The organism is Variovorax sp. 679, from assembly GCF_003952185.1.
GTDB lineage: Bacteria > Pseudomonadota > Gammaproteobacteria > Burkholderiales > Burkholderiaceae_C > Variovorax.
In genome coordinates this window covers 1-227,401 of sequence record NZ_RXFS01000003.1, presented here as the reverse complement: position 1 = coordinate 227,401, position 227,401 = coordinate 1, and the positions used below count along the sequence as shown (strand labels likewise).

Sequence of the window (227,401 nt, the reverse complement as noted above, 5' to 3'; positions counted from 1 at the left end):
ACGCGGATCGCGCAGTCGACGCCCTCGGCGATGAAGTCGGGCGTCTGGTCGTGTGGGCTGTCGTGCAGCAGCCATTCGACCGTCACCTGCGGATGGCGCTGCAGGTAGGTGGCCAGCGGCCCGACCAGCAGCTGCTGGCCGAAGGCATGCGGCGCCACCACGCGCAGCCGGCCCTCGGGCTGGTCGCTCACGCCGCGCAGCTCGGCCTCGAAGGCGCCCCAGTTCTGGATCAACTCCTTGGCGCGGTCGAAGCAGCGCTCGCCGTCTTCCGTGAGCTTCATCGCATGGGTGGAGCGCTGCAGCAGCCGCACGCCCAGCGAGCGTTCGAGCGCCTGCAGGCGACGGCTCACGGTGGGCTGGGTGGTGCCCATCTGGGCGGCTGCGGCCGACAGGCTGCCGGCTTCGACGATGCGCACGAAGGTCTGCATCAGCTCGATGCGGTCGGCCGGAGGCGGTGGCGGGAGGAGCTTGGCCATGCGTCGAGCGTATATCAATTGTTCGACCCGCAGGACTACCTTCAGAGGGGAGAGGCTCGCAAACTCCGGTCTTTGCTTCTCGAATCCAAGGGTTTACACCATGTCTTACATTCAAAATGCGCATGAAAAGCTGCCAGGGTCGCTGATCCTGTTGCTCGCCGCCAGCGCCGGCTTCGGCGTGGCCGCGCTGTACTACAGCCAGCCCATGCTGGGCGTGCTCGGCCCCGACATCGGCGCCTCGGCCCGCTCCGTGGGCTTCGTGCCCACGCTCACGCAACTGGGCTACGCGCTCGGCATCCTGCTGCTCGCGCCGCTGGGCGACCGCTTCGACCGGCGCCGCATCATCCTCGCCAAGGCTTCGGTGCTGGTTCTCGCGCTGCTGGGCGCAGCGTTCTCGCCCTCGGTCGCGCCGCTGTTGGCAGCGAGCCTCGTCATCGGCCTCGCGGCCACGATGGCGCAGGACGTGGTGCCGGCCGCCGCCACGCTCGCGCCCGAGGCGCATCGCGGCCGGATCGTCGGCACGGTGATGACCGGGCTGCTGCTGGGCATCCTGCTGTCGCGCGTGCTTGCGGGCTTCGTGGCCGAGCACTTCGGCTGGCGCGCGATGTTCGTCGTCGCGGCGGCGAGCATCGCGCTCATTGGCGTGGCGGTCGCGCGCGGGTTGCCGCATCTGCGTGCCACCACGCACCTGGGCTACGGCGCGTTGCTGGGCTCGCTGGCCAAGTTGTGGAAGAAGCATGGCGCGCTGCGCCGCGCGACCTTCGCTCAGGCCCTGCTGTCGGTGGGCTTCAGCGCCTTCTGGTCGACGCTGGCCGTGATGCTGCATGGCGCGCCGTTCCACCTGGGCAGCGCCGCCGCCGGCGCCTTCGGCCTGGCCGGCGCGGCGGGTGCGCTGGCCGCGCCCATCGCCGGGCGCCTTGCGGACCGTCGCGGCCCCGAACTGGTGATCCGCATGGGTGCCGCGCTGGTCGCCGTCTCGTTCGCGGCGATGCTGTTCGCGCCGCTGCTTGCGGCTCCGGCCGCGCGGCTGGGGCTGATCGTGGTCAGCGCCATCGGCTTCGACTTCGGCCTGCAGGCCGCGCTGATCGCGCACCAGACAGTGGTCTACGGCATCGACCCCGGTGCGCGCAGCCGGCTCAACGCGGTGTTCTTCACGGGCGTGTTCGTCGGCATGGCCACGGGCTCCGCGCTGGGTGCACTGGTGCTGGCGCAGTGGGGATGGTCGGGCGTGGCGGCGATGGCCTCGGTGTCGGCGCTCGGCGCACTGGCCGTGCGCATGTGGCCGGCGGCGGCGAAGGAGCCCGCCGCAGCCTGCAGTTCAGCGGCCTGAGTGGCGGCGAATCACCACTCGCCTGCTTCCATGCGGATCGCCACTTCGCAGTCGTCGAAGATCTCGAGCTTGGCGATCTTCACGCGCACGCCCAGCACGCCGGGCAGTTGCAGCAGGCGCTGCACCAGCTTGCCGATCAGGCTCTCGAGCAGGTTGACGTGCTCGGCGGTGCACTCGTCGATGATGATGAGGCGCACCTTGCCGTAGTCCAGCACGTGAAAGATGTCGTCGTCCTGCGGCAGCAGCGGCTGCTCGCCGAGGTTGAGTTCCGCGTCCACCTGGATCGGCTGCGGCGCGACCTTCTCGTGGTCGAGGATCCCGAGGTTCGCGTCGAAGCGAAGGCCCATCAGGGTGAGGGTCTGGCGGCCGTGGGTGTGCTTGGAAGACATGGTGGTGGTGCTCACATGAGCGAGAAATCGCGCTCGAATTTCATCAGGTGCTGGCCGCCGTCCACCAGCAGCGTGGTGCCGGTGATCGAACGGTTCTCCAGCGCGAACTTGACCGTGGCGGCCACGTCCTCCGGGGTGGAGGAACGGCCCAGCGGCGACAGCTTGTGCAGTTGCGCGAACTTGTCGTCGTTGAGCATGTGGCTCGCCAGCGTGAGGCCGGGCGCCACGCCCACCACGCGCACGCGTGGCGCAAGGGCCAGCGCCAGCATCGGCGTGGCGGCCTCGAGCGCGGCCTTCGACAGCGTGTAGCTCAAAAAGTCGGGGTTCGGGTTCCAGAGCTTCTGGTCGAGCAGGTGGACGACCGCGCCTTGCGCGTCGCGCGCAGAAAGGTGCTCGTGCAGCGCCTGCGCCAGCAGGATGGCCGCGCCGGTGTTGCTGCGCGCGTGGCGTTCCATGAGCGCGTAGCCGAAGGTGGCGGCCTCGTCGTGCTCGAAGAGGGCTGCGCTGTGGACCACGGCGTCGATGCCGCGGAAGCGCGCGACCACGCGGGGAAGCAGGGCGCGGGTGGCTTGTTCATCGTCGAGGTCGGCCGAGAACAGCGCCGAATCGCCCGAGAGCGCGGCGCAGTCGGCCACCGTCTGCTCGGCCTCGGCGCGCGAGTTCCGGTAGTGCACCGCCACCTGCCAGCCGCCCGCGGCAAGCGCCAGTGCGATCTCGCGGCCAAGCCGGCGGCCTGCGCCCGTGACGAGGACCGTGCGGGGGGAGGCGGAGGCTGGGGAGGCGGGGCTCATGCGGGGAGAGGGGGGAGAATGGCGCTGTGACGACAAAGACGACCCCCAGCAGTTTACCCACCGCCCTCGACCACCTCATCGCGCGTTCCGTCGAGCGCGCGGGCGGGTGGATAGGCTTCGACCGCTTCATGGCGCTTGCACTCTATGCGCCCGGCCTGGGCTATTACGCCAACACGCTGGCCAAGTTCGGCCACATGCCGTCTTCGGGCAGCGACTTCGTGACGGCGCCCGAACTCACGCCGATGTTCGGCCAGACACTGGCCGTGCAATTGGCCGAGGCGCTGGAGAAGACGGGGACCGACACGGTCTGGGAATTCGGCGCCGGTTCCGGTGCACTGGCGGTGCAACTGCTGCATGCATTCGACGAAATGGGGCGCACCGATGTGCGCTACCGGATCGTGGATCTGTCGGGCACCTTGCGGGAGCGGCAGCAGCAGGCGCTTGTCCGGTATGCCGGCCGCGTCGAATGGCTCAACGAGCTGCCCGAGGCCATGCAAGGTGTGGTGGTCGGCAACGAGGTGCTCGATGCGATGCCTGTGCAACTGCTGGCGCGTGTGGGTGGGCAGTGGTTCGAGCGTGGCGTGGTGCACAACGCGGCCGACGATGGATGGGGCTGGGCCGATCGCGCGACCGAGTTGCGTCCGCCGGTGGAGGTGGCTGGTGAGCACGACTACCTCACCGAGATTCATCCGCAGGCGAAGGCCTTCATTGCGACGCTTGCCGATCGGTTGAAGAAAGGCGCGGCATTCTTCATCGACTACGGCTTTCCGGAGGCCGAGTACTACCACCCGCAACGGCATATGGGCACGGTGATGTGCCATCGGGGGCATCAGGCCGATGGGGATCCGCTGTCTGATGTGGGGCTCAAGGACATCACTGCGCATGTCGACTTCACGGGGATTGCGCTGGCGGGGCAGGACGCGGGGCTTGCCGTGCTTGGGTATACGAGCCAGGCGCGGTTTCTGCTGAACTGCGGGGTGCTGGCTCGGATGGAGCAGGGCTCCGTGGCTGAGCGGGGCATGGCTGCCCGGCTTGTTCATGAGCATGAGATGGGGGAGTTGTTCAAGGTTGTGGGGTTTGCTGTGGGGGAGGCTTGGGATGCGATTGGGTTTGTTGAAGGGGATCGCAGTCATACGCTTTGATCTGTGATGGGCGTTTGCTTTCCGGGGCCGGGACTCGCCCCGGCGGGCGACCTACTTTCTTTTGCTTCGCCAAAAGAAAGTAGGCAAAGAAAAGGCGACCCCACTGTCTGCGTCCCTCCGCTTCGCTACGGGCAACCTGCGGTGCTCGCGTTTCGCGGGGTCTCGCAGAACTCGCTTCGCTCAGACAGCTGCGAGCCCTGATCCGCGAAACGCTGCGCTCCTCGGCGCAGCCAGAGGGGAGGGGGAACACCCGGGCCATCGCGTTGCTCGGCCACCAAGGCACAGCAGGCGCTTCGCGCCTGCTGTGCTTGGAACGGGCACTGGGAGCTGTTGAAGTCGGGCTGATTCCTGGCCGAGCGAAGCGAAGGCCAGTGCAGGCTGTTCAGAGGCCGAGCGCAGCGATGGCCTGTTCGGTTTCCAACTCCCTTCTGGCTGTGCCGAGGAGCGCAGACGTAGGAGGGATAAGGGCCGCAGCTGTTTGAGCGAAGCGAGTTCTGCGGACCCCCTCCTACGTCGAGCACCGCAGGTTGCCCGCAGCGAAGCGGAGGGACACAGACAGTAGGGTCGCCTTTCTTTTGCCTACGTTTCTTTGGCGAAGCAAAGAAAAGTAGGTCGCCTGCCGGGGCGAGACCCGGCTCCGGAAAGCAAACCGATCACCACCAAAATTACAAAGTCATAAGCTAGCAACGAAGAGTTCGTTGTCGAACGACACCCCGCCCCCTACATTCCCGGGCATGACTGCCCCCCCTTCCAGCAGCGATGCCAACGCCCCCGCACAGCACTTCGAAGTGCGCCCTTTCGCCGCCCCGGTAGGTGCCGAAGTCATAGGCCTCGACATCTCGAAGCCAATCAGCACCGAAGACTTCGCCCGAATCCACAAGGCCCACCTCGACCACCACGTCCTGGTCTTCCGCTGCCAGCAGATCACCCCGCAAGAGCACATCGACTTCAGCCGCCGCTTCGGTCCGCTCGAAATCCACGTCCTGCACCAGTTCCAGCTCAAGGACCACCCCGAGATTCTCATCGTCTCCAACATCAAGGAGAACGGCGAGCCCATCGGCCTCGGCGACGCGGGCGTCTACTGGCACTCCGACATCTCGTACAAGCCCAAGCCCAGCCTCGGCTCCCTGCTGCACGCCCAGGAGTTGCCGAGCGAAGGCGGCGACACGCTCTTCGCCGACCAGCATCTCGCATGGGAGTCGCTGAGCCCCGAACTGCAGCAGCGCATCCTTCCGCTGAAGGCCGAGCACAGCTACCTCGCCAAGTACGAAGAGCTGCGCGCGAAGAACCCGTGGCGCCCCAAGCTCTCGCAGGCGCAGATCGACCAGGTCGCACCCGCCGTACAGCCGGTGGTGCGCACGCACCCCGAGACGGGCCGCAAGGCGCTGTTCGTCAGCGAGCATTTCACGACGCGCATCGTCGGCCTGCCGCAGGACGAGAGCGACGCGCTGCTTGCCCAACTGTTCGCGCACAGCGTGAAGCCGGAGTTCGTGTATCGCCACACATGGGCGCCGCACGACCTCGTGTTCTGGGACAACCGCTCGCTGATGCACCTCGCAGCCGGCACGCCCGATCACCTGCGCCGCCGCCTCAACCGCACCACCATCGTCGGCGACACGCCCTTCTGATTTTTCTTCCGGACCTTCAATGAACCGCTTCACCCGCAAAGCCGCGGCGCTCGTCGCCGGCCTCGGCCTCCTGGCCGGCAGCCTTTCCGCGCATGCCGAAGGCCAGATCCGCATCGCCGAGCAGTTCGGCATCGTCTACCTGCTGCTCAACGTGGCGCAGGAGCAGAAGCTCATCGAGAAGCACGCGAAGGCAGCGGGCGTCGATGCCAAGGTCGAATGGGTCAAGCTCTCGGGCGGCTCGGCGGTGAATGACGCGCTGCTGTCGGGCAACATCGAGATCGCGGGCGCCGGCGTGGGCCCGCTGCTCACGCTGTGGGACCGCACCAAGGGCAAGCAGAACGTGAAGGGCGTGGCCTCGCTGGGCAACTTTCCGTACTACCTAGTGACCAACAACCCGAACGTGAAATCGATCGCCGACTTCACCGACAAGGACCGCATCGCGCTGCCCGCCGTGGGCGTGTCGGTGCAGTCGCGCGTGCTGCAGTTCGCCTCGGCAAAACTGTGGGGCGACAAGGAGTTCAACAGGCTCGACAAGATCAGCGTGGCAGTGCCGCACCCCGATGCTGCGGCGGCCATCATCAAGGGCGGCACGGAGATCACGGGGCATTTCGGCAATCCGCCGTTCCAGGAGCAGGAGCTCGCGGGCAACCCGAACGCGCGCATCGTGCTCAACTCGTATCAGGTGCTGGGCGGGCCGTCGTCGGCGACGGTGCTCTACGCCACCGAGAAATTCCGCAGCGAGAACCCGAAGACGTACAAGGCCTTCGTCGATGCGCTCGACGAGGCGGCGAAGTTCGTCACGGCCAATCCCGAGAAGGCGGCCGACATCTACCTGAAGGTGAGCGGCGCGAAGCTCGACCGCGAGCTGCTGCTGAAGATCATCAAGAACCCGGAAGTGCAGTTCAAGACCACGCCGCAGAACACGTACCCGCTGGCGGAGTTCATGCACCGCGTGGGCGCGATCAGGAACAAGCCGGCTTCGGTGAAGGACTACTTCTTCGACGATGCGCAGAATTCGTCGGGGAACTGATCGATGAGTGCTGCAGCGGTCCTGGAATCGCGGGGTGATGACTCCCTCTCCCATCGGGAGATGGCGCAGCCCCTGGTTTCGCCTCCGGCTCCCACTCCGTCTCTTTCTCGCGAGCGGCAGGGGGAACATGAGGGCGCACCGCTGCTGCAGGTGGACGACGTCAGCCTCGAATACCGCACCCCCGAGCGCGTCGTGCGCGCCACGCACCGCGTGAGCTTCGACGTCCACGCCGCCGATCGCTTCGTGCTGCTCGGTCCCTCGGGTTGCGGCAAGTCCACGTTGCTGAAGGCCGTGGCCGGCTTCATTCCGCCGGTCGAGGGCGAGATCCGCCTCGAAGGCCGCCGCGTGACGCAGCCCGGCCCCGACCGCATCGTCGTGTTCCAGGAGTTCGACCAGCTGCCGCCGTGGAAGACGGTGAAGCAGAACGTGATGTTCCCGCTGCTGGCTTCGCGCTCGCTCGGCAGGAAGGAAGCGGCCGAACGCGCGCTGCACTACCTCGACAAGGTCGGCCTCTCGAAGTTCGCCGACGTGCACCCGCACCAGCTCTCCGGCGGCATGAAGCAGCGCGTGGCGATCGCACGCGCGCTCGCGATGCAGCCGCGCGTGCTGCTGATGGACGAGCCTTTCGCCGCGCTCGATGCGCTCACGCGGCGCAGGATGCAGCAGGAGCTGCTCGAGCTGTGGGACGAGGTGCGCTTCACGCTGCTGTTCGTCACCCACTCCATCGAGGAGGCGCTGGTGGTGGGCAACCGCATCGCACTGCTGTCGCCGCATCCGGGGCGCATGCGCGCCGAGATCAACAGCCATGCCTTCACGCTCGACAGCCTCGGCGGCGCCGAATTCCAGGGCACGGCGCAGCGCATCCACGACATGTTGTTCGAAGAGGAAGAAGAAGCCGGGGAGGCCACGGCATGAGCGCCGCGCCGGGCCGCCCCAAGCAAGCTCGCACCGCGGTGCGAAGCACGAAGGTATTCGAATGAGCGCCATCGTCCCGCTGATCCGCCCCGAGTACGAGCGCACGCTCGAGCCCTTCACCGAGCTGCCGGTCGAGCGCACGCTGCCCCTGGGCGCGCGCATCTGGTCGCAGGCTTGGCTGCGCAAGGGCCTGATCCTCGCCGTCATCGCGGTGCTGTGGGAGCTGGCCGCCCGTTGGCAGAACAACGACCTGCTGCTGCCCACCTTCAGCGCCACGGCGGCGGCGCTGGTGGAGGGCCTCGCGAGCGGCGAGCTGATCGAGAAGGTGCGCATCTCGCTGGCCGTGCTGCTGCAGGGCTATCTCGCCGGCGTGCTGCTGGCCTTCGCGCTCACCACGCTCGCGGTGTCGACGCAGATCGGCCGCGACCTGCTGGACACGCTCACGTCCATGTTCAACCCGCTGCCCGCCATCGCGCTTCTGCCGCTGGCGCTGCTGTGGTTCGGGCTGGGGCGCGGCAGCCTGGTGTTCGTGCTGATCCACTCGGTGCTGTGGCCGCTGGCGCTCAACACCTACGCGGGCTTCCAGGGCGTGCCCGACACGCTGCGCATGGCGGGGCGCAACTACGGGCTCAAGGGCCTGCGCTACGTGCTGCAGATCCTGGTGCCGGCGGCGCTGCCGTCGATCCTGTCGGGGCTGAAGATCGGCTGGGCCTTTGCCTGGCGCACGCTGATCGCGGCCGAACTGGTGTTCGGCGCCTCGTCGGGCAAGGGCGGGCTGGGCTGGTACATCTTCCAGAACCGCAACGAGCTGTATACCGACCGTGTGTTCGCGGGGCTCGCGATGGTGGTGCTGATCGGCCTGCTGGTCGAGAGCCTGGGCTTCAGGACGCTGGAGCGGCTGACGGTGCGGCGTTGGGGGCAGCAGCGCTAGCTAGCCGCTGCCGGTTTTCTTCGTGGCCTGCCGCAGCGCGCGCAGTTCGCTGTTGAGGAACTCGTTGGCGTCGCGCACCGCGCCGTCGGTCAGCTTGACCTTGTAGGCCTGGCCGGTCATCTCCGAGCGCGAGGCGCAGCGCTCGATGAAGTCCTCGGCCGTGACCAGTTCCTTTTTGAAATAGTCGTACTTCGCCTGCATGTGCTTCGCCGCGTCGGCGGCGTTGTATTCGCTGCCGTTGCGCATGAAGATCATCGAGCTCATTTTCGAGACGCGCTGGATCAGCGTGTCGATGAGTTTTTCCTCGGCCGCGGAAGGGGTGGCGTGGGCCAGCAGGGCCGTGGCGCCGAGCACAAGGGCCAGCAGCGCCGTACGCAGGTGGGTGAAAGAAGCCATTTGTCGTAGTTCGTGGCAATTTCCGGGCCATGCTAGGGCTGGCGGGGCCGCTGTGTCAAACCCGGTCCGGCTCGGGTCTAATTGCAGGTTTTGGCACGCGTTTTCCTCTCTTCCATGAGCTCTTCCATTACCGACCTCTCGCCGATCGCCGAAGCGCTGGCCGATGCCGCCGCCGCCAAGTCGATGCACTACTTCCGCACGCCGCTGGACATCATCACCAAGGCCGACGAAAGCCCCGTCACGCTGGCCGACCGCGCCGCCGAGACGGCCATGCGCGAGATCCTCGGCGCGCGCGTGCCGGCCGACGGCATCTACGGCGAGGAGCACGGTCCCGAGCGGCTCGACGCGGATCGCGTCTGGGTGCTCGACCCCATCGACGGCACGCGCAGCTTCATCACCGGCTCGCCGCTGTGGGGCACGCTGATCGGCGTGCTGCAGGGCGGCCGCGTGGCGTTGGGCATGATCGACATGCCGGTGCTCAAGGAGCGCTGGATCGGCGTGGCAGGCCAGGGCGCCACGCGCGACGGCCAGCCCGTGCGTGCCAGCAATTGCACCGAAGTGGCCAAGGCTCGCATCGTGACCACCTCGCCCGACATCTTCGCGCCGGCCGACTGGACCGCCTTCGACAGGCTCAGCCGCCAGTGCGCCATGCGCCGCTTCGGCGGCGATTGCTACGGCTATGCCCAGCTGGCCGGCGGCACCATCGACCTCGTGGTCGAGACCGGTCTGCAACCGTACGACTACCTCGGCCCGGCCGGGCTGATCGAGGCGGCCGGCGGCGTCATCACCGACTGGCAGGGCCAGCCGCTGGGCTTGAAGTCGGACGGCCGGGTGATCGCGGCGGCAACGCCCGAACTCCATCGGCAAGCCATGGCCATCCTCTCGGCCTAGACTGTCACCCATATGTTCCGCTGGCTGATCGTCGTCGTCCTCGCGCTGGTGCTCATGAGCGGCCTGACTGCCTGGCTGCGCCGCTTCGGCTTCGGACGCCTGCCCGGCGATTTCGAGTTCCGCGCCTTCGGCCGCGAGTGGCAGCTGCCGATTGCCAGCACGGTGGTGCTCAGCATGATCGCGGCGCTGGTCGCGCGTCTTCTGTAGAGAAGAGAAACAAGGAAAAGACACACAGCGATGAGAGCCTGCGTAGACATCGGCGGCACCAAGGTGGCCGTGAGCCTTTCCGCTTCGAGCGACGCGCCGCTGATCGGCCGCCGCAGCGAACCCACGGCCAAGACCGGCGACAACGACGCGGTGGCGGTGCAGATCATGCGGATGATCGACGAGGTCTGCGCGGAGCAGGGGGTCGACCCTGCAACCATCGACCGCGTGGGTGTGTCGTCGGCCGGGCCCTTCGAGCTGCACGACGGCAAGGTCGAACTGGCCACGCCCAACATCTGCGGCGGCATCGCCGGCCCGGCGCGGGGCCTGCCCAACAACTGGATGACCGCGCTGGTCGAGGCACCGCTGGCCAAGCGCTTCGCCCGCGTGCGGGTCGAGAACGACGCCGTGGCGGCGCTGGAGGCCGAGCGCCACTGGGGGGCGCTCAAGGGCATGGACGACTGCGCCTACGTCACCTGGAGCACCGGCGTGGGCGTCGGCCTGTGCGTGGACGGCCGCGCGCTGCGCGGCAAGAACGGCAATGCCGGCCACGCGGGCCACAGCTTCGTGGTGGACGACGCCAGCGGTGCCCTGTGCGGCTGCGGCAACGTGGGCGACGTGGAAGGGCTGATCGCCGGCAACTCGATCGCGCGGCGCTTCGGCCAGCCCGCGGCCGACCTGTTCAGCTCGGCCGTGGCCGGCGAGCGGCATTCGCTGGAAATCGTCGACGCGCTGTGCCGCGTGATGGGGCGCATGCTCTACAACCTGATCGCCACGCTCGACCTGCAGCGCATCAGCCTGGGTGGCAGCGTGTTCTGGCACCACCGCGACTTCCTGCTGCCGAGGCTGCAGGCGCATGTCGACGGCAAGCTGCCGCCACTCACGCAGGGTGTGCGCCTGGTGCCTGCCGGCCTGGGCGACAAGGTCGGCGACTACGCGGCGCTCGCGTTGCTCGACTGACCGGCGGGACGCGACACCAGAGCCATAGGCGAAACCATGACCCCGCTGCCTCGCCGTCGCTCCTTTGCCTGGCTGCTGTGGCTGGTCGGCGGCTTCATCGGGGCGCATCGCTTCTATCTGGGAAGCTACCTGGGCGGCGCGGCGCAACTGGGGCTGCTGCTCTACGGGCTCGCGGGCCTGCCGGGCTCGCGCTTCTGCCTGATGGTGCTGCTGCCGTGGCTGCTGTTCGACCTCTGGTGGGTTCACCGGCGGCTGAAGAAGCAGGGTGACGCCGGGACGACGGATGGCGACAGTGACGAAGCAGCCGCCGCGCGCCAGCTCACCCGTCGCCCCGCGCCGAGGGATGCCACAAAGGACTTCGATCTCACCGCCCTCGCCGAAGCCAACAAGCTGCAGGAGCGCTTTGTGGCCGCCGCCGAGGCCGGCGACTGGACGCGGGCCGTCGCCATCGGCGAGCAGATCGTCGCGGCCATGCGCCGCGTGTTCAAGGGGCCGCACCAGAACCTCGCGATGACCCTGTGCATGCTCGGCCAGGCCTGCTACCAGATCGACGCCTTCGACAAGGCGCGGGCCAGCTTCGAGGAAAGCCTTTCCATCGGCCGCAAGATCGGCATGCCTGCCGAGGACATGGACGTCGCCCGCAAGGCGCTGGACCTGACGCTGGTCGGTATCGAGCAGCGCAAGGCGCGCGGTGCGACCTCCGACGAACAGGGCGCGCTGCTGAACCTGCTCGACGATCGCGAGGCACGCTACCGCGATGCGCTCGCCCAGGGCGACCTGCAAAGCGCCGAAAAACTCTGCGCCGAGGCTGTTACCGCCAGCCGCCGGCTGCACGGCGGCCCCGACAAGACCGTGGTGTTGCACCTGTCCAGCCATGCCGAGCTGTGCCGGCGGCTGCGCTGGAATGAAAAGGCCCAGGCATCGGCGGACGAAGCCCTGGCCATGGTCGGGCAGCTGGGCCTCGACGACAGCTGGCGGCGCGGGCCGACCAACACGCTCGCGCTGCTGCACGCAGCGGCAGGGCGCGCCGACGAGGCCGAGGCGCTCTACAAGAAGACCATCGCCATGGCGGTGTCCGAAGCCGGTGGTGGTTCCAGCGACGGCGTGGTGCGCGCCTTCAACAACCTGGCGTTCCTCTACGCCGAGTCGGGGCAGGAGGCGAAGGCCGAGCTCTGCTATGCCCGCGCCCTCGTGCATCTCGACAAGCTGCCGCAGGGCGAGGGCGATACCGAATTGCACTCCGACATGCTCAACAACTTCGCCGGCCTGTTCATGGCGCGCCGCGACTTCATCCGGGCGCGGGAGCTGTTCGAGCGCTCGCTCGACATCCAGCAGCGCAGCTGTCGCGGCATTTCCGCCGCTGCCGCCAACGCCCACAACGACCTGGGCCTGATCGCGCAGGAAGAAGGCGAGCTGCGCCAGGCGCTCGTGCACTTCAAGCGCACGCTGCTGCTCAACCAGATCTGCACGCCCGACCATTTCAGGAACATCGACAACGCGCAGCGCAACATCGACAGCGTGAGCATCGCGCTCGCAGCGGTGGCGCGCGCCGCCCGCATGGAACCCAGTACATGAGCATCGGCGCCGCCTTCTACGCCCTGGACCGCTACCGGCTGCGCGCGCTGGTGATCGATCCGTCCACCGTCTCGGGCTTTCTGCATTCGCCCGCCGCGCAGGGCGGCCCGCACGACAGCCAGACGGTGGAGCAGGCCTGGGACGTGGTTCGCACGCTGATGCCCGAGGCGGTCGATGGCGAGGAGCTCGACGGCACCGACGGGCTGGGCTGCATCTACCTCACGGCCGCCCACGTGGAGCGCGCGGCCGCCCGGCTCGCACAGCACGACGTGGCGGAGCTCGTGGGCCGCTTCACGGGCGAGCCGGCGAAGTTCGACGAGCTGTACTGGGCCAAGGTCTGGCGGGACGGCGCACAGGACCTCGCGGAATTCATGGAAGGCGTGAAGCGCTTCTTCGCCGGCGCGGCGTCGAGGCGCGACGCCGTGGTGTTCTACATCGTCTGAACAGGGCCCTGGCCGCGTGGCCGAGCGGCCGACACGATCTCGCCCAGCCGCCGCAGCCCGGCATCCACCGCCTTCGAATACGGCCAGCCGCAGTTGATGCGCAGGTAGTTGTCGAAGCGCCCCGAATTCGAGAACTGCGCCCCCGGCGCCACCAGCATGTGCTCGCGCAGCGCGGCGTCGAACACGTCCACCGACGAGCGCTGCCCCGGCAGTTCGACCCACAGCTGCAGCCCCCCGCGCGGCAGATTCAGCCGCGTGCCGGCGGGAAAGTACCTGGCGATGGCATCCGCCGTCTGGTCGCGCTGCTCGTGCAGCCGCTCGCGCAGCCGGCGCAGGTGGCGGTCGTAGCCACCTCCCGCGATGAACTCGCCCGCGGCGATCTGCGCCAGCGCCTCGTTGTTGCGGGTCTGCGCGTACTTGAGCATCTCCACCTGCGCGTGCCAGCGCCCGGCGGTGATCCAGCCCAGCCGCAGCCCCGGCGCCAGCACCTTGTGCAGCGAGGCGCAATAGATCACGTTGCCCGTGCGGTCCCACGACTTCAGGGCGCGCAGCGGCGCGTCGGCTTCCACGAGGTCGCTGTAGGTGTCGTCCTCGACGACTGCGATGCCGTGGCTCTCGCACAGGTGCGCCAGCCGCTGCTTGTGGCTGTCGGGCATCACGCTGCCGATGGGGTTCTGCAGGTGCGGCACCACCACCACGGCCTTGATGTCGTCGTAGGTGTGGATGGCGAGGTCGAGCGCTTCCAGCGAGATGCCGGTCTGCGGGCTGGTCGGGATCTCCAGCGCGCGCAGGCCCAGGCTTTCGAGCACCTGCAGCAGGCCGTAGAAGGTGGGCGATTCCACGGCCACGGTGTCGCCAGGCTTGGCGATGGCGCGCAGCGCGAGGTTCAGCGCCTCGATGCAGCCGTTGGTGACGAGCACCTCGTCGGGCGGCACCGTCATGCCGATGCGCAGGCTGCGCTGCGCCACGGCCTCGCGGAACTGCTCGTGGCCCTTCTGCGACGAGGAGGTGGTCAGCAGCTCGGGCCGCTGGCGCAGCGCGCGCGTCATCGAGTTGCGCAGGGCCTCGGCGGGATACAGCTCGGGCGCCGCGCGGGCGATGGCGAAGTTGAGCTTCACCCCGGTGTGCCGGCCACGCGCCATGAAGTTGGCCATGCGCGTGCGCATGCTGACGAACTGCGCGGGGTCGGGCGGCACGTCGGCCACCGGCTCTTCCATCGGCGCGATGGCCAGCCGCTGGGGCCGGCGCACGAAGTACCCCGAGCGGTCGCGCGCCTCGACCCAGCCGTCGCTCTCCATGGCGCGGCAGACCTGCAGCGCGGTCGACAGGCTGATGTCGTGCAGCCGCATCAGGCTGCGCAGCGATGGCAGCTTGTCGCCCTGCTTGAGCGAGCCGGTGTGGATCGCGTCCACGTAGTGCGCGGAGAGCTGGCGGTAGAGCGGTAGCGAGTCCATGGGGTTGATGTTCCCCGCATCGGGCATCCGAAAACAGATGCAGTTGAATGGGAAAACGACCATAACAGATGCCTTTTCGGCTCGGCTGTTACGGTCGCAATAGCCATGGCGTGTGCCTGTTTTTCGGGCGGCCGGATTCCTACGATGTACCCACGTTCATCCGAGGTTCGCCATGATCACCACCCTCTCCCAAGCGCCCGATTCCATCGTTCTCGAACCCGGCCAGTCCCTGCGCATTTCGGTCGATGCCGGAACATGGCTCCAGCTGGCCGAGGGCCGCGCCCGCGTGGTCTCGCCGCCCGGCTGGCTCGGCGAGACCGTGTTCATGACCGAGACGCCGCTCGAGGAAGGCGACGTGCACCGGCTGCCGCACGGCGGCTGGATAGAGGTGTCGGCGCTGACGCCGGTGCATCTCCGGGTGCACGGGCCGCAGGCCGTGCAGCGGGCTTCCAGGGCCGCTGCCGCGGAGGCACGGCCCGTGATGCGGTTCGTGCGGCTGCTGACCGGCTGGTAGCTGGCGAGGGGCTCAGCGCTCGCTGGCCGCCTCGCGCAGCGCTTCCAGGAAGCTGCGCCGCCACCAGTGGATGTCCTGCTCGCGGATGCGCGACAGCAGCTTCTGGTGCCGCTCGCGCCGCTCCTCCAGCGGCATCTGCAGCGCCTGCTGCACCGTCTCCGCCGTGCCGTGCGTGTCGTAGGGATTCACCAGCAGCGCTTCCTTCAGCTGCTCGGCCGCCCCCGCGAAGCGCGACAGCACCAGCACGCCCGGATCGGCCGGGTCCTGCGCCGCGATGTACTCCTTGGCGACGAGGTTCATGCCGTCGCGCAGCGGAGTCACCAGCCCCACGGCCGCCGCGCGGCACAGCCCCGGCACGCGCTTGCGCGCCACCATGCGGTGGATGTAGCGCACGGGCATCCAGTCGAGCTCGCCGTAGTCGCCGTTGATGGCGCCGCACAGCGATTCGAGCTCGCGCCGGATGTCGGCATATGCATCGACCGTCTCGCGCGTGGGCGAGGCGATCTGGATCAGCGTGGCGCTGCGCCGGTTCTCGGGGTAGTTGGCCAGCAGCTCGCGGAACGAGCGCACGCGCTGCGGAATGCCCTTCGAATAGTCGAGCCGGTCGATGCCCAGCAGCAGCCGGCGCTGCGAATACTCGCGCTTCATCGTCTCGTACATGTCGCGCGATTCCTTCGCATGCGTGAGCGCCGCGAATTCGTCGACATCGATGCCGATGGGAAAGGCCGCGCTTCGCACCGTCTGCCCGTAGGCGCGGTACATGTCGTTGCCCAGGTACTCGCCGTGCGCCTCGTTGCGCACGTAGTGCTCGAAGTGCTGCACGTCCTGCTGCGCCTGGAAGCCGATCAGGTCGTACGAGAACAGCGAGCGCATCAGCCATTCATGCTGCGGAATGGCCGCGGTGATGATCTGCGGCGGCAGCGGAATGTGCAGGAAGAAGCCGATGCGCTGCCTGCAGCCCATGGCGCGCAGTTCGGCCGCCAGCGGGATCAGGTGGTAGTCGTGCACCCAGATGATGTCGTCGTCCTTCAGCAGCGGCAGCAGCTTGCGCGCGAACAGCTGGTTCACGCGCCGGTAGCCGCCCACGAAGCCGGCGTCGAAGTGCGCCAGGTCGAGCCGGTTGTGGAACACCGGCCAGAGCACGTCGTTGCTGTAGCCCAGGTAGTAGCTGTCGTGGTCCTCGCGGCTCAGGTCGATGGTGGCGAGCGTGACCTTGCCGGCCTGCTGCCTGTGCAGCTCGCCCTCGCCGGTCGGGCCGCCCTCGATGATCTGCCCGCTCCAGCCGAACCACAGGCCGCCGCTTTGCTGCAGGCTCTCGCCGAGCGCAACGGCCAGGCCGCCGGCGGCCGGCTTGCGCGGATCGGCCACGCGGTTCGAAATGACGACGAGACGGCTCATATGGCGGAATCCCAGGGGGCGGACAGTCGCACGGCCGCGTTGATGATGCCGACCATCGAATAGGTCTGCGGAAAGTTGCCCCACATCTCGCCCGTGACCGGGTGCGTGTCTTCGGACAGCAGGCCAAGCGGGTTGCGCGCCGCGAGCATGGTCTCGAAGATCTGTCGCGCCTCGGCCTTGCGGCCGATCTTGGCCAGCGCGTCGATGCGCCAGAAGGTGCAGATGTTGAAGGCGGTCTCGGGCTTGCCGAAGTCGTCGGCCGCCTCGTAGCGGCGCATGTAGGGGCCGTCGCACAGCGACTTCTCCATCGCGTCGACGGTGGAGATGAAGCGCGGGTCGCGCGCGTCGATCAGGCCCACTTCCACCATCAGCAGGATGCTCGCGTCGAGCTCGTGTCCGCCGAAGCTCTCGGCGAAGGCCTGGCGCTCCTCGCACCACGACTTGGCGAGGATCTCCTCCTTCATGCGGGCGGCGTGGCCGTGCCAGTAGGCGGAACGCTCTGGCAGCCCCAGCGCGCGGGCGATCTTGCAGAGCCGGTCGCAGGCGGCCCAGCTCATCAGCGCCGAGCTGGTGTGCACGCGGGCGCGGGTGCGCAGCTCCCACATGCCGGCGTCGGGCGTGCCGTAGACGCTCACCGCGCGCTCGCCCACCGCCTCGAGGTGCGGAAACTCCGCCAGCCCCGCGCGGCTGAGCAGCCGGTGGTCGTGGAAGGCCTGTGCCGCGCCGAGCACGATGTTGCCGTACACGTCGTGCTGGAAGTGCTCCTGCGCCTGGTTGCCCACGCGCACCGGGCCCATGCCCCGGTAGCCCGGCAGGCCGTCGACGAAGGACTCCGGCAGCTCGCGCTCCAGCCCGATGCCGTAGAGCGGCTGGATGTGCTCGCCGTGCGAGCCGATCACCACATTGCCCAGCCAGCGCAGGTAGTCCTCCATGGTGCCCACCTCGCTGAGCGAGTTGAGCGCGCGCACCACGAAGAAGGCGTCGCGCAGCCAGCAGTAGCGGTAGTCCCAGTTGCGCTGGCTGCCCGGCGCCTCGGGGATGCTGGTGGTCATGGCCGCGACGATGGCGCCCGTGTCTTCATACAGCGAGAGCTTCAGCGTGATGGCCGCGCGGATCACCGCGTCCTGGTACTCGAAGGGAATCGCCAGGCGCTTGCTCCAGGTGCGCCAGTAGGAGATGGTCTCCTGCTCGAAGCGGCGCGCGGTGTCGGCGATGCCGTCCATCAGCGTCTCGTCCACGCCGAACATGAAGTTGTATTCGCGCGAGAGCACGAAGGGTTGGCGCGAAAGAATGTGCGAGATCGACGCATCGGTGTTCAGCCGCAGTGTCACGTCGGGCCCCACGTAGCGGATGTGGTTGCTGCCGCGCGTGACCTCCACCGGCTCCGAGGCGCCCCACTGGAAGCGCGGGTCGAGCGAGACGCGGATGCGCGGCGCGCCGGCGATCGGCCGCACGCGGCGCACGATCATCAGCGGGCGGAAGTAGCGCGAGCGGCTGTAGAAGCGCGGCGCGAAATCGGTTATCTCGATGCCCTGGCCCGCGCTGTCGAAGAGCTGCGTGCGCAGCACGGCGGTGTTCGGCTCGTACCACTGCTTGGCCTCGGCGAAGTCCTCGATGTCGATGCTCCACGCGCCCGCATCCTCGCCGGGGTGCAGCAGGGCGTTGAAGACCGGGTCGCCGTCGAAGCGCGGCAGGCAGCACCACACGGCGCGGCCGCGCGAGTCGATGAGCGCGCTGTAGGCGCAGTTGCCGATCACGCCGACGTTGAGCGAAGGCTCGGCGTGCGGCGCGAAGCCGCGCGTACCGGGGGCGGCGCCGCCTTCGGGCGCCACCGGCAGTTGTTGTTCGCTCATCGGGGGCTCCTCGGTGATTCCTGGGTGGTTCCTGTGGCGCGTTTCGCCGCGAGCGCGTCGCGCGACTGCACCAGCCATTCGTAGACGGCGCGCGGCGACTCGAGCCTGTGCAGCGCCAGGCTCGGCCCGGAGCCGACCTTGACCGCGATGCCGCCGCGCGGCTGCACCACGGCAAAGCCGCTTTCGTCGGTGGTGTCGTCGCCGAGAAAGACCGGCATGCGGCCGGCGAACGGCGCCTCGGCCATGAAGGCGTCGATGGCAATGCCCTTGTTGATGCCCGCGGGCTTCACCTCGAACACGAACTTGCCGTGCATCAGTTCGAGCTGCGGATGGTTTTCGATGGCGCGCGACATCGCGTCGCGGCACACCGCCTCGAGCTGCGGCGCGAGCCGGTAGTGCAGGGCGATGGCGGCATGCTTGCGCTCGACCAGAAGGCCTTCGTGCACGCGCGCGAGCTCGTTGGCGATGTCGAGGATGGGCGCGAGCTCGGGCGCGCGCTGTTCCTGCATGTGGCCGGCGGCGTCGCGGCGCTGCACGCCGTGCTCGCCGGCCGCGGGCAGCCGCAGGGGGGCGAGAAAGCGGTCGATGGAGTCGATCTGGCGGCCCGACACCACGGCGAGCGCGCCGCCGAGCTGGTCGCGCAGGTCGGCCAGCAGGGGCACGAGGGCAGGCGGGATCTCGATGGCTTCGGGCGTGGGCGCGAGCCCGACCAGCGTACCGTCGAAGTCGAGGAAGAGGGCTGCGTCCCGGCCCAACGGAGGAGGCAACTGCGAGTTGCTGGAGGACTTTGGCATCGGGGAAAACCTTAACACGCACCGCGCGCGGCGCTTGTCGGCGAAAGCCCAATCTGCCGGGGGCCTCCCCGGGGCCGGCTCAGTGGGCGGGCGATGTCTCCGGCGCCAGCTCCGCGAGCGCGCCCAGCAGGGCCGCCGCGCTCACCGGCTTGAACAGCACCGGCACGCCCGAGGCGCGCACGCGCTGCAGGCGCTCGGGCGAGGTCTCGCCGGTTACCAGCAGCAGCGGCGCCTGCAGGTCGAAGCGGCGCTGCAGCCGCTGGCCCACGTCGAGGCCGTTGTCGCCGTTGGCGAGGCGGTAGTCGCACACCAGCAGCGTGAAGGGATGCTCCCGTGCCTCGGGCCGGGCGAGCAGCTCGGCGGCCTCGGCTTCGCCGGCCGCCGTGTCCACGGTGAGGCCATGGGCCCGGAAGAAGCCGGTCATGGCCTCGCGGACTTCCGCCTCGTCGTCGATCAGCAGGATGCGCCCGCGTGCCGCATGAGGCGCGTGGATGGTGCGAGCCGGATCGGGCATTGCCCCGGTGACGAAAGGGCTGGCCAGGCCGGTGGCGGGAGGCATCGTCTCGACTCCGGCTTCGGCCTGCGTCGCGGCGGGCAGCCGCAGGCGGAAGCGGCTGCCGCGGCCCGGGCGCGACTTCAGCTGCACCGGATGCCACAGCAGCTGGGACAGCCGCTGCACGATAGAGAGGCCGATGCCCAGGCCCTGCGTGCGATCGCGGCCCGGGTTGTGCACCTGGTAGTACTCCTCGAACACGCGCTCCTGCTGCTCGGGCGCGATGCCGATGCCGGTGTCGACCACCTCGATCCACACCATGTCGCCGCGCGTGCGTGCCCGCACCGAGACGCCGCCGCGTACCGTGTACTTCAATGCGTTGTCGACGAGGTTCGAGAGCATGCGGTACAGCAATTGCGCGTCGCTGCGCACCCACAGGCCGCTGGCGTGCACCCGCAGCTGAAGCTGCCGTTGCTCGGCCCGCGCCGCGAACATGTGGTTGAGCGAGCGGAACAGCGCATCGAGCGGCACGGGGCCGATGGCGGGCGTGACCACCCCTGCGTCGAGGCGCGACACGTCGAGCATGGTGTCGAGCGAGTTGCCCAGCGCGTTCACCGCGCGCATCAGCTGCCGGGCGTTGCGTCCCCCGTGGTGTTCGCGCAGCTCGTTTTCCAGCGCGGCGCCGAAGAGCGCGATGGCATGCAGCGGCTGGCGCAGGTCGTGGCTCGCGGTGGCGAGGAAGCGCGTCTTCTCCGCGCTGGCGCGCTCCGCGGCGGCGATCTGCCTGCCGAGCTGCCCGGCCAGCGCCTCGTTCTCGAAGCGCAGCACCAGCGAGTCGGTCAGCAGCCTGTGCTGCTGGTTGCCCACGCGCAGCGTGAACAGCAGGTAGCCGAGGCTGAACAGCGCGAGGAAGAAGTGCATGGCGTCGCCCTGCCAGGCGAGCACGGTGATCAGGCTCAGCATCATCGGCAGGGTGTAGCCGTACAGCGCGGGCTTGAGCGGCCACAGCAGCTGCATGGCGCGCGCGCAGCTGCCGATGACGACCACCGTCACCACCGAGGTCACGGGCAGATCGTCGGACGAGATGAAGAGCATCGGCGCACTGGCCATGGCCGCGCCCACGGCCGTGACGGTGCGCGAGTGCCGGCGCGCCCAGCGCGTGGTGTCGGCGAGCGGCACCCCCGAATGCCAGCGCGGCATGAGAAACAGGAACAGGCCGAGCGAGAGATGCACAGCCATCCAGACCAGGATCCACGTGCGCGGCTCGTGCACGTACATGGCCGTGCCGAGCGCGGCGCCCAGGCCGAAGTGCACGAACACCGAGGCGTTGTAGGCCGCGTACACAGAGGCCACGTGCTCGCGCAGCACGCGCAGGGCCAGTTCGTCCGGCCCCGTCGGGAGAGGGAAGTCGGTGGATTCGCGTGACGGCTTCGGCGCGGTGGCATTCACCCGGTCGATGCTAGCGACGGGGTCTGCCCGGGGAAGTGCCAGAAGTCATGCCCCGGCGGGCAGTCTTCAGGCTCGGGCGGCTCAGGCCAGCGATGCCGCGACGGCTTCGACGCGCGCGTGGTGGATGGCCTCGCCGATCTTCGGACCGGTTGCGCCAGATTGCAGGGCGGCTTTCGCCACCTCGTCGGTGGCCACGGCCGCTGCCGTCGCCAACGCCGCGAGCAGGCGCTGGCGCTGTGGATAGGGATCGTCGTTGCCGGGGTTGCTGCGCGCTTCGCACTCGCGGGCCAGCAGGGCGTCGGCGAAGCGCGCGGGCTTGCGGAAGGCGTCGCAGCGCTCCAGCAGCCGGACCAGCCCGGCGGCGTCGAGCGTGCCGCTGCCGTCGATGTGCGTGTGTTCGCGCGCGACCACCTCGGCCAGTTCGCGGATCTCCACCGGCACGCGCCAGCGTTCGCACAGCGCGTGCAGTGCAGCGAGGCCCGGCCTGGTGCTCTTGCCGAGGCCGCCGGTCAGGCAGGCGAAGCGCACGGCAAGCGATGCCTTCAGCCGCGCGCTCGTGTCGACCACCTGCATCAGCCGCCCGCCGGCATCGATCTCGGGCAGCAGCACCGACAGCGCACCGCATTCGCGCAGCACCTCGAACATGCGCGAGGGGCGTGTTTCCATCAGGCCGCGCGACAGCTCCTGCCACACGCGCTCCGGCACAAGCGCATCGACTTCGCCGGCCGCGACCATCTCGCGCATCAGCGCCTTGGTTTCGGGGGCGACGTCGAAGTCGTCGAAGCGGGCGGAGAAGCGCGCCACGCGCAGGATGCGCACCGGGTCTTCGCGGAAGGCGTCGGTCACATGGCGCAGCACCTTGTCGCGCAGGTCGCGCTGGCCGTGGAAGGGATCGGCCAGCGTCTCGGGCGTGGGGTTGAAGCGACCGTCGGGGCTCACCAGTTCGGCCGGCAGCGCGATGGCGTTGACGGTCAGGTCGCGGCGCGCCAGGTCTTGTTCGAGCGTGACGTCGGGGGCGGCGTGCACGGTGAAGCCGAGATAGCCCGGTGCGCTCTTGCGCTCGGTGCGGGCGAGCGCGTATTCCTCGCGTGTCTGCGGATGCAGGAACACCGGAAAGTCGCGCCCCACCGGCAGGTAGCCGCGCGCCACCATTTCCTCGGGGGTGGCACCGACCACCAGCCAGTCGTGGTCGGACACCGGACGGTCCAGCAGGCGGTCGCGCAAGGCACCGCCGACGAGAAAAATTTTCATGGCCTCAGTGTAGGGATACTCCGTGGCTTGAAAATAGAACGGTCGTTCGATAATCTGCGGATCGGACCGGGCAATCGTCTGTCGTACGGAAGATTTACAGCGGCGATCACAGCCGACGCCCGCCTCCGTAGAGGGATATTTCATTCAAAGGAGCAATTCAGATCATGAAGAAAACAACGATTGCGCTTGCAGCCTTGGGCGCCCTGGCGTCCGGCAGCGCCATGGCGCAACAGGCCGGCGACTGGGTCGTCGGCGCAGGGTGGTTCCATCTGTCACCGCAGGATTCGAGCAAGCCGCTGACCGTGACCTCGCCCATTCCGAGCGTGCTGCCCGGTTCCGGCGCCAGCGTGAGCAATTCCGACACCCTGGGCCTCAGCGCCACCTACTTCCTCGACAGCCACTGGGCGGTGGAAGGCGTGTTCGGCGTGCCCCCGAAGTTCAAGCTCAACGGCACCGGCACTCTCGGCCGCGTGGGCCAGCTCGGCGAGGCTCGCCAGTGGAGCCCGACGGTCCTGGGCAAGTATTTCTTCAACGAAGGCAACGACGCCTTCCGGCCGTTCGTGGGCCTGGGCGCCACCTATGTCTGGTACAGCAACGTCAAGCTGACCTCGAGCCTGCAGGGCGCGCTGGCCAGCCAGTTCCACCAGTCGCCGTTCGCCGTGAACACCACTGCCAAGCTCGACAGCTCGTTCGCGCCGGTGATCAACGTGGGCGCGGCCTACCAGTTCGACAAGCACTGGGGTATCTCGTTCTCGGTGTCGTACATCCCGCTGAAGACCAAGGCCAAGCTGACCACGACCTCGGTCTACGGCCTGCCCGTGGCCAACAGCGAGGCCAGCCTGAAGCTGAACCCGATCGTGACCTACGTGTCGGCAACATACAGGTTCTGAACCTGGCTTGCCCCCAGGCTGCGCGCACTTCGTGTCGCTTCGCCAACCCCCTGCCGGGGGCGACACCTGCGGCCCGGCAAAGCCGGTTCCGCGGTGTCCCGCGATTCCCCTCGCAAGGGCACGCCACTCTTGTTCGAAGAGCCCTATCGCCCGGTGCGGTAGGGCTCTTCGAATTGGAGGAAGTCCTTTTCCGCGAGTCCAGCGTCGATCCAGGCCTTGACGCCCGGCAACGCCTGCACGCGCTCGATGTAGGCCGTGATGTGCGCAGGCACCGGCAGGCCGTAGGTCCTGATGCGCGTGCCGATCGGCGCGAAGTAGGCGTCGGCGATGCCGAATTCGCGGCCGAACAGCATCGGGCCGCCGTGCGCGTCGAGCAGGCCGCTCCACATCTGCACGATGCGCGCGAGGTCGCTGCCGACTTCGGGCACTTCCTTCATCAGCCGCGCGCCCACCTCGGGCAGCGAGGCTTCGAGGTTCATGCCGCAATGGCCGCGCAGGCCGCCGAAGCCCGAGTGCATCTCGGCGCAGACGCTTCGGGCGCGCGCGCGGTCGGCCACCGAACGGGGCCAGAGCTGCTTATCGGGGAAGGTCTCGGCGAGGTACTCGGCGATGGCCAGCGTGTCCCAGATGACGAGATCGCCGTCGACCAGCACCGGCACCTTCGCCACCGGGTTCAGCGCGCCGATGGTGTGCTTGAACTGCGAGTCGGCCTCGAAGGAATCGAAGCGCACCGCGACTTCCTCGAAGTCGATGCCGGCCTGCTTCATCAGCACCCAGGGCCGCATGGACCATGACGAGTAGTTCTTGTTGCCGACGTAGAGCTTGCGCATGAGGGGTTCTCCGGTCCGTTGCGGTGGTTCTGAAACAAAGCTCCCGATGCTAGCCGCGCGCCGGACGGCAATTGATGCCGAACGCCGCGTGAATTGATGCGGGAGGGCGGTCAGCGCTGGCGGGTGTCGTCGCCGGCGCTGCCGCTGCTCTTCTTCGGTCCGGCCACCCGCTCGATCAGGCTCACGAGCCGCGGCACCAGTGCCAGAACGGCGAGCGCGAGCAGCGCGCTGGTCACGGCCGTCACCTCGCGGCCGAGTCCGCAGGCCATGCCGATGGCCGCCGTCATCCACAGGCCCGCCGCCGTGGTCAGGCCCTGCACATGGCTTTCGTCCTTGCCCTGCTTGAGGATGGTGCCGGCGCAGAGGAAGCCCACGCCGGCCACCAGCCCCTGGATGACGCGGCTCATGTCGGCCGGCACGATGCCGGTCTGCTGCGGGATCAGAACGAACATCGCCGAGCCGATCGCCACCAGCATGTGGGTGCGCACGCCGGCCGCCTTGCCCTGCTGCTCGCGCTCGAAGCCGAGCACGAAGCCCAGCGCGCCCGCGAGCGTGAGGCGCAGCACGATGCGCGTGAGCTGCGCGACGTCACCCACATCCGAGAACTCGGACGCGATGGTGTCGAGGACCTCGTCGCGCCAGCTCATTTCAGGCGGCGGACTTCAGGGGAGGTCCTTGTTCGGCTCGGGCTCGGAGGCGTCGCGCGGGCCCACGCGGCCCAGGCGCTCCTTAAGCGACTGCGGCCGGCCGCTGATGATGGCGGCGTAGTTGGTGGTGTTGGCCAGCACCTTCTTCACGTAGTCGCGCGTCTCGTTGAACGGCACGTTCTCGGCCCAGATGGCCGCGTCGATCACCGGGCCGTTGCGCCAGTTGCGCGGGCGGCCCGGGCCGGCGTTGTAGGCGGCGGCGGCCAGCGCCATGGAGCCGTCGAAGTCGTCGAGCGCCAGCTTCAGGTAGTTGGTGCCGATGGTGATGTTGGTCTCGCGGTCGTTGATCTGGCCGGGCGAGAAGTCGGTCATGCCGATCTTGCGGGCCGTCCAGCGCGCGGTGGCGGGCATGACCTGCATCAGGCCCGAGGCGCCGACGCCGGAGCGCGCGTCCATGATGAAGCGGCTTTCCTGGCGGATCAGGCCGTAGACGTAGGCCGGGTCGAGGCCGATGTCCTGGCTCTTGCGCAGCACCGTGTCGTGGAAGGGCATCGGGAAGCGCTGCTCGACGTCGACCACGCCCTTGGTGCGTTCGCTGGTGTTGATGCAGCGGTCCCACACCTCGCGCTGGCAGGCGAAGTCGGCCGCGGCCAGCAGCGCGCGGTCGTCCATGCCGCCCTTGTCGTGCAGGTTGGTGGCGTAGTTCCACTCGCGCGTGCCCTCGGGGCGCAGGCCGATGGCGATGGCGTAGAGGCCGCGGGCGAGCGACGGGTTGTTGCGCGCGGCCGCCTTCTCTTCGGGCGTGAGCGGGGCGGGGCGCGTGGCGGCCACGGTGCGCTGGCCGAGTTCCTCTAGCGCCAGCATCTCGTAGAAGCCGCGCGAGCCGGCGATGCTCTGGTAGAGCTCGCGGGCCTGGGCGCGGCGTTCGTCGCCGCCGGCATTGGACAGGGCACGGGCCTTCCAGTAGACCCAGGTCGGGTCGAGCTGGGCGGCCTCGCTCATGGCGTTGATGGCGGGCGCCACCTCCTTCCACTGGCCGGCGCGCAGGGCGGCGCGCACGCGCCAGCCGAGCATGTCGTCGGACAGGTCGCTGTTCTTGGTGACGTTGGCGTAATAGGTGCCGGCCTGCGGCCACAGCTTGATGGCGCCGGCGCGGCCGATGGTGCCCCAGAGCCAGTTGCGCTCCTCGGCAGAGAGCATCGGGCCCCACTTGCTGTCGAGCTGCGAGGCTGCCAGCTCGGGGTCGGCGATGGCGACCTTGATGAGCGCGAGCACCACCAGCTCCTTGCGCGACTTGGCGGCCACGAAGGCGCGGCCGGTCAGGAACTTGGCAGAGCTGGCATTGAGCTCCTCGAACAGCGGCAGCGCGTCGGGCGCGGCGATGGTGACGGCGGCGCGCGCGGCCTGCGGGCGGTTGGCTTCCATCGCCAGGCGCGCTTTCTTCCAGGCGTCGTTGGTCGACATCAGGCGTGCGGCGACCATGCGGTCGGCGGCGGTGGCGCAGCCGTCGTCGGAGTCTTTCTGGGCGAACCAGTTGCGGCGCACCTCGTCGGCCTGCGCCTGCGTGGCGGTGCCGCTGCGCAGCGAGTCGACCAGGATCGCGTAGCAGCGCACCTGCGCGTCGTCGCCCATGCGGAAGCCGTCGACCGAGGCGGAGAAGTTGTCCCAGTCGCGGCGCTGGCCGGTGAGCAGCAGCCAGTCGTTGCGCAGGCGGTCTTCCTGGTAGGTGCCGGGGTAGCGCGCGAAGAAGTCCTGCACTTCGTTGGGGGCGGCTTCCTGCAGGCGTGCCTTGAGTTCCCAGTAGGCGGCCCAGGGTTCGAGCGCGTGGCCGCGGGCTTGCGGCAGCAGGGCCGTCAGGCGGGCCTTGTCGCCGCGCTGGAAGGCCTGCTTCATCTGGACCAGAACGTCGTCGTTGGTGTTGCTCTGGGCTGCGGCGGGTTGCTGTGACAGCAACGCGGCGAGGGCAAGGACCGCGGAAAAAACCAGTGCGGGTGCCGCGTTGCGCGGGCGATGGCGCTTGGATGCCAAAATGCTTGGGAACTGCATCGGGGGATTATGGACAAGTCAAAGGGTGCCGACACTTCGGCAACGGCGAGTTTTCTTAAGGAACAGTTGAGAAAAGCACTCATCGAGCAACGCCTCGCGATGCCCGACCGGCTGACACGCGCGGACCTGTTGCAGCGCGTGATGCGGATCTGGCTGGTCGGACGGCCCGACACCGTGATCGGCGCCTACTGGCCCATCAAGGGCGAGTTCGATCCGCTGCCCGCCCTGCACCGCTGGAAGGAAGACGGCGAACTCATGGAAGAGCCCCAGCGCCGCCGCATCGGACTGCCGGTGATCGACAAAGTTCACAAGACCCTGACCTTCCACGCCTGGTACCCGGGCTGCCAGATGGAAGAAGACGCCTACGGCATCCCCAAGCCCAAGGACACCGAGTTGATCGTGCCGACCCTGCTGTTCGTGCCCTGCGTGGGCTACAGCGCGGGCGGCTACCGGCTGGGCTACGGTGGCGGCTTCTACGACCGCACGCTGGCGGCGCTGGAGCCTCGGCCGTTCACGGTGGGGCTGGGTTTCACCAACGGCTTCCTCGAGGACTTCGAGCCCGAGGCGCACGACCTGCCGTTGGACGCCATCCTGAACGACAACGGCGTCGTCTGGCCAACGAGCTGAGGCGGCCCTCGCGCCTCAGTCGATGTTGTCGACGGTGTCCGGGTCGGGCACCTCGCCGATGGTCTCGCGCGTGGTCACGGCCTGGAGCTGCAGCCAGTCGCAGAACGCCCTGATTTCCGGCCGCTGCACGCTGCGCGGCCCCGCGATCAGCCAGTAGGACATCGGCGAATCCATGCGGTGCTGCGGCAGCACCTCGACCAGGTCGCCGTTGGCCAGGCTCTCGGCAATCAACGAACTGCGCGCCAGCGTCACGCCCTGGCCGGTGAGCGCGGCCTGCACCATCTGGTAGGCGTAGTTGAAATAGAGCCAGCGCTTGGGCTGCGCGCGTTCCAGTCCGTTCACCTCGAACCAGCGGCGCCAGGTCAGCCATTCCAGGTGCGTGCGGTGCGCGTCGCCGGCCTCGATGAGCGTGAACTGCGTCATGTCGGCCGGCGTCTTGATGGGCGGGCTGCTCTTCAGCAGCCAGGGGCTGGCCACCGGCGTCAGCGTTTCGCCGAACAGGCGCACGGCGCCGGCCGGCATCGCCTCGCGCGGGCCGTAGCGCAGGGCGATGTCCACGTCGGCCACGTCGAGGTCGACCGCCACGTCGCTGGCGTCGATGCGGATGTCGATCTCGGGGTTGTCGCGCTGGAAGGCCTCCAGCCTCGGGATCAGCCACATCGAGGCGAACGAGGCGAAGGTGGTCAGCGACACGCTCTGTCGCCCCGCGCTCTGGCGGATCTGGCGCACGGCCGTGTCGATGCGCGGCAGCGACTGCTGCACCGCCAGCAGCAGCAGGGCGCCCGCGCTGGTGAGCTCCACCGCGCGCGTGTGGCGCAGGAACAGGGCGACGCCCACTTCTTCTTCGAGTGACTGGATCTGGCGGCTCACGGCCGACTGGGTCAGTGCCATTTCTTCCGCCGCGGCACGGAAGTTCAGGTGCCGGGCGACGGCCTCGAAGGCGCGCAGGTGCCCGGCGGAGATCGGGCGGGAACGCAGATGGGTCTGGGAATGTTGCATGGGTATGAATCCGGGGCGGTTTGCGGCCAATCGATTGATGCGAAACCAGCATCAGTAGGCTACCTCGTTTTCATTGGACCGCCAACGCCATAGAAACGATCATTCATTCCCGAACTGCGCTATTGCCACTTTCTGTCAAGCGCACCGGCAAAGCCAAGGAGTTTCATCATGTCCACCGCCGTCTGCACCACCGAATCGCTCTCGTCCCTGTCCGTCCCGGCTCGCGCCGCCACCGTTCCGCCGGCTGTCCGCCGCGGTGCGTGGCAGATCGCTCCCGGCGAGGCGATGAGCCTGAAGGCGCGGGCGGCCAGCATCCTGCGCGTGAAGCAGGGTCGCGTGTGGATCACGCCCGACGCCACGCTCGCCAACCCCAGCGAAGACCTGGTGCTCGCACCCGGCGAATCGCTGATGGTGGCTGCGGGCCAGCGCATCGTGATGGAGGCCTGGGACGGCTACGGCGCGACCTACAGCTGGGACAACGCCTGAGCGATTGTTCGTCCTCCATGAGCTGAAAAGGCGGCCTCGGCCGCCTTTTTCTTTTTGAAGCGCCTTTTCGGGGGATGGCGCAGTCCCGTCCCGTCTTCAGCCGTTGATGTCGAAGCTGGGAACCAGTGACAGGAAGTGCCGCAGCGCCGCTTCCCCGTCTAGCGCATGCACGCCGGCCATCTGGTCGGGCCCCTCGCACTCGGCCAGCCCCATGCCGAAGCCGCTGTAGCGGCGAATTTCCAACGGAGCCTCGTAGACCACCCTGACACCGACATGGCGCGGGTCTGCCGCGATCAGCCGCATCAGCGCGTCGACGGCTTCGCGCGGGCCTTCCAGGTGCTGGCAGAAACGCAGGCCGTCGAACACCAGCAGGCCCGTGATGTCGTGCTGCGCGTTGCGGATGCGCGCCCGCGAGGCGATCGTGCCCACGGTGCCCGGAGCCAGGTCCTGGGCCAGCGTGCTGCAATAAAGGACTTCGTAGAGTGGTGGCGTGGCTTCTTCTGTCATGCGTCTTGGGTTGGAAGGCGGTGCGGAGTTTAGGTGCCCGCCGGACGCCGCGAAATGTCAAAAGACACAGGCCCTGCGCCTATAGTGAAGCGTGAAATTCGAGGACTACCCCGCCGCCATGGCGCCTCCCAGGGGCGTGAATCCGTGCGCCCAGTGCGCATTGCGCCGGCTCGACGCCTTCCTGCCTCCCTCCGGCGAGGAACTGGAGACCATCGAGTCCTTCCGCGTCGGCGCCCGGCGCGTGGAGGCCGGCAGCCCGATCATCGACGAGCACCGGCCGAGCCCGCAGCTCTTCACCCTCTATTCGGGCTGGGCCTTCCGCTACAAGACGCTGAGCGACGGCCGGCGGCAGATATTGAGCTTCCTGCTGCCCGGCGATTTCCTCGGCCTGCAGGACGAGTTCGCCGACGGCCAGACCCACGGCGTCGAGGCGGTGACCGACGTCACGCTGTGTGCCTTCTCGCGCGAGAGGCTCTGGGGCCTGTTCCACGCCCAGCCCAAGCTGGGCTACGACATCACCTGGCTGGCGGCCCGCGAGGAGAAGATGGTCGACGACAACCTCGTCACCGCCGGTCGGCGCAATGCCGGCGAGCGGGTGGCCATGCTGCTGATGCACCTGTACCGCCGCGCCCAGCGCGTGGGCATGGAGCGTGACGGCTGGGTCGAGTTTCCGTTCAGCCAGCAGCACATCGCCGACGCGCTGGGGCTGTCGCTGGTGCACACCAACAAGACGCTGCGGCGGCTGCAGCGCCTGGGGCTCTACAGGATCGACGCCGGCTGGCTGCGCATCCTGGAGCCGCATGCGCTGGAAAGGCTGGGCGATTACTTCGAGCGGCCGATGCGGCCGACGCCGCTGATTTAGTTCAGCGCGCCGCCACCAGCTGCCGCAGGTCGTCCTGGTAGGCCTGCAGCCGGCGCACCGCCTGCGCGCGCTGGCTCGCGCTCGTGCCGTTGTGCATGGCCGCGGTGTTGCGACAGCCCTCCTGCAGCAGCGCCTGCTGCTGGTCGCGCCAGGGACCGGGCGGCGGATCGGCGATGCGCTGGATGTAGCCATGCAGCGCGGCGCGGGCCTCGGCCGGCGAAGGCTTGCTGGCGACGAAGCCGCGCAGTAGCGCCAGCGCCTCCTGCTGGCGCTTTCGGCGCTCGGCGTCCGCCAGCTTCGGGTCGAACACCGACTGGGCGACCTGCTGCTTCAGCAGATCGCGCTGCTCGCCGGTGAGCCGGCCGTAGAAATCCTCGGTGCGGTCGAGGAACTGGTCGTAGCGCTTCTCCTGCACCTGCGCCGGCGTGCGGTCGAGCCAGTCCTTGCGGTACTCGGCATTGTTCTTGGCGTACTTGCGCTCCAGCTGCTGCAACTGGGCGTCGCTCAGGCTCAGGGCCAGGTCGGTGCCGGCGGCCTCGGCGCGCTCGGTCACCGCCAGCAGGCGCTCGCGGATGCGGTCGGCCATGGCGCAGACCTGTTCCGGCGTCACCTCGCCCGGGGTCATCGCCTCTGCCTCCTTCAGCAGCGACGCGAGGCGCGGCAGTTCGTTCTGCCGGTGCCATGCCAGCAACTGGGCCAGCTCGTCGCGCACCTTCGGGGTTTGGGCGCCGTCGAAATCCAGGTAGCCGTCGAGCCACCAGTAGCTCACCGTCGGTAGGTTGTTGTAGGCCAGCTGGATCGCGCTGCAGGCGCCCAGCGCGGCCGCCACCAGCAGCGCGCCGATAATCCGCGCCACTGCAGCGCAACGAATCCGGGAAGAAAAACGCATGAATCAGACTCCGCAACAAGACAGCAACCACGGGCCGGTCGACGTCGTCATCATGGCCGCCGGCAAGGGCACGCGCATGAAGAGCAGACTGCCCAAAGTGTTGCATCGATTGGGTGGCCGCGCACTCCTGGCGCATGTGGCCGGCACCGCGGGGCGCATCGGCGCGCGCGGCGTGGTGGTCGTCACCGGCCACGGCGCGGCCGAGGTCGAGGCCTCCATGGCCGGCGGCATCGAAGGCGCCACGCTGCGCTTCGCGCGCCAGGAGCCGCAGCTCGGCACCGGCCACGCGGTGCAGCAGGCCGCGCCGCTGCTGGCGGACGACGGCACGGTGGTCGTGCTTTCGGGCGACGTGCCGCTGATCGGCGAAGACACGCTGCGCGCACTCGTCGCGGCCAGCGCGGGCGGCAAGCTGGCGCTGCTGACCATCGAATTCGACGACCCAACGGGCTACGGCCGGGTCATCCGCTCGGGCGGCACGGGCGACGTCCAGGCCGTTGTCGAGCACAAGGACGCCACCGAGGCCCAGCGCGCGGTGCGCGAGATCTACAGCGGCGTGATGGCCGTGCCGGCGCGCCTGCTCAAGGGTTGGCTTGCGCGGCTGGACAACAACAACGCCCAGGGCGAGTACTACCTGACCGACGTGGTGAAGCTCGCGGCCGCCGACGGCGTGCCCGTGGTCGCGCACATCACCACCGATGCGCTGCGGGTGGCCGGCATCAACAGCCCGGCCCAGCTCGCGGCGCTGGAGCGTGCCTGGCAGCTGCGCCAGGCGAGCGCGCTGATGGAGCAGGGCGTGCGCCTGGCCGACCCGGCGCGCTTCGACCTGCGCGGCACGCTCGAATGCGCGGCCGACGTGGAGATCGACGTCAACTGCGTCTTCGAGGGTGCCGTGTCGCTGGGCGAGGGCGTGCGCATCGGCGCGAACTGCGTCATTGCCAATGCGCGCATCGAGGCCGGCGCGGTGATCCATCCGTTCACCCACATCGAGGGCGAGAAGGCCGGCGTGAGCGTCGGCGCGGGCTCGCTGATCGGCCCCTTCGCCCGCTTGCGGCCGGGCGCGCAGCTGGGTACCGAGGTGCACATCGGCAACTTCGTCGAAGTGAAGAACTCGACGCTGGCTGCCGGCGCGAAGGCCAACCACCTCGCCTACCTGGGCGACGCCACCGTGGGCGAACGCGTGAACTACGGCGCGGGCAGCATCACCGCCAACTACGACGGCGCCAACAAGCACCGCACCGTGATCGGCGACGACGTGCACGTGGGCAGCAACTGCGTGCTGGTGGCGCCGATCACCATCGGCGCGGGCGGCACCATCGGCGGCGGCTCGACCATCAACAAGTCGACCGAGCCGGGGGCGCTGACTGTGGCGCGCAGCAAGCCGGTGAGCTTCCCGAACTGGAAGCGTCCGCAAAAGAAGCCGAAGGCCTGAGGGGCTTCTTCAGGTCCGGGGCCCCAGCGGCAGCCGGGGCTCGAACTTCGCGCGCTTCAGGCTGAAGAAGGCCTTGACGTTGCGCACGTTCGCATCGGCTGTGAACAGGCGCTGCGTGAGTTCGGCGTAGCCGGGCATGTCGCGCGCCGCCACCACCAGCACGAAGTCCGGGCCGGGCGACACGCGCCAGCATTGCTGGACCGCGTCGTCGGCGATCACGCGCGCCTCGAAGGCGTCGAGCGAGGCGGCGTCCTGCCGGTCCAGCGAGATCTCGATCACCGCCTGCAGGCCGTGACCCAGCACCGTGGCGAGCCGGTCGGGCGACAGCAGCGCGACCTGGCGCTCGATCAGCCCGAGCTCGCGCAGCCGCTGCACGCGGCGCAGGCAGGTGGGCGGGGAGATGCCCATGTCCGCGGCGAGTCGCTGGTTGGTCTGTGAGGCATCGCGCTGCAGGGCCTCGAGCAGCCGCAAGTCTGTTGAATCGAGCGAGATTGATTCCATATTCAGAGAAATTATGGAATAAAAGTCCAAATAGGAAAAATGAAGAAATAAAAGTCCGAAATCAATGAAATTTCGAATGCATATTTCTTTCATGCCTTCCTACCATCGAGCCTCTTCTTCATTCAAAGGCAGCTCACCATGTGCGGCATCGTCGGGGCAGCGTCCCATCGCAACATCGTTCCGGTCCTCGTGCAGGGCCTCCAGCGGCTCGAGTACCGCGGCTATGACTCGTGCGGCGTGGCAGTGCAGGCCGGCGGCCTGACACGGGCGCGCACCACCTCGCGCGTGGCCGACCTCGTGGCGCAGGTGCGCGACGACAAGGTCGAAGGCCTCACCGGCATCGCCCACACGCGCTGGGCCACGCACGGCGCGCCGGCGGTGCACAACGCGCATCCGCATTTCAGCCACGGTCCCGGCGCCGATGCGCAGGCCGCGCGGCCTGGCCGCGTCGCGCTCGTGCACAACGGCATCATCGAGAACCACGAAACGCTGCGCGCCGCGCTCGAAGCCAAGGGCTACGCCTTCGAGAGCCAGACCGACACCGAGGTCATCGCCCACCTCGTCGACAGCCTCTACGACGGCGACCTGTTCGAGGCCGTCAAGGCCGCCGTGCTGCAGCTGCACGGCGCCTACGCCATTGCCGTGATCTGCCGCGACGAGCCGCAGCGCGTGGTCGGTGCGCGCGCGGGCTCGCCGCTGATCCTGGGCGCTGGCAAGGACGGTGCCGAGAACTTCCTCGCCAGCGACGCGATGGCCCTGGCCGGCGTGACCGACCAGATCATCTACCTGGAAGAGGGCGACGTGGTCGACCTGCAGCCCGGCAAGTACTGGATCGTCGACAAGAACCACAAACCGGTCACCCGCCAGGTGCGCACCGTGCTGGCCCACAGCGGTGCGGCCGAGCTCGGCCCCTACCGCCACTACATGCAGAAGGAAATCTTCGAGCAGCCGCGCGCCATCGGCGACACGCTCGAAGGCGTGGAAGGCATCGTGCCCGAGCTGTTCGACGGCATCGGCCAGGACGGCGCCACGGGAGCGAGCGCGCATCGCGTGTTCCAGGACATCGACAAGATCCTCATCCTCGCCTGCGGCACCAGCTACTACAGCGGCTGCACCGCCAAGTACTGGCTCGAAGGCATCGCGAAGATCTCCACCCAGGTCGAGATCGCCAGCGAGTACCGTTATCGCGAGTCCGTGCCCGATCCGAAGACGCTGGTCGTCACCATCAGCCAGTCGGGCGAAACCGCCGACACGCTGGCCGCGCTGAAGCACGCTCGCTCGCTGGGCATGGAGCAGACGCTGACCATCTGCAACGTCGCCACCAGCGCGATGGTGCGCGAGTGCAAGCTGGCGTACATCACGCGCGCCGGCGTGGAAATCGGCGTGGCGTCGACCAAGGCCTTCACCACGCAGCTGGCGGGGCTCTTTTTGCTCACGCTCGCCATAGCGCAGGCCAAGGGCCGGCTGAGCGACGCCGACGAGGCGCGCTACCTGAAGGAGATGCGCCACCTGCCCGTCGCGCTGCAGTCGGTCTTGGCGCTGGAGCCGCAGATCATCGGCTGGGCCGAGGACTTCGCGCGCAAGGACAACGCGCTCTTCCTCGGGCGTGGGTTGCACTACCCGATCGCGCTCGAAGGCGCGCTCAAGCTCAAGGAAGTGACCTACATCCACGCCGAGGCGTATGCCGCCGGCGAACTCAAGCACGGCCCGCTCGCGCTGGTGACCAGCGAGATGCCCGTGGTGGCCGTGGCCCCCAACGACGCGCTGCTCGAGAAGCTCAAGAGCAACCTGCAGGAAGTGCGCGCGCGCGGCGGCGTGCTCTACGTGCTGGCCGACGGCGACACGAAGATCAAGAGCAGCGAGGGGCTGCACGTGATCCGCATGCCCGAGCACTACGGCGCGCTCTCGCCGATCCTGCACGTGGTGCCGCTGCAGCTGCTGGCGTATCACACGGCGTGTGCGCGCGGGACTGATGTGGACAAGCCGCGCAATCTCGCGAAGAGCGTGACGGTGGAGTGAGCCTGAAGGCTTCAGGGTGGTGATGGCCTTGATTTCCAGATATTGGGGAGAATGTTGGCGCGGACACGTGAGAGCGCTCGGGGGCGCTTCAAACCCACTTCAGAAGGCGATCGAACCGTGAACGCGTCGACCTCTCGTCGGCAGCACGTGCATGGCGGGCTCGGGATCGCGAGTTGTTCAGACCTTCCCTAGATCTCCGATAGAGAGATAGTGTGTTCGATGTTGCTCCTTGCCATCGAGCACCGGAAAACCCAGCATGCTCAACCGCACTGGCACGTCGGATGGACCGGATAGTTGCGCCAGCCTTCGGGCGCGTTGGGTATCCGCTTTTCTCCTTTGATCTGCCAGGGCAACGGATGGCACTGCTTCCTGCATGCCTCCTCGGCCGTCTGCCTCGGCTGCTTGCCCCGCTCCCAGCCGTACCAGCCGGCCGCGGCGGACAACACGACGAGAGCCGTCAAGAAAAGTACCTTCGAGCGTTTCAGTTTCATCTCATCGAATGGCCTCGATCACCGGGCCGCAGACTGTTCTGCAACCGGCGTCGGCCGAGCATTGACCCGCCTTGTTGGGCACGCAGATCGTCCTGCAGCTCGGTCCCGTCGGCAATGGCACCGTCGGAACGAACGGCCCGGAGCGTTGCGGATTGATCAGCCCTTCCAATGCGTTGGGAACGCTCGGGTGACGGAACTGCTCGCCCGCCCCGGTGAGCGATCCGGCGCCATCGGCGTAGTTTCCCTGCCTTTCGAGACGATCCAGGTAGCCCTGCGCCGAGGAAGACTCCGTACCACGAGGCTGTAGCGGCTGCGGTCCGGGCGGACGCGTTGGCATGTACGGCAGTTGCGGCTGACGGTACATGGACGTCGGGAAGTTGACGCTTCCACCACCAGCTGCGCCACCCCTCAATCCCAGCGGATCGGAGAATTCCAGCGGATTCGCATCCACATACCCAAACCGATTCCACCCACCATCCAGCCCGATCGGATCCGGCTGGCTGTACCGCCCGGTCCTCGCGTCGTAGCTGCGGAAGTAGTTGTAGAAGAGGCCCGATTCCTCGTCCGCGTACTGGCCCGGATACCGCAGGTTGAACTTCACTTCCGAGATGCCGGTCGTGCCCGGGTTCGGCGTCACGTCGAGATTCGCGAAGCGATTCTTCGCCAGCGCCGGCTTGTCATCGCCGAATGCGCTGTAGCCCCATTGCCAGACGGCCTGTCCGTCGGCATTGCTGAGCCTTCTGGGTGTGTTCAGATGATCGCTGTGCACGGCGTACGTGGTGCCGTTGACCACCGCCGCGACCGGCATCGACCCGTTGGCCGTCGGCAGGTAGATGTAGCGTGCTTCGCCCGCGCTGTGTGTGCCGCCGCTGCCGAGCTCGGCGATCAGGCTGCCTCGCTCGTCGTAGACATAGGCGTAGCCGAGCTGTTCGGCCGGTGTCGTCGCCGGGCTCCACAACTTGGTGAAGAAGGCCACGAGGCTGTTCCAGAAGCCCGGGTCGTTCTCATCGCCTTGGCTGGGCGGGTACAGCGGCTCGGTCTTGAATACGCGCTGGCCCAAAGCGTTGTGTGCATAGCGTGTCGTCGGACTGACGTCCGTTGCACCCGTGGTGGCGGTGGCCAGGCGACCTTCCGCGTCGTAGCCATAGCTCCTGAGACCGTCGCTCGTCAGGTCGCCGTTGACGTTATAGCCGTAGGTGACACTGGTGTTGCTGGCACCGTTGATGGTCTGGCTGAAACCGGCCAGACGGTTGGTACCGGGCTGCAGGGTGTAGCCGCGGCTCGTCGTCTGGCCCGCCAACACGCGTGTGCTCGCCGTACGGTTGCCGTTGGCGTCGTAGCTGAAGCTGGCGCTGTCGCCTGCGCCCGCTGTCGAGGCAAAGCTGATGATGCGGCCTGTCGGGCTGTAGCCCACGTTCCAGGTCGTGTCGGCAGCGACGATGGTGCTGTTGACGGGGTTGTTGTCGGCGGGGCCCCAGAGGTTCTGGGTGAGGCTGCCGATGCGGCCGGCAGCATCGTAGGTGTAGCTGCTGAATTCGGTCTGCGCCAGACGCGAGGCACTGTCGTAAGTGCGACTGGCTGCCAGCGCCGGGCTGGTGGTGGTGAACGTCCAGTTCCAGCCCGTGGGCTGGCCCAGGGCATTCCAGGTGATGGCGGAAACCAGCGGGGTGCCGTTCCAGTTCAGGTTCGTGAGTCGGCCCGTGGCGTCGTAGGCGTGGCTGAGCGTGCCGCTGCCGGGATAGCCGATGCTCGCGAGCGTGCCGTTGAGGTTGTAGACATAGCTGACCTGCTGGATGCTTCCATTGGTCAAGGTCTGCTTCTTGAGCGTGACCCTTCCGAATTCATCCCGGGTGTACTCGGTGATGCCGGCGCGGTCGATGATCTCGCTGAGGTAGCCCTTGCTGTTGGCGCTCAGGTCGTAGCGCAGGGTCGTGGTCTTGCCGTCGGCGAAGACGATACCCGTCGGTCGTCCCAACGCATCGCGGGTGATGCTGGTGGCCTGGCCGAGTGCGTCGGTGACCTGGCTGGGCAGGCCCAGCGCGTCGAACTGGCCACTGCGAGAGCCGCTGTCGGCGCTGGCTTCAGCCGTTGCATTGCCCAGGGCATCGCGGCTGTAGCTGGTGGCGATTGTGTTGAAGTCACTGGCCTGAGTGACGGCGTCGAGCGCGTTGTAGCCGAGGCCCGCGCTGGCATTGGCGGCATCCGTGATCGTCTTGACGCGGGCCAGCGCGTCGAGGCTCCAGCTCATGGTCTGGTTCAACCCATTGGTCTGGGCGATGCGGTCACCGCCCGCGTCGTAGCTGAAACTCTCGCTCTGGTTCGTACCCTGCGTCTGCGTGGCAATGCGGTTGAGCTTGTTGATGGTGCGCGCGGTTGCCCACGCGATCGAACCGGAACTGTTGAGCGTCTGCTCCGTCAGGCGATTGCCCGCGGCGTCGAGGGTGTAGGTGCCGCTCTCGCCACGGTTGTTGCTCCAGCCGGTCAGGCGTTGTGCTGCGTCGTAGGTGTAGCTGGTGACCAGCCCGGTGGGCAGGGATGTCGTTGCGATCGTGCCAGTGGGGTGGTAGGTCAGAGTCGTGGTCTGCCCGGGCCCCGTGCCGACGGTGCGCGTGAGCAGCCGGTCGTACGCATCCCACGTGAAGGTGGCGACCAGTCCATTCGGATCGGTCTGGCTCGTGAGGCGATTGGCGGTGTCGTAGGTGTAAGTCGTGACATGGCCCAGCGCATTGGCCGCGCTCAGCACATTGCCGCGGGTGTCGTAGGTGTAGGTGGTGACGGCACCGTTGGGCTCGGTGGACGTATGAACGAGGCCTTCGGTCGTGTAGGTCCGCTGGCTCGTGCGTGCTGTACCTGCTGTACCTCCGGTGTCTGTGATCGTCGCGGTGAGCTGACGGCCGGCCGTGTCATAGGTGTAGGCGGTGTCCCGGCCCGTCTGGCTGACCAGTGTGGGCACCGGCAGCGTCGTATCCCAGGTCGTGGCGATGGTCCTCTGCTCGGGGGCTCCGAGCGCCTCCGTGCGCGAGGCCTCCAGGCCGCGGGTGTTGTAGGTGAAGCTGGTGACGCTGCCGGTCGCATTGGTCTGGCTCGCCAGCAGTCCTCGCGCGTCGTAGGTGAACGAAGAGTTGCTGGCCGGGCAGCCGGGCGCTGGTTCTCCCTGGATCTGCGAGATGCGCTTGACGCCGTTGACCACCGTGTAGTGGTAGGTCGTGGCGCGTCCCACCGCATCGGTCACGGTCGTCGTGCTATTGGCGTTGTAGGCCACCTGCGTGAGGCCGGCATTGCCCGCGTGCGTGGTGCTCGTGGCGCGTCCCAGCGAGTCGTAGGTGTAGGTGGCGAAGCGCACGCCCAGTTCATCGGTGATGCCTGTCAGGAAGCGTGGGTTCGATGTGTTCTCGTAGTGGTACGTGCGGCTCGTCACACTCGCGCCGGCCGTCCTGGTGACAGAAGTGAGCCGGTTCGCGGTGTCGTAGTTGTAGGCGATGCTGAAATTGGGCGTGGTCAGCGTGCGCGGCTGGAAGTGGGCGTCCTCGGTGTAGCCGATGCTGTTGCCGAACCCGTCGGTCACTGTCACCGCGCCATTGGTGCCGTAGGAGAGGCTGTGATACCAACCCTCAGGATGCGTCTGCTTGGTCAGGCGCCCGGTCGTGTTGAACTCGTAGCGGGTGTTGTCGACGTCGACATAGAGCCAGCCGGTGCCGGTCTGTGTGAGCGTGCCGAGTTCGTCCGCGTCGCGGGTGATGGTGGAACCGCTGCGCGCAAACGGCGACTCGCGACCGTTCGCATGCAGCAGCACCACTTCGGCGGTGCTGATCCTCAGACGGGTGGCGTACGAATAACGCCAATAGCCGTCGGCGCTATTGAAGATGCGCGAGAACTTCAGTGGATAGTGCGCCGAGGCACTGCGGAAGTCTTCCTCCTCCTGCACCTTGTTGCCCATCGCGAAGTTGATGGGGTTCCCAGTGCACGATTGCGGGCCATCGCGCTCGGTGCCGTCACCCTTGTTCTTGCGGGGAATGACATCGGACGTGTCGTAGTAGACCGTCATGTAGTCCGACGCGCTGCATCCACCAACGCTGCCCGAGACTGCCAGGTAGTTGGGACCGGGGCGCAGCGTGACGGGAACGCCGCGCCCCTCGAGGAACGAGACAACTGCGGTGAACGATCCCGAGTAGCTGAAGAACGGCGATCCATTGAGCGTGGCGGTCACGGTGCCGGCATCGCCCGTGGTGGCATCGCCGCCGCCGGTGCCGTACACCGTGATGCTGGGCGAGGTGACCTTCGCGCCCTTGCTCGGTGAGGTGAAGTTCAGCGAGCAGGCGGCTTGGACTCCAGCGGAGATGCCCAGCAGCGTGAATGCTGCGGCGCCTTGCAGGGCGAGTCGCTTCATCAGGCGATGGCTTGAGCAGCCATGCCCGGCGGTCGCGTCGTAATGCATGTGTGACCCTCGTTCGTTCTTTTGAATTCGGATGCATTGCGCTGTGCGGCAATGACTGGAACGAGCGTAACGACATGTTCAAGGAAGCAACCCGATGGCCTTTTCCGGTTTCTGTGATTGCTCATCGAAAGGATTACTTTGATGGCACGAGAGTCCTGGCGAGGACCTCAAGGTCGCATCCCGTGGGAGGGTTGGTAGCCGTTGGCCGGCAATGCCGCATCGACTAAGCCGCCCCCTCGCGGCATGAACCGGTAGCTGCAGATGTCATTTTGCTGATCTCCTGCGATATGCGTGAACCCGACTCTTCCAGCAGGCTGCGCCACAAACCCGCGCCGTTGTAGAGCAGCAAGCGTGTCGGCAGTGACCCCAGTGTTTCATCTTGGTAGGGTCGTGGCACATACGGAATTCTGAGCATTCAACTTCTCGATCTCATTTTTTGTGTAGCTGGAAAGAGCGGTCGACCAGACGCGGAGTCCGGACAGTTCCATCACCCGCCAAACCTGAATGCCGGTTCCGCTTCTCACGAGCTCTGCGATTGCGGTATCGACCCGGCGGTTTCCGCAGCCGCCTCTCACCTACCCGGTCGTCACGCGGTCGCTCGGCGTGGTGTGGCGGCTGCTGCGTCACCAGGACTTGTTCGCCTTGCTCCCGTTCTCGGTCGTCCGGCCGAGCCTCGGGGCGGGTGAACTGGCGGAGGTCCGCATCGACGCGCAGTTCGGCCTGGAGCCGGTCGGCATTCTCAAGCCTCGTGACATGGGAGCGCTGAAGCCATGTTGGGCGAGTTTCTTCGCGCTTTCGAGGCGCGCTCCAATCCCGCGGCATCGGGCAATATAATTGAGAATTATTCTTATTGAAGCCTGAGCGCGGCCCCCGGCTGCGGGGAGATTCCATGCCGGCCGGCGAGTTCGCTCTACAGCACGAGGTGCAAGCGCTCTACAGCAACCACCACGGTTGGCTGCACGCATGGCTGCGCAAGAAGCTGGGCTGCACGCACAACGCCGCCGACCTGGCGCACGACACCTTCGTGCGCGTTCTGAGCAAGACGGAGCCCGTCGCTGCCGCGGAGCCGCGCGCGTACCTGGCCACCATCGCGCACGGGCTGGTCGTGGACTTCCATCGCCGCCGCGCGCTCGAACGCGCCTACCTCGACACGCTCGCCGCGCTGCCCGAGCCGCAGTTGCCCTCGCTGGAGGCGCGGGCCATCGTGCTCGAGGCGCTGGTCGCCATCGACACCATGCTGGACGGTATGAAGCCGCCGGTGCGGCAGGCCTTCATCCTCTCTCAGCTCGACGGCCTGACCTACGCTGAAATCGCCTCGCGCCTCGGCGTGACGGTGCGCACGGTCAACAACTACATGTTCAAGGCGCTCGAACATTGCTACCTGCTCGCGCCGTGACGATGGACTACGCGCGCAACGAAGCCGAGGTTCGCAAGGAAGCCGTCGCCTGGTACGCCCGGCTGTGTTCGGGCTGCGCGACCGATGCCGACCGCGAGGAATGGCGCAGCTGGCATGGCGCCCACCCCGACCATCAGCGCGCATGGCGGCGCTTCGAATCCATGCAGGCGACGCTGCAGCGCGTGCCGGGGCACGTCGCGGCGTCCACGCTGCGGGCCGCGCAATCCGACCGGCGCCGGGTGCTGCGCGGCATCGCGGTGCTGGCGGGCGGTGGGTCGCTCGCCTGGCTGTCGTGGCGGGTGGCTGGGCCCGACGGCGGCCTGGGCGCATGGCTGGCCGACTACCGGACTGGCACCGGCGAGCAGCGCACCGTCAGGCTCGCGGACGGATCGCAGCTGATGCTGAACACCCGCACTTCCGTGGATGTGTCCATCGACGCGAGCCGCAGGCTCCTCACGCTGCGCGAGGGCGAGATCCTCGTGCAGACCGCGAAGCACCACGACGTGCCGGGCGTTGCGCGAAGGGACAGCCGCCCCTTCATGGTGGAGACGCCGCACGGCCGCATCCTCGCGCTGGGCACGCGCTTCACCGTGCGCAGCGACGACGCAAGTACGGTGGTGAGCGTGCTCGAAGACGCCGTCGAAGTCCGCGCATCGCAGGCTCCCGGCGAGGTCGTGCGGCTGGATGCCGGCCGGCAGGCGCGCTTCACCGCCGGGCGCGTCGACGCGCCGCAGCCGGCCGACCCGGCGCTTGCCGATTGGGAGCACGGCAGCCTGGTCGTCAACGACTGGCGGCTGGAGGACGTGGTCGGCGAACTCGCGCGCTATCGCCGCGGTCGCCTGGTCTGCGACCCTGCCGTTGCCGGCATCCGGGTGTCGGGCGCCTTCCCCATCACCGACACCGACAAGGCGCTCGCGGTCATCGCCCGCGCATTCCCTGTGCGCGTGAGCAGCCTGACGCGCTACTGGGTGTCGCTCGTGCCCGCCTGAGCCGGCAGGGCAGGGCGCGGCGGAGAAACTTTTTCCTCCGCGCCTTTCATCTTTTCCGTTTTCGTTCGGCCTACCCATTGAGAGCCATGAATCGCAGTCAATGAATGCCGAAGGAATCCCGAATGCACGCGCACCCCTCATCACTTCCACCTCATCCCGTTCGCAAGGCGCTGCTGTGCCTGGTTGCGGCCATGATGGCCTTGCCCCTCGCTGCCACGGGCGCCGAGTCCGCCGCGGGCGCCGGTGCACAGAGCCAGCCTGCCAGAAGCTTCCGCATCGATGCCGGCCCGCTGGCTTCCGTGCTCGGCCGTTTTGCCGCGGCGGCGGGCGTTGCGCTGTCCTTCGACCCCGCGAGCACCAGGGAGCTGAAGTCCGCAGGGCTGCAAGGCAACTACACCGTGCGCGCCGGCTTTGCCGCGCTGCTGTCGGGCACCGGGCTCGAAGCGGTGGAAGGCGGTGCGGGTGAATTCACGCTGCGCAAGATCGCCGCGAATCCGTCGTCGGCCGATGCGGCGGAAGCAGGCGGCATGCTGCCGGCCGTGCGCGTGGTGGCCCGCGCGGCACCGGTGCCGGCCGACGCCGACGACCGCTACCAGCCCACCCCCGACGCGTCCACCCTGCGCACGACTGCGCCCGTGCTCGAGATTCCGCAGGTGGTGAACGTGGTGCCCGCGCAGGTGATCCGCGACCAGCGCCCGCGCAACATCGACGACGCGCTCGCCAACGTCAGCGGCATCAACCAGGGCAACACGCTGGCCAGCACGCAGGACACCATCATGAAGCGCGGCTTCGGCGGCAACCGCGACGGCTCGATCATGCATAACGGCATGCCGCTGGTGCAGGGCCGGGGCATGAACGCGGCGGCCGAGAGCATCGAGGTGCTCAAGGGCCCGTCGTCGCTGCTCTACGGCCTGATGGACCCGGGCGGCGTGATCAATGTCGTCAGCAAGAAGCCGCAATTGCGGCAGCGCACCTCGCTGTCGCTGCTGGGCTCGGGCTATGCGAAAGGGCGCGATGGCGGCGGCGCCACGCTCGACACCACCGGCCCCATCGGCGAGGACGGGTTGGCCTACCGGCTGATCGTCGACCACGTGGACGAGGACTACTGGCGCAACTTCGGCAAGCATCGCGAGACGCTGGTGGCGCCGTCGCTGGCCTGGTACGGCGACGACACGCAGGCCGTGCTCTGGTACGAGTACCGCAAGTACGTCACGCCCTTCGATCGCGGCACCGCGCTCGACCCGCGCACCCAGCGCCCGCTCGCGTTGCCCAAGACGCAGCGCCTGGACGAGCCGTTCAACGAGATGAGCGGCGAGACCCACCTGGCGCAGTTCTCGGTCGATCACCAGTTCGGCGGCGGCTGGGCCGGCCACCTGAACCTCAGCTACAACCGCGAGACCTACGACGCCAACCAGCTGCGCGTGAACGGCATCAACACCACGCGCGGCACGCTCTCGCGCAGCAACGACGCCACGCGCGGCGCGCTCAGCACCGACAGCTACGCCACCGCGTACGTCGACGGCACCGTCGAACTCGGCGGCATGCGCCACGACCTGCAGTTCGGCTGGGACGCCGAGTACCGCAAGATCTACCGCGCCGACCTGCTGCGCCAGGCCACCACGCGCACCTTCAGCTACCTGAACCCGGTGTACGGCCTCGAGGCGCCGTCGAGCACCGTGTCGGCGAGCGACAGCGACCAGACCGACAAGCTGCACAACCAGTCGTTGTTCTTCCAGGACTCGATCCACCTGAACGACCGCTGGATCGCCGTGGCGGCGCTGCGCTACCAGGCCTGGTCGCAGATGGCCGGACGCGGGCGTCCCTTCAAGGTCAACACCGACACCGACGGCTCCAAGCTGCTGCCGCGCCTGGGCCTCATCTACAAGCTGAGCGACACCGTGTCGCTGTACGGCAGCTACACCCAGTCGCTCAAGCCCGCATCGACCATCGCGCCGCTTTCCAGCGGCTACGTGCTCGACTCGTCGGTGAAGCCCGAGGAAGCCAAGTCGTGGGAACTCGGCGCCAAGTTCGACATGCCCGGCGGCGTGACCGGCACCGTGGCGCTGTTCGACATCCACAAGAAGAACGTGCTGGTCTCGCAGTTCAACGACGTCACCAAGCTGACCGACTGGCGCACCTCGGGCGCGGCCCGTTCGCGCGGCCTCGAAGTGGACGCGGCGGGCCAGCTGGGCAAGAACTGGAGCGCCATCGCAAGCTTCGCCTACATCGACGCCAAGACCACCGAGGACCCGCTGTACGCCGGCAACCGGCTGTGGAACGTGGCACGCCAGACCGCCTCGCTCTCGGCGGTGTACGACTTCGGCCAGGTCTTCGGCGGGGAGGGCCGGCTGCGCATGGGCGCTGGAGCGCGCTACGTCGGCAAGCGCGCCGGCGACTCGGCCAACAGCTTCGAGCTGCCGGCCTACACCACGGTCGATGCCTTCGCCACCTACGACACGCGCATCGGCGGCAAGAAGGTCAAGTTCCAGCTCAACGTGAAGAACCTGACCGACAAGACCTATTACCCGTCGGCCGCGAACACCTACTTCATCTCGATGGGCGACGCGCGGCAGGTTTCGTTCCTCACTACCTTCGAGTTCTGAAATGAAGCAAGGCATTCACTCCATCACCCGGCGCATGGCGACGGTACTGCTGCTTGCATGCGGTCTCCATGCCGGCGCCCAGGCTGCCGAACCGGTGGGCCAGGGCCGCAAGGTCGTGCTGCTGGTGCAGCGCGACGGCCCCAGCATGCCGGTCGACGAGAAGGTCAGGGCGCATCTCGAATCGCGCGGCTTCGCCGTCACGCTGCAGGACCAGTCGGCCGCGCCGTCGGTCGCTGCCGGCGCTGATCTCGTCGTGATCTCGTCCACCGTCTCCGCCAAGGACGTGAGCGGCGCATGGCGCCAGCTGCCGGTGCCGCTGTTGACCTGGGAGAACGACCTGCTCGACGACCTTGCCATGACCGGCAAGCGGCACGACACCGACTTCGGCGAAGCCGCGAAGGAGCGCTACGTGTGGCTCGTCAACGCGCCGCATCCGATGGCGGCGGGCCTGCCTGCCGGCGTCGCCAACGTCTACGTGAAGCAGGCCGGCATGAGCTGGGGCAGGCCCGGCCTGGGCGCCACCACCATCGCCACGCTGTACGGCCAGCCCGAGAAGGCCGCGATCTTCGGCTACGAGAAAGGCGCCACCATGGACTACGAGTCGCTCGCGCCGGCGCGCCGCGTGATGTTCTTCCTCGGCAACGAGACCTTCACCAATCTCTCGCCCGCGGGCCGGCTGCTGTTCGATGCGGCGGTCGATTGGGCTACAGGCATCCGCTGAGATGAGTTCCTAAGTTTTCCCGAGTTCTCTGGTTGGGCGAAATTCATAGTTCTTCGCTATGAATTCAATTCGCTCAATTGGGTTGATGCAGCGGAAATCCAAACCTAGACTGGGTCTGGACCCCCGCGTGATCAACTACCAAAGGAGAACCCCTTGTCCGATGAAACCAAGTGCCCCTTCCCGGGCCATGCGCGCAAGAACAGCTTTGCCGGCGCTCCCGCGAACACAGACTGGTGGCCCAGCCAGCTGAACCTGAAGCTCCTGCACCAGCACTCCGCCGAGTCCAATCCCATGGGCGAAGCGTTCGACTACGCCGAGGAATTCAAGACCCTCGACCTCGATGCCGTCATCAAGGACCTCCATGCCCTGATGACCGATTCGCAGGACTGGTGGCCCGCAGACTACGGCCACTACGGACCTCTCTTCATCCGCATGGCCTGGCACTCCGCCGGCACCTACCGCATCGCGGACGGCCGCGGCGGCGGCGGCCACGGCGCGCAGCGATTCGCGCCCCTGAACAGCTGGCCCGACAACGGCAACCTCGACAAGGCCCGCCGCCTGCTGTGGCCGATCAAGCAGAAATACGGCCGCAAGCTCTCGTGGGCCGACCTGATGATCCTGACCGGCAACGTGGCACTGGAGTCCATGGGCTTCAAGACCTTCGGCTTCGCCGGCGGCCGCCCCGACATCTGGGAGCCTGAAGACGACATCTACTGGGGCCCCGAAGGCAAGTGGCTGGCCGACGAGCGCTACAGCGGCGACCGCGACCTCGCCAACCCGCTGGCTGCCGTGCAGATGGGCCTGATCTACGTGAACCCCGAAGGCCCGAACGGCAACCCCGATCCGCTCGGCTCGGCCCGCGACATCCGCGAGACCTTCGCGCGCATGGCCATGAACGACGAGGAAACCGTGGCGCTCACCGCTGGCGGCCACACCTTCGGCAAGACCCACGGCGCGGGCGCCCCGAGCCACGTCGGCGTGGAACCCGAGGGCGCCGGCATCGAGGAACAGGGCCTCGGCTGGAAGAACAGCTTCGGCAGCGGCGTGGGCGGCAGCGCGATCACCAGCGGCCTCGAAGGCGCATGGACCCCCACGCCCACGAAGTGGGACAACAGCTACTTCGAGACCCTGTTCGGCTACGAATGGGAGCTCACCAAGAGCCCGGCCGGCGCGCACCAGTGGAAGCCCAAGGGCAACACCGGCGCGGGCACCGTGCCCGATGCGCACGACCCGGCCAAGCGCCATGCGCCGATGATGTCCACGGCCGACATGGCCATGCGCATGGACCCGGCCTACGAGAAGATCTCGCGCCGCTACATGGCGAATCCGCAGGAGTTCGCCGACGCCTTCGCCCGCGCCTGGTTCAAGCTGACGCACCGCGACATGGGTCCGCGCGCACGCTACCTCGGCGCGCTGGTGCCGAAGGAAGAGCTGATCTGGCAGGACCCGATTCCCGCCGTGAACCACCCGCTGGTCGACGACAAGGACGTTGCCGCCCTGAAGGCCAAGGTGCTTGCCTCGGGCCTGGGCATCGCGCAGCTCGTCGGCGCCGCATGGGCCTCGGCCTCGACCTTCCGTGGCGGCGACAAGCGCGGCGGCGCCAACGGCGCGCGCGTTCGCCTCGCTCCGCAGAAGGACTGGGAAGTCAACCAGCCGGCCCAGCTGGCGAAGGTGCTCTCCACGCTCGAAGGCATCCAGAAGGAGTTCAACGGCGCGCAGTCCGGCGGCAAGAAGATCTCGCTGGCCGACCTGATCGTGCTGGCCGGCAACGCGGCGGTCGAGGCTGCCGCCAAGAAGGCCGGCCAGGACGTGACCGTGCCCTTCTCGCCCGGACGCACCGATGCTTCGCAGGAGCAGACCGACGTCGAATCCTTCGCGCCGCTGGAGCCGAGGGCCGACGGCTTCCGCAACTACCTGCGCAAGGGGCTCGAGGGCGTGGCCGCGGAACTGCTGCTCGACAAGGCGCAGCTGCTGACCCTGAGCGCACCCGAGATGACGGTGCTGGTCGGCGGCCTGCGTGTCCTGAACGCGAACGCCGGGCAGTCGCAGAACGGCGTGTTCACCAAGCGCCCGGAGACGCTGAGCAACGACTTCTTCGCGAACCTGCTCGACATGAACACCAAGTGGCAGAAGGGTTCGACCGAAGGCGTGCTGGAAGGACGCGACCGCAAGTCGGGCGAGCTCAAGTGGACGGGCACCGTCGCCGACCTCGTGTTCGGCTCCAACTCGCAGCTGCGCGCGCTCGCGGAGGTCTACGGGTCGAGCGACTCGCAGCAGGTCTTCGTGCGCGACTTCGTGGCCGCCTGGGCCAAGGTGATGGACCTCGACCGCTTCGACCTCAAGAAGAAGTGACCGGTCGGTGATCGTCGGTGGCCGGTTCCGGCCGCCGGCGAGTGAATGAATGAGTGAATCAGTGAATCAGTGAGAGCAGTACAGCCCCGGCCTGGCTTCGGATGATTCCGGGCCAGGCCGGGGCACATAAGAAATGACGGCAGGAGACAACCATGCTGGTCGTGAAGAAGACGCCTGCGGCACCGATGGAATTCTTTCAGCCCGAGCAGTGGATGCATCTGCTCGAGCAGCTCGACATCATCCTGGCCACGGTGCAAGGCGATGATTCGAACCCCATACTCCGGCGCTTCGGCCCGCGTCGCCGTTCGGCCGTATTCCGGCGCCTGATGCAGGAGCGACGGCGCCTCGTGAAGGAAATCGAGGCGTTCGGCCATGAAGGGCTCCTCGCCTTCGCGAAGAACCAGACGCCCGATGCGACACCGGCGCACCGCCATCTCGACGCCGAGTTCCGGCTGCTCGGAGATGCATTCGACCAATGCTCCAGGGACCTGTCGCCCGACACGCAGGCCGCGCTGAAGAGCTGGCTGGTCGCGCGCTCGCACATGCACCGGGAGCACGCGAGGTTTCTCGAGACCTATTGAGGGGGCATCGACAGGCCCGGCTCGGAGGCTGGTACCGTTGCCGGCAACCTCAGGAGCCATTCATGAAGCCTCAACCCATCGAATATGCCGACGCCTCCGGCGAAGTCCGGGCCGTCTTCGACGACATCAAGGCCACGCGCAACGTGCCCGACGTCAACAACTTCTGGAAGTACCTCGCCAACGACCCCGCCACGCTCAGGCGCACCTGGAGCAGCCTGAAGGAGGTGATGGCACCGGGCGCGCTCGACCCGGTCGTGAAGGAGATGGTCTACCTCGCAGTGAGCGTCACCAACGGCTGCGGCTACTGCACCGCGAGCCACCACGCCGGCGCCGAGAAGGCCGGCATGACGCCCGCGATGTTCGCCGAGCTGATGGCCGTGGTCGGCATGGCCAACGAGACGAACCGGCTCGTGAACGGGTATCGCGTGCCGATCGATCCGGCGTTCGACAAATAGACGGACAGCGCAGGCGGCAGCGCTAATTGCCAGCTCAGCCGGGTTCGCTGGCGGCGGGCAGAGAATCCGCGTTCCATCCCGGGAGTCTCGCGAACATGCACAGCCACAGATGGTTCTTCCCCGCCGCATGCCTCCTGGCGCCATGGTTCGCGCAGGCGGCGACAGGGGCGACAGGGGCGACAGACTGCACGGCCTCGGCCGCCCCTGACTGCTACCGCAGCTTCACACCGGCCGGAGCCTCAGGCGCGCTGCATTACTACTCCTCGCTCGATCCCGACGCGCCCGCCGCCGCAACCGCCGGGCCGACAAAGGCGCTCATCGCCATGCACGGCCATTCGCGCGATGCCAACAAGACCTTCGAGGCGACGCTGCGCACCGTCCGCAATGCCGGCACTCTTAGCGACACGCTGGTGATCGCGCCGCTCTTCCAGGTGCCCGCCGACAAGGCCGCCGGCCGGTGCAACTCGCCGGGCCTGCCCGCGCCGCAGCCCGGCGACCTGCTGTGGACCTGCGGCTCCTGGCTCGAAGGCGGCCGCTCGGCCTCGGGCAGCCGCACCGGCTCGTTCGCGGTGACGGACGCACTCGTGGCCGAGCTGGTGCAGCGCTGGCCGGGCCTGCGCACCATCACCATCGCCGGCTTCTCGGCCGGCGGACAGTTCGTGCAGCGCTATGCCGCCTTCGCGCAGAACGACGGCGTGGCGGGCAAGGTGGCCATGCGCTATGTGGTCGCCGATCCGAGCACGTGGCTCTACTTCGATCCGGTGCGGCCGCAGTTCTCGGCCGACGGTGCATCGGTCTCGGGCTTCGCGGTGCCCGATGCCCCCGCATGTCCGGAAATGAACCGCTGGAAGTACGGCTCCGACGACCTGCCCGCGCACCTCGGGCGCAGCGCCGCGCAGGCGCGTCGCCAGTACGCGCAGGCCGACATCAGCTACCTCGAAGGCGCGCTGGACAGCAACGACGCCAAGGGCACCGCGTTTCGCGTGCTCGACAGGTCCTGCGCGGCTCTTGCGCAGGGCCCGTTCCGCCTGCAGCGCGGCCTGGCCTATGCGCAGTACGACCGCACGCTGCTCGCGCCGGACAAGCGCCGCGAAGTCGTGGTGGTGCCGGGCTGTGCGCACGACGTGGCCTGCGTCTTTCCATCGGAGGCCGCGCGCGCCGCGTTGATCGGCCCTTCGCGATGAGGGCGACCTGCCGCAGGAAGGCTTGACGCTGTTTCCTTTATGATGGATATTTCATCCAGCATGAAGGAAATCGAAGAAGCCCCCTCCAGCCTGAACGACCGCATCGCGCAGCGGGTGCGCGACCTGCGCGCGGCGCGGGGCCTGTCGCTCGACGCGCTGGCCACGCACTGCGGCGTCAGCCGCTCGATGATCTCGCTCATCGAGCGCGGCGAAAGCAGCCCCACCGCCGTGCTGCTGGAAAAGCTCGCGACCGGCCTGGGCGTGTCGCTGGCCTCGCTGTTCGAGGCGCCCGCGCCCGTCGCCGATCCGGTGTCGCGGCTGGCCGGCCAGCTGCAGTGGCGCGACCCGCATTCCGGCTATGTGCGGCGGAACGTGTCGCCCAGCGGCTTCGCCTCGCCCATCCAGATCGTCGAGGTGCTGTTCCCGCCCAAGGCCCGAGTGGCCTACGAAACCTCGGCGCGCGAGCCGCTCATCCACCAGCAGGTGTGGGTGCTCGACGGCACCATCGAACTCACGCTGGGCGACGAAAGCCATCGGCTCGACACCGGCGACTGCCTGGCGATGGTGCTCGACCGCCCCATGAGCTACTACAACCCCTCGCGCAAGAACACCCGCTACGTCGTCGTGATCGCGACCGTACCTTCTTCCTGGAGACCATGAACATGACCACGACCACTGCCGCCCACACCCCGCGCGTCCGCCTGCTGGACACCGTTTCCGAAGCGCAGCTGCGCGACCTTGCCTCGGTGCTGGCCGATTGCGTCGAGGGCGGTGCGTCGGTGAGCTTCATGCTGCCGCTGACCGAAGAGCGCGCGCATGCCTTCTGGCGCAAGGTGGCCGACAGCGCGGCGAGCGGCGAGCGGGCGCTGCTGGTGGCCGAGGACGAAGAAGGCATCGTCGGCACCGTGCAGGTGGTGCTGGGGCTGCCCGAGAACCAGCCGCACCGCGGCGAAGTCGCCAAGCTGCTGGTGCACCGCCGTGCACGCCGAAAGGGCATCGGCGCGCTGCTGATGCAGGCGGCCGAGCAACTGGCGCGCGAGCGCGGCAAGACACTGCTGGTGCTCGACACATCGGGCGCCGAGGCCGAGCGGCTCTACGAGCGCATGGGCTGGACGCGCCTGGGCAGCATCCCCGGTTTCGCGCTGCTGCCGCAGGGCGGGCTGTGCGCCACTACCTTCTTCTATCGGGAAGTGGCGGCCTGAACGCCGGGCGCGATGAGCGAATTCGAAAGACTGCTGCGCGAGGCGGACGCACGGCCGCTGGTGGGCTGGGAGCTGTCGTGCGACGGCCGCATCGCGACGACCGCCACGTCGTGGAACTTCGAGCAAACCGTCGACCGGTACGCGCGCAAGTCGCCCGACATGCTCGACATGGGCACGGGCGGCGGCGAATGGCTCAGCCGCCTGCCGTTCCGTCCGCCGCGCACCGTGGCCACCGAGGGCTGGGCGCCCAACGTCGACGTCGCGCGCGAACGGCTTGCGCCGCTGGGTGTCGAGGTGGTCGAGGTCGAGGGAGCCGACGACAACGCGCTGCAGCTGGATGACGCGGAACAGGCGCGGCTGCCGTTCGCAGACGCATCGTTCCATCTGGTCGTCAACCGGCATGAGTCCTTCGTTGCGAGCGATGTTCACCGCATCCTCGCGGCGGGCGGACGCTTCGTCACGCAGCAGGTCGCGTCCGACTTCAATGCCGACTGCTACGAGTTGCTGCGCATGCCGATGCCCGAGCTGCCGCGCTGGAAGCTCGACACCGCCACGGCACAACTGGAGCGCGCCGGCCTTGTCGTGGAAGAGGGTGGAGAAGGCGCCGAACTGCTCGCCTTCGCCGACATCGGCGCGTTCGCGTGGTACCTGAAGCACGTGCCCTATGTCTGCCCGGAATTCAGCATCGACGGATGCCGCGCCGCGCTGGAGCGGCTGCATCAACGCATCGAGCAGGGCGAGGCGCTGGCGATGCGGCAGAAGCTGTTCTGGCTGGAGGCGGTGCGCCGCTGAGGGCTATCCCGGCCTTTCAGCGCGCGCCGAACATCGCGTTCTCGAACAGATCCTTGAACTCGCGCGGCTGCGAGCGCCAGTACTGGTGCGGCGCCTTCACCTGCGCGCCGAGTTCGGCGGCGGCGTGCCATGGCCAGCGCGGGTCGTAGAGGATTGCGCGCGCCAGCGACACCGCATCGGCCTGCCCGTTGGCGATGATTTCCTCCGCCTGCCGTGGTTCGGTGATGAGGCCCACGGCAATGACCGGCATGCCGACTTCCGATTTCACCCGTTCGGCGAATGGCACCTGGTAGCCGGCTCCGAGCGCGATGGCCTGCTTCGGCGACACGCCGCCGCTCGACACGTGGATGGCCGCGCAGCCGCGCGCTTCGAGCGCCCTGGCGAAGGCGACGGTGCCTTCGAGGTCCCAGCCGCCCGGCACCCAGTCGATGGCCGAGACGCGCACCCACACCGGCCGGTCCGCAGGAAACACCTCGCGCACCGCGTCGAACACTTCGAGCGGAAAGCGCATGCGGTTCTCGAGGCTGCCTCCGTATTCGTCCTCCCGATGATTGGCCAGCGGCGAGAGGAACTGGTGCAGCAGGTAGCCGTGCGCCGCATGGATCTCGATGCCGTCGAGGCCCAGTCGGGCAGCGCGTCGTGCGGTATCGACGAAAGCCCTGCGCACGCGCGCGAGGCCGGCGGCGTCGAGTGCGATGGGCGGGTCTTCCGTGGGCGAATGCGGTACGGCCGAGGGCGCATACGCCTTCCAGCCGCTGGGCTCGTCCGGCCGGATCTGCCTGCCGCCTTCCCACGGCGCGCGGCTCGATGCCTTGCGTCCCGCGTGGCCCAGCTGCATTGCGATCTTGATGGGCGAATGGGCCCGCATCGCCGAGAGCACGCGCGCCAGGCCTTCCTCGTTGGCATCGGAATACAGCCCGAGGTCGCCGGGCGAGATGCGCCCTTCGGCCTCCACCGCTGTCGCCTCCAGGATCAGCAGCCCCGCGCCGGAGAGCGCGAGATGCCCCAGGTGGATCAGGTGCCAGTCGCCCGGCGTGCCCTCGGTGGCGGAGTACTGGCACATCGGCGCGATGACGATGCGGTTGTCGATCTGCAGGGGGCCGAGCCGCAGGGGCTCGAAGAGGCGGGGCTTCCCGGTATTGCTGTCGCTCATGACGATGCGGTTCCGCAGGTGCTGTAGTTGCGCGCATTCTGCGGGGGCTGGGCGATCCGCGCCGGAGCCGGCGCTGAAGCCTTGCGGCTCAGTGCGGTATGGATCAGCAGCGCGCCGATCACCATCGCCATGCCCGCCGCCTCGCTCACCGTGGGCAGCCTGCCGAGCGCGGCACTCATCAGCAAGGCGGACACCGGCACGAAGTTGATGAAGGCCGTGCCGGTGACTGCGCCCAGCGTGCGCGCACCGTAGTTGAAAGCCAGCACCGAGATGGCCGAAGACACCAGTCCGACGTAGAGCAACGCCTGCCACGACAGGCGCAGGCCTTCCGCGCTCGGCACGTGCGACCAGCCCAGCAGCGTGCTGCCCAGCGCCATGGCCAGCAGCAGCGGCCACGAGGCAAGCACCGTGAGCGCCGTGTACTCGATCACGTCGAGTTCCGGAAAGCGCACCGCGCCGCGTGCGTACCAGACCCAGCCCAGCGTTCCGACGAAGGCCACGGCGTCGCCGAAGAGCGTCGATTCGCCCGACGAAGCCGTGCCGAAGAGCAGCCCCGAGACGATGGCCACGCCCAGCAGCGAAAGCGCCGTGGTCACCAGCGTGGAGCGGCTCGGCCGCACGCCGTCGAGCGCCCAGCGCAGCAGCTGGGTGGTCATGGGCGTGGTCGCCATGATCACCGCGCCGTGCGAGGGCACCGAGTGCGCCAGGCCCGCCAGCAGCATCACGCTGAAGATGCCGAAGCCCGCGAATCCGCGCAGTGCCAGCGGCCCGGCGTGCTGGCGCAGCTTGCGCCATGGCGCCGCGCCGCGCGGAAGAATCAGCAGCACGAACAGCAGCGCGGAGATGCTGTAGCGGATGAGCGTGAACCACGCCGGCTCGACGTGGTGCAGCACGCCCTTGCCGACCAGGAACATGCCGCCCCACCCGGAGGTGGCGAGCAGCAGCGCGGCGATGCCGAGCAGGCGTTGGCGATGGGACATGGGAGAAGCCTTTTCTTGCGATGAATGAATCGATGTCCCGAGGATGGGCGCCGGGCGCTGCAAATGCCATTCGCTTCTTTGGACAGGGGGCTCCAAAAAAGCGAACGGACCGATCCGGGCTTGAAGCTCACAATCCGCAGCCATGGAGCTCTACCAACTGAAGACCTTCGTCGCCATCGCCCGCGAGGGCAGCCTGACCCGCGCCGCCGAGCGCGTGTTCACCAGCGCGCCGGCAGTGAGCGCGCAGCTCAAGGCGCTGGAAGACGAGCTTGGCGTGAAGCTGTTCGAACGCACGCCGCGCGGCATGTCGCTCACCGAGGCCGGCACCGGCCTGCTCGAAGAGGCTGAGCGCACGCTGGCTTCTGCGATGCGCATGCGTTCGGCGGCCGACCAGCTGCGTGGCGCGGCGCAGGGCGTGGTCCGCTTCGGCACCGTGGTCGATCCGGTGGCGCTGCGGCTGGGCGAGGTGCTGGTGAAGCTGGCGGAACGGCATCCGCAGGTCACGCTGCAGCTGAAGCAGGGCCTCTCGTACGAAACGCTTTCCGCCGTGCAGCGAGGTGACCTCGACTGCGCCTATGTGCTCAGCGACGGCGAGCGCATCGAGGGGCTGGAGCTGAACCGGCTCGGCATCGTCGATCTCGTGGTGGCGCTGCCGCCCGCGGTGGCCGAGGCGAAGCCCGATCTCTCGCTCGACGAACTCACGAACCTGCCGTGGGTCGGCACGCCGCCCTCATGCATCCTGCGCGTGCATCTCGAAAAGCTCTTCGCCGGCGCGGGTCGCGAGTACCGCCAGGGCCGCACGGCCGATGGCGAGAGCGCCATCCGCAGCATGGTCGCGAGCGGAATGGGCGCGGGGCTGATGCGGCTCGACCAGGCGGAGCAGGGCGAGCGCAACGGCGAACTCGCGATCTGGAAAGGGTGGCGCTCGCATACCTGGTTGTGCTGGGTTGCGCCGACGGAGGGCAAGCGGCTTGTCGCGGTCGACGCGGTGCGCAGTGCGGTGATGGAGGCGTGGGCCTGATTTCGGAATCCGCAGCTGTTCGCACCGTTTGGCGCTCGTTCTTAGAAGCTTCTTCTTAACAGGCATATCGAACGGCGTATTGCCCGCCTACCGAGCCACCGATACCTTCGATGCGCGCCTCATCCGAGGCGCTATTCGCTTGGAAAAACGGACAACCACATGGCTCAATCAACCCTCGCAATCCGGCTTGCTCCAGGCCGGCGCTTGCAACAACTCCTGGCTGGCGCCGCGCTGCTCATGGCCGCCACCTTCGCATCGGCCGCCGAACCCGCGAAAGACCACCCGCTGGTCGGCCGCTACGAAGGCTCCGTGATGGATGCCTTCCAGAGCAAGAACTACGACGAGGCCGGACTCATCCGCGAGCCCATCCAGACCTGGGGCGACCCGAAGCCCACGCCCAACCGGCTGCAGGTTGCGGGCAAGGTCTCGCTCTACTACTACCACCTGCCCGAAGGCCGCTCGCTGCTCGAGGTGCAGCGCAACTACGAAGCCAGCCTCAAGGCCAAGGGCTTCCAGATGGTGTTCTCCTGCGCCAGCAACGACGGCAGCTGCTACAGGAAGGACCCCGACCGCAGCAGCCCCAACACCGACGTCTCCGAGCTTGCCGATGCCGTCGACACGCCCGAGTGGCCCATGATCGGCCTCGGCCGCAACTACGTGAGCACCTATTTCGGCACCGGCGGGCGCTACCTGCTCGCCCAGTACGACAACCCGAACGGCGGCAAGGTGTACGCCAGCATCGCGCTGGCCGAAGGCAACTTCCGCGGCAACTTCGCCTTCGTGAAGGTGGTCGAGACCAAGGCCATGGAAACCGACAAGATCGTCTTCGTCGATGCCACCGCCATGCAGAAGAGCCTTGCGGAGAACGGCCGCATCAGCCTCTACGGCATTCACTTCGATCTCGACAAGGACAGCATCAAGCCCGACTCGCAGCCCACGCTCGACGAGATCGCCAAGCTCATGCGCAGCAACCCGCAGCTGCGCGTGCAGGTGGTGGGCCACACCGACGCCCAGGGCGAGGAAGGGCACAACGCCGACCTGTCGCGCCGGCGCAGCGTGTCGGTCATCGCGGCGCTGGCGAAGACGGGGCTCGACGCGCGGCGCTTCACCTCGCGCGGCGCGGGCTCGAAGGAGCCGGTGGCGCCCAACACCAACGAGGAAGGCCGCGCGAAGAACCGTCGCGTCGAGCTGCTGCGGCTGTAGCAGGTCAGCCAGTCGTCAGGCTGCGAACAAATCCCATGGATTGACGGGATGGCGGGCCACGCCGTGGCCTGTCATCATTCGCGGCTGCATGAATCACGACCAGAAGAATCCTCTTGCAGATCTGTTGAACCGCGCCAGGCAGGCCCTGGCGGATCCGGCGGGCGTTCTGCCCGCCGCGGCGCCTGCCACCGGCGATGCGGGTTGCGTGGTCTTCTTCGCCATCGGTGAGAACGGCAGCCGGGCCCGCGTGGCGTCGGGCCGCGGCGCCGGCATCGAAGCCGCATGGCGCGCCGCGGTGGATGCGATCACGACCCAGGCCAGGCGCGGCGCGCAGCCGCCGCAACGCCTGCGCGCCGAAGTGGTCGACAAGGTCGTGCCCATGAGCTGGGGCGAGCTGAAGGCAAGGCTGGCGCAGACCAAGCGCAACTACTTCAACGAAGGCATCGCCTTCGACGCGCGCTTCGAGTTCGCGCTGCTCGCGCAGGAAATGCACGGCAGCGCGATCCTCTACAACGGCGACGTGGACCATGCCGAGCCCAACACCGGCAACCTGCGCCTGCACACCAAGCGGCGCTTCGGCCGCGAGCTCGACTTTCCGGCGGACGATGCCGCGCCCGTCTGGTGCTTCACGACGCGGGCCGTGTACGTCGATGCGAAGGGCGCGTGGCCCGTCACCGCCGAAGGGCAGGCGGCGGGCTTCCGCGAACTGCGCGAATGGAACGCGCAGCAGGTGCATGCGCTGATCGACGACGCGGGCAACTACCTTGCCGAACAGGTCAAGCCCACGGGCGAGTTCCACTACGGCTGGTTTCCCTGCTTCGACCGCACCATCCCCACCTACAACACGCTGCGCCACGCGAGCTCCACCTACGCGATGCTGGAGGCGTGGGAGCTCACCCGCAACGACACGCTGAAGGCGGCCATCGACCGCTCGCTGGCCTTCCTCGCCGGCACGCTGATCCGCCCGGCCAACCTGCCCGACGGCACGCGTGCCGCCTACCTGCTGGACATCGGCAGCGAGATCAAGCTCGGCGGCAATGCCGTGTGCCTGCTCGCGCTGGTCAAGTACACAGAGCTCACGGGCGACAGGCAATACCTGCCGCTGCTGGAGCAGCTCGCGCTCGGCATCCGCCACATGCAGGACCCGGAGACCGGCAGCTTCGTGCACGTGCTCAATGCGCCGTCGCTGGAAGTGAAGGACAGGTTCCGCGTCATCTACTACGACGGCGAGGCGGCCTTCGGGCTGATGCGCCTGTACGGCCTCACGCGTGACGAGCGCTGGCTCGCGGTCGTCGAGAAGGCCTTCGAGCATTTCATCGCCGCCGAGCACTGGCGCGCGCACGACCACTGGCTGAGCTACTGCGTCAACGAGCTCACGCGCTACCGGCCCGAAGTGCGCTACTACCGCTTCGGCTTGCAGAACGTTTCGGGGTACCTCGACTTCGTGCTGGAGCGCATCACCACCTTTCCCACGCTGCTCGAGCTGATGATGGCCGCGCGCGACATGGTGCTGCGGCTGGAGGCCGACCCCGCGCTGCGCCCTTTGCTGGCCGGGCTCGATCGCGACAGGTTCGACCGTGCGCTGGAATACCGCGCGCGCTACCTCGCCAACGGCCATTTCTGGCCCGAGCTGGCGATGTTCTTCCGCAACCCCGCGCGCATCGCCGGTTCGTTCTTCATCAAGCACCACAGCTTCCGCGTGCGCATCGACGACGTGGAGCACTACCTCTCGGGCTACGTGGCCTACCACCGCATGCTGAAGGAGAGCGAGGGGCGCTCGGTGGGCACAGGCACCGTCGCATGGGGCGGCGACGTGAACCTCTCGCGCCGCCAGCACTACCGGCTGCGCGAACTCGGCGGTGCGCGCAGGATGCTCGGCGACATCGCCGCGCTGCGCGAGGCCGACCTGCGCATCGTGAACCTCGAATGCGTGGTCGCCACCGTCGGCGAGCAGGGCGTGGACAAGGGCGAGAAGGCGCCGTACTACTACCGCGCCCGCCCCGAGATGCTCGCGGTGCTGACCGAGGCCGGCATCGGCATGGTCGCCACCGCCAACAACCACAGCGGCGACTACGGCCCCGAGGCGCTGATGGAGCAGCAGGCCCTGCTGCAGGTCGCGGGCATCGCGCATGCCGGCACCGGCCGCACGCTGGAGGCCGCGCTGCGCCCGGCGTTCCGGCGTGCCGGCGGCGTGCGCGTGGCGCTGTTCTCGCTCGACGCCACGCAGCCGAGCTTCGCCGTCACCGCCGAGCGCGCGGGCGCCGCCTGGCTCTCGCTCGACGACCCCGCCGCATGGACCGCCACGCTCGCGCCGCGCATCGAAGCCGCGCGCCGCGAGGCCGACGTGGTGCTGGTGGCGGTGCACTGGGGCGCCAACCTCGAGACCGAGCCCACGCAGGCCGAGATCGCCGTCGGCCATGCCATCGTCGATGCGGGCGCTGACGCGGTGCTCGGCACCTCGGCGCACGTGCTGCAGGGCATCGAGATCTACAACGGCCGGCCGATCCTGCACGACGCGGGCGACCTGCTGTTCGACTCGGTGCGCAACGACTTCGGCGACTCCGGCGTCTTCACGCTGGCGCTGAGCCCGCGCGGCGTCGAGGAGGTGACGTTCACGCCCATCGGTGTCGGCTTCGGCTTCTCGCGGCAGCTCGAGGGCGACGAGGCGCAGGCGCTCGGCGAGCGCTTCGCCGCGCAATGCCGCGCGCTCGGTACCGAGATGGCTCCGCTGCCCGGCGGCCGTTGCGTCGCGAGGCTGTCGCCGCCGGACCGGCAGGCGTTCCAGGCCGGCACCGCCAGCACTGTCGACGGCGCCCCGCCGGCACCGCAGCCAGCGCCGGTCATCGGCCCGCTGTCCGTGCCAAGGCCCGAATGGCTGGTCGATGCCGTGCCCGGCGACGCGCGCGTCCCGCCGCTGCAGATCGGCCCGCTGCGCCTCGTCGGCCTGCGTTGCACGCCTCGGCAGATCGTGGGGCGGCGCCTGCTGTGGGTCGAATCGTTCTGGACCGTCGACGCGCCCGTCGCCGCCGACCTGCGCGTGGGCTTTCGCGCGGTGCCGATGCGCAGCAGCCGCATGCCGCCATGGGGCGAGGGCATGGACCACGACCCCTGCGACTGGATGTGGCCCACCAGCCGCTGGGAGCCCGGCCGCATCTACCGCGACCGCTACGGCCTGCGCTCGCCGCGCGCGGGGCTGCTGGAGAGCGACGTGCTGCAGCTCGAAGTGAGCGTGCGCGGCGATCTTCCCGATTTGCCGCCCGCGCGCCGCCTCCAGCTTTGGTACGGCCTGCGCGTGCCTGCGTTGCCCACGCCCTTGCCGGAGCGTCCCGCGCCCGTGCTCTCGGCCGACCGTCCCGGCGCCGGCCCGGAACCCGCGCCCGTCTGGACCGCGGAGCAGCTGCAGCGTGCCACGGGCGGCCGCTGGCTGGTGGGGCCACCGCCGGGCTGGTCCGTCAACTCGGCGGTGCGCGGGCCGGTCCACATGGGGCTGCTGCCGAAGCCTTCGCTCTTCATCGCTTCCGACTACCGCACGCTGGCCGTGCACGAGAGCTACAGCAAGCCGCGCAGCGACAACTGGGACCGCCACCTGGAGCTGCCCCGCCTGCAGTCCGGGCTGGCCGGCGCCATGGTCGCGCGCGCGGTGGAGGGGCTCGATCCGGCCTTTCCGCTGCTGCAGGTGGAGGACCCCATCGCGGCCATGATCGCGATGGGTGTCGCGGCGCGCGAGCGCTACAAGGGCATGGTGGTGGGCGTGACCGGCACGGTCGGCAAGTCGTCCACCATCGCGATGCTGCGCGACCTGCTGCCCGCGAGGGCGCGCGTGCACACCACCATCGACAACTACAACTCGCGCGTCGGCGTGCCGGCCATGCTGGCGAACCTCGGGCCCGACGTGGACGTGTGCATCCTCGAGATGGCGCAAAGCGGCCTGTGGATGGACCGTGGGCCGATCTCGCTGCTGGCCCGGCCGCACGTGGCCATCATCACCGAGATCGGTCTCTCGCAGACGCGGCAGGCCTCGACGGTGGAGCTCACGGCCACGTACAAGTCGCGCATCTTCCTCGGGCTGGAGCCCGGCGGCGTGGCGATCGTGCCCGACCACATTCCCTGCCTGCGCCAGGTGGTGGAAGCCGCCGCGCACACGGCCGGCGCGATCTGGGTGGTGGGCAGCGGGCCCGACGCCAACGTTCGCATGCTCGACACCCGGCCCGAGCCCGGCGGCGGCTGCCGGGTGCGCGTCGCCATTCCGGGGCGCACGCTCGAATACCTGTTCCCGGTCGAGAGCGCGGGGCTGGTGCGCAATTCGCTGCTCGCCTTCGCGGCGCTGCTGGCCATGGGCTTCGACGGCGAGGCGGCCTGCGCGCGCATGCCGCACGTGCGCCTGCCGGCGTCGGTGATGCAGGTGCGCGCGCTGCGCACATTGGGCGGCGTGCAGGCCACGCTGATCGACGACAGCTGGAACGCCGAGGTCATGTCGATGCGCAACGCCATGGAGTTCGTGCGCACCTGGCAGCGCGGCGACGCCGGCCCGGTGCTGCGCAAGATCGGCGTGCTGGGGCGCATCGTCAACCTCGACAAGGAGGCCGAGGCCATGCACCGCAGCCTGGCAGCGCCGCTGCTGGCCTCGGGCATCGAGCACCTCGTGACGCACGGCGAGGAGATGCGCTGGCTGCGCGAGGAAGTGCCCGCCGAACTGCTCGGCCCGCACTTCGACGATGCCGTGCAGCTCGCCAATTACCTCGGCGCCTTCCTGCGCGATGGCGACCTCGTGCTGGTGAAGGGCGACCGCGACCGGTCCGACTTCGGCAGCATCCCCGGGCTGCTGCAGCGGCTATGAGGGCGCAGGGCTTCTTCCGCCGGTGCGCGCGCGGCGCGCTCGTCCTGCTTGCGCTGGCACAGGCGGCCTGCGCGCAGCGCACGGGGCCCGACGTGCCTCGCCTCCTCGCCGCCGGCAGCGACGACGTGCTGTACTGGAACCAGCCCGCCGACCGCGCACGCTGCCCCGACCGCAACGGCTTCCTGTGGGTGCAGCCAGCCGAGGGGCCGGCGTGCATCCGCTACTTCGCGAGCGACGACATAGACGGCGCGCGCATGGCCATCGTGCAGTTCTCGGGCGACCGCGACGGCGTGATGGACCAGGCGCCCACGCGCATCCCCGAGAACACCGACGAACTGCGAACGCTCGATGCGCAGCGCAGCCGCGACCGCGCGGGCGTGCCGTGGATCTTCGTGGCGCGGCCCGGCACCTACGGATCGTCGGGCGACCACCGCAAGCGCCGCCAGCTGGTGGAGTTCCACGCGCTCGATGCCGCACTCGACGCGCTCATGCAGCGCCACCGGCTGCAGCGCATCGTCATCGTCGGCCACAGCGGCGGCGCCACTGCCGGCGCCGCGCTGCTCACGCTGGGGCGCACGCGCGTGGCCTGCGCTGTGCTGACCTCGGGCGCCTACGGGCTGCTGGAGCGCGCGCGCATGCTGGGCCGTTCGAAGGACGGCCGCACCGACACCACCGGCAGCACGCAGTTCTACGACCCGCTCGACCACGTGGGCGGCATCGTGCGCGACCCGGCGCGGCGCATCGTGCTGATCGGCAACCGCGAGGACAGGAACACGCCCTTCGCGCTGCAGGAGCGTTTTGCCGACGCGGTGACCAAGGCCGGCCATCGCATCGAGCTGCGCACCTACGCGGCCGAACCGCCCGACTTTCACGACCTCAAGGACCGCATCGCGCTGCGCACCGCCTCGCAGTGCGCGCGCGAGGCGATGTTTCCCTGAATGGCAGGAGACACAGGAGGCGCATGAGCAGCAGCATCACCTCGCGCGAATACGGCCGCATGCCCGACGGCCGCGCGGTCACCGAATACACGCTCGACAACGGCCGGGGCCTGAGCCTGAGCGCCATCAACCTCGGTGGCATCGTTACCGCACTGCGCGTGCCCGACCGGCATGGGCGCAGCGAAAACATCGTGCTGGGGCTGCCCACGCTCGCCGACTACCTGGGGCCGCATCCGCACCTGGGCACCATCGTCGGCCGATACGCGAACCGCATCTCGGGCGGGCGCTTCACGCTCGACGGCAAGGCGCACCAGCTCGGCCTGAACAACGGCCCGAACTCGCTGCACGGCGGAGCGACCGGCTTCGGCAAGCGCTACTGGGAGATCGCGCCGCTGTCGGCGCAGGAGACCGGCGACGACGCCATCGCCATCGAACTGGGCTACACCAGCGCCGACGGCGAGGAGGGCTACCCGGGTGAAGTGCGGCTGGTGGTGCGCTACACGCTGAGCCTGGGCGCCAATACATGGCGCATCGACTACAGCGCGACCACCGACAGGCCCACGGTGCTGAACCTGAGCCATCACGACTACTTCAACCTCGCGGGCAGCGGCTCGGTGATGGACCACCGGCTGACCCTCGCCGCGAGCCGCTATTGCCCGGTGGACGCGACGCTGATCCCGCAGGGCATCGCCGAGGTGGCGGGCACCCCGTTCGACTTCCGGGCCGCGACCCGCATCGGCGAGCGCATCCGCGAAGGCCACGAGCAGCTGCTGCTCGCGCACGGCTACGACCACAACTGGGTGCTCGACCGCACCCAGGCCGACCATGGCCTCGCGCTCGCGGCACGGCTCGAACACGAAGCCACGGGCCGCGTGATGGAAGTGCACACCAGCGAGCCCGGCGTGCAGTTCTATTCGGGCAACTTCCTCGACGGCAGCCTGCTGGGCAGCGCGGGCGCGAGCCTGCGGCAGGGCGACGGGCTGTGCCTGGAAACCCAGCACTTTCCCGATTCGCCGAACCGTCCGGACTTTCCTTCAACAGTGCTGCGGCCGTCCGAGGTGTTCCGCAGCGCGACCGAGCACCGCTTCGGCATCGCCGGCTGAATCGTCCGGCAGCGTGCCGAGGTCCGTCGCCGCGAATTCGGGCGACACATGCACGGCTTCGCCGTCGCGCCGCAGCAGGCCGCGGCTTTCCATGTCGCGCATGGTCTTGTTGACCATCTCGCGCGACAGGCCCGAATACGAGGCGATCAGCGACTGGGAGATCCGCTTGTCGTAGCCGCCCGCGGGGGCCGGCGCCAGCTCGGTGAGCTGGTACAGCACGCGGTGCACTAGGTCCTCGGAGGGCAGCGTCGTCACGCGCCGCATCTGGCCGCGCAGCATGCTCATGCGCTTCATCGCCAGGCCCAGCAGCGCCATCGCGACGGCCGGGTGCCGCACGCACAGTTCGCGCATGACCCGGATGGGCACGAGGTACACCGACGACGGCAGCGCCGCCACCAGCGCCTGTGTCGAGGTGTAGCGGTCTTCCCGGATCGACAGGTCGAAGAAGAAATCGTCCCGGCGGATGAACTCGCTGGTGAACTCCGCATTGGGGTCGCGCCCGGGCGTGGTCACGCGCAGCAGCCCGCTCGCCACGCAGTAGAACCTGTCGGTGGATTCGTCGATGCGCAGCACGGTCTGGTTGCGCTTGAAGTGGCGAAGCTGGCTGTGGCGGGCGAGCGCCTCCCGCTCCGCCGCCGGCAGGCCGGCTGTCAGGGGATGCAGATACATGCCGCGCATGATTCGCGAAGGCCCGGTCCGCGTCTTCTCAATGCGCGCAAGCGCCTGTTTTTATTGGTACTTCCGTTTTCGAAATCGCGGCGCCGCGGGCGTCACTCGCCCTGTGCCGCCGCCCGCGCGTCGCGGGGCGTCATGGCGTAGGCCGCGCGGAATACCCGGTAGAAGGTGGCGATGCTGTCGAAGCCGCAAAGGTAGGCGATGTCGGTAACCGAGCGCTCCGGCGCCTCGGACAGCATCCGCGAGGCTTCCCCGAGCCGCATGGACGTCAGCGTGCGCGCGAAGGACTGCCCCGTCGGCTCGAACAGCACGTGCACCTGCCGCAGCGAGATGCCCAGTTCGCGGGCGATCGTTGCCGGCGAGAGTTCCGGCTGGCGCAGGTCGCGCGCAAGGATCCCGCGTGCCGCATGCAGGAAGCCCGAGCGCAGCGCGGCGCGGCTCTCGGGCAGGCCGGGCGGCAGGCGCCCGCGTGCCAGCAGCGCCAGCCGGGCGGCGTGGGTGACCTCGGCCCCGGCGTCCGGAGCGTCCGACGGGCGCAGCGTGAGCGCATGGAAGGTCGCCATCAGCGGCCGCAGGAAGGGCGTTGCGGGGGCCAGGGGCTCCGCGAAGAGGTCGTCGGCCCGCGCGCCGAGCAGCAGGTCGGGCGTCAGGGGAATCCGCAGCATGCGGAAGTCGAAGCCGTCGGTGCGCATCGGCATGCCGGCGTAGGGCAGGTCGGAGTGATTGACGACGAGGTCGCCCTCGCGGATCTGCAGGCCGGAAGCCCGGCTGGTGCTTATCAACCCCGGCCCGCGCACCTGCAGGCCGATGCACAGGCTCTGGCTGGCGACCCGCGCGATGTCGGCGCTGGTGCGGCTGATCTGGTAGGAGGAGGCGCGCATGTTCGAGACGGTCGCGTCGCCGATCGAAACGGCCTGGAAACGGCCCTCGAACGCCGGACGGCGCTCGCGCGGCAGCTCGATCGTGACGCCGAACATGTGGCGCCCGCGGGCTTCGCACCAATGGTCGAAGCGGTCCTGCGGGCGTAGGTCGTCGGTCGAGAAGTTCAGCGTGGCCATCGGTGTCGGAAGGTCCGAATGTCCGATAACTGCGCGCATCCTGCGAGCTTGCGCTTGCTACGCCCCTCGAAAGCGGCGGGATTTAGGGCCTGTTCACCCTATTCAAGGGGTCGCGAAGCCCGCCACAGCCCGCCCCTGAAGGCGCGCGACGCAGTGCGTGTGTCCACACGCTCAAGGAGCGCAACGCGCAGGGGCGGGCTGTGGCGGGCTTCCCTTCGGGTTGCTGCGCAAAGGGGCTGCCTGCGGCGTTGCCCGCGCTTGCAAGGCATCAGCCTTGCTGCGCGCGGGCGCCTTGCATCCAGCCCCTTTGCGCAGCAACGCGACCCCTTGAATAGGGTGAACAGGCCCTAACCCGCGAACAGCGCAGCCGGCATGCCGGGGCTGTCAATGCGCACCCTGAAGAGCCCACCGGCCAGCGGCTCGGCGGCCTCCTGTTCGGGCGTGAGGCTGTTGCGCGCGGTCGTGATGTAGAGCGTGCGCAGGTCGGCGTCGCCGAAGGCGCAGTCGGTGACGTGGCTCGCGGGTATGGCGATGCGGCACAACTCGGCCGCGCTCACCGGGTCGTGGCAGGTGACGCAGGAGCCGCCCCAGTGCGCGATCCAGAGCCGGCCGGCGGCGTCGGTGGTCATGCCGTCGGGCAGGCCGTCCGGCTTGGGGAAGCGGTGCCACACGCGGCGGTTCGACACGGTGCCGGCCTGCATGTCGAAGTCGTAGGCGTAGAGGTTGTTCAGCACCGTGTTGTTGAAGTACATGGTGCGGCCGTCGGCGGACCAGGTCGGGCCGTTGGTCACCTCGAAGTTGTCGTCATGCTTCGTGCAGCGGCCATCGGCGTCGTAGCGGTAGAGCGCGCCGGTGGGGGCCTTGCAGTCGAAGTCCATGCTGCCGGCCCAGAAGCGGCCGCGGGCGTCGCACTTGCCGTCGTTGAAGCGGTTGCCGGTGCGCTCGGGTTCGGGCTTGTGCTGGTACTGCGGTTTGGCGTCGTCGCCGGGGGCGGTGGTGTCGAAGAGCGCGAAGCCGCGGCGCAGGGTGATGAAGAGGCCCGGCGCCGATGCGCGCTCGGCGATGGCGGTGATCTCCTCGTCGAAGTTCCAGGTGCGCTGCGCGCCGGTGGCGGGGTCGTAGCGGAAGAGGCGCGGCGTGAGGATGTCGAGCCAGTACAGCGCCTGCTCGCGCTGCGACCACATCGTGCCTTCGCCGAGGTTGGCGCCGGCGGGCCAGATGCATTCGGGCTCGCCTGCAACGGAAGGTGCGGGCAGTGGGGAAAGGGGGTTCGCTGTCTCGCTCATCTGTTTTTCCTTGGTCAATGTTTTCTTGACGCGGCGGATCGTATCAAGGCATATTGATAACGGAAATTAAAAATCCATGCATTGATTGATATGCATATTGCAATGTCAAATGCAGGGCCCTCCGGAGACTCTTCTTGAATTCCCCCCAGCTTTCCATCCATCCCAGCCTCAAGGGTCGCACGGTGTTCGTCACCGGCGGCGGCAGCGGCATCGGCGCGGCCATCGTGTCCGCGTTCGCGGCGCAGGGCGCGCGCGTGGCCTTCGTCGACATTGCCGAGACTGCCAGCGCGGAACTCGCGCAGCAGATCGAAAAGTCAGGCCACGCCGCGCCCTGGTGGCGCGCCTGCGACGTGCGCGACATCGCCGCGCTGCAGAAGGCGATTGCCGATGCCGCCACCGAACTCGGCGACTTCGCGGTGCTGGTCAACAACGTGGCGAGCGACGACCGCCACACGCTCGAATCGGTCACGCCCGACTACTACGACAACCGCATGGCCATCAACGAACGGCCTGCGCTGTTCGCCATTCAATCGGTGGTGCCGGGCATGAAGCGGCTGGGCTTCGGTTCGGTGGTCAACCTGGGCTCGACGGGCTGGCAGACCAAGGGTTCGGGCTACCCCTGCTACGCGATCGCCAAGTCGTCGGTGAACGGCCTCACGCGTGGGCTCGCGGTGGATCTGGGCAAGGACCGCATCCGTATCAACACCGTGTCGCCCGGCTGGGTGATGACCGAGCGGCAGGTGAAGCTGTGGCTCGACGAGGAGGGCGAGCAGGCGCTCAAGCGCAACCAGTGCCTGCCCGACAAGCTGATGCCGGAAGACATCGCGCGCATGGTGCTGTTCCTCGCATCGGACGACGCGAAGATGTGCACGGCGCAGGAGTTCACGGTAGACGCCGGCTGGACCTGAAGTCGCGACGGCCCGGCCGTCAGTCGATCTCGAGCTTGCGTCCGTAGACGCTCATGCTCGCAGTCTTCAGCGCCTTCATCATCACCTTCGCCGCCGGCGAGGGCAGCCTGTCGGTGCGGGTGATGATGCCGAAGGCGTCCATGTGGCAGGGCATGTCCAGCGGCAGCAGCGACACGATGCCGTGCGACGCGTAGTAGCGCGCCACGTCGGTCGCCAGCACCGCGACCATGTCGCTCTGCTGCAGCATTCGCGTGATGAAGAGCAGGGCCGAGCTCTCGATGGTGTTGGTCGGCGGCGCGAGGCCTTCTTCCTGGAACATCAGCTCGAAGCGGTGCCGCAGCACGCTGCCCGCGGGTGGCACGATCCAGCCGGCGCCCACCACGTCGCGCAGCGTGAGCCCGCTCACGCCCAGCAGCGGGTGGCCGGGGCGCACCAGCGCACACACGGGTTCCTCGCTCAGGGCCTCGTAGCGCAGCTGCGCCTTGTCGTGCTCGGCGAACAGCCGCGCCACCAGGATGTCGAGCTTGCCCTGCTCCAGCCGCTCGAGCAGCACGGGGCTGGTTTCTATCTCCAGCGACACGCGCAGGTCGGGCTGCTCGCGCTTCACCATCGCCACGGCCGGCGGCATCAGCGTGAGGCCCGGCGCGGTGATGGCGCCCACGCTCACCTGGCCGAAGCGGCCGGCCTTGAGCGCGGTGAGTTCGTCGTGCGCCTGGTTCAGGCTCGCGAGCGCGACGCGGGCGTGGCGGATCATGGTCTCGCCGTACCAGGTCGGGCGCATGCCGCGCGGCAGGCGGTCGAACAGCGGCACCTCCAGCACGTCTTCCAGGTCCTTCAGCAGCTTGGAGGCGGCTGGCTGGGTCATGTTGAGCACCTGTGCCGCGCGGTGGATGTTGCCCTCCTCGGCCAGTGCCACGAGCAGCAGCAGCTGGCGGGTCTTGAGGCGGGCGCGGATGAACCAGTGGTTGTAGTTGGTCATGTCTCTGGGCTTGAAACAAAGGACTGATCGGGTTTTCCAGAATCCGGCGATCGATATCCATTTTGCTTAAAAAACGATTGGATTGATATCAAATCAATTCATAGACTCCGGGCACTCCAAGAACAACAGAGACAAGGTCCACGCCCCGGTGATCCACGGCGAGATTCATCAGAACGTGCGGCAGTACATCAATGGCCGCTGGGAAACCAGCGCGACCACCGGTGTGAGCGCCAATCCCTCGGACACCAGCGAAGTGGTGGCCGAGTACGCGCGTGCCGATCGCCGCCAGGCCGAGGCCGCCATCCGCGCCGCGACCGAGGCTTTCCCGCACTGGAGCCACAGCACGCCGCAGCGGCGCGCCGACGTGCTCGACCGCATCGGCACCGAACTGCTCGCACGCAAGGACGACCTGGGCCTGCTGCTGGCGCGCGAGGAAGGCAAGACGCTGGCCGAGGCGGTGGCCGAAGTGGTCCGCTCGGGGCAGATCTTCAAGTTCTTCGCGGGCGAGGCGCTGCGCGGCGGCGGTGGCGAGAACGTGGCCTCGGTGCGCGCCGGCGTGCAGGTCGACGTCACGCGCGAACCGGTCGGCGTGGTGGGGCTCATCACGCCGTGGAACTCGCCCTTCGTCGTTCCCGCATGGAAGATCGCGCCTGCGCTGGCCCATGGCAACAGCGTGGTGTTCAAGCCGGCCGAACTGGTGTCGGCCTGCGGCTGGGCGCTGGCCGAGATCATCAGCCGCGCCGCGCTGCCGGCCGGTGCCTTCAACCTCGTGATGGGCAGCGGCCGCGAGGTGGGGCAGGCGCTGGTCGACAGCCCGCTCGTCGACGCGCTGAGCTTCACCGGCTCGATGGCGAACGGCGAGCGCATCCTGCAGGCGGCCGCCGCGAGGCGCGCCAAGGTGCAGCTGGAGACGGGCGGCAAGAACGCGCTGGTGGTGCTGGCCGATGCCGACCTCGACCGCGCCGTCGACTGCGCGGTGCAGGGCGCCTACTTTTCCGCGGGCCAGCGCTGCACCGCGTCGAGCCGGCTCATCGTGGAGTCGGCGGTGCACGACGCCTTCGTGGCAAAGCTGCGCCAGCGCCTGAAGACGCTGAAGATCGGCCACGCATTGGAGCGTGGCGTCGACATAGGCCCGGTGGCGGACGAAGAGCGCCTCTCGCAGGACCTCGCCTGGGTCGACGTGGCGCGCGAGGAAGGCGCCGAACATGTGTGGGGCGGCGAGGCGCTGGAGCGTGCCACCTCCGGCCACTACATGAGCCCCGCGCTGTTTCTCGCGAAGCCCGCGCACCGCATCGCGCGCGAAGAAGTCTTCGGGCCGCTGGCCTGCGTGCTGCGCGCCGACGACTACGACGACGCGCTGGCGCTGTGCAACGACACGCCCTTCGGCCTGTGCGCGGGCATCTGCACCAATTCGCTGAAGCACGCGATGCATTTCAGGCGCCATGCCGTGGTGGGCATGACGATGGTCAATCTGCCGACCGCGGGGGTGGACTTCCACGTGCCCTTCGGCGGCCGCAAGGGGTCGGGCTACGGGCCGCGCGAACAAGGGCGCCACGCCGCGGAGTTCTACACGACGGTGAAGACCGGCTACATGCTGGCCTGACCGGACGGGGTTTCATCACGCCAACCAGCAAGTCCTCGAATCTTCAAGAAGGAGACATCCCATGACCATGAATCGCCGCACCCTCAACGCCGCCCTGGCCGCAGCCGCGCTCGGCGGACTGCTGCCCGCCTCCGTGCTCGCGCAGAAGAAACTCGTGCTCGGCTTCGCGCAGGTGGGCGCCGAGAGCGAATGGCGCACCGCCAATACCGAGTCGATCAAGTCTTCCGCGAAGGACGCGGGCATCGAGCTCAAGTTCTCCGATGCGCAGCAGAAGCAGGAAAACCAGATCAAGGCCATCCGCTCGTACATCGCGCAGAAGGTCGACGTGATCGCCTTCTCGCCGGTGGTCGAGTCGGGCTGGGAGACCGTGCTGCGCGAAGCAAAGGCCGCCAAGATCCCGGTGGTGCTGACTGACCGCTCCGTCAACACCAAGGACGACTCGCTCTACGTGACCTTCATGGGCTCCGACTTCACCGAGGAAGGCCGCAAGGCCGGCCGCTGGCTGGTGGAGAAGATGAAGGACCAGAAGGGCGAGGTGAACATCGTCGAGCTGCAGGGCACCGTGGGCTCGGCGCCGGCCATCGACCGCAAGAAGGGCTTCGAGGAAATCATCAAGGCCGACCCGAAGTTCAAGATCATCCGATCGCAGACCGGCGACTTCACGCGCGCCAAGGGCAAGGAGGTGATGGAAGCCTTCCTGAAGGCCGAAGGCAAGAAGATCAATGTGCTCTACGCGCACAACGACGACATGGCCATCGGCGCGATCCAGGCCATCGAGGAAGCCGGCCTGAAGCCCGCGAAGGACATCGTGATCATCTCCATCGACGGCGTGAAGGGTGCCTTCGAAGCAATGATCGCCGGCAAGCTCAACGTGTCGGTCGAGTGCAGCCCGCTGCTCGGGCCTCAGCTCATGCAGGCCGTGAAGGACATCAAGGACGGCAAGACGCTGCCCAAGCGCATCGTGACGGTCGAGAGCATCTTCCCCATGGAAGTCGCAGCCAAAGAGTTTCCCAACCGCAAGTACTGAGAGCCCACACCCATGAAACGCAAATTCCTCAAGGCCTCCCTCGCGGGCATCGCATTGGCCGTCGTCGGCTTCACGCCGCTGGCCAATGCGCAGGACAAGGGCCTGATCGCCATCTCGATGCCCACCAAGTCATCGGCCCGCTGGATCGCCGACGGCGCCAACATGGCGAAGTACTTCAAGGACAAGGGCTACAAGACCGACCTGCAGTACGCCGACGACGACATCCCGAACCAGCTCGCGCAGATCGAGAACATGGTGACCAAGGGCTCGAAGGTGCTGGTCATCGCGGCCATCGACGGCACCACGCTGTCCGACGTGCTGCAGAAGGCCGCCGACAAGGGTGTGAAGGTCATCGCGTACGACCGGCTCATCAAGGGCTCGAAGAACGTCGACTACTACGCCACCTTCGACAACTTCCAGGTCGGCGTGCTGCAGGCGCAATCGATCGAGTCGGCGCTGGGGCTGAAGAGCGGAAAGGGCCCGTTCAACATCGAACTCTTCGGCGGCTCGCCCGACGACAACAACGCCTTCTTCTTCTACAACGGCGCGATGTCGGTGCTCGACCCGTACATCAAGAGCGGCAAGCTGGTGGTGCGCAGCAAGCAGATGGGCATGGACAAGGTCGGCACGCTGCGCTGGGACGGTGCGGTGGCGCAGGCGCGCATGGACAACCTGCTGTCGGCCTTCTACACCAAGGATCGCGTCGACGCGGTGCTGTCGCCGTATGACGGCCTTTCCATCGGCATCCTGTCCTCGCTCAAGGGCGTGGGCTACGGCTCGGGCTCGCAGCCGATGCCTGTGGTGTCAGGGCAGGACGCCGAGATTCCCTCGGTGAAGTCGATCCTGCGCAAGGAGCAGAGCTCGACCGTGTTCAAGGACACGCGCGAGCTGGCCAAGGTGACGGTGGCCATGGTGGACGCGATGCTCTCGGGCAAGACGCCCGAGGTGAACGACACCAAGACCTACAACAACGGCATCAAGGTCGTGCCCTCGTACCTGCTCAAGCCGGTGAGCGTGGACGGCTCCAACTGGAAGCAGGTGCTGGTCGACAGCGGCTACTACAAGGAAAGCCAGATCAAGTGAGCGTTGCCAGTCGCACTGCCGATGCCGCCATCCTCGAGATGCGCGGCATCACCAAGACGTTTCCCGGCGTGAAGGCGCTGAGCAACGTCAACCTCAGCGTGCGCGCGGGGGAGATCCACGCGGTGGTGGGCGAGAACGGCGCGGGCAAGTCGACGCTCATGAAAGTGCTGAGCGGCGTCTACCCGTGCGACTCGTACACCGGCGAGATCTTCTTCGAGGGCGAGGAGCGGCGCTTCAGGGGCATCGCCGACAGCGAGAAGCTCGGCATCATCATCATCCACCAGGAGCTGGCGCTGGTGCCTCTGCTGTCCATCGCGGAGAACATCTTCCTGGGCAACGAGATCGCCAGCGGCGGCGTGATCGACTGGTTCGCCGCCTATGCGAAGACGCGCGAGCTGCTCGCCAAGGTGGGCCTGAAGGAGCCGCCGACCACGCTGGTGACCGACCTCGGCGTGGGCAAGCAGCAGCTCGTGGAGATCGCGAAGGCGCTGGCCAAGGAGGTGAAGCTGCTGATCCTCGACGAGCCCACCGCCAGCCTCAACGAGAACGACAGCGACGCTCTGCTGATGCTGCTGCTGGAGCTCAAGCGCCAGGGCATCGCGTCGATCCTGATCTCGCACAAGCTCAACGAGATCGCCAAGGTGGCCGACTCCATCACCGTGCTGCGCGACGGCGCGACGGTGGAGACCATGGACTGCCGCGGCCAGCCCATCAGCGAGGATCGCATCATCCGCGGCATGGTCGGGCGCGACATGGCGCACCGCTATCCGCAGCGCGACCCGAAGATCGGCGAGACGGTGTTCGAGGTGCGCGACTGGCGCGTGCACCATGCGCTGCACGCCGACCGCGAGCAGATCAAGGGCGTGAGCCTGAACGTGCGCCAGGGAGAGATCGTCGGCATCGCCGGCCTCATGGGCGCGGGCCGCACCGAGCTGGCCATGAGCGTCTTCGGCCGCTCCTACGGCCAGCGCATCAGCGGCTCGGTGTTCATGCACGGCAAGCCGGTGGACGTGAGCACGGTGCGCAAGGCCATCGACCATGGCATCGCCTATGTCACGGAAGACCGCAAGGGCCTCGGGCTGGTGCTCGAGGAAGACATCCGCAAGAACATCAGCCTCGCGAACCTGGATGCGATCGCCGACAGGTCGGTGATCGACAACGGGCGCGAGTTCAACGTGGCCAACGAGTACCGCAAGGCACTCAACATCCGCTGCTCGGGCATCGAGCAACTGGTGGTCAACCTTTCAGGCGGCAACCAGCAGAAGGTGGTGCTGAGCAAGTGGCTCTTCACCAAGCCCGAACTGCTGATCCTCGACGAGCCCACGCGCGGCATCGACGTGGGTGCCAAGTACGAGATCTACACCATCATCGACAGGCTCGCGAGCGAGGGCAAGGGCATTCTCATGATTTCTTCCGAACTGCCGGAGTTGCTTGGCATGTGCGACCGCATCTACGTGATGAACGAGGGGCGCTTCGTCGCCGAGTTTCCGGCTGCCGAAGCCTCGCAGGAGCGCATCATGCATGCCATCGTGAGTTCAGGGAGTTCCGTCCATGTCCCAGCCTGAAGTCAACGCGGTGAAAGCCGCCGTTCCAGCGGCGGAGGGCGCATCGGCGAAGCTGCATGCCGGCTTCCTGAAGAACAACCTGCGCGAGTACGGCATGCTGATCTCGCTGGTCGCGATCATGGTGCTGTTCCAGGTGCTGACCGACGGCACGCTGCTGCGGCCGCTGAACCTCACCAACCTGCTGCTGCAGAACAGCTACGTGGTCATCATGGCGCTGGGCATGCTGCTGGTGATCGTGGCGGGGCACATCGACCTGTCGGTGGGCTCGGTGTGCGGCTTCATCGGCGCGCTGGCGGCTGTGCTGATGGTGGAGTACGAGTGGCACTTCGTGCCCACGGCCATCGTGAGCATCCTCGCGGGCGCGGTCATCGGCGCGGCGCAGGGCTGGTTCGTGGCGTTTCGCAAGATCCCGTCGTTCATCGTCACGCTCGCCGGCATGCTGGTGTTCAAGGGGCTCACGCTGGCGCTGCTGGCGGGGCAGTCGGTGGGGCCTTTCCCGGTGGAGTTCCAGCGGCTGAGCTCGGGCTTCATTCCCGATCCGCTGGGCGGCGACACGCTGCGCACCACCTCGCTGATCGTCGGCGCGCTGGCTGCCGCGGCGCTGGTGTTCTTCAAGCTGCGCGGGCGCGCCAGGCTCGCGGCGCACGGCATGGAGCAGGAGCCTTACGCCTTCTTCCTGGTGAAGAACCTGTTCTTCGCGGCCATCATCCTGTTCTTCAGCTACCTGCTGTCGACCTACAAGGGCCTGCCCAACGTGCTGATCGTGATGGCGGTGCTGATCGTGGTGTACGACTTCGTCACCAACCGCACCACCGTCGGCCGGCGCATCTATGCGCTGGGCGGCAACGAGAAGGCGGCGCGGCTTTCGGGCGTGAAGACGCAGCGGCTGGCGTTCCTCACCTTCGTGAACATGGGCGCGCTGGCGGCGCTGGCGGGGTTGGTGTTCGCGGCGCGGCTCAACACGGCCACGCCGAAGGCCGGCCTGGGCTTCGAGCTGGACGTGATCGCGGCCTGCTTCATCGGCGGCGCATCGGCCTCGGGCGGCGTGGGCCGGGTGATGGGCGCGGTGATCGGCGCCTTCATCATGGGCGTGATGAACAACGGCATGTCGATCCTGGGCATCGGCATCGACTACCAGCAGGTCATCAAGGGGCTGGTGCTGCTGGCGGCGGTGTTCATCGACGTCTACAACAAGAACAAGTGACGGCTGCTCATGCCTGACGACACGCCTTCGCCCGTGCTGGAGCTCAAGGGCATCCACAAGCAGTTCGGTGGCATCCCGGTGCTGCGCGACGTGCGGCTGAACCTGTACCCGGGAGAGATCCATGCGCTGATGGGGCAGAACGGCGCGGGCAAGTCGACGCTGATCAAGGTGCTGACGGGCGTGCTGCCGTCGAGCGGGGGCGAGATGCTGCTCGAGGGCCGGCCGATCCGGCCGCACTCGCCGCTGGAGGCGCAGAAGCTGGGCATCAGCACGGTCTACCAGGAGGTGAACCTGTGCCCGAACCTCTCGGTGGCGGAGAACGTGTTCGCGGGGCGATATCCGCGCTGCGGTGCGTTGCAGGGTTTTCGCATCGACTGGGCCGCGGTGAACCGGCGTGCCGAAGAACTGCTCGGGCGCATCGGGCTCGACATCGATGTGACGCGGCTGCTGTCGAGCTACTCGGTGGCGGTGCAGCAGATGGTGGCGATCGCGCGTGCGCTGGGCGTTTCGTCGAAAGTGCTGATCCTCGACGAGCCGACTTCCAGCCTGGACGACGACGAGGTCGAGAAGCTGTTCGAGGTGCTGCGCAGGCTGCGCGGCGAAGGGCTGGCGATAGTCTTCGTCACGCACTTCCTCAACCAGATGTATGCGGTGTCGGACCGCATCACCGTGTTGCGCAACGGCGGCTGGATCGGCGAATGGCGCGCGACGGAACTGGGGCCGCAGGCGCTGATTGCCGCGATGCTCGGGCGCGAGCTGGCGGCGCAGTCGGCGCGGCCGGCAGCCTTGCCTGCGTTCGACGAGGCTGCGCCCGCGCTGCTGCAGATCGAAGGGCTGGGACAGGCGGGGCAGCTGCAGGCGACCGACCTGCGCGTGCGCGCGGGCGAGGTCGTCGGCATCGCGGGGCTGCTCGGCGCGGGCCGTACGGAACTCGCGCGGCTGCTGTTCGGTCTGGAGACGCCGGATCGCGGCGTGCTCAACGTCGACGGCCGCAGCGTCTCTTTCTCGAACCCGGCCGATGCGATCCGCGAAGGCCTGGCACTGTGTCCAGAGGAGCGCAAGACGGATGGCATCGTCGCCGAGCTGTCGGTGCGGGAGAACATCGCGCTGGCGTTGCAGGCACGGCTGGGCACGAGGCGCTTTCTTTCGTATGCCGAGCAGACGGCGATGGCGGAGAAGTTCGTCGCGTCGCTCGGCATCAAGACCGCGAGCGTCGAGACACCCATCGGCCTGCTCTCCGGCGGCAACCAGCAGAAGGCCATGATCGCGCGCTGGCTCGCGACCGAGCCGCGCCTGCTGATCCTCGACGAGCCCACGCGCGGCATCGACGTGGCGGCCAAGCAGGAGATCATGGAAGAGATCCTGCGGCTCGCGAAGGCGGGCATGGCGGTGATCTTCATCTCGTCGGAGATGAGCGAGGTGGTGCGCGTGGCGCATCGCATCGTGGTGCTGCGCGACAGGAAGAAGGTGGGCGAACTGCCTGGCGGCTCGACCGAGGACGAGGTGTACGAAATGATCGCCGCGGCATGACGAACCCCCGTAACCCTCTCTCGGTGGCGATGCGTCATCGCCTCGCGTGGCCCGTCGTCACGCTGGTGCTGCTGCTCGCGGTGAACACCGCGTTCAACTCGAGCTTCCTGCATCTCGAATGGCGCGAAGGCCATCTGTACGGCAGCCTGATCGACATCCTGAACCGCGCGGCGCCGCTGGTGCTCGTGTCGCTCGGCATGACGCTGGTGATCGCGACGCGCGGCATCGACATCTCGGTGGGAGCTGTGGTGGCCATCGCGGCGGCGCTCGCGGCGTGGATGATCGGCGGCTCGGTGGCCAACGACGTGAGCAGGTTCCCGATGCCGCTAGCGATCCTCGCGGCCATCGGCATCGCGCTGCTGTGCGGGCTGTGGAACGGCCTGCTGGTGGCGAAGGTGGGCATGCAGCCGATCATCGCGACGCTGATCCTCATGGTGGCGGGGCGCGGCATCGCGCAGCTGATTGCCGACGGGCAGATCATCACGATCTACTACAAGCCCTTCTTCTTCCTCGGCAGCGGCTACCTGCTGGGGCTGCCGTTCTCGCTGTTCATCGTGGGTGCGGTGTTCGTGCTGCTCTACCTGGCCATCACGCGCACGGCGCTCGGCCTTTTCATCCAGGCGGTGGGCATCAACCCGACGGCGGCGCGCGTGGCGGGCGTGCAGGCGCGAAGGCTGATCGTGGGTGCATACGCGTTCTGCGGTGCGTGCGCGGGCGTGGCGGGGCTGCTGATCAGCTCCAACGTGAAGAGCGCGGACGGCAACAACGCGGGCCAGCTCATCGAACTCGACGCGATCCTGGCCGTGACGCTGGGCGGAACCGCGCTGACGGGCGGGCGCTTCAGCCTCGTGGGCAGCGTGATCGGGGCGCTGATCATCCAGACGCTGACCTATGCGATCTACTCGCTGGGCGTGCCGCCGGAGATCAACCTCGTCGTGAAGGCCGGCGTGGTGTTCGCGGTGATGCTGCTGCAGTCGCCGGAGTTCAGGTCGCAGGTGCGCGCGCTGGTGCAGCGGCCGGCGCATGAGGGGGCGCGGCCATGAGCGCGGTGATCGACAACACGACCTCGCCCAGACCCGCGTCCATGAATTCGAATGGCAGGGGAAGCGGAAAGCTCAACCCGAAGTACCTGCCGCTGGCGGCGACCGTCTCGCTCTTCGTGCTGGTGGCCACGCTAGGCTCCATCTTCTACGACGGTTTCTTCTCGGCGCAGGTGTTCCTCAACCTGCTGATCGACAACGCCTTCCTCATCGTCGTCGCCGTGGGCATGACCTTCGTGATCCTTTCGGGCGGCATCGACCTGTCAGTGGGCTCGGTGATCGCGCTCACCACGATGGTGTCGGCCTCGCTGGTCGAGAAGCACGGCTGGAGCCCCGGCATCGTGATTCCGCTGGTGCTGGCGATGGGTACGGCCTTCGGTGCGTTCATGGGCTTGCTCATCGAGCGCTTCAGGCTGCAGCCCTTCATCGTCACGCTGGCGGGCATGTTCCTGGCGCGCGGGCTTTGCTATCTCATCAGCATCGACTCGATCAGCATCACCAACGAGTTCTACTCGGAGGTCTCGCAGATCCGCATTCCGGTGTGGGGCGAGGCCTCGGTGTCGATCAGTGCGGTGATCGCCGTCGTGGTGCTGCTGGCTGCGATCTTCATCGCGCATTGCACTTCGTTCGGCCGCGCGGTGTACGCCATCGGCGGCAGCGAGCAGTCGGCGATCCTGATGGGCCTGCCGGTGCGCCGCACGCTCATCGGCGTGTACACGCTCTCGGGCTTCTGCTCGGCGCTGGCGGGCGTGATCTTCACCTTCTACATGCTCTCGGGCTACGGGCTGCATGCGATGGGGCTGGAGCTCGATGCCATCGCGGCGGTGGTGATCGGCGGCACGCTGCTCACCGGCGGCGTGGGCTATGTGGCGGGCACGCTGTTCGGCGTGCTGATGCTCGGGATCATCCAGACCCTCATTTCATTCGACGGAACACTGAGCTCGTGGTGGACGCGCATCGTCGTCGGCGCGCTGCTGTTCGTGTTCTGCCTGCTGCAACGCTTCTTCACCTCGCGCGCTCCACGGCGCTGACTTTCAATCTCTCTCCCTCAGGACAACCCGCATGCCGGACACCCCTCCGAAGAAACTGCGCTCGACCGAATGGTTCGGATCGGCCGACAAGAACGGCTTCATGTACCGAAGCTGGATGAAGAACCAAGGCATTCCGGACCACGAATTCGACGGGCGGCCGATCATCGGCATCTGCAACACCTGGTCGGAACTCACGCCGTGCAACGCGCACTTCCGCAAGATCGCCGAGCACGTGAAGCGCGGCATCTCGGAGGCGGGCGGCTTTCCGGTGGAGTTTCCGGTGTTCTCCAACGGCGAGTCGAACCTGCGGCCCACTGCGATGCTCACACGCAACCTCGCGAGCATGGACGTGGAGGAAGCGATTCGTGGCAATCCGGTCGATGCGGTGGTGCTGCTGACGGGCTGCGACAAGACCACGCCCGCGCTGCTGATGGGCGCGGCGAGCAGCGACATACCGGCCATCGTGGTCACCGGCGGGCCGATGCTCAACGGCAAGCTCGAAGGCAAGAACATCGGCTCGGGCACGGCCGTGTGGCAGCTGCACGAATCGCTGAAGGCGGGCGAGATCAACCTGCACCAGTTCCTCTCGGCCGAAGGCGGCATGTCGCGCTCTGCGGGCACCTGCAACACCATGGGCACGGCCTCGACCATGGCCTGCATGGCCGAGGCGCTGGGCACCTCGCTGCCGCACAACGCGGCGATTCCGGCGGTCGATGCACGGCGCTATGTGCTTGCGCAGATGTCGGGCGTGCGCGTGGTGGAAATGGCGAAGGAAGGGCTCACGCTGTCGAAGATCCTCACGCGCGAGGCTTTCGAAAACGCGATCCGCGTGAACGCGGCCATCGGCGGATCGACCAACGCGGTGATCCACCTGAAGGCGATCGCGGGGCGCATCGGCGTCGAGCTGGAGCTGGAAGACTGGACACGCATCGGCAGCCACACGCCGACCATCGTCGACCTGATGCCCTCCGGGCGCTTCCTGATGGAGGAGTTCTATTACGCCGGCGGCCTGCCCGCCGTGCTGCGCCGGCTCGGCGAAAACGGGTTGCTGCCGCATCCCGGTGCGCTGACCGTCAACGGCCAGTCGATCTGGGACAACGTGCGCGACGCGCCGAGCCTCGACGACGAGGTCATCCGCCCGATCGACAAGCCGCTGATCGCCGATGGCGGCATCCGCATCCTGCGCGGCAACCTGTCGCCGCGCGGCGCGGTGCTCAAGCCTTCGGCCGCGTCACCCGAGCTGCTGAAGCATCGCGGCAGGGCCGTGGTGTTCGAGAACCTGGAGCACTACAAGGAGCGCATCGTCGACGAAGACCTGGACGTCGATGCGAACTCGGTGATGGTGCTGAAGAACTGCGGCCCCAAGGGCTACCCGGGCATGGCCGAGGTCGGCAACATGGGGCTGCCACCGAAGCTGCTGCGGCAGGGCGTGAAGGACATGGTGCGCATCTCGGATGCGCGCATGAGCGGCACGGCCTACGGCACGGTGGTGCTGCACGTCGCGCCCGAGGCGGCGGACGGCGGGCCGCTGGCGGCGGTGCGCGACGGCGACTGGATCGAGCTCGATTGCGATGCGGGGCGCCTGCACCTGGACATCAGCGACGAGGAACTGGCCTCGCGACTGGCTTCGCTGTCGGCCTCCGATGCACAGCCGATGAGCACGCGCGGCGGCGGCTACCAGAAGCTCTACGTCAACCACGTGCTGCAGGCCGACGAAGGCTGCGACTTCGACTTTCTCGTCGGCTGCCGAGGCGCCGCCGTTCCCCGCCATTCACACTGATCGATCACCATGACTCCCAGATACCGCGGCATCTTCCCGGTGGTGCCCACCACCTTCATCGAACAGGGTGCGCTCGACCTCGAGAGCCAGAAGCGTTGCGTCGACTTCATGATCGACGCGGGCTCGGACGGCCTGTGCATATTGGCGAACTTCTCGGAGCAGTTCGTGCTGTCCGACGAGGAGCGCGAGGTGCTCACGCGCACCATCCTCGAACACGTGAAAGGCCGTGTGCCGGTCATCGTGACCACCACGCACTACAGCACCAGGGTGTGCGCCGAACGCAGCCGCCGCGCACAAGACATGGGCGCCGCGATGCTGATGGTGATGCCGCCGTACCACGGCGCGACCTTCCGCGTGCCGGAGCCGCAGATCTTCGAGTTCTATGCACGGCTGTCGGACGCGGTGGGCATTCCGATCATGATCCAGGACGCGCCGGCCAGCGGCACGGTGCTGTCGGCGCCGTTTCTCGCGCGGATGGCGAAGGAGATCGAGCAGGTGGCGTACTTCAAGATCGAGACGGCCGGTGCGGCCTCGAAGCTGCGCGAGCTGATCCGGCTCGGCGGCGACGCCATCGAAGGGCCGTGGGACGGCGAAGAGGCCATCACGCTGATGCCTGACCTTGATGCAGGCGCGACCGGCTCGATGACCGGTGGCGGCTACCCGGACGGCATCCGCCCGATCATCGAGGCGCACCGTTCAGGCGACCGCGACAAGGCTTTCGCGCTGTACCAGCAGTGGCTGCCGTTGATCAACTACGAAAACCGGCAGGCAGGCCTGCTGGCCTGCAAGTCGCTGATGAAGGAAGGCGGCGTGATCGCCTGCGAGGCGCCTCGCCACCCCTTGCCTCCGATGCACCCCGACACGCGCGCCGGCCTGATCGAAACCGCGAAGCGGCTCGATCCGATGGTGCTGCGCTGGGGGAGGTAGGGGGAGAAGGGGAGAAAAAGGAAGCCGTTCAGGCTTCGGAAGCGGGGGCGCTCTTTTCGAGTTCGCTGACCTGCAGCGACAGATCGAAGAGCTTGGACTTGCTGGCGTAGTAGCGGTCGAGACGCCACTCCTTCAGGATGTCCATGGCGAGCTGGAAGCTCTTGTAGTCGAGTTCGTAGAGGGTGATCAGTTCGAAGCTGCGTTCGGACTCGAGAGCCAACACGAGCTGGGCCAGGATCTTGGCCGATTCGTTGGCCGGGTCCGTTTCGATGAATCGGCGAGCGACCTTGATGGCATTCATGAGAAAGGGTTCCTCGGTGGGCAGAGAGCGGGAACTATAGCTAGCATGCCTTGGCCTTTTGTGACAGAAATATGACAGTAGGGGCATCGCCATCCCCGTGGAAATGGCAATGGCCCTGTTGAAGAAATGCTGTCAGGTCAGCGCATGGGAGCCGGCATCGGCCGTTGCATGGGCCTCGGCATCGGTTGCGGTTCCATGGGCGGAGGTGCCACCGGCACCATGGTGGTGGTGACCGATTCGCGGATCAACCCACCGCCCATCACGCTGCCGTCCACGTTGGTCCTGGTGTCGCCCATGCTGCCGAGTACGCGGGCCTCGCATGCGGGGCGGTCGGCCGGTTGCTGCAGGCCGCAGCGCGCGAGCGCGTTGGCGCGGTAGTCGGGGGCGCTGGTCAGGCCGCCTCGCGCAGCCGCCTGGCGAGCGGCGCCGGCTTCGCGGATGCAGGCGGCGCGGTCTTGCTGGTTGTGGCCGCAGACGGCCAGTTCCTGCTGATAGGTTCCGGGATCTTCTCCGCGCCGGGGCGAAGCAGCGGACGCTGCGGTGGTGACTGCCAGCGCGCCGACGGCGAGCACGGTGAAGAGCATCGAACGTGTGTTGCTTTTCATGGATGACTCCTTGAGGTGAGCAAAAAACCAGGGAAACGTTGGACCACTCGGCACAGGCCGGGTTCATTCAACGCGCGGGTGCCGTCTGTGGCGGCAGGGGCGTCACGGTTTCGCGGATCACGCCGCCGCCCATCACGCTGCCTTCGGTTGTGGTGCGGGCGCCGCCCTTGATGCGGGCTTCGCAGTCGGGCTGTTCGGCGGTCGGCAATTCGCTGCAGCGGGCGAGGGCATTGACCTGCTCGCGCGCCGGACTGGGGCTGGTGAGGCCGCCGCGGCCGGCTTCCTGGCGCGCTGCCCCGGCTTCGCGAAGGCAAGCGGCGCGGTCCTGCTGCACGCCGTCGCAGGTGGCGCGTTCCTTCTGCATGCGGGCGTCGGAGCCCGGTGCCTGCGCACTGGCTGTCTGCGCGCCGAAGACGATGAAGCCACTGGCGGCGAAGAGTGCCGTGGCGGAAAGAAGGGAACGAAAGCTTGTTCTCATGCGGGCTCCTGGTAAGGGCACGCTACCTCCGGGAGGTGCGTGACCGGAGCCCCAGTGTGCTGTCGGCGGGGGCCGGCAGTCTGTGGGACAGCCGCACGCCGATGACCGGGCCGGACTCGCCCCCGCGTGTGGGACGTGTCCGGCAGCGCGCGGACTTTCAGGCTGGGCGCCGCGGAACCGGCTTTGCCGGGCCGCAGGCGCCGCCCCCGGTAGGGGGTTGGCGAAGCGACACGGAGTGCGCGCAGCCTGGGGGCGAGCTTTTTATCCCGCCGCGATGCGCTGTGCGAGGTGAGCGAGCGCTTCCTCGACCTGGTCCACCAGGATCAGCGACAGGTCGCCGGGCTGCAGGCGCGCCAGTGCCGTGTCGATGGCGACGAACTCGCCGCGGATCTCGTCGATGTAGCGCGTGCGGGCCGCGCCTTGCAGGCCCTGGCGCAGCAGCGCCATGACTTCGCCGTCGGCGCGCCCGCGCTGGGCCGCGTCCTGATAGAGGATCACGTCGTCGAAGGCTTCGCCGAGGATGGCCGTCTGGTCGCGGATGTCCGAGTCGCGCCGGTCGCCTGCGCCGCTGATCACCACCGAGCGCTTCTTCGCCGGCATGGTGTCCACGGCCGACACCAGTGCGCGCATCGCGTCGGTGTTGTGGCCGTAGTCGGCGATCACGGTGGCGCCGCGGTAATCCATGACATTGAAGCGCCCGGGCACGCCGGCCGCGTCGTTCAGGAAGCTCGCGAGGCCGCTGCGGATGGTGTCCCAGTCGAGGCCCACGGCCCAGGCCGCGGCCACCGAGGCCATCACGTTGTCGACCTGGAAGCCGATGGTGCCGCCGCGCGTGATGGGCACGTCGCGCAGCGCGATGCGCTCGCGCCACGAGCCTTCGGCGGCCACCAGCGTGTCCTGGTCGACGTACACGGTGCGCTTGCCCTGTGCGCGGTGCGTGGCCATCACCGGGTGCATGCGGTCGGCGGTGAAGAAGATCACGTTGCCCGGGCAGCCGGCCGCCATGGCGGCGACGTTGACGTCGGCCGCGTTGAGCACGGCGTAGCCGTCGGGCGAGACGTTGCGCACGATCACGCGCTTGAGCACCGCCAGGTCTTCGACGGTGGTGATGTAGTTCAGGCCCAGGTGGTCGCCGCTGCCGATGTTGGTGACCACTGCCACCTGGCAGCGGTCGAAGCCGAGGCCTTCGCGCAGGATGCCGCCACGGGCCACCTCGAACACGGCTGCATCCACGTCGGGGTGCATCAGCACGTTGCGAGCGCTCTTCGGGCCGCTGCAGTCGCCGCTGTCGGTCTGGCGGCCGTCGACGTACACGCCGTCGGTGTTGGTCATGCCGGTGCGCAGGCCGCTCGATGCGAGCAGGTGATTGATGAGGCGCGCGGTGGTGGTCTTGCCGTTGGTGCCGGTGACGGCCACTACGGGGACGCGGCCGTCGTCGCCGTGGGCGAAGAGGGTGTCCATCACCGCCTCGCCGACCGCGCGGCCGCGGCCGAACGAGGGCGAGATGTGCATGCGAAGGCCGGGCGCGGCATTCACCTCGACCACGCCGCCGTGCTGCTCTTCGAGCGGACGCAGCACGTTCTCGCAGACCATGTCGACGCCGCAGATGTGCAGGCCGACCATCTGCGCCGCGTCGACGGCACGCGCCGCGACTTCGGGGTGCACGGTGTCGGTCACGTCGGTGGCGGTGCCGCCGGTGGAGAGGTTCGCGTTGTTGCGCAGCACCACGCGCTGGCCGCGCGCGGGCACGCTGTCGGGCGTGAGGCCCTGCGATTCGAGCCGGCCGATGGCGATGTCGTCCAGGCGGATCTTGGTGAGCGAGGTGGCGTGGCCCTCGCCGCGGCGCGGGTCGAGGTTCACGGTGTCGACCAGCTGGCGCACCGTGGAGCTGCCGTCGCCGATCACCTGCGGCGGATCGCGGCGCGCGGCGGCCACGAGGCGGTCGCCCACCACCAGCAGGCGGAAGTCGAAGCCGGGGAGAAACTTCTCGACCATCACCTCGCCGTAGACGGCAGCCGAGTCGTAGGCTGCGAACAGCTCATCGCGCGAGTTGATGTTGACGGTGACGCCCTTGCCCTGGTTGCCGTCCTGCGGCTTCACCACGACCGGCAGGCCGATCTCGTTGGCCGCGGCCCAGCCGTCTTCGGCGCTGGTCACGGGGCGGCCCAGCGGCACGGGCACGCCGGCGGCGTTGAGCAGCTGCTTGGTCAGCTCCTTATCTTGCGCGATCGATTCGGCCACGCCGCTGGTGCTGTCGACCTCGGCGGCCTGGATGCGGCGTTGCTTGGAGCCCCAGCCGAACTGCACGAGGCTGCCGCGCGTGAGCCGGCGGAACGGAATGCCGCGCGCCACGGCGGCATCGACGATGGAGCCGGTGCTCGGGCCCAGGCGCTCGGATTCATCGAGGTCGCGCAGTTCGGCAATGGCGGCGTCGGCGTCGAAGGGGGTGTCGGCCTGCGCGGCGGCGATGAGTTGCTCGGCCAGCTCGACAGCGCGACGGCCCACGGCCTCCTCGCTGTACTGGAACACGACCTGGTAGACACCTTCTTCCACGGTGGGCGAGGTGTGGCCGAAGTTGACCGCGCAGCCGGCCTGCGCCTGCAGCGCGACGGCGGCGTTCTCCAGCACGTGGGCCAGCGCCAGCGGCTGGCCCAGCACCATCGGATGCAGCTCGCCGATGGTGGGGAAGCGTGCGCGCAGGCGGTCTTCGAAACCGTTCAGCTTGCTGATGGCGTTCTCGTCGCCCTGGCAGGCCACGACTGCCTCGATGGCGGTGTGGCGGCTCCAGAGGTTGGGCCCGCGAAGGGCTCGGGTGCGGGTGACTTTCATGGGGCTGCGGCTCTGTTCGCGGATTCTGTGAGGCGAGTGATGCGGCCGCCTCGGCAGAGGCGGCCGTGCACGTCAGGCAAGTTGGGGTTGGGGGTGTTGCGACGAAAGAGGCTGCGTTTGCGAGAGCTGCAGCGAGGCCAATGCGGCCTGCAGGTCGGCCTCGAAGGCTTCCACACCGGCGCCGATCAGGTTCAGCGGAATGCCCATCGCCCAGGCCGCGGCCACGGCGGCCAGCAGGCTTTCGAGGCTCACGCCGGCATGGGTGGCGCGCCACACGGTCAGCCGGCCGAGGCCCGGCAGGAAGGATTCGCTGCTGCCATTGGCCAGCACCACGCGGTCTTGCCGCACGAGCACGGCCTTGCCGCCGGCGGTCTGGTGCGCGGCGAGCTCGGGCGCCTGCGCGTCGGCCGAATAGAGGATGACGGCACCGTCGCACAGCGGCGCAAGGCCGGCCACGCGCGGATCGGCGGCATTCAGCACGGCCGTGCCCTCGGGCAGCACCACGTCGACCTGCGTGCGCAGCACCTTGACCATCTGGTCGCTCTCGGTGATGTCGTAGTCGGCCAGCGCTTCGCAGCCGTCGAGGTCGGTGACGATGCCGACCTCGCAGCGGTCATAGGAAAGGCCATCGCGCAGGATGGTCTCGGCGCCGTTCTCGATCACCACGGCCTGCACGGCGCGGTTCACGAGCAGGCGGTGGCCGGCTTCCCAGTTGGCGCTGTCGCGCGCGTCGACGCGGCGGCGCTCCAGGAACAGGCCGTCGCGGCAGGCCAGTCCGGTGTGGCGGCCGCCCAGGTTGATGAGCCAGGCCACCAGGCGTGCCAGCACGGCGGTGTCGCGCGAGCCGGCCACGCCGACCACGGGAATGCGCCCGGGCGCGTCGTTGGGGAACAGGTGGTCGCAGATCGCGCGGCCCACCGGGCGCGGCGAGCCGACGGCCGGCTTCAGGTGCATCAGCAGGCCCGGGCCGGCGTTGACTTCGACGATGGCGCCGCGCTGCGGGCCGAGAGGCTTGGAAATGTCCTGCGCCACGAGGTCGATGCCGGCGATGTCGAGGCCCACCACGCGGGCGGCCAGCACGGCGGCGTGCGCGACTTCGGGATGGACCTGGTCGGTGCAGTCGTTGGCCATGTTGCCGTTGCGCTGGATCGTGACCACGCGGCCGGCGGTCGGCACGGCGTCGGCGTCCAGGTCCTGGCGCTTGAGCTCGAGCTGCAGCTTGGCGTCGGTGTCGATCACGATCACGTCGAGCGGGAATTCTTCCTCGGCGCCGCGGCGCGGGTCGCTGTTGAGCTGCTTGTCGATGAGCTCGCGCACGCTGGCCTTGCCGTCGCCGGTCACGGTGATGATCTCGCCGCGCGCGGCAGCCACCACCTCGCCGCCCACCACCAGCAAGCGATGCTCGTGGCCGCGGATGAAGCGCTCGACCATCACGTCGCTGCCCTCGGGCTCGGCCACCGCGAAGGCGGCGATGACTTCCTCGCGGGTCGTCAGCTCGAGCGAGACGCCGCGGCCGTGGTTGGCGTCAGAGGGCTTCACGACCACCGGCAGGCCGATGTCCTCGGCGGCTTCCCAGGCTTCCTCGGCATCGGCCACCACCTGGCCTTCGGGTACGGGCACGCCGCAGCTCGCGAGCAGGGACTTGGTCAGCTCCTTGTCGCTGGCGATCGATTCGCCGATGGCGCTGGTGTAGTCGGTCTCGGCAGTCCAGATGCGCTGCTGGTTGGCGCCGTAGCCCAGCTGCACCAGGTTGCCGCTGTTCAGGCGCATGTGGGGAATGCCGCGGTCGGTGGCGGCGGCCACGATGGCAGCGGTGCTCGGGCCGAGGTAGCAGTCTTCGACCTTGGCCTTGACGGCGTCGACGGCTTTCTGCACGTCGGCGGCCGTGAAAGGGTCGTTGTTGATGGCCGCCATCAGCAGGCGATGGCCCTCGGCCAGCGCCACGCGGGCAACCTGCTCGTCACGGGCGCGGAACACCATGCGGTAGACGCCATGCTCCGAGGTGCTGCGGGTTTGCCCGAAGCCGGTCGGCATGCCGGCCAGGTTCAGCAGTTCGATGACGACGTGCTCGAGCACATGGCCCGACCAGGTGCCTTCGGTCAGGCGCTGGATGAAGCCGCCGCGCTCGCCCACGCCGCAGTGGTGCTCGATGAGCGCCGGGAGCAGGGCGGTCAGGCGGTCTGTGAAGCCGTCGATCTTGTTGGAGGGGAAGTCTTCCAGTTGGCCCAGATCGAGCCAGACTTCAAGGACCGGACGGTAGGTCCAGAGGTTGGGACCGCGCAAATAATTGATGCGCAGCAGTTGGATGTCGTCGAAACGGGTCATGCAAACGTTCGATGTGCTTTGGCCGAGCACCACGGCGCCTTCAAGCGCGCCCATGGCTATCGGTCAGAATCGGCGCCCGACTTGAGGCGCCATGACGCGGTCCATGAGGCCCGCGACGGGCAAGAGTCAAAGAAACACAATGCAACATCACGATCCAGTCGGCACCCGGGAGGGCGAAACAGAAGCGGCTTCAGAAGCACTGAAAAACCGCCTCGCAGTCGCGGAAAACGTTCTGGTAACACTGACGGTTGACCTCGACGACCAACTTCGCTTCGCCACCGGCTTAGTCGCCTTGACTGACCGGAGGCTGATCGCGCTCGATCCGGCCGGCCCATCTGGCGGGCAGTGGCGTGAGTGGCCGCTAACCGACACGACCCTGGAACTGCGCCTTTCCGACCATTCGGGCGTCGGAACCCTCGACCTGACGGGGCCTGCGGGCCGTCTGGGCCGCTGGCGCTACACCCTGGCCAACCAGATCGCGGCCCTGCGCCTGCTCAAGCTTTTCGGCCAGCGCATGGCTGGTGTCGCCAAGGAGACACCCGAGGTCGTCGAGACCGCCGATGGCGACGAACCGGCCGACACCGAGCTCCAGACCCCGCCCTCGACCTGGGTGCTACTGCGCCTGGGCCGCTTCGCCAAGCCCTACCGCAAGCAGCTGATCGCAGGGTTCCTGCTGACCCTGATCTCCACCGCCGCTACCCTGGTGCCGCCGTACCTGACCATCCCGCTGATGGACGACATCCTGATCCCGTTCCAGAACGGGCAGAAGATCGACACCATGCGCGTGGGCCTGTACCTCGGCGGCCTGCTGATTGCCGCGCTGGTCGGCTGGGGGCTGGGCTGGGCCCGTACCTATTTGCTGGCGCTGGTGTCCGAACGCATCGGCGCCGACCTGCGCACCACCACCTACGAACACCTGCTGACCCTGCCGCTGGACTATTTCGGCGGCAAGCGCACCGGCGACCTGATGGCGCGCATCGGTTCCGAAACCGACCGCATCAACGTTTTCCTGTCTTTGCACGCGCTCGATTTCGCCAACGACGTGCTGATGATCGTGATGACCGCGGTCATCCTGATCTCCATCAACCCGCTGCTGGCGGTGGTCACGCTGGTGCCGCTGCCCTTCATCGCCTGGATGATCCACGTCGTGCGCGACCGCCTGCGCACCGGCTTCGAGAAGATCGACCGCGTCTGGTCCGAAGTGACCAACGTGCTGGCCGACACCATTCCCGGCATCCGCGTGGTCAAGGCCTTCGCGCAGGAACGCCGCGAGGCCGAGCGCTTCCGCGTGGCCAACGCCTACAACCTGCAGGTCAACGACAAGCTCAACCGCACCTGGTCGCTGTTCACGCCGACCGTGTCGCTGCTCACCGAAATCGGCCTGCTCGTGGTCTGGGCCTTCGGCATCTGGCAGGTGGCGCGCGGCAGCATCACGGTGGGTGTGCTCACCGCCTTCATCGCTTACATCGGCCGCTTCTACACCCGGCTCGACTCGATGAGCCGCATCGTCTCGGTCACTCAGAAGGCCGCGGCGGGCGCCAAGCGCATCTTCGACATCCTCGACCACGTGAGCAACGTGCCCGAGCCGGCCAATCCGGTGAAGGTGGAGCGGGTGCAGGGCCGCATCGAGATGAGCGGGCTGGGTTTCCGTTATGGCTCGCGCGCCGTCATCCACGACCTGGATCTGCGCATCGAGCCTGGCGAGATGATCGGTCTCGTGGGCCACAGCGGCTCGGGCAAGAGCACGCTGGTCAACCTGATCTGCCGCTTCTACGACGTGACCGACGGCGCCATCAAGGTCGATGGCACCGACATCCGCCGCTTCGCCGTGGCCGACTACCGCCGCCATGTGGGGCTGGTGCTGCAGGAGCCTTTCCTCTTCTTCGGCACCATCGCCCAGAACATCGCCTACGGCAAGCCCGACGCCACGCGCGAAGAAATCGTGGCCGCCGCGCGCGCGGCGCATGCGCACGACTTCATCCTGCGGCTGCCGCACGGCTACGACTCGCTGGTGGGCGAGCGCGGGCAGGGCCTGTCGGGCGGGGAGCGCCAGCGCATCAGCATTGCGCGCGCACTATTGATCGACCCGCGCATCCTGATCCTTGACGAGGCGACGTCGGCGGTGGACACAGAGACCGAGAAGGAAATCCAGAAGGCGCTCGACAACCTCGTGCAGGGCCGCACCACCATCGCCATCGCTCACCGCCTGTCTACGCTGCGCAAGGCCGACCGGCTCGTGGTCATGGACCGCGGCGAGGTCGTCGAGGTCGGGCCGCACGATGCCTTGATGGCAAAGCAGGGCGCCTACTGGCGGCTCTATCAGGCGCAGCTGCGCCAGGGCGACGACGACGCGAGCGAAGGTGCCGCCGACGAGCGCGCCAACGCACAGGCCCCGGTGGCCATCGCCCACGCAGCCCATCCCGCGGGGGACGCATGACCAGCAGCAACACCAATACCAACAACGACTTTCAGCTCGAGCGCGACGCCTTCGGCCGCCTCGTTCTGACCGATGCACAGGGCGAACGCCACGCTGGCGTCGTGCCGGTGCGGGCTTTTCCGCTGAGTGCGCCCGGCCACGGGATTTCGCTGGTTGGAGGCGAAGGGCGCGAACTGGTCTGGATCGACAGCGTCGATCAGTTGCCGATGCAAGCCAGGACGTTGCTCGAGGAAGACCTGGCGGTGCGCGACTTCGCGCCCACACTGCTGAAGCTGCACGGCGTGTCGAGCTTCGGCGTGCCCAGCACCTGGACCATCAGCACCGATCGCGGCGAAACCAGCTTCGTGCTCAAGGCCGAGGAAGACATCCGCCGGCTCGAGGGCGGTGCGCTGCTGATTGCGAGCGCGCACGGCGTGCAGTTCCGCATTCCGGATGTGAAGACGCTGGATCGTGCATCGCGCAAGCTGCTGGAGCGATTCCTTTGATCGCCAGCTAACCGCCAAAAAAAAGAGCCCGAAGGCCCTTTCGTGAAACACCGCGGAACCGGCTTTGCCGGGCCTCAGGTGTTGCCCCGGAAGGGGGGGCGTAGCGACACGAAGTGCGCGAGGCCTGGGGGTGAGCTTGTTGTTCAGTCCAGCAGATCGGAGTAATCGCCGCGCTCGTAGGCTTCGACGGTCTTCCACGGCAGCGTCTTCGGCGCGGGAATGACCGAAGCGGTCATCACGTTGATCGAAGTGCCGCGCGCATTGCGCTGCTCGATCTTGCGCGCATACCGGCCGACCGTGTCCCACTCGATGCGCAGCGTGCCTTGGCTCTGCTGGAGTTCGTAGCGTTGTACGCCCTTGCCGGCCGCGCCGAGATCCTTCATGCGCGTCAGGCTGGCCGGATCGACCAGCCAGTACGAATTGGCCCACGAACCGCTGTAGCCGACGTTGCCGTAGTTGGCGGCATCGATCTCGATCAGCTTGCGCTGCTGGCGCAGCACCATGCCCACCTGAACCTTGCCGGCATCGTCGCGGCGCACCCACAACGGAGCCGCCGTGTTGTCCGCGTGCGCGTGGCCGATGTGCACCTTGCCCTCGCGGGCTTCGTGATCGTGGTCCTCGCGCAGCGAGGGCGGCAGCTCGCGCTCGACCCAGAGCGCGCCGGCGCGGCGGTACATCAGGTCGGAATAGCGGCTGTCGCGCTGCACGCCGTCCTTGCCGATCGTCATCACGTGGTGCGTGATGCGCAGGTTCTGGTCCGGCGCGGCGGAGTCGCCCGCAGCGCTGGCGACCAGAGGCAAGGCCACCAGGGCCGTTGCCGCCAGCAGCGTTTTTAGTGTCGTGAAAACCGTCACAGGCCAGCCGCTTCCTTGACCTTGTTGAACACCTTGGTGTTTTCCATGGTGCCCTTGAAGATCTTCGAGCCTGCGCCGCCAGCGAACAGCATCACGTCACCGCCGCCGTGCGTTTCCGCGCCAGGCGAACCCAGGTTGATGCCGACTTCCTGCAGGAAGTTGTCGTCGGTGGTGTCCATCGTCGTCTGATCGTCGCGGTCGGTGCCGCGTACGGGAGCGATCCACTTCTTGTTGCTGTCTTCCGCGTTGACATCGCTGCCAACCTTTGCGTTGGGCCGTCCGCCATTGCCGAACACCAGCGTGGTGTACGGCTTGCCGTCCGCTGCCTTCGTGGGCTTGCCGTCGGCATAGCCGTTGACCAGGCCCAGGATCGGGTTGCCGATCTTCGGGTAGCCGTTGAAGGCGATTGCGTGGTCGTGGTCGGCGGTGACCACCACCAGCGTGTTCTTCAGGCCCGGGTCCTTCTTGTTCATGTAGTCGAGCGCGGTCTGGATGGCGGCGTCGAAGGCCAGCGTGTCTTCCAGTGCGCGCTTGGCATTGGTGCCGTGCAGTGCGTGGTCAATGCGGCCACCTTCCACCATCAGGAAGAAACCCTTGTCGTTCTTGCTGAGCACGCCAAGCGCTTTCTCCGTCATATCCGACAGGCTGGGCTGGTCGAGGTTCTGCTTGACGCGGTCCAGTTCGTAGGCCATTTCGCTCGCGGAGAAAAGTCCCAGCAGCTTGCCCGTGGCAGCCGTGTCGATGGCCTTGAGCTTGGTGCCGGTGTCGACGTAGGTGTAGCCCTTGGCCGTCATCGCAGCCACCAGATCGACGCCGTCGGTGCGCTTGGTACTCCCCGTCGGCAGGTAATTCTGTTGACCGCCACCCATCAGCACGTCTACGCCATCGAGCAGCTTGGGGTTGTAGTTCGCATGGCCCGGCACACTTTGCTCTGCAATGTTGTTGTAGCCGTTGCGGTTGCAGATGTGCGCATAGGTAGTGGCCGGCGTCGCATGGCCGACGCGCGTGGTCGATACGGCACCCACCGCACGGCCCTTGGCCTTGGCGAGTTCGAGCAAGGTATCGGCGGCCTTGCCGTTGGTCGGCGGGCAAGTGGTGTTGTCGCCGTTGTAGTACTGCTTGCCGGTGCTGTCGTAGGCCATGGTGTCGCTAGACATCGAGATCACCTCGTTGCGCATCTTGACGCCGGTCATGTAGGCGGCCATCGAGGGGGCGCTGTCGGTAGTCTGACCGTCGAGCGAATAGGTCTTCACGCGGGCCGCATACGGCAGCGATTGCATGACGAGATTGGCGCGCTCGGCGCTCACCAGCGAGCCGGGCTTGGCGGCCAGCTGCTTCTCGCCCTTGTAGATGCGGGCAGCGGTTACGGTGACAGGGCCCATGCCGTCGCCGAGGAAGAAGATGACGTTCTTGGCTTCGCCGGCGGCGTGTGCGGCGCCGGCCAGGGTGCCGGCGGCGGCGCAGACGAGCGCGGCGGCGAGGCGGGTTTTGCGGGTGATGCGGTTCATGGTCGTGTTCATGGTTGTGTTCGTCGGTGAGTGCTGGTTGCCTCTCACAGGCCGACCGCCTTCTTGATCAGGCCGAACACGTCGGTGTTGGTGATGACGCCGGAGAAGTTGTCGGCGCCCAGGCCTTGCGCGCCGAGGAACACGTCGGCGCCACCGTGGGTTTCGGAATCGCTGGCCGCGTCCATGGGTACCACGGCTTCCTGCTTGTAGTCCGGGCTTTCCACGTCGGCATCGTCGATCGGGCCGCGTGTGAGGAGGCGGCGCGGGCCGTTGCCGAAGCCGATGATGGTGTATGGATTGCCGTTCACGTCCGTGCTGTTCTTGCTGGTATCCGCGTAGTTCTTCACCAGCCCAAGCACGCCCGGCTTGCCCGCCTCGGTCTTGCCGGTGCGAGCGGCGTAGCCGTTGAGCTGCAGCGTGTGGTCATGGTCGGCCGTGACCACCACCAGCGTGTTCTTCAGGCCCGGGTCGATGGCCTGCATCTTGTCGAGCGCGAGCTTGATGGCGTCGTCGAAGGCGCCGGTGTCCTGCAGGGCGCGGCGCGCGTTGGTGGCGTGCAGCGCATGGTCGATGCGCCCGCCTTCCACCATCAGGAAGAAGCCCTTCTTGCGCGCGGCCAGGGCGTCGATGGCCTTGCCGGTCATTTCGGCCAGGCTCGGTTCCTTGGTGGCGTCGCGGTCCAGGTCATAGGCCATGTGGCTCTTGGTGAACAGGCCGGCGATCTTGGTGGCGCCGTCGGCCGGCAGCTTGTCGAACTCGGACTTGTTCGCGGCGAAGCTGTACTTTGCGGTCTTCAGCTCGGCGATCAGGTTGCGCTTGTCGGTGCGCTTGCCGCCGTCCTCCTTGGCCGTGAAGTAGTCGGTGCCGCCGCCGAAGAAGACGTCGACGCCATCGCCCAGCTTGCCGTTGTAGCCGGCGCCGCCAGGCACCAGTGCCGCGGCGATGGTGTTCTCGGCGTCGCGGTGGCACACGTGCGAATACGTGGCGGCGGGCGTGGCGTGCGTGATGCGGGTGGTGGTGACCACGCCGGTCGCGTAGCCCTTGGCCTTGCTCTGCTCGAGCAGCGTTTCCACTGCCTGGCCGTTGCCCGAGGGGCAGGTGCTGTCGAAATTGGTGTGATAGGCCTTGCCCGAGGCGTCCGTGGCCTTGGTCTCGGCGCTCATCGAGATGACTTCGTTGTTCATCTTCACGCCGGTCATGTAGGCCGACATGGAGGGGGCGCTGTCGGTCACCTGGGCGTCGTTCGAGTAGGTGTGGACGAAGGCCGTCTCGGGCAGCGTGTCCATCGTGAGGTCGCCGTCTTCGCCGACCTTGTAGATGCGCGCGGCGGTCATGGTGGTGATGCCCATGCCGTCGCCCAGGAAGAACAGAACGTTCTTCTGGGGCTGCGCGGCCGGCGCTGGCGTGGTGGTTTGCGGCGGATTGAACGGCAGCACGATGCCGTTGTTGTTGCTGCCGCCGCAGGCGGACAGCAGCAGTGAGGCGCCCAGCAGCGCTGGGGCGATGTAGCGTTGGGTCATGCAATTCCCTCGGGTGGTTATTCGAGTAGTGCACCGGGCGTGCACCATTTCTGGGGATGCAATCTAAAGACGTCAAATGACCCGCGCGTGACGAGACGAAAGCGAAATGAAAGTTCAGCGCTTTTCTTGAAATAAATACGCGAACTGTCTTCGGCGTGTCATGAACGCCGGTGAATCGAGGTGATTCAGCGTGACGCGAACCAGCGCAGTACCACCGCGCCCGCCGCCGCGGCTGCACCGCTCACCACCGTGCCCCAGACGACGTCGATGAACGACAGCGCCACCGGCCAGTCGCGGACCACTGCCAGGTTGGTGAGGTCATAGGTGCCGTAGCAGAAGAGGCCGAACAGTCCGCCCAGCAGCGCCGCCCGCATCACGCCCTGCGCCCGCAGGCCGGGCACGATCGCGAACACCAGCAAGCCGACGGGGTAGGCCAGGTAGAACATCGCCGCGAACCCCAGCCGCGGGTTCGGCGACATCAGCTCGCCCATGTCCCGCTGGTACATGTCCTTGGCGACGACGCCGAGCCAAGCCATGTCGAGCGCCAGCAGCACGGCCAGCGTGACGACCCATGCAACCATGTGTTTGGCACTCATCCGCGGGATCGTATCCCCGGCCCCGCGCGGCCTGCGAAAATTGCGCCTTTGGACTACAGCGGCCCCGCCGCTGACGGATATGCCCCTGCACACCACCGCCCTCGTTCTGTTTTCCGGCGGCCAGGACTCGACCACCTGCCTCGCCGATGCGCTCTCGAAGTACCAGCGCGTCGAAACCCTGGGCTTCGACTACGGGCAGCGCCACCGCGTCGAGCTCGACGTGCGCGGCACCATCCTCGCGAAGATGCGCGAGCGTTTCCCCGCCTGGGCGCCCCGCCTGGGCGAGGACCACGTGCTCACGCTCGCCGCATTGGCGCAGCTGGGCGGTTCCTCGCTGACGGAGGAGGTCGCCTTCGCGATGCAGGCCGACGGCCTGCCCAACACCTTCGTGCCAGGGCGCAACCTGCTGTTTCTCACGCTCGCGGGCGCGCTGGCCTACCGGCGCGGGCTGCAGGTGATCGTGACCGGCGTCTGCGAGACCGACTTCTCCGGCTATCCCGACTGCCGCGACGACACCATGAAGGCAATGCAGCTCGCGTTGTCGCTCGGCCTGGAGCGCCGCCTCGTCATCGAGACGCCGCTCATGTGGATCGACAAGGCCGAGACCTGGAGCCTGGCCCATCGCCTGGGCGGCGAGCCGCTGGTCGACCTGATCGTGGAGGAAACCCACACCTGCTACCTCGGCGATCGCGTGCATCGCCAGGCGTGGGGCTACGGTTGTGGCGAATGCCCTGCCTGCGACCTGCGCAAGAAGGGCTGGGAGCGCTACGCCGCCGCGCTGCCGGCTGGCGTTGGCACGACTTCAACGCGATAGCGCGCGGCCGCACCGTCGGCCTCGGGTACGAGCGTCCAGCGCTGGCTGTGGAACTCGCCCACGGCGGCTCGATGGGCCACCGAGACCATCGCCCCGCCGCCGGCGCGCACCATTTCCGAAAGCCGCTGATACAGCGTGCGCTCGGCCGGCGCATCCAGCGCGCTGCTGATCTCGTCGGCAAAGACCCAGCGGGGCTTCTTCAGCAGCACCCGTGCGATGGCAAGCCGCTGCTGTTCGCCGCCTGACAACTTTTGGCTCCAAGCATCGCTGTCGTCCAGCCGGGCGGTGAACTCGGGCAGCAATGCGTCCTTCAAGGCCTGGCGCAGCTGTTCATCGTCGTATTTCGCCGCGTCTTCCGGATAGGCCAGTGCAACGCGCAATGGGCCGTCGGGCATGTAGGGGCGCTGCGGCACGAACATCGCGTCGGCCGGAACCTGCACCCGCCCCCGCGCGAACGGCCAGATGCCCGCGAAGGCGCGGAACAGGGTCGACTTGCCGCTGCCTGAGGGGCCCTGAACCAGAACACTGTCGCCGGCCTTTGCCGTGAGCGCCGCGTTTGCGAGAAGCGGCGTGCCGTTCGGCAGGTTCAGCGAGAGGCCGTCGGTATGAAGCGCAGGCGCATCGGTGCGCTCGAGTGCGTTCTCCTGTTCGGCATGCTGGCGGATTGCATCGTCGAAGCTGGTGAGACGGTCGGTCGTGGCGCGCCATACGGCCACGCTGTCGTAGTTGTCGACGAACCAGCTCAGCGAGTCCTGCACTTTGCCGAAGGCCGACGAGATCTGCATCAGCTGACCGAGCTGGATCGCGCCGCTGAAAAAGCGCGGGGCCGCGACCACGAACGGAAAGATCACCGCAGCCTGCCCGAAGAACGCGGTGAAGGTCACGAGGTTCTTCTGCTGCTTGATGAGCTGCAGATAGTTGCGCAGCACGGAGCCGAAGCGCAGGTCGAGCTGACCATGCTCCACCTTCTCGCCGCGATCGAGCGCGATGGCCTCGCTGTATTCGCGCACGCGCACGAGGTGGTGGCGGAAATCGGCCTCGAAGCGCTGCTGGCGGAAGTTCAGCCCGATCAGCGGCCGTCCGATGTAGTGGGTGATGATCGTGCCGACCACGCAGTAGGCCACCGCCAGCCAGACCATCGCGCCTGCGACCTGATAGGTGGCGCCGCTCAGCGAGAACTCCGTCGTTCCCGAAAGGCCCCACAGGATGCCGACGAAGCTCACGAGCGTGACCACGGCGTTCAGCAGGCCCATCGACAGCGTCATGGTCGCGCTGGTGAACAGCTGCATGTCTTCCTGAATACGCTGGTCGGGGTTGTCCGGGGTCGTTCCGTCCTTGTCGGCATAGCGGGCCAGCTCCATCTCGTAGAAGGTGCGGTCCGCCATCCAGCGGCCGAGATAGTTGCGCGTGATCCATGCGCGCCAGCGCAACTGCAGCAGCTGCGTCACATAGAACTTGAGCACCTGCAATGCGATGTTGAAGAAAGCCAGCACGATGAACACGCGAATCTCGCGCCAGAACACCGTCACGTCTTTGTTCTGCAGCCCGTCGTAGAAGCGTCCGTACCACTGGTTGAAGAGCACCAGCGCGTAAACGTACGCCAGATTGAGCGCAACGATGGCGGCGAACATGGTTCGCGCGCGCCATTTCTCCTCGGAACGGAAATAAGGCGCCGCGAGCCTGAAGACGCGGCGCAGCACCTGGACGAACGAGCCCGCGCGAGCTGTGATGGATGGGGACATGCTGGTTTCCTCGAACGCGCCCGGGCGGCGCTGGTCATCGTGAGGAGACCATCGTAGACAAATGTTTCTTAAACCGGCCTGAAACGGGCGCGAAACTCGCCCTGCACTCGGAAAAGAGACCGTCAGCGCAGCATGACCCTGGCTGCCGTCGCCAGGAAGTGCGCCAGAGGAGGCGTTTGCAGCCCTTCGGTCTTCGCCTCTTCGTCCCACAGCCGCAGCCGCACCGCGTCGCCGGCCCACTGGTGCGAGGCGAAGCGTCCGGCCGCCTCGGCGTCCATCACGCCGCCCTGCAGGGCGAGGCTGCGCACCGAATCGGGCGAAAGCCTGGAGAAATAGTCGGGCCGCGTCGCGCAGAGATAGCGCTTGGCATCCACGTGCAGCCGGATCGGCTCGCGCACTTCGACGTCGAACACGCCGCGCAGCAGGGGCAGGGCGATGTACTGGTGCCGGTCGTCGATGCCCAGCTCTGTAGGAGAGTGCGAAAGCGTCTGGTGCTCGGCGATCAGCAGGTGCCCCAGGTCATGCAGCAGCGCCGCGGTGACCAGCGAGTCGCTCGCACCGGCCTGCTCGGCGAGCCAGGCGCATTGCAGCGCATGTTCCAGCTGCGACACCGGCTCGCCCGCGTATGCGACTCCGCCGCGCTCGGCGAACAGGCGTGCGATCTCGGCGAGGTCGAGTGTCATGAAAGTGAAACGGAGCGTGTGGGGTGAAAGCACAGGCAATAAGTCGGTGAGTCTGCTGCGCCACGGTGACATGTGGATGACGCAGCCGTGGCAGAACAGCCGGCAAGTTGCCGGCTTGTGGCGCAATTTTGGGTATTTGAGTTTTTTTGAGGCATTTTGACAAATCTCTGTCATATGCCGCTGCCAACATCGCCCCATTCGTCGCCGTGCGAAATCTGCGTACTTTCGATTTCGCGTTCGTGCAACCCGCATCGCGTCCCCTTTTTCTCTCCACTTTCTCCCAAGGAAACCGTCCATGCTGCATCGTTCCATCCGCTGGGCCGCCCTGCCGGCCGCTCTGCTCTCGCTGGCTTTCGCCGCATCGGCCCAGGGCCGCACCGAGCTGCTGGTCTACACCGCGCTCGAGGCCGACCAGGTGCAGGCCTACAAGGCCGCCTTCGAAAAGGAGAACCCGAGCATCGAACTGAAGTTCGTGCGCGACTCCACTGGCATCGTCACCGCCAAGCTGCTCGCCGAAAAGGCCAACCCGCAGGCCGACGTGGTGTGGGGCCTGGCCGCCACCTCGCTGATGCTGCTCGACAAGGAAGGCATGCTCCAGCCCTACGCCCCCAAGGGCCTGGACGCCATCAAGGCCAACATGCGCGATCCGGCCAATCCGCCCAAGTGGGTCGGCATGGACGTGTGGTCCTCGGCCATCTGCTTCAACACCGCCGAAGCCACGAAGAAGAACCTGCCCAAGCCCACCAGCTGGGCCGACCTGACCAACCCGGTCTACAAGGGCCAGATCACCATGCCCAACCCCGCCGCGTCGGGCACGGGCTACCTGATGGTGTCGGGCTGGATCCAGATGATGGGTGAAGAGAAGGCGTGGAAGTACATGGACGCGCTGCACCAGAACATCGGCATCTACAGCCAGTCGGGCAGCAAGCCCTGCCGCCAGGCCGGCGCCGGCGAGTTCGCACTCGGCATGTCCTTCGAATACCGCGCCAACAAGACCAAGCGCGATGGCGCTCCCATCGACATCGTGCTGCCCAAGGAAGGCCTGGGCTGGGACATGGAAGCCACCGGCATCATCAAGACCAGCAAGAAGCAGGAAGCCGCCAAGGCGCTGGCCGACTGGGCCGTGACGAAGCAGGCCAACGAGCTGTACGCCAAGAACTTCGCAGTGCTTGCGCTGCCCGGCGTCCAGGAAAAGCTCGAGTTCGTGCCGGGCGACGTCGAGAAGCTGCTCGCCAAGAACGACTTCAACTGGGCCGCTGCCAATCGCGAGCGCATCCTGACGGAATGGTCGAAGCGCTACGAGTCGAAGTCGGAAAAGAAACCTCTCTGATCCTGGCATCGAAGCAAGACGGTATCCGGCCATGACGAGCAGCAGCTTTCTTTCCCTCCGCGGCATCGGCAAGTCCTTTGGCGCCACACGCGTGCTCGACGGCATCGATCTCGACATCGAGCCCGGCGAGTTCGTGTGCCTGCTCGGCCCCTCGGGCTGCGGCAAGACCACGCTGCTGCGCATCGTCTGCGGCATCGAGCGCGCCGACAGCGGCCGGATCCTGCTCGGCGGCCAGGACATCGCGGGCCTGCCGCCCGCGGCGCGCGGCTTCGGCGTGGTGTTCCAGTCGTATGCGCTGTTCCCCAACCTCACGGCAGCGCAGAACATCGCCTACGGCCTGCATCCCACGGGTGCGCTGGCCCGCGAGATGGCCAAGCGTTCGCGCGAGATGCTCGACCTGGTCGGGCTTGCTGCGCATGCCGACAAGTACCCCGTGCAGCTCTCGGGCGGCCAGCAGCAGCGCATCGCGCTGGCGCGCGCGCTCGCACCCAACCCGCGCCTGCTGCTGCTCGATGAGCCGCTGTCCGCGCTCGACGCGCAGGTGCGCGCCACGCTGCGCAGCGAGATCCGCTCGCTGCAGAAGCGCCTGGGCATCGTCACCATCATGGTCACGCACGACCAGGAAGAAGCCCTCTCGATGGCCGACCGCGTGGTGCTGATGCACAACGGCCGCATCGAGCAGGCCGGCACGCCCGACGAGCTGTACCACCAGCCGCGCACCCGCTTCGTGGCCGGCTTCGTGGGCCGCATGAACATGCTGCCGGCCACGGTGCTGGCTGACGGCAAGGTGCGCGTGCGCGACAGCGAGCTGCTTTGCGCGCCCGGCAACCTCAGCGTCGGTGCGCAGGCGACCGTGGGCATCCGCCCCGAGCACGTCGTCGTGAAGCGCTTCGGCACCGAGCTCGGCGCCAACAGCTTCGCCGCGCGCCTGCTCGACACCGAGTTCTTCGGCAACCGCACCTCCGCCCGGCTCGCCTGCGAGCCGCTGGGCATCGAGATCGAGGCCGAGCTGCCCGCCGATGCGCGCAGCGGCGGCGACGAGCCGCTGGTGCCCAGCAGCATGGTGCACATCCAGCTGCCACTGAACGCGCTGTCGGTGCTGGCGCATTGAGCATGAGCAGTTCCCCTGACGTCATCGCCGCCGCGCCGGTGATGGCGATGCGCCGCAGCGCATTCGACCGCGAGCGCTGGCTGACGGGCGCGGCCGTGCTGCTGGTCGTGCTGCTGCTGGTGGTGATCGTTGCGCTGCCGGTCGGCGCACTGGTCGGCCAGAGCTTCTTCGACCACGCAGGCGCCTTCGTGGGCCTTGCCAACTTCGCCCGCTACCTCGACAACCCGGCGCTGGTGCAGTCGGCCTTCAACAGCCTGGGGCTTGCGGCCATCAGCGCCGTGATCTGCACGGGCATCGCCTATGTGTATGCCTACGGACTCACGCTGTCGTGCATGCCGGCCAAGGGCGTGCTCCGCGCGGTGGCACTGATACCGCTGCTGGCGCCCTCGCTGCTGCCCGCGATCAGCCTCGTCTACCTGTTCGGCAACCAGGGCCTGTTCAAGGGGCTGCTTGGCGGGGCGTCGATCTACGGCCCGCTGGGCATCGTGCTCGGCTCGGTGTTCTGGACGCTGCCGCATGCGTTGCTGATCCTAACCACCGCCATGGCCACCTCCGATGGCCGCCTGTACGAAGCCGCGCAGACGCTGGGGGCCTCGCGCTGGCGCATCTTCCGCACGGTGACGCTGCCCTCGTCGCGCTACGGCCTCATCGTGGCCGCGATGGTGGTGTTCGTGCTGGTCATCACCGACTTCGGCGTGCCCAAGGTGGTGGGCGGCCAGACTGGCGTGCTTGCGACAGACATCTACAAGCAGGTGGTGGGCCAGCAGAACTTCCAGATGGGCGCGGTGGTCGGCCTCGTGCTGCTGATTCCGGCGGTGCTGTCGTTCCTCGTGGAGCGCCACGTGCGCGGCAAGCAGGCCGCGGCGCTCTCGGCGCGCGCCACGCCCTACCAGCCAGAGCCCGTGCCGGTGCGCGACCGTGCGCTGCTGGCGTTCTGCGTGCTCACGGCCGGCGCCATCCTCGTGATGATCGGCATGGCGGTGTTCGCCTCGCTGGCCACCTACTGGCCCTACAACCTCGTGCCGTCGTTCAAGAACTACGACTTCAGCAACATGGACGGCGGTGGCTGGGACAGCTACTTCAACTCGCTGCGCATGGCCGTGTGCGCAGCCGTGGCGGGTGCGCTCATCACCTTCATATCGGCCTACCTGGTCGAGAAGCCGCGCCACTTCGGCCTGCTGCGCGAGTTGCTCAATCTGCTGGCCAACCTGCCGCTCGCGGTGCCGGGGCTTGTGCTTGGTGTCGGCTACATCTTCTTCTTCATCTCGCCCTCGAACCCGCTGCGCGCCATCTACGGCAGCATGACCATCCTCGTCATCTGCACCGTGGCGCACTTCTTCTCGGTAGCGCATCTCACCTCGCTCACCGCGCTGCGCCAGCTCGACCGCGAGTACGAGCTGGTGTCCGAGTCGATGGGCGTGCCCTTCTGGTACACGCTGTGGCGCGTGCACCTGCCGGTGGCGCTGCCCACCGTGCTCAACGTGGGTGGCTATTTCTTCGTCAATGCGATGACGACCGTGTCGGCCGTCGTGTTCCTCTACTCGCCGCAGACCACGCTCGCCGCCATCGCCGTGCTGAACATGGACGATGCCGGCGACGTCGCGCCCGCCGCCGCCATGGCCTCGCTCATCATGCTCACGGCCGCTGTCGGCCGGGGCCTGTTCGCACTGGCGGGGCATTGGGCGCTCGAGCGCACCCAAGCCTGGAGACACCGGTAATGCCCGGCAACCCTGAATCTCGCAACCAAGACAGCTTCGATCTCATCGTGGTCGGCGCCGGCATCGTCGGCCTGGCCCATGCCTACACCGCCGTGCAGCGTGGCCTGAAGGTCTGCGTCATCGAGCGCGACGCGGCGGCCATCGGTGCGTCGATCCGCAACTTCGGCTTCATCACCATCACCGGCCAGGCGCCGGGCGACATGTGGCGCCGCGCGATGCACGCCCGCGGCGTGTGGAACGAGGTGGCACCGCAGGCGGGTATCGAGGTCGTGCACCGCAACCTGTGGCTCGCCGCCTACCGGCCTGAGGCGCACGACGTGCTCGAAGCCTTCATGCGCACGCCGATGAGCAAGGGCTGCGAGCTGCTCGATGCGGCGGATGCGCAGGCCAGGGCGCCGGCGCTGAGCCTTGCCGACGCACGCTCGGTGCTCTTCAGCCCGCACGAGCTGCGCGTCGAATCGCGCACCGCCATCGGCCTGCTGACGAAGTGGCTGGCCGAGGCGCACGGCGTGACTTTTCGTTTTGGCGAGGCGGTGCATGAGGTGGAAACGCCTCGCGTGCGCACCTCGCGCGGCACGCTGCACGCAGAGCGCGTGGTGGTCTGCACCAACACCGACTTGCACGGCCTCTTCGCCGAACGCATCGCCGCGCACGAACTCACGCTGTGCCGCCTGCAGATGCTGCGCGTGAAGCCCGAAGCGGGTTTCCGCCTGCCGGGCTCGGTGATGATGGACCTGAGCCTCGCGCGCTACGAGGGCTACAGCACGCTGCCCGAAGCCGCCGCGTTGCGCGCGCGCCTGCAGCAGGAAGAGGCCGCCTCGCTCGCGCACGGCATTCACCTGATCGTGGTGCAAAGCGCCGACGGCTCGCTGGTGGTCGGCGATTCGCACCACTACGCCGATGCGCCCGAGCCCTTCGCGATGGAGGAGGTCGACCAGCTCATCCTGCGCCACCTGCGCAGCACGCTGAACCTCGAGTCCGCGCAGGTCACCGAGCGCTGGACCGGCGTCTACCCCTCGTCGAAGACCACGCCCTGCGTGATCGACGCGCCCGACGACGCCACGCGCCTCGTGCTGGTTACCAGCGGCAGCGGCGCGAGCACCGGCTTCGGCATTGCGCACGACGTCTTCAACGCCTGGTGACTCCCGCACCGCCGTTGCCTCTTCTTCCAGATATTCATACCCCGTCGCCATGAACGCCCACAACCACTCCCAGCTCCAGGCCGTCGTCTTCGACTGGGCCGGCACCATCCTCGATTTCGGTTCGTGCGCGCCCATGGGCGCCTTCGTGAAGCTGTTCGAGCAGTTCGGCATCGACATCACCATCGCCGAGGCCCGCGGCCCGATGGGCATGGCCAAGTGGGACCACATCAAGGCGCTGGGCACGCTGCCGCGCATCGCCGCGCAGTGGGAAGCGAAGCACGGCCACGCGTTCCGCGACGCCGACGCCGACAGGCTGTACGAAGTCTTCACGCCGATGAACGCAGCCAGCGTGCGCGACCACGCCGACTTCATTCCCGGCGCGCTCGAAGCGGTGAAGGCGGCGCGCGAGCGCGGCCTGAAGATCGGCTCCACCACCGGCTACAACCGCCCGATCATGGAAGTGGTCGTGCCCATCGCCGCGGCCGGCGGCTACTCGCCCGACAACCTCGTGTGCGCCGGCGACCTCGCCGAAGGCCGCCCGTCGCCGCTCATGATGTACCGCTGCTTCGCCGACCTCGGCGTGTGGCCGCCGCACACCGTGGTGAAGGTCGACGACACCGGCGTCGGCTTGCTGGAGGGCCTGAACGCCGGCACCTGGGCCGTTGGCCTCGCCGTCAGCGGCAACGCCAACGGTCTCACGCTGGCCGAATGGCAGGCGCTCGACGAAACGCAGCAGCAGGAGCGCCGTGCAAGCGCCACCGCCGCGCTCGAAGCGGCCGGCGCGCACTACGTGATCGACAGCGTCGCCGACCTGCCGCAGGTGCTGGAAGACATCGAGCGCCGGCTGCAGGCCGGTGAACGACCCGTCGCCGCTGCCGCCTGACCGACGGGAAGAAAGCGGCAGCGTCCGACTTGACGCGTTGCCGCGCGGGCCTAGCATGGTCCGCATCATGCGAAGCACCGCCCTTGTCCTTCTCTTCTGCCTCGGCCTGCTGACGGCCGCGTGCGACGAAAAGCCGACGAAGCCCGGCGTGCCGATGCCCAAGGCGATTGCGACCGCACCGCAACGCTGACCGCCGACACCCGGCTCCAGCTGGCTACTCCAGCGTCATGTGCGACGCAGTGACGATCTGCGCCATGCGCGTGCGTTCTTCCACAAGAAACTTCTCGAACTCCGAGCGCGCCAGCAGCATCGGCTGCGCACCCCCGCGCTCGGTCTGCGCGATCAGGTCGGCGTCTTCCCTGTAGGCACGCACCGTCACTTCGGCGATGCGGTCGAGGATCGCGGCCGGCGTGCCTTTGGGCGCGAAGATGCCGCCCCAGTGCTGCATGAGGATGGTCGGAAAGCCTTGCTCCACCGTGGTCGGCACCTGTTTCATCGGCCCCGTGCGCTCGCGCGCCGCGAGCGCCAGCGCACGCAGCTTGCCCGACTGCACGAAGCCCGCGACGCCGATGGGCGCCTCCGAAGCCAGGTCGACCTCGCCGCCGACGATGGCGTTCACCGTCTGCGAGCCGCTCTTGTAGTGCACCAGCGTCACCGGCACGCCGAGTGCCGACTCCACCATCTCCGCCACGAAATGCCCCGTGCTGCCGCTGCCGGCGGTGCCGAAGTTCAAGCGGCCCCTGGTGCGTGCCCAGGCTTGCAGTTCCTTCAGGTTCTTCGCCGGCACGCTTGCGTTGGTGACCAGCACCGAGGGCGCGGTGCTCGTGCCCACCACGGGCACCAAGTCGGTCTCGGCATAGGGCATTTTCGGCCGCAGCAGCGCGTTGGCGATGGCGCCGTTGCCGGCAGACAGCCATGTGTAGCCGTCGGGCGCGCTCTTGGCGACGTACTCGCTGCCGATGATGCCGCCTGCGCCCGGCCGGTTGTCCACGATGATGGTCTGGTTCAGCCGCTTGCCCTGCGCCTGAGCCATGGCGCGCACGTTGGTGTCGCCGGGGCCGCCTGCGGAAAAGGGCAGCACGAGGCGGATCGGCTTGGCGGCGGGCCACGGGTCCTGCGCGTGGGCGGGCAGGGCGGCGGTGCCCGCGAGCGCCAGCAGGCCCAGCGAGAACGCGCGGCGGTCGAGGTGTGCGGATGCGTGCGTCATGGTGTCTTGTCTCCGTCGTTCTTCGGGAAGGCCGTGTCAGTCGAAAGCCGCGGCCACGGGCGGCGCCAGCAGCGCGAGCAGCTCGCGCACGTCGGGCAGGTCCTCGATCGAGCGGACCATGTCCTCGATGGCCTTCTGCCGCGCGCCATCGATCAGCCCATCGGTCAGCGTGCGGTACTTGGCCGCGACCTCGTCGCTGCTCTGCGGCGATTCGATGGCGCGCGAGGAATTGCGCTCCACCTGGATGCGCTGGCCGTCGGTGAAGGTCACCGCCAGCCGCACGCGGCCGCGCTTCAGCGGACCGCCCGCGTCGAACTCGGGCTGGTGCCGCACCTCGATGCGCGGGATCAGCGCCCACACGTCGTCCGCGTCGATGCGTGCCGGCGCGAACTGCTTCACCATCGCTTCGCCGTCGAGCACCGCCACGGCGAGCGCGTAGCCGATGTTCATCTGCGCGCCGATGGGCGTCAGCGGCCGCTCGGGCACCCACCAGCCGTGGTGGTAGACCGCGTGGCTCACCTCGACCTCGATGCGCGCGATCTCTTCCGGCACGAGCTTGCGCTGCGCACCGGCGTCGAACAGCGCGTCGAGCGGCGAGTGGATGCCGCCCATCGCGGCATACGGCTTGATGACGATGCGCTCCACCTCCCAGCGCTCGCCCAGCGCCTCGGTGATCTTCGATGCGTCGGGGTCGTGGCCCTCGCCGAAGGTCGAGAGAAAGCCGCCGTACTCGCGCTCGAACACGCGCTTGATGCCGGTGTAGCCGCCTTCGGCCAGCACCGCCGCATAGAGCCCGTTGCGCGCCGAGAAGCCGTGGTGCATGCGCTTGCACATCGCCTCGTACTGCGCGGCCATGAGGCCGGCCGACTGCGTGCCGGCGAGGCCCAGCGCGTCCTCGATGCGTGCCGCGTCGAGCCCGAGCAGCTTGCCGACCGCCGATGCGGCGGCATGCGTGCCGAACACCGAGCCCGAGTGCCAGCCGCGCGACAGCATCTGCGCGCCGTGCAGCGCCATGCCCACGCGCGGGCCGACCTCGTAGCCGGCCAGCGCGGCCTCGAGGAACTGCCGGCCGCTCACCTTTGCATCGCCCTCGGAGGCGGCCCACAGCGCGGGCAGCACGATCGATGCACTGTGCAGCGGCCCCAGCGGGTGGTAGTCGTCGAGCTCGAAGCCCTGGATGAAGGTGCCGTTGAGCAGCGCCGCGCCCGGTGCGCTGGTGCGGGCGCCCCAGCCGACGATGGTGCGGTCGCCGCGGCCTTCGAACTTCTGCACGATCTGCGCGGCGGTGCGCGACCACGGAAGCTGCGCGCCGACGATCGCGCACGCGATACCGTCGAGCGTGAGCGCCTTGGCGCGTTCGCGCGCGGAGGTGGGCGCGTCGTCGAGCCGGAAGCCGGCGAGCCAGTGGGCGAGGCGGCCGGTGGGGCCCGTGGGGTCGGTGGCGTCGCGCGCTTGTGACGGCGCGGGGATGGATGTGGTCATGGAGAGTGTTCGTCGGGGTTGGTTCAGTCGAGCGGGTAGAGCTTCACGAGCGCGTCGATGCGCTCGCTTTCCTCGCGCACCTGCGCCGCGAAGGCAGCCGGCGCGTTGACCACCGGTTCGGCGCCGGCGGAGGCGATGGTCTTCTGCACGTCGGCGTCCTTCACCGCCTCGCGCAGCGCGGCGACGATGCCCTGCGTCACGGCCGGCGGCGTGCCCTTGGGCGCGAACAGGCCGAACCAGGTGACCGAGCGGAACTGCGGATAGCCGGCCTCGGCGGTGGTCGGCACCTCGGGCAGCGCGGCCGCACGCTTCTGGCCCTGCGTGGCGAGGATCTTCAGCGTGCCCGCCTTGTAGTGCGGCAGCGCGGCCGTGATGCCGGTGAACGCCATGTTCACGTTGTTGGCGATCATGTCGGTCACGATCGCGCCCGTGCCGCGGTAGTTGACGACGATCAGGTTCGGCAGCCCCGCCTCGGCGGCAAGCTGCTTCGCCGAGATGCGCGCCGTCGATTCGCCGGTGCCGAGCGAACAGGGCTGCGCGGCGGTCTTGCAGTACCGGACGAACTCGCCGAAGGTCTTGACCGGCAGCTTCGCGCTGACGACCACCGCGGCGGGCGATTGCGACACCGCCGTCACCGGCTCCAGCCGCGCGAGCGGGTCGATGCCCTTGAGGCCCGGCGTGTACTTCGTGACCACGATGGACGGCACCTGCAGCAGCAGGGTGTAGCCGTCGGGTTTCGCCTCCATCACGCGGCGCGTGCCGATCAGGCCGTCCGCGCCGGGCATGTTCTCGACCACCACGGGCTGCTTCCAGATCACGCCGAGCTGCTTGGATACGGCGCGGGCGGTGGCGTCGGTGCCGCCGCCGGCCGTGTAGGGAACGATGAGCGTCACGGGGCGATCCGGGTGCCAGTCGTTGTGGCCGTTCGCCTGGGCGAATGCCGCCGGCGCGAGCGCGAGCGACAGCAGTGCCGGGAGCAGGGGGCGCATCGGCGGAGGCTTTCCTGGCCTGAAGGGGGTATCGAACATCTTGTCTCCGTTTTTTGAATGAATGAATGAATCGATGGATGCGCGGCGCGGTGCCTTGCCTCAGGGCGGCGACGCAACGACCGTCCGTCCGCGCCAGTCCCGCTGGTAGAGGCCGTCCAGCCGGCCGCGCGCCAGCGCGTGGGCATGCAGCCAGGGCAGCAGGCCGTCTTCGCGCGAAAGATCGGGCGGCGGCACGGCGTCGAGTGCATAGAGCTGGAACACGTAGCGGTGCGGGCCATGGCCGGGCAGGGGGCGCGGGCCGTCGTAGCCAAGGCGCCCGAGGCCGTTCATCGCCAGCGTCACGCCCGCCGGGGCATGGCCGCCGTTCAAGGCGCCTTCGGGCAGCGCATTCACCGACGACGGACCCCATGCGAGCGCATGCGTGATGGCGCGCGGAAGCGGCACGTCGGGGTCTTCGCACAGCAGCAGCCAATGCGTGGCCTGCGGTGGAAGTTCCGTCCAGGCCAATGCGGGCGAGCGATTGCCGCCGACGCCTTCGCCCGCCTGCCGCTGTGCCATGGCTGCGCCGTGCGCGAAATCCGCGCTGCGCAGCTCGATGGTGGCGGGCAGCCGGGCGAGCGCAGCATCGCTGCAGGCCAGGCTCGCGTCGCCGGCATGGCGGCCGCGCATGAGCAGGCCGGCCCAGCGCAGCACCCACGGATGGCGGCGCAGCGGGCTCGATGCGGCGGTCGTGCTCAAGCGACTGCTCCCTGAGCGGCGGGCCAGGCCCAGGGCCGGCGTGCGCGGTCGGCCTGCTGCCATTCGCGGATCAGCGCGTCGTCCTTCAGCGTGAGACCGATGTCGTCGAGGCCGTGCAGCAGCGCCTCGCGGCGCAGCGGATCGATCTCGAAGGGCGAGACGCTTCCGTCCGGCGCGGTGATCGTCTGCGCCTGCAGGTCGACCTTCATCGCCGCCCCGCCTGCGCACTGCGCCGCCAGTGCCTCCACCTGCGCGATGGGCAGGCGCAGCGGCAGCACGCCGTTCTGGAAGCAGTTGTTGAAGAAGATGTCGCCGAAGCTGGGCGCGATCACGCAGCGCACGCCCAGGCCCATCAGCGCCCACACCGCGCCTTCGCGGGAAGAGCCGCAGCCGAAGTTCTCGGCCGCCAGGAGCACGGGCGCCTGGCGGAAGACGGGCTGGTTCAGCACGCAGGCCGGGTCTTCGCTGCCGTCGGCGCGCAGGCGCAGCGCCTCGAAGGCGTAGGGGCCGAGCTGGTCGCGCTGGAACGAGGTGAGGCGCTCGATGCGGATGATGACGTCGGTGTCGACGTTGGCGCGCATCAGGGGCACGGCGGCGCCGGTGACTGAGGTGAAGGGCGTCATGGTCATGCGAGCGTCCTCACGTCGGTGATGCGCCCGGTGACCGCGGCGGCCGCGGCCATCGCGGGGCTCGCGAGATGCGTGCGCGCGCCGGGGCCCTGGCGTCCGACGAAGTTGCGGTTGGATGTAGACACGCAGCGCGCCTGCGGCGGCACCTGCTCGCCGTTGGCGGCCACGCACATGCTGCAGCCGGGCTCGCGCCACTGGAAGCCCGCGGCCTCGAACACTTCGCGCAGCCCTTCGGCCTCGGCGGCGCGCTTGACGTTCTCGGAGCCGGGCACCACCCACGCGGTGACGCCTGCGGCCACGCGACGCCCGCGCGCCACTTCGGCGGCGGCGCGCAGGTCGGGCAGGCGCGAGTTGGCGCAGGAGCCGATGAAGACCCAGTCGACCGGCGTGCCGGCGATGGCCGTGCGCGGCGCGAGGCCCATGTAGTCGAGCGCGGCCTCGATGGCGCCGCGCGAGGCGTCGTCCGAGGCGGTGGCCGGATCGGGCACGGTGCCGTCGATGGCGATGGCGTCCTCGGGGCTGGTGCCCCAGGTGATGGTCGGCGCGATGGCGGTGGCGTCGATCGCTTCCTCGCGGTCGAACACGGCATCGGCGTCCGATGCCAGCGAGAGCCAATGCGCGGCGGCTTCGTCGAAGGCCGCGCCTGCGGGAGCGAAATTGCGTCCGCGCACCCATTCGACCGTGCGCGCGTCGGGCGCGATCAGGCCGAAGCGCGCGCCCAGCTCCACCGTGAGGTTGCACAGCGTGAGCCGCGACTCGACGTCAAGCGCGCGCACCGCTTCGCCCGCGAACTCGATCGCGTAGCCCACGCCAGCCGCCGCGCCGAGCTTGCCGATGATGTGCAGCGCCAGGTCTTTCGCCGTGACGCCGGCGCCCAGCATGCCGTCGCAGCGGATGCGCATGCGCTTCGGCTTCTGCTGGCGCAGCGTCTGCGTGGCCAGCGCGTGCGTGCTCTCGGAGGAGCCCACGCCGAAGGCCAGCGCGCCGAGGCCGCCGTTGGTGCAGGTATGGCTGTCGCCGCAGATCACGGTGAGCCCCGGCAGCACGATGCCCAGCTCGGGCCCCATCACGTGGACGATGCCCTGGCCCGGCTGTCCGAGGTCGTAGAAGCGCACGCCGGCGTCGGCGCTGAGCTTGGCCAGCGCGCCGTGCAGCCTGCCGCCGAGCGGGAAGGTGCCGGGCAGGCGGCCGGGCTGGCTCGATGCGGCATGGTCGGGCGTGGCGAAGACCAGCGCCGGGTCGTGCAGCGGCAGGCCGCGCGCGGCCACCTCGGCCAGTGCGGGCGGGCCGGAGAGGTCGTGCAGCAGGTGGCGGTCGATGTGCAGCAGGGCCCAGCCGTCGCCGAGCTCGCGCACGACGTGCGCGTCCCAGAGCTTGTCGAACAGGGTGCGGGGCATGTCAGCGGCTTTCCATGGTGGCGCCTGCGTTGAAGCGTGTCCGCAGGGCATCCCATTCGTCGGCGCCGAAGCGGCGGAAGGTCTGGGCCACGGTGGCGTTCACCGTCGGGGCCCTGAAGGTCGCCTTGAGCTCGGCCAGCGCGGCGTCGCCGGCTTCGATGGCGGCCTTGAGCATCAGCCCCGGCAGGATCGCGAGCTTGTAGCCCATGGCTTCGGCCTCGCGCAGGTCGAACAACGGCGTGCGGCCCCCGGGAACCACGTTCAGCAGGCAGGGGCCGTGCACCTGCTTCGGCACGGCGGCCACTTCCTCGGGCGTCTGCGTGGCTTCGACGAAGGCCATGTCGGCGCCGGCCTGCAGCGCGGCATTGGCGCGGGCGACGGCTTCTTCCAGGCCCAGCATGGCGCGCGCGTCGGTGCGGGCGATGACGATGAAGTCCTTCGTGCGGCGCGCTTCCACCGCGGCGCGGATCTTCGAGACGAACTCCTCGCGCGACACCACTTCCTTGCCGTCGAGATGGCCGCAGCGCTTGGGCGAGACCTGGTCCTCGATGTGGATGGCGGCCACGCCGCGCGCCTCGTACTCGAGCACGGTGCGCGTCACGTTCAGCTCGTTGCCGTAGCCGGTGTCGGCATCGGCGATGAGCGGAATGGCGACCGAGCGCGCCATCACCGCCGCGTTGTCGACCATCTCGCTCATCGTGAGCAGGCCGAAGTCGGGGAAGCCGCGCGCGGCCGAAGTGCCTGCGCCTGTCATGTAGGCGGCGGCGAAGCCGGCCTGTTCGATCAGGCGGGCGCCGATGGCGTCGTAGGCGCCGGGGGCGATCACCATGCCGGGCGCGTCGAGCAGCTGGCGAAGCGTGGATGGCTTGGAGGTGGAGTTCATGGCGGGCCTTTGTCCATCGGCGTTTGAGTTTATGTGTTTATATTCTAAATACAACTAGCCGGATTCCGCAAGCCGCCCGCCGGGCGCGGAATCCGGGCGTCTTGCTATGCTCGACCTTCGCTTTCTCTTCTGTCATGGCACGTCCCCCTGCATCCGCTCCCTCGCTCGAACGCGGCCCCGGCACTTCGCTGCACCGTCAGTTGTTCGTCGTCCTGCGCGACGAGATCACGCGCGGCGTCTATTCCACCGGCGCGTTGCCGAAGGAAGAGGCGCTGTGCGAGCGCTTCGGCGTCTCGCGCATCACGGTGCGTCGCGCGCTCGCCGACCTCGCCTCGCTGGGCCTCGTCGAGCGCCGCCACGGGCTCGGCACTTTCGTGCGCGCCGACCTGCCGCAGGTGCGCGCGCGGCCCAGCCTCGGGCTGGTCGACGGCCTGCGCAAGGCAGCGCTCGAAACCGATGTCGAGGTGCTGGAGGTCGCGCAGTCGGTGGCGCCGCCCGACGTGGCCGCACTGCTGCAGCTGGAGCCCGACGAGAAGGCGGTGCACGCGCTGCGCCTGCGCAGCATCGACGGCGTGCCGGTCATGCTCACCGAGGCCTGGGTGCCGGCGCGCCTGGGCAAGCGCGTGTCGGCCAGCGCGCTGCGCAAGCACGCGCTCTACGAGATACTGATGGCGCAGGGCGTGAAGTTCGGCCGCGTGGTACAGGAGATCACGGCCGAGGTGGCCGATCCGGCGCGCGCGCGGCTGCTGCAGGTCGAGACCGGCGCGCCGCTGCTGAAGATGGTGCGCCTGCTGCACGACCTCGACGCCCAGCCCGTGCAGCATCTCACCGTGTCGCTGACGGCCGAGCGCAGCCGCATCCTGATGGACATCGTGGGCGAGACGATCAATACGCTCACGGCGGGGCAGGTGGTGCACGATGTGCATCCACAGCCCTCGCCACCGAAGCGGCGCACCTGACGCCGTCGCACAGAAAGCAAAGAAGACAACAATGAACCACGCGGAGACAACGCCCCCCAACCCATCCATCCACCAGCCCGACTCCCGCTACGCCATGGTGCGCCTCGGCCTCACGCTGCTGATCATGACGGTCGGCAGCAGCGGCATGTACGTGGTGTCGGTGATGCTGCCGGCGGTGCAGGCCGAGTTCGGCATCGCGCGCGCCGACGCCTCTTTGCCTTACACGCTGCTGATGCTGGGCTTCGGATTCGGCGGCGTGCTGATGGGCAGGCTGGCCGACCGTGTCGGCGTGATGTGGCCGCTGCTGATGGGCTCGGTGTTCCTGGGCGTGGGATACATCGCGACGGGTCTCTCGGGCGGCATCGTGTCCTTCACCATCGCGCAGGCCTTGCTGGTCGGCCTGCTCGGCAGCTCGGTGGCTTTCGCGCCGCTGGTGGCCGACACCTCGCTGTGGTTCGTCAAGCGGCGCGGCATCGCGGTGGCGGTGTGCGCGAGCGGCAACTATCTTGCGGGCGCGGTGTGGCCGCCGATCGCGCAGCACTTCGTCGAGACGGTGGGCTGGCGCCAGACCTACATCGGCATGGGCATCTTCTGCGGCGTGTCGATGGCACTGCTGGCCATGTTCTTCCGCGCAAGGCCGCCTGCGCTGGTCGTGCCGGCATCGGTCAACGCGGCAACGGGCACGGCGATCGTCCGCGACATGACGCGCCCCTTCGGCCTGAGCATGGGCACGGCGCAGGGCCTGCTGTGCGTGGCCGGCGTGGCCTGCTGCGTCGCGATGGCGATGCCGCAGGTGCACATCGTGGCCTACTGCGGCGACCTGGGCTACGGCCCGGCGCAGGGCGCGATGATGCTGTCGCTGATGCTGGGCTTCGGCATCGTGAGCCGGCTGGTGTCGGGCGCCATCTGCGACCGCATCGGCGGACTGCGCACGCTGCTGCTGGGCGGCGTGCTGCAGTGCGTGGCGCTGCTGCTGTTCCTGCCCTTCGACGGCCTGGTGCCGCTCTACGTGATCTCGGCGCTGTTCGGGCTGTTCCAGGGCGGCATCGTGCCTTCCTACGCGATCATCGTACGCGAGCACTTTCCACCGCAGGAAGCGGGCGCGCGCGTGGGCACGGTGCTGATGTTCACGCTCTTCGGCATGGCGCTGGGCGGCTGGATGTCGGGCAAGGTGTTCGACCTCACGGGCAGCTACCACGCGGCCTTCATCAACGGCATCGGCTGGAACCTGGTGAACGTGAGCATCGCTTCCTTCCTGCTGTTCAGGACGCTTCGGCGATCAGGCGGCCGAGTGTTTGCATTGCCTGCTCGCTGAGCGCGTCCCATGGGTGGCCGTAGTTCAGCCTGAGGCAATTGCCGAAGGCGCGCGTGGCCGAGAAGATCGGGCCCGGCGCGACGCTGATGCCGCGTTCCAGTGCCTTGCGATGGATCTCCAGCGCGTTCGCTCTCTCCGGCAGCTCGACCCACAGGAAGTACCCGCCCAAAGGCCGTGTCGCACGCGTGCCCGGCGGAAAGTAATGCCCCACGGCCTGCGCGAAGGTGGCCTGCTGCATCGCCAGCGTCTGCCGAAGCTTGCGCAGGTGCTTGTCGAGGCCGCCCTTCTCGAGATAGCCCGCGAGCGCCAGCTGCGCGGGGGCCGAGGTGCTCAGCGTGGTCGTGAGCTTCTGCCGCGCGACCTTGCGTGCGAAGCCTCCGGCCGAGGTCCAGCCGATGCGATAGCCCGGCGCCAGGCATTTCGAGAACGACGAGCAGTGCAGCACCAGCCCCTGCGTGTCGAAGGCCTTGGCCGGTGGGGGGCGTCGCTCGCCGAAGTAGAGCTCGGCGTACACGTCGTCCTCGATCAGCGGCAGGCCGTGGCGTGCGAGCAGTTCCACCAGCGCCTTCTTCTTCGCATCGGGCATCAGGCTGCCCAGCGGGTTCTGGAAGGTGGTCATGAGCCAGCAGGCGGCAGGCTTGTGCGCCGAGATGGCCAGCTCCAGCGCCTCCAGGTCGATGCCTTCGCCGGGATGCGTCGGCACCTCGACGGCGCGCAGGCCCATGCGTTCCAGAGCCTGCAGCGCCGCGTAGAAAGTGGGCGACTCGACGATCACCGCGTCGCCCGGCCGCGTCACTGCCGAGAGGCACAAGTTCAGCGCCTCGAGCGCGCCGTTGGTCACGACGATCTCATCGGCCGGCACCGTCATGCCGTCGGCCAGGTAGCGCAGCGCGATCTGCCGGCGCAGCGCCGCGCTGCCGGGCGTGAGGTCGTCCACCGTGCTCCACGGGTCTAGCGACCTGGCGCTGGCCGCCATGAACTGCCCGAGCCGTGCCAGCGGAAAGAGCAGCGGGCTCGGAAAGGCCGAGCCGAAGGGAACGACCTTGCGCGACATGCTGGCTTCGAGGATGTCGAACACCTTGTCGCTCACCTCGAGCGAGCGCGGCCCGTCGGCGGGGCGCGAGGTGAGGGTCGATTCGGGCGGTGCATCGCGCAGGCCGCCGCCGGTGACGTAGTAGCCCGAGCGGTCGCGTGCGCGCACCAGGCCGCGCGCTTCGAGCAGGTAGTAGGCCTCGAAGACGGTCGATGCGCTGACCCCGCGGGTCTGGCCGGTGTGGCGCACCGAGGGCAGGCGGTCGCCGGTCTTCAGGGTGCCGTTGCGGATCGAGGCCTCGATGTCGGCGGCCAGGGCTTCGTATCTCTTCATCGCTGGGGGGTGTTCGTTCGGAGGCACTTTATCTGCACCGGTCGATCTGCACCGGTCAATTGGAGCGAATCTGCATCTGTTTTTTCCGGCCCGCCTGGGCCACACTCGACCCCATGTCGAATCTCTTGCGCGCGGTGCGCGCCGTTCTCTGGAGTTTCATCGGGCTGGGCGGCCGCCGGGCCGATGCCGAGAGGCGGACGGCGCAGGTCGGCATCCTGCCGCTGATCGGCGTGGCGCTGGTGATGGTGCTGCTGCTGATTGCGGGTCTGATCACGCTGGTGCACTACGTTGCCGGCACATGAAGAGCATGTTCCGGCTCCTCGCGCTCGGTCTGCTGCTCGTGCAGGGCATGGTGAATGCCGCAACGCCCGCCACCGTGCCCGACACCATCGAGCAGCGCGTGGCCGCCTGCATCGCCTGCCACGGCCGCGAGGGCGCGACCACCAACGCCGGCTACTTTCCGCGCCTGGCGGGCAAGCCGGCCGGCTACCTGTACAACCAGCTCGTGAGCTTTCGCGATGGCCGGCGCTTCAACACCGACATGGCGTACATGGTCCAGCACCTGTCGGACGCCTACCTGCGCGAGATGGCCGATTACTTTGCCGGGCTGCAACTGCCGTATCCGCCCATTTCCCCGAACAGCGACGCCACGCCTGAGCAGCTCCAGCGCGGCCGACAGCTGGTGCGCGAAGGCGACGCGGCGCGCGGCATACCCGCCTGCGTGCAGTGCCACGGCGCGGCGCTCACGGGGGTGCAGCCGGCGATTCCGGGGCTGCTGGGGTTGCCGCGGCTGTACGTGTCGTCGCAGCTCGGCGCCTGGCTCACGAAAGAGCGGCATGCGCCGGCGCCCGATTGCATGGCCGACATCGGCCGGCGCATGAGCACCGCCGACATCAACGCCGTCGCGAGCTGGCTCGCCGTGCAGCCGATGCCGGCCGACACGAAGCCCGTGGCCTCGCTCCCAGCTCCGCTGCCCGTGACCTGCGGCGGCATGCCGAAGTGACGGAGCCGCGCCCATCATGAAACTGCGACACCTGGCCTGGACACTGCTCGCGCTTATCGTGCTCGGCGCCGCGGCCGCCGGCGGCATCGTGGCGATGAACCTGCGCGGCGAAGACCCGCTGCCCGCGCAGGCGGAAGACTTCCAGTCCACGCCGCAGCTCATCGAGCGCGGGCGCTACCTCGCGCTGGCCGGCAACTGCGCGGGCTGCCACACCACGCGCGGCGGCCAGCCCTACGCGGGCGGCCTGCCGATCGACACACCCTTCGGCACCGTCTATTCGAGCAACCTCACGCCCGACGACAAGGCCGGCATCGGCAGCTGGAGCAGCGCGCACTTCTGGCGCGCGATGCACAACGGCCGCAGCAAGGACGGGCGGCTGCTGTACCCGGCGTTTCCGTACCCCAACTTCACGCAGGTGACGCGCGAGGACTCGGACGCGATCTACGCCTTCCTGCGCAGCGTGCAGCCCGCTCCCGAGCCGAACAGGGCGCACCGGCTGAGCTTCCCCTACGACACGCAGGCGGCGCTGGCCGTATGGCGCGCGCTCTCGTTCAAGCCCGAGCCTTTCGTGGCCAATGCAGGCAAGCCGGCCGAGTGGAACCGTGGCGCCTACCTGGTCAACGGCCTGGGCCACTGCATCGCCTGCCACGGCAGCCGCAATTCGCTGGGCGCGACCGAGACGAAGCTGGGGCTATCGGGCGGCCTCATCGCCGTCGAGAACTGGTATGCGCCATCGCTCACCGATCCGCACGAGGCCGGCGTGGCCGACTGGCCCGCCGCCGACGTGGTGGCGCTGCTCAAGAACGGCACCGCGCCGCGCGGATCGGTCATGGGGCCGATGGCCGACGTGGTGTTCCGCAGCACGCAGTACCTGAGCGAGGCCGACCTCACGGCCATGGCGGGCTACCTGAAGGACCTGCCCGATGCGCCGAAGCCCGAGGCGACGGCCACTGCCGCGAAGGCCCCCATCCGCCGCGATGCCGGCACCATGGCGCGCGGCGCGAAGATCTACGACCAGCGCTGCGCCTACTGCCACGGCGACCAGGGGCAGGGCGCGGCGGGCGCCTATCCGCCGCTGGCGGGCAACCGCGCCGTCAACATGGCCCGGCCCACCAACCTGATCCAGGTGATCTCGCACGGCGGCTTCCTTCCCTCGACCTCCGGCAATCCGCGCCCCTACGGCATGCCGCCGTTCGGCCAGACGCTGGATGCCGCCGAGGTCGCGGCCGTGCTCACCTACGTGCGCGGCTCGTGGGGCAACGACAGCGCGCCCGTCACCCAGCTCGACACCATGCGGCGCTGAATCAGATGTTCGTGCTGGACGGAATCCGGCTCGGCAGCAGATGTTCGTAGGGCCGCGCACGCGTGGCGTTGCGCTGGCTGATGGTGGTCTCGATGCCGGCGAGCGCATTGCGGAAGCGCTCCAGCGGCCCGCCTTGCCCCGCGATGGCAGGGTCGAGCAGCACCGGCAGGTGCGGGAACACGTTGTCCTTGTATTCGCCCAGCGGCCGGTAGTACACGCCGCCGAGGATGTGGAACAGCAGGATCTGCTCCTGCGCCGCCAGCCGTGACGGCAGCATCTGCGACCAGTTCGCTTCGCTCTGCCCCGCGCTGCTTGTCGGCGCTGGCGTGCCTTCCGTGCCCGCGCTGAAGGGCGCATAGGTCATCACCGAATACTGCGGGAAGTTCACGGCCGCGTGCTGCGCGCTGGCATTGAAGATGATGGCGGTGAGCACGTCGATCAGCTGTGCGCGCGTGGCGATCGCGCGGAATCCGTGCACCTTGCCGCTGGTGGCCAGTTCGGTGGCCCAGGCCTTGAGTTCGTAGTCGCCGGTCACGTCGGCGTCGCTCAGGTAGTAGGTGGCCACGTAGTCGCCCACCCACTGCGCGATCGCGTTCCACACCAGCAGCGCGTCGTCGCGATAGGGATAGTCGGGCAGCGCCGTCGTGTCGTCCACGCCGCGCGTGCGCAGGTCGTTGGGCAGCATCATGCGGTCGTAGAAGTCATAGGCCAGCCGGTCGCGACCGCACTGCTGCTGCAGCGTCTCGATGGGCGCGGCGAGGATCACGTCGCCCGTGGTCAGCGGCGCCATGATGATCAGCGTCGCGGCCTCGTTGATGAACATCGCGCCTTCGAGGTGCGGCGACAGCAGCCGGCTCAGCGGGTGCGCGGTCGCCAGCTGGCGCTGCGTGGCCATCGCGAAGGCTTCCGACATCAGGTGCGTGCGACCCAGGTGCACGAACATCTCGTGGTAGTTGAAGTCGGCCACCTGCACCACGGTCTTGGCCGACTGCCAGGCCCAGTACGCCTCGGCGTTGGCCGTGTCGTCCACGCGCAGGAAGAGCGCGTTCGCGGCCGGGTCCTGCCCGCACTGGATGGCGACCGGCACCAGCGAGCGGCCGGTCTTCGGCCGCGCGAACAGCGCGATGGGCGCATGGATGTAGCCCGTGCCCGTGAGCGGCTTGACCTGCGGTCCGGCCGGCGCCATGTCGCCCAGGCCTTCGTAGTCGAGGATGTAGAGCCGGCCTGAGGCGGCCGCGTCGGCGAGGCTGTCGCCGGCGCCCATCACCTGCCGGTATTGCGCGTCGTTCAACGGAAACTTGGCCGGCAGCGTGGTCGCGCGCTGGATCAGCATCGGGTTGGGCCCGGACACGCGCATCGCAGCGAACAGGTCGTTGTCGTGCAGCAGCTGCGAGATGGCGGGCTTCTCGATGGTGACGAAGAGCGCGTCGTACTGCGCCACCGTCTTCGGCCCGTTCAGCGCGCCCAGCGGGCCTTGCGACAGCAGGTCGTGGTGGATCTGCTTGAGCTGCGTCGCGATGTCGCCCGCCGTGCCGGTGAGCGTGCCCAACAGCGCCAGCACCGCGGCCGGCAGCGTCGCCAGCCCGCCGTTGGCGGCCAGCAGCTGGTCGAAGCTGGCCTGCAGGCCGGCCAGCCGCGTGCGCAGGTTGTCGAGCGACTGCAGGCTGCCCGAGGCCAGCGCGCTGGTGGCGAACGAGGCCGCGAAATTGGTGACGGCTTCCAGCGCCTTTGCGATGGTCTTGAGCTGGTGCTCCAGCGCCGGCAGTTCGGTGGCGGGCACCACCGCGCCCATCGGCACCCCGGCCAGGTTGATGTGCGATTCGGTCCAGAGATAGGTCGCCTGCCGCCCCACCAGTTCGAGCCGCCGCAGCGTGGCGCTGATCGGGTCGATCTTCTGCGGCAGCGTGGGCTTGAGCACCGGCAGTGCCGCCGAGGCGGTGGAGGTCTTGCCGGCCAGCAGGGCCAGGCCGCCCGCCGAGGCGGACCATTTGAGGATGTCTCTGCGCTTCATCGGGGAGTTCCCTGTCGTTGTGAATCTTGGGAAGGCCGACGGGGTGGTCAGCCACAAAATCGAACGCTCGTTCTATTTGTGGCCGGATTCTGCGGAGGGGCTCCGGCGTTGGCAATCAGGGTTGCTGCCTACCTCGAAGGTGCACAGCCGGAGCTGCCGAAAACTTGGAAGCAAGTCAGGCCGGGGTCAGGCAGTGTGCGGGTGCCGCGCGGCTTCGTACAGCGTGCGCGCCAGGTCGCGGTGCCTTGCCAGCAGCGGCGGCAGCTCGAGCCCGGTGAATTCGCCATCGCGGATGCGGACCGTGCCGCCGATCACGCTCAGCGACACCGAGGCCGGCGTGCAGAACACCAGCGCCGCCACCGGGTCGTGCCCAGCGCCCGCGTGGGCGACGCCGCGCATGTCGAAGGCCACGATGTCGGCCGACATGCCGGGGGCGATGGCGCCGATGTCGTCGCGGCCCAGCACGCGTGCGCCGCCCAGCGTGGCGATCTCCAGCGCCTCGCGCGCCGTCATCGCGGCCGGGCCGTAACCCACGCGCTGCAGCAGCATGGCCTGCCGCGCCTCGCCCAGCATGTGCGCGCCGTCGTTCGACGCGCTGCCGTCCACGCCCAGCCCCACCGGCACGCCCGCGCGGCGCATCGCGCCGATGGGTGCGATGCCCGAAGCCAGTCGCATGTTGGAACAGGGGCAGTGCGCAACGCCGGTGCCGGTGCGGCCGAAGAGCGCGATGCCGGCCTCGTCGAGCTTCACGCAGTGCGCGTGCCACACGTCGCGGCCGACCCAGCCGAGGTCTTCGGCGTACTCGGCCGGCGTCATGCCGAACTTCTCGCGCGAATAGGCCACGTCGTTGTCGTTCTCGGCCAGGTGCGTGTGCAGCGACACGCCGCGCTCGCGCGCGAGTTCGGCCGACAGGCGCATCAGGTCGCGCGACACCGAGAAGGGCGAGCATGGCGCGAGCACGATGCGGCGCATGGAATGGCGCGAGGCGTCGTGCCAGCGGTCGATGAGCCGTTCGCTGTCGCGCAGGATCGCTTCCTCGGTCTCCACCACCTTGTCGGGCGGCAGGCCGCCGGCGCTACGGCCCACGCTCATGCTGCCGCGCGCTGCGTGGAAGCGCATGCCCATGGCGTCAGCCGCCTCGATCGAATCGTCGAGCCGCGAGCCGTTGGGAAACAGGTAGAGATGGTCGCTGGTGGTGGTGCAGCCCGAGAGCATCAGCTCGGCCATCGCGGTCTGCGTGGACACGCGGATCATCTCGGGCGTGAGCCGCGCCCACAGCAGGTAGAGGTTGGTGAGCCAGCCGAAGAGTTCGGCGTCCTGCGCCTCGGGCACCGCGCGCGTGAGGCTCTGGTACATGTGGTGGTGCGTGTTGACCAGGCCGGGCATCACCACGTGGCCGTGCATGTCGATGGCTTCGGCGCGGCCTTCGCGCAGGGCTTCGAGGTACACCGCCGGCAACTGCGCGGTCTCGCCGACCCAGGCGATTGCTGGCCCCTCCATCACCACCGCGCCATCCGGGATCTCGCGCCGCACGGCGTCCATGGTGACCAGCACGTCGGCATGCCGGACGATGCGCAGCGGATGCGGTGACGAGGAGGAGGCGATGGTGGATGTGTTCATGATGTCATTCGGTCCCATGCGAGGTGCGCGCCGCCAGTGTGAAGGATCGCTCCCTCGACAGCACGCCGTTGTAGAAAAGATTGAGCAGCACCGCTGCGCAGGTGCCCAGCACGATGCCGCTGTGCGTCAGCGGATGCGTCCATGCCGGAAAGTGCTGGAAGAAGTTCGGCGACAGCGTGGGGATCAGCCCCAGGCCGATGGAGATCGCGATCACGTACAGCGCGTGGCGGTTCTGCGAATGGTCGATCTCGCCGAGGATGCGCACGCCCGTGGCCGCCACCATGCCGAACATCACGATGCCCGCACCGCCCAGCACGAACTGCGGCACCGAGGCCACGACGTGCGCGATCTTCGGGAAGAGCGCGAGCGCGATGAGCAGCACGCCGCCACCGGCCGCCACGTAGCGCGAGCGCACGCCGGTCACCGTCACCAGCCCCACGTTCTGCGAGAACGAGGTGTACGGAAAGGTGTTGAACACGCCGCCGATCACCGTGCCCAGGCCGTCGGCGCGCAGGCCGCGCGTGAGCGCGTCGGTGCCGACCTTGCGGCCGGTGATTTCGCCTAGCGCGAGGAACATGCCGGTGGATTCGACCAGCGTGATCAGCATCACGATGCACATCGAGGCAATGGCCGTGAGCTCGAAGCGCGGCATGCCGAAGTGGAAGGGCGTGGTCACGGCGACCCAGCTGGCCTCGGCCAGCCCGTCGAAGTGCATGCGCCCGAGCGCCAGCGACAGGCCGACGCCGAAGACGATGCCCAGCAGCACTGCGATGTTGGCGACGAGGCCCTTGCCGAAGCGCGTGATCGCGATGATCACCAGCAGCACCGCCGCCGCGATCGCCAGGTTCACCGGCTCGCCGTAGGCGGGGTTGGCCACCGCGTGCGCCACGCCGTCGATCATGCGGGTCGCGGTGGGCTGTCCGCCCGCGGCCCAGTTGATGGCCACGCCCATGAGCGACACGCCGATCAGCGTGATGACCGTGCCCGTCACCAGGGGAGGAAAAACGCCCAGCACGCGCCCCATCAGCGGCGCTACCAGCATGCCGAACACGCCCGCCACGATGGTGGCGCCGTAGATCGCGGGCAGGCCCAGCGAGGGATCGATGCCGATGGCGATCATCGGGCCGACCGCCGCAAAGGTCACGCCCATCATCACTGGCATGCGGATGCCGAAGCGCCAGAAGCCGATGGCCTGCACCAGCGTGGCGATGCCGGCCGCCAGCAGGTCGGCGTTGATGAGGAAGGCGATGTCGGCCTTGGAGAGGCCGAGCGCGCCGCCCACGATGAGCGGCACCGCCACCGTGCCCGCGTACATCACGAGCACGTGCTGCAGGCTCAGCGCGCCGCAGCGGCCGAGGGGAAGCTTCTGGTCGACCCCTTCGCCGTCTCCTGCGGGGGTCTTTTTATCGTTCGAAAGCATGTGGACCTTTCCTGCCGATGAACCGGCGCGGCAGTCTAGGAGCGATGCGTTCGCACGCGCAAAGTCAATAAATGACCTGCCCTGTGCACAAAAAGTGGACGGGTAGAGAAGGCGAAATCAGGGCGCCAGCAGCTCGTCGAGGCTGGCCGCCACGTGGTTCGCGAACAGCTCGGCCGCGGGGCTCGGCGGCTGTGCGGCGCGGGTTTCGAGCGTGAGCGTCTGGGCGCGCAGCGCGGCGTCGCGCAACGGAACGAAGACCAGCGAGCCTTCCTGCCGCTCCTCGTCGACGTCGAGCCGGTTGAGCAGCGTGATGCCGCCGCCCTGGCGCACCAGCCGGCGCATGAGCGCGGTGGAGGTGGTCTCGATCACCGGCGAGGCGCTGATCCCAGAGAGCCCGAAGGCCGCATCGAGGATGGGCCGGATCGACAGCGAAGGCGCCGGCAGGATCAGCGGATAGCCGACGCACTCGGCCAGTACCGTCGTCGCATGCGCGGTCAGCGGGTGGCCGGGCGGCACCACCGCGCCGATCGGCCACTCGCTGGCGAACAGCGTGCGAAAGCCCGCGGTGCCGGGCACGTCGTAGGCCAGCGCCAGGTCGGCATCGCCCTCGCTCACGCTGCGCAGCACCGCCGCGATCGGCAGGCCGAGCAGCTTGAGCTGGATGCCGGGGTGCGCCTCGCGAAAGCGCTGCACCACGGCCGGCAGGAAGGCGTCGGCCAGGCCGGCGGTGGTGGCGAGCGTGACCTCGCCCTGGCGCAGTCCGCGCACGGCCTCGATGCGCTGGCGCACCAGGTCGAACTCGTGCAGCGTGCCGCGCGCGTGGGCCAGCACGATCTCGCCCACGGGCGTGAGCTTCAGCGTGTTGTGGATGCGCTCGAAGAGCGGGGCGCCCAGCTCTTCCTCGAGGTTGAGGATCTGCCGGTTGACCGCCGTGGGCACCACATGCAGCTGCTCGGCCGCCTTGCGGATCGAGCCCGCGCGAACCACCTCGACGAAATAGCGAATGACCTTGGCGTGCATGTTTCCCCTCGCGCCGCCGGGGCGCGGGGCGAATCATGCATGCCGCATCAGAGGTCGGGCAAGCCCATGGCCGGGTCGCTGGCCGTCGTGCCCGCCGGTTGCCATGCGATGCACGACGCGCGTTGCCTTCGTCAGGTCACCGTGAAGTCCACGGGCCCGGCCAGAAAGCCATAGCCGTCCTTGGCCAGGAACCATGCCTTGTAGGTACCGGCGTTGAGCTTGTCCGTCCCCATCGTTATTTGGCCCTTGGCGTTGGGTGCGTATTGCCAGGCCAGGGAGGGTGATACAGGTGCCGCAAGGGATGACGAGAAGACACCGATCCAGTTCTTCGCGTCGACGTCCTTGTCCGGCACGCTGTAGCTGAAATCGAGGGTGCTTCCCTTGGTGATGCTGGCTTTCAGGGCCTTCAGCGTCGCGCGCTGCGGCGCTGGAATCACCGCAGGCGGCTCCAGTCCCAGCTTGGGGTCGGACTTGCTCGGCTTGCCGTTCTCGACATGCCCTGCGAAGCGCCGGAGAAAGCTGTCGTCGATGTCGGCGGTGACGGACAGGTCGTACCAACCGTCGCTCGCGCTCAGGTCCCAATAGTCGTCGATGCTGGCACCGGCACCCAGGGTGAAGTTGCGGGAGGCTGCGCTGCCGTAGCTGTTGGCCACCGTCATGCGGCACGACGCATTGCCCGAATTCCTTAGCGTCAACCGGATGTTGCGATTGGTGATGTCGTAGCAGGCCGCCACTTCGGGATTGGCGTAGGCCACGCCGGCCGTGGTCGACATGTCGCCGACGAACCGGCGCAGGAAGCCGTTGGCGCCGTAGACGCTAAGGTCGTAGATGCCTTTCGTGACGTCTTTCGTGGCGACGGTGCTCCAGTAGTCGGAGAGCTTTTTCCCCGTTCCGACGGTGTACACCCATGGGCCGTCCGTGCCGTTTCCGGTGTAGACATGGAACGCCGCGGTCGCGCCGCCGGTGTTTCCGAAGTCGAGCCAGAACTTGCTGGCAGAAACGTCGCTGCGGCCGTGCACGAACAATTCGTAGGGGACCGGGCGCGCGGGGCGCTGGCCGGGTTCCTGTCGCGGCAGCTTCTGCTCGTCGGGGACTTGCGCCGTGTAGTAGCTGCGGTTCGTCGTGGGCGGCTCGTAGCCGATGGTGGCCGGGAACGTCGCAGCCATCGAATCCGGGGCGGCGAAATCGAACGCCGAAGTCAGATCGCCGCAGACGGCACGACGCCAGGGCGAGATGTTGTCTTCACGGACGCCGAACCGGGCTTCGATGAAGCGAACGAGCGAGGTGTGGTCGAACACTTGGGAATTGACCCAGCCACCCTTGGACCAGGGCGAAATCACCAGCATCGGAACCCGCACACCGAGGCCGAATGGAAGCCCGTCGGTGTGGTACTCGTTGGCGATGCTGACCGTAGACAGGCCCTGGTTGTTCGAGAAAGGCGCGAAGGGCGTCGGTGTGTGGTCGAACCACCCGCCGTCCTCGTCGTAGGTGACGAACAGCGCGGTCTTGCTCCACACCTCCGGATTGGAGGTCAGCGCCTGCAGGACATGGTCGATGTACCAGGCACCGCCGTTTGCCGGCCAGTTGGGATGCTCCGTGTAGGCTTCGGGCGCTGCGATCCACGACACCTGCGGCAGCGTGTTGTTGGCGACGTCGGCCTTGAGTTGGTCGAAGAGGGTTCCGCTCCTGGCGATTTCGGTTCCGGTGCGCGCCTTGTCGTACAGCGCATCCCCCGGCTTGGCAGCACGGTATTGCTTGAAATAGAGCAACGAGTTGTCGCCGTAGTTGCCGATGTAGGGCTTGCTGCCATTCCAGCCCCAACCCCCGCCTGCATCGAGCCCGCCCCCGATATCCTGGTAGACCTTCCAGGAGATCCTTGCCGCCTCGAGTCGCTCGGGGTAGGTTGTCCAGCTGTAGTTGCCCGTCTCGCCGTTCGAGATGTCGGGGCCGCCTGTGGCGCCGCCGGTGCCGTCGTTGCCGCAACAGCCGCTGAACATGTAGTATCGATTGGGATCGGTGGGGCCCAGCAGGGAGCAGTGGTAGCCGTCGCAGATCGTGAAGGCATCCGCCAGCGCGTAGTGGAAGGGGATGTCCTCGCGCGTCATGTGAACCATGGTCTGGATGCCTTTGGCCGGGATCCACGCGTCGTGGCGCCCCTTGTTCCATGCCTGGTGTCCACCGTTCCAGTTGTGATTCAGGTCGTCGATGAACTTGAACCCCAGATCGCCGACGCCCGGGTGATAGGGCAGGACATAGCTGCCGGACTCGTCGGGCTGATACCAGATGGGCCTGCCGTTGGGCAGCGCGATCGGTCGGGGGTCACCGAAGCCGCGCACGCCTTTGAGGGTGCCGAAGTAGTGGTCGAACGAACGGTTCTCCTGCATGAGGATCACGATGTGCTCGATGTCCTGGATGGTGCCGGTCTTGTTGTTGGCGGGAATGGCGAGCGCGCGGCGAATGCTCGGCGGGAGGACGTTGATCGCGGTGGCGGCAAGGCCGGTGGTGGCGGCACCCGTGAGGAATTTGCGACGGGAAGTCATGGTGGGGTGGGGGGTCCTGGCGATGTGGCGGTGGCGTCAGCGGCGTCGGGCGACGCTCACGGCGCGCAGCGCATCTCGGACTTGACACTCGTGTCGGGCGGGGTGGTTGCCGTGGGGGGCGGTGTGGTCGCTGGCGTGCCACCGAAGAAGCCGCCACCACCACCACCACCACCACCGCAGGCCGAGAGCGCGCATGCCAGGAGCAGCACGGGCGCAAGCCCCGTGTGCGGGAAAGGAACTCGCATGGGTTGGTCCTCTGTGATGTCGTTCTGGAGGGCGTGCGACAGGTGTGCATGCCCGAGCCACAAGACTAGGGAGAACCCGTGACCGACTTGTTAACTTGCGGTGACGCTATGAAGTCGGCCGCGTGACAATGCGGCGCCATGCGATGGCACAAGAAACCATGGAAGATGGGCGCGGTGCGGCCTGATGCCAGGTTCAGCCGCCGCGTTCAGGACTCGTTGCTGATCCCGCTGCTCACATGCCCCGCCGGCACATGCCGCGAAGCCGCATCGACGTGCCCGGTCTGGTCGTCGAAAAAGAAATCAGGCTCGAACTCGCGCAGGAACTCGCCCTTGGGCAGGCCGCCGAGGAACATGGCCTCGTCGACGCGGATGTTCCACTTCATCAGCGTGCGGATCGCGCGCTCGTGCGCCGGGGCGCTGCGCGCGGTGACCAGCGCTGTGCGGATGCGCATCTGCGCGTTGCCGGCCATCTGCAGGCGGTGCAATGCCATCAGCAGCGGCTTGAACGGGCCTTCGGGCAGGGGCAGGTCGGCCTTGCTGGTTTCATGCGCCTGGAAAGCGTCGAGGCCCTCGGCCTGGAACACGCGCTCGGCCTCGTCGGAGAACAGCACCGCGTCGCCGTCGAAGGCAATGCGCACTTCGTTCGGCCATGCATCGCTGGCCTTCACCGATTCGACCAGCACGCGCGCGGCCGGGAAGCCGGCGTTGAGCGCCTCGCGCACGTCCTGAGCGTTGACCGAAAGGAACAGGTGCGCGCGCAGCGGGCGCAGGTAGCCGAAAGGCGGGCGGCCCTGCGTGAACACGCCGCGCTGCAGCCGGATGTCGGCCGCCGCGCTCGACTTGAAGATGCGCATGCCCGAGACCGGGTCGTTGCGCGACAGGATCACCACCTCGACGCGCTGCACGCCGTCTTCGTTGAAGCGCAGCAGCTTGCGGATCAGCGAGTAGGCGATGCCCGGCGCGGCCGGCACGTCGATGCGGTCGAGCTGCAGCTTCATGTAGCCCTCGTTGTCCCCGGCCTCGAAGACCTTGTTTTCTTCTTCGAGGTTGAACAGGGCGCGCGAGGAGATCGCGACCACGAGCTTGTCTTCGAGGGTTACGGGCATGGTGCGTACGTCCTGCTTGGCGGCAGCCGTCACTTGACGAACTGGTTGAGCTGGATGATAGGCAGCATCACGGCCAGCACGATCAGCATCACTACGCCGCCCATTGCCACGATGAGCAAGGGCTCGAGGATGGTGGCGAGATGCATCGCGCGGCGCTGCACTTCGGCGCCGAGCTGGTTGGCGGCGCGCTGCAGCATCAGCGGCAGCGTGCCGGTCTGCTCGCCGAGGCGCGCGAACATCGACACCAGGCCGGGAAAGCGTTTCTTCTGTGCCAGCGCCGAGGCCAGCGGCGCACCTTCGCGCACCAGCACCAGCGCGTCGAGCGCGTCGGCGCGCATCGCGCGGTTGCCCAGCGTCTCGGAGGCCGCCTGCAGCGCGCGCAGGATCGGCACGCCGGCCGTGGCCAGCATGGCGAGCGTGCTCGCGAAGCGAGCCGCGTTGTAGCCGCGCGCGAGTTTGCCCACCAGCGGCAGCTTCAGCCACATCGCGTCGAACTTCAGGCGCAGGGCTTCCTGCGCCAGCGCCAGCCGTGCACCGATACCGGCGAGGATCACGGCGGCCAGCATCCACCAGCCGTAGTTGCGCACGCCGGCACTCAGCGAAAGCATCACGGTGGTGAGAAATGGCAGCGAGCGCTTGGTGCCCGCGAACACCTGAGCCACCTGCGGCACCACATAACTCACGAGGAAGATCACGATCACGATCGCCACCAGCGTGACGATGGCCGGGTACAGCGCTGCGCCGATCAGCTTCTGCTGCAGCGCCTGGCGTTCCTCGAGGTCGTCGGCGAGGCGGTCGAGCACGAGGCCCAGGTTGCCGCTCTGCTCTCCGGCGCCGATCACGGCCGTGTAGATGGGCGAGAACTCGCGCGGATGCGCCGATAGCGCGCGCGCGAACGGTGAGCCCGCGTTGACTTCGGCGCGCAGCGACGCGACGAGGTTGCGTTGCGGCTCCGATTCGGCTTCGTCGGTGAGCGCCGTGAGCGCGCGCTCCAGCGGCAGGCCCGAAGAGACGAGGCCCGCGAGCTGCCGCGTCCACACCGCAAGGCCGGTCGAATTGAAGACGCGCTTGCCGCCACCCAGCCAGCGGGAGAGCACGCTGCGCTGGCCGGTGCCGTTGACGTGATCGCTGCCGACCGGCTTGACCGACAGCGGAATGAGCGACTGCGCCCGCAGCAGGCTGCGCGCGCTGCGTGCGGTGTCGGCCTCGAGCACGCCTTCGCGCGACTGGCCGCTGGCATCGATGGCTTCGAAGGAATAGGCGGGCATGGGCGGGGCCGGGGTGCGTGGCCGGCTAGTCGCGGGTCACGCGCAGCAACTCGGCACGCGAGGTGATGCCGGCCTGCACCAGGCGTTCGCCGTCCTCGCGCATCAGGCGCAGGCCGCCGCGCGCGCCTGCCTGCAGCAGTTCGCTCTCGGCCGCCTTGCTGTGGATCAGGCCCTGCACGGTCTCGTCCGCCACCAGCAGCTCGAAGATGCCGGTGCGACCCTGGTAGCCGGTCTGGCCGCAGGCTTCGCAGCCCGCTCCACCGCACGAGGTGCACACCTTGCGCACGAGCCGCTGCGCGAGCACGCCCAGCAGCGAAGAGCTGAGAAGAAAGGGCTCCACGCCCATGTCGGTCAGGCGCGTGACGGCGCTGACGGAGTCGTTCGTGTGCAGCGTGGCGAGCACCAGGTGGCCGGTCAGCGAGGCCTGGATGGCGATCTGGGCGGTCTCGAAGTCGCGGATTTCGCCGATCATGATCACGTCCGGGTCTTGCCGCAGGATCGCGCGCAGGGCCTTGGCGAAGGTGAGTTCGATCTTGGCGTTGATCTGCGTCTGGCCCACGCCCGGCAACTCGTATTCGATGGGGTCTTCCACCGTCATGATGTTGCTGCGGCTCGCGTCGAGCCGGGCCAGCGCGGCATACAGCGTGGTGGTCTTGCCCGAGCCGGTCGGGCCGGTTACCAAGATGATGCCGTGCGGCTGCGCGATGAGTTTCTCGAAGCGGTTCAGCGTGTCGCCCTGCATGCCCACCGATTCGAGCGTGAGCTTCGATTCGCTCTTGTCCAGCAGGCGCAGCACCGCGCGCTCGCCGTGCGCGCTCGGCAGCGTCGACACCCGCACGTCGACCGCGCGCGTTCCGATGCGCAGCGAGATGCGCCCGTCCTGCGGCAGCCGCTTCTCGGAGATGTCGAGGTCGGCCATGATCTTCAGGCGCGAGATCAGTGCGGCGTGCAGCGCGCGGTTGGGCTGCACCACCTCGCGCAGCGTGCCGTCGATGCGAAAGCGCACGGACGAGGTGCGCTCGTAGGGCTCGATGTGGATGTCGCTGGCGCCATCGCGCGCGGCCTGCGTGAGCAGCGCGTTCAGCATCCGGATGATGGGCGCGTCGCCCGCGCTTTCCAGCAGGTCTTCGACAGCCGGCAGCTCCTGCATCATGCGCGAGAGGTCGGCGTCGCTCTGCACCTCGCTCACCACCGCTGCGGCGCTCGACTCGCCCTGCGCATAGGCCGCGCTGATGCGCTGCGCCAGCGGGCCGTCAGCCAGCACCTCGAAGACCCGCACGCCGTACTTGCGGGACACCTCGCCGACCGCGCTGCGCGCCGGGTGGCTCGACATCCACAGCGTGTAGCGGCCGTCGTCGGTCTCCTCGAGCAACAGCTGCTGGCTGCGTGCGAAGGCGTAGGGCAGGGGGTAGCGCATGGACATCAGGACAGTATCAAGGCAGTTCGCGCGAGGTCACCGGGTCTGCGGTGGGGGGCAGGGCGCCGCGCAGGGGGCTTGGCGCCAGCTTGCGGCTGTCCACGGCGGGCTGCGGCGGCGGGATGAGCTGGGTGCCTTCCATGCGGGTGCTGCCGCTGCGGCTGGGCGCGCGCGTCAGCGGTTGTTCGGGCAGCACGGGGGCGGCGTCCACATTGCGCAGCATGATGTTGTCGGTATTCGGCTGAACCCGCTGCTGCATGCCGCGGATCTCGTCGTAGCGGTCGACGGCGAAGGCCTCGGTCGCGGCACCGTCGCGCATCACCGCGGGGCGCAGGAACATCATGAGGTTGTTCTTCGCGCGCGTGCGGTTCTCGTTCTTGAACAGGTTGCCGATCACCGGAATGTCGCCGGCCAGCGGCACTTTCTCGATGTTGTTGTTGTAGGTGTCCGACAGCAGGCCGCCCAGCATGACGAGGCCACCGTCTTCCACCAGCACGCTCGATTCGATGGAGCGCTTGTTGGTGGTGGGGCCGTTGGCGTTGGCCAGGGTGGCCGGGTCGACGGTGGAGGTTTCCTGGAAGATCGTCATCCTCACGGTGCCGTTCTCGTTGATCGTCGGGCGCACGCGCAGGGTGAGGCCGACGTCCTTGCGCTCGACGGTGGTGAACGGATTGACGCCCACCGAGCCCGAGGTGCTGGCGTACGAGCCGGTCGGGAAGGGAACGTTCTGGCCGATGACGATCTTGGCTTCCTCGTTGTCCAGCGTCAGCAGGTTGGGCGTGGAGAGGATGTTGGCGTCGCCGTCGCTGCTGAAGAAGTTGGCGATGGCACCCAGGACGTACTGGCCGCCGATCTTGCCGGCAATGCCCAGGTTGAGGCCGGGCTGGATCGACCCCGCCAGGCCGGCGGCATTGCGCGTGGCCAGCGCCTGAGTCAGGGCCAGGATGTTCGTCTTGTTGAGGCTGGAGTTGGTGCCGATGACGGCGTTGTTGCCCAGCGCGCTTTGCCACTGCACGCCGAAGTTGGCCGCCTTGGTGGCGTTGACCTCGACGATCAGCGCTTCGATCATGACCTGCGCGCGGCGGCCGTCGAGCCTGTCGATCACCGCGCGCATCTGCCGGTATTGCGGCTCGGGCGCGGTGATGATCAGTGAATTGGTCGACGGGTCGGCCTGGATCTGGCCGCCGGTGGAGGGCTGGTTCGCGTTGTTGAGCGGCGCGTTGGCGGCAGCCGAGCCGCCGCCCTGGCTGCCGCTGTTCAGGTTGACTTGCATGGCCTGCGGAGCACTCTGCTGCGGTGTGCCACCGCCCGTGGCGCCCGGCGTGCCGGGTGTGATGCTCTGCTGGTTCGCCGCCATCGCGGCGCGCAGCGTGGCCGCGAGGCGCACCGCGTCGGCGTTCTTCAGGTAGACCACGTAGATGTTGCCGGCCGCGCCGTTGCTGCTCTCGGCGGCGGGCCGGTCGAGCTTCTCGACCAGCGTGCGAACCAGCGCCACGCGCGCCGGGTTGGCGGCGCGCAGGATCAGCGAGTTGCTGCGCGGATCGGCCATGAGCGTGGTGCGGAACGAGGCATCCGCCGCGCCCGGCGCCGCGGCGCCCGGGGCGCCGGCACTGCCGCCGTCGACCAGCCGCTGCACCAGCGGCACCATGTCGGTGGCGACCGAGTGCTTGAGCTGGATGACCTCGATGTCGGAAGCGTTCGGCACGTCGAGCGACGCGATGATGCGCGCCAGCCGGCGCATGTTGTCGGCGTAGTCGGTGATCACGAGCGAGTTGTTGCCCGGGTTCACGTTGATGGTGTTGTTCGGCGGGATCAGCGGGCGCAGCACCGGCAGCAGGTTGTTCGGCGACTCGTAGTTGAGCCGGAAGATCTGCGTGACGATCTGGTTGCTGCCGCTCGAAGCCGTGGCGCTGATGGATGTGTTGACGGTGCTGCTCTGCAGCTTGGCGTCGGCCTCGGGCACCACCTTGTAGAGGCCGTCGGCCTCCACCACCGCGAAGCCCTGCAGGCGCAGCGCCGAGGCGAACTGGTTGAAGGCGGCCGCCGGCTGGATCGCGCGGTCGGTGACCAGATTCATCGTGCCCTTCACGCGCGGGTCGACCACCACGTCGCGGCCGGTGACCACCGCCATGGTGCGGGCCACGGCCTCGATGTCGGCGTTGGAGAAGTTCAGCGTGATCGGCTCGCCGCGGCGCGGCGCGTCGCCGGTCTGCGCGAACGCGGCGGGCGCGCCCTGCAGGAACGTGGCGGCGATCAGCACGCGCACGGCGAGCGCGACGGTGCCGGTCGAAAACAGTGGCTTCATCATGAGGATCAACCCAGGGTGATGATCGAACGCGCGTTCTCGCGCCGTCCGATGATGTTCAACAAATTGGAAAGTGCGTCTTCGCGGCCGGGTGCGGCACTGGCTTCGCCGTTGAAGCGGAAGGAAGTGCCGTTCCAGCTGCCGCTGCCGTTCAGCTCGAGGCTGCCCTCGCGCGTGCTCAGGAGCAGCGTGGGGCGGCTGCCGCCTTCGAGCGTGAGCCGGTAGCTGCCCATCGGCCGCAGGGTCGACAGGCTGGAGGAAACGTCGGTGGCGTCGAGCGTGGCCTGCCCGGCGATGCGCAGCGCCGGGCCGTCCCACTGCATCGAGAAGGCCTTGGTCGTGAGGTCGAGCGCGCCTTCGAGCTTGAGCGTGTTCCATGGCGCGCCCAGGCCCGTGAGCAGGGTGGCAGGCCAGCGCGAGCGGCTGTCCTGCCAGGCGAGCTGCATGCCGCCAGCGCGCGGACTGGCCTTGAGTTCGAGCGGCTGCGCGGCGCAGCACGACAGGTCGAGGCTGGCGGAGATGCCGCTGAAGCCGGGGCGCATGCGCCAGTGCACCAGGCCGGGCAGCGACACGGCCTGCGTGCCGCCCGCGCCGCTGGCGAGGACCACGGCGGCCGTGCCGTTCCAGACGGTGCCGCGCGGGTTGGCCAGCACGAGGCGGCCCTGGCTCCAGCTCGACAGCGCTGCCGACAGCCAGCGCGCCGGCGCGAACAGCACCACTGCCAGCAGCACGCCGGCGGCGGCGCCGAGCAGCGCCCAGCGCCAGCCGCGGGGTGGTCGGGGTCCTGGAGTCGGTGGGCGGTTCAGCATGGGGGCTTGCTGTTCATCGCGCTGCCGGCAGCGCCATCACGACGGTGCCGTCCCAGCGGACCTGCGGCGTCTTCGGAGCGTCCTTCGCGCCGGGCGATGCCGGAGGCGGCGTCGAGGCCGGTGCGCGGGTCAGGTGGACTTCGCGGGGCACCGCGTGCGCATTGCCGCGGGCCTGGCCGAGCCATTGGGCGACGGTGGCTGCGGGCGCGGCGCGCAGCGACACGGTGGCAGCGCCGTCGCCGCCTGCCGCGATGAGCTGCGCGTTGCCGGTGCCCAGGCTTTCGCGCACGGAGGTCTCGAGCGCACGCAGCGCATCGTCGCGGTTCAGCCGCGGCTGCGACTGCAGTGCCTTTGCGCGGGCCTGCAAGGTGGCCATCTGCTGCAGTTGCGCATCGAGCCGCGCATGCTCGGCCTGCGCCGCTGACAGCGTGCGCAGCGCAGGTGCGAGCGCGATCCACCACAGCAGGGCCAGCGCCACGAGCGCGGCGGCGGCGTAGACCATGCGGCGCTCGCGCGCTTCCAGTGTGGCCCAGCGGGCCTTGAGCTCTTCGCTGAAATTCATCGGTTGGCCTCGGCCTGTACCAGCAGGAGGTCGCCTTCGGTGCGGACGTTGTAGCCACGCGGCGACATCGCGCCGGTGATCTGGGAAACCTCGGAGGGCTGCAGGCCGAGCCCGCGCAGGCGCAGCTGGCCGGCGCTGTAGTCGACGGCGCTCGGCACCTTGCCGGGCGGGAGGACGGCGGCGAGTGCGCCGACCATGGGTTCGAAGTCGCTGTTCGCCACGTCGCCCACGGCCTGCTGCAGCGAGGCGACTTCGCGCTGCATCTGCAGCGGCGCGTCGACGACGATCTTCACCGAGGGGAAGGTCTCGGTCAGCATCGTCTTGGCTGCCTGGCGCTTCGATTCGAGCGCGTTGCGTTCCTTCCAGGCCCAGGCGTTGAGGCCGATCAGTTGCGTGAGCAGCAGCGCGACCACGCCCCAGCGCGCGGCGCGCCACTCGGGCGCATAGCGCAGCGTTTGCACCACCGACGCGAATTTCTTGCCGGCGCGCGCGCGGCCGGTTGCCGCGAGATCGAACTGCGCGAGCTCCCATGGCGTGCGCGCCGCCTGCAGCCAGCGCTGCGGTGATTGCACGATGGGCACGCGGCGCTGGAGCAATTGCTCGGCCGCTTCGGCCACTGCCGGTTCGGTGGTGATGACGGCGGTGTCCAGCGGCAGGCTGCCCGACAGGGCCAGCCCCGCACCAGCCAGCGGCAGCGAGACCACGCCGTCGGCATCGCACACCGTGAGCTGCGGCGCCTCGGGTTCACCTGTGACCAGCAGCAGCGGTGGGCCGTCGGCCGGCTGAGGCGCGAATTCGGGAACGATGCGCACCACGCGCCGGCCGGTCGCCTCGAGCCCCTGAACGACGCTGCGAAGCCAGATGCGGTTGCAGGCCGCGACCCACACGGGTGCACCGGCCTTTGCATCGGGTTCGAGCGCGAAGTGCAGGGCTTCGGGATCGTCGAGCAGGTGTTCCTCGAGCAAGCCGTCGAGCACTGCGCGCAGCTTCGACGCGCTGCCCATGCTGCCCTTGGGCAGCGTGACGCGGTGCCACGAGAGCGCGGCCGAAGGAATGCCGAGCATGACCTCCGTGCTCGAGGGCAGCAGCGCCAGCAACGCCCGGCCCTGGTTGCGCAATGCAATGCCGTCGTCGCCTGCCTGGGCCCAGTCGTACTCACCCGCGGCATCGGCCGGAGGGAGGGGGGCAATGAGCAGCAGGGGAGTCATGTGGATCTTGGAAAAGCCGGTGATTGTAGGTGTGCGTCCGACAGGGCGGCGCTCTGTTTTCGATAGCGTGTAGCGCAGGGGTGACGCGCTTTGGAAGGCTTTTTGGCTACAAATGGTGCATCGAAATCAGGGTTTGACCGTAGTGTTCGTTGCGCCGGCGCCGCGCGTGCGCCAGATCGTCGTCACCGTGACACCGCTTCGCTGTAGAAGCGAGCGCTCTTCCACGTAGGTGCGATCGAGCCGCAGCCTGCCGTAGACCTCGAAGAACTGCGTGCCCACGCCGTGCTGGGCCGCATTGAAGGGCGCGGTGCCGCTGGGCAGCGCGGCATTGGCGGCGGCGATGTCCTTGAAGAAGGTGCGCGAGCGGCGGTCCACCAGCTGGCGCGCGCTGGCGATGTTGAGCGACTCCATGCTGGCGCTGATGGCTTCGGCACTTGCGGTGTTGAGGTTGAGCGTGGTCTTCACCGGCAGGATCGTCACGTACGGTTCGAGCGCCGCGGCCGTGGAAGGCGAAAGGCCGAGCCACACCAGCTGCGAGACCTGCTGCGGCATCAGCGGCGCGGCGCTCGGATCGCTGCCTCCGCCATCGTCGGTCGAGGCACCTGTGGCAAGGGCCGCCGCAAGGCCCGTGGTCATGCGGCTGAGTTCGGACACGGGCAGCCCCAGCAGGTTGAACAGCCGGGTGAAGGTGGCGACGCCCGCGGGCGACGGCTTGCCGTTGTCGACCAGCGCGAGCACGTTGAGCTTGGACTGTGCATCGACGATGCGGCCCGAGAGGAACGCATCGGGCAGCCCTTCGAGGTTGTCGCTCGACACGTTCTTTTCGGCAGAGAGAAAGCTCGTGAGCCGCGCTTCCTCCAGCGGCACCGCCCAGGGCTCGCCGAGATGGTCGGGACCGCCGGCGCGACCGTCTTCCCCGAGGATCAGGCGGGACCAGTCGAGCGCGCCGATCAGCACCCAGGCCGCCTGCACGCGCGCGCGCTCGGCGCCCTCAACCTCGGCCGAGCGCCATTGCTGCCACAGTGCCGCGGCGGCGAAGGTGGCCACGAGCATCACCGTCAGCATCGCGGCGAGCAGGGCGGCGCCCGACTGGTGCTTCTTCTTGTGCGGCGCGGTCATGACGATTTCGGCGCCCCCACGGTCGGCTTGACCCAGTCGCGCGTGAGCGTGCCCGAGAGGCCTTCGCCCGGCGGCAGCGTGATGACGAGGCGCACGCCGTCGGGCATGGCGACGACAGGGCCCGCGGGGTTGTTCGGGTTGGCCGGGGTGATTGGCAACTGGCTTGCCGGCACCCAGCTGTTGTCGCGGAAGAAAAAGATCTGCCAGCTGTTGGCCGGCACCAGCGCCACATCGCTGTAGCCGCCATTCGCGCCAGCGCCGCCGTCCTGCGCCCAGGCGGCTGCGAGGTTCCAGGCCTGCTGCCATTCGCCGCGCGTGGTGAACGGCAGCGATTGCCAACGCCGCCAGCGCACGCCGTCGGGGCCGGACTTCAGCGTCCAGGCCACTACCTGTACCGAAGGCGCCGTGTCGTCGCTGCCGCGTCGCGTGAGCCGCAGCACCCGGCCGTCCCAGTCGACAGGGCGCGTCTGCGCGAGCGTGGTCACAGCGTCGAGATCGGCGCCCCACTGCGCGAGCGTGGCCTGCAGCGTGAGCACGGCGTCGGCGCGCTGCTGGTTCTGCGTGGTGGCGCGCGACATGCTCTCGAGCCCGCGCCAGCTGATGAGCGAAAGCAGCGCCATTACCGCGATGGCGACGAGCAACTCGATCAGCGTGAAGCCGCGAGCGGCGCGGATGCCGGTGGGGTGCCGCATCGGCATCAGTACCTCCCCACCACGGTGGAGATGCGCAGGATGGGCGAGTCGGCCTCGTCGCGCACCTGCACGTCGACGCGCCGGAAGTTCGGGTTCAGCGTGGGGATGGTCGAAGTGGTCACGTTGAACGAGACGCCGGCCTGCAGGCAGATCGATCCCGAGTCGCCGATCGCGGGCATCTGCCGCGACAAGCGGGCCTTGGCGAGTTCGTTCTCGGCGCACAGGTCGGCCAGCACGAGGTCGGACTGGCGCTGCGCATTGCGCGTGAGCGACATGGTGGCCTGCGAACCCGCGGCCAGTGCGATGGCGACGATGCCGAGCGCGATCAGCACTTCGATCAGCGTGAAGCCACCGATGCGCGAGGGCGAAGCATGAGGGCGTCGTCGTGCGCTCATTTCACTGGACCGCCGAGACGGTGAAGGGGCGCACCCCGTCGGTCGAGATGCGCAGCGCGCGCGCTGGCGGGCCGGCGGAATACAGCATGACCTGCTGCGCCGCGATGATCGGATCGGGCCCGAGCTGCAGTGCGGGAACCAGCGTACCGTTGGCGAGCGAGGCCTGCGCGGTGATGCCTTCGGCGGCCCAGCCGTCGGGCAGCGAGCCGGGCGCGAGGCCGTCGAACCTGAAGCTGCCCTCGACCGGCCGCCAGCGCACCACGATGCCGCTGGCGCGCGACTGGGCGCGGGCCGACTCGAGCAGCGCCGCGAGGCGGTCGGCCTCGCGGTCGAGGTTGGCGGCACTGGTGTCGCGAATGGCGAAGCTCACGGCGGCGGTGGCGATCGCGATGATGGCGATCACCACGATCAGCTCCAGCAGCGTGAAGCCGCCGGCCTGTTGGTGGATGTGAGGGCGCAGTTGCGGATTGCGGGGCGGCGAGCCCGTGCCGCTGCTACTGCCAGCTGCCGATGTCGGCATTCTTGCCCTCGCCGCCGCTCTGGCCGTCGGCGCCGAACGAGAACACGTCGATCTCGCCCTTGATGCCAGGGTTCATGTACTGGTACGGATGGCCCCAGGGGTCGTTGGGCAGCTTTTCGACGTAGGCCTTCCAGTTGGGCGCGGCCGGACCGGTGGTCGGGCGCGTGAGCAGCGCCTGCAGCCCTTGCTCGGCCGTGGGGTAGCGCTGGTTGTCCAGGCGGTAGAGCTTGAGCGCCTGCATGAGGTTGTTGATGTCGGTCCGGGCCGCCGTCACGCGGGCGTCGTCGGCGCGCTCGATCACGTTCGGCACGATGAGTGCCGCCAGCACGCCGATGATGACCAGCACCACCATCAGTTCGATCAGCGTGAAGCCGCGTTGGACGGTACGGGAAGCGGCACGGAGGAATTTGTTCATAGCTTGGACAGACATGATTCGGAAGGCGCGCTGCATGATAATCCGCGGCCATGACAAGTCCTTACTCCGCCGCCCGCTGGCATGCCCCACTTGCAACGACGGGTCTTTGGGCGCTGGCGGCCGGTGCCGCGGTGTTCTGGGCGCTGCGCCTGGCCTCGCCCACCGACGTTGTCGCGGCAGCCGCGACGATGCCGCGGCCTTCGGTTTCGGCGGATTCGGACTCGGTCGCGCGGCTGCTGGGCGTGCTGCCCGCTTCACGCACGGTGGCAGCGGCCCCGGAGGCGGCCAGCCGCTTCGCGTTGTCGGGCGTGGTGGCGGACCCTTCGAAGCAAGGGGCGGCGCTGATCTCCGTCGACGGCAAGCCGCCGCGGCCGTTCCGTGTCGGCTCGGCGGTCGGCGAGAACTATGTGCTTCAGTCGGTGGGCTTGCGCTCGGCGACCATCGGCACGCAGGTCGACGGGCCGGCGGCGTTCACGCTGCAGCTGCCCGTGCGTGCGCCGATCAGCGTTTCCAGTCCGGCGGTGCCGATGACCGCTCCGGCCGGAGTCTTGCCGGCAACGATGCCGGCTGTGGCGGCTCCGCCGCAGATGCCTCAGCAACAACAGATCCAGCCACCGCCACCCGGTGGCACGCTGCTGCAGCAGTCGACGACGATGGAGCCGCCGCCGCAACAGGCCGCTGCGCAGTAGGCAGTCAGCAGTCTTCGATGAATGAGAGAAGCCGGCCTTGCGCCGGCTTCTGCGCTTTCAGGCCTGCAGGAAGAGCCTGTACGCCGGGTTGGCCGTTTCCTCGACGTAGGGATAGCCCAGCGTCTTGAGGAAGGCGTCGAATTCGGCGGACTCGGCGGCCGGTACCTGCAGGCCGACGAGGATGCGACCGTAGTCGGCGCCCTGGTTTCGGTAGTGGAAGAGGCTGATGTTCCAGCTCGGCTGCATCAGGCTCAGGAACTTGAGCAGCGCGCCCGGTCGTTCGGGGAACACGAAGCGCAGCAGGCGCTCGTCGTGCGCGAGGCCGGTGCGTCCGCCCACGAGATGCCGCAGATGCTCCTTCGCGAGTTCATCGTGCGTGAGGTCGAGCGCGTCGAATCCATGCGCGTTGAAAGTCCGCGCTATGACGGCCGACTCGCCGCGCGTCGAGGTCGTGAGGCCGACGAACACGTGCGCCTTTGCCGCGTCGCTTATGCGGTAGTTGAACTCGGTCACGTTGCGCAACGCGCCGCCGCCAGTGCCCGGAGCTTCCGCATCGCTCGCGGGCATTTCGCCGATCAGCTCGCAGAAGCGGCGGAAGCTGCCGCGCTCCTCGGGAATGGTGACGGCGAAGAGTGCCTCGCGCTCCTCGCCGACTTCGGCGCGTTCGGCGACGAAGCGCAGGCGGTCGAAATTCATGTTCGCGCCGCACAGGATCGCCGCATACGTCTCGCCATGGCGGCCGTGCTGGGCAACGTATTCCTTGATGGCAGCGACCGCCAGCGCACCCGCCGGCTCGACGATGCTGCGCGTGTCCACGAAGATGTCCTTGATGGCAGCGCACACGGCGTCGGTATCGACGGCGATGTAGTCGTCGACCAGGTCGCTGGCGATGCGGAAGGTTTCCTCGCCGACGAGCTTGACTGCCGTGCCGTCGGAGAACAGGCCGACATCCGGAAGATTCACGCGCTGATGCGCCGCGACCGATTGCATCATTGCGTCGGAGTCGTTCATCTGAACGCCGATCACCTTGACCTCGGGACGCACGGCCTTGATGTAGTTGGCTACGCCGGATATCAGGCCGCCTCCGCCGATCGCGACGAACACGGCATCGAGCGGCCCCTGATGCTGCCGCAGGATTTCCATGGCGATGGTGCCTTGGCCTGCGATGACATCCGGGTCGTCGAATGGATGCACGAAGGTCAGGTTCTGCTGCGTCTGCAATTCGAGTGCATGCAGATAGGCGTCGGAATAGCTGTCGCCGTGCAACACGATTTCTCCGCCGAAACCACGCACCGCGTCGATTTTGAGTTTGGGCGTGGTCACCGGCATCACGATCACGGCGCGAGTGCCCAGTTTCCGCGCGCCCAATGCAACACCTTGCGCGTGATTGCCTGCAGATGCGCAAATCACGCCGCTCGCCAATTGCGCGGGACTCAAATGCGCCATCTTGTTATAGGCACCACGCAACTTGAAGCTGAAGACCGGTTGCTGGTCTTCGCGCTTCAACAGCACGGTATTGCCAAGTCGATCGCTGAGCGCACGCGCCTTCTCGAGTGCGGACTCGACAGCAACGTCGTAGACCCGGGCGTTAAGTATTTTTCTGAGATAGTCGGCGGGCGTCAGCGCCGGTTTTAGAGGTGCATTTCGCACGATTTTTTCCAAGGGAGTTTTCATTTGCTAACTGTCGATGATAAGAGGCATCGGGATTGCATGCGAGATATGACATGGACACAAATGTCATAAACCTCTTCAACAAAGCCCCAGCTGCAAATGATTCGGGATTTTTTGGACGCACCTGTCCCGCGATTCATGCGACCGCCGATCAAATTACAAATGAGCAGAATCTGTTATCAATTTCTGTCAGTGACCTTTCGAGGAGGCTGATGCAAGCGGAGTCCGCGCGCGTTCAGCGAAAGGAAATTGGGCGTGCCACATGGCAAGTGATGGGCAACAGGTTGCGTGCGCACATCGTTCCGTTGCTGGGTGATGTGCCGGTGCAGTCGTTTGCAACCACCGATGCGCAACGCTTGATCGATCACCTCGGAGAGCAGGGCTTCACCAGCACGACGATTGCCCAGTACCTGGTGCTGTTGCGCAAGGTTGTGATGCATGGCGTGCACATCGGCGTGCTTCGCGATGCGCCCGCGTTCCCGAAGGTCAAGGTGCGCAGCCAACCGCGCGGCAGCTTCAGTGTTGCGGAGTACCGGGCGATCATCAGGACCGCGCGCGGCTTGCGCGGGCATTCGCATCCGGTGCTCGATCAACTCGCGGCAGGCGAGCGTTTCTGGATTGCGCGTGAGTTGCTCGTGATGCCGGACGAGTTGCCCTGGCTGGTCCGCTGGATGGTGAACACCTTCGTGCGTCCGAGCGACATCAAGTTCATGAAGAACAAGCACATCGAGGTCGTGCGCGGCAAACACGTCTATCTGCGGATGAACCTGCCGGAGACCAAGCGGCACAGCCAGCCCATCGTGAGCTTGTGTCCAGCTGTGCGGGTATATGAATGCTTGCTCGCCTATCGTGGGGAGCATGGTTACGGTGGAGCGGAAGACTATGTCTTCATGCCGCAGCTGAAGAACCGCGAGCACGCGTTGGCGGTACTCAACTTCTTCTTCCACTGGGTGCTCGAAAAGGCGGGGCTCGAAAAAGGACCGCTGGGCCAGTCGAGGACCCTGTACTGCCTGCGTCATACCGCGATCACGTTGCGGCTGCTGTATGGGCAAGGGATCGACATGCTGACCTTGGCGCGCAATGCGCGCACGAGCGTCAACATGGTCGAGCGTTTCTACGCATCGGTGCTGAGCGGAGAAATGAATGTGGGGTTGCTGCAGAGTCGGCGTAGCCGTGCGAGCTAAAGGGGAGAAAAAGCAAAAAGCCGCCCGGCGTGGGCCGGGCGACTTGAGGCTTTGTTGCCGCTTCGAACTGGCGGGAGCCAGCATCGGAGTCAAACAAAAAGATCGAACGGCGCGACGATCAGAAGGCGTGGCGGATGCCGAAGTCGTAACCCGTCGAGGTCTTCGGCGTGAATACGCCTTCCGATGCCTTGTAGAAGCCCGGACCGCCAACGGTCAGCGCTGCGCCGTTCTTGTTGCTGACGCGAGCGATCGTCGCGTACAGAGCCGTGCGCTTCGACAGGTTGTGCACGTAGCCCAGGGCCAGCTTGTTGGCTCTCGGATCTGCTGCTCGCGGCGTGAAGAGGATGGCAGGTTGGTTGTAGTCGTACTTGACGGCAGAGTAGGACGCGCGGATCAGACCTGCGCCAACGGGTACGGTCACGCCGAGCAGATAGCCGTTCAGGTCCACGTCGGGGCGAGCGCCAGAGATCGGTGTGATCTCGTAGTCACGCGAATTCTTGGCGCGCGACAGTTCGCCGAACAGCTTCACGGGGCCGAAGTCGTATGAAGCGCCTACGTTGAAGGTCTTCACATAGTCGGTGGTGCCGGCGTAGTACTGATCGCCGACCGTGCTGTTGCCGTATGCCACGGCCACATCCAGAGGACCGCTTGCGTAGCCGAAGCGACCGCCGATGTAGCGGCCCGCACGGCTTTTCGAAGTGGCGCTGTCCCGCGGCGTGAAGCCGCCGTTGCTGTACTTGTCGTTCTCATGGAACGCGTACATCACCTGGCCATAGAAGCCACCGAGGTTCGATGGCAGGAAATAGCCGATCGAGTTGCTGGCGCGCGAGTAGTTCTGGTTGCCCCCGAAGCCGCCGGTGTCCTTGGCACCGTAGGTGGTGGCGTTGAAGCCGTTGGCGGTGTTGATCAGGTTGGCGCCGACGCCGTTGGCGCCGAACGGGTCGAACACGGTGTCGTTCCAGAACGTCGGGGTGTAGTCGCGGCCGAGGCGGACTTCACCGAAACCGCCCGACAGGCTCACGGTCGAACGGCGTACGAAGCTTGCAACGCCAGTGGCACCATCGTCATTGGTGATGGGGGCTTCGAGCCAGAAGCTGGCCGCCAGGCCGCCACCCAGGTCTTCCGTACCACGGAAGCCCAGACGGCTGGTGTTGTAGCCCGAGTTGGCCAGTGCCGTGCGGCTGACCTTCACGCTACCTTGGTTCGTATAGGTGGGGGCGCCGAAGTTGTTGCGCAGAACGGTGGGTTTCAGATCGCGCGAACTGGACGAGTAACCGCTGATCGATGCGTCGACCACACCAAACAGCGTGACGGACGACTGAGCCGAGGCAACACCGGCAACAGCCAGGGCAGCCAGAGCAACTGCCCTTCCGGTGCGAAAACTAGAGTGGTTTCCGGTCCGATCGGGGTGGTCTGGAAAGAAAAAAGCCCCGAGCTTTGCAGCTCGGGGCTAAATCCACCAATTGGAAGGGTGGAGGAGACAACTGGGTGCGCATACGTTTGCGCAATGAAATAAAGTATATCGACTGTTTGTTGCGTTGCAACAAGCGAGTGATGCTTTTCCCACACATAAATGGATGTTGGCGTGCATTTTGCCCGGCATCCCAGACCCGGAAACCCGAAAACCATGGAATGCACAGTAAGTTGGACCGGAGACGCAGGCACACGATCGGCCATGGGCTTCGTCGCCGAGACGGGCAGCGGCCACGTCCTGATGATGGATGGCGCCCCCGATGCTGCGAAACCCGAGAACGGTGGACAGAACCTTGCGGCACGGCCGATGGAGACCGTTCTGGCCGGCACCGGAGGGTGTACCGCCTATGACGTGGTGCTCATCCTCAAGCGCGGGCGGCATCGCGTCGAGCGCTGCAGCGTCAAGCTGACCAGCGAGCGGGCCGAAAAGGATCCCAAGGTCTTTACGAAAATCCACATGCATTTCACCGTGGCGGGCAAGGGCATCCCGGCTTCCGCAGTGGAACGCGCGATTGCGCTGAGCCACGAGACCTATTGCTCTGCCAGCATCATGCTGGCGAAGACGGCCGAAATCACCACCAGCTTCGACCTGATCGAAACCTGAGCCGGGCGGTCTGGATGCTAGATGCGGTGCGCCAGCGTGGTCATCACGCGGGACGCCACTCGCATCAGCGCCTTGGCCGGCGCCGGCAGTTCCGCCGCGCCGGCATCGACGGCCTGCGATGCGTGGCGGGCTTCGTCGAGCTTCATCTGCTCCACCACTGCCCTGGAGGCGCTGTCCCCGGGTGGGAGGCGATCGAGGTGGCTGTCCAGGTGGGCCTCCACCTGGCGCTCGGTTTCCGCGACGAACCCCAGACTCAACGGGTCCCCGAGACGGCCCGCGACGAGGCCGAGGCCGAAAGCGCCGGCGTACCAGAGTGGGTTCAGGATCGACGGACGCGCGCCCAACTCGTCCAGCCTTTGCCGGGTCCAGGCCAGATGATCGGTTTCCTCGTGTGCTGCTTCTAGGAAGTGCGCGCGCAGCGCAGGATCGCGCGCCACTGCTGCCTGGGCCGTGTAAAGCGCCTGGGCGCAGACTTCTCCGACGTGGTTCACTCGCATCAGTGCCCCGGCCTCTCGGCGCTCCGCTTCATTCAGTTCGCCCGGTGCCTGCGAGGGGGGCGGGGCCGCCCGTGTGGCATGGGGGCGGGCAAAAAGCGTGCGCAATGCTGAGTCTGCCGCGGTCAGAACAGGGTCGATCATGAGCGTCATGTGTCTATTTGAACGCACACGTGAAATGCCCCGTCTGGGCCCATGATTTTTCACATTGTGGTGCGCTGCGGGGTCTAAGTCCTTTGTTGCAAGCGTGCAACGAAACGCGCGGGCCATCCAAGATTTCGGGCGAATTCTTTTGCCCTGCCGCAGCGGCTCTGGTGCAATAGCATCAACTTCCCAAAAGGAGGTTGGCCCGGGGTCCGGTGGGAGCACAAAAGTGCCAGTCACGGTGAGCCCTTCGCACCGGAGCCCTATGTTTAACCTTGGAGAAACTTGCAATGAAAAAATCTCTAGTTGCTCTGGCTGCCCTGGCTGTTGCCGGTGTTGCCTCGGCTCAGTCGTCCGTCACGCTGTTTGGTGTGGTCGACGCGTCGATCAGCGGCTATTCGAGCACCTCGCGTGACCTGAACGGCGCCACGCTCCTGAACCCGTTCTACATCAACAAGGGCAGCGTCAAGGCCAGCCGCCGTGAACTGGCTAACTCGGCTTACAACTCCAGCCGTCTGGGCTTCCGTGGTACGGAAGACCTGGGTGGTGGCCTGGCAGCCAGCTTCTGGCTCGAAGCCCCGATCAAGAACGATGACGGTTCTGAAGGCGTTGCGACGTTCGCTCGTCGTTCGACCGTGAGCCTGTCGGGTGGTTTCGGTGAAGTCCGCCTCGGCCGCGACTACACCCCGACCTTCTGGAACGACACCGTGTTCGACCCGTTCGGCACCAATGGCGTCGGTACCAACCTGATCTCGACGGCTAACGGCTCGTTCGGCGCCTTCGGCTCCCCCGCCGCCAGCGTCGGTTCGATCACCAACGTCGGCACCAGCAACTACGTCCGCGCCAGCAACACCATCGGCTACTTCCTGCCGCCGAACCTGGGTGGTTTCTACGGCCAGTTCCAGTACGGCTTCAGCGAAAAGACCAAGTACAGCCCTGGTCTGGCTACGCCTAACGTTGCGAACAGCACGCGTCAAGGTCGTTACGTCGGTGGCCGCTTCGGCTACGCAAACGGTCCTCTGGACGTTGCGCTGGCTTACGGCAGCAGCACCGTTGGCGACGACTACTACGTCGGCACGACCACCAAGGTCAACACGCTGAACCTGGGCGCTTCGTATGACTTCGGTCCCGTGAAGCTGTTCGGTGAACTGTCGAAGGCCAAGAACAAGATCGACTACGAAGTGACGCCTCTCCTGGGCGGCCGTCCTGACATCGATCTGACCGGCTACCTGCTCGGCGTGACCGTTCCGGTCGGTGCTGGCCTGATCCGCGCTTCGTGGTCGCACGTCAAGCTGGACCAGAACCTGCCCACCAACCCGTTCGCTCTGAACCCGGGTGACCCGAAGGCCAACAAGCTGGCTCTGGGCTACGTGCACAACCTGTCGAAGCGCACGGCTCTGTACGCAACGATCGCTCGCGTGAGCAACAAGAACGGCGCAGCCTACACGGTTGGCGGTCCTTCGTTCGTGACGACCGGTGGCTTCACGCCCCGCAGCTCGACCGGCTACGACTTCGGTATCCGTCACGCTTTCTAATTTGATGCTGGCGTAAGCCAGCTTCGAATCAAAAGCTCGAAAGCCACTCGACGAAAGTCGAGTGGCTTTTTTTCGTCCGGATTCCGCCCGGACACCCCCGGGAAAGCACGAGGCGCACCCCCGGGGAACCACCGTGCGGGCACGCACCTTGCACTGCTAGCATGCCCGTTCACTTTGCTTGCTGAATGATCGCCTTTGTACTGCGCCGCCTGATCCAGGCCGTGATCGTGATGATCGCGGTCGCGTTCATCGCCTTCCTCCTTTTCCAATACGTCGGTGACCCCGTGGTGTTCCTTCTTGGCCAGGACGCCAAGCCCGAGCAGATCCGCGAACTGCGCGCCGCATTGGGGCTCGACCGACCCTTCTTCGTGCAGTTCTGGCACTTTCTAGTGAATGCTGCGCAGGGCGAGTTCGGCCTCAGCCTGCGCCAGGGCGCGAAGGTATCGCGCCTGATCGGCGAGCGCTTCCCGGCCACGCTCGAGCTCGCGCTCGTTGCCGCGGTGCTGGCTCTCTTCATCGGCATCCCGATGGGCGTGTACACCGCGCTGCGCCGCGGCACCTTCATGAGCCAGGTGTTCATGACCGTGTCACTGCTCGGCGTGTCGCTGCCCACCTTCCTGATCGGCATCCTGCTGATCCTCGTCTTCGCGGTCACGCTGGGCTGGTTCCCGAGCTTCGGCCGGGGCGACACCGTCAAGTTCGGCTGGTGGACCAGCGGCCTGTTCAGCGCCGACGGCTGGCAGCACATCGTGCTTCCGGCGGTGACGCTGGCGATCTTCCAGCTCACGCTGATCATGCGGCTGGTGCGTGCCGAGATGCTCGAGGTTCTGCGCACCGACTACATCAAGTTCGCGCGCGCACGCGGCCTCTCGAACCGCGCCATCCATTTCGGCCACGCGCTCAAGAACACGCTGGTGCCCGTGATGACCATCACCGGCCTGCAGCTCGGCGGCCTCATCGCCTTCGCGATCATCACCGAGTCGGTGTTCCAGTGGCCCGGCATGGGCCTGCTCTTCATCCAGGCCGTGACCTTTGCCGATATCCCGGTGATGGCCGCCTACCTCTGCCTCATCGCCCTGATCTTCGTGGTGATCAACCTCGTGGTCGACCTGCTGTATTTCGTGGTCGATCCGCGTCTGCGCGTCGGCAAGGCGGGGGGCCACTGACATGACGGCAGCGACAGCGGCGGCCCCGCGCCTGAAAGCTTCCGGCCGCGCGTTCGCGCACATCGCGAACTTCTATCCCGAGATCACCGCCTTCCGCCGCGACCTGCACGCGCACCCCGAGCTCGGCTTCGAGGAGGTCTACACCTCCGGCCGCGTGCGCGAGGCCCTGCGTGCCTGCGGCGTCGACGAGATCCACGAGTGCATCGGCAAGACCGGCGTGGTCGGCGTCATCCGCGGCCGCTCGACGGCCAGCGGCCGCATGATCGGCCTGCGCGCCGACATGGACGCGCTGCCCATGCGCGAGGACAACGACTTCGGCTGGCGCTCCGCCAGCGACGGCCTGATGCACGGCTGCGGCCACGACGGCCACACAGCCATGCTGGTCGGCGCCGCGCGCTACCTGGCCGAGACGCGCGACTTCGACGGCACCGCCGTGCTCATCTTCCAGCCTGGCGAGGAAGGCTTCGCCGGCGCGCGCGTGATGATCGAGGACGGCCTGTTCGACCGCTTCCCGGTCGACGCCGTCTACGCGATGCACAACTGGCCCGCCATGCCGGCCGGTACGGTCGGCATCAATCGCGGCGCCATGATGGCGGCGGCCGATCGCATCACCATCAGCATCAAGGGCAAGGGCGGCCACGGCGCGCATGCCTACCAGACCATCGACCCGGTGATCGTCGCGGCGCACATCATCACCGCGGCCCAGACCATCGTCTCGCGCAACGTGCGCCCGATCGACGCGGCCGTCATCAGCATCTGCGCGATGCAGGCCGGCGACCTCGGCGCGATGAGCGTGGTGCCCGGAGAGGCCACGCTGGTCGGCACCGTGCGCACCTTCAGTTCGCGCGTGCAGGCGCAGGTCGAGCAGCGTCTCAACGAGCTGTGCAGCGCCATCGCCTCGGGCTTCGGTGCCACCGCCAGCATCAGGTACGAGCGCATCTACCCGGCCACCATCAACACCGCGCCCGAAGCGATGTTCGCGGCCGACGTGGCCGAGTCGCTGGTCGGCGCGAGGAATGTCGAGCGCAGCATGGAACCCAGCATGGGCGCCGAAGACTTTTCCTTCATGCTGCAGAAGAAGGCCGGCGCCTACCTGCGCATCGGCCAGGACGTGCGCGAAGGCGCCCACCTGCACAACAGCCGCTACGACTTCAATGACGAGATCCTGCCGCTCGGCGCCGCGCTGCACGCCGGCCTGATCGAGCAGGGCATGCCGCTCGCCGCTACCCGCGGCGCGCAGCCAGGGAGAGCCGCCGCCACCGCGGCGACGTGATTTGTCCGATTCCAACCCGAGGAGTGTTCCCATGAGTTTCAAGAAGAATGTGGCCGCGGCCGCCGTTTTGTGCGCCTTGAGCGCCGTCAGCATGGTCGCCGGTGCGCAGACCATCCGCATCGCGAACCAGGGGGACGCGCTATCGCTGGACCCGCACTCGCTCAACGAGTCGCTGCAGCTGAGCGTCACGGCCAACGTCTATGAAACCCTCGTGGGACGCAACAAGGACCTGAGCCTCGCGCCGCTGCTCGCCACCAGCTGGAAGCAGACCTCGCCGAACGTCTGGCGCTTCGAGCTGCGCAAGGGCGTGACCTTCCATGACGGCACGCCGTTCACCGCCGACGACGTGGTGTTCAGCTTCGCCCGCGCCCAGGGCGACGGCTCCGACATGCGCGCCACGCTCAGCGACATCAAGGCCGTGCGCAAGGTCGGCGACCTCGCCGTCGAGATCGAGACCAACGGCCCGTTCCCCATCCTGCCCGACGTGATCTCGCTGACGATGATCATGAGCAAGAAGTGGTGCGAGGAAAACCAGGCCACCAAGCCGGTCGACCGCCGCAAGGGCATCGAGAACACCGCCTCGTTCAAGGCCAACGGCACCGGCCCGTTCCGCGTGCGCGAGCGCCAGCCGAACGTGCGCACCGTGTTCACGCGCAACGGCACCTACTGGGGCAAGATCGACGGCAACGCGCAGGAGATCGTCTTCACGCCCATCGCCAACCCCGCCACCCGCGTGGCCGCCCTGGTTTCCGGCGAAGTCGACGTGATGGAGCCCGTGCCGGTGCAGGACATCGCCCGCATCAACGCCGCGCCCAACGCCCGCGTCATCACCGGCCCCGAGATGCGCACCATCTTCCTGGGCATGGACCAGAAGCGCGACGAGCTGCAGTATTCGAACATCAAGGGCAAGAACCCGTTCAAGGACAAGCGCGTGCGCCAGGCCTTCTACCAGGCCATCGACATCGCCGGCATCCAGCGCACCGTGATGCGCGGCGCCTCGCGTCCCACCGGCCTGCTGGTCGGCCCCGGCATCAACGGCTGGAGCGCGGACCAGGACAAGCGCTTGCCCTTCGACGTCGATGCCGCCAAGAAGCTGCTGACCGAGGCCGGCTACCCCAACGGCTTCGAGGTGTCGCTGAACTGCCCGAACGACCGCTACGTGAACGACGGCCAGGTCTGCCAGAGCGTGGCCGCCAACCTCGCGAAGATCGGCGTGAAGATCAACCTCGTGGCCGAGACCAAGGGCACCTACTTCCCGAAGGTACTGCGCCGCGACACCAGCTTCTACATGCTGGGCTGGACCCCGACCACCTACGATTCGCACAACGCGCTGAGCTCGCTCACGTCCTGCCCGGACGACAAGGGCACCGGCCAGTTCAACCTGGGCGCGTACTGCAACCCCAAGCTCGACGAGCTGACCAAGAAAATCCAGTCGGAAACCGACAAGGCCAAGCGCAACGAGATGATCAAGGAGGCTTTCAAGATTCACTCCGACGACATCGGCCACCTGCCGCTGCACCAGCAGTCGCTGGCCTGGGGCGTGAGCAAGAAGGTCGAGCTGGTTCAGCTGGCCGACAACTTCATGTACTTCAAGTGGATGAGCATCAAGCCCTGATGCCACCGGCCGCTTGCTGATTGAATAAGGCGGCCTGACCATGGGCCCGCTTTTTGCGGGCCCATTCCTTTTGCTTCACGATGAAAAATAACCCCCACGCTCCCCTTGCTGCGCAAGGTCCGCTGCCCCCCGAGGGGGCAGCTTTTCATCTTGGGGCGGCCCGGCGATGAAAAAAACACTTGCCCGCTGGCTCGACAGCGATGTCGGCTACAGCTTTCGCACATCGCCCGTGGCCATGGCCGCGGCGGTGATCGCGGCGGTTTGCGTGTTCTGCGCGGTGTTCGCAGGATGGGTCTCGCCGCACAACCCCTTCGACCTCGCCACCCTCGAACTCGGCGATGCGCGGCTACCGCCCGCATGGAGCGCCGAAGGTTCCTCCAAGTACCTGCTCGGCACCGACGACCAGGGCCGCGACATCCTGTCGGCCGTCATCTACGGCGCGCGCATCTCGCTGATCGTCGGCCTGGTGTCGGTGGTCTTGTCGGTGGTGGTCGGCGTGGTGCTGGGGCTGCTGGCCGGCTTCTTCGGTGGCTGGCTCGATTCCTTCCTCATGCGCGTGTGCGACGTGATGCTGTCGTTTCCGCCGATCCTGGTGGCGCTGCTCATCGCGGGCGTGGGCCGTGCGCTCTTTCCCGCCGCGCACGAATCGCTCGCCTTCGGGGTGCTGATCATTTCCATCTCGCTGACCGGCTGGGTGCAGTACGCGCGCACGGTGCGCGGCTCCACGCTGGTGGAGCGCAACAAGGAATACGTGCAGGCCGCGCGCGTCACGGGCGTGGCGCCGCTGCGCATCATGCTGCGCCATGTGCTGCCCAACGTGCTGGGGCCGGTGACCGTGCTCGCCACGATCCAGGTGGCCACGGCCATCATCACCGAGGCCACGCTGTCGTTCCTAGGTGTCGGCGTGCCACCCACTTCGCCTTCGCTGGGCACGCTCATCAGCATCGGCAACCAGTACCTGTTCTCGGGCGAATGGTGGATCACGGTGTTTCCGGGCCTGATGCTGGTGCTCATTGCACTCAGCGTGAACCTGCTCGGCGACTGGCTGCGCGACGCGCTCAACCCTCGCTTGCGATGAGAAAGGTAGCGTCATGAGCTTGTTGCAAGTCAAAGACCTCGTCGTCGAATTCCCCAACCGCCGCGGCACGCTGCGCGCGCTCGACCGCATTTCCTTCGATATCGCGCCCGGCGAAATCCTCGGCGTGGTGGGCGAATCGGGCGCCGGCAAGTCCCTCACGGGCGCGGCCATCATCGGCCTGCTCGAACCGCCGGGCCGCGTGGCCGGCGGCGAGATCCTGCTGGAGGGCCAGCGCATCGACAACCTTGGCTTCGATGCGATGCGGCCCATCCGCGGGCGCAAGATCGGCGCGATCTTCCAGGATCCGCTGACTTCGCTGAACCCGCTCTACACCGTGGGCCGGCAGCTGGTGGAAACCATCCGCGCGCACCTGCCCGTGACCGAGAGCGAAGCGCGCAAGCGGGCCATCGGCCTGCTGCAGGACACCGGCATTCCAGCCGCCGAGCAGCGCATCGACCACTTCCCGCACCAGTTCTCCGGCGGCATGCGGCAGCGCGTGGTGATCGCGCTGGCGCTCGCGGCCGAGCCCAAGCTCATCGTGGCCGACGAGCCGACCACCGCGCTCGACGTGTCGATCCAGGCGCAGATCATCCAGCTGCTCAAGCAGGTCTGCAAGGAACGCGGTGCGGCGGTGATGCTGATCACGCACGACATGGGCGTGATCGCCGAAACCTGCGACCGCGTGGCCGTGATGTATGCCGGCCGCATCGCCGAGATCGGCCCGGTGCACGAAGTGATCCACCAGCCGGCGCACCCCTACACCTCGGGCCTGATGGCCTCGATTCCCGACATGACCTCCGATCGCGAGCGGCTCAACCAGATCGACGGCGCGATGCCGCGGCTCAATGCCATTCCTACGGGCTGTGCCTACAACCCGCGCTGCCCGCGCACCTTCGCGCGCTGCCTCGTCGAGCGGCCCGAGCTCATGCACGCGGGCGCTACGCGTGCTGCCTGCTGGCTGCACGACGCCGCCGATCCGCACGCGGGCCAGGCCGAGATCGCCGCCAAGCACCACGACGCGCTGGCGGCGGGCGAGCGCGCCACGCCGGAAGCGGCCGAGTCCATCGTGGAGGCGACGCGATGAGCACCGTGGCAAGCGAACCGCTCGTCGTCGCCCACGACCTCGCGCGCACCTTCGACGTCTCTCCACCCTGGCTCAACCGCGTGCTCGAACGCAAGCCGCGCGTGCTGCTGCACGCGGTGGACGGCGTGAGCTTTTCCATCGAGCGCGGCAAGACGCTGGCGCTGGTGGGCGAATCGGGCTGCGGCAAGAGCACCGTGGCGCGGCTGCTGGTGGGCCTTTATGCGCCCACGCGCGGCGGCCTGCAGTTCGACGGGCAGGACGCGCACGCCGCCTTCAAGACCCCCGAGGGCCGCAAGCTGCGCCGCCGCATCCAGATGATCTTCCAGGACCCCTACGCGAGCCTCAACCCGCGCTGGATCGTGGAAGACATCATCGGCGAGCCGCTGCGCGAGCACGGCATCATCAGCGACAAGGCCGCGCTGCGCGAGCGCGTGGGCGAACTGCTCAAGTCGGTCGGCCTCTCGCCGCTGGACATGAGCAAGTACCCGCACCAGTTCTCGGGCGGCCAGCGCCAGCGCATCTCCATCGCGCGGGCTCTCGCCACGCAGCCCGAGTTCCTGGTGTGCGACGAGCCCACCTCGGCGCTCGACGTGAGCGTGCAGGCGCAGGTGCTCAACATCATGAAGGACCTGCAGCGCCAGCAGGGCCTGACCTACCTCTTCATCTCGCACAACCTCGCCGTGGTGCGCCACGTGGCCGACCAGGTCGGCGTGATGTACCTGGGCCGGCTGGTCGAGGTGGCCGACAAGCAGAAGCTGTTCGAGGCGCCGCAGCACCCGTATACGCGCATGCTGCTCGACGCCATTCCGCAGATGAAGCACACGGGCCGTTCGCGCACGCCGGTACAGGGCGAGGTGCCGAATCCGCTGAATCCGCCCACGGGCTGCGCCTTTCACCCGCGCTGCCCGCATGCGAATGCGCGCTGCTCTTCCGAGCGGCCGAAGCTGCTGAGCCTCAAGGGCGTGCAGGTGGCCTGCCACGCGGTCGAGGAAGGGCGCATCTAGCGCGCGCTGATCCGTTGCCGATCTCCGGAAAAGTGTGCGTAAAGGCACTGCCTTGCGCCGGCAGCCGTTGCAGAGTTCCGCCATGCCATTGACGACGACTCTCGCAACGACCGAACTGGGCCGCCGCGGCTTCCTGATGGGAACAGCCGTGGGAGCGACCGCGGTGCTCGCTTCGCTGGCCTGCAGCGTGCAGGCCGCCGGTGCAGCCATTCGCCGCATGCCGGTGATCTTCATCGGCCATGGCTCGCCGATGAACGCCATCACCGACAACGCCTTCACGCGCCGGCTGGCGGCATGGGGCAAGGAGCTGCCCCGGCCGTCGGCCATTCTCAGCGTGTCGGCGCACTGGCTGAGCCGGGGCGCCACCGGCGTCGGCGTGCAGGAGCGGCCTAAGACGATCCACGATTTCGGCGGCTTTCCGCAGGCGCTGTTCGACGTCGAATACCCCGCGCCGGGCCACCCGGCGCTGGCCCGTGAGACCGTCGGGGTGGTGAAGCAGTCACCGGTGATCGCCACCGATCAATGGGGCCTCGACCACGGCACATGGACGGTGCTGAAGCACCTCTACCCCAAGGCCGATGTGCCGGTGTTCCAGCTCAGCATCGACTACGACAAGCCGGCCGCCTTCCACTACGCGGTGGGCCGCGATCTGGCCGCGCTGCGCGACAAGGGCGTGCTGGTGATGGGCAGCGGCAACGTGGTGCACAACCTGCGCGCCACCGACCGTGGAACGCCGGACGGCCCGAGCGCCAGCCGGCCGTGGGCGCAGTCCTTCGACGATGCGGTGAAGTCCGCGCTGGCGGGCCGCGACGACCGCGCGCTGGTCGGCTACGAGAAGCTGGAAGGCGCATCGACCGCCGTGGCGACGCCCGATCACTACTTCCCTTTACTCTACGCCCTCGGCGCCGCCGGCAGCAGCGAGCGCGCGAAGACGGTCTACGAGGGATTCCAGTCCGGCACGCTCAGCATGCGCTGCCTGCAGTTCGGCTGAGCGAGCGCGCCGGAGGCGAGAGCGGGCGTTACTGCTCCTCGCCCCAGGAGAACCCGTCGCGCGCGATCATCGCGCTCGATGCGCTCGGGCCCCAGGTGCCGGCCGCATAGGGGCGCGGGCCGCCGTCCGATTCCCAGTTGTCGATCAGCGGCTCGACCCAGCGCCATGCCTCTTCCTGCTCGTCGCTGCGCACGAACAGGTTGAGGCGGCCATCGATCACGTCGAGCAGCAGGCGCTCGTAGGCGCCCACGCGCTCGGAGCCGAAGCGCTTGTCGAAGTCGAGGTCGAGCTGCACCGGTGCCAGTTGCGCGGCCGCGCTCTGGTTGCCGTTGGTGCGCTGGCGGTTGTCCTGGGCCTGCGCGAGCATGTGCAGTTCCAGCCCGTCCTTGGGCTGCAGGTTGATCACCAGCTTGTTGACGTTGCCGGCCGGCGCGCGGTAGATGGCGTGCGGCGTGGGGCGGAAGTTGACCTCGATGCGCGCGTCGCGCGAAGCCAGCCGCTTGCCGGTGCGGATGTAGAAGGGCACGCCGGCCCATCGCCAGTTGGCGATCTCGGCGCGCAGGGCCACGAAGGTCTCGGTGCGGCTGTCGGGGTTCACGCCCGGCTCGTCGCGGTAGCCCGGCACCCGCTCGCCATAGGCCGTGCCGGCCGTGTACTGGCCACGCACCGCATGCAGGCCCAAGCTCTCCGGCGTCCAGGGCTTCAGCGCCCGCAGCACCTTGAGCTTCTCGTCGCGGATGGCGTCGGCGTGCGCGTTGATGGGCGGCTCCATGGCCACGGCGCACAGCAGCTGCAGCGCGTGGTTCTGCACCATGTCGCGCAGCGCGCCGGTCTGGTCGTAGAAGGCGCCGCGCTTTTCCACGCCAAGGTCTTCGGCGATGGTGATCTGGATGTTGGCGATGTGCTCGCGGCGCCAGATGGGTTCGAAGAGCGCATTGCCGAAGCGCATCGCGAACAGGTTCTGCACCGAGGGCTTGCCGAGGTAGTGGTCGATGCGGAAGACCTGCTTCTCCTCGAGCACCTTGCCCACGGCGGAATTGATGGCGCGGTTGGAGGCCAGGTCGTGGCCCAGAGGCTTCTCCAGCACGATGCGGGTGCGGGGGCCGTTGAGCCCGGCGGCCGCGATCTGCTCGACCACCTGGGTGAAGAGCGCGGGCGCCGTGGCCACGTACATCACCACCGTCTTGGCGTCGCGCTGGTTGAGCAGGCCGGCCAGCCGGGCGTAGTCGTCGGGCTTGGAAAGATCCATGCGCAGGTAGTGCAGCATGGAAGCGAACTTCGTGAACTCCTCGGGCGAGGGCCGCTTGGCCCCTTCCACCGCGCTGAAGCGCGACTGGATCAGCTCCCGGTACTGGTCGTCCGACAGGTCGTCCCGCGCCACGCCGACGATGCGGCCGTCGGGCGGCAGGCTGCCGTGCCGGAATGCCTGGAACAACGCGGGCATCAGCTTGCGCCACGCGAGATCGCCAGTACCGCCGAACAGAACGAGATCGAAGCTCATGAGAAAACTTTCCTTCCTTGTCTGAATGCCGAGCCGGGCCGCCTTGGTCGCGGATGCGACATGCCCCAGGCACGATGGTACTTGTACGGATTCGCCGGGCCTGTACTAAAGCTACGCTGCCCGATGGCCGCGAGGCCTTTTTTTATTGCCGCGAGCAGGACAGAGGAAGAGAGACCAGATGAAAAAAAGCAAGATTCTTACCGCAGCAGCGCTGCTGGGCCTGTCGGCCGCGGCCTCGGCCCAGACCGTCAACGTGATCTGCTCGGTGCAGGCCGAATGGTGCAACGTGATCGCCACCGTCTACGCCCGTACCACCGGCGTGCGCATCAACATGGCGCTCAAGGGCTCGGGCGAGGCCCTGGCCCAGCTGATCGCGGAGAAGGACAACCCCAAGACCGACGTCTGGTTCGGCGGCACCGGCGACCCGCACCTGCAGGCGGCCGAGCAGGGACTCACGCTCGAATACAAGTCGCCCACGCTGTCGCAGCTGCATCCGTGGGCACAGCAGCAGGCCAAACAGTCGGGCTACAAGACGGTGGGCATCTACTCGGGCCCGCTGGGCTTCGGCTACAACCCCGAGCTGCTGGCCAAGAAGAAGCTGCCCGTGCCCAAGACCTGGGCCGACCTGCTCAAGCCCGAGTACAAGGGCGACATCCAGGTGGCCAACCCGGCCTCCAGCGGCACGGCCTACACCATGATCGCCACGCTGGTGCAGCTCATGGGCGAGGACAAGGCCTTCGACTACCTCAAGGCGTTGCACAAGAACGTGGGCCAGTACACCCGCTCGGGCACCGGCCCGATCAAGGCGGTGGCGCGCGGCGAGACGGCCGTGTCGATCAGCTTCGTGCACGACGGCCCCGGCGAGAAGATGCAGGGCTTCCCGGTCGAGACCATCACGCCGAGCGACGGCACCGGCGCCGAGATCGGCTCCATGAGCATCGTCAAGGGCGCGCGCAACCTCGACGCCGCCAAGAAGTTCTACGAATGGGCGCTGACGCCCGGGGCGCAGGAGTTGGGCGCCGCCAACAAGCAGTTCCAGCTGCCGAGCAACGTGAACGCCAAGCTCGACCCGCGCATCCCGGACTTCAAGAAGATCAAGTTCATCAACTACGACTACGCCAAGTACGGCGCCAGCGCCGAGCGCCGCCGCCTGATCGCGCGCTGGGAAAAAGACGTCAATTCGCTGCCCCGATAAGTGGAAGCGCGTTCCATCGAAGGCGCGCCGGTCAATCCGGCGTCGCTGGCGGCGGCCCGGCGTTCGCAGCGCTGGATCTGGGCGTGGGTCGCGCTGGGGCTGGCGGCCTACCTGCTGCTGCCCTGGTATGCGATCCAGGACTCGACCTGGTACGAGGCCGTTCCGCAGGTATTCGGTCAGGCCGAAGGCGCCAACGGCCTGATGCAGGCCGCCACGCAGGGCCGCAGCTGGCTCTTCGTGGGGCTTGCCGGGCTGCTGCTTTGCGCGGTGGGGGCATGGCTTCCGCCCGGCAAGGCGCAGGGACGCTGGCTGATGGCCGGCGGCCTGATCGGCGCCCTCGGGCTTGCCGTCACCGGTTTCACCATCGGCGCGCGCGGCTGGAGCGTGGCCGCGCTCAACACGCAGTTCGGCGAGCTGGCCGTCAACCAGTTCGGCATCGGCGCGGGCGGCTTCGTGGCGCTCACGGCGCTGGTGATGCTCGCGGCCTTTGGTGTCGCGCGGCTGGGGCTCTTCAAGGGCGACCTGTTCGTGTCCGCCGCCGTTGTGGGCTGCGGCGTGCTGATGGCGCTGTTCATCGCCTATCCGGTGAGCAAGGCGCTGTCGGGCGCGTTCTTCAATGAAGACGGGCAGTGGTCGATCGCTGCCTTCGTCGCCCGCGTGTTCACCGAGCGCATCTGGGGCCTGGGCTGCCTGAGCGGCGGTGTGCGCTGCGGCGTGGCGTGGAACACGCTGGTGCTGGCGCTGCTCACGGCCGCCGGTACCACCTTCCTGGGCACGCTGATGGCGCTGATGGCCGAGCGCGGCAGCAAGCGCGGGCAGGGCGCGCTGCGGGTGCTGGCGCTGCTGCCGATCATCACGCCGCCCTTCGTGGTGGGGCTGGGGCTGATCCTGCTGTTCGGCCGCGCAGGCATCGTCAACCAGGTGCTGGAGAGCGTCTTCGGCATCGAGCCCACGCGCTGGTTCTACGGCATGCCGGGCGTGCTGGTGGCGCAGCTCTTCGCCTTCACGCCCATCGCCTTCATGATCATGCGCGGCGTGGTGCAGGGCATTGCGCCCAGCCTGGAGGAGGCCGCGCAGATGCTGCGCGCCGACCGCCGCAGGGCCTTCTTCACCATCACGCTGCCGCTGCTGAAGCCCGGGCTGGCCAACGCCTTCCTGGTGGGCTTCATCGAGAGCATCGCCGACTTCGGCAATCCGGTGGTGGTGGGCGGGCAGTTCTCGGTGCTGTCGACCGATATCTTCTTCGCCATCGTCGGCGCGCAGTACGACCAGGGCCGCGCGGCCTCGCTGGCCTGGGTGCTCACGCTCTTCGCGCTCGGCGTGTTCGCGCTGCAGCGCGGCCTGCTCGGCAGGCAGAACTACACGACCGTCAGCGGCAAGGGCGACGCCGGCATCCCGATGGCGCTGCCCGACGGCGTGCGTCGCACCATCTACTGCATCGCCATGCCGTGGATCGCGTTCACCGCCGTGGTCTACCTGTTCGCCTTCGCGGGCGGTTTCGTGCAGACCTGGGGGCGCGACTACAGCTTCACGCTGAACCACTTCAAGAGCGCCTTTGCGCTGGAGTGGGGGCAGTTCGGGCTGGTGTGGGCGGGCACGGCGTGGAACTCGCTGATCACCACGCTCAAGCTCGCGGGCATCTCGGCACCCATCACCGCGGCGCTGGGCCTGCTCATCGCCTGGCTGCTGGCGCGCAACGAGTTCAGGGGGCAGGGCCTCTTCGAGTTCGGCGCGCTGCTGGCCTTCGCCATTCCGGGCACGGTGCTGGGCGTGAGCTACATCCTGGCCTTCAACGTGCCGCCCTTCGAGCTCACGGGCACGGGGCTCATCATCGTGCTGTGCTTCATGTTCCGGAACCTGCCCGTGGGCGTGCGGGCCGGCACGGCTGCCTTCAAGCAGCTAGACCGCTCGCTCGACGAGGCCTCGCTGATGCTGCGCGCGTCGACCTCGCAGACGCTCTTCAAGGTGGTGCTGCCGCTCTTGAAGCCGGCGCTGGTGGCCGCGCTGGTCTACAGCTTCGTGCGCGCCATGACGACGGTGAGCGCGGTGATCTTCCTGGTCACGGCCGAGAACGAGCTCGCCACCACCTACATCATCGGCCGCGTCGGCAATGGCGACTACGGCATCGCGCTGGCTTACTGCACGGTGCTCATGATCCTGATGTCGCTGGCCATCGCGCTGGTGCAGTGGGTGGTGGGGGAGCGCAAGCTGGGGCGGCGAGGGGCTGCGCAACAACAACACCAAGGACATCACAAGATGGAGGGCCTCGCATGAACGGCATCGAATTCCGCAATGTCACCAAGCGCTACGGCGCGGACAAGAACGCACCGCTGGCCGTCAAGGGCATCAGCTTCGAGGTGCCGGTGGGCACGCTCACCACCATCCTCGGCCCTTCGGGCTGCGGCAAGACGACCACGCTGCGGATGATCGCGGGGCTCGAGTCGCCGACCTCAGGCTCGATCTTCATGGGCGGGCGCGACGTCACCACGCTCGGGCCGGCCGAGCGCAACGTGAGCATGATGTTCCAGAGCTATGCGCTGTTTCCGCACATGGACGTGATCGGCAACGTGGCCTACGGCCTGCGCATGAGCGGTGTGAAGAAGGACGAGGCCACCTCGCGGGCGCGCGAGGCGTTGCGCGGCGTGGGCCTGGTCGGCTTCGACGAGCGGCTGCCCAGCGAGCTCTCGGGCGGCCAGCAGCAGCGCGTGGCGCTGGCGCGCGCGCTGGTGCTCGAGCCGGCGGTGCTGCTTTTCGACGAGCCGCTGTCGAACCTCGACGCCCGGCTGCGCCGCGAGATGCGCGAGGAGATCCGCGCGCTGCAGCAGCGCCTTAAGCTCACGGTGGCCTACGTCACGCACGACCAGAGCGAGGCGCTGGCCGTGAGCGACCAGATCATCGTGATGGACCACGGCGTGATCGCCCAGCGCGGCACGCCCGAGCAGTTGTATGGCCGGCCCGAGAGCGAGTTCGTCGCCGGCTTCATGGGCGAGGCGATGGTGTTTCCGGCGGTCGCCGGGGCGGACGGCAGCGTGGCGCTCGGCCCGCTGCGCCTGCAGCCGCGCTACGCGGTCGCGCCTGGCACGGTGAAGGTGGCGGTGCGACCCGAAGCCTGGCAGATCGGGGCTGCCGACGGCCTTCCGGCCACGCTGCGCAAGGCCGCCTACCTCGGCAGCTTCTACGAATACGGCTTCGACACCACCCTGGGGCCGGTCTTCGTGGTGTCGAGCGACCTGTCGAGCCCGCTGGCGGCCGGCGCGCAGACCACCCTGTCCCTGGGAGCCCATGGCGTGAGCGTGGTGCCTGGCGCATGAAACAATGGCGCCATGAACGTGGTTTTCGACTTGGGCGCCGTGCTGTTCGCATGGGAGCCCACACGGCTGGTACAGGCCCATCTCGCCCCGCACGCCCCCACTGAAGCCGCCGCGGCGGCGCTGGGCAGGGCACTTTTCCATCACGACGACTGGACGAGCTTCGACTGCGGCACCCGCACGCTGGCAGATTCCATCGCCCGCATGTCGGCCCGGCTGGCGCTGCCGCCCGAGCCGCTGCAGGCCATGCTCGACGGGCTGGGCGAGCGGCTGGAGCCGATCGGCGTCACGGTCGAGATGCTCGAGCGGCTGATCGAGCACCGCGAGGCCGGCCAGCCGCTGCGGCTGTACTACCTGTCGAACATGCCCGCGCCGTACGCCCGTGCCATCGAGCGGCGGCACGCATTCATGCGCCGCTTCGACGGCGGCGTGTTCTCGGGGGACGTGAAGTTCCTCAAGCCCGAGCGCGAGATCTATGAGGTGCTGGCCATGCGCTATGCGCTCGATCCCGAGCAGACCGTCTTCATCGACGATTCGGCCGCCAACGTGGAAGCGGCGCGCGCCTTCGGCTGGCAGGCCATCCACTGCACCGCGCCGGCCGTGCTGCCGTCGCAGCTGCAGCGCTACCTGCCGGTGAGCACCACCTTGCCGGTGTCGAACCCCAGGCTGCGGGCGTAGTTCAGCTCCGCCTGCAGCACCGCGTCTTCCAGGCGCGGGGCGCGCGACAGCACCCAGAGGTACTCGCGGTCGGGCGTGCCGACCAGCGACACCTGGTAGTCGCGGTCGAGCTTCAGGATCCAGTAGTCGCCCCAGACCATCGGCAGCCAGCCGAGCCACGAGGGCGCGAAGCGCACCTTGAGGCGGCCCGCGCCAGGCTGGCCCGCCACGGGCACCACGCGGGCGGTTCCCACTGCTTCATCGAAATTCCCGTCCTCCCGCACGCAGCGATTGCACACCAGCACGGTGCCGTCGGGCTGCGGCGTGTATTCGGCGGTCACCGGGCCGGCGCATTGCTTCTGGAAGCGGTTCGGCAGCCGGGCCTGCTCGTGCCAGATGCCCGCATAGCGCTCCAGGTCGACCGGTGCCACCACCTGCAGCGGCGCGCGCATCAGCGGCGCACCGTCGGCCGGGCCGGCGGGCCTGCTCAAGCGGGCGCGCGCGGCGCTGCGCGCCGCACCCAGCGTGAACCAGGCGGCCACGCCGCCGACGACGAAGGCCGTGGCCATCGCGCCTATCGCATTGCCGGTGCGGCGGTCGTCGAAAGGCTGGACGGCGGAGGCGCCGGGGCGCGGGCGTTGGGTCATGGAAGCACTCCTGAGGATGAAGACATTCGGCGTATGCCTCAGGCTAGTCAGGGGATGCGGACGCGCCCGTCAGCGACGGACCACAGGCCATGTAGGGCGCGGAGGCGAAGAGGTCCGACAACCCCATCGGCGGCAGGCCGATGGAGCCGCGTGAAAACCCGTGCTACGGTGCGCATGAAAACATCGGTCGACGCGCAACTGCGTGCAGGACTTGTCACAACCCGCACAGGATAATGATTTCATGAACCAACTCGATGCCCTCCGCCAGTGGACCACCGTCGTCGCCGACACCGGTGACTTCAAGCAGCTCAGCGTTTCAAAGCCGCAGGACGCGACCACCAATCCGTCGCTGATCCTCAAGGCCGTGCAGAAGCCCGAATACCGGCCGCTGCTCGACGAGACCGTGAAGAAGCACGCGGGCAAGCCGCTCGACGAGGTCATCGACCGCCTGCTGGTGCGCTTCGGCGGCGAGATCCTCTCCATCATCCCGGGCCGCGTCTCGACCGAAGTCGACGCTCGCCTGTCCTTCGACACGGCCGCGACCATCGCGCGCGGCGAGCGCATCGTGGCGCTCTACAAGGCCGAAGGCATCGACACCGAGAAGCGCCTGCTCATCAAGGTGGCCTCCACCTGGGAAGGTATCGAGGCCGCGCGCGTGCTCGAGCAGAAGGGCATCCGCACCAACCTCACGCTGCTGTTCTCCTTCGCGCAGGCCGTGGCCTGCGGCGCGGCCGGCGTGCAGCTCATCTCGCCCTTCGTGGGCCGCATCTACGACTGGTACAAGAAGTCGGCGGGCGCCGGCTGGGACGAGGCCGCGAGCTCCGGTGCCAACGACCCGGGTGTGAAGTCGGTGCGCCAGATCTATGCGTACTACAAGCAGCACGGCATCAAGACCGAAGTGATGGGCGCGAGCTTCCGCAACGTGGGGCAGATCAAGGCGCTGGCCGGCTGCGACCTGCTGACCATCAGCCCCGAGCTGCTGGCCGAACTCGCCGCCAGCAACGAGCCGCTGGAGCACGCGCTCGACGCCAAGGCCGCAGCCAAGGGCGACACCGCCAAGGTGAGCTACGACGAGGCCGGCTTCCGCTTCGCGCTGAACGAAGACGCCATGGCCACCGAGAAGCTGGCCGAAGGCATCCGCGCCTTCGCGGCCGACGCCGTGAAGCTCGAAAAGCTCATGCTGGAAAGCGGCAAGTAAAGATGGCCATGACCCTTCGCTGCGATCGCGCGCCGGCCTGGGCGCAATTGCAGTCCGCCTTCGAGACCGCGGGCCGCCAGTTCGACGTGCGCCATGCCTTCGTGGACGACGCGGGCCGTTTCGGGCGCTTCAGCCAGGAGGCGCCTTACGTCTTCGCCGACCTGTCGAAGAACCTGATCGACGCGCGCACCGAAGAACTGCTCTTCAAGCTGGCCCGCGAGTGCGGCCTCGAGGCGCACCGCGACGCCATGTTCGCCGGCGAGCACATCAACAACACCGAGGACCGCGCCGTGCTGCACACGCTGCTGCGCGCGCCGGCCGATGCGCCCACGGGCCCGAAGACGGCGAACGAGCTGCGCGAGGTGCACGCCACGCTCGACGCGATGCTGGCCTATGCCGAGAAGGTGCGCGGCGACCACACGATCACCGACGTGGTCAACATCGGCATCGGCGGCTCCGACCTCGGCCCGCAGATGGCGGTACTGGCGCTGGCCGAGTTCGCCGCGCCGGGCAAGCGCTTCCACTTCGTCTCGAACGTCGATGGCCACGAGCTGGCCGGCGTGCTGCAGGGCCTGGCGCCGGAGCACACGCTGTTCCTCATCGCCTCGAAGACCTTCACCACGGCCGAGACGATGACCAACGCGCTCTCGGCCAAGCGTTGGTACGAGCAGTCGGGCGGCACCGACATCGCGGGCCACTTCGCGGCGCTCACCACCAACGTGGAAGCGGCGAAGAAGTTCGGCATCGACACCACCTTCGGCTTCTGGGACTGGGTGGGCGGCCGCTATTCGCTGTGGTCGGCCATCGGCCTGCCGATCGCGCTGGCCATCGGTGCCGAGGGCTTCCGCCGGCTGCTCGCGGGTGCGCATGCGATGGACGAGCACTTTCGCACCGCGCCGCTGGAGCGCAACCTGCCGGTGCGTCTCGGCCTGCTCGACGTCTGGTATCGCAACTTCCACAAGTTCACCAGCCGCAGCATCGCGCCGTACCACAGCGCGCTGAAGCGCGTGCCGGCCTACCTGCAGCAGCTCGAGATGGAAAGCAACGGCAAGCAGGTCGATGCGAGCGGCAAGCCGCTGGCCTTCGGTACCTCGCCGGTGCTGTGGGGCGAGCCCGGCACCAATGGCCAGCACGCCTACTTCCAGATGCTGCACCAGGGCACCGACGTGACCCCGCTCGAGTTCGTGGCGGTGCGCGATGCCTCGCACGATCTCGAAGGCCATCACCCCAAGCTGCTCGCCAATGCGCTCGCGCAGGCGCAGGCGCTGATGGTGGGCAAGCTCGACGAGGGCGGCCACAAGAACTTCCCGGGCAACAGGCCGAGCACCTTCTTCGTGTTCGAGAAGCTCACGCCCGAGGCGTTGGGTGCCTTCCTCGCGATGTACGAGCACCGCGTGTTCACCAGCGGCGCGCTATGGGGCATCAACAGCTTCGACCAGTGGGGCGTGGAGCTCGGCAAGGTGCTCGCCAGGGACATCGAGCCGCGCCTCGCATCGGGCGACATCACGGGGCTCGATGCCTCGACCGCGGGCCTGCTGAAGCGGCTCTCGAGCTGATCCGGAGCGGCCGGAAGGCCGTTTCGGAGCCTTTTGTTTTAAGCCTGGCTATGGCTTACGGCTGTATTTGCTGTTGAAAGACGCGTCGATATGATGGCCCGGGGAAATTTCCCTGGGACCAATCACAAAAGAGGAGTCGATCAATGGATTTTCAAACAGCGGTCAAGACCTGTCTCGGCAAGTACACGGACTTCACGGGGCGCGCATCGCGCTCGGAGTTCTGGTGGTTCGTGCTTGCGCAGCTGGTCGTTCTCATCGTGGCAAGCCTGATCCATCGTTTCCTGTACGGCATCGTGGCCCTGGGCCTGCTGCTGCCAGCGCTGGCCGTTGCGGCGCGCCGCCTGCACGACATCGGCAAGAGCGGCTGGTTCCTGTTGCTGGCCATCATCCCGCTCGTCAACCTCGTGCTGATCTACTTCTACGTGCAGCCGACGCAGCCCGAGTCCAACGCCTACGGCGAGCCGCCGACTGCCTGAGCTTCCAATGAAGGGCCGCGAAAGCGGCCCTTTTTGTTTGGTCAGGCTGCAACCGCTGTCTGCGCGGCCGTGCGCACCGGCGCGCCGCCCGCCATGCGCACGCACAGGTCGAAGGCCTGCTGCAGCCCCTCGATCTGCGCCAGCCCCTTGCCCGCGATGTCGAACGCGCTGCCGCTGGCCGAAGTTGCCACTGGCACCGGCAGGCCGCCGTGCAGCGTCACGCCCTGCTCGAAGCCCATGAGCTTCATCGCGATCTGCCCCTGGTCGTGATACATCGACACCACCGCGTCGACGTCGCCGCGCCGCGCGCCGATGAACACCGTGTCGGGCGAGAACGGGCCACGCGCATCGAAGCCCTCGGCACGCAACTGCTCGATGGCGGGCGCGATGATCTCGATTTCCTCCATGCCGATGGAGCCGCCGTCGCCCGCGTGCGGATTGAGCCCCGTCACCGCGATGCGCGGACGCGCCACGCCCGCGCGGCGCAGCGCCGACGCGATGATCTTCACCGCGTCGCTCACGCCCTGCACCGTGATGTGGCTTGCCACGTCCTTCAGTGGAATGTGCGATGTCACGCGCGAGGTCCACAGCGAGCCGGTGAGGTTGAACTCGCAGACGAAGCCCGTCACCGCGAAGCGCTCCTGCATGTAGCGCAGCTCGTCCTCGTGCACCAGTCCGCCCAGGCGCAGCGAATGCTTGTTGAGCGGCGCGAACAGAATGCCTTCGGCCTGCCCTTGCAGCACCGCCAGCGTGGCCAGCTCCAGCGCCTCGAACGAGGCACGACCCGACTGCTCGTTCGATTCGCCCGGCACGGGCTCCCGTCCCGCCATCCAGTCGCATGCGAGCAGGGTGGGGCGGCCGTCCTCGAAGTGCAGCGCGTCGAGGCTGTCGATGCGCAGCGGATCGAGCTTCGTGCCCGCCGCGCGTTCGCCGGCCGCCAGCACGATCGGATCGGCGATCAGCAGCACGCGCGCGGCGTCGAGGTTGCGCTGGCGCGCCAGCAGCTTCACGGCCATCTCGGGGCCGACGCCGCTCGGATCGCCGAGCAGCACGGCGATGCGGGGCTTGGCGGAGGTCACGCTCTGGGTCTTGGAGGAAGGGGTGGACATGGTGTCGGTCGGATGCGGTTGAGAGAAAGAGAAAGAAGGTCCGGCCGTCTCATTCGGCCTTGATGTTGGCGTCGCGCACGAGCTGGCCGTAGTGGTCGAACTCTTGCTTGTTCATCGCCGCGAAGGGCTCGCCGGTCAGCCCGCCGGGCTCTCCGCCCAGCGCCTTGATGCGTGTCTGCACGTCGGCCAGCTTCAGCGTGCGCGAGAGCTCGGCGCTCAGCCGCTCGACCGCGGGGCGCGGCGTGCCGGCCGTGACGTAGAGGCCGTACCAGGTCGACACGTCGGCGCCCTTGATGCCCTGCTCGGCGAGCGTCGGCACGTCGGGCAGCTCGGGCGAGCGCTGCGGTGCGCTCACCGCCAGCGCGCGGAACTTGCCCGCCTTGATCTGGCCCATGGCCGAGGAGGTGCTGTCGAACATCATGTCGACCTCGCCCGCGATGATGTCGACGTGCGCCTGCGAGCTGCCCTTGTACGGCACGTGGATCGACTTCATGCCCGTGGCCAGGTTGAAGGCCTCGCCGCCCACGTGCTGCGTGCTGCCGATGCCGGAAGAGGCGTACTTGAAGCTGCCCGGCTTCGCGGCCATGGCCGCCACCAGTTCCTTCACCGACCTGTAGGGCGAGCTGGCCGACACCACCAGCACGTTGGGCATCACGGCCACCAGGCCCACGGGCTGCAGGTCCTTCAGCGGGTCGTACTTGAGCTTGAGGATGTGCGGCGCCACCGCCTGCGCGGTGTTGGTGGCCAGCAGCAGCGTGGCGCCGTCGGCCGGCGCGCGGGCCGTGAGTTCGCCCGCGATGGTGTTGGAGGCGCCGGGCCTGTTCTCGACCACCACGGGCTGCTTGAGCGAAGGCGAGAACTTGTCGGCCAGCACGCGCGCCAGGATGTCGGTACCGCCGCCGGGCGAGGCGCCGACCATGATGCGCATCGGCTTGTCGGGGTAGGTCTGCGCCGGTTGTTGTTGCTGCTGCGCTCCGGCTGTCGCCATGGCGAGCAGCGCGGCCATTGCCAGCGTTGCCAGCCCGGCCGCGCGGGCGGGAAAGGAAGGCTTCATCGGGTTGTCTCCTGCTTGTAGTGGCTCCAGCGTACGGAGCTTCGCCCGCGCGATCCAATCGAAAAAGCCCGAAGCTCCATATACTTTTGGCTATGACTTCAGGGCTGACCGATGCTTCGCTGATGCTCCATGTGCGGCCGCGCCAGCTGCTCCTGCTGGCCCGGCTCGACACCCATCGCCACCTGGGCCGGGCGGCCGAGGCCATGAACATCAGCCAGCCCGCCGCCACCAAGCTGCTGCAGCAGCTGGAGGACTCACTGGCCGAGAAGCTCTTCGAGCGATCGGCGCGCGGCATGGAGCCCACGCCCTACGGAGAGATCCTGATCCGCTATGCCCGCCGCGTACTCAGCGACTTCGGCACCGCCCGCGAGGAGATGCAGGCCCTGCGCTCGGGCCTCAGTGGCGCGCTGCGCGTGGGCAGCGTGCCCGGCGCGGTCTCGGGGCTGCTGGCGCCGGCGCTGGTGGAGTACCACCGCCGCCACCCGCAGGTGGCCGTGTCGGTGGTGGTCGAGACCAGCGACGTGATCCAGGCGCAGCTGGAGCAGGGCGACGTCGACTTCGTGCTGGGCCGCCTCACCGACGGCCACGACGAGGCGAAGTACGCGAGCGTGCCGCTGCTGGGCGAGCTGCAGGTGGTGGTGGTGCGCGCCGCCCATCCGGTGTTCGAGCGCGCCACCGTCACGCTGGCCGACATGGCGGGCTGGTCGTGGGTGCTGCAGCCGCCGGGCTCGCCGCAGCGCGGGCGCTTCGAGGCGGCGATGCGCGAAGCGGGCATCAAGGCGCGGCTCGACATCATCGAAACGGCATCGCCCATCGCCATCACCGCCTTGCTCGAGAGCTCCGACATGGCGGCCGTGATGCCCGCCTCGCAGGCCGACCACTACGCCCGCCTGGGCGTGCTGCGCGCCGTGCCGATCGAGCTGCCGGTGCGCGTGCCGCCGATCTGCCTCATCACCCGCACCGACCGGGCGCTGTCGCCCGCGGCCGCGCAGCTGCGGCGCCAGCTGCTGGGCGGCGCCTGAAGCCTTTGGGATGCAGTTTTCCATGCTGTATTGCGTTAACTAGGGAATTCACTAGCCAACTGGTGCATGAAAGTACTGGTGATGGCTGTGGCAGTACCAAAACCGCAGGCGCGCTTCTCCAGAATTCGCGGCACGGCGACCCGACAGAACTGGGCGTCGCTCACCTCTAGGAGACAAACATGAAGCGTTTTCTGAAAGCGGGCCTCGTCCTCGCACTCATCGGTACGGGCGTCGTGTCGCAGGCCGCCACCGAACTCGTGATCGCGACCGTGAACAACGGCCACATGATCGAGATGCAGAAGCTCACCCCCTTCTTCGAGAAGGCGAACCCCGACATCAAGCTCAAGTGGGTGACGCTGGAAGAGGGCACGCTGCGCCAGCGCGTGACCACCGACATCGCCACCAAGGGCGGCCAGTTCGACGTGATGACCATCGGCCTGTACGAAACCCCGATCTGGTCGAAGAAAGGCTGGCTCAAGCCCATCGCCACCGACGCCGCCTACGACGTCGACGACCTGTTGCCCGCCATCCGCGACGGCCTGTCGAACGAAGGCAAGCTCTACGCCGCGCCCTTCTACGGCGAGAGCTCCATGCTCATGTACCGCAAGGACCTGGCCGACAAGGTGGGCGTGAAGTTCCCCGACCAGCCCACCTGGGCACAGGTGAAGGAGTTCGCCGACAAGGCCAACGACCCGAAGGCCGGCGTGTACGGCATGTGCCTGCGCGGCAAGCCGGGCTGGGGCGACAACATGGCCTTCCTGACCACGCTGGTCAACACCAACGGCGGCCAGTGGTTCGACATGCAGTGGAAGCCGCAGATCGACACCAAGGCCTGGAAGGACGCGATCGGCTTCTACGTCGACCTGATGAAGAAGGACGGCCCTCCGGGCGCATCGGCCAACAGCTTCAACGAGAACCTCGCGCTCTTCAATGAAGGCAAGTGCGCAGCCTGGGTGGACGCGACCATCGCGGCCTCGTTCATCAGCGATCCGAAGCAGTCGAAGGTGGCCGACAAGGTGGCCTTCGCGCAGGCCCCCACCGCCGCCACGCCGAAGGGCGCCAACTGGCTGTGGTCGTGGAACCTGGCCATTCCGGCCAGCTCGACCAAGGACGAGGCTGCGCAGAAGTTCATCAAGTGGGCGACCTCCAAGGACTACATCGCCCTGGTGGCCAAGGAAACCGGCTGGGCCTCGGTGCCGACCGGCACGCGCAAGTCGACCTACGCGAACCCCGAGTTCCAGAAGGTCGCCAAGTTCGCGGCGGCCGAGAAGAAGGCCATCGACAGCGCGAACCTCACCGACAGCACGCTGCCCAAGTCGCCGTACGTCGGCGTGCAGTACGCGGCCATTCCCGAGTTCCAGGCCATCGGCGTGGCGGTGGGCCAGCAGATGAGCGCGGCGCTGTCGGGCAAGGTCACGGTCGACCAGGCGCTGAAGACTTCGCAGACCGCTGCAGAGCGCGAGATGAAGAAGGCCGGGTACTACAAGTAAGCGCCCAGGCCGCGCGCAACTTCGTGCTGCGCGCCAGCCCCCTCGCAGGGGGCACTGCCAGCGGACCGGCAAAGCCGGATCCGCGGCAGTCCTGACCTAATGCCCAGGGACCCAGAACATGAAAAGACTCCTGCCCCGCGCCCTCATGGCGCCCGCCGTGCTCACGCTCTTCGCCTGGATGATCGTGCCGCTGGCGATGACGTTGTACTTCTCGTTCGTGAACTACAACCTCATGCAGCCTGGCGAGCGCACCTTCGCGGGCATCGAGAACTTTCACTACTTCATCACCGACCCCGACTTCTGGCCGGCCACGTGGAACACGCTGCTGCTGATCGGCAGCGTGATCGTCATTACGGTGGTGTTCGGCGTGCTGCTCGCGCTGCTGGTGAACGAGCCCTTCCCGGGGCGCGGCATCGTGCGGGTGCTGCTGATCTCGCCCTTCTTCGTCATGCCCGCGGTCAACGCGCTGCTGTGGAAGCACATGATGATGAACCCCATCTACGGCGTGCTGGCCGACGTGTGGCGCGCCTTCGGGGCCCAGCCGGTCGACTGGCTCACCGACGTGCCGCTGCTGTCCGTGATCATCATGGTGGCCTGGCAGTGGCTGCCTTTTGCCTGCCTGATCTTCATCACCTCGCTGCAGTCGCTCGACCGCGAGCAGATGGAAGCCGCCCGCATGGACGGCGCGAGCTCGTTCCAGCGCTTCTTCTATCTCACCGTGCCGCACCTCGCCCGCCCCATGGCGGTGGTGATCATGATCGAGATGATCTTTCTGCTCAGCGTGTTCGCGGAGATCGCCATCACCACCAACGGTGGCCCGGGCAACGAGAGCACCAACATGACCTACATGATCTTCAAGCAGTCGCTCATGAACTTCGACGTGGGCGTGGCTTCGGCGGGTGCGCTGTTCGCGGTGGTGCTGGCCAACATCGTGGCCGTGTTCCTCATCCGAATCATCGGCAAGAACCTGGACTGAGGAGCCGCACGCCATGCAACAGACACAAGCTCCCAGCAACTTCCTGCCGCAACTGCTGCGCACCGTCGGCGCGTGGGCCGTCGCGCTGCTGCTGTTCTTTCCGCTCGGCTGGCTGTTCCTCACGGCCTTCAAGACGGAGCTGCAGGCCATCCACGTGCCGCCGCTCTTCATCTTCGAGCCCACGCTCGACAACTTCGGCGAAGTGCAGCGCCGCAGCGACTACCTGCTGTACGCGCGCAACTCGCTCATCACCAGCCTGGGCTCGACCATCCTCGGCCTGCTGATCGCGGCGCCCGCCGCGTACTCGATGGCCTTCTTCCGCACGAAGAAGACGCGCGACATCCTGATGTGGATGCTCTCCACCAAGATGATGCCGGCCGTGGGCGCGCTGGTGCCGATCTACGTGATCGCGCAGACCGCGGGCATGCTGGACTCGCTCACCGCGCTGACCATCGTGTTCACGCTGTCGAACCTGCCGATCATGGTGTGGATGCTCTACAGCGCCTACAAGGACATTCCGCCCGAGATCCTGGAAGCCGCGCGCATGGACGGCGCCAACCTCTGGACCGAGTTCCGCCACGTCGTGATGCCGCTGTCGGTGGGCGGTCTCGCATCCACCGGCCTGCTGTGCCTGGTGCTGAGCTGGAACGAGGCCTTCTGGGCGCTGAACCTCACCTCCGCCAAGGCCGGCACGCTGGCCACGCTCATCGCTTCGTACTCCAGCCCCGAGGGCCTGTTCTGGGCCAAGCTGTCCGCGGCTTCGCTGATGGCCATTGCGCCCATCGTCGTGTTCGGCTGGTTCAGCCAGAAGCAGCTCGTCCAAGGCCTCACCTTCGGCGCCGTCAAGTAAAGAAAGGGAGACATCTCATGGCCTACCTCGAACTCAAGAACATCAAGAAGAGCTTTGGTGAAGTCAACATCATCAAGGGCGTCGACCTGCAGATCCAGAAGGGCGAGTTCATCGTCTTCGTCGGGCCTTCGGGCTGCGGCAAGTCGACGCTGCTGCGGCTGATTGCGGGGCTGGAGCCGATCACCAGTGGCAACCTGCTGCTCGACGGAAAGGACATCACCTGGGCGCCCTCGGGCAAGCGCGATCTTGCGATGGTGTTCCAGAGCTATGCGCTCTATCCGCACATGAGCGTGTACGACAACATGTCCTTCGCGCTCAAGCTCGCGGGCGTGTCGAAGAGCGAGATCAAGACCAAGGTCGAGTACGCGGCCAAGACGCTCAACCTCACGCAGTACCTCGATCGCACACCCAAGGACCTGTCGGGTGGCCAGCGCCAGCGCGTGGCCATCGGCCGTGCCATCGTGCGGGCTCCGAAGGTGTTCCTGTTCGACGAGCCTTTGTCTAACCTCGACGCCGCGCTGCGCGGCAACACGCGGGTCGAAATCCACAAGCTGCACCGCGCGCTCGGCGCGACCACCATCTACGTGACGCACGACCAGGTCGAGGCCATGACACTGGCCGACCGCGTGGTGGTGCTGAAAGACGGGCTGATCGAACAGGTCGGCACGCCGCTGGAGCTGTACGACCGCCCGGCCAACCAGTTCGTCGCGCAGTTCATCGGCATGCCGTCGATGAACATGGTGGCGGCGAATGCCATTCCTTCTTTCTCCGCAGCCACCGGTGGCCGGCTGCCGTCTGACGGCTTCCTGGGCGTGCGCCCCGAGGGCCTGCGCGTGCATCCGAAGCAGGGCGCGCCGGTGTCCGACGTGCTCGGCCGCGTGGAGCTGATCGAGGCGCTGGGCGCGGACACGCTCATCCACGTCGAAGTGGCCGGCGTGCCGCTGATCGCGCGGCAGAACGACCGCACGCCGCTGCAGGCCGGCGACGACGTGGCGGTGGAGCTCGATCCGTCGGTGCTGCATCTCTTCAATCGCGAGGGCCGGTCGGTCGCCGCGTGAACTTCATCCACCTACCGTTTTTTCAACAGACATCCCCGTGACCATCGCGCAAACTCCACCGGCTCTCACCGAGTTCACGGTGCTCCATCTCGGCCTGGGCTCGTTCCATCGCGCCCACCAGGCCGTGTACCTGCAGCGGCTGATCGACGCGGGCGACACCCGCTGGTCGCTGTCGGGCGCCAACATCCGGCCGGACATGGCCGACGTCGTCGCCGCGCTGCAGGCGCAGGGCGGTCGCTACACGCTCGAGACCGTCTCGCCCGCGGGCGAGTACCGCTACGAGGAGATCGGCGCGATCCGCGAGGTGCTGCCCTGGGAGCGCTCGCTCGCCAACGTGATCGCGCGCGGCGCCGCGCCGTCGACGCGCATCGTCTCGTTCACCGTGACCGAGGCGGGCTACTACCTCGACGACAAGGGCCGGCTCGACCTGTCCTTCACCGACCTGGCCGCCGACGTGGAACGCGCTCGGCGCGGCGAGACCGGCGGCGACGGCGTGACCATCTACGGCGCCGTCTGCGCCATCCTGCGCGCGCGCAAGGCCGCGAACGCCGGCCCGGTCACGCTGCTGAACTGCGACAACCTGCGCCACAACGGCGACCGTTTCCGCGCCGGGCTGCTGGAGTTCATCGAGCTCGCGGGCGATGCGGATCTGCTCGCGTGGGTGAACGCGAACACGCGCTGCCCGAACGCCATGGTCGACCGCATCACGCCGCGCCCGCCGCCCGAGCTGCGCGCGCGCGTGAAGGCCGCCACGGGGCGCGACGACGCGGCCGCCATCACCGGCGAGAGCTTCATCCAGTGGGTGATCGAGGACAACTTCATCGCCGGCCGGCCCGACTGGGGCCGCGTGGGCGTGGAGCTGGTCGAATCGGTGCAGCCTTACGAAGAGGCCAAGATCCGCATCCTCAACGCCACGCACAGCTGCATTGCCTGGGCGGGCACGCTGGTGGGGCTCGGCTTTATCCACGAAGGCACCCATGACGCGGCCATCCGCAAGATGGCCTTCGACTACGTCACCGACGATGTCATTCCCTGCCTGAGCCCCAGCCCCATCGACCTGGCGGCGTATCGCGACGTGGTGCTCGACCGCTTCGGCAACCCCGCGATCCGCGACACCAATCAGCGTGTGGCGGCAGACGGCTTCTCGAAGATCCCCGGCTTCATCGCGCCGACGGTGCGCGAGCGTCTCGCGGCCGGCCAGCCCATCGACAGCGTGGCGATGCTGCCCGCGTTGTTCCTCGCCTTCCTGCAGCGCTGGCACAAGGGCGTGCTGCCCTACGCCTACCAGGACCAGGGCATGGACGAGGCGGTGGCGCATGCCATCTGCGACGCAGCCGACCCGGTCGTCGCGCTGTGCTCGGACGTGGGGCTGTGGGGCAATCTTGCGGGCGATGCGCGCCTGATCGATGCCGTGCGTCGGGGCAGCGGGCGCGTCGCGCGCTTCGTGCAGAAAGCTTCGGAGCGCAAGCCATGAGTGCCCGCCTGCAGGACCGGCATGTGCTGCTGACCGGCGCGGGCGGCGGCATCGGCCTGGCCGTGGCGGCGGCCTGCATCGCCGAGGGCGCGCGCTGCACGGTGATCGACCGCGCGGCGGCCGCGCCCGAAGCCGTGCGCACGCTGCAGCAGCAACACCCCGACAGGCTGGCCTACATCGCGGCCGACGTGACCGACACCAAGGCCATCGCCCACATGCTGGCCGAGGCGCAGGTCGCCTTCGGGCCGATCCACACGCTGTTCAACAACGCGGCGGTGTTCGACCTCGCGCCGCTGCTCGACAGCGACGAGGCTTCGTTCGATCGTCTTTTCGCCGTCAACGTGAAGGGCATGTTCTTCGTGATGCAGGCCGTGCTGCGCCACATGGTCGAAGCCGGCACGCAGGGCGCGTCGGTCATCAACATGGCCTCGCAGGCGGGGCGCCGGGGCGAGGCGCTGGTGTCGCACTACTGCGCGACCAAGGCGGCCGTCATCAGCTACACGCAAAGCGCGGCGCTGGCCATGGCGCCGCATGGCATCCGCGTCAACGGCATCGCACCCGGTGTGGTCGACACGCCGATGTGGGACCATGTCGACAGCCTGTTCGCCAGGGCCGAGGGGCTGCCGCCTGGAGAGAAGAAGCGGCAGGTCGGCCTGGCGGTGCCGCTCGGACGCATGGGCGTGCCGGACGACATCGCGGGGGCGGCGGTGTTTCTCGCCAGCGACGAGGCGCGCTACATCACGGCGCAGACCCTCAATGTCGATGGCGGCAATGTCATGAGCTGAAGATTCCTTTCCTGCGTGCGATGAACGAAGACTTCCACCTGTACCTCGACAGCGCGGACCTGTCGGAGCTGAAGACCTGCCTGCCGCATCCGGTGGTGCATGGTGTGACGACCAACCCCACGCTGCTCAAGCGCGCCGGCATCGGCCGGGGCGATGTGCCCCGCCTGCTGAAGCGCTGCATCGAGCTGGGTGCGCGGCAGGTGCAGGCGCAGGTGTATTCGGAGGATGCGGACGGCATGCTCGAGGACGCGCGGACGCTGCTGTCGCACTTCGAGACCGGACAACTGGTCGTGAAGATTCCCGCCACGCGCCAGGGGCTGGCGGCTGGCGCGCAACTCATTGAGCAGGGCGTGCCCGTCACCTGGACGGCGGTGTACGCGCCCGAGCAGGCGCACTTCGCGGCACAACTGGGCGCGGCCTATGCGGCACCGTACCTCGGCCGGCTGGATGACTCCGGCGTCGACGGCCTTGCGCTGATCGCACAGATGCAGGCGCTGGTCGCGCAGCGGCCTTCTTCCGGCACGCGGCTGCTGGTGGCCAGCATCCGTTCGCGCGAGGCGTATCTTTCGCTGCTGAGGCTGGGCGTGGGCGCCATCACCATCCCGCCGCGCCTGTTTTCCGAACTGCTCGACCATCCGGCCACGCTGGCCGCCGAACGCGGCTTCCTGGCCGACGCGCGCGACCTGCCCTGATCCAGCCAGAATCCAGACACCATGCGCATAGCACTCACGGGCGAAGCCCTCATCGATTTCACCGCCAGCGAGGCCGGCAACCTCGCATTCCTCGGGCACGAGGGCGGCTCGCCGCTCAACACCGCAGTGGCCTGTTCGCGGCTCGGGCAGCCCACCGGTTTTCTCACCCAGCTTTCGACCGACCTGTTCGGCGAGCGGCTGATGGGCTTCCTGCAGCGCAACGGCGTGGACACCAGCTTCATCCTGCGCAGCAACGCGCCTTCGACGCTGGCCTTCGTCGAGCGCACGCCGCAGACCAACCGCTACGCCTTCTACACGAGCGGCAGCGCCGATGCCACCTGGGCGCCGGAGCCGCTGCCGCAACTGCCGGCAGAGTGCCGCTTCCTGCACTTCGGCTCGATCTCGCTGCTGCAGGACCCGGCCGCCACGCGCATCACCGACCTGGTCGCGGCGAACCGGGGGCAGCGCGTGATCGTGTTCGACCCCAACGTGCGGCCCAGCCTGATTTCGGACATGGCGGCCTACCGCAAGCGCGTGACGGGCTGGTTCGGCATGGCCGACCTGGTCAAGCTCAGCGACGAGGATGCGGCACTGCTCGCGCCCGGCCAGCCGGTCGATGCGCTGGCTGCAGAGTGCCTGAAGGCCGGTGCGCGAGCCGTGATCGTCACGCGCGGCGGCGACGGCGCGACGCTCTGGCGCGCGGGCCATGCGTCGCTGAGCGTGGCCGCGCCGCGCGTCACCGTGGTGGACACCATCGGCGCGGGCGACACCTTCACGGCAGGGCTGTCGGTGTCGCTGCTCGCGCACGGCGTCGAGCGGCCGGAGCAGCTCGACGGACTGGGCGACGAAGACTGGAAGGCTGTGATGGGCTTCGCGGCCACCGCCGCTGCCCTCAATTGCACCCGAGAGGGTGCCGATCCACCGACGCTGGAGGCGGTTCACGCCGCACTGGCGAAGGCACAGAATACGGCTGTTGCTGCTGCTTCCCGGCCCTGAGCCGGGCTGTCATCATGACGACGTCCACCCGCAAGCGTTCGATTCCCCGTCAGCGCCAGCCCGAGCTGGAGCGCGACTTCACGCGCTCCCCTTCGCTGGGCTACGAGACCCCCGAAGAGACCGGCCTGGTGCGCTGCCTCGCGCACGGTTTCCCGAGCCCGCTGGTGCGATGGCACTTCCATGAAGACTACGAGCTGCACCTGATCACCGAGACCTCGGGCAAGGCCTTCATCGGCGACTGGATCGGGCCCTTCCAGCCCGGGCACCTGGTGCTGTGCGGGCCGCGGCTGCCGCACAACTGGATCTCGCTCGACGTGCCCGAGGGCGGCGCGGCGGGGCGCGACCGGGTGATCCAGTTCCGCCACGAGCCCATCGAGCACGCGGCGGCGCAGATTCCCGAGCTGCGCGAGGTGATGCAGCTGCTGGAGCGGGCGCGCCACGGCATCGAGTTCTTCGGCATGTCGCAGCAGGCGCAGTCGCACTGGGACAGCATCAAGGCCGCGCGCGGCGTGCGCCGCCTGGGCCTGTTCCTCGACTTCATGGCCGACCTGGCGCAATGCACCGACTACCGGCTGCTGTCGAGCGTGCAGATGCAGGGTGCGCAAGGCGCGGACGGCGACGCGCAGGTCGACCAGATCAACGGCATCGTCAACCGCATCACCAACAACATGGCCGACCCGATCTCGATGTCGGACGTGGCGGCCGAGCTGGGCATGAGCGAGAGCCGCTTCAGCCGCTTCTTCCGGCGCTCCACCGGCAACAGCTTCACCGACTTCGTCAACCGCGTGCGCATCAACAGCGCCTGCCACCTGCTGATGCAGACCGATCACTACGTGACCGACATCTGCTACCAGGTGGGCTTCAACAACGTGGCGAACTTCAACCGCCGCTTTCTCGAGATCAAGGGCATGACGCCCAGCGAATTCCGAAAGCAGGCCGACACGCGCTTCGGCAGCGGCATCCCTTCCTAAGCACCGACACAAAACCAGGGGGCTCATCTTGTATCTGGGACTCGACCTCGGCACGTCCGAGCTCAAGGCGCTCTTGCTCGCCGACGATCACCGCATCGTGGGCGTGGCCCGCGCGCCGCTCACGGTCGAACGGCCGCATCCGCTGTGGTCGGAGCAGGCGCCGCAGCAGTGGTGGCATGCGCTCGAGGAGGTGATGCGTGCGCTCGGCAAGGCGCATCCCGAAGAACTCGCAGCGGTGCGCGCGATCGGCCTTTCGGGGCAGATGCATGGCGCAACGCTGCTCGACGAAGCGGGCGAGGTGCTGCGACCGGCGATCCTGTGGAACGACGGCCGCAGCGGCGCGCAATGCGAGGCGCTTTCGCGCGCCGTGCCGAGGCTGGGCGAGATCGCGGGCAATCTCGCGATGCCGGGATTCACCGCGCCCAAGCTGCTGTGGGTACGCGAGCATGAGCCTGAAGTCTTCAGCCGCGTCGCGCGCGTGCTGCTGCCGAAGGACTGGCTGCGCTTCATGCTCAGCGGCGAGGCGGTCAGCGAGATGTCGGACGCGGCAGGCACGCTGTGGCTCGACGTGGGGGCGCGCGACTGGTCCGATGAGCTGCTCGCGGCCACGGGGCTCACGCGTGCGCACATGCCGCGGCTGGTCGAGGGCAGCGAGGTGTCGGCGTTGCTCAAGCCCGAACTGGCGGCGCGCTGGGGCCTGCGCGACGACGTGAAGATCGCGGGTGGTGCGGGCGACAACGCAGCCAGCGCGGTCGGCATGGGGCTGGTCGAACCGGGGCAGGGCTTTGTCTCGCTCGGTACTTCGGGCGTGGTGTTCGTGTCGACCGACCGCTTCCTGCCGAACCCGGCGCAGGCGATGCATGCCTTCTGCCATGCGCTGCCGAAGCGATGGCACCAGATGTCGGTGATGCTCTCGGCCGCGAGCGCGGTGAGCTGGGCTGCAAAGACTTTCAGATTCGCCGACGAGGCTGCGCTGCTCGAAGCGGCGGCGAGCGTTTCGCCGTCACAGCGCGAGCGTTGCCCGCTCTTCCTGCCGTACCTCTCGGGCGAACGCTCACCGCACAACAACCCGAACGCGCAGGGCGTGCTGTTCGGTCTGACGCATGCGCACGGCCCGGCGGAGATCGCCTACGCCGTGGTCGAAGGCGTGAGCTTCGGCCTGCGCGACGGCTTCGACACCCTGCGGCTGCCTGCCGACATGCCGCTGCGCGAGATGGCGCTTGTCGGCGGTGGTGCACGCAGCGTGTGGTGGGGACAGCTGCTGGCCGACATCTTCGGCGTGACGCTCACGCTCTATGCGGGCAGCGAGACCGGCGGGGCGCTGGGCGCGGCTCGGCTGGCATGGCTGGCCGATGGCGGCGAGGTCGCAAAGGTGTGCACGCTGCCGCCGGTGAAGCAGCAGTTGATGCCGTCGACCGAGGACACCGACGCCCGCAGGACAAGGCACGCGCGCTTCCAGGCGCTGTACAAATCACTGCGAGACCAGTTTCAGTAAACGGCACGATTGCCACGACCATGAAAAAAAGCCCGTCGCAGACGGGCTTTTTTCATTTCGCGGGACACCGCGGATCCGGCTTCGCCGGTCCGCAGGTGTCGCCCCCGGTAGGGGGTAGGCGTAGCGGACACGAAGTGCCGCGCAGCCTGGGGGCGAGCAATTACATGCCCATGCCGCCCATGCCACCCATGCCGCCCATGTCGGGCATGCCGCCGCCGGCAGGAGCGTCGTCCTTCGGAGCGTCAGCCACCATGGCTTCGGTCGTCAGCAGCAGCGAGGACACCGAAGCGGCGTTCTGCAGTGCGGTGCGGGTGACCTTCGTCGGGTCCAGGATGCCCAGCTCGAGCATGTCGCCGTACGTGTCGTTGGCGGCATTGAAACCGTAGTTGCCCTTGCCGGCCAGAACCGCGTTCACCACCACCGAGGCTTCGCCGCCGGCGTTGTTCACGATTTCGCGCAGGGGAGCTTCGATGGCCTTCAGCACCAGCTTGATGCCGGCGTCCTGGTCGGCGTTGTCGCCCTTGACGCGGTCGCCCACGGCTTGCTTGGCACGCAGCAGAGCCACGCCGCCGCCAGCCACGACGCCTTCTTCCACTGCAGCGCGGGTAGCGTGCAGGGCGTCTTCGACGCGAGCCTTCTTTTCCTTCATTTCGACTTCGGTGGCGGCGCCAACCTTGATCACTGCAACACCGCCGGCCAGCTTGGCCACGCGCTCTTGCAGCTTTTCACGGTCGTAGTCGCTCGTGGCTTCTTCGATCTGCACGCGCACTTGCTTCACGCGGGCTTCGATGTCGCCAGCGGCGCCGGCGCCGTCGATGATGATCGTGTTTTCCTTGCCCACTTCGATGCGCTTGGCCTGGCCCAGGTCGGCCAGCGTCACCTTCTCGAGCGTCAGGCCCACTTCTTCAGCGATGACCTTGCCGCCCGTCAGGATGGCGATGTCTTCCAGCATGGCCTTGCGACGGTCGCCGAAGCCAGGAGCCTTGACGGCCACGACCTTCAGGATGCCGCGGATCGTGTTCACGACCAGCGTAGCCAGGGCTTCGCCTTCGACTTCTTCGGCAATGATCAGCAGGGGACGGCCAGCCTTGGCGACTTGTTCCAGCGTGGGGAGCAGGTCACGGATGTTGCTGATCTTCTTGTCGAACAGCAGCACGAAGGGGTTGTCGAGCAGCGCCGATTGCTTCTCGGGGTTGTTGATGAAGTAGGGCGACAGGTAGCCGCGGTCGAATTGCATGCCTTCGACGACGTCCAGTTCGCTTTCGAGCGACTTGCCGTCTTCGACAGTGATCACGCCTTCCTTGCCGACCTTGTCCATCGCGTCGGCGATGAGCTTGCCGATGGTTTCGTCGCTGTTGGCCGAGATCGAGCCGACTTGAGCGATTTCCTTCGACGTGGTGGTGGGCTTCGAAGCCTTCTTCAGCTCTTCGACCAGGGCCGACACGGCCTTGTCGATGCCGCGCTTCAGGTCCATCGGGTTGATGCCGGCGGCCACGTACTTGAAGCCTTCGCGAACGATGGCCTGAGCCAGCACGGTCGCGGTGGTGGTGCCGTCACCGGCGTTGTCGCTGGTCTTGGAGGCCACTTCCTTCACGAGCTGGGCGCCCATGTTCTGCAGCTTGTCCTTGAGTTCGATTTCCTTGGCGACCGACACGCCGTCCTTCGTGACGGTGGGGGCGCCGAACGAGCGCTCGAGCACCACGTTGCGGCCCTTGGGGCCCAGGGTCACCTTGACTGCGTTGGCGAGGATGTTCACACCCTCGACCATGCGTGCGCGGGCTTCGCCGCCGAAGACTACGTCTTTTGCTGCCATGTTCTATTACTCCGAATGGGGATCTGTTGAATTACTTCTCGACGACTGCGAACAGGTCGTCTTCCTTCATGACGAGCAGCTCGTCACCGCCGACCTTGACGGTCTGGCCGCTGTACTTGCCGAACAGGACGCGGTCGCCGACCTTCACGGTCAGTGCGGCCAGCTCGCCCTTGTCGTTGCGCTTGCCCGGGCCCACGGCCAGGACTTCACCCTGATCGGGCTTCTCGGCGGCTGCGTCGGGGATCACGATGCCCGATGCGGTCTTGGTTTCGCTGTCAACACGCTTGACGATCACGCGATCGGCCAAAGGACGAAGTTTCATTGCATCTCCTGGATGTATGGATAAGAAACGGGTTTGTGGTCGGGTGCCGGACCGGAGACCGGCAGCCCATCGACTGGAAGCGAGAGCCTGTTAGCACTCATCAGCAGCGAGTGCTAATCATAAGGGCAATCGATGACGTTTCAAGGCTGCGGGGCGGCGCCGAGGGTGTCGGTTCTCAGCTAACTCAGAACTCTTCTCAGCTAACTCGGAACTGCACGACCGTACTTTTTAAGGGGGCGGTGTCGTGGCAGACAGCAGGGCGATATACCTAGGCGTCCGATCGACCGAACTTCATTTGAAATTTATCCGGATAAAACTCGATCCAAGGGGGGCGTGGGAGATCGCCGAAAAGGTGGCCCATAGGGTGTGGGCAGAGCCAAATACAGCCCTCATTCTTCATCGGTCGCTCACGTTTGACTCAGCTTCCGCTTAAAGACTGAATGCTGTCGGTCGCAGAAGTTGCCGTGAACGACAGCTAACAACAGCAGCCGACTTTGGGCAATGCTGGAATCATTGCTGTGGAACGCCTCTGGACCTTGGTTGGTGCGCCATTGAAAATTGGTTATTGATCTCCATGGAATCCTGACCCGGCATTTCCGCCGAATACCGAGAGCATCTGGGACCGCTGGTAGAAATCAGCCCAAGTTTCTATTCGCATCTCCCTCGGGTCAGGGTCGGCGAAATCCAACAGATAGTCGGCGCTTGGCGCTGGCGATTGGCCCGCGACCGGCCTCGTCTACCGCAGTTGCGTCGGTGCTTGACGAAGGATGGGACGCCGGCGCTACAGTTTCTCGAAGTTGGTTCAGCACCCAATTGGGCCGGTCCGCGCAGGCCATTTCTTCGGGCCGTTTCTTCATGCTCTCGATGGCCACGATCAGCTGCGCCTTGTTATGCGCCAGCCGCTGTTGCAACAGCTCGATCTCGGCAACCTTGCGCTGCAGGCTTTCCAACAGGGCGTCGTGCTGCCACGTCGCCTGGGAGTCAGGCAGAAGGCTCCGAATTTCGTCGAGCGAGAAGCCCGCACTCTGGGCACTGGCAATGATTTCCAGCATCCAGAGCGCCTCCGGCCCGTACTGGCGGTAGCCGTTTTCCCTGCGCTCGACTGTGCTGAGCAGGCCGCTCTTCTCGTAGAAGCGGATGCGTGAAGCTGCCAGACCGGTGCGCTTGGCCAGTTCGCCGATCTTCATCTGGACATCCAAGAAGTGTCGCTTGACATTGAACTTAACTTTAACCTTAGAGTTCTGGCATTGTCAATCTGTCGGGTGAATTCCATGAATGCCAGAACTCTTGCAGCGTCGGTCGGTGTGGCCATCAGCCTGTTCACGGGGGCCTCCTGGGCCGCCGGCGCTGTGTCCACAGATCAGCCGGAAAGTACGACCATCGATATCGCCGGACATCCGGTCCCGGTGATGAAAGGCGGACTGTATGACCGCTATCGCTCGAATCCACCGCTGTCGGTCGTCGAGGCAGAGGCGCCGGATGTCGACATGAGCTGGTTCAAGCAGCTCCAGAAGGAACGGGTGGACATCGGCTTCGAGTCCTATTCGCCGAACTTCTATTACAAGAACAGCCGCGTGACCGCCATCTTCACGGCGGACCTGGACCAGCTCAAGTCGCTGATGCCGGCCGAGGTGCTGGCGCAGGTCCAGCCACTGCAGGTCTGGCCTGGCCGAGGTCTGGTCGCGCTCACGGCCTACAGCTACCGCTACTGCGACAACGACAGCTACAACGAGATCGGCCTGTCCGTCGTCACCAGCAAGCCGGGCTCCTCCAGCTTCGGCCCTTTCACGCTGCTCGGCCAGTCGGTGTCCAACGACTTCTGGGGCTACGTTCTCAAGCTGCCCGTGAACACGGAACTGGCCCGCGTACGCGGCGTGGTGGGCTACAACCTGCCCAAGTGGCTGACGGACATCCGCTACGAGGAGACCGGCAACTCGGTTGTCGTCGAAATCTTCGATGCGCAAACCAGGCAATTGGACGTCACCCTTGAAACCCGCAAGCTCGATGAGCTGTCCGGCAAGGAGTCCATGGTCAGGAACAGCTTCACCAACATCGACCAGAAGGGGCGGCTCACGACCGGCTACGCCGTCTCGCGCCAACTCAGCCATGCCAGCAGCACCAGCGCAGACTCGGTGAGGCTCGGGCTGACCGAAGGCAGCCTGTCGACCTACATCAAGGCGCTGAAGCTCGGCAAGCTGGTGAAGTACGAGTACGTGCCGGAGTTCCAGAGCGCGCTCTACTCGCCCAAGCCGTTGTGACCCGCTGGCCGTCTTCCCGTTGAGCAGAGGAGCCAACATGCAAACCATCCTGGGTGCCACCGGCCAGATCGCCGTGGAACTCGCATGCGAACTGCAGCGCACGACCGCGGGAGACCTGCGTCTCGTGAGCCGCAGTCCGCGAAAGGTCAACGACACCGACATCCTTACGCCCGCGGACCTGCTCGATGCCGGGCAGGCAGCCGAGGCGGTAAAAGGCAGCAGCATCGTCTATTTCACAGCTGGCCTGCCGCCCGACACCGTGCTGTGGGAGACACAGTTCCCGTTGATGCTGCGCAACGCGCTGGCCGCCACCCGCGCCGCAGGTGCCAAGTTCGTCTACTTCGACAACACCTACATGTATCCGCAGGACGACCGCGTGCTGACCGAGGACGCGCCCTTCGCACCGGTCGGCCGCAAGGGGCGGGTGCGCGCCGAGATGGCCTCCATGGTGCTGCAGGAGATGGCGCGGGGCGACATTCCGGTTCTCATCGGCCGGGCACCCGAGTTCTACGGTCCGGGCAAGACGCAGAGCATCACCAACACGCTGATCATCGACAAGCTCAAGGCCGGCGAGGCGCCACGAGTGCCGGTGCGCGACGACACGCGCCGCACGCTGATCTGGACACCCGACGCCAGCCGCGCGCTGGCGGCCCTGGGCAATGCGCCTGATGCGTTCGGGCAGACCTGGCACCTGCCCTGCGATGACGATCGCCTCACCTACCGGCAGTTCGTTGCACTGGCGGCGGAGGTCTTCGGCACGCCTGCCGCGTACAAGGTGCTCGGCAGGTGGACGCTGACAGCCGCGGGCCTGGTCTCCACCCAGGTGCGCGAATTGCGCGAACTGCTGCCGCGGTACGAGCGCGACAATCTCTTCGACTCCACGAAGTTCAAGCGCCGGTTTCCCGAGTTCGAAGTGACGACGTATCGACGCGGGCTGGAGTCGATCCGCAACGAGTCCCGCCGCCAAGCTGCCTGAAAGAAAGGTGCCATCGATGACCCGCCGCATCCTGCTCGTCGTGACCAACGTGGCTCATTTCGACGACCCAGCCGAGCCTACGGGCCTGTGGCTGTCGGAGCTCACGCACGCCTACGACATCTTTGCCGCGCAAGGCTATGAGCAGCGGCTCGTCAGCGTCAAGGGTGGCCTGTCGCCGCTGGAGCCGCGTTCCCTCAAGTGGCCCAACCTCGATGTGTCTGCCAAGCGCTGGCTGGCGGACCCGGCCTTCATGGCGCTGCTGTCCAACACCGCCCGGCCCGACGAGATCGACCCCAAGGACTTCGATGCGATCTACTTCACCGGCGGCCATGCGGTGATGTACGACTTCCCCGACGACGAGGAGCTGCAACGCCTCACGCGCGACATCTACGAGCGCGGCGGTGTCGTCGCGTCGGTGTGTCATGGGTACTGCGGGCTGCTGAACACCAGGCTGTCCGACGGCTCGCTGCTGGTCGCCGGGCGCAGGCTCACGGGCTTTTCGTGGACTGAGGAAGTCCTCGCCGGGGTCGCGAAGCAGGTGCCCTACAACGCCGAGGAGGAGATGAAGCGGCGCGGTGCGAGGTTCGAGAAAGCCCTGTTGCCGTTCGTCCCCAAGGCAGTCGTGGACGGCCGACTGGTGACTGGCCAGAACCCGCAGTCGGCCAAGGTGACGGCCGAAAGGGTCGTGGCGCTGCTCTGAGCCGCTTCGAGGTTTGCGGCGCGCACTGAAGCGGGTGCGCACGGGCGCTCGCATAACCTCGCGAACGCCCGCGATGCCGGATTCAGGTTGAAGCGAGGCTCATGCGCGGATGAAAGCCAGCAGGTCGGCGTTGATGACCTCCGCGTTCACCGTGCACATGCCGTGCGAGAACCCGGGATAGATCTTGAGTTCGCTGTTCTTGATCAGCTTGGCTTGCAGCAGCGCGCCGGTCTTGTAGGGAACGACCTGGTCGTCGTCGCCCGCCATGACGAGCGTCGGCACCTCGATGGCCTTCAGGTCTTCCGTCTGGTCGGTCTCCGAGAACGCCTTGATGCCCTCGTAGTGGGCCTTGGTGCTGCCCATCATGCCCTGGCGCCACCAGTTGTCGATGACCCCCTGCGAGACCTTGGCACCCGGGCGATTGAACCCGTAGAACGGGCCCGCTGGAACGTCGATGAAGAACTGAGCCCGATTGGCCGCCAGCGCAGCGCGAAAGCCATCGAACACTTCGACCGGCGTGCCGTCGGGGTTGCTGCCCGTTTTCACCATCAACGGCGGCACCGCGCTGATCAGCACGGCCTTGGCGACGCGCTTCTGCGGTTGTCCGTGCTTCGCGACGTAGCGCGCGACCTGACCGCCGCCGGTGGAGTGGCCGATATGGACCGAGTTCTTCAGATCCAGATGCTCCACGACGGCGGACGCATCGGCTGCGTAATGATCCATGTCATGCCCTTCGCTCACCTGCGTCGACCGGCCGTGGCCGCGGCGGTCGTGCGCAATGACCCGAAATCCTTTGGAGACAAAGAACAGCAATTGCGCGTCCCAATCGTCCGCACTGAGGGGCCAGCCGTGATGGAACACCAGGGGCTGCGCATCTTTCGGCCCCCAATCCTTGTAGAAGATCTCGACTCCGTCCTTGGTCGTCACGTACGTCATGGTCTTGGCTCCTTGCGTTGCAGAAGATTGAGAGGGTGTTTCGACTTGGTCAGGTGATAGCGGAGGGTCTGTGGACACCCGCGATGATTGCCAAGTCGCCCGCAAAGATAAGCCTGAAGTGGACTTGAATGTCAACGCGATTCCACATTAGATGAGATTGGGCCTGACCTGCCCGATTTCTCCGAGACACTGATCGTCACATGTACGCAGCGCTCTGCAGTCGCCCGAGCAGCTGAGACACCATGGTCTGGCCTCCTGCCGCACCCGCCCATCGTGGTATGCGTGCTTCAGACTGATCTCGGCCACTCGCGTCTAAAAGCCGAACGGCAGGGATGCCCCCGAGATCCGCCCTCCGGGTTCTCTGGGGCGGATGTATCGCAGGCGTCGTGGCCGTGGGCGGACTGGTGCTACGCGCAGCGCACGCGAACTCTGCGGTCTCGGCCAGAGGTTGCGCCCGCTGACGCGACTAGCCGGTTATCTTCTGGGCCGCAGCACATCGCTGCTGGCGGAAGATTTGCAACCGCTGCCCGAGAGCCTCTTCAGTGTCTACGCTCTGGCTTTGCCGCACGGTCAGCGCCATTAGCAGGCGCCCCACGGCGCCGAAGTCTGCCAGTTGCGCGTCGCTGAGCGCACGCTGATGGCACATCGCCCTCGCGCGCACGCTGCCGACGAACTGCGCGGCCGGTTGCTGGGGCTGTGCCTAGCGCTGACCACCCAGGAGCTCCAAGTGTGCCTGCGGCTGCTCGGTATGACGCAGAAGGGCCTCGCCGCGGACATGGGGCTGGCGTTGCCCACGGTCAAGACCTGCCGCGACCGTGCATTCGGTCGGCTCGGCATCCACTTTCGCAGCGAGTTGTTCGCGCTGATGTTGCTCGAACGCGCTCTGCGGAATCGACGCGCCCAGGCGCGTTAGCGCGTCGGTCCGGCCATTGCGCTGGCGTTCAAGGATCAGAAGTTGTCTGACATGCCTGCGCCGGCGCGGCGCGGTAGATTTTTGTCCCCGCGGCACCACCGCGGACTTGCTGTAAACCTCAGCCCGGTCGCGTGCGGCCGGGCTTTTTTCGTGTCGGCCTGCGTTTCGCGCGGGTGTCGGAAAACGCCTCTTGAAAATCGATTTGGAGGCTCCTATGTTCGCTTGCGTCGGAAATTGGTCAACCGAAAAGGAGGTATTCAATGGCCATGAACTTGCTCAAGCAAATTGCCGGCTCTCGCTTGCCTGTCTCGTTCTATCGCACCGCGGACATCGATCAGGTGCGGGTGCTTCGGGCCGCCGGGCTCGTCGTTGCCCTGATCCCCGCGCCCTCGAACTCGCCCACGCTGTCTGGCTCCCCTTCGGCCGCCCAGGTGCTGGCCATCACGCAGAAGGGGCGCGAGGAGTTGGCGAAATTCTCGTACCCGCAGTCGCGCACCGCGCGCTGGCGACAGCGACCCTCCCGGATCTTTGCACGGCACCGCGCGGACAGCGATGGCGCTGCGCGGCCGACGGGCACGCACGGCCTGCCCCAGTGAGGGCAGCTCGATTCTGTTCAGGTTCAATTGATTTGACAGGAGGTTTCCCATGTACCGATCTTTCTTCCCGCGCGACATGCTGGCCGAAATGGATCGCCTGCAACGGGACATGCAGCAGGCGTTCGATCTGTCACCCACCATTCGCGGCTACGGCAGCAACGGATTTCCCGCGTTGAACGTGGGCGCCACGCCGCAGGCGCTGGAGATCTTCGCGTTCGCCCCCGGCGTCGACCCGGCCACGCTGGAGATCAACCTCGAGCGTGGTCTCATGACCATCGCGGGCGAGCGCAAGAGCCTGCTTCCCGATGCGCAGGCCAAGTCGGCCGTGCACATCAACGAGCGCTTCGAGGGGCCGTTTCGCCGTGTCCTCACGCTGCCGGACGATGCCGATCCGGAGGCCGTCGAGGCCCGGCTGCGCGACGGTGTACTGCGCATCACGGTCCGCCGCCGGGCCTCGGCACAGCCACGGCGCATCGCCGTCCAGTGAAACAAGGAGATGAACATCATGAGCAATGACGTACAGACCGCATCGCCCAGCGAGCCGGAGCCCATGGATCGTGGGCAGGCGCCACGCTATCAGGGCGCGGCCCTCACGCCACCTGTCGACGTGGTGGAAGACGCCGGGGGCATCACGCTCTACGCCGATCTGCCCGGTGTGTCGCGCGACAAGCTGAATCTTCATGTCGAGGCGGAGACCTTGACCATCGAGGCGGAGTCGGGCCTGAGCGTGCCGGATGACCTGAAGACCAGCCACACCGAGGTCGGCCTGGGTCGGTTTCGCCGCGTCTTCACGCTCAGCAAGGAACTGGACACCGAGAAGGTGTCCGCCGAGCTGGCGCAGGGCGTGTTGAAACTGCGTATCCCCAAGGCCGAGCACGCCAAGCCGCGGCGAATCAATGTTGAAGTCGGATGAACCGTAAGGCGAGGGCGCCCGAAGGCGCTCTCGAGTGGACGTCAACCCGCACAGCCGGCAAATCGTGCCGCGCCCGCGCCCGCCGGCGGGCGCGGGCGTTGCGTTCGGCTGCAGCCACGGGTGAGGGAACGAACGCCCGCTCTTGCGGCATGCAGACCGCTGAGCCTAGTCTGCATTCTTGTGCTCCTTTGTGGCCGGCCATCGCGCCAAGTCCACGCACGGGCCGCGCACGAAGCAGCGTCGGCCCGTAGGCGCAGCAGTCCCTGTGGGCGCTCTCCGGCCCTATCGTGATTGCCGGCCGCACCCTGACGTATCGGTGGCATGGTGGCACGAGTTCGCGGATGTGCTCCGAGAACAGTGCGGCGGGCGCAATGCCAAAGACTGATCCAGCGAAAGCAGTCGCGGTCTCTTCTCACTCGTCCGACGGCCAGTTGCGATGCCGCGCGTGCGATAAAGGGGCCCGCATTCCGCGTGGATCGGTCTTTCTAGCGCTGTCGCCGGGTAGTCGGTGTCGCGGCTCCTTCCACAGGACTCGTGAGAGTGCGATCGAGCTTAAAGCAGACGTCGGTCGCTTCGCAGGCGATGTCTGCAATCGCTGCATAGCTGTCCTTCGTGTACGCCCCCTCCAGACAGGTTGCTGTCAGTGTGGCCCGCTGAACGTCTGCTGTGCGTCGCAACCGAACCCTCCGATAACCGAAGCAACCAGTTGCTGGTGCGTCCCTCGCTGCAGACAACGCTCGATCCTTCCATTTATGCTGTCGGCGACTGCGCGAGCCTAGTGCCTATCGGCGGTGATCTGCCGTTGCCGCCCACAGCACAGGTGGCGCATCAGCAGGCGCAGCACCTGATTCGTCACCTGCCTGCTGCGCTTGAGTACTGCACGCAGGTGCCGGATTTCAGCCACACCGACTTCGGTGCCCTGGTTTCCTTGGCCGATTACGACGCCTATGGTTCGCTGGGAAAAACGGGCATGTTCAAAGGTGTGACCTTCAAAGGACGTTTGGCCCAGCTCAGCCACGTGCTGCTGTATCGGAGCCATCAGGCCAGGCTGCATGGCTTCGCTCGAGGCAGCCTGCTGTGGCTGGTGGACCTGCTGAATGCACGACTGCGCCCTTCAGTGCGATTGGACTAGATAGGAAATTCATAGGAAGCCGGAACCCGTGGGGCTGTGGTCTTGCTCGTTCCGCGGAGAAGACCGGCCCTTGGTCTGATCCCGCTGTGGCGCATCGGCGGCCTTGTTCGTCGCTCATGCATTCGCAAAACGATCGTTGTAAAAAATCATGTGATTTGCTAGTCTTTGACTTTTTGCTTTGAGTTGGGAGGTCGCGCCATGCAAGCATCAGACGGGAGATTCCACTGGGAGCGAAGCTGCCCTCGTCGAGGTCGCTTCACTTCGATAGTTGCCATGCAGGGGAGAAGGGGCATGCGGTGGGACCAAGAGAATGGGACATTGCCTCTTTGCAGAGGGATGAGATGCATCGATCGGCTGTTCGGCATGACCAGGAATGAGGCAGCATGAGCGCTGTCTTCCACCAAACCGATCCTTTAACTGCCGTCAGCCGCATTGATTTTGGCCGCGTCTCGGTTTTCTTCGGCGAGAAGAATGGCAAGTATCCCGATGGCAACCAAGTGCTCATACGTGGCACCGATACGCGCGCCGCTTTCGATACGCCGATCGTTGCCAACCACATCGGTCCCGAGTTCGACGCCACCGAGTTGGTGGTCATGGGGCATGTGCACGAAGACCACATGGCTGGGCTGCACCGTCTGCCCGCCGCGGCGGTGCATGTGCACGAAGCAGACTTGCCTGCGGCGCAAGGTTGGGACGGCATGCTCAAAGCCTTCGGCATGACCGATCCGGCCGTCATCCAAGACATGCTCGCCAAGTTCCAACGCGACTTCTTCTATGCTCCGCGACCTGATGCAAGAGGCTACGTGGACGGTGCGAGGTGGGACCTGGGCCGGACGGGCATCCGGGCCTTTCACATGCCCGGCCACACGGCCGGCCACACCGTGCTGCTGGTCGAGCCGGAGGGCGTTGCATTCATCGGCGACATCGACTTGACCGGCTTCGGTCCCTACTACGGCGACGCCGGCTCCAGCTTGCGGGATTTCCGCCGCAGTCTGGCGCGGCTGCCGGACATTCCGGCCAAGGTGTGGGTCACCTCGCACCACCGTGGCGTGTACACCGAGAGAGAGCGATTTCTGCGCGATCTCGCGGCCTTCGCCGCCAAGTTCGACGAGCGCGCGCAGCGGCTGCTGGACCTGCTGCGCGAATCGCCAAAGACGCTGGCGCAGCTGGCCCAGCATCGGATGCTGTATCCGCCGGGCTATGAAAGCCCCTGGGTGGTCGATGCGGAGACCCGCACCATCTCGCAACACCTGGTCGAGTTGCTGGCCGACGGGCAGGTGCAGGTCGACGGGCGGGGTGTCTATCGCACCGCTTGATGGCAGTCTTCGTGGTGCCCATGGGCGCCTACTAAACTGAGTACCGTGGGATCTTGGCCGACGAAACCGATCGCTTCGGTCCACGAGGAATGGATATGGATGTGCAAGTTGTTCGTGGATGACCTCAACGATGTCAGATAAGAAGACCAAGCCAGCGCACGGCGCCGGGGAGCGTGGGCAGACGCCGACAAGGGGGCGCCCCGCCGGCGACCCCGAAATCAAGCGCAAGGAGTTGCTCAGGGCTGCGGCATCGGTGATCGCACGGGAAGGCTATGCGAAGGCATCGCTGCGCACGGTCGCGCAGTACGCCGGGCACTCGACCGGTGCCGTGACGTACTACTTCGCAAACAAGGAGGAGCTCATCGTCGCGTTGCTGGAAAGCGCGTTCGATCGCTTCGATGCCATGCTGGAGTCGGTCCGGGAAAAGGGTGACATCCGGTTGCTCTTCGAACACTGGCTGCAGCTGAACGAGCGCAACACACGGTTCTGGCCTGCGACTTCTGAGTTGCTGGCGCAGGGGCGGTATGAGCCCGCATTCGCCGAGGTGATCGCCCGGCGCTATGCGCAATTTCGCAAAATCCAGACGTCGATCCTCAAGGAAGCGCAGGAGCAAGGGAGCGTTCGCTGCGACATTCCGGCCGACCTGCTTGCCGATCAACTCAGCGCGATGGGGGACGGCTGGATGCTGATGTATCCCGTCGAGCCCAAGCGCTTCACTTCCAAGCGGATCCGGGCGCTCATCGACGCTATAGGCGTCCTGATCGCTCCGGCATCTGGCGTGCAACCCGCACCCGGATCGCGCAGCGCGAACGCCGGCTAGGCCGCACTGTCATCTCTGCGCGCGCAGCGATGCTGCGCGTCGCTTCGGCGCCGGCCGCGATGGTGCCGTGGGGGCCGATTGCCCCTGATACCCGACACGAGAATTCGCAGCGACCCCTCGCTGCGGTGCAGTCGTGGCCGTCATGTTCTGGCAACAGCTTTCCTCGCGTCAGCTTCGTTTCCCCTTAGGGGGTCTAAATATTACACAACGAGTGTCATGTAAATATGGGATTTCATTAACAGAACGACTGTTGTGTAAAATTGGATGGATGGCTACAGTGAGGCATTCAGGGCAAGGAAATTTCTGCTGCCCGATCACAAAGGAGCCTCACCATGCTGACCACCCCCGAGATGCGCGACCAGTTCCGCAACGACGGTGCCACCGTCTTCAAGAACTGTCTCGACGAAACCCAACTGGCCCGGTGCTACGACGCCTTCAAGTGGGACATGGCCAACCCCGGTCCCCACGTCTACCGGGGCCTGAACGGGACTGCGCTGGAGACCCATATCGACAATGCCAACCCCGAGGCCAAGGCCAAGCTGGACGAACTGGCAGCGTCGCTGCCCTTCGGGCAGATCTTCCAGGAGCTGTGGGGCTCGGAGAACGTCTGGTACTTCGCCGAGGAGATCTTCGCCAAGGAAGGAGGCAAGAGCGGTCGTGGTCCCTGGCATCAGGACACGGCCAATCTGCCCTGGGCCGGCCGCCACTGGGGCAACGCCTGGATCACCTTCCAGAAGATTCCCAAGAGGAACTCGCTGGAGATCGTGCGCGGTTCGCACCTGGGCATCCAGTACGACGGCGCCAGCTTCATGAGCGCCGACGATCCGACGGATCCGCTCTACGGCGACGGCACCTACCCCCGCCTGCCGCACATCGACAAGGACTTGGCGCGTGACCCTACGTCGTGGGACATCGTCTCCTTCGACATCGACCCCGGTGACATCGTGTTCCTGCACCCGCGTTCGCTGCACGGCGGCGCCCCGGTCGACGCCGGCTGCCCCACCCGTCACACCCTGGTGATGCGCTTCTTCGGCGATGACGCCACCTTTCGGGAACTGCCCACTTGCAAGCCGAGCTATGCCCGCGTCGGTCCGCTCTTTCGCAAGGAAATGGCTCATTTCAGCCAGGGCGATTCGTTCCGCTCGCCCATCTTCCGCCAGGTTGCCGGCATCTGACATCACCAGGAGTACCACCACCATGAAGCGACAAATGATCAACCCCGCGTCCGTCAAGGCGAAGCACTACGACCAGCTGCATTTCTCGTCGGCCACCCGTGTGGGCGACATGGTCTGGGTGTCCGGCCAGGTCGGTTTCGACGTGGCGACGGGCAAGCCCGGCCAGGGCATGGCCGCGCAGGCCCGGCTGGCATTCCAGAACCTCAAAGCCGTCCTCGAGGAGGCCGGCGCCACACTGGCCGATGTCGTCGAGATCATGACCTTCCACATGGACATGCAAGGCCCGGACATCCAGGCGTTCGCCAAGGTCAAGGACGAGTTCCTGCCCGACCGCTACCCGTCGTGGACCGGGGTGGGCGTGACCCAGTTGGCCCACCCGGCGTACCTGGTCGAGGTCCGCGCGGTCGCTGTGGTCGGCTGCGGCGCAGACTAGGCCCCGGCCTGCAGGCCGCGGGCATCAGCCGCGGCCTTTCCACGAAGAGCGCATCGCCCCGCATGCGGGGGATGGCTGCGTCCGCGTGTTCCGTGGGCGTGGCGGCACAGCACAAAACCAGACAACAGATGAAACGCTGATGGAGACAAATGATGAACCGTATTGACGAGACGAGGCCAACCTCTGCCGGAATCGCCCCTTCGTTCTTGCTGGCGCGATTCGACCGCCTGCCCACGATGCGGCTGCATTACGTCTGGGCCGCTCTGCTGGCGCTCAACATGATGCTGGAGTACTACGACAACGCCATCTTTGCCTATGCCAGTCCGACCATCAAGGCGCACACCGGCATGAGCACCGAGCAGATCGGCTTCATCAGCAGCGCCTTCTACGTAGGCATGGTGATCGGCGCGCTCGTCGGCGGCTGGCTCTCGGACAGATGGGGGCGTCGCCCGGTATTGGTGTGGGGCACGGTCATGTATTCGCTCGGCGTGGTGGCGACCGCCTTCGTGCCCGGGTACGAACTGATCCTGGGCTCCCGCTTCATCACCGGCCTCGGAGTGCAGGCGGCCACGTCGGTGCTGCTGGTCTACGTCTCCGAGATGTTTCCAAGCGGCGCGCGCGGGCGCTTCCTGTCGGTCGTGACGATGGGGCTCACTGCTGCGGCAGTGCTTGCGGCGGCGCTGGCCATGTTCTACCTGCCGACCGGCGGGCCGGACACCTGGCGTCACCTGTTCCTCGCAGGCGGCATCGGTCTGCTGATCGCCCCGCTGGTGCACTTCTGCCTGCCGGAGTCGGTGCGCTGGTGCGTGGCACGCGGACAAGTCGACCGCGCCGAGAAGATCGTCAGCCGGCTGGAAGCGCGTGCGCTGCGCCAGGGCCCGCTCGCCACGCCCCAGGTGTCGGCTGTACCGTACGCCGCAGCGCAGCCGACGTTGCGCGACCTGTTCCAGAACAGGTCCGTGTTACGCAACCTGGCCGTGCTCTTCGTTTCCTATTTCGGGGTCTACCTCGCGTACTACACCTGGGCGAACTGGAGCATCTACGCACTGGTGTACGACCTCAAGTACGCGCAGAAGGACGCGTATTTCATCCTGTTCATCTGGACCGTGGTCTACGGCGCCATGCCTTTCCTCGCCATGCGATTTCTGGATCGCTGGGAGCGCAAGAACACCATCCTCTTCATGTCCGTGTTCGCGGCGCTCACTCTGGCAGCTTTGGGCATGTCCACCGGCTACTGGGCTGTATCCATCATCGGCGGCATCCTCACCGTCTTCGCCGGATTCGTCCTCAATGCCTACTACACCTACATCCCCGAGACGATGCCCACGCAGTTGCGCGCCCTGGGCAACGGCATCGTGATGTCGGGGGCCCGGGTCGGCGGCGCGGTCTCCGGCGTGATGGGCGCGGCACTGGTGTCCGCAGGTGGCTTGAAGTATGTGACGTGGACGGCTGCCGCGATCTACATCGTCTTCGCCATCCCCGTGCTGCTGTTCGGCCCGCGCACCACTAACCGTTCGCTGGAAGCCGTGGCCGATGAAGAACTCGGCCGAGGGCAGGGCGAGGCGCCGCCGCCGCTGGCCTCCAGCCGGGCGGCAGCCTGAGTCCGCAGGAGCCGTTCATGCTGCCTGTCCAAGAGAACCGCGTGGTCTCCACGCACTGGGGCACCTATAGCGTGTCCGTGAACCAGGGGAGGGTGTCCGGCATCCGGTCCTGGTCGGGCGATCCCGCGCCGGCGCCGGTCTGGGAGGGCCTGGACGGCTCGCACACGGGGCCGAGGGTGGCCGCGCCCGCTGTCCGGCAATCGTTCCTCGAGAAGCAGCATCGTGCGAGCGGTGCGGGCCGCGGGCGCGAGCCCTTCGTCGAGGTCGACTGGAAGACCGCGCTCGACATGGCCGCCGCGCAGCTGGACAGGGTGCGCGCGACGCACGGCAATACGGCGATCTTCGGCGGCTCCTACGGGTGGGCCAGTGCCGGCCGGTTCAACCATGCGCAGAGCCAGATCCATCGCTTCCTGAACCTGCTAGGCGGCTATACGCGATCGATCAACTCCTATAGTTACGGCGCCGGGGAGGTGATCATCCCGCGCGTGGTCGGCTCGATGCACAGCCTCGCGGGTCGGCACACCTCGTTCAAGTCCATGATCGGCCACACCCGGCTGCTGGTCACCTTCGGGGGGCTGCCGGAAAAGAACGCGCAGGTGAATGCCGGTGGCGTCACACGGCATCGCTATCGCGACACGCTCGGGCAGCTCGCTCAGGCGGGTGTGCGCCTGGTCTCGATAAGCCCGATCCGGGACGACACAAGCGTGCCCTGCGAATGGGTGCCCATCCGTCCGCAAACCGATGTGGCGCTGATGCTGGGGCTGGCCTACGTGCTGGAAACCGAGAACCTCGCGAACCGGTCATTCCTGGCCCGGTACACGGTCGGCTACGACCAGTTCCGTGCCTACCTGCTGGGACTGTCCGACGGCATTGCGAAGACACCGCAGTGGGCATCATCCATCTGCCGCGTGCCGGCGCAGGAAATCGCGCAGCTGGCGCGCGATATGGCGCGGCACCGGACCATGATCACTATGTCGTGGTCTGTACAGCGGGCCGAGAACGGGGAGCAGCCGTACTGGATGACGGTCGTGCTGGCGTCGATGATCGGCCAGATCGGTCTGGAGGGCGGTGGATTCGGCTTCGGCTATGCCGCCGTCAACGGCATCGGTCTTGAGTCGATCACGGTGAAGATTCCCGCACTGCCGCAGGGCAGGAACCCCGTGTCTTCGTTTATCCCCGTGGCCCGGATCGCGGACATGCTGCTCAACAAGGGGCAGTCGTTTCGCTACAACGGCCAAACGCTCACTTACCCCGACACACGGCTGATCTATTGGGCGGGGGGTAACCCCTTTCATCACCATCAGGACTTGAACCGTCTTCGCAAGGCATGGGCGGTGCCGGAAACCATCATCGTCAACGAGCCCTGGTGGACGGCGACGGCCAAGCATGCAGACATCGTGTTTCCCACCACCGTGGCGTACGAGCGAAACGACATCGTGGGCACCAGCAGCGATCCTTTTGTCATCGCCTCCGCAGCGCATGCGAAACCCCATGCGGATGCGCGGAACGACTACGAGGTCTTCTCCGAGCTCGCCACCCGGCTGGGATGCCTCGAAGAATTCACGGGGGGGAAGACGGAGGAGGATTGGCTGCGCTCGTTCTATGCGCAGATCAAGGAGCAAGGCGACGAGCAGGGCCTGAAGCTTCCGACGTTCGATGAGTTCTGGGCGAAGGGAATGGTCGAGGTGCCGACGCAGGAGTCCGCGGCGGTCTTCTCGGAGTTCATCCATGACCCGGTTGGCAAGCCTTTGCGCACGCCGTCGGGCCGCATCGAACTCTTCTCGCAGACCATCCGCGACTTCGGCATAGAGGGGCAGCCGGGGCATCCGGTCTGGATCGAGCCGCAAGAATGGCTGGGCGCGACCCAGGCGCAGGCGTTTCCCTTGCACCTGCTGTCGAACCAGCCGAGCTCCAAGCTGCACAGCCAGTACGACCACGCGCCGCACAGCCGGAAGTTGAAGATCTCCGAGCGGGAGCCGATACGGATTCACCCGGTCGATGCGGCAAGCCGGAACATCGAGACCGGGATGATCGTCCGGGTGTTCAACACGCGAGGCAGCTGCCTTGCGGGGGCGGTGGTTTCCGATGCTGTGATCCCGGGTGTGCTGCAGATGGCCACCGGCGCCTGGCTGGACCTGTCGCCGGAAGACGGCGACGGCATCTCCCTCGACAAGCATGGCAACGCCAATGTACTCACGCGCGACTTCGGAACTTCGGAGATCGCGCAGGGCAGCACGGCCAATTCATGCCTCGTCGAGATCGAGCGCTTCGCCGGCGTACCGCCGGCGACGACCTGCTTCGATCCGCCGGCCATCATCCCCAAGACATAAAGAGAGTATCGACATGGTGAAAACAGCCCTGCCCGCCTGCCCGATCCAGCCCCTGCACGAGTACCTGCGCATGCATGCGCGAGAACGGCCCGATGCCGCTGCCCTGGTTTGGTACGGCACCGTGCTGAGTTGGTCCGACCTGGATCGTGCCAGCGATGCCTTCGCCGCCCGCCTGCAGGCCCTTGGCGTGAAGAAGGGCGATCCGGTGGTGCTGTTCCTCGGCAATTGCCCGCAGTACGTCGTAGCGCACTACGGCATTCAGAAGATCGGTGCCGTCGTGTGCCCCAACGGACCGCTGAACAAGGAGCATGAACTGGCCTATCAGGTGAACGACCTGAACGCGCGGGTGATCGTGGCGGCAGCGGCCCTCTTGCCGGTGGTGCAGAAGGTGAAGCCAGTGAGCACGCTGGCGCACGTGTTCATAGTGCACTATGCCGACCTGCTGCCCGCGCAGCCGACACTGGACCTGCCCGCCGAACTGAGTACGGCGCGTGAAGACGCGCGCGTTGTGCCGACGGACTGCGAAGACTTTCTGGCCGTGATGTCCGGCAGCGCCAGACCCGCCTCCGTCGAACTGGACATGGATGATCTGGCGCTGATGCTCTACACGTCAGGCACCACGGGGCTGCCCAAGGGCGCGATGCTCACCTATGGCAATGCGCTGTACAAGACGCGTACTTCGGCCTTCGCCATGGGGGTGGAGCGGGATGACACACAGCTATGCGTCGCACCGATGTACCACGTCGCCGGTATGTTGACCGGCGTGAACGTACCGGTGCTCTGCGGAGACACCGCCGTGCTGCTGCATCGTTTCGAGCCGCGTGCCACGCTGCAGGCCATCGACCGCTACCGAATCACGGCGTGGTACAGCATCGCACCCATGAACGCGGCCTGCATGCAGCAGCCCGATATCACCCGATTCGATCTGTCCAGCCTGAGCAAGAACACAGTCACCAGCTTCGGCATCGCCTTCACCGAAGCGCTGGCCCTGCAGTGGAAGAGCTTCGCTCCGAACGCCCATGCGCGCGAGGCTGCCTACGGTTTGTCGGAAACCCATAGCTGCGACACCTACATGCCGACCAACGCCATCCGTTGGGGCACGGTGGGCTTGGCGGTGCCGGGGGTGGTGATACGCATCCTCGACCCGGACACCGGCGATGCGCTGGCAGCGGGCGAGCAGGGAGAGATCGTGCTGACCAGTCCCGGCGTTTTTAAGGGCTACTTCAACAACCCCGAAGCTACCGCCGCCACGTTGCGCGACGGCTGGGTGCACACCGGCGACATGGGGCGCATGGACGCCGATGGCTATCTCACCTTCATGGGGCGCTTCAAGGAAATGATCAAGGTGTCGGGGTATCCGGTGTTCCCCGAGGAAGTCGAGACCATTCTGATCAAGCACCCGGCCATTTCCCAAGTGGCGGTGGTCGCACAGCCGGACGTGGACAAAGGCGAGGTAGTGAAAGCCTTTGTCGTGAAGAAGGCGGGAACCGAACTGGCCGCCGATGAGTTGATCGTCTGGTGCAGAGACAACATGGCACCGTACAAGGCGCCCAGGCATGTGCGTTTCCTGGATGCACTGCCGACCGCGGGAGCGGGGAAGGTGCTGCGACGTTTGCTGAAAGACGTCGAATGATGTCGTGAGTGTGTCTGCTCCAGAGCGTAGTCCGGCGCTCTGACATTCGGCCCTCATTGCCGCACCGCGCGCGAGATTGGTGCGGAAGGTGCCGACTTCTATCGGTGTCCGACGGACACTGAAGGGCTCAGTCTGCTGGTGCAGCGCATTGTCGAAACCCTACGGTTCGAACTTGGATGTCTTGTACAGACACGCGCCGCGGCGTCGATAGTGGCCGCGGCTAGAAACAGCCTACGATGCCTTTGGCGCGTGAAGTATCGGCGTTCGCTTCATCGACCTGAAGACATCGGGAGTCCCGCGTCGGCGGATGTGTTATCTCGGTGCTTGCCGCCTACAGGCCGGCTTGGCTCGCGGCCTCGAGCGCAGGCTTGACGCTTTCGATGGCCCCACCCCCATCGCAGGGGATCAGCGCACCCGAGATGTAGCTTGCATAGGGCGAAGCTAGGAATAGCGCGAGGTTGGCGATGTCATCGAGCGAGCCGAAGCGTTGCAGCGGCACGTGGCCGCGCGCGGCGGCGTGGTCTTCCGGCGTTGGCGCCATCAGCTTCCTGAAACCCTCCGTGCCTTCGATCGGGCCGGGCGAGATGGAGTTGACGCGAATACCTTCGCCGCCCCATTCCAGCGCCAGCACTCGCGTCAACTGATCAACGCCGGCCTTGGCTGCGCAGGCATGGGCCTGGTAGCGCATCGGAACGAAGGACTGCGGCGCGGTGATGTTGATCACTGCCGCGCCGGGCTTGCGCAGGTGTGCGTGCGCTTGGCGCAGCACATGGAAGGTGCCGACGAGATCGATATCGACCACCGCGCGAAAGCCGTTCGACGACATGTCCCGCGCCGCGCACAGGAAGTTGCCGGCCGCTCCCGAGACGAGTACATCCACCGGCCCGAATCGTCCGACCGCGCTCTCGAACGCGCGGCCGACCGCGTCGAAATCGCGCACGTCGGCACACGCGCCATGTACCGGGCCACCGACGTCGGAAAGCGTTCGGCAGGCGTTGTCGACGTTCTCCTGCTTGCGGCTCGCGACGGTCACGGCGGCGCCCTGCCGTGCGAAGGCCTGCGCGATGCCGAAGTTGATGCCGGTGGTGCCACCGAAAACGAAGACATGGCGGCCGTGGAAATCGAGGTTCATTTGCATGGAGTATCTTTCAGCGATTGCGTAGAGCCGGACAGGCCGTCAGGTAAAGCGCGGGGCGCGCTTCTCCCGGAAAGCGGCAATGCCCTCGGCCACATGGACCGATGCGGCTGCCTCGACCATCAGCCGATGCTCCATGTCGAGTTGCTCCAGCAGCGACCGTTCGTTCGCTCCGTCGACCAGCCGCTTGATGCGCGCGAGCGCGCCCGTCGCGCCCTGCGAAAGAGTACGGGCGAGGCTTGTCGTGCGGGCCGCCAATTTTTCGTCCGGGACGATCTCGTCGACGATGCCGAACGCCAGGCATTGCTGTACCGACAGCGGGGCGTTCGTGAAAAAGATTTGTTTGGCGCGTGCTGCGCCGGCACGGCGCGCCAGTAGCCACGAGGAACCGGCGTCCGGTGTGAGCCCAAGGGCTGAGTAGCCGCCGCGCAGTTTCATCGATTCGGCGGCCAGCACGATGTCTGCGCACAGCGCGAGGCCGATGCCGCCGCCGCCGACCGGCCCGTTGACGGCACTGATCACCGGCACCGGCAGCGTCGCCAGCTTGTGGATGGCGGCGTGGAGCGGACCGATGAATTGCTCCAGCAGCGCCGGCAGCGCCGCGCCGGCCTGATCGAAGAACGCGATGCTGCCGCCGGCGCAGAAATGCCTGCCTGTAGCGCGCAGCACCACGGCGCGGACCGACGCATCGGCCGCCACCGTATCGATGCACCCGATCAACGCCTGCGCCGCGTCCGGGTCGATGGCGTTGGATTGTTCGGGACGGTTCAGCACGATGGCGGCCACATGGCCGTCGCGTTCGAGCACGACAGGAGCAGTCATTCGGGTTCTCTTTCTCTTCTCTTTCGGTTCGATCTCGGGTCAATCACGCCGCTGCAGGATGGCCACCGACACCGCCGTGCCCAATCCGCCGTTGTGCTGCAAGGCCAGGCGAGCGCCCTCGACCTGCCGCACGCCGGCCTGGCCGCGCAATTGCGTAGCGAGCTCGGTGATCTGCGCCAGCCCGGTTGCGCCGAGCGGATGGCCCTTGGACAGCAGCCCGCCCGACGGGCAGACCACCACTTGCCCACCATAGGTATTGCACCCTTCTAGGACGAAGCCGGCCAGATCTTCTTCGGCACAAAAGCCCAGGCTCGCGCAACTGAGCAGTTCGTTACTGACGAAGCAATCGTGTACCTCCGCGACGTCGATGTCCGTTGGCGCCACCCCCGCGCGCGCGTAGGCACGATCCGCAACACGGCGCGTGGCGGCTCGGCTCAACGCATCGGGCACATTGGGCGGGTCAAGGTCGGTGGCGATGTCGCTGCCCATCTCATGAGCGAGGATCGACACCTCGGCGCGCAGGCCATGGCGCCGGGCGAAATCGGAGCTGCACAGGATCACCGCAGCGGCACCGCAGCTTGGTGCGCAGGCATACAGCTTGCGTAAGCGCCCCCACACGGTTGGGGCGGCCAGGACTTCATCCACGCTCAGCGGATCGCGGAAGATCGCGAAGGGATTGTGTTTCGCATGCGCGCGCGCCTTCACGGCCACGCGCGCGAACACCTCATCGGTCAGCTGCAATTCACGCGCAGCCCATTCGAGCTGAGAGCCGAACATCAGCAGCGCGGGCGGCAGTGCTTGCTCCTGCACGCTGAGTCCCATCGCAGCGATCACACTGGCGCGGTGGTGCTCGAGCGGGTCCGCATGCGTGGGAAAGATGCGGTCCAACGCGCCGGGCCGCATCTCCTCGAAGCCAACCGCCAGTGCGCACTCCGAGACACCTGACAAGATGGCCTGCCGTGCCAGGAACAGCGCCGACGAGCCCGACGCGCAATTGTTGTTCACGTTGGTGATCGGGATGCCGGTGATGCCGACGCGGTAGAGAGCGCGCTCGCCCGAGCACGAGTCGCCATAGACGAAACTTGCGAAGGCCTGCTCGACGAGGCCGTAGTCGATGCGGGCATCGGCCAGTGCCGCTTGCACGGCCTTTTGCGCCATCACGTCATAGGGTTCGCTGCGGCCAGGGCGCACAAAAGGCACCATGCCGACACCGGCGATGAGGGTTTCCTGGGTCATCGGTTGCTCGCTTTCCGCCTCGGCGGATCAGATGTTGCGGTCCTGCGCCGTCCAGTAGAGTGCGCGCAGATCTTTTTTCAGGACCTTGCCGTTGGCACTGCGCGGCAGCGAGGCCACGAAGTCCACCGACTTGGGCGCCTTCACACTGCCCAGCTTCAGCTTGCACAGGGCGATCAGCTCGCCGTCCGAGACCTGCATGCCGGGCGTCAGTTCGACGACGGCCTTCACCGCCTCGCCCCATGCGGCATCGGGCACACCGATCACGGCGCAGTCCTGCACAGCGGGGTGAGCCCAGATCACCTGCTCGACCTCGCTCGGGTAGACGTTGAAGCCGCCGCTGATCACCATGTCCTTCTTGCGGTCGGTGATGCGCAGATACCCGTCGCGGTCCAGGTGCCCCACGTCGCCGGTGTGCAGCCAGCCGTCGACGACGGCTTCGGCTGTCTTCTCGGGCGCCTTGTAGTAGCCTTTCATGACGAGGTCACCGCGCACGCAGATCTCGCCGGTCTCGCCGACGCCAAGCGGTTCGTTGTTTTCCCCCATGATCGCCACGCGGGTGAGCGGGCTGGCACGGCCGCAGGACAGCAGGCGCGCATCGCTGGCGAGTTGCCCGCCGACGAAGTTCTCCTCCGGCCGCTTCATCGCGATTGCGCCGGGCGCCTCGGTCTGACCATAGGCCTCCATCATCACGGGCCCGAACACCGCGATGGCGCGGCGCAGTTTCTCGGCCGACATCGGCGCAGCGCCGCACAGGAAGTACTTCAGCGAGGAAAAGTCGCGCCCCTCGATGCCCGGCATGTCCAGCAATCGGTAGATGACCGTCGGCGGCAGGAAGAACTCGGTCACACGGTGCGTCTCGATGGCATCAAGGAGGGCGGTGGGATCGGGTTTGGTCAGCACCACCACCGTGCCGCCACGTGCCGTACACGGCAGCGACAAGACACCCGCGGTATGCGTCATCGGAGCTGCGGCAAGGTTGACGATCTTCTCGTCGGCCCGGTAGCTGCAGGCGATCATGAACTGGGCGCAGAAGGCCTGGAAGCTGCGGTGCGTGTTCATCACGCCCTTGGGCAGACCCGTGGTGCCCCCGGTCGGCATCACGGCCACCGTGTCGTCGGGCTGGTAGGTCACCTGCGGCCTGTTGCCCGAATGGCCTTCGATCCATTCGGAGAGTCCTAGCGCCCCCGGCACGGGGCCTTCGATGCAGACGAACAGCCGGATCTTCGGCAGATTGGGGCGCAATGCTTCCACGGCCGGTGCGAAGGCCTGCTGGAAGAACAGTACCTCGCAGTCGAAGGCATCGAGCAACTGACGATTTTCTTCGAGCGCTCCGCGCGGATTGACAGGCATCCACGCCATACCGGCACGCCACAGCCCCAGGGTGCAGGTCCATGGCACCGGATGGTTGGCGGCCCAGACCGCGCCGACCTTCTCTCGTCCCTGGCCCATCGCCAGCAGGGCGTTCGCGATGCGGCACGAGAGCGTGCCGACATCATCGAAGCTGTAGACCGCATCGTCCATCACGTAAGCAGGTGCTTGCGGATCGATCTCCCATCCGCGGTCGAAGAAGTCAATGATGGCCATGTTGGGTCTCCTGTAGGCGTCGTGTTTTTCTCGGTGGCATGAAGTCTGCCGACGCGCATGATTTCTTTCGCCCCTCGAATGGAGGGGAGTGCGAGGGTGCCAGGATGCGCGAAGGCCCCCTTCCGTGATAGGGGCGAAACCTGACACGCCCCCTATGCACTCATTCGGCCCAGACGACGGATTCGCCAAGGGTCGCCCAACGCTCGAAATGCGGTCCGAAGCGTGTTTCGAACACGTTGCGACGCAGCTTGAACGTCGGGGTCATGAGTCCGTTCTCGACGGTCCACGACTGCGCGGCGACGACCAGAAAATCGAGTCGCTCGTGTGGGTCCAGAGTCTGGTTGACAGCTTGCCGCAGCACATCGAGCGTTCGCGTGAGTTCGGGACTTCGCGTAGCGCCCGGCGCCAGCAGAACGACGGCAAACGGCTGCGGAAAGCCCACGCCAGTCACGCAGCAGGCCTCGACCAGCGGATCGCCGCACAGCGCATTCTCGATGGGTGTGGGCGCCACGTACTTGCCCTTACTGGTCTTGAAGATCTCCTTGGCACGGCCAGTGAGCTTCAAGTAGCCCTCGGCATCGATGTCGCCGACGTCGCCGGTGCGCAGGAAGCCGTCCTCGGTCATGACCTCAGCGGTGCGCTGCGGATCGTTGAAGTAACCGCGCATATTGCCTGGGAAGCGGACCAAGATCTCGCCGTCGTCGGTACGCCGGACTTCGGCGCCAGGTCGCGGCTGACCCACGTAACCCACTCGTCCCTTTCCAGGGCGGCTCGCATGCGTGCCCATGTTCTCCGTCATGCCGTAGATCTCAAGCAGCTCCAGGCCCAGGTCGAGATACCACTGATGCAGTTCTTGCGACAGCGGCGCGGCACCCGACAGCGCATAGCGCGTCTCGGCCAAGCCCAGTTGCGCCAGCACCTGCCGGCGCACGGCCGGCCCTTTCTCGGGATCGGCCAGCATCGTCGTCAACTGCGCAGGTGGAATGCGCGTCAGCACGGCCTGGCGGAACTTGGCCCATAGCCGCGGCACTGCGATGAAGAAGGTGGGCCGGGTCTTCTGGAGATCGGAGACGAAGGTCTCGACACTTTCGTTGAAGGTCACGCTGCAGCCGCTTGCCAGCGACACCATCTCGGAAAACATCCGATCGGCGCTGTGCGCCAATGGCAGGTACGACAGCATGCGATCGTGCGGGCCGAAGCCATAGTCGTCCATCAGGATGCCCAGCGACGCCCCCAGCGTGCCGAAGGTGTGCATCACGCCCTTGGGAACGCCGGTGGTTCCCGAGGTGTAGACGATGGTGGCCAACTCGTCGACGCCGCGCGAGCGCTCGCCGGTCAGCGGCGGCGTGCGGGCGATCACGGTGTCCCAGTCGGCCACGGGCTGGTCGGGCAATTCCCCGTCCGCGCGCAGCGGAAACCGCACCACCGGCATCCCCGGGGGGATGCCGGCACGCATGGCGCCCCAATCGTCGGAATCGAGCTTGCCCAGAAACAATGCCTTGGCGCCCGAGTGCTCGAGGACGTGGCGCACCGATGCTCCCGTGAGAGAAGGATAGATCGGCACCGAGACATGCCCGGCCAACATGATCGCGAAGTCGGCGAGGAACCACCAGGCGCAGTTCTTCGACATGATCGCGACCCGCGAACCAGGCTCCCAGCCGAAAGACGCGAGATGCGCGGCCATGCGCCGCGCTTCTTCTGAAGCCTGCGCCCAGGTGAAGTGGCGCTCCTGTCCGCCGCCCAGGGGCTGCGTGAGATAGCGCTGGTCGGGCCGTTCCTGCACGTGGCGTTGTAGCCAGGCGCTGGGGTTGATGGGGGCGTGGATGTGCGGCATGTCATGTCTCCTCTTGCTATAAGTGTTCAGGTGGCGTTTCGGCCTCTTGCCTCAGGTCGTCGGCCTGAAATAGCGGATATCCCAAATATTGCCGTGTCGCTCTTCAGCCAGCACGGCGCGCACGCGCATGCCGACCTTCACCGCCTCGGGCGCGACTTCGCCGAGGTAGTGAACGAGTGCGGTGTCTGCGCCGTCGAGCTTGACCAGACCGACCACATAGGGAAGGGGCATTTGCTGGAGCATGCCGGGCTCGCGCACGATGGTGAAGGCCGTGAGCGTGCCGGTATCACCTGCATCCACCCATTCGTCCAACTCGGCGAAACATTCGGGGCAGCTCATGCGTGGTGGCAGGTAGCTACGGGCGCAGGCCGTGCAGCGGGTGGCCGTGATGCGGCCCTCGTCGCGCAGCGCGGCGAAGAACCGGCCGTTGATCCGGCCCACGTCGTAGTTGATGTCGCAGTACAGCACCGGCTGGCGCAGGACCATGGGCTCGGCGGCTTCGAGTTCAGCTGGATACATCGTCATTCTCCTGTCGGCACCCAATGCAGGATGTCGGTCATCAGACCCTTGCGTTCGTCACGCGGACGGTAGATCGCGCGCACGCGCATGCCGTTGCGTAACTGGCTGGCGTCGGCCTCGCCGATGAAATGCCAGAGGAAGCCGCTGGTGCGGCCTGGTGAATCGACCATCAGCTGGCCGACCGTGTAGTGGCCCTTTTGCACCGAAAGGTCGTTGGTGTCGATGAAGGGCATGTTGAAGGTCATGAAGCCGGCGACTGTCGCTTCGGGCCCCATCTCCACCCAGTTGGGGTCCTTGATGTTCTCGCCGTGGCAGACCGTACATACCGCCTGGGCCGGCAGCATGCTGAAGCCGCAGTGGCGACAGACGATTCCGATCAGCCGGCCGTTGTCGCGCATCTCGCGCGCGAAGCGGCCATTGAACAGGCCCACCGGGTAGTCCATCGAGAAGTACGTGCGCAACCGCGTCGGTGGCACAGGCTTGTGCGTGGTATCGCTCATGGCTTGTCCTTGGAGAGAAGTAGCAGCGGGGTCCAGCCGGTGCCGCCGAACCCGGTGGCGATGCCCAGCCGGGGCTCGCGCGGCACCTGGTGCGCGCCGGCGTCGCCGCGGATCTGCAGCGCCAGTTCGCCGAAGCGCTGGGTCGTGGAGGGCACGCCACCGTTGGTGCAGGTGACGCCGCCGGAGGGATTGATCGGCAGCACGCCATCGATGGCTGTGGCGCCGCTGGCGGCCATCCGCCATGCCTGATTGGGCTCCGCCAGACCCATGGTTTCCATCCACACCAGCTCGGCCCAGGTGCAGGGCTCGTACATCTCGACCACGTCCAGCTGCTGAGCGGGTCTGGTGATGCCATTGCGCTTGTAGAGAATCTCGCAGGCCTTTTGCAGACTGGGCAGCACGCAGCGCTCCTTGGGTGCGATGAAGTCCTGCAGGGCAGACCAATGCTGCGCGGAATGGATGCTCACTACGTCCTGCACCCAGACCGGCTTGTCGGTGATCTGGTCCACCACATCCTCGCTGGCGAAGATGATCGAGGCTGAGCCTTCGGTGATCGGGCACATGTGCAGCTGGCGCATGGGCGCCGTCAGCATCGGGGATTGCATCACCTGCTCGACGCTGAGGCGCTCGCGCAGATGGGCATAGGGGTTCCGAGCGGCGTTTTCGGAGGCCTTGACGCGCGCGATGGCCACCGCTTCCTCGGGGCAGCCCGAGAGCTTGGCGTAGGCCGCGGCCATCAACGACAGCGTGCCGACCGCGCCGATGGCACACCATTTCTCGGTGAGCGCGTGCACGCCTGAGGAGATGCCAGCCTGCAGGAAGGGGCCGCGCGGCATCACGTCGCTCGGCGGGCCGACGAACTTCGAGGTGGTGGAGATCATGGCCACGTCGCAAGCGCCCGCAGCTACATGGTGGATGGCTGATATCGCAGCCGAGCCGCCGACGGTGCCGCCGGTTTCGATCTTGACCAGGGGTTTGCGGTAGTGGCCGACGAAATCGGCCAGCTCCATTTCCGATTCTGCAGTACCGGAAACCCAGTCGATGTCGCCGAGGACAATCTCTTCGACCTGCTTCATCGTGATCCGGGCATCCGCGAGCGCGCGGCGCACGGCCTGGTTGGCCAACTCCGCCTTTGTCAGCGGGCTGTGGGCGGTCATTTCGGTCTGGCCGAAGCCGACGATGGCGACGCGGCGCTTCATGGATTGACTCCCAGAATCATTACTTGGTGGAATTGCCCAGCGGGGCCGGAAGCGAGGTGTGCGAGGCCGGTGCGGGCACGGCCCACCTGGCGCTTGCCGGCTTCGCCGCGCAGTTGCAGCACAATTTCGGCGACCCGCGCCATGCCGATGGTGGTGTGGCTGGTGCCGGAGAGAGCACCGCCGGAGAGATTGACCGGCTGCAGCCCATCGTGGCCGCTGACGCCGGACTCCAGCCAGCGAGGACCTTCGCCCGCTGCGCACAGTCCCAGCCCCTCGTAGGCCATCAGTTCCTGGTAGGCAAACTCGTCGGTGACCTCCAGCAGGTCGATGTCGGTGCGCGGGTTGTCGATACCGGCCATACGGTAGGCCTTCTTGGCCGCCATGGTCAGCACTTCTGAGTCGGCGAGATCACGATCCCCCAGGAAATAGCCGTCGCAGCAGTTGGCCAGGCCCTTGATCCAGACCGGCTTGTCCGTCAACTGTCGGGCGCGCTGCTCATTGGCCAGCAGCATCACGATGGCGCTGTCGCCTTGCGGACGCGACTGCAGCGTGGTGATCGGGTCAGCCAGCATCCTCGCACCAAGCACATCGGCGATGCTGAAGTCGCCCTCGCGCAAGGCCAGGGGATTGTTGCGGGCGTTGCCGAGATTCTTGACCGAGATCGCAGCGAGCTGCTCCGGCGTGATGCCGTACTTGTGCGCATAGCGCTGTACCTGGAGCGCGGCGGCCTGTACGTTGTCCAGGCCCAAGGGCCGGCAGAAGAAGGGGTCGAACACCTTGTTCTCGATGGCATTGCCACCACTGGCCGCCGTCGAATCCTGGCCGACCGCGACCACGAGCACGGTCTCGAATTCTCCCGAGGCGATTTGCCAGAAGGCTTCAAGTACGCCGACGGCACCGTCCTGGTCCACTTTCTCGTCAGGCCGAAGATTGGCACCCGCCACATCGACGATCAGCGACGCAGAGAACGGGCGTGCGATGCGCGAGTGCTCATGGCAGATCAGACTCGCGTCGACGCCACCCTTCTCGTAGGCCGGCAGGAAGCGCAGGCCGGTTTCCTGCAGCACCGGCCGGATTGCCCGGTAGGCCAGCTCTTCGGGTGAGTACGCCCGCTTCTCGCTGTAGTTGACTTGTGCCATCGACACGATGGCTACACGGTTGGACATGTTCATCCTCTCTGGGTTGATCGGGCCCGGCCCTCGACGAGACAGGTCACGGGCAGTCGGAAGGCGCAGGTGCGCCGGCGAAGCGGTCCGCCATCCAGTCCAGGGCGAGCGGATAGCCCAACAGCATCCCGGTCGCGTGCTCGGTGATGCCGATGGTTCGGAAGCTCACCTTCGCCCCGCCGGCGCACCATGCGGTGAAGGTCTTCTTCGTGTTCTCGTAGGGCACAAGCTCGTCGAGCAGGCCGGCGTAGACGAGCGCGGGCACCGCCGGCGTGGCGGTGCCGGTGCGCTGCTGCAGGAAGCGCGCCTTCCAGTCGGAACGCGTCAAGATGCCCGGCCCGTCGACGAGCACCGCATCTCCCAGTCCCGGATAGCTGGCCGCCATGGCGAGCAGGCACTTGTTATTGCGCGCCTCGGCGATGATCGAGCGGCCATAGGGAGTCAGGATGGTGTCGAGGCTCAGCTCGGGATAGGCAGCGTTCAGTCCGATCAGCAGGTACGGGATTGCACCGCCGAAGAGGCCGCCGTTGTTGGCCGCGTACAGGCCATCAATGCTCGACGGCCCGGCGCCCGAGGCCACACCCTTGACCTTCAACGCTGGCGCATAGCTCGGCTGCAGCTCGGCAGCGATGGCCGAGGCGTGCCCGCCCTGCGAGTAGCCGACGAGGCCGACCGGTGCCTGGGCCGACAAGTTCGCCCCGCCCAGTTGTTGGGCCGCGATCACTGCATCGAGCATGGCCCGACCCGCAGGCGCCGCGACGCCATAGGTGTGGTCGCCCGGCGTGCCGAGGCCCTGGTAGTCGGTCATGGCGATGGCCCAACCGCGGGCCAGCGTCCAGCCGATGGGGCCGGCGATCGCCTCGTACTCGGTGCCGACGGCGAGTTGGTGCGACGGGGCGCAGCGGTCCGCAATGCCCTGCGTGCCCGACGCCCATCCGACGATCGGTCGCGGCGAAGACTGGAACCATGGCAGCCACGGCACCATCACGTTCCCAGTGACGGCGACGGCGTTGCCGTTGACGTCGGTCGACTTGTACATGATCTGCCAACCCCAGGCGGGCAGTCCCAGCGGCACATAGGCGCGCGAACGGATGAGTGTGCCGTGCGGCCCCTCGGGCAATGGCGACGGCGGCGCGTAGAAGGGGTCACCCGCCGGGTCCTGCAGCGGGCCAGCTACCGCGGCGGCCGACGCACCCAGGCAGAGCATCAGCGCGGCCATCCATCGGCCCAGCATCCGGCCCAGCGACCGGACGCGTCGAACCACCGGCAGATTCATCAAGCGATTCATTCTTTGTCTCCTGTTGTGTTGTTCTTCAGTGCCAAGGGCCGGCGAGTGGCGGGCCTCAGACGCCCCGGAAGGCCGGCGCGCGCTTCTCGCCATAGGCGGCGAGCCCTTCGCTAAAATCATGGGAGCGTGTGTGCTGCAGGCATTCGAGCAACTCGTCGCGCAACGCCAAGTCGAGCGGCTGATCCAGGGCGCGCTCGGCGATGGTCTTCATGCGGCGCAGAACCAGAGGGCTCTTGCCGGCCATGCGGGCCGCCAGAGCGGCAACCGCCGGCTGCAGCTCAGAATCGGCCACCACCTCGTTCAACAAACCCCAGGCCTGCATCTGCGCGGCACTCATCAAGTCGCCGGTGAATAACAACTGTTTTGCACGTGGCAGGCCGATCCGGCGCGGGAGGACCGCCGCACCTCCGCCGCCGGGGAACACACCGTAGTTCGCGTGGCCGTCGCCGATCTTCGCGCTCGCCGCGCCCACGAGAAAGTCGCAGCACATCGCCAGCTCGAGACCCCCGGCGACCGTCAGGCCGTTCATCGCGCCGATGACCGGCTTGGGCATATTGCGTAACTGCGAGAGCGTGGACAGGGTCAGGTCGGAGAAGTTCGGCTCGCCCGGGGCGGCATCGATGGCGCCGCGCAGGGCCTTCAGATCGGCGCCGGCGCAGAAGGCCCGGCCTGCGCCAGTCAGCACGAGCACCTTCTGCGAAGCGTCGGCCGCGACCTCCGTCAGCGCCGCCGACAGCTCCTGCAGCATTCGCAAGTTCACCGAATTGAGTTCAGCGGGACGGTTGAGCGTGATCCATGCGACGGACTCCCGCTGCTCGTGGATGATGGTCTGGTAGGTCATTGCGGTCTGTCTCCTTGCATGGACGCGTCGCAATGGTGCGGCGCCCCCCTCCCGGGCGCACCCCTCGTGTTGAGGGGGCGGGTTGCAGCGGAGAGCGTTCCGAGGAGGCGCTCCCTAAAATCCCTCGTGCAAGGAGCCCGCCTTTTGCCGCTCGACCACCTTCTCATTCCGACCAAGTTCGCGCCGCCGCGCATCAGCCCGCAATCGACCGCGCGGACCCGCCTGCTGGCGCGGCTTCGCGAAGCGCGCGACTGCCGGCTTGCGCTGGTGTGCGGCAGCGCGGGCTTCGGCAAGACAACGCTGCTGGCGCAGTGGCGCCAGGAACTGCTGAAAGCCGGCGAGCAGGTGTCGTGGCTCTCGCTGTCGCAGGAGGAGCAGCAATTTCCACAGTTCCGCGCCTACCTCCTGGGCGCGCTGCAGCAGGCCGGCTTGGCCGTTGAAGACAGCACCGCCCTGCCTTCCGAGGCACGCGCCGAGCTGCCAGTGGCGCAGACCGTCGCCACCATCGTCGATGCGGCCTGTCAGTCGAGCAAGGCCCTCTACCTCTTCATCGACGACTACCACCATGTCGACGACCCGCTGACGCATGCGTTGATACAGGGCCTGCTGGACCACTGTCCCGAGGAGATGCACCTGGTCCTCGCATCGCGCACCTCGCCGCCGCTTGCTGTGAGTCGCATGCGCCTCACCGGCGAGCTGAGCGAAATCGCCCTCGCAGACCTGCCATTCGATTTCCATGAGACGCAGGACTTTCTGGCCAAGCAGCTCGGCGAAGTTACGCCCGACGACGCGCGCCTGATCCACGACATCACTGACGGCTGGCCCCTGTGCGTGCAGATGATCTGCATCCGACTCAAGCGCGCGTCGGGCAACCGCGCGCTGCTATCACAACTGGTGCACCACCGCGGCGACCTGCAACGCTACCTGTCGGAGGACGTGGTGCGCGACCTGGCGCCCGAACTCGTTGACTTCATCGAGAAAATCTCGATCTGCCGGCGCTTCAATGCCGACCTGGTCCACTACGTCACGGAGAGCCCGCAGGCCCGGGCTCTGCTTGATCAGTTGGAGCGCGAAAACCTCTTGCTCCTACCCGTCGAGATCGACAGTCCCACGCCGTGGTATCGCCTGCATCCGCTGTTTGCCAGCTTCCTGCAGGAGCGCCTTTCAGCGCGCGATCCGCAGCAGGTGCGCGCGGCTCATGCGCGCGCGAGCCATTGGTTCGAGGCACACGGCTCGTTGATCGAGGCCCTGCGGCACGCCTACCACGCGGACGATCTCGAGGCCGCAGCTCGGCTGGTGGAGCGCGCTGACCTGCCGGTGCGCAGCATGAGCTTCATCAGCACGCTGCAACGCTGGATGAGTCAGCTCTCGGCCGAGGTGCTGATGGCCCACCCCCGGCTGCTCGTGCTCGGTTGCTGGGCGCTTGTCGCCACTTGCCGATGGAGAGATGCGCAGGCCTGGCTCGATCGGCTGCAGCAAGGTCAAGCAATGCTGGCCCCCGAGTTCGCCCTGCACGCACGCTACCTGCGCGCCAGTATCGCGCTTCAGCGCGATGACACCAGTGCCGCGTTGGCGCTGATCGCGCCTTCGGACTTCGATGCCTTGCAGGAACGGTTCCTGCGCCAGGCCCACCTAGCCATACTCAGCTTTGCGTATTGTGCGGAAGGCCGCTACGCCGACGCACGGAGCCTGCACTGCAACCTCGCACGCCTGTCGCGTGCAGAGTTGTTGGACGACATGGCGCTAGTGGCCGAGTCGACCTTGCTACTTAGCCATCTACTGGAGGGCTCCAACACGGAGGCGATCCGGATTGCCGGGCCGCTGGTTGTGCGCTCCGAGGACGCGCACGGCCGTCGCTCGGTGTCTGCCGTGAACTGCGCGGCTTTCGCCGCCGATGCGTACTACGAAGCTGATCGCCTCGCCGAGGCGCGCGACGTGCTCGCCCACCGCCTCGATCTGCTGCGCTTCTCGTCCCCGGAGCCGATGGTGCGCGCCCTCATCGCGCGTAACCGGCTGGCGGGCTTGCAACTGTCACCACTAGAAACGCTCCAGGGTCTGGCCGAAGACGAATCCCAATATCGCGACCAAGCGCTCGATCGCCCATTGGCGTATGTGCTGGCCGAGCAGGCGCGCCTACATCTGCGGCTTGGCCGCCAGGAGATCGCGCAGCAGATACAGGCCGAGCTCGATGCGCTGGCTGAACGCCATCGCGGCGCCGCGGGTTTCCTTGCCGAAATCGACGCCATTGCCGCGCTGGCGGCGGCGCGCCTCGCTCTAGCCGAAGGCCACGGGGACGCGGCATTGCCTGCGCTCGGGCGCCTGCGGCAGCACGGCGTCACGTTCGCCCGCCAAAAGAGCGTGGTGCTGGCCGACCTACTGTCAGGCTGCGCCTTCGATCAGATGGGGCGCGAGGCGGAATCGAGACACGGGCTGATGGTCGGCATTGAGGCCGCGCTGCGTCTGGGTCTGGTGCGCACCGTGTTGGACGAAGGCGAAGCCCTGCATGTTCTACTCAGGAAACTGGTGACGACGCTGGAGGCCGGCGACACCCGGGATTACCTCGCCGACCTGCTGCAGCGAGCCGACGCCGCGCGCACATCCCGACTACCCTTGCGAGAGGCTGCGGTGCAGGACCAAAACATGAAGCCGCGCGAGATCGAGATCCTGCAACTGCTCGGTCAATCGATGTCCAACAAGCGGATCGCGCTGACCCTGAATATCACGCTCGAAACCGTAAAGTGGAACCTGAAGAGCATCTTCGGCAAGCTTGGCGTCCCGAGCCGGTACGACGCGGTGATGGTGGCACGCAAGCGCGGACTGATCGACTGAGTCGTTTGCCGCAGGCTCCACTCGAAAAGAGGGGTGATCGCTTTTCTGGCGCACACCAGAATCTTCGTCGCAGTCCAGAGGTCGGACTGCTCCACACGAAAGATGTCGTATGGCAGAAGAAGAGCGCGCTGTGCCTGCCCCCGAAATGCTGCCGAGCGACGAAGAGCGGGAGATGTTGCGCGAAAGCCTGCGCCGTCTGCTTGAACGGCTCTGGCCCGCCGAGCGCGCCATAGCGCTGGCTGCCGACACGCAAGCGATTGCGTCGATCTGGCACGCACTGGCGGAACAGGGCGTGGCAAGCCTGGGCCGCGATCCGCTCGAAGGCGGTCTGCGCGAGATTACAGTGGCGCTGGAAGAACTAGGGCGTGCGGGCTGTCCCGCGCCGCTGGTCGGCGCCGTGCTTGTGAATATGGTGCTTTCGCCGCTGCGAAGCAGTTCGCAGGAAACGGATGATTTGCTGGACGCGCTCCATCGGGGCGACGCCACCATCGCCTTCGCACTAGGTAGCTTTGACGGCGATCCGTGCGCTGGCACGCTTCGGTGGAACAGTGATCGGTTGCAAGGGTGCGTGGACTTTGCCGAGGGCTGTGCGACAGCCACTCACGTGCTCGTGCTGGCCGACCAAGGTCCATTGCTGGTAGTTGTGCCGCGCGGTGCACCGGGTCTGGCCATCGAGGAAACGCCGGGTCTGGCGATCCCGCCCTTGGCTCGGCTGACCTTCGACTGCGTGGCCGCAGTCCCTTTGGCCATTTCGCAGCAACTGGCCGAGGATCTCCACCAGATCGCAGGGCTGGCCTTGCTGGCGCGCAGTCTAGGTGCTGCACAGCGCGGCTTCGACATGGCGGTCGAATATGCGAAGGAACGCCGTCAGTTCGGCCAACCGATCGGCCGCTTCCAGGCACTTCAGCACAAGCTCGCGAACGCTCTGATGAGCCTGGAGGCTGCGAGGCTATTGCTGAACAACGCGGCCCGCAGCTACGACTTCGGCATGGACAACTGGCGTGTGCTCGGCGCGAGCGCGCGCGCTTTTGCCGGCCCTGCTCTGCGCCGGGTGGCGCTGGAGGTGCACCACACCTTCGGTGCCGTCGGCTACTCGGAAGAACATGAGGCACCTCGGCATTTCCGGCGAATTCATGCCGACCTGGCACGCCTGGGTGGGGTGCGCCGTGCCCGGGAGCAATTGGCCCAGGCGCTGCTCGACCAGGGGCAGGCACTTCCAGAACAGGATCTGGGGACTGCGGGCAATGCATTTCGCGTGGAAGTGCGCGACTGGCTGAAGGACAACTGGGTGCCCGAAAGCCGGGAAGACGAGATTGACCGACCGTACGAAGAATGGGGCTACGACACCAGGTTCACCGCATTGCTGGGCCGCAAAGGATGGAACAGTCTGAGTTGGCCCAGCGCCTACGGCGGCGAAGGCCGCACGCCCCGCGAGCAATTGGCTTTCATGGAAGAAATTCAGCGCGTCGGCGCGCCGATGGGTGGCCGTGGGGACATCCAGGCTCATGCCCTGATGTCGTTCGGCACGCCAGCGCAGAAGGCTGAGTTCCTTCCCAAGCTCGCTCGCGGGGAAATCACCTTCTGCCTAGGCTACAGCGAACCCGGCTCGGGCTCCGACCTCGCCTCGATGCAGACCACCGCCGAGCGCGACGGCGACGAATGGGTGATCAATGGACAGAAAATCTGGACCACGGCCGCAGAGAAAGCCGACTACATGTGGCTAGCGGCGCGCACCGATCGGACTGCGCAGCGGCCGCACGCCGGCATCAGCCTCTTCATCGTGCCAATGAAGACTCCGGGTCTCACGGTGCGCCCGTCGATGGCCATGTACGGGCACACTTTCTGCCAAGAATTCCTCGACAACGTGCGAGTATCTGCACATGCGCTTGTCGGTGAGGTCAACCAAGGTTGGACGATCCTCACCTCCGCATTGGCCACCGAGCGAATGATGATGGGCAGTTTCATCGCTAACGCGCGTGCCGAATTCGAATGCTTGGTCCGATGCGTGCGCGAGGTCGACGACAGCCTGCAATCAGGCCGTACCGATGGTGCCGTTCGTGATCGCATTGGAGCGCTCGCCGCCCAGGTCGAGGCCGGACGGCAGTTGTTCATGAACAGTATTGAAATGGCGGAGAAAGGCAAGGCCCCGATCCATGAAGCCGCCATGAGCAAGGCGTACACCGGCGAACTGATGGAGCAGTTGGGGCAAGTCTCGCTCGATATTCTGGGCGCTGCGGCGACGCTATCCAAGGGGGCGCATGGCGCGGTCGCCGCGGGCTGGTTCGAGCAACTGCTGCGTTTTTCGATCGTGACCGTGATCGGCGGTGGCACGGCGGAGATTCAGCGGAACTTGATCGCTCTGCATGGGTTGGGATTGCCGCGCTCCTGATCGGGGCTCGCTACTCTTGGGAAAAAAAAAGACCATTACGGATCTACCCGTCTTCCCCCCGAGCTGCACGCGGTTGAGAAAGCGACCACTTGATTGGGACCCCACCGAGGCAAGGTGTTTCTGAGAGAGAGAGAGAAAATTCGCCCTCATCTAGCTTTCATAAGAGAAGCGCACAGGCCGCCCACGGGCAAAGATGTGATCAATCCGAAACTTCATTCGGCGGCTCCCAAGAATGAGCGCTTACTAGCGGCCTATGCACTTTCCGTGAACTTCCGTTCCTGGTTGATAGTACCCGTCGAGCGAGGCCGAGGGATGCCGGCAGCCGCTGCATACCTGCCTCTCGCAGTGATGAACTATTGACCTGAGTGCAGCACGTTTTTACTGGTTGCTTTGCGCTCTCAACTTCCGATAACCGGGCGTTTATGTGCCTATCGTTATCGTCGGTTGGGCAATAGGCTCGTCGTTGGCGCGAAAGCGGTTTCTATCAGCGGTGCCCTGATGGGACAGGGCATGGTCCAACAGGCCGAAATACGGAGCGTCGCACGCGTTGGGCGGCTGCTTCAAGACTGATTGCGGTCAGCCGGCATCGCCCGTCGGATGTCTGCTGTGCGCCGCAATCAAGCCATCCGCAGCGCATTGATCCGTCTCACCACCGTAGCAATGACGACGGATTTGCGCTGCTCAATCGTCGCTCGCTTAGATTTCCGTCTGCTCCGAGATCTCGAGGGCGTCATCCACCTCGATGCCCAGGTATCTGACCGTCGACTCAAGCTTTGAATGGCCGAGCAGCAACTGCACCGCACGAAGGTTTCTCGTCCGCCGGTAGATCAGCGTAGCCTTAGTCCGACGCATCGAGTGAGTTCCGTAGTCGGTGGGATCCAGTCCCAGCTCTCTGACCCAGCCACTCAGTATTCGGGCGTACTGCCGGGTGCCGAGGTGCGGCGAGCCGTGCATTCGGCTCGGGAACAGGAAGTCGTCCGATCGCAGGCCGGCACGCTGGATCCACGCATGCACAGCCTCTCGGGTTCCGGGCGTGAGCTCGAATTGCACCGGACGCTGGGTTTTGTGCTGCATCACCGTCGCCCGTGGTGCAACCTGCTCCCCGTGGCAGACGTCTCTGACCTTCAGGCTGACAAGATCGCAGCCGCGCAGCTTGCTGTCCAAGCCCAAGTTGAAGAGAGCCAGTTCGCGCACTCGACCCTCTAGTTGCAGCCGCACCCGCAGCGCCCAAATGTCCTTGAGCTTGAAAGGCGCCTTCTGGCCGACGATCTTGCCCTTGTTCCAGGGCACTCGGCAGCTTGCAGTGTTTACTGATCCCATGATGGTCTCCCATCGAGTTGAGGGAGGCTAAGCATGCGCGTGCCGGACCGCAGCTGTGCTTGTTGCAGCCGCGAAGCAGCGCCTGCGTTCACTGAGTTAGGGATCAGCTTTCGCGACTATGTTTTACCTATGGCAAGGGGCACAATCGGCCACAACCGGTCGTTGGCAACGAGTGCTCAATTTACCGCCAAGCGGGCATTCGAATTCGTTTCAACGATAAGCAAGAACTGCGGCCATCCGTACATTAGAAATATTCCGATCGTTTGACCCATGACCACCTTCGCAGAACGCCGGAAGTCACTACCTTTGCAGCTAGCCCTCGAAGGGCGGCGATGGAAGCTGTATCAGTTCAATTCTGCGAAGAACGATCAGATGAACTGGGAAATGAAAATGCTGCGGTGCTTCATTTCTGCCGACGATTTAGTTCGCTGGGAGAACGGACGACAGCAGGTCAAGAGATTCATTGAAAGCGATGAAGTGCTCTCTTCATTGGTGAAGTTCGTTCAGGCCGATGAGGTTGGTGAGGACTATTTGATCCACGCGAAGCCGCCATACGACGGCGGCTACTCGTTGGCGATGCTGCACGATTGGCGCGCCCAGGCAGACGAAGGCGCTCCGCCCTTCGGGTGTATAGAAGCCGGCAACGCGCTTGCAATCGGCACGACAGATGCGATTGCAAAGGCCCTGCGCAAAGGGCGCGAAGTGGATCTCCCGTTGATCGAGTCGGCGCTCCTTGGCCCAGGCGATGACACCTTCTATTTTTCTGACGGCATCTGGTACGTCTATGACGTCACGCCGACAGGCGAGGCGAGCTGAGGTCGGGGCTGATCCGTTGCGCCGGCAACTCATGCGGCTACAGTCGGCCACAACCGGCCGTTCACAATGGACGCTCACAGATGGCCTGACATCCAAAATGCTTGATCTCTATGCCCCCATTGAGCCAGGAAACTCTGCCGCAGGATTCAGGATAGGGCAGTCACTATCGAGCATAGAACCGTTCCTTCAAGACGTTAGTCATGTTGACTACGCGCCTGACCGTGTTTTCGGCGCGCGAGCAGCTTGGGTGCATTTACGTTTTCGAGGGCTATTTGGGCACATACGAAGGCGTGCGGGTCGGTGACATGCTGTCAGCGCTGCCAACGTCCGAGGCATTCGAATTTGATGATGGCGACGAGATGTATTACCGCCACGATGGCGACGGGCAATACCTTCCCGGCTTTGCGGTTGTCGCGGAGGTGGCCGAGACGCCAGAGCGCGCTTCAACTCAGGTCACCGGCTACTGTGTCCACAACTGGAACATCCTCCGAGCCCGGGCTTGATCGCGTAAGGCATTGGGGGAACTGCGGCTACAGACGCGGTCTTGCGAGCAAACCCATCTCGCCCTCCGGCCAAAAGTCGGTCGGTCGCAGCGACCGGAAAAATTAGCTCAACAGCAACTTTTGCACTTCCGAGAATGCCAACCGATCTGACATGTCCGAGTTGTGACCTTAGGGTCTCTATTGGTGGCTACTTCACCAATCATAAAGACGGCTTCAGCGGCAGAAGCCTCGTTCCCTGTGGAGCATGCGGGACGCAACATGCGATCAAGCATGGGATACGCGACTCCGGTCCAGAGTACTTTGACATCCAGAAGGTCATTGTTGACTCTTTCCCTCCAGGCGCGCTTGACCGAGTCGTGGTGCGAGTTCAGAAGTTCCGCAAACCAAAGACGACACTACCGGAAGCGCTAGCGATTGCGACGGATGCGCCATTCACGCTGGTCGAATCCACCTCCGCTAGCCAAGCCCTTCAGATCGTAGAAGATCTTGAAAGGATCGAAATCCATTCTCATCGGGAGACCATTGGCCGTGAGCGAAACCCACTCTTCGGTTTGGCGCAAGCTGACCGTATCGCATATCACGCTCGACCTCAGCATGGTGATGTGGTGCTCCCATGGCTGGAAACGGAAGAGCCGGCGCCGGCGGAAGTATCAGCGATGCGTTGCATGGCGTGCGGTCGCGTCGGAACTTTACTTCGCACTCCCCCTGCTGCTCTTTGCTGCCCGGCATGCGGAAGGGCAAATTTGGCCGAGGCAGGTTCTTGGCTCACCTAGTAGTCAGTAGCAAACGGCTAGGTTCGGCCAATACCGGTCGCTCACGGACTGACCTGAAATCATCCGGAAGCAGACGCTCTCACCAATTACAGGTTCTTCATGAACGATCCAGCGCGCATTCCGCAAGCGATCTTTGATGCCGTCTCACCACTTCTGGAGCCGGAGTGGGTCGAACTGATTGTTGACTACAGCGTAGACGAAACCCAAAGCGACATGGCGGCGAGCTATTCGGTCCAAAAGGGCGGGCACCTCGAAGAGGTTGCAATTTTGCTCCCGCAGGTCGTAGATGGATTATTTCGAGACCTGAGGGGCAGTCTTCCTGATCGGGCAACGCAAGCATTCTCGACCTGCCGTTACCGCGTTACGCGAAGCGGCTCCTTCGAAGCCGAGTATTCCTACGACAAAGTCGACTGGGATAGCCTGTTGGCGCGCTCCGGATGGAACTTCCCGGACATCGCGACCAAGCGAACACAGTGAATGGTGCTGCCCCGACGTGCGGCTACAGTCGGCCATCAGCGGAAGTTCGCCCGCAGTTCCCAGTTCGCCATGAAGCCGACGTTCAGCTCTGTCGCCCAGCGTGAATGGCCGTGCCTGAGATCATTCGTGTGGAAGGCTCGGCGAGCTTGGCTCGCAGGCTCGTTCATTGATCTGATATTCCATTTGCAGTGCGACCCATGCTCGCATCCACGAGCCGTAGCGCCGCTGAATGTCGCACAGGCTGCGATCCAGTTGCGCGGCAGGCGAGACGGAATCCGATAGAGAAAGCGGATGTACCGTCGCTTTGAGAGCGCTTGCCGACACAGTTTTCAAGATCAAGCCTGCACTTGTGCGCACGGGTCCGCCGGAATCGCTCACTGCAGTGACGCTCGCTCGGCCTGTGCGGGACCAAGCGTCCGCGGCGAAGGCCAGCTTGATGTCATCGATGCCCTCGCGCACCCTGATTTCCATGGCGTCTCGCCGCCAGAACGCCACCGCATTGACGACGTAGGTCCAGATGCCGCCTGCATCGAGCTTGAATCGCGCGCTGTCGTGCTCGGGGCCCCAGGCGTTCGCGTCGAGTTCTTGCGCCAATGCCGTCGCACGATCATTTCCACCAATGGCCTCCACCAGCGCCAATGCAGCCGGCAGCGACGCGCTGACGCCGGTCGTCGTCGCCACGTCTCTATCGACGACATAGCGCCGATCCGGGACGTAGCTTGCTGTCGGATAGCGTTCGAGAAGCTCGCGGCGGTCGTACCAGTGACCGGCAAAGCGCCGGCCGTCGAGCAGACCGGCCTTGCCGAGCACGAGCGCTCCGGAACAGATGCCGATGATCTTTGCCCCCTTGCCAGCCTGCGCTCGCAGCCATGCCAGGACGGCAGGATCGTCGTCGACGTGCATGGCTGGCACGATGACGTAGTCGGCGCCCTGGGGGTGACGTCGGTCAAAGCTTTCGATGTCCGTCTTTAGATCGATCTCCAGCGCGGGCATCAGCGTCACTTTTCCTTGCCTTGGCGCAACCGCCTCCAGCTCGGCCACGGCGGCTCGTCGGAGCACCGCATACGGCACTAGGAAATCTGTGGTTTCCGTGCCCCCGTTGAGTGCGAGTACCGCGACCACCGGAATGCGCCGGTTCGGGCGCAGTGCATCGACAAACGTGGGCCCATCCGCGCCCGCTTCATTCGCCTGAGTGCGACTGACCGGCGTCGATCGCGACATTGCGGAATCCATCGAACAAGCTATCAGGCCGCTCCCAAACACTACGATGCAGCCAGCAATCTTCCATACCCAGCCCATGTCCAACCTTTGCATTCGAAAAATAGGCAAGCATGCACTTCGATCACAAACCTGAGAAGGACGAAGAGGCCGCGATTTCCGCCATAACGCGCACGGTGGTGTTGGTGGCGTTCGATGGAGTAGAGGTACTCGATGTCGCGGGACCTGCCAGCGCGTTCAGCAAGGCAACAGAACTGGTGCCGGACGCTTATCGGCTTGTAGTCGCATCGCCCGATGGAGGAAGCATCACGACGAATTCTGGCTTGACGCTCTCTGACACCCGGCCGTTGCATGCCATCGACAGCCCCATCGACACCCTCATCGTGGCGGGAGGCGATGAGCCCGCGTTGCGCACGGCAATTCTCGATCGCGGCGTGAGCGACTGGGTCGCCGACGTAGCGCCCCGGGTGCGGCGCGTGGCAAGTGTGTGTACCGGCGCTTTTGCGTTGGCGGCAGCTGGTCTTCTGGACCGGCGAAGGGTGACGACGCATTGGCGCGCTTGCGAGTCGCTCGAGTCCTTGTTTCCGCTGGCCGAGGTGCAGCGCGATCGCATCTATGTGAATGACGGGCCGGTCTGGACCTCCGCTGGGGTAACGACCGGCATCGATCTCGCGCTGGCCTTGATCGAAGCCGATCTGGGTCGCTCTATCGCGGTCGAGATTGGACGCAATCTGGCGCTCTACATGTTCCGCGGCGGTTCTCAACCCCAGCGGAGTCCTGTGCTTGACGCGCAGGCTGGGGCCTCCACGCGCCTGCGCGAATTGGTTGCGTGGATTGCGACGAATTTGGCCGAGGACTTGTCGGTCGACGCGCTGGCTACGCGTGCCTGCATGAGTACAAGGAACTTCGCGCGTGCCTTCTCGCAGGAGGTCGGCTCAACGCCCGGACGCTTCGTGGAGGCCCTCCGGGTCAGCCATGCCACTGCACTGCTGCTACAGACCGATTGGTCGCAGGACAAGATCGCGAGCCACAGCGGCTTTGGCTCCCTCGACGCATTTCAACGTGCCTTTCGCCGGCAGCAACCAGGAATGACGCCCGATGGCTACAGAGGCCGCCGCCAACAATAGGCGGCGCAGAAGTCAACCTATTCCAACACGGCACGACGGTGGGTCACGGCTTGATGAGGCTGCGATTGTTCGATCAAGGCTGAGGAGCCAAGCGGCGCCTTTGGAGCGGAACGAACGACCGCAGAGGGGCCCGAAGCGACTGGTAGCAGACAGGCTACAGTCGGCCAAGAGCGGACTTTCCGATCTGCTGCGAAAACTCAGCCCTCAGATGACCCTCGACGATCTAACCGTTGGCTTTCACCACCTCCAGCGCGAGACGATGCTCTCAGATTGGACGTGGCTCCTTGGCACGAGCGCTCTCCCTGTGCTGGTTACCGCCGTCGGGAACGCATTTGTGGAGGAATCGAGCAGCGGCGAAATCAAACTGCTCGATGTCGGTTCAGCGGACTTGATTCTGATCGCCGCGTCGACCGTCGAATTCGAGGAGCTGCTCGCGCAGCGGGAGTTTGTTGCCAAGTTCTTTGACGTTCAACTCGTTGGCGAACTCTTCAATTCTGGGCAAACCCTGGCCGCTGGAGAACTGTTCGGATTCAAGCGGCTGCCGACCATGGGAGGCGACTACGTCATCGACAACTTCGAGGCCACAGACATCGAAGTGCACTTCAGTGTCAACGGCCAGCTCCAAGCGCAGCTCAGCCGGCTCAAACCGCAGACGGTCATCCGTTCGGTGAGCATCAGGGACGCTGGCCACTAAGGCAGCCCGAGTTGCCAGTCACTAGGCCTGGAGGTCTTTGAGGAGTTGAGCAAGGTGAAACTGTTCGCTACTCCACCGAGTAGCGAAATACGCCCAAAAATATTGGGTCAGCGGCGACTGGCCTTTTCACCTTTTCTGGCGCATACGCAAAATCAAACTGAACAGTTACCCAGCGCGCTTCTGAAAGTTTTCGACGTTTTGCCGTTCTCACTGCAGCGTCTATGAAGCTGACAGAGTACGAAATCTCTTTCAGCAGGCGCTCCACCTTTGTCAGCTCGAACGAAAAACAGTTCGCTTCTTGGTTGTCCAAGCTGTAGTAGCCGACTCCGCAGAGATCTTGCAACACATCGTTCGATCCATCGCCGTGTCGTGAGTAGCCGAGCCAGATGGAAACCTCACCGGGGCTTTCGAAGCCTTGCGTGTAAAAGTCTTCGTCTTCGGAGTAGTCGCGGCGTGCCATAAGGATGCGAGGAGTTGAAGAAGTATGAGCGAATGCCCGAAGCTGGCCGGCAACTATAGTTAGCTGATGCCGCAGCGGCCGAGTCCACTGTCGCGTCCGATCGTTGCCTGCCAATACATGAGCTTTTCCTTAACACTTTCAACGGCTGATCGAACCCGGTTCTGAGAATGCGCAGCCGGTACACCCCGACAGGCTGATGGCATCTATAACCTTGGCGCTCACGGCAATCTTGTTAAGTTCATCCACGACGAGCCAGTTCAAATTGGCGATTCCTGACTCATCGAGCACGATTTTCCGAGCGACAAGGACGTCTCCAAGCTCCTCATCAAGGTCAACATCGGATTTTCTAAGATCGAGTGCTCGAGGGCGCATGAGGGAGTTCAATGCGAAAAATTGCTGCCCATCGAACTTGCTACCGTTATAGGAGACTGCAACGGGAAACAACTCGACTTCCGCGCCGACGAGTTGAAGAGCCGCGGCAAGCTTGCGAGAAACGATATCGATGTGAAGCGACCTCATGAAGTCAACGAGACCCCGAGGTGAATCAGGTGAGTCGGATACGTCGAATTCGAGACTCGGATACTGGTCTGCTAGGCTGACGCCTCCCCAGTATTGAAAGTTCAAGACTTCGTGCGAGTTCACTAGCCTGCATTCTGGATATGGGACATTACCGGAAACGTCACGGTGAAGAATCCAATGCATTTTCTAGAGTAAAAGTATGAGGGGAAGGTCGAAACAGGTGACCACCGGCAAGGATGAGAGTTAGCCGCGACCGGCCGCTTCTGGCCGCATTCTGCCGTCAGGCAGATGTTCGCCGTATCTCGCTAAATCGCATTCGCCGAAGGTCGCCCTGCGATTCAAGTTGACCGGATTCGACAAGCAGCCTGACCCGCTTCGCGAAGAAGGCGTCGGGAACCCCGCTTGGGAGGTCCCGCGTCGACAGCATCGCCATCCCGACCACGCGTGCGACCTTCCTCCAATCGTCGGAGACTTGCGAAAGAAGTGCCGTATCGATAAGCGCAAGTTCAGCTTGAGACAGCTTTGCAACCCGTGCGCCCTCTGCGGGCGAAAGCTCAGTGTTGCAAATTTCTTCGTTCACGGAGCTACCTGCAATGTCGTAGAAGCCCTCGGAGTCAAATCGGCAGCACCATTTGACGTGAGACCAAGTGCCCGTTGAGTTGGCCTCAACGACTCCGCGAGCAAACAGCACTTCGTGCGTGCCGTCGTCATAGAGGTTATCTTCTTGAACCTCAATAGGGAGACCTTCAACGAGCAGGACGGGCGAGCCGTTGATGTCCTTCCGGAAATCAGTCTGCGACAGCATGATGAGATCGCGCTCAAGCAATTCGTTGAAATCGACTGAAAAACGAGATGTCATATCGAATGTCTGGTTCTGGCCGAATGTAGCCGGCAGCGCTGCTGGCGCGAAGGCGGAAAACCGAGCATCTGCCTATGCCTGAAAGCGGAATTTAGCGATGCCAGCACTCTTGTGAATCGCCAGCAACTCCGGCATCCACGTCGACGCGGCGATTTTTTGCTTGTCCCGCAGGATGCTCCTCAGGGGCGAGTGGCTTGTGTGCGCCAAAAGCCACCACGCGCAATTGGCTTCTATCGGCTCCAAATTGCACCATTACATCTGCCACCGCATCAGCGCGTCGCTTCGCTAGTTGCTCTGGGTGAGCTTCGTGCCGCGAAGCATGGCCTTCGATGATGACCGGCTCTCGGTTCCCTATTGCAGCACATGCGGCGAGCCGAAGCTTTAGTAGGTCTTTCTGAGATTCAATCTTCGAATCGTTCTCCGCAAATCTGACAGTAGGTTGTGCGTAGATGATCGACATCGACCAAGTAAGTATGGGGAAGCACACAGCGAGCAAGATCAGCGTTGTGGTTCGGATTAAGTCGTTGCGATTTCGCATCTTCATTTCTACTTCAGCTTCTGGCCGCATTGTGCCGGCCCGGCGAACGGCCGGTTCTGGCCGATAGTACCCATTCGCGCGAGGCCGAGGGATGTCGGCAACCGCTGCAAAGCGGGCAGCCGCTGCTAGTTCGCAGTTAGCCCGAGCGGCCTCTGCTCGAAAGCAAGGAATCACCCGATTGCGATGCGTCTCGCGATATCCCCGATAGTGAGCCCGCGTGACTGTGTGTACGAATCTGCCGCAGATTGCCCCGCTGCCTCCGCGCTCACACCATTAGGTCCGGCCCGAGCCTAGCCGCGATAGGGAGCGAAACGGATTGCTAGGCGTAGCTTGCTCACCTAGCCGGCGCACGTTGTAGAGGCTTGCCGCTGCGCATATTTGTGGCCATAGCGCGTGCGCTCTCAAGAGCCTCTACGTCCGACTGAACAGCACGGTCGAACGATCTGGCGATGAACTCGCGGCGGGCACGGGAATTCGCGGCCCAGCGTCGAGCTATCGTGGTGGGGCGCGTTTCTGTAGCCATCCCAATATTTTCTCCCTTATTTGTACAGACCAGACATCAGAGCGCCCACCTACCCCAGCATAGCCGTCCTTCGTGTTCGTCCGCTTCAGACTGAGGCTGTGTGAAAACGGGCGAAGTCGATGCTTTCGAGGGTACCCAAGCCATTCCCGATGGTCTTGATCGTTGATCCTGGAACGATCTGAGAGTTCGAGCGCGAAGGGAACGCACTTCTCAAGCGTTTTCACACGGCCTCGACTGGGCGCAGACCTTCATCCTCAGTGCGCAACTGACCGCTGCCGGTCTAGACAGGATCTAGTAAATAATTGTTGAAAACAAGAGAGTTCTTTTTTTCTCTCTATTTGGAAAACAAAGATTCATAAATATTGAGTCCAGTATCAAGTAATGTCTAAATTCATCAAGTAATTTCTTGATGCGCAGAGGAGAGGTCTGCAGAGGCGTTGAGAGTGCATCGAAATTAGTGCGTAGTCCTTGTCGGCCCGTCGAATTTCGGAAATACTTAGGCGCTGTGAAGCACCACGATTTTCATTCCGCAGATGAGGCTTCGTCGCCGTCGTCAGCGATTGAGGCGTTGACCTTCAATCGCCTTTTTGATCAATTCGGACCGTTGCTCCCAGTTGAAGACGCCTGGAAGCTGCTTCATTTTCCAACTAGGGATTCATTCAATCGTGCGATCCTAAAGGGACGCTTGCCGCTTCGCCTTATCCGGCCACCGGGTCGGCGCGTAGGGTTCTTGGCCACCGTTGCTGTGGCCGCCTATCTAGCCACACTCGCGACAGATGCTGCCGAGGAGGATTCAACCATGTAAAGCAAAACGCCGACTCCCCTTTCGAGAAATCGGCGCAGCCAGCAGCCGGTGAGAACTGCCTAAGGATTTCAGGCCCCTTGGCAAAGTATCTCCCCAGCTGAAGGCCGCGTCAAGCCTTCCTGCGCCTGTTTTATCAGCAGGCCGAATTGGAGAGATACATATGAAAAATCCCAGTCGCGAGGTCATCACGCGCTCACCGAAGCGCATGGTCGGCATCCTCAATTGCAGGTGGTTTCAACCCACTGCCATTCATCATGAAAGCCGCCTGGAGAAGCATTTTGTGCTGCGCACAATGCTCTCTCCGCTTGTTCGCAGCATCCAGCATCAGCCATTCACCTTGAACCTTGGCGATAGCCGAAGCTATACGCCGGACTTCCTGCTGACCTTTTCCAATGGGCAGAGCGCCGTCGTGGAGGTCAAACGCTCAGAACGAATTCCCGCTCTGAAGGAGCGTTTTGACGAGATCACCAGGCGCCTAGCGGCGGACGGTCAAATCTTTTTCGTGGTTCACCAGGGACAGATCGAGGGACAGCGGCGCGCCGAGCGCGCCGCCCTGCTGAGGCGCTACGC

The 227,401-nt window shown here is 66.8% G+C and carries 199 protein-coding genes and 2 pseudogenes (1 of these 201 cut by a window edge); 111 read left to right on the top strand and 90 right to left on the bottom strand.

All coding sequences use genetic code 11. The annotated features are described in order from the left end of the window. A protein-coding gene (locus EJO71_RS08325) for a LysR family transcriptional regulator (RefSeq protein WP_125948445.1) crosses the window boundary here: on the bottom strand, positions 1-476 show its 5' end (the start). It extends 514 nt beyond the left edge of the window; 476 of the gene's 990 nt are visible here — the first part of the coding sequence; its start codon is at positions 474-476; its stop codon lies off the left edge, out of view. Positions 477-576: 100 nt separating this feature from the next. On the opposite strand from EJO71_RS08325, the gene EJO71_RS08320 reads away from it, so the two are divergent. Further along, positions 577-1,806: an MFS transporter gene (locus tag EJO71_RS08320; RefSeq protein WP_125948446.1), complete on the top strand. Its 1,230-nt coding sequence runs from the start codon at positions 577-579 to the stop codon at positions 1,804-1,806. Between the two features lie 11 nt (positions 1,807-1,817). Here EJO71_RS08320 and EJO71_RS08315 read toward each other — a convergent pair whose 3' ends face one another. Continuing rightward, positions 1,818-2,195: a dihydroneopterin aldolase gene (locus EJO71_RS08315; protein WP_125948447.1), complete on the bottom strand. Its 378-nt coding sequence runs from the start codon at positions 2,193-2,195 to the stop codon at positions 1,818-1,820. An 11-nt stretch (positions 2,196-2,206) separates the two neighbouring features. After that, a complete protein-coding gene (locus EJO71_RS08310) occupies positions 2,207-2,986 on the bottom strand; it encodes an SDR family oxidoreductase (protein WP_125948448.1) in 780 nt (259 codons plus the stop codon). A 26-nt stretch (positions 2,987-3,012) separates the two neighbouring features. Between EJO71_RS08310 and EJO71_RS08305 the strand changes: the two genes are divergently transcribed. The 5 genes from EJO71_RS08305 (at position 3,013) to EJO71_RS08285 (ending at position 8,632) form a co-directional block, all read left to right on the top strand. After that, on the top strand, positions 3,013-4,128 hold the full coding sequence (locus EJO71_RS08305; RefSeq protein ID WP_125948449.1) for an SAM-dependent methyltransferase: 1,116 nt from the start codon (positions 3,013-3,015) through the stop codon (positions 4,126-4,128). Positions 4,129-4,862: 734 nt separating this feature from the next. Then, positions 4,863-5,756, top strand: a complete 894-nt coding sequence (locus tag EJO71_RS08300; protein ID WP_125948450.1) for a TauD/TfdA family dioxygenase — start codon at positions 4,863-4,865, stop codon at positions 5,754-5,756. Between the two features lie 19 nt (positions 5,757-5,775). Continuing rightward, entirely contained in the window at positions 5,776-6,786 is a 1,011-nt protein-coding gene (locus tag EJO71_RS08295; protein ID WP_125948451.1) for an ABC transporter substrate-binding protein, read from the top strand. A gap of 60 nt (positions 6,787-6,846) precedes the next feature. After that, positions 6,847-7,701 (top strand): ABC transporter ATP-binding protein, encoded by an 855-nt coding sequence (locus EJO71_RS08290; protein WP_240651337.1) that lies wholly within the window; start codon positions 6,847-6,849, stop codon positions 7,699-7,701. 61 nt (positions 7,702-7,762) lie between these two features. Further along, positions 7,763-8,632 (top strand): ABC transporter permease, encoded by an 870-nt coding sequence (locus EJO71_RS08285; protein ID WP_171022546.1) that lies wholly within the window; start codon positions 7,763-7,765, stop codon positions 8,630-8,632. Here EJO71_RS08285 and EJO71_RS08280 read toward each other — a convergent pair whose 3' ends face one another. Continuing rightward, positions 8,633-9,028, bottom strand: a complete 396-nt coding sequence (locus tag EJO71_RS08280) for a DUF5329 family protein (RefSeq protein WP_125948452.1) — start codon at positions 9,026-9,028, stop codon at positions 8,633-8,635. Positions 9,029-9,142: 114 nt separating this feature from the next. Here EJO71_RS08280 and hisN point away from each other — a divergent pair, with 114 nt between their 5' ends. The 5 genes from hisN to EJO71_RS08255 are packed head-to-tail and all read left to right on the top strand — an operon-like array spanning position 9,143 to position 13,101. Beyond that, complete coding sequence (gene hisN, locus EJO71_RS08275) at positions 9,143-9,919, top strand: histidinol-phosphatase (RefSeq protein ID WP_125948453.1); 777 nt, start codon at positions 9,143-9,145, stop codon at positions 9,917-9,919. Between the two features lie 12 nt (positions 9,920-9,931). Continuing rightward, on the top strand, positions 9,932-10,126 hold the full coding sequence (locus EJO71_RS08270; RefSeq protein WP_056509065.1) for a DUF2905 domain-containing protein: 195 nt from the start codon (positions 9,932-9,934) through the stop codon (positions 10,124-10,126). Between the two features lie 30 nt (positions 10,127-10,156). Beyond that, positions 10,157-11,083 (top strand): ROK family protein, encoded by a 927-nt coding sequence (locus EJO71_RS08265; protein WP_125948454.1) that lies wholly within the window; start codon positions 10,157-10,159, stop codon positions 11,081-11,083. 36 nt (positions 11,084-11,119) lie between these two features. Next, on the top strand, positions 11,120-12,658 hold the full coding sequence (locus tag EJO71_RS08260; RefSeq protein WP_125948455.1) for a tetratricopeptide repeat protein: 1,539 nt from the start codon (positions 11,120-11,122) through the stop codon (positions 12,656-12,658). Next, the gene (locus tag EJO71_RS08255) at positions 12,655-13,101 is read left to right on the top strand and encodes a DUF1877 family protein (RefSeq protein WP_125948456.1); all 447 of its coding nucleotides are present in this window, start codon (positions 12,655-12,657) and stop codon (positions 13,099-13,101) included. Before EJO71_RS08260 ends, EJO71_RS08255 begins: the two co-directional genes overlap by 4 nt. On the opposite strand, the gene EJO71_RS08250 is transcribed toward EJO71_RS08255, so the two are convergent. Next, positions 13,089-14,555, bottom strand: a complete 1,467-nt coding sequence (locus EJO71_RS08250; protein WP_125948457.1) for a PLP-dependent aminotransferase family protein — start codon at positions 14,553-14,555, stop codon at positions 13,089-13,091. The two genes, EJO71_RS08255 and EJO71_RS08250, sit on opposite strands and share 13 nt — an antisense overlap. Positions 14,556-14,727: 172 nt before the next feature. Here EJO71_RS08250 and EJO71_RS08245 point away from each other — a divergent pair, with 172 nt between their 5' ends. Next, positions 14,728-15,069: a hypothetical protein gene (locus tag EJO71_RS08245; RefSeq protein WP_125948458.1), complete on the top strand. Its 342-nt coding sequence runs from the start codon at positions 14,728-14,730 to the stop codon at positions 15,067-15,069. Positions 15,070-15,081: 12 nt separating this feature from the next. Here the strand turns inward: EJO71_RS08245 and otsA are convergent, their stop codons facing one another. The 5 genes from otsA to EJO71_RS08220 form a co-directional block, all read right to left on the bottom strand. Further along, entirely contained in the window at positions 15,082-16,467 is a 1,386-nt protein-coding gene (gene otsA, locus EJO71_RS08240; RefSeq protein WP_125948459.1) for an alpha,alpha-trehalose-phosphate synthase (UDP-forming), read from the bottom strand. Next, the gene (locus EJO71_RS08235; protein WP_125948460.1) at positions 16,464-18,320 is read right to left on the bottom strand and encodes a glycoside hydrolase family 15 protein; all 1,857 of its coding nucleotides are present in this window, start codon (positions 18,318-18,320) and stop codon (positions 16,464-16,466) included. Before EJO71_RS08235 ends, otsA begins: the two co-directional genes overlap by 4 nt. Further along, a complete protein-coding gene (otsB, locus tag EJO71_RS08230) occupies positions 18,317-19,114 on the bottom strand; it encodes a trehalose-phosphatase (protein ID WP_125948461.1) in 798 nt (265 codons plus the stop codon). Before otsB ends, EJO71_RS08235 begins: the two co-directional genes overlap by 4 nt. Positions 19,115-19,193: 79 nt before the next feature. Beyond that, complete coding sequence (locus tag EJO71_RS08225; protein ID WP_125948462.1) at positions 19,194-21,056, bottom strand: hybrid sensor histidine kinase/response regulator; 1,863 nt, start codon at positions 21,054-21,056, stop codon at positions 19,194-19,196. 81 nt (positions 21,057-21,137) lie between these two features. Continuing rightward, complete coding sequence (locus EJO71_RS08220; protein WP_125948463.1) at positions 21,138-22,307, bottom strand: multifunctional CCA addition/repair protein; 1,170 nt, start codon at positions 22,305-22,307, stop codon at positions 21,138-21,140. Between the two features lie 164 nt (positions 22,308-22,471). Between EJO71_RS08220 and EJO71_RS08215 the strand changes: the two genes are divergently transcribed. After that, positions 22,472-23,197 (top strand): OmpW family outer membrane protein, encoded by a 726-nt coding sequence (locus EJO71_RS08215; protein ID WP_125948464.1) that lies wholly within the window; start codon positions 22,472-22,474, stop codon positions 23,195-23,197. A gap of 143 nt (positions 23,198-23,340) precedes the next feature. On the opposite strand, the gene EJO71_RS08210 is transcribed toward EJO71_RS08215, so the two are convergent. The 3 genes from EJO71_RS08210 to EJO71_RS08200 all read right to left on the bottom strand — a co-directional run bounded on the left by EJO71_RS08210 (position 23,341) and on the right by EJO71_RS08200 (position 26,720). Further along, entirely contained in the window at positions 23,341-24,027 is a 687-nt protein-coding gene (locus EJO71_RS08210; protein WP_125948465.1) for a glutathione S-transferase family protein, read from the bottom strand. Between the two features lie 110 nt (positions 24,028-24,137). After that, on the bottom strand, positions 24,138-24,674 hold the full coding sequence (locus EJO71_RS08205) for an MgtC/SapB family protein (protein ID WP_125948466.1): 537 nt from the start codon (positions 24,672-24,674) through the stop codon (positions 24,138-24,140). Positions 24,675-24,689: 15 nt separating this feature from the next. Beyond that, the gene (locus tag EJO71_RS08200) at positions 24,690-26,720 is read right to left on the bottom strand and encodes a lytic transglycosylase domain-containing protein (RefSeq protein WP_125948467.1); all 2,031 of its coding nucleotides are present in this window, start codon (positions 26,718-26,720) and stop codon (positions 24,690-24,692) included. A 9-nt stretch (positions 26,721-26,729) separates the two neighbouring features. Here EJO71_RS08200 and EJO71_RS08195 point away from each other — a divergent pair, with 9 nt between their 5' ends. Further along, positions 26,730-27,347 (top strand): 5-formyltetrahydrofolate cyclo-ligase, encoded by a 618-nt coding sequence (locus EJO71_RS08195; protein WP_125948468.1) that lies wholly within the window; start codon positions 26,730-26,732, stop codon positions 27,345-27,347. Between the two features lie 15 nt (positions 27,348-27,362). On the opposite strand, the gene EJO71_RS08190 is transcribed toward EJO71_RS08195, so the two are convergent. Next, positions 27,363-28,346 carry a LysR substrate-binding domain-containing protein gene (locus EJO71_RS08190; RefSeq protein ID WP_125948469.1) on the bottom strand — a complete coding sequence of 328 codons (984 nt, stop codon included), beginning with the start codon at positions 28,344-28,346 and terminating at the stop codon, positions 27,363-27,365. Positions 28,347-28,514: 168 nt separating this feature from the next. On the opposite strand from EJO71_RS08190, the gene EJO71_RS08185 reads away from it, so the two are divergent. Further along, complete coding sequence (locus tag EJO71_RS08185; RefSeq protein WP_125948470.1) at positions 28,515-28,832, top strand: DUF2917 domain-containing protein; 318 nt, start codon at positions 28,515-28,517, stop codon at positions 28,830-28,832. A 96-nt stretch (positions 28,833-28,928) separates the two neighbouring features. Here EJO71_RS08185 and EJO71_RS08180 read toward each other — a convergent pair whose 3' ends face one another. Then, complete coding sequence (locus EJO71_RS08180; RefSeq protein WP_125948471.1) at positions 28,929-29,339, bottom strand: BLUF domain-containing protein; 411 nt, start codon at positions 29,337-29,339, stop codon at positions 28,929-28,931. Between the two features lie 118 nt (positions 29,340-29,457). On the opposite strand from EJO71_RS08180, the gene EJO71_RS08175 reads away from it, so the two are divergent. After that, the gene (locus EJO71_RS08175; protein ID WP_125948652.1) at positions 29,458-30,201 is read left to right on the top strand and encodes a Crp/Fnr family transcriptional regulator; all 744 of its coding nucleotides are present in this window, start codon (positions 29,458-29,460) and stop codon (positions 30,199-30,201) included. A 1-nt stretch (position 30,202) separates the two neighbouring features. Here EJO71_RS08175 and EJO71_RS08170 read toward each other — a convergent pair whose 3' ends face one another. Next, positions 30,203-31,090, bottom strand: a complete 888-nt coding sequence (locus EJO71_RS08170; protein ID WP_240651338.1) for a DUF6279 family lipoprotein — start codon at positions 31,088-31,090, stop codon at positions 30,203-30,205. Between EJO71_RS08170 and glmU the strand changes: the two genes are divergently transcribed. Then, positions 31,089-32,519 carry a bifunctional UDP-N-acetylglucosamine diphosphorylase/glucosamine-1-phosphate N-acetyltransferase GlmU gene (glmU, locus tag EJO71_RS08165; protein WP_125948472.1) on the top strand — a complete coding sequence of 477 codons (1,431 nt, stop codon included), beginning with the start codon at positions 31,089-31,091 and terminating at the stop codon, positions 32,517-32,519. The genes EJO71_RS08170 and glmU overlap by 2 nt on opposite strands. Before the next feature lie 9 nt (positions 32,520-32,528). Here the strand turns inward: glmU and EJO71_RS08160 are convergent, their stop codons facing one another. Continuing rightward, positions 32,529-33,020, bottom strand: coding sequence for an Lrp/AsnC family transcriptional regulator (locus tag EJO71_RS08160; RefSeq protein ID WP_125948473.1), 492 nt, complete (start codon positions 33,018-33,020; stop codon positions 32,529-32,531). Positions 33,021-33,158: 138 nt separating this feature from the next. On the opposite strand from EJO71_RS08160, the gene glmS reads away from it, so the two are divergent. Next, positions 33,159-35,039: a glutamine--fructose-6-phosphate transaminase (isomerizing) gene (gene glmS / locus EJO71_RS08155; RefSeq protein ID WP_125948474.1), complete on the top strand. Its 1,881-nt coding sequence runs from the start codon at positions 33,159-33,161 to the stop codon at positions 35,037-35,039. A 260-nt stretch (positions 35,040-35,299) separates the two neighbouring features. On the opposite strand, the gene EJO71_RS08150 is transcribed toward glmS, so the two are convergent. Further along, a complete protein-coding gene (locus EJO71_RS08150) occupies positions 35,300-35,530 on the bottom strand; it encodes a hypothetical protein (RefSeq protein WP_125948475.1) in 231 nt (76 codons plus the stop codon). Between the two features lies 1 nt (position 35,531). After that, positions 35,532-39,917 (bottom strand): RHS repeat-associated core domain-containing protein, encoded by a 4,386-nt coding sequence (locus EJO71_RS34930; protein WP_164546791.1) that lies wholly within the window; start codon positions 39,915-39,917, stop codon positions 35,532-35,534. Positions 39,918-40,854: 937 nt separating this feature from the next. Here EJO71_RS34930 and EJO71_RS08140 point away from each other — a divergent pair. From EJO71_RS08140 to EJO71_RS08090, 11 genes are all read left to right on the top strand, one after another. Next, a complete protein-coding gene (locus tag EJO71_RS08140; protein WP_125948477.1) occupies positions 40,855-41,361 on the top strand; it encodes a sigma-70 family RNA polymerase sigma factor in 507 nt (168 codons plus the stop codon). 2 nt (positions 41,362-41,363) lie between these two features. Further along, entirely contained in the window at positions 41,364-42,350 is a 987-nt protein-coding gene (locus EJO71_RS08135) for a FecR domain-containing protein (protein WP_125948654.1), read from the top strand. Positions 42,351-42,472: 122 nt separating this feature from the next. Next, on the top strand, positions 42,473-44,953 hold the full coding sequence (locus EJO71_RS08130; protein WP_125948478.1) for a TonB-dependent receptor: 2,481 nt from the start codon (positions 42,473-42,475) through the stop codon (positions 44,951-44,953). A gap of 1 nt (position 44,954) precedes the next feature. Beyond that, positions 44,955-45,674, top strand: a complete 720-nt coding sequence (locus EJO71_RS08125) for a hypothetical protein (protein ID WP_125948479.1) — start codon at positions 44,955-44,957, stop codon at positions 45,672-45,674. 153 nt (positions 45,675-45,827) lie between these two features. Next, a complete protein-coding gene (gene katG / locus EJO71_RS08120) occupies positions 45,828-48,026 on the top strand; it encodes a catalase/peroxidase HPI (RefSeq protein ID WP_125948480.1) in 2,199 nt (732 codons plus the stop codon). Between the two features lie 152 nt (positions 48,027-48,178). Then, positions 48,179-48,607, top strand: a complete 429-nt coding sequence (locus EJO71_RS08115; RefSeq protein WP_125948481.1) for a hypothetical protein — start codon at positions 48,179-48,181, stop codon at positions 48,605-48,607. Positions 48,608-48,669: 62 nt separating this feature from the next. Further along, a complete protein-coding gene (locus EJO71_RS08110; protein WP_125948482.1) occupies positions 48,670-49,062 on the top strand; it encodes a carboxymuconolactone decarboxylase family protein in 393 nt (130 codons plus the stop codon). A 95-nt stretch (positions 49,063-49,157) separates the two neighbouring features. Then, positions 49,158-50,246, top strand: coding sequence for a hypothetical protein (locus EJO71_RS08105; protein ID WP_125948483.1), 1,089 nt, complete (start codon positions 49,158-49,160; stop codon positions 50,244-50,246). A 60-nt stretch (positions 50,247-50,306) separates the two neighbouring features. After that, positions 50,307-50,906, top strand: coding sequence for an XRE family transcriptional regulator (locus EJO71_RS08100; protein WP_206169005.1), 600 nt, complete (start codon positions 50,307-50,309; stop codon positions 50,904-50,906). A 2-nt stretch (positions 50,907-50,908) separates the two neighbouring features. Beyond that, positions 50,909-51,448, top strand: coding sequence for a GNAT family N-acetyltransferase (locus EJO71_RS08095; RefSeq protein WP_125948484.1), 540 nt, complete (start codon positions 50,909-50,911; stop codon positions 51,446-51,448). Positions 51,449-51,460: 12 nt separating this feature from the next. Beyond that, complete coding sequence (locus EJO71_RS08090; RefSeq protein WP_125948485.1) at positions 51,461-52,240, top strand: methyltransferase domain-containing protein; 780 nt, start codon at positions 51,461-51,463, stop codon at positions 52,238-52,240. 16 nt (positions 52,241-52,256) lie between these two features. Here EJO71_RS08090 and EJO71_RS08085 read toward each other — a convergent pair whose 3' ends face one another. Both EJO71_RS08085 and EJO71_RS08080 read right to left on the bottom strand, forming a co-directional pair. After that, on the bottom strand, positions 52,257-53,393 hold the full coding sequence (locus EJO71_RS08085) for an NADH:flavin oxidoreductase/NADH oxidase (protein WP_125948486.1): 1,137 nt from the start codon (positions 53,391-53,393) through the stop codon (positions 52,257-52,259). Beyond that, positions 53,390-54,373, bottom strand: coding sequence for a DMT family transporter (locus EJO71_RS08080; protein WP_125948487.1), 984 nt, complete (start codon positions 54,371-54,373; stop codon positions 53,390-53,392). Before EJO71_RS08080 ends, EJO71_RS08085 begins: the two co-directional genes overlap by 4 nt. Before the next feature lie 142 nt (positions 54,374-54,515). On the opposite strand from EJO71_RS08080, the gene EJO71_RS08075 reads away from it, so the two are divergent. The 5 genes from EJO71_RS08075 (at position 54,516) to EJO71_RS08055 (ending at position 63,475) form a co-directional block, all read left to right on the top strand. Beyond that, the gene (locus EJO71_RS08075; RefSeq protein WP_125948488.1) at positions 54,516-55,394 is read left to right on the top strand and encodes a LysR family transcriptional regulator; all 879 of its coding nucleotides are present in this window, start codon (positions 54,516-54,518) and stop codon (positions 55,392-55,394) included. Positions 55,395-55,598: 204 nt separating this feature from the next. After that, positions 55,599-56,597 (top strand): OmpA family protein, encoded by a 999-nt coding sequence (locus EJO71_RS08070; RefSeq protein ID WP_240651339.1) that lies wholly within the window; start codon positions 55,599-55,601, stop codon positions 56,595-56,597. 88 nt (positions 56,598-56,685) lie between these two features. Next, entirely contained in the window at positions 56,686-61,434 is a 4,749-nt protein-coding gene (locus EJO71_RS08065) for a CapA family protein (protein ID WP_125948490.1), read from the top strand. Then, positions 61,431-62,372, top strand: a complete 942-nt coding sequence (locus tag EJO71_RS08060; RefSeq protein ID WP_125948491.1) for an alpha/beta fold hydrolase — start codon at positions 61,431-61,433, stop codon at positions 62,370-62,372. The genes EJO71_RS08065 and EJO71_RS08060 overlap by 4 nt, the downstream gene beginning before the upstream one ends. 23 nt (positions 62,373-62,395) lie before the next feature. After that, positions 62,396-63,475 carry an aldose epimerase family protein gene (locus EJO71_RS08055; RefSeq protein ID WP_125948492.1) on the top strand — a complete coding sequence of 360 codons (1,080 nt, stop codon included), beginning with the start codon at positions 62,396-62,398 and terminating at the stop codon, positions 63,473-63,475. Here EJO71_RS08055 and EJO71_RS08050 read toward each other — a convergent pair. The 3 genes from EJO71_RS08050 to EJO71_RS08040 form a co-directional block, all read right to left on the bottom strand. Further along, positions 63,407-64,144 (bottom strand): Crp/Fnr family transcriptional regulator, encoded by a 738-nt coding sequence (locus EJO71_RS08050; protein WP_125948493.1) that lies wholly within the window; start codon positions 64,142-64,144, stop codon positions 63,407-63,409. The two genes, EJO71_RS08055 and EJO71_RS08050, sit on opposite strands and share 69 nt — an antisense overlap. Before the next feature lie 101 nt (positions 64,145-64,245). After that, the gene (locus EJO71_RS08045; RefSeq protein WP_125948494.1) at positions 64,246-65,208 is read right to left on the bottom strand and encodes an AraC family transcriptional regulator; all 963 of its coding nucleotides are present in this window, start codon (positions 65,206-65,208) and stop codon (positions 64,246-64,248) included. A gap of 347 nt (positions 65,209-65,555) precedes the next feature. Then, on the bottom strand, positions 65,556-66,494 hold the full coding sequence (locus tag EJO71_RS08040) for an SMP-30/gluconolactonase/LRE family protein (protein ID WP_125948495.1): 939 nt from the start codon (positions 66,492-66,494) through the stop codon (positions 65,556-65,558). Between the two features lie 134 nt (positions 66,495-66,628). Between EJO71_RS08040 and EJO71_RS08035 the strand changes: the two genes are divergently transcribed. Continuing rightward, positions 66,629-67,402 carry an SDR family oxidoreductase gene (locus EJO71_RS08035; protein ID WP_125948496.1) on the top strand — a complete coding sequence of 258 codons (774 nt, stop codon included), beginning with the start codon at positions 66,629-66,631 and terminating at the stop codon, positions 67,400-67,402. Positions 67,403-67,421: 19 nt separating this feature from the next. Here the strand turns inward: EJO71_RS08035 and EJO71_RS08030 are convergent, their stop codons facing one another. Then, positions 67,422-68,381: a LysR family transcriptional regulator gene (locus EJO71_RS08030; protein WP_125948497.1), complete on the bottom strand. Its 960-nt coding sequence runs from the start codon at positions 68,379-68,381 to the stop codon at positions 67,422-67,424. 148 nt (positions 68,382-68,529) lie between these two features. Between EJO71_RS08030 and EJO71_RS08025 the strand changes: the two genes are divergently transcribed. The 10 genes from EJO71_RS08025 to EJO71_RS07980 all read left to right on the top strand — a co-directional run bounded on the left by EJO71_RS08025 (position 68,530) and on the right by EJO71_RS07980 (position 81,171). Continuing rightward, positions 68,530-69,984: an aldehyde dehydrogenase family protein gene (locus EJO71_RS08025; protein WP_125948498.1), complete on the top strand. Its 1,455-nt coding sequence runs from the start codon at positions 68,530-68,532 to the stop codon at positions 69,982-69,984. Positions 69,985-70,045: 61 nt separating this feature from the next. Continuing rightward, entirely contained in the window at positions 70,046-71,011 is a 966-nt protein-coding gene (locus EJO71_RS08020; protein ID WP_125948499.1) for an ABC transporter substrate-binding protein, read from the top strand. 12 nt (positions 71,012-71,023) lie between these two features. After that, positions 71,024-72,094 carry a multiple monosaccharide ABC transporter substrate-binding protein gene (gene chvE / locus EJO71_RS08015; protein WP_125948500.1) on the top strand — a complete coding sequence of 357 codons (1,071 nt, stop codon included), beginning with the start codon at positions 71,024-71,026 and terminating at the stop codon, positions 72,092-72,094. Between the two features lie 38 nt (positions 72,095-72,132). Further along, positions 72,133-73,659, top strand: a complete 1,527-nt coding sequence (mmsA, locus tag EJO71_RS08010; protein WP_125948656.1) for a multiple monosaccharide ABC transporter ATP-binding protein — start codon at positions 72,133-72,135, stop codon at positions 73,657-73,659. After that, entirely contained in the window at positions 73,646-74,863 is a 1,218-nt protein-coding gene (gene mmsB, locus EJO71_RS08005) for a multiple monosaccharide ABC transporter permease (protein WP_125948501.1), read from the top strand. Before mmsA ends, mmsB begins: the two co-directional genes overlap by 14 nt. A 9-nt stretch (positions 74,864-74,872) precedes the next feature. Next, a complete protein-coding gene (locus tag EJO71_RS08000; RefSeq protein ID WP_125948502.1) occupies positions 74,873-76,393 on the top strand; it encodes a sugar ABC transporter ATP-binding protein in 1,521 nt (506 codons plus the stop codon). Continuing rightward, positions 76,390-77,436: an ABC transporter permease gene (locus EJO71_RS07995; protein ID WP_125948503.1), complete on the top strand. Its 1,047-nt coding sequence runs from the start codon at positions 76,390-76,392 to the stop codon at positions 77,434-77,436. The genes EJO71_RS08000 and EJO71_RS07995 overlap by 4 nt, the downstream gene beginning before the upstream one ends. Beyond that, positions 77,433-78,464: a galactofuranose ABC transporter, permease protein YjfF gene (gene yjfF / locus EJO71_RS07990; RefSeq protein ID WP_125948504.1), complete on the top strand. Its 1,032-nt coding sequence runs from the start codon at positions 77,433-77,435 to the stop codon at positions 78,462-78,464. Before EJO71_RS07995 ends, yjfF begins: the two co-directional genes overlap by 4 nt. A 31-nt stretch (positions 78,465-78,495) precedes the next feature. Next, on the top strand, positions 78,496-80,244 hold the full coding sequence (locus tag EJO71_RS07985) for an IlvD/Edd family dehydratase (RefSeq protein WP_125948505.1): 1,749 nt from the start codon (positions 78,496-78,498) through the stop codon (positions 80,242-80,244). 9 nt (positions 80,245-80,253) lie between these two features. After that, complete coding sequence (locus EJO71_RS07980) at positions 80,254-81,171, top strand: dihydrodipicolinate synthase family protein (RefSeq protein ID WP_125948506.1); 918 nt, start codon at positions 80,254-80,256, stop codon at positions 81,169-81,171. A 28-nt stretch (positions 81,172-81,199) separates the two neighbouring features. Here EJO71_RS07980 and EJO71_RS07975 read toward each other — a convergent pair whose 3' ends face one another. The 5 genes from EJO71_RS07975 to cphA (EJO71_RS07955) form a co-directional block, all read right to left on the bottom strand. Then, the gene (locus EJO71_RS07975) at positions 81,200-81,472 is read right to left on the bottom strand and encodes a hypothetical protein (protein ID WP_125948507.1); all 273 of its coding nucleotides are present in this window, start codon (positions 81,470-81,472) and stop codon (positions 81,200-81,202) included. Between the two features lie 137 nt (positions 81,473-81,609). Next, entirely contained in the window at positions 81,610-82,077 is a 468-nt protein-coding gene (locus EJO71_RS07970) for a hypothetical protein (RefSeq protein WP_125948508.1), read from the bottom strand. Between the two features lie 67 nt (positions 82,078-82,144). Continuing rightward, positions 82,145-82,555, bottom strand: a complete 411-nt coding sequence (locus tag EJO71_RS07965) for a hypothetical protein (protein ID WP_125948509.1) — start codon at positions 82,553-82,555, stop codon at positions 82,145-82,147. 261 nt (positions 82,556-82,816) lie between these two features. Continuing rightward, positions 82,817-85,384: a cyanophycin synthetase gene (gene cphA, locus EJO71_RS07960; RefSeq protein ID WP_125948510.1), complete on the bottom strand. Its 2,568-nt coding sequence runs from the start codon at positions 85,382-85,384 to the stop codon at positions 82,817-82,819. Between the two features lie 72 nt (positions 85,385-85,456). Beyond that, a complete protein-coding gene (gene cphA, locus EJO71_RS07955; RefSeq protein ID WP_240651340.1) occupies positions 85,457-87,709 on the bottom strand; it encodes a cyanophycin synthetase in 2,253 nt (750 codons plus the stop codon). Between the two features lie 139 nt (positions 87,710-87,848). On the opposite strand from cphA (EJO71_RS07955), the gene EJO71_RS07950 reads away from it, so the two are divergent. Continuing rightward, positions 87,849-90,146 (top strand): ABC transporter ATP-binding protein, encoded by a 2,298-nt coding sequence (locus EJO71_RS07950; protein WP_125948512.1) that lies wholly within the window; start codon positions 87,849-87,851, stop codon positions 90,144-90,146. Then, positions 90,143-90,631 carry a DUF1854 domain-containing protein gene (locus tag EJO71_RS07945; protein WP_125948513.1) on the top strand — a complete coding sequence of 163 codons (489 nt, stop codon included), beginning with the start codon at positions 90,143-90,145 and terminating at the stop codon, positions 90,629-90,631. Before EJO71_RS07950 ends, EJO71_RS07945 begins: the two co-directional genes overlap by 4 nt. Positions 90,632-90,774: 143 nt before the next feature. Here EJO71_RS07945 and EJO71_RS07940 read toward each other — a convergent pair whose 3' ends face one another. From EJO71_RS07940 to EJO71_RS07925, 4 genes are all read right to left on the bottom strand, one after another. Then, a complete protein-coding gene (locus tag EJO71_RS07940; RefSeq protein WP_125948514.1) occupies positions 90,775-91,485 on the bottom strand; it encodes a hypothetical protein in 711 nt (236 codons plus the stop codon). After that, a complete protein-coding gene (locus EJO71_RS07935; RefSeq protein ID WP_171022544.1) occupies positions 91,482-93,005 on the bottom strand; it encodes an alkaline phosphatase in 1,524 nt (507 codons plus the stop codon). The genes EJO71_RS07940 and EJO71_RS07935 overlap by 4 nt, the downstream gene beginning before the upstream one ends. A gap of 32 nt (positions 93,006-93,037) precedes the next feature. Beyond that, entirely contained in the window at positions 93,038-94,513 is a 1,476-nt protein-coding gene (locus tag EJO71_RS07930; protein WP_125948515.1) for an alkaline phosphatase, read from the bottom strand. Positions 94,514-94,698: 185 nt separating this feature from the next. After that, positions 94,699-95,109 (bottom strand): DUF2177 family protein, encoded by a 411-nt coding sequence (locus EJO71_RS07925; protein ID WP_125948516.1) that lies wholly within the window; start codon positions 95,107-95,109, stop codon positions 94,699-94,701. Positions 95,110-95,188: 79 nt separating this feature from the next. On the opposite strand from EJO71_RS07925, the gene queC reads away from it, so the two are divergent. Then, the gene (gene queC / locus EJO71_RS07920) at positions 95,189-95,923 is read left to right on the top strand and encodes a 7-cyano-7-deazaguanine synthase QueC (RefSeq protein WP_125948517.1); all 735 of its coding nucleotides are present in this window, start codon (positions 95,189-95,191) and stop codon (positions 95,921-95,923) included. Here queC and EJO71_RS07915 read toward each other — a convergent pair. Both EJO71_RS07915 and EJO71_RS07910 read right to left on the bottom strand, forming a co-directional pair. Next, positions 95,875-97,665, bottom strand: coding sequence for an ABC transporter ATP-binding protein/permease (locus EJO71_RS07915; RefSeq protein ID WP_125948518.1), 1,791 nt, complete (start codon positions 97,663-97,665; stop codon positions 95,875-95,877). The genes queC and EJO71_RS07915 overlap by 49 nt on opposite strands. Positions 97,666-97,787: 122 nt before the next feature. Further along, positions 97,788-98,348 (bottom strand): phosphonate degradation HD-domain oxygenase, encoded by a 561-nt coding sequence (locus EJO71_RS07910; protein WP_125948519.1) that lies wholly within the window; start codon positions 98,346-98,348, stop codon positions 97,788-97,790. Positions 98,349-98,643: 295 nt separating this feature from the next. On the opposite strand from EJO71_RS07910, the gene EJO71_RS07905 reads away from it, so the two are divergent. The 6 genes from EJO71_RS07905 to EJO71_RS34925 all read left to right on the top strand — a co-directional run bounded on the left by EJO71_RS07905 (position 98,644) and on the right by EJO71_RS34925 (position 104,722). Then, complete coding sequence (locus EJO71_RS07905; protein ID WP_125948520.1) at positions 98,644-99,678, top strand: putative 2-aminoethylphosphonate ABC transporter substrate-binding protein; 1,035 nt, start codon at positions 98,644-98,646, stop codon at positions 99,676-99,678. Between the two features lie 31 nt (positions 99,679-99,709). Then, positions 99,710-100,789 (top strand): ATP-binding cassette domain-containing protein, encoded by a 1,080-nt coding sequence (locus tag EJO71_RS07900; protein WP_125948521.1) that lies wholly within the window; start codon positions 99,710-99,712, stop codon positions 100,787-100,789. Between the two features lie 2 nt (positions 100,790-100,791). Next, entirely contained in the window at positions 100,792-102,507 is a 1,716-nt protein-coding gene (locus tag EJO71_RS07895) for a putative 2-aminoethylphosphonate ABC transporter permease subunit (protein ID WP_125948522.1), read from the top strand. Then, positions 102,507-103,649: a TIGR03364 family FAD-dependent oxidoreductase gene (locus tag EJO71_RS07890; RefSeq protein WP_125948523.1), complete on the top strand. Its 1,143-nt coding sequence runs from the start codon at positions 102,507-102,509 to the stop codon at positions 103,647-103,649. The genes EJO71_RS07895 and EJO71_RS07890 overlap by 1 nt, the downstream gene beginning before the upstream one ends. Before the next feature lie 49 nt (positions 103,650-103,698). Then, on the top strand, positions 103,699-104,532 hold the full coding sequence (gene phnX, locus EJO71_RS07885) for a phosphonoacetaldehyde hydrolase (protein ID WP_125948524.1): 834 nt from the start codon (positions 103,699-103,701) through the stop codon (positions 104,530-104,532). Between the two features lie 67 nt (positions 104,533-104,599). Further along, complete coding sequence (locus tag EJO71_RS34925; RefSeq protein ID WP_276311656.1) at positions 104,600-104,722, top strand: hypothetical protein; 123 nt, start codon at positions 104,600-104,602, stop codon at positions 104,720-104,722. 24 nt (positions 104,723-104,746) lie between these two features. On the opposite strand, the gene EJO71_RS07880 is transcribed toward EJO71_RS34925, so the two are convergent. The 7 genes from EJO71_RS07880 to EJO71_RS07850 all read right to left on the bottom strand — a co-directional run bounded on the left by EJO71_RS07880 (position 104,747) and on the right by EJO71_RS07850 (position 111,857). Then, positions 104,747-105,739, bottom strand: coding sequence for a tripartite tricarboxylate transporter substrate binding protein (locus EJO71_RS07880; protein ID WP_125948525.1), 993 nt, complete (start codon positions 105,737-105,739; stop codon positions 104,747-104,749). Positions 105,740-105,775: 36 nt separating this feature from the next. Continuing rightward, a complete protein-coding gene (locus EJO71_RS07875) occupies positions 105,776-107,221 on the bottom strand; it encodes an MmgE/PrpD family protein (RefSeq protein WP_125948526.1) in 1,446 nt (481 codons plus the stop codon). A 23-nt stretch (positions 107,222-107,244) separates the two neighbouring features. Then, a complete protein-coding gene (locus tag EJO71_RS07870) occupies positions 107,245-108,210 on the bottom strand; it encodes a tripartite tricarboxylate transporter substrate binding protein (RefSeq protein ID WP_240651341.1) in 966 nt (321 codons plus the stop codon). Positions 108,211-108,309: 99 nt separating this feature from the next. Continuing rightward, positions 108,310-108,948 (bottom strand): YbhB/YbcL family Raf kinase inhibitor-like protein, encoded by a 639-nt coding sequence (locus EJO71_RS07865; protein ID WP_164546793.1) that lies wholly within the window; start codon positions 108,946-108,948, stop codon positions 108,310-108,312. Beyond that, the gene (gene leuD, locus EJO71_RS07860; RefSeq protein ID WP_125948658.1) at positions 108,945-109,571 is read right to left on the bottom strand and encodes a 3-isopropylmalate dehydratase small subunit; all 627 of its coding nucleotides are present in this window, start codon (positions 109,569-109,571) and stop codon (positions 108,945-108,947) included. The genes EJO71_RS07865 and leuD overlap by 4 nt, the downstream gene beginning before the upstream one ends. Before the next feature lie 2 nt (positions 109,572-109,573). After that, positions 109,574-110,974 (bottom strand): 3-isopropylmalate dehydratase large subunit, encoded by a 1,401-nt coding sequence (gene leuC / locus EJO71_RS07855; protein ID WP_125948529.1) that lies wholly within the window; start codon positions 110,972-110,974, stop codon positions 109,574-109,576. 1 nt (position 110,975) lies between these two features. Then, on the bottom strand, positions 110,976-111,857 hold the full coding sequence (locus EJO71_RS07850; protein WP_125948530.1) for an isocitrate lyase/PEP mutase family protein: 882 nt from the start codon (positions 111,855-111,857) through the stop codon (positions 110,976-110,978). A gap of 134 nt (positions 111,858-111,991) precedes the next feature. Between EJO71_RS07850 and EJO71_RS07845 the strand changes: the two genes are divergently transcribed. Together EJO71_RS07845 and EJO71_RS07840 are read left to right on the top strand one after the other, a co-directional pair. After that, positions 111,992-112,816, top strand: a complete 825-nt coding sequence (locus EJO71_RS07845) for a GntR family transcriptional regulator (RefSeq protein WP_125948531.1) — start codon at positions 111,992-111,994, stop codon at positions 112,814-112,816. Positions 112,817-112,847: 31 nt separating this feature from the next. After that, entirely contained in the window at positions 112,848-114,131 is a 1,284-nt protein-coding gene (locus EJO71_RS07840) for an MFS transporter (RefSeq protein ID WP_125948532.1), read from the top strand. On the opposite strand, the gene EJO71_RS07835 is transcribed toward EJO71_RS07840, so the two are convergent. Beyond that, positions 114,079-115,497: a PLP-dependent aminotransferase family protein gene (locus EJO71_RS07835; protein ID WP_125948533.1), complete on the bottom strand. Its 1,419-nt coding sequence runs from the start codon at positions 115,495-115,497 to the stop codon at positions 114,079-114,081. The genes EJO71_RS07840 and EJO71_RS07835 overlap by 53 nt on opposite strands. Before the next feature lie 113 nt (positions 115,498-115,610). Here EJO71_RS07835 and EJO71_RS07830 point away from each other — a divergent pair, with 113 nt between their 5' ends. The 3 genes from EJO71_RS07830 to EJO71_RS07820 are packed head-to-tail and all read left to right on the top strand — an operon-like array spanning position 115,611 to position 117,803. Further along, a complete protein-coding gene (locus tag EJO71_RS07830; RefSeq protein ID WP_125948534.1) occupies positions 115,611-115,799 on the top strand; it encodes a DUF2970 domain-containing protein in 189 nt (62 codons plus the stop codon). Further along, positions 115,796-116,500 (top strand): cytochrome c4, encoded by a 705-nt coding sequence (locus EJO71_RS07825; protein WP_125948535.1) that lies wholly within the window; start codon positions 115,796-115,798, stop codon positions 116,498-116,500. Before EJO71_RS07830 ends, EJO71_RS07825 begins: the two co-directional genes overlap by 4 nt. 16 nt (positions 116,501-116,516) lie before the next feature. Next, positions 116,517-117,803, top strand: coding sequence for a c-type cytochrome (locus EJO71_RS07820; RefSeq protein WP_125948536.1), 1,287 nt, complete (start codon positions 116,517-116,519; stop codon positions 117,801-117,803). A gap of 1 nt (position 117,804) precedes the next feature. On the opposite strand, the gene EJO71_RS07815 is transcribed toward EJO71_RS07820, so the two are convergent. The 18 genes from EJO71_RS07815 to gspG all read right to left on the bottom strand — a co-directional run bounded on the left by EJO71_RS07815 (position 117,805) and on the right by gspG (position 138,475). After that, entirely contained in the window at positions 117,805-119,814 is a 2,010-nt protein-coding gene (locus EJO71_RS07815) for a lipoxygenase family protein (RefSeq protein WP_125948537.1), read from the bottom strand. 186 nt (positions 119,815-120,000) lie between these two features. Then, on the bottom strand, positions 120,001-121,434 hold the full coding sequence (locus tag EJO71_RS07810) for an 8-oxoguanine deaminase (RefSeq protein ID WP_125948538.1): 1,434 nt from the start codon (positions 121,432-121,434) through the stop codon (positions 120,001-120,003). A 4-nt stretch (positions 121,435-121,438) separates the two neighbouring features. Further along, positions 121,439-122,854, bottom strand: coding sequence for a nucleobase:cation symporter-2 family protein (locus EJO71_RS07805; RefSeq protein ID WP_125948539.1), 1,416 nt, complete (start codon positions 122,852-122,854; stop codon positions 121,439-121,441). Between the two features lie 117 nt (positions 122,855-122,971). Further along, a complete protein-coding gene (locus EJO71_RS07800) occupies positions 122,972-123,874 on the bottom strand; it encodes a LysR substrate-binding domain-containing protein (RefSeq protein WP_125948540.1) in 903 nt (300 codons plus the stop codon). A 131-nt stretch (positions 123,875-124,005) separates the two neighbouring features. Further along, positions 124,006-126,414, bottom strand: a complete 2,409-nt coding sequence (locus EJO71_RS07795) for a phospholipase C, phosphocholine-specific (RefSeq protein ID WP_125948541.1) — start codon at positions 126,412-126,414, stop codon at positions 124,006-124,008. Positions 126,415-126,470: 56 nt separating this feature from the next. Next, entirely contained in the window at positions 126,471-126,659 is a 189-nt protein-coding gene (locus tag EJO71_RS07790; protein WP_125948542.1) for a hypothetical protein, read from the bottom strand. 206 nt (positions 126,660-126,865) lie between these two features. Then, on the bottom strand, positions 126,866-127,765 hold the full coding sequence (locus EJO71_RS07785) for a 5'-nucleotidase (protein ID WP_125948543.1): 900 nt from the start codon (positions 127,763-127,765) through the stop codon (positions 126,866-126,868). 29 nt (positions 127,766-127,794) lie between these two features. Further along, entirely contained in the window at positions 127,795-129,033 is a 1,239-nt protein-coding gene (gspF, locus tag EJO71_RS07780; RefSeq protein ID WP_125948544.1) for a type II secretion system inner membrane protein GspF, read from the bottom strand. A 25-nt stretch (positions 129,034-129,058) separates the two neighbouring features. Next, on the bottom strand, positions 129,059-130,450 hold the full coding sequence (locus tag EJO71_RS07775) for an ATPase, T2SS/T4P/T4SS family (RefSeq protein ID WP_125948659.1): 1,392 nt from the start codon (positions 130,448-130,450) through the stop codon (positions 129,059-129,061). Positions 130,451-130,466: 16 nt separating this feature from the next. Then, positions 130,467-132,758, bottom strand: a complete 2,292-nt coding sequence (gene gspD, locus EJO71_RS07770; RefSeq protein ID WP_125948545.1) for a type II secretion system secretin GspD — start codon at positions 132,756-132,758, stop codon at positions 130,467-130,469. 5 nt (positions 132,759-132,763) lie between these two features. After that, positions 132,764-133,564 carry a type II secretion system protein N gene (gene gspN / locus EJO71_RS07765; protein WP_125948546.1) on the bottom strand — a complete coding sequence of 267 codons (801 nt, stop codon included), beginning with the start codon at positions 133,562-133,564 and terminating at the stop codon, positions 132,764-132,766. 13 nt (positions 133,565-133,577) lie between these two features. Beyond that, positions 133,578-134,126 (bottom strand): type II secretion system protein GspM, encoded by a 549-nt coding sequence (gene gspM / locus EJO71_RS07760; protein ID WP_125948547.1) that lies wholly within the window; start codon positions 134,124-134,126, stop codon positions 133,578-133,580. Beyond that, positions 134,123-135,334 (bottom strand): type II secretion system protein GspL, encoded by a 1,212-nt coding sequence (gene gspL / locus EJO71_RS07755; protein WP_125948548.1) that lies wholly within the window; start codon positions 135,332-135,334, stop codon positions 134,123-134,125. Before gspL ends, gspM begins: the two co-directional genes overlap by 4 nt. Before the next feature lie 126 nt (positions 135,335-135,460). Beyond that, a complete protein-coding gene (gene gspK / locus EJO71_RS07750) occupies positions 135,461-136,453 on the bottom strand; it encodes a type II secretion system minor pseudopilin GspK (protein ID WP_125948549.1) in 993 nt (330 codons plus the stop codon). Then, the gene (locus EJO71_RS07745; protein WP_125948660.1) at positions 136,450-137,145 is read right to left on the bottom strand and encodes a prepilin-type N-terminal cleavage/methylation domain-containing protein; all 696 of its coding nucleotides are present in this window, start codon (positions 137,143-137,145) and stop codon (positions 136,450-136,452) included. The genes gspK and EJO71_RS07745 overlap by 4 nt, the downstream gene beginning before the upstream one ends. A 5-nt stretch (positions 137,146-137,150) precedes the next feature. Next, positions 137,151-137,540, bottom strand: a complete 390-nt coding sequence (gene gspI / locus EJO71_RS07740; RefSeq protein WP_125948550.1) for a type II secretion system minor pseudopilin GspI — start codon at positions 137,538-137,540, stop codon at positions 137,151-137,153. A 1-nt stretch (position 137,541) separates the two neighbouring features. Then, positions 137,542-138,060 (bottom strand): prepilin-type N-terminal cleavage/methylation domain-containing protein, encoded by a 519-nt coding sequence (locus EJO71_RS07735; protein WP_171022564.1) that lies wholly within the window; start codon positions 138,058-138,060, stop codon positions 137,542-137,544. Then, positions 138,035-138,475 carry a type II secretion system major pseudopilin GspG gene (gene gspG, locus EJO71_RS07730; RefSeq protein ID WP_125948551.1) on the bottom strand — a complete coding sequence of 147 codons (441 nt, stop codon included), beginning with the start codon at positions 138,473-138,475 and terminating at the stop codon, positions 138,035-138,037. The genes EJO71_RS07735 and gspG overlap by 26 nt, the downstream gene beginning before the upstream one ends. 50 nt (positions 138,476-138,525) lie before the next feature. On the opposite strand from gspG, the gene EJO71_RS07725 reads away from it, so the two are divergent. Next, positions 138,526-139,164, top strand: a complete 639-nt coding sequence (locus EJO71_RS07725; protein ID WP_125948552.1) for a type II secretion system protein N — start codon at positions 138,526-138,528, stop codon at positions 139,162-139,164. 57 nt (positions 139,165-139,221) lie between these two features. On the opposite strand, the gene ilvA is transcribed toward EJO71_RS07725, so the two are convergent. Beyond that, entirely contained in the window at positions 139,222-140,838 is a 1,617-nt protein-coding gene (ilvA, locus tag EJO71_RS07720) for a threonine ammonia-lyase, biosynthetic (protein WP_125948553.1), read from the bottom strand. Between the two features lie 50 nt (positions 140,839-140,888). Between ilvA and EJO71_RS07715 the strand changes: the two genes are divergently transcribed. Next, positions 140,889-142,019 carry a hypothetical protein gene (locus EJO71_RS07715; protein WP_125948554.1) on the top strand — a complete coding sequence of 377 codons (1,131 nt, stop codon included), beginning with the start codon at positions 140,889-140,891 and terminating at the stop codon, positions 142,017-142,019. Between the two features lie 118 nt (positions 142,020-142,137). On the opposite strand, the gene EJO71_RS07710 is transcribed toward EJO71_RS07715, so the two are convergent. After that, a complete protein-coding gene (locus EJO71_RS07710; protein ID WP_125948555.1) occupies positions 142,138-143,376 on the bottom strand; it encodes a porin in 1,239 nt (412 codons plus the stop codon). A 270-nt stretch (positions 143,377-143,646) separates the two neighbouring features. Between EJO71_RS07710 and EJO71_RS07705 the strand changes: the two genes are divergently transcribed. Further along, entirely contained in the window at positions 143,647-144,096 is a 450-nt protein-coding gene (locus EJO71_RS07705; RefSeq protein ID WP_007834112.1) for an OsmC family protein, read from the top strand. A 17-nt stretch (positions 144,097-144,113) separates the two neighbouring features. On the opposite strand, the gene coq7 is transcribed toward EJO71_RS07705, so the two are convergent. Then, positions 144,114-144,743: a 2-polyprenyl-3-methyl-6-methoxy-1,4-benzoquinone monooxygenase gene (coq7, locus tag EJO71_RS07700; RefSeq protein WP_125948556.1), complete on the bottom strand. Its 630-nt coding sequence runs from the start codon at positions 144,741-144,743 to the stop codon at positions 144,114-144,116. A gap of 281 nt (positions 144,744-145,024) precedes the next feature. On the opposite strand from coq7, the gene EJO71_RS07695 reads away from it, so the two are divergent. The 8 genes from EJO71_RS07695 (at position 145,025) to ygiD (ending at position 154,480) form a co-directional block, all read left to right on the top strand. Then, positions 145,025-146,269 carry a porin gene (locus EJO71_RS07695; RefSeq protein ID WP_125948557.1) on the top strand — a complete coding sequence of 415 codons (1,245 nt, stop codon included), beginning with the start codon at positions 145,025-145,027 and terminating at the stop codon, positions 146,267-146,269. A 185-nt stretch (positions 146,270-146,454) separates the two neighbouring features. After that, positions 146,455-147,435, top strand: a complete 981-nt coding sequence (locus EJO71_RS07690; protein ID WP_125948558.1) for an ABC transporter permease — start codon at positions 146,455-146,457, stop codon at positions 147,433-147,435. A 1-nt stretch (position 147,436) separates the two neighbouring features. Further along, positions 147,437-148,708 (top strand): M20 aminoacylase family protein, encoded by a 1,272-nt coding sequence (locus tag EJO71_RS07685; RefSeq protein WP_125948559.1) that lies wholly within the window; start codon positions 147,437-147,439, stop codon positions 148,706-148,708. Positions 148,709-148,739: 31 nt separating this feature from the next. Further along, entirely contained in the window at positions 148,740-150,323 is a 1,584-nt protein-coding gene (locus tag EJO71_RS07680; protein WP_125948560.1) for an ABC transporter substrate-binding protein, read from the top strand. Between the two features lie 166 nt (positions 150,324-150,489). Next, positions 150,490-151,401, top strand: a complete 912-nt coding sequence (locus tag EJO71_RS07675) for an ABC transporter permease (RefSeq protein ID WP_125948561.1) — start codon at positions 150,490-150,492, stop codon at positions 151,399-151,401. A 13-nt stretch (positions 151,402-151,414) separates the two neighbouring features. Then, positions 151,415-152,485 carry an ABC transporter ATP-binding protein gene (locus tag EJO71_RS07670; RefSeq protein WP_125948562.1) on the top strand — a complete coding sequence of 357 codons (1,071 nt, stop codon included), beginning with the start codon at positions 151,415-151,417 and terminating at the stop codon, positions 152,483-152,485. Further along, on the top strand, positions 152,482-153,489 hold the full coding sequence (locus tag EJO71_RS07665) for a dipeptide ABC transporter ATP-binding protein (RefSeq protein ID WP_125948563.1): 1,008 nt from the start codon (positions 152,482-152,484) through the stop codon (positions 153,487-153,489). Before EJO71_RS07670 ends, EJO71_RS07665 begins: the two co-directional genes overlap by 4 nt. An 82-nt stretch (positions 153,490-153,571) precedes the next feature. Then, positions 153,572-154,480, top strand: a complete 909-nt coding sequence (gene ygiD / locus EJO71_RS07660) for a 4,5-DOPA dioxygenase extradiol (protein WP_125948564.1) — start codon at positions 153,572-153,574, stop codon at positions 154,478-154,480. Between the two features lie 28 nt (positions 154,481-154,508). Here the strand turns inward: ygiD and zwf are convergent, their stop codons facing one another. After that, on the bottom strand, positions 154,509-155,981 hold the full coding sequence (zwf, locus tag EJO71_RS07655) for a glucose-6-phosphate dehydrogenase (RefSeq protein WP_125948565.1): 1,473 nt from the start codon (positions 155,979-155,981) through the stop codon (positions 154,509-154,511). A gap of 178 nt (positions 155,982-156,159) precedes the next feature. Between zwf and EJO71_RS07650 the strand changes: the two genes are divergently transcribed. Genes EJO71_RS07650 through EJO71_RS07635 form a run of 4 tightly spaced genes read left to right on the top strand, consistent with a single transcriptional unit; the run spans position 156,160 to position 161,162 of the window. Next, positions 156,160-157,176 (top strand): ABC transporter substrate-binding protein, encoded by a 1,017-nt coding sequence (locus EJO71_RS07650; RefSeq protein WP_125948566.1) that lies wholly within the window; start codon positions 156,160-156,162, stop codon positions 157,174-157,176. Then, entirely contained in the window at positions 157,177-159,450 is a 2,274-nt protein-coding gene (locus EJO71_RS07645) for an iron ABC transporter permease (RefSeq protein ID WP_125948567.1), read from the top strand. Continuing rightward, positions 159,447-160,487: an ABC transporter ATP-binding protein gene (locus EJO71_RS07640; RefSeq protein ID WP_125948568.1), complete on the top strand. Its 1,041-nt coding sequence runs from the start codon at positions 159,447-159,449 to the stop codon at positions 160,485-160,487. The genes EJO71_RS07645 and EJO71_RS07640 overlap by 4 nt, the downstream gene beginning before the upstream one ends. A 12-nt stretch (positions 160,488-160,499) precedes the next feature. After that, positions 160,500-161,162: an HAD family phosphatase gene (locus EJO71_RS07635; RefSeq protein WP_125948569.1), complete on the top strand. Its 663-nt coding sequence runs from the start codon at positions 160,500-160,502 to the stop codon at positions 161,160-161,162. On the opposite strand, the gene EJO71_RS07630 is transcribed toward EJO71_RS07635, so the two are convergent. After that, a complete protein-coding gene (locus EJO71_RS07630) occupies positions 161,108-161,788 on the bottom strand; it encodes a lipocalin family protein (RefSeq protein ID WP_125948570.1) in 681 nt (226 codons plus the stop codon). The two genes, EJO71_RS07635 and EJO71_RS07630, sit on opposite strands and share 55 nt — an antisense overlap. 241 nt (positions 161,789-162,029) lie before the next feature. Between EJO71_RS07630 and tal the strand changes: the two genes are divergently transcribed. The 3 genes from tal (at position 162,030) to EJO71_RS07615 (ending at position 165,018) form a co-directional block, all read left to right on the top strand. Then, positions 162,030-162,986 carry a transaldolase gene (tal, locus tag EJO71_RS07625; RefSeq protein WP_125948571.1) on the top strand — a complete coding sequence of 319 codons (957 nt, stop codon included), beginning with the start codon at positions 162,030-162,032 and terminating at the stop codon, positions 162,984-162,986. Positions 162,987-162,988: 2 nt separating this feature from the next. Then, the gene (pgi, locus tag EJO71_RS07620) at positions 162,989-164,542 is read left to right on the top strand and encodes a glucose-6-phosphate isomerase (protein ID WP_125948572.1); all 1,554 of its coding nucleotides are present in this window, start codon (positions 162,989-162,991) and stop codon (positions 164,540-164,542) included. 143 nt (positions 164,543-164,685) lie between these two features. Then, a complete protein-coding gene (locus EJO71_RS07615; protein WP_125948573.1) occupies positions 164,686-165,018 on the top strand; it encodes a DUF805 domain-containing protein in 333 nt (110 codons plus the stop codon). Between the two features lie 41 nt (positions 165,019-165,059). Here the strand turns inward: EJO71_RS07615 and EJO71_RS07610 are convergent, their stop codons facing one another. Beyond that, complete coding sequence (locus EJO71_RS07610) at positions 165,060-166,127, bottom strand: 4-hydroxythreonine-4-phosphate dehydrogenase PdxA (RefSeq protein WP_125948574.1); 1,068 nt, start codon at positions 166,125-166,127, stop codon at positions 165,060-165,062. A 49-nt stretch (positions 166,128-166,176) separates the two neighbouring features. Continuing rightward, entirely contained in the window at positions 166,177-167,181 is a 1,005-nt protein-coding gene (locus tag EJO71_RS07605; RefSeq protein WP_125948575.1) for a tripartite tricarboxylate transporter substrate binding protein, read from the bottom strand. 92 nt (positions 167,182-167,273) lie between these two features. On the opposite strand from EJO71_RS07605, the gene EJO71_RS07600 reads away from it, so the two are divergent. From EJO71_RS07600 to xylB, 11 genes are all read left to right on the top strand, one after another. Then, the gene (locus EJO71_RS07600; RefSeq protein WP_171022563.1) at positions 167,274-168,203 is read left to right on the top strand and encodes a LysR family transcriptional regulator; all 930 of its coding nucleotides are present in this window, start codon (positions 167,274-167,276) and stop codon (positions 168,201-168,203) included. A gap of 179 nt (positions 168,204-168,382) precedes the next feature. Continuing rightward, complete coding sequence (locus EJO71_RS07595; protein ID WP_125948576.1) at positions 168,383-169,693, top strand: sugar ABC transporter substrate-binding protein; 1,311 nt, start codon at positions 168,383-168,385, stop codon at positions 169,691-169,693. Positions 169,694-169,811: 118 nt separating this feature from the next. After that, positions 169,812-170,669: a sugar ABC transporter permease gene (locus EJO71_RS07590; RefSeq protein WP_125948577.1), complete on the top strand. Its 858-nt coding sequence runs from the start codon at positions 169,812-169,814 to the stop codon at positions 170,667-170,669. 13 nt (positions 170,670-170,682) lie between these two features. Continuing rightward, positions 170,683-171,519: a carbohydrate ABC transporter permease gene (locus EJO71_RS07585; RefSeq protein WP_125948578.1), complete on the top strand. Its 837-nt coding sequence runs from the start codon at positions 170,683-170,685 to the stop codon at positions 171,517-171,519. A gap of 17 nt (positions 171,520-171,536) precedes the next feature. Further along, entirely contained in the window at positions 171,537-172,577 is a 1,041-nt protein-coding gene (gene ugpC / locus EJO71_RS07580; protein WP_125948579.1) for a sn-glycerol-3-phosphate ABC transporter ATP-binding protein UgpC, read from the top strand. Positions 172,578-172,656: 79 nt separating this feature from the next. Further along, positions 172,657-174,051, top strand: coding sequence for a D-arabinitol 4-dehydrogenase (dalD, locus tag EJO71_RS07575; protein WP_125948663.1), 1,395 nt, complete (start codon positions 172,657-172,659; stop codon positions 174,049-174,051). Then, complete coding sequence (locus EJO71_RS07570; RefSeq protein WP_125948580.1) at positions 174,048-174,836, top strand: L-iditol 2-dehydrogenase; 789 nt, start codon at positions 174,048-174,050, stop codon at positions 174,834-174,836. The genes dalD and EJO71_RS07570 overlap by 4 nt, the downstream gene beginning before the upstream one ends. 20 nt (positions 174,837-174,856) lie before the next feature. Next, complete coding sequence (locus EJO71_RS07565; protein ID WP_125948581.1) at positions 174,857-175,528, top strand: transaldolase family protein; 672 nt, start codon at positions 174,857-174,859, stop codon at positions 175,526-175,528. A 21-nt stretch (positions 175,529-175,549) separates the two neighbouring features. Beyond that, positions 175,550-176,524: a carbohydrate kinase gene (locus EJO71_RS07560; RefSeq protein WP_125948582.1), complete on the top strand. Its 975-nt coding sequence runs from the start codon at positions 175,550-175,552 to the stop codon at positions 176,522-176,524. Positions 176,525-176,538: 14 nt separating this feature from the next. Next, positions 176,539-177,495 (top strand): AraC family transcriptional regulator, encoded by a 957-nt coding sequence (locus EJO71_RS07555; protein WP_125948583.1) that lies wholly within the window; start codon positions 176,539-176,541, stop codon positions 177,493-177,495. Between the two features lie 28 nt (positions 177,496-177,523). Continuing rightward, entirely contained in the window at positions 177,524-178,990 is a 1,467-nt protein-coding gene (xylB, locus tag EJO71_RS07550; protein ID WP_125948584.1) for a xylulokinase, read from the top strand. 160 nt (positions 178,991-179,150) lie between these two features. Here xylB and groL read toward each other — a convergent pair whose 3' ends face one another. The 3 genes from groL to EJO71_RS07535 form a co-directional block, all read right to left on the bottom strand. Further along, complete coding sequence (gene groL / locus EJO71_RS07545; protein WP_125948585.1) at positions 179,151-180,803, bottom strand: chaperonin GroEL; 1,653 nt, start codon at positions 180,801-180,803, stop codon at positions 179,151-179,153. 31 nt (positions 180,804-180,834) lie between these two features. Then, positions 180,835-181,125 carry a co-chaperone GroES gene (locus EJO71_RS07540; protein ID WP_007835162.1) on the bottom strand — a complete coding sequence of 97 codons (291 nt, stop codon included), beginning with the start codon at positions 181,123-181,125 and terminating at the stop codon, positions 180,835-180,837. A gap of 668 nt (positions 181,126-181,793) precedes the next feature. After that, positions 181,794-182,312: a MerR family transcriptional regulator gene (locus tag EJO71_RS07535; protein ID WP_124458533.1), complete on the bottom strand. Its 519-nt coding sequence runs from the start codon at positions 182,310-182,312 to the stop codon at positions 181,794-181,796. A 222-nt stretch (positions 182,313-182,534) separates the two neighbouring features. On the opposite strand from EJO71_RS07535, the gene EJO71_RS07530 reads away from it, so the two are divergent. Genes EJO71_RS07530 through EJO71_RS07520 form a run of 3 tightly spaced genes read left to right on the top strand, consistent with a single transcriptional unit; the run spans position 182,535 to position 185,059 of the window. Beyond that, complete coding sequence (locus tag EJO71_RS07530; RefSeq protein ID WP_124458532.1) at positions 182,535-183,383, top strand: acetoacetate decarboxylase (ADC); 849 nt, start codon at positions 182,535-182,537, stop codon at positions 183,381-183,383. Between the two features lie 37 nt (positions 183,384-183,420). Beyond that, positions 183,421-184,359: an NAD-dependent epimerase/dehydratase family protein gene (locus tag EJO71_RS07525; RefSeq protein WP_125948586.1), complete on the top strand. Its 939-nt coding sequence runs from the start codon at positions 183,421-183,423 to the stop codon at positions 184,357-184,359. A 16-nt stretch (positions 184,360-184,375) separates the two neighbouring features. Beyond that, positions 184,376-185,059, top strand: coding sequence for a type 1 glutamine amidotransferase domain-containing protein (locus tag EJO71_RS07520; RefSeq protein WP_124458569.1), 684 nt, complete (start codon positions 184,376-184,378; stop codon positions 185,057-185,059). A gap of 99 nt (positions 185,060-185,158) precedes the next feature. Here EJO71_RS07520 and EJO71_RS07515 read toward each other — a convergent pair whose 3' ends face one another. Further along, positions 185,159-185,995 carry an alpha/beta hydrolase gene (locus EJO71_RS07515; protein WP_124458530.1) on the bottom strand — a complete coding sequence of 279 codons (837 nt, stop codon included), beginning with the start codon at positions 185,993-185,995 and terminating at the stop codon, positions 185,159-185,161. 706 nt (positions 185,996-186,701) lie between these two features. On the opposite strand from EJO71_RS07515, the pseudogene EJO71_RS07510 reads away from it, so the two are divergent. From EJO71_RS07510 to EJO71_RS07455, 12 genes and pseudogenes are all read left to right on the top strand, one after another. After that, positions 186,702-186,908 (top strand): annotated as a pseudogene (locus EJO71_RS07510) (hypothetical protein); the annotation flags it as partial. A 260-nt stretch (positions 186,909-187,168) separates the two neighbouring features. Beyond that, a complete protein-coding gene (locus EJO71_RS07505) occupies positions 187,169-187,504 on the top strand; it encodes a hypothetical protein (RefSeq protein ID WP_124458529.1) in 336 nt (111 codons plus the stop codon). Positions 187,505-187,553: 49 nt separating this feature from the next. Next, complete coding sequence (locus EJO71_RS07500; protein WP_124458528.1) at positions 187,554-187,991, top strand: Hsp20/alpha crystallin family protein; 438 nt, start codon at positions 187,554-187,556, stop codon at positions 187,989-187,991. Positions 187,992-188,054: 63 nt separating this feature from the next. After that, positions 188,055-188,417 carry an Hsp20/alpha crystallin family protein gene (locus EJO71_RS07495; RefSeq protein WP_070059545.1) on the top strand — a complete coding sequence of 121 codons (363 nt, stop codon included), beginning with the start codon at positions 188,055-188,057 and terminating at the stop codon, positions 188,415-188,417. Positions 188,418-189,111: 694 nt separating this feature from the next. Beyond that, positions 189,112-189,549, top strand: a pseudogene (locus EJO71_RS07490) (NAD(P)/FAD-dependent oxidoreductase); the annotation flags it as partial. 383 nt (positions 189,550-189,932) lie between these two features. Further along, the gene (locus tag EJO71_RS07485) at positions 189,933-190,865 is read left to right on the top strand and encodes an MBL fold metallo-hydrolase (RefSeq protein ID WP_070064098.1); all 933 of its coding nucleotides are present in this window, start codon (positions 189,933-189,935) and stop codon (positions 190,863-190,865) included. A gap of 130 nt (positions 190,866-190,995) precedes the next feature. After that, on the top strand, positions 190,996-191,685 hold the full coding sequence (locus EJO71_RS07480) for a TetR/AcrR family transcriptional regulator (protein WP_125948588.1): 690 nt from the start codon (positions 190,996-190,998) through the stop codon (positions 191,683-191,685). 332 nt (positions 191,686-192,017) lie between these two features. After that, on the top strand, positions 192,018-192,860 hold the full coding sequence (locus EJO71_RS07475; protein WP_062469658.1) for a phytanoyl-CoA dioxygenase family protein: 843 nt from the start codon (positions 192,018-192,020) through the stop codon (positions 192,858-192,860). 22 nt (positions 192,861-192,882) lie between these two features. Beyond that, positions 192,883-193,293 carry a RidA family protein gene (locus tag EJO71_RS07470; RefSeq protein ID WP_062469655.1) on the top strand — a complete coding sequence of 137 codons (411 nt, stop codon included), beginning with the start codon at positions 192,883-192,885 and terminating at the stop codon, positions 193,291-193,293. Positions 193,294-193,445: 152 nt separating this feature from the next. Further along, a complete protein-coding gene (locus EJO71_RS07465) occupies positions 193,446-194,894 on the top strand; it encodes an MFS transporter (protein WP_164546794.1) in 1,449 nt (482 codons plus the stop codon). Between the two features lie 17 nt (positions 194,895-194,911). Next, a complete protein-coding gene (locus EJO71_RS07460; protein ID WP_125948590.1) occupies positions 194,912-197,224 on the top strand; it encodes a molybdopterin-dependent oxidoreductase in 2,313 nt (770 codons plus the stop codon). 13 nt (positions 197,225-197,237) lie between these two features. After that, a complete protein-coding gene (locus EJO71_RS07455; RefSeq protein WP_125948591.1) occupies positions 197,238-198,857 on the top strand; it encodes an AMP-binding protein in 1,620 nt (539 codons plus the stop codon). A 331-nt stretch (positions 198,858-199,188) separates the two neighbouring features. On the opposite strand, the gene EJO71_RS07450 is transcribed toward EJO71_RS07455, so the two are convergent. The 11 genes from EJO71_RS07450 to EJO71_RS07400 form a co-directional block, all read right to left on the bottom strand. Continuing rightward, entirely contained in the window at positions 199,189-199,995 is an 807-nt protein-coding gene (locus EJO71_RS07450; RefSeq protein WP_125948592.1) for an SDR family oxidoreductase, read from the bottom strand. A 39-nt stretch (positions 199,996-200,034) separates the two neighbouring features. Continuing rightward, the gene (locus tag EJO71_RS07445; RefSeq protein ID WP_125948593.1) at positions 200,035-200,814 is read right to left on the bottom strand and encodes an enoyl-CoA hydratase-related protein; all 780 of its coding nucleotides are present in this window, start codon (positions 200,812-200,814) and stop codon (positions 200,035-200,037) included. A gap of 39 nt (positions 200,815-200,853) precedes the next feature. Next, positions 200,854-202,050 (bottom strand): lipid-transfer protein, encoded by a 1,197-nt coding sequence (locus EJO71_RS07440; RefSeq protein WP_125948594.1) that lies wholly within the window; start codon positions 202,048-202,050, stop codon positions 200,854-200,856. 27 nt (positions 202,051-202,077) lie between these two features. After that, entirely contained in the window at positions 202,078-203,634 is a 1,557-nt protein-coding gene (locus tag EJO71_RS07435) for an AMP-binding protein (RefSeq protein WP_125948595.1), read from the bottom strand. Between the two features lie 160 nt (positions 203,635-203,794). After that, a complete protein-coding gene (locus EJO71_RS07430; RefSeq protein ID WP_125948596.1) occupies positions 203,795-205,468 on the bottom strand; it encodes an AMP-binding protein in 1,674 nt (557 codons plus the stop codon). 51 nt (positions 205,469-205,519) lie between these two features. Next, positions 205,520-205,987: a Zn-ribbon domain-containing OB-fold protein gene (locus tag EJO71_RS07425; RefSeq protein ID WP_125948597.1), complete on the bottom strand. Its 468-nt coding sequence runs from the start codon at positions 205,985-205,987 to the stop codon at positions 205,520-205,522. A gap of 2 nt (positions 205,988-205,989) precedes the next feature. Continuing rightward, a complete protein-coding gene (locus tag EJO71_RS07420; protein WP_125948598.1) occupies positions 205,990-206,487 on the bottom strand; it encodes a zinc ribbon domain-containing protein in 498 nt (165 codons plus the stop codon). Next, positions 206,484-207,686 (bottom strand): hypothetical protein, encoded by a 1,203-nt coding sequence (locus EJO71_RS07415; protein ID WP_062469625.1) that lies wholly within the window; start codon positions 207,684-207,686, stop codon positions 206,484-206,486. The genes EJO71_RS07420 and EJO71_RS07415 overlap by 4 nt, the downstream gene beginning before the upstream one ends. Next, positions 207,683-208,852, bottom strand: coding sequence for a thiolase family protein (locus EJO71_RS07410; RefSeq protein ID WP_240651342.1), 1,170 nt, complete (start codon positions 208,850-208,852; stop codon positions 207,683-207,685). Before EJO71_RS07410 ends, EJO71_RS07415 begins: the two co-directional genes overlap by 4 nt. Positions 208,853-208,898: 46 nt before the next feature. Further along, entirely contained in the window at positions 208,899-210,140 is a 1,242-nt protein-coding gene (locus tag EJO71_RS07405; protein ID WP_164546795.1) for a lipase family protein, read from the bottom strand. A 55-nt stretch (positions 210,141-210,195) separates the two neighbouring features. After that, positions 210,196-210,981 carry an enoyl-CoA hydratase/isomerase family protein gene (locus EJO71_RS07400; RefSeq protein ID WP_062469617.1) on the bottom strand — a complete coding sequence of 262 codons (786 nt, stop codon included), beginning with the start codon at positions 210,979-210,981 and terminating at the stop codon, positions 210,196-210,198. Between the two features lie 144 nt (positions 210,982-211,125). Between EJO71_RS07400 and EJO71_RS07395 the strand changes: the two genes are divergently transcribed. Next, positions 211,126-213,810, top strand: coding sequence for a LuxR C-terminal-related transcriptional regulator (locus EJO71_RS07395; protein WP_125948601.1), 2,685 nt, complete (start codon positions 211,126-211,128; stop codon positions 213,808-213,810). 109 nt (positions 213,811-213,919) lie between these two features. Then, complete coding sequence (locus EJO71_RS07390; RefSeq protein WP_125948602.1) at positions 213,920-216,199, top strand: acyl-CoA dehydrogenase family protein; 2,280 nt, start codon at positions 213,920-213,922, stop codon at positions 216,197-216,199. A 696-nt stretch (positions 216,200-216,895) separates the two neighbouring features. Here the strand turns inward: EJO71_RS07390 and EJO71_RS07385 are convergent. Further along, entirely contained in the window at positions 216,896-217,519 is a 624-nt protein-coding gene (locus tag EJO71_RS07385; protein WP_125948603.1) for a tyrosine-type recombinase/integrase, read from the bottom strand. A 270-nt stretch (positions 217,520-217,789) separates the two neighbouring features. Here EJO71_RS07385 and EJO71_RS07380 point away from each other — a divergent pair, with 270 nt between their 5' ends. The 3 genes from EJO71_RS07380 to EJO71_RS07370 all read left to right on the top strand — a co-directional run bounded on the left by EJO71_RS07380 (position 217,790) and on the right by EJO71_RS07370 (position 220,088). Continuing rightward, positions 217,790-218,335: a hypothetical protein gene (locus EJO71_RS07380; protein WP_125948604.1), complete on the top strand. Its 546-nt coding sequence runs from the start codon at positions 217,790-217,792 to the stop codon at positions 218,333-218,335. 200 nt (positions 218,336-218,535) lie between these two features. Beyond that, complete coding sequence (locus EJO71_RS07375; RefSeq protein ID WP_125948605.1) at positions 218,536-218,838, top strand: hypothetical protein; 303 nt, start codon at positions 218,536-218,538, stop codon at positions 218,836-218,838. Positions 218,839-219,710: 872 nt separating this feature from the next. Then, on the top strand, positions 219,711-220,088 hold the full coding sequence (locus EJO71_RS07370) for a hypothetical protein (protein ID WP_125948606.1): 378 nt from the start codon (positions 219,711-219,713) through the stop codon (positions 220,086-220,088). A 120-nt stretch (positions 220,089-220,208) separates the two neighbouring features. On the opposite strand, the gene EJO71_RS07365 is transcribed toward EJO71_RS07370, so the two are convergent. Beyond that, on the bottom strand, positions 220,209-221,309 hold the full coding sequence (locus tag EJO71_RS07365) for a DJ-1/PfpI family protein (protein WP_240651343.1): 1,101 nt from the start codon (positions 221,307-221,309) through the stop codon (positions 220,209-220,211). Between the two features lie 110 nt (positions 221,310-221,419). Between EJO71_RS07365 and EJO71_RS07360 the strand changes: the two genes are divergently transcribed. Then, the gene (locus EJO71_RS07360; protein WP_125948608.1) at positions 221,420-222,433 is read left to right on the top strand and encodes a DJ-1/PfpI family protein; all 1,014 of its coding nucleotides are present in this window, start codon (positions 221,420-221,422) and stop codon (positions 222,431-222,433) included. Positions 222,434-222,641: 208 nt separating this feature from the next. Beyond that, entirely contained in the window at positions 222,642-223,127 is a 486-nt protein-coding gene (locus tag EJO71_RS07355) for a T6SS immunity protein Tdi1 domain-containing protein (RefSeq protein WP_164546796.1), read from the top strand. 67 nt (positions 223,128-223,194) lie between these two features. Here the strand turns inward: EJO71_RS07355 and EJO71_RS07350 are convergent, their stop codons facing one another. From EJO71_RS07350 to EJO71_RS07335, 4 genes are all read right to left on the bottom strand, one after another. After that, positions 223,195-223,587, bottom strand: a complete 393-nt coding sequence (locus tag EJO71_RS07350; RefSeq protein WP_240651344.1) for an immunity 22 family protein — start codon at positions 223,585-223,587, stop codon at positions 223,195-223,197. A gap of 138 nt (positions 223,588-223,725) precedes the next feature. Then, positions 223,726-224,229, bottom strand: a complete 504-nt coding sequence (locus EJO71_RS07345) for a hypothetical protein (RefSeq protein WP_125948610.1) — start codon at positions 224,227-224,229, stop codon at positions 223,726-223,728. A gap of 157 nt (positions 224,230-224,386) precedes the next feature. Continuing rightward, the gene (locus EJO71_RS07340; RefSeq protein WP_125948611.1) at positions 224,387-224,965 is read right to left on the bottom strand and encodes a DUF3658 domain-containing protein; all 579 of its coding nucleotides are present in this window, start codon (positions 224,963-224,965) and stop codon (positions 224,387-224,389) included. Positions 224,966-225,056: 91 nt separating this feature from the next. Further along, positions 225,057-225,509 carry an OmpA family protein gene (locus EJO71_RS07335; protein ID WP_164546797.1) on the bottom strand — a complete coding sequence of 151 codons (453 nt, stop codon included), beginning with the start codon at positions 225,507-225,509 and terminating at the stop codon, positions 225,057-225,059. 1,482 nt (positions 225,510-226,991) lie between these two features. Between EJO71_RS07335 and EJO71_RS07330 the strand changes: the two genes are divergently transcribed. Further along, a partial coding sequence (locus EJO71_RS07330; RefSeq protein WP_206169006.1) for a TnsA endonuclease N-terminal domain-containing protein occupies positions 226,992-227,401 on the top strand: 410 nt, incomplete at its 3' end.

Excerpts from the sequence above, each read along its gene's own strand:
- EJO71_RS08320 (WP_125948446.1), top strand. The coding sequence starts at position 577 with ATGTCTTACATTCAAAATGCGCATGAAAAGCTGCCAGGGTCGCTGATC.
- EJO71_RS08315 (WP_125948447.1), bottom strand. The coding sequence starts at position 2,195 with ATGTCTTCCAAGCACACCCACGGCCGCCAGACCCTCACCCTGATGGGC.
- EJO71_RS08310 (WP_125948448.1), bottom strand. The coding sequence starts at position 2,986 with ATGAGCCCCGCCTCCCCAGCCTCCGCCTCCCCCCGCACGGTCCTCGTC.
- EJO71_RS08300 (WP_125948450.1), top strand. The coding sequence starts at position 4,863 with ATGACTGCCCCCCCTTCCAGCAGCGATGCCAACGCCCCCGCACAGCAC.
- EJO71_RS08295 (WP_125948451.1), top strand. The coding sequence starts at position 5,776 with ATGAACCGCTTCACCCGCAAAGCCGCGGCGCTCGTCGCCGGCCTCGGC.
- EJO71_RS08290 (WP_240651337.1), top strand. The coding sequence starts at position 6,847 with ATGGCGCAGCCCCTGGTTTCGCCTCCGGCTCCCACTCCGTCTCTTTCT.
- EJO71_RS08285 (WP_171022546.1), top strand. The coding sequence starts at position 7,763 with ATGAGCGCCATCGTCCCGCTGATCCGCCCCGAGTACGAGCGCACGCTC.
- EJO71_RS08280 (WP_125948452.1), bottom strand. The coding sequence starts at position 9,028 with ATGGCTTCTTTCACCCACCTGCGTACGGCGCTGCTGGCCCTTGTGCTC.
- hisN (WP_125948453.1), top strand. The coding sequence starts at position 9,143 with ATGAGCTCTTCCATTACCGACCTCTCGCCGATCGCCGAAGCGCTGGCC.
- EJO71_RS08270 (WP_056509065.1), top strand. The coding sequence starts at position 9,932 with ATGTTCCGCTGGCTGATCGTCGTCGTCCTCGCGCTGGTGCTCATGAGC.
- EJO71_RS08265 (WP_125948454.1), top strand. The coding sequence starts at position 10,157 with ATGAGAGCCTGCGTAGACATCGGCGGCACCAAGGTGGCCGTGAGCCTT.
- EJO71_RS08260 (WP_125948455.1), top strand. The coding sequence starts at position 11,120 with ATGACCCCGCTGCCTCGCCGTCGCTCCTTTGCCTGGCTGCTGTGGCTG.
- EJO71_RS08255 (WP_125948456.1), top strand. The coding sequence starts at position 12,655 with ATGAGCATCGGCGCCGCCTTCTACGCCCTGGACCGCTACCGGCTGCGC.
- EJO71_RS08250 (WP_125948457.1), bottom strand. The coding sequence starts at position 14,555 with ATGGACTCGCTACCGCTCTACCGCCAGCTCTCCGCGCACTACGTGGAC.
- EJO71_RS08245 (WP_125948458.1), top strand. The coding sequence starts at position 14,728 with ATGATCACCACCCTCTCCCAAGCGCCCGATTCCATCGTTCTCGAACCC.
- otsA (WP_125948459.1), bottom strand. The coding sequence starts at position 16,467 with ATGAGCCGTCTCGTCGTCATTTCGAACCGCGTGGCCGATCCGCGCAAG.
- EJO71_RS08235 (WP_125948460.1), bottom strand. The coding sequence starts at position 18,320 with ATGAGCGAACAACAACTGCCGGTGGCGCCCGAAGGCGGCGCCGCCCCC.
- otsB (WP_125948461.1), bottom strand. The coding sequence starts at position 19,114 with ATGCCAAAGTCCTCCAGCAACTCGCAGTTGCCTCCTCCGTTGGGCCGG.
- EJO71_RS08220 (WP_125948463.1), bottom strand. The coding sequence starts at position 22,307 with ATGAAAATTTTTCTCGTCGGCGGTGCCTTGCGCGACCGCCTGCTGGAC.
- EJO71_RS08215 (WP_125948464.1), top strand. The coding sequence starts at position 22,472 with ATGAAGAAAACAACGATTGCGCTTGCAGCCTTGGGCGCCCTGGCGTCC.
- EJO71_RS08210 (WP_125948465.1), bottom strand. The coding sequence starts at position 24,027 with ATGCGCAAGCTCTACGTCGGCAACAAGAACTACTCGTCATGGTCCATG.
- EJO71_RS08205 (WP_125948466.1), bottom strand. The coding sequence starts at position 24,674 with ATGAGCTGGCGCGACGAGGTCCTCGACACCATCGCGTCCGAGTTCTCG.
- EJO71_RS08200 (WP_125948467.1), bottom strand. The coding sequence starts at position 26,720 with ATGCAGTTCCCAAGCATTTTGGCATCCAAGCGCCATCGCCCGCGCAAC.
- EJO71_RS08195 (WP_125948468.1), top strand. The coding sequence starts at position 26,730 with ATGGACAAGTCAAAGGGTGCCGACACTTCGGCAACGGCGAGTTTTCTT.
- EJO71_RS08190 (WP_125948469.1), bottom strand. The coding sequence starts at position 28,346 with ATGCAACATTCCCAGACCCATCTGCGTTCCCGCCCGATCTCCGCCGGG.
- EJO71_RS08185 (WP_125948470.1), top strand. The coding sequence starts at position 28,515 with ATGTCCACCGCCGTCTGCACCACCGAATCGCTCTCGTCCCTGTCCGTC.
- EJO71_RS08180 (WP_125948471.1), bottom strand. The coding sequence starts at position 29,339 with ATGACAGAAGAAGCCACGCCACCACTCTACGAAGTCCTTTATTGCAGC.
- EJO71_RS08175 (WP_125948652.1), top strand. The coding sequence starts at position 29,458 with ATGGCGCCTCCCAGGGGCGTGAATCCGTGCGCCCAGTGCGCATTGCGC.
- glmU (WP_125948472.1), top strand. The coding sequence starts at position 31,089 with ATGAATCAGACTCCGCAACAAGACAGCAACCACGGGCCGGTCGACGTC.
- EJO71_RS08170 (WP_240651338.1), bottom strand. The coding sequence starts at position 31,090 with ATGCGTTTTTCTTCCCGGATTCGTTGCGCTGCAGTGGCGCGGATTATC.
- EJO71_RS08160 (WP_125948473.1), bottom strand. The coding sequence starts at position 33,020 with ATGGAATCAATCTCGCTCGATTCAACAGACTTGCGGCTGCTCGAGGCC.
- glmS (WP_125948474.1), top strand. The coding sequence starts at position 33,159 with ATGTGCGGCATCGTCGGGGCAGCGTCCCATCGCAACATCGTTCCGGTC.
- EJO71_RS08150 (WP_125948475.1), bottom strand. The coding sequence starts at position 35,530 with ATGAAACTGAAACGCTCGAAGGTACTTTTCTTGACGGCTCTCGTCGTG.
- EJO71_RS34930 (WP_164546791.1), bottom strand. The coding sequence starts at position 39,917 with ATGAAGCGACTCGCCCTGCAAGGCGCCGCAGCATTCACGCTGCTGGGC.
- EJO71_RS08140 (WP_125948477.1), top strand. The coding sequence starts at position 40,855 with ATGCCGGCCGGCGAGTTCGCTCTACAGCACGAGGTGCAAGCGCTCTAC.
- EJO71_RS08135 (WP_125948654.1), top strand. The coding sequence starts at position 41,364 with ATGGACTACGCGCGCAACGAAGCCGAGGTTCGCAAGGAAGCCGTCGCC.
- EJO71_RS08130 (WP_125948478.1), top strand. The coding sequence starts at position 42,473 with ATGCACGCGCACCCCTCATCACTTCCACCTCATCCCGTTCGCAAGGCG.
- EJO71_RS08125 (WP_125948479.1), top strand. The coding sequence starts at position 44,955 with ATGAAGCAAGGCATTCACTCCATCACCCGGCGCATGGCGACGGTACTG.
- EJO71_RS08115 (WP_125948481.1), top strand. The coding sequence starts at position 48,179 with ATGCTGGTCGTGAAGAAGACGCCTGCGGCACCGATGGAATTCTTTCAG.
- EJO71_RS08110 (WP_125948482.1), top strand. The coding sequence starts at position 48,670 with ATGAAGCCTCAACCCATCGAATATGCCGACGCCTCCGGCGAAGTCCGG.
- EJO71_RS08105 (WP_125948483.1), top strand. The coding sequence starts at position 49,158 with ATGCACAGCCACAGATGGTTCTTCCCCGCCGCATGCCTCCTGGCGCCA.
- EJO71_RS08100 (WP_206169005.1), top strand. The coding sequence starts at position 50,307 with ATGAAGGAAATCGAAGAAGCCCCCTCCAGCCTGAACGACCGCATCGCG.
- EJO71_RS08095 (WP_125948484.1), top strand. The coding sequence starts at position 50,909 with ATGACCACGACCACTGCCGCCCACACCCCGCGCGTCCGCCTGCTGGAC.
- EJO71_RS08090 (WP_125948485.1), top strand. The coding sequence starts at position 51,461 with ATGAGCGAATTCGAAAGACTGCTGCGCGAGGCGGACGCACGGCCGCTG.
- EJO71_RS08085 (WP_125948486.1), bottom strand. The coding sequence starts at position 53,393 with ATGAGCGACAGCAATACCGGGAAGCCCCGCCTCTTCGAGCCCCTGCGG.
- EJO71_RS08080 (WP_125948487.1), bottom strand. The coding sequence starts at position 54,373 with ATGTCCCATCGCCAACGCCTGCTCGGCATCGCCGCGCTGCTGCTCGCC.
- EJO71_RS08075 (WP_125948488.1), top strand. The coding sequence starts at position 54,516 with ATGGAGCTCTACCAACTGAAGACCTTCGTCGCCATCGCCCGCGAGGGC.
- EJO71_RS08065 (WP_125948490.1), top strand. The coding sequence starts at position 56,686 with ATGAATCACGACCAGAAGAATCCTCTTGCAGATCTGTTGAACCGCGCC.
- EJO71_RS08060 (WP_125948491.1), top strand. The coding sequence starts at position 61,431 with ATGAGGGCGCAGGGCTTCTTCCGCCGGTGCGCGCGCGGCGCGCTCGTC.
- EJO71_RS08055 (WP_125948492.1), top strand. The coding sequence starts at position 62,396 with ATGAGCAGCAGCATCACCTCGCGCGAATACGGCCGCATGCCCGACGGC.
- EJO71_RS08050 (WP_125948493.1), bottom strand. The coding sequence starts at position 64,144 with ATGTATCTGCATCCCCTGACAGCCGGCCTGCCGGCGGCGGAGCGGGAG.
- EJO71_RS08045 (WP_125948494.1), bottom strand. The coding sequence starts at position 65,208 with ATGGCCACGCTGAACTTCTCGACCGACGACCTACGCCCGCAGGACCGC.
- EJO71_RS08040 (WP_125948495.1), bottom strand. The coding sequence starts at position 66,494 with ATGAGCGAGACAGCGAACCCCCTTTCCCCACTGCCCGCACCTTCCGTT.
- EJO71_RS08030 (WP_125948497.1), bottom strand. The coding sequence starts at position 68,381 with ATGACCAACTACAACCACTGGTTCATCCGCGCCCGCCTCAAGACCCGC.
- EJO71_RS08020 (WP_125948499.1), top strand. The coding sequence starts at position 70,046 with ATGACCATGAATCGCCGCACCCTCAACGCCGCCCTGGCCGCAGCCGCG.
- chvE (WP_125948500.1), top strand. The coding sequence starts at position 71,024 with ATGAAACGCAAATTCCTCAAGGCCTCCCTCGCGGGCATCGCATTGGCC.
- mmsA (WP_125948656.1), top strand. The coding sequence starts at position 72,133 with ATGCGCGGCATCACCAAGACGTTTCCCGGCGTGAAGGCGCTGAGCAAC.
- mmsB (WP_125948501.1), top strand. The coding sequence starts at position 73,646 with ATGTCCCAGCCTGAAGTCAACGCGGTGAAAGCCGCCGTTCCAGCGGCG.
- EJO71_RS08000 (WP_125948502.1), top strand. The coding sequence starts at position 74,873 with ATGCCTGACGACACGCCTTCGCCCGTGCTGGAGCTCAAGGGCATCCAC.
- EJO71_RS07995 (WP_125948503.1), top strand. The coding sequence starts at position 76,390 with ATGACGAACCCCCGTAACCCTCTCTCGGTGGCGATGCGTCATCGCCTC.
- yjfF (WP_125948504.1), top strand. The coding sequence starts at position 77,433 with ATGAGCGCGGTGATCGACAACACGACCTCGCCCAGACCCGCGTCCATG.
- EJO71_RS07985 (WP_125948505.1), top strand. The coding sequence starts at position 78,496 with ATGCCGGACACCCCTCCGAAGAAACTGCGCTCGACCGAATGGTTCGGA.
- EJO71_RS07980 (WP_125948506.1), top strand. The coding sequence starts at position 80,254 with ATGACTCCCAGATACCGCGGCATCTTCCCGGTGGTGCCCACCACCTTC.
- EJO71_RS07975 (WP_125948507.1), bottom strand. The coding sequence starts at position 81,472 with ATGAATGCCATCAAGGTCGCTCGCCGATTCATCGAAACGGACCCGGCC.
- EJO71_RS07970 (WP_125948508.1), bottom strand. The coding sequence starts at position 82,077 with ATGAAAAGCAACACACGTTCGATGCTCTTCACCGTGCTCGCCGTCGGC.
- EJO71_RS07965 (WP_125948509.1), bottom strand. The coding sequence starts at position 82,555 with ATGAGAACAAGCTTTCGTTCCCTTCTTTCCGCCACGGCACTCTTCGCC.
- cphA (WP_125948510.1), bottom strand. The coding sequence starts at position 85,384 with ATGAAAGTCACCCGCACCCGAGCCCTTCGCGGGCCCAACCTCTGGAGC.
- cphA (WP_240651340.1), bottom strand. The coding sequence starts at position 87,709 with ATGACCCGTTTCGACGACATCCAACTGCTGCGCATCAATTATTTGCGC.
- EJO71_RS07950 (WP_125948512.1), top strand. The coding sequence starts at position 87,849 with ATGCAACATCACGATCCAGTCGGCACCCGGGAGGGCGAAACAGAAGCG.
- EJO71_RS07945 (WP_125948513.1), top strand. The coding sequence starts at position 90,143 with ATGACCAGCAGCAACACCAATACCAACAACGACTTTCAGCTCGAGCGC.
- EJO71_RS07935 (WP_171022544.1), bottom strand. The coding sequence starts at position 93,005 with ATGAACACGACCATGAACCGCATCACCCGCAAAACCCGCCTCGCCGCC.
- EJO71_RS07930 (WP_125948515.1), bottom strand. The coding sequence starts at position 94,513 with ATGACCCAACGCTACATCGCCCCAGCGCTGCTGGGCGCCTCACTGCTG.
- EJO71_RS07925 (WP_125948516.1), bottom strand. The coding sequence starts at position 95,109 with ATGAGTGCCAAACACATGGTTGCATGGGTCGTCACGCTGGCCGTGCTG.
- queC (WP_125948517.1), top strand. The coding sequence starts at position 95,189 with ATGCCCCTGCACACCACCGCCCTCGTTCTGTTTTCCGGCGGCCAGGAC.
- EJO71_RS07915 (WP_125948518.1), bottom strand. The coding sequence starts at position 97,665 with ATGTCCCCATCCATCACAGCTCGCGCGGGCTCGTTCGTCCAGGTGCTG.
- EJO71_RS07910 (WP_125948519.1), bottom strand. The coding sequence starts at position 98,348 with ATGACACTCGACCTCGCCGAGATCGCACGCCTGTTCGCCGAGCGCGGC.
- EJO71_RS07905 (WP_125948520.1), top strand. The coding sequence starts at position 98,644 with ATGCTGCATCGTTCCATCCGCTGGGCCGCCCTGCCGGCCGCTCTGCTC.
- EJO71_RS07900 (WP_125948521.1), top strand. The coding sequence starts at position 99,710 with ATGACGAGCAGCAGCTTTCTTTCCCTCCGCGGCATCGGCAAGTCCTTT.
- EJO71_RS07895 (WP_125948522.1), top strand. The coding sequence starts at position 100,792 with ATGAGCAGTTCCCCTGACGTCATCGCCGCCGCGCCGGTGATGGCGATG.
- EJO71_RS07890 (WP_125948523.1), top strand. The coding sequence starts at position 102,507 with ATGCCCGGCAACCCTGAATCTCGCAACCAAGACAGCTTCGATCTCATC.
- phnX (WP_125948524.1), top strand. The coding sequence starts at position 103,699 with ATGAACGCCCACAACCACTCCCAGCTCCAGGCCGTCGTCTTCGACTGG.
- EJO71_RS34925 (WP_276311656.1), top strand. The coding sequence starts at position 104,600 with ATGCGAAGCACCGCCCTTGTCCTTCTCTTCTGCCTCGGCCTGCTGACG.
- EJO71_RS07880 (WP_125948525.1), bottom strand. The coding sequence starts at position 105,739 with ATGACGCACGCATCCGCACACCTCGACCGCCGCGCGTTCTCGCTGGGC.
- EJO71_RS07875 (WP_125948526.1), bottom strand. The coding sequence starts at position 107,221 with ATGACCACATCCATCCCCGCGCCGTCACAAGCGCGCGACGCCACCGAC.
- EJO71_RS07870 (WP_240651341.1), bottom strand. The coding sequence starts at position 108,210 with ATGCGCCCCCTGCTCCCGGCACTGCTGTCGCTCGCGCTCGCGCCGGCG.
- leuD (WP_125948658.1), bottom strand. The coding sequence starts at position 109,571 with ATGACGCCCTTCACCTCAGTCACCGGCGCCGCCGTGCCCCTGATGCGC.
- leuC (WP_125948529.1), bottom strand. The coding sequence starts at position 110,974 with ATGCCCCGCACCCTGTTCGACAAGCTCTGGGACGCGCACGTCGTGCGC.
- EJO71_RS07850 (WP_125948530.1), bottom strand. The coding sequence starts at position 111,857 with ATGAACTCCACCTCCAAGCCATCCACGCTTCGCCAGCTGCTCGACGCG.
- EJO71_RS07845 (WP_125948531.1), top strand. The coding sequence starts at position 111,992 with ATGGCACGTCCCCCTGCATCCGCTCCCTCGCTCGAACGCGGCCCCGGC.
- EJO71_RS07840 (WP_125948532.1), top strand. The coding sequence starts at position 112,848 with ATGAACCACGCGGAGACAACGCCCCCCAACCCATCCATCCACCAGCCC.
- EJO71_RS07835 (WP_125948533.1), bottom strand. The coding sequence starts at position 115,497 with ATGAAGAGATACGAAGCCCTGGCCGCCGACATCGAGGCCTCGATCCGC.
- EJO71_RS07830 (WP_125948534.1), top strand. The coding sequence starts at position 115,611 with ATGTCGAATCTCTTGCGCGCGGTGCGCGCCGTTCTCTGGAGTTTCATC.
- EJO71_RS07825 (WP_125948535.1), top strand. The coding sequence starts at position 115,796 with ATGAAGAGCATGTTCCGGCTCCTCGCGCTCGGTCTGCTGCTCGTGCAG.
- EJO71_RS07820 (WP_125948536.1), top strand. The coding sequence starts at position 116,517 with ATGAAACTGCGACACCTGGCCTGGACACTGCTCGCGCTTATCGTGCTC.
- EJO71_RS07815 (WP_125948537.1), bottom strand. The coding sequence starts at position 119,814 with ATGAAGCGCAGAGACATCCTCAAATGGTCCGCCTCGGCGGGCGGCCTG.
- EJO71_RS07810 (WP_125948538.1), bottom strand. The coding sequence starts at position 121,434 with ATGAACACATCCACCATCGCCTCCTCCTCGTCACCGCATCCGCTGCGC.
- EJO71_RS07805 (WP_125948539.1), bottom strand. The coding sequence starts at position 122,854 with ATGCTTTCGAACGATAAAAAGACCCCCGCAGGAGACGGCGAAGGGGTC.
- EJO71_RS07800 (WP_125948540.1), bottom strand. The coding sequence starts at position 123,874 with ATGCACGCCAAGGTCATTCGCTATTTCGTCGAGGTGGTTCGCGCGGGC.
- EJO71_RS07795 (WP_125948541.1), bottom strand. The coding sequence starts at position 126,414 with ATGACTTCCCGTCGCAAATTCCTCACGGGTGCCGCCACCACCGGCCTT.
- EJO71_RS07790 (WP_125948542.1), bottom strand. The coding sequence starts at position 126,659 with ATGCGAGTTCCTTTCCCGCACACGGGGCTTGCGCCCGTGCTGCTCCTG.
- EJO71_RS07785 (WP_125948543.1), bottom strand. The coding sequence starts at position 127,765 with ATGCCCGTAACCCTCGAAGACAAGCTCGTGGTCGCGATCTCCTCGCGC.
- gspF (WP_125948544.1), bottom strand. The coding sequence starts at position 129,033 with ATGCCCGCCTATTCCTTCGAAGCCATCGATGCCAGCGGCCAGTCGCGC.
- EJO71_RS07775 (WP_125948659.1), bottom strand. The coding sequence starts at position 130,450 with ATGCGCTACCCCCTGCCCTACGCCTTCGCACGCAGCCAGCAGCTGTTG.
- gspD (WP_125948545.1), bottom strand. The coding sequence starts at position 132,758 with ATGATGAAGCCACTGTTTTCGACCGGCACCGTCGCGCTCGCCGTGCGC.
- gspN (WP_125948546.1), bottom strand. The coding sequence starts at position 133,564 with ATGCTGAACCGCCCACCGACTCCAGGACCCCGACCACCCCGCGGCTGG.
- gspM (WP_125948547.1), bottom strand. The coding sequence starts at position 134,126 with ATGAATTTCAGCGAAGAGCTCAAGGCCCGCTGGGCCACACTGGAAGCG.
- gspL (WP_125948548.1), bottom strand. The coding sequence starts at position 135,334 with ATGACTCCCCTGCTGCTCATTGCCCCCCTCCCTCCGGCCGATGCCGCG.
- gspK (WP_125948549.1), bottom strand. The coding sequence starts at position 136,453 with ATGACCGCGCCGCACAAGAAGAAGCACCAGTCGGGCGCCGCCCTGCTC.
- EJO71_RS07745 (WP_125948660.1), bottom strand. The coding sequence starts at position 137,145 with ATGCGGCACCCCACCGGCATCCGCGCCGCTCGCGGCTTCACGCTGATC.
- gspI (WP_125948550.1), bottom strand. The coding sequence starts at position 137,540 with ATGAGCGCACGACGACGCCCTCATGCTTCGCCCTCGCGCATCGGTGGC.
- EJO71_RS07735 (WP_171022564.1), bottom strand. The coding sequence starts at position 138,060 with ATGCCGACATCGGCAGCTGGCAGTAGCAGCGGCACGGGCTCGCCGCCC.
- gspG (WP_125948551.1), bottom strand. The coding sequence starts at position 138,475 with ATGAACAAATTCCTCCGTGCCGCTTCCCGTACCGTCCAACGCGGCTTC.
- EJO71_RS07725 (WP_125948552.1), top strand. The coding sequence starts at position 138,526 with ATGACAAGTCCTTACTCCGCCGCCCGCTGGCATGCCCCACTTGCAACG.
- ilvA (WP_125948553.1), bottom strand. The coding sequence starts at position 140,838 with ATGAAAACTCCCTTGGAAAAAATCGTGCGAAATGCACCTCTAAAACCG.
- EJO71_RS07715 (WP_125948554.1), top strand. The coding sequence starts at position 140,889 with ATGGACACAAATGTCATAAACCTCTTCAACAAAGCCCCAGCTGCAAAT.
- EJO71_RS07705 (WP_007834112.1), top strand. The coding sequence starts at position 143,647 with ATGGAATGCACAGTAAGTTGGACCGGAGACGCAGGCACACGATCGGCC.
- coq7 (WP_125948556.1), bottom strand. The coding sequence starts at position 144,743 with ATGACGCTCATGATCGACCCTGTTCTGACCGCGGCAGACTCAGCATTG.
- EJO71_RS07695 (WP_125948557.1), top strand. The coding sequence starts at position 145,025 with ATGAAAAAATCTCTAGTTGCTCTGGCTGCCCTGGCTGTTGCCGGTGTT.
- EJO71_RS07690 (WP_125948558.1), top strand. The coding sequence starts at position 146,455 with ATGATCGCCTTTGTACTGCGCCGCCTGATCCAGGCCGTGATCGTGATG.
- EJO71_RS07685 (WP_125948559.1), top strand. The coding sequence starts at position 147,437 with ATGACGGCAGCGACAGCGGCGGCCCCGCGCCTGAAAGCTTCCGGCCGC.
- EJO71_RS07680 (WP_125948560.1), top strand. The coding sequence starts at position 148,740 with ATGAGTTTCAAGAAGAATGTGGCCGCGGCCGCCGTTTTGTGCGCCTTG.
- EJO71_RS07675 (WP_125948561.1), top strand. The coding sequence starts at position 150,490 with ATGAAAAAAACACTTGCCCGCTGGCTCGACAGCGATGTCGGCTACAGC.
- EJO71_RS07670 (WP_125948562.1), top strand. The coding sequence starts at position 151,415 with ATGAGCTTGTTGCAAGTCAAAGACCTCGTCGTCGAATTCCCCAACCGC.
- EJO71_RS07665 (WP_125948563.1), top strand. The coding sequence starts at position 152,482 with ATGAGCACCGTGGCAAGCGAACCGCTCGTCGTCGCCCACGACCTCGCG.
- ygiD (WP_125948564.1), top strand. The coding sequence starts at position 153,572 with ATGCCATTGACGACGACTCTCGCAACGACCGAACTGGGCCGCCGCGGC.
- zwf (WP_125948565.1), bottom strand. The coding sequence starts at position 155,981 with ATGAGCTTCGATCTCGTTCTGTTCGGCGGTACTGGCGATCTCGCGTGG.
- EJO71_RS07650 (WP_125948566.1), top strand. The coding sequence starts at position 156,160 with ATGAAAAAAAGCAAGATTCTTACCGCAGCAGCGCTGCTGGGCCTGTCG.
- EJO71_RS07640 (WP_125948568.1), top strand. The coding sequence starts at position 159,447 with ATGAACGGCATCGAATTCCGCAATGTCACCAAGCGCTACGGCGCGGAC.
- EJO71_RS07635 (WP_125948569.1), top strand. The coding sequence starts at position 160,500 with ATGAACGTGGTTTTCGACTTGGGCGCCGTGCTGTTCGCATGGGAGCCC.
- EJO71_RS07630 (WP_125948570.1), bottom strand. The coding sequence starts at position 161,788 with ATGACCCAACGCCCGCGCCCCGGCGCCTCCGCCGTCCAGCCTTTCGAC.
- tal (WP_125948571.1), top strand. The coding sequence starts at position 162,030 with ATGAACCAACTCGATGCCCTCCGCCAGTGGACCACCGTCGTCGCCGAC.
- pgi (WP_125948572.1), top strand. The coding sequence starts at position 162,989 with ATGGCCATGACCCTTCGCTGCGATCGCGCGCCGGCCTGGGCGCAATTG.
- EJO71_RS07615 (WP_125948573.1), top strand. The coding sequence starts at position 164,686 with ATGGATTTTCAAACAGCGGTCAAGACCTGTCTCGGCAAGTACACGGAC.
- EJO71_RS07610 (WP_125948574.1), bottom strand. The coding sequence starts at position 166,127 with ATGTCCACCCCTTCCTCCAAGACCCAGAGCGTGACCTCCGCCAAGCCC.
- EJO71_RS07605 (WP_125948575.1), bottom strand. The coding sequence starts at position 167,181 with ATGAAGCCTTCCTTTCCCGCCCGCGCGGCCGGGCTGGCAACGCTGGCA.
- EJO71_RS07600 (WP_171022563.1), top strand. The coding sequence starts at position 167,274 with ATGACTTCAGGGCTGACCGATGCTTCGCTGATGCTCCATGTGCGGCCG.
- EJO71_RS07595 (WP_125948576.1), top strand. The coding sequence starts at position 168,383 with ATGAAGCGTTTTCTGAAAGCGGGCCTCGTCCTCGCACTCATCGGTACG.
- EJO71_RS07590 (WP_125948577.1), top strand. The coding sequence starts at position 169,812 with ATGAAAAGACTCCTGCCCCGCGCCCTCATGGCGCCCGCCGTGCTCACG.
- EJO71_RS07585 (WP_125948578.1), top strand. The coding sequence starts at position 170,683 with ATGCAACAGACACAAGCTCCCAGCAACTTCCTGCCGCAACTGCTGCGC.
- ugpC (WP_125948579.1), top strand. The coding sequence starts at position 171,537 with ATGGCCTACCTCGAACTCAAGAACATCAAGAAGAGCTTTGGTGAAGTC.
- EJO71_RS07570 (WP_125948580.1), top strand. The coding sequence starts at position 174,048 with ATGAGTGCCCGCCTGCAGGACCGGCATGTGCTGCTGACCGGCGCGGGC.
- EJO71_RS07565 (WP_125948581.1), top strand. The coding sequence starts at position 174,857 with ATGAACGAAGACTTCCACCTGTACCTCGACAGCGCGGACCTGTCGGAG.
- EJO71_RS07560 (WP_125948582.1), top strand. The coding sequence starts at position 175,550 with ATGCGCATAGCACTCACGGGCGAAGCCCTCATCGATTTCACCGCCAGC.
- EJO71_RS07555 (WP_125948583.1), top strand. The coding sequence starts at position 176,539 with ATGACGACGTCCACCCGCAAGCGTTCGATTCCCCGTCAGCGCCAGCCC.
- groL (WP_125948585.1), bottom strand. The coding sequence starts at position 180,803 with ATGGCAGCAAAAGACGTAGTCTTCGGCGGCGAAGCCCGCGCACGCATG.
- EJO71_RS07540 (WP_007835162.1), bottom strand. The coding sequence starts at position 181,125 with ATGAAACTTCGTCCTTTGGCCGATCGCGTGATCGTCAAGCGTGTTGAC.
- EJO71_RS07535 (WP_124458533.1), bottom strand. The coding sequence starts at position 182,312 with ATGAAGATCGGCGAACTGGCCAAGCGCACCGGTCTGGCAGCTTCACGC.
- EJO71_RS07530 (WP_124458532.1), top strand. The coding sequence starts at position 182,535 with ATGAAAGGCGGACTGTATGACCGCTATCGCTCGAATCCACCGCTGTCG.
- EJO71_RS07525 (WP_125948586.1), top strand. The coding sequence starts at position 183,421 with ATGCAAACCATCCTGGGTGCCACCGGCCAGATCGCCGTGGAACTCGCA.
- EJO71_RS07520 (WP_124458569.1), top strand. The coding sequence starts at position 184,376 with ATGACCCGCCGCATCCTGCTCGTCGTGACCAACGTGGCTCATTTCGAC.
- EJO71_RS07515 (WP_124458530.1), bottom strand. The coding sequence starts at position 185,995 with ATGACGTACGTGACGACCAAGGACGGAGTCGAGATCTTCTACAAGGAT.
- EJO71_RS07505 (WP_124458529.1), top strand. The coding sequence starts at position 187,169 with ATGGCCATGAACTTGCTCAAGCAAATTGCCGGCTCTCGCTTGCCTGTC.
- EJO71_RS07500 (WP_124458528.1), top strand. The coding sequence starts at position 187,554 with ATGTACCGATCTTTCTTCCCGCGCGACATGCTGGCCGAAATGGATCGC.
- EJO71_RS07495 (WP_070059545.1), top strand. The coding sequence starts at position 188,055 with ATGGATCGTGGGCAGGCGCCACGCTATCAGGGCGCGGCCCTCACGCCA.
- EJO71_RS07485 (WP_070064098.1), top strand. The coding sequence starts at position 189,933 with ATGAGCGCTGTCTTCCACCAAACCGATCCTTTAACTGCCGTCAGCCGC.
- EJO71_RS07480 (WP_125948588.1), top strand. The coding sequence starts at position 190,996 with ATGTCAGATAAGAAGACCAAGCCAGCGCACGGCGCCGGGGAGCGTGGG.
- EJO71_RS07475 (WP_062469658.1), top strand. The coding sequence starts at position 192,018 with ATGCTGACCACCCCCGAGATGCGCGACCAGTTCCGCAACGACGGTGCC.
- EJO71_RS07470 (WP_062469655.1), top strand. The coding sequence starts at position 192,883 with ATGAAGCGACAAATGATCAACCCCGCGTCCGTCAAGGCGAAGCACTAC.
- EJO71_RS07465 (WP_164546794.1), top strand. The coding sequence starts at position 193,446 with ATGAACCGTATTGACGAGACGAGGCCAACCTCTGCCGGAATCGCCCCT.
- EJO71_RS07460 (WP_125948590.1), top strand. The coding sequence starts at position 194,912 with ATGCTGCCTGTCCAAGAGAACCGCGTGGTCTCCACGCACTGGGGCACC.
- EJO71_RS07455 (WP_125948591.1), top strand. The coding sequence starts at position 197,238 with ATGGTGAAAACAGCCCTGCCCGCCTGCCCGATCCAGCCCCTGCACGAG.
- EJO71_RS07450 (WP_125948592.1), bottom strand. The coding sequence starts at position 199,995 with ATGCAAATGAACCTCGATTTCCACGGCCGCCATGTCTTCGTTTTCGGT.
- EJO71_RS07445 (WP_125948593.1), bottom strand. The coding sequence starts at position 200,814 with ATGACTGCTCCTGTCGTGCTCGAACGCGACGGCCATGTGGCCGCCATC.
- EJO71_RS07440 (WP_125948594.1), bottom strand. The coding sequence starts at position 202,050 with ATGACCCAGGAAACCCTCATCGCCGGTGTCGGCATGGTGCCTTTTGTG.
- EJO71_RS07435 (WP_125948595.1), bottom strand. The coding sequence starts at position 203,634 with ATGGCCATCATTGACTTCTTCGACCGCGGATGGGAGATCGATCCGCAA.
- EJO71_RS07430 (WP_125948596.1), bottom strand. The coding sequence starts at position 205,468 with ATGCCGCACATCCACGCCCCCATCAACCCCAGCGCCTGGCTACAACGC.
- EJO71_RS07425 (WP_125948597.1), bottom strand. The coding sequence starts at position 205,987 with ATGTATCCAGCTGAACTCGAAGCCGCCGAGCCCATGGTCCTGCGCCAG.
- EJO71_RS07420 (WP_125948598.1), bottom strand. The coding sequence starts at position 206,487 with ATGAGCGATACCACGCACAAGCCTGTGCCACCGACGCGGTTGCGCACG.
- EJO71_RS07415 (WP_062469625.1), bottom strand. The coding sequence starts at position 207,686 with ATGAAGCGCCGCGTCGCCATCGTCGGCTTCGGCCAGACCGAAATGACC.
- EJO71_RS07410 (WP_240651342.1), bottom strand. The coding sequence starts at position 208,852 with ATGTCCAACCGTGTAGCCATCGTGTCGATGGCACAAGTCAACTACAGC.
- EJO71_RS07405 (WP_164546795.1), bottom strand. The coding sequence starts at position 210,140 with ATGAATCGCTTGATGAATCTGCCGGTGGTTCGACGCGTCCGGTCGCTG.
- EJO71_RS07400 (WP_062469617.1), bottom strand. The coding sequence starts at position 210,981 with ATGACCTACCAGACCATCATCCACGAGCAGCGGGAGTCCGTCGCATGG.
- EJO71_RS07390 (WP_125948602.1), top strand. The coding sequence starts at position 213,920 with ATGGCAGAAGAAGAGCGCGCTGTGCCTGCCCCCGAAATGCTGCCGAGC.
- EJO71_RS07385 (WP_125948603.1), bottom strand. The coding sequence starts at position 217,519 with ATGGGATCAGTAAACACTGCAAGCTGCCGAGTGCCCTGGAACAAGGGC.
- EJO71_RS07380 (WP_125948604.1), top strand. The coding sequence starts at position 217,790 with ATGACCACCTTCGCAGAACGCCGGAAGTCACTACCTTTGCAGCTAGCC.
- EJO71_RS07375 (WP_125948605.1), top strand. The coding sequence starts at position 218,536 with ATGTTGACTACGCGCCTGACCGTGTTTTCGGCGCGCGAGCAGCTTGGG.
- EJO71_RS07370 (WP_125948606.1), top strand. The coding sequence starts at position 219,711 with ATGAACGATCCAGCGCGCATTCCGCAAGCGATCTTTGATGCCGTCTCA.
- EJO71_RS07365 (WP_240651343.1), bottom strand. The coding sequence starts at position 221,309 with ATGTCGCGATCGACGCCGGTCAGTCGCACTCAGGCGAATGAAGCGGGC.
- EJO71_RS07360 (WP_125948608.1), top strand. The coding sequence starts at position 221,420 with ATGCACTTCGATCACAAACCTGAGAAGGACGAAGAGGCCGCGATTTCC.
- EJO71_RS07355 (WP_164546796.1), top strand. The coding sequence starts at position 222,642 with ATGACCCTCGACGATCTAACCGTTGGCTTTCACCACCTCCAGCGCGAG.
- EJO71_RS07350 (WP_240651344.1), bottom strand. The coding sequence starts at position 223,587 with ATGGCACGCCGCGACTACTCCGAAGACGAAGACTTTTACACGCAAGGC.
- EJO71_RS07340 (WP_125948611.1), bottom strand. The coding sequence starts at position 224,965 with ATGACATCTCGTTTTTCAGTCGATTTCAACGAATTGCTTGAGCGCGAT.
- EJO71_RS07335 (WP_164546797.1), bottom strand. The coding sequence starts at position 225,509 with ATGAAGATGCGAAATCGCAACGACTTAATCCGAACCACAACGCTGATC.